The sequence below is a fragment of the Pseudomonas sp. P8_241 genome, from assembly GCF_034008315.1.
Taxonomy (GTDB): domain Bacteria; phylum Pseudomonadota; class Gammaproteobacteria; order Pseudomonadales; family Pseudomonadaceae; genus Aquipseudomonas.
In genome coordinates this window covers 4,669,063-4,899,748 of record NZ_CP125377.1, presented here as the reverse complement: position 1 = coordinate 4,899,748, position 230,686 = coordinate 4,669,063, and the positions used below count along the sequence as shown (strand labels likewise).

186 protein-coding genes, 1 tRNA gene and 1 other RNA gene (2 of these 188 running past the window's edge) are annotated in these 230,686 nt (G+C 58.8%); 102 read left to right on the top strand and 86 right to left on the bottom strand.

Features of this window, described 5'->3' with window-relative positions; genetic code table 11:
• On the bottom strand, window positions 1-715 hold the 5' end (the start) of the coding sequence (locus QMK58_RS21920) for an OsmC domain/YcaO domain-containing protein (RefSeq protein ID WP_053157165.1). Its footprint begins 1,484 nt before the window's first position; the window shows 715 of its 2,199 coding nt (coding positions 1-715); the start codon lies at window positions 713-715; its stop codon lies off the left edge, out of view.
• A 203-nt stretch (window positions 716-918) separates the two neighbouring features.
• Between QMK58_RS21920 and QMK58_RS21915 the strand changes: the two genes are divergently transcribed.
• The gene (locus QMK58_RS21915; protein ID WP_053157169.1) at window positions 919-1,371 is read left to right on the top strand and encodes a hypothetical protein; all 453 of its coding nucleotides are present in this window, start codon (window positions 919-921) and stop codon (window positions 1,369-1,371) included.
• Window positions 1,372-1,448: 77 nt separating this feature from the next.
• Complete coding sequence (locus QMK58_RS21910) at window positions 1,449-1,928, top strand: VOC family protein (protein ID WP_053157171.1); 480 nt, start codon at window positions 1,449-1,451, stop codon at window positions 1,926-1,928.
• Here QMK58_RS21910 and QMK58_RS21905 read toward each other — a convergent pair.
• Complete coding sequence (locus QMK58_RS21905) at window positions 1,925-2,320, bottom strand: GFA family protein (protein ID WP_053157174.1); 396 nt, start codon at window positions 2,318-2,320, stop codon at window positions 1,925-1,927. The genes QMK58_RS21910 and QMK58_RS21905 overlap by 4 nt on opposite strands.
• Before the next feature lie 159 nt (window positions 2,321-2,479).
• Between QMK58_RS21905 and QMK58_RS21900 the strand changes: the two genes are divergently transcribed.
• Complete coding sequence (locus QMK58_RS21900; protein WP_413817433.1) at window positions 2,480-3,421, top strand: helix-turn-helix domain-containing protein; 942 nt, start codon at window positions 2,480-2,482, stop codon at window positions 3,419-3,421.
• A 51-nt stretch (window positions 3,422-3,472) separates the two neighbouring features.
• Here the strand turns inward: QMK58_RS21900 and QMK58_RS21895 are convergent, their stop codons facing one another.
• The 6 genes from QMK58_RS21895 to pvdM form a co-directional block, all read right to left on the bottom strand.
• Window positions 3,473-5,392: a tyrosine-protein phosphatase gene (locus QMK58_RS21895; protein ID WP_320395434.1), complete on the bottom strand. Its 1,920-nt coding sequence runs from the start codon at window positions 5,390-5,392 to the stop codon at window positions 3,473-3,475.
• Window positions 5,393-5,593: 201 nt separating this feature from the next.
• Complete coding sequence (locus tag QMK58_RS21890; RefSeq protein WP_053157183.1) at window positions 5,594-8,011, bottom strand: TonB-dependent siderophore receptor; 2,418 nt, start codon at window positions 8,009-8,011, stop codon at window positions 5,594-5,596.
• 126 nt (window positions 8,012-8,137) lie between these two features.
• A complete protein-coding gene (locus QMK58_RS21885) occupies window positions 8,138-9,787 on the bottom strand; it encodes a cyclic peptide export ABC transporter (RefSeq protein ID WP_320395433.1) in 1,650 nt (549 codons plus the stop codon).
• 435 nt (window positions 9,788-10,222) lie between these two features.
• Window positions 10,223-11,095 carry a formylglycine-generating enzyme family protein gene (locus tag QMK58_RS21880; protein WP_320395432.1) on the bottom strand — a complete coding sequence of 291 codons (873 nt, stop codon included), beginning with the start codon at window positions 11,093-11,095 and terminating at the stop codon, window positions 10,223-10,225.
• A gap of 16 nt (window positions 11,096-11,111) precedes the next feature.
• Window positions 11,112-12,392 (bottom strand): aminotransferase class V-fold PLP-dependent enzyme, encoded by a 1,281-nt coding sequence (locus QMK58_RS21875; RefSeq protein ID WP_053157191.1) that lies wholly within the window; start codon window positions 12,390-12,392, stop codon window positions 11,112-11,114.
• A gap of 30 nt (window positions 12,393-12,422) precedes the next feature.
• Window positions 12,423-13,772 (bottom strand): pyoverdine-tailoring dipeptidase-like protein PvdM, encoded by a 1,350-nt coding sequence (gene pvdM, locus QMK58_RS21870; protein ID WP_320395431.1) that lies wholly within the window; start codon window positions 13,770-13,772, stop codon window positions 12,423-12,425.
• 206 nt (window positions 13,773-13,978) lie between these two features.
• Here pvdM and QMK58_RS21865 point away from each other — a divergent pair, with 206 nt between their 5' ends.
• On the top strand, window positions 13,979-15,598 hold the full coding sequence (locus QMK58_RS21865) for a PvdJ/PvdD/PvdP-like protein (protein ID WP_320395430.1): 1,620 nt from the start codon (window positions 13,979-13,981) through the stop codon (window positions 15,596-15,598).
• Window positions 15,599-15,863: 265 nt separating this feature from the next.
• Here the strand turns inward: QMK58_RS21865 and QMK58_RS21860 are convergent, their stop codons facing one another.
• From QMK58_RS21860 to QMK58_RS21850, 3 genes are read right to left on the bottom strand one after another with little or no spacing between them, the layout of a single operon-like run.
• Window positions 15,864-17,258 (bottom strand): efflux transporter outer membrane subunit, encoded by a 1,395-nt coding sequence (locus QMK58_RS21860; RefSeq protein ID WP_320396556.1) that lies wholly within the window; start codon window positions 17,256-17,258, stop codon window positions 15,864-15,866.
• Window positions 17,259-17,280: 22 nt separating this feature from the next.
• Window positions 17,281-19,254: a MacB family efflux pump subunit gene (locus QMK58_RS21855; protein ID WP_320395429.1), complete on the bottom strand. Its 1,974-nt coding sequence runs from the start codon at window positions 19,252-19,254 to the stop codon at window positions 17,281-17,283.
• Entirely contained in the window at window positions 19,255-20,427 is a 1,173-nt protein-coding gene (locus QMK58_RS21850) for an efflux RND transporter periplasmic adaptor subunit (protein ID WP_053157204.1), read from the bottom strand. It abuts the gene before it with no gap.
• Between the two features lie 343 nt (window positions 20,428-20,770).
• Here QMK58_RS21850 and QMK58_RS21845 point away from each other — a divergent pair, with 343 nt between their 5' ends.
• The 6 genes from QMK58_RS21845 (at window position 20,771) to QMK58_RS21820 (ending at window position 30,551) form a co-directional block, all read left to right on the top strand.
• Window positions 20,771-21,253, top strand: coding sequence for a sigma-70 family RNA polymerase sigma factor (locus QMK58_RS21845; protein ID WP_053157207.1), 483 nt, complete (start codon window positions 20,771-20,773; stop codon window positions 21,251-21,253).
• A gap of 143 nt (window positions 21,254-21,396) precedes the next feature.
• Window positions 21,397-22,734 carry a lysine N(6)-hydroxylase/L-ornithine N(5)-oxygenase family protein gene (locus QMK58_RS21840; protein ID WP_320395428.1) on the top strand — a complete coding sequence of 446 codons (1,338 nt, stop codon included), beginning with the start codon at window positions 21,397-21,399 and terminating at the stop codon, window positions 22,732-22,734.
• Between the two features lie 571 nt (window positions 22,735-23,305).
• Window positions 23,306-26,020, top strand: coding sequence for a magnesium-translocating P-type ATPase (gene mgtA, locus QMK58_RS21835; protein ID WP_320395427.1), 2,715 nt, complete (start codon window positions 23,306-23,308; stop codon window positions 26,018-26,020).
• Between the two features lie 172 nt (window positions 26,021-26,192).
• On the top strand, window positions 26,193-26,597 hold the full coding sequence (locus QMK58_RS21830; RefSeq protein ID WP_320395426.1) for a chemotaxis protein CheY: 405 nt from the start codon (window positions 26,193-26,195) through the stop codon (window positions 26,595-26,597).
• 99 nt (window positions 26,598-26,696) lie between these two features.
• Window positions 26,697-27,323, top strand: a complete 627-nt coding sequence (locus QMK58_RS21825) for a response regulator transcription factor (RefSeq protein ID WP_053157215.1) — start codon at window positions 26,697-26,699, stop codon at window positions 27,321-27,323.
• Window positions 27,324-30,551 (top strand): transporter substrate-binding domain-containing protein, encoded by a 3,228-nt coding sequence (locus QMK58_RS21820; protein ID WP_320395425.1) that lies wholly within the window; start codon window positions 27,324-27,326, stop codon window positions 30,549-30,551.
• 2 nt (window positions 30,552-30,553) lie between these two features.
• Here QMK58_RS21820 and dkgB read toward each other — a convergent pair whose 3' ends face one another.
• A complete protein-coding gene (gene dkgB / locus QMK58_RS21815; RefSeq protein WP_320395424.1) occupies window positions 30,554-31,357 on the bottom strand; it encodes a 2,5-didehydrogluconate reductase DkgB in 804 nt (267 codons plus the stop codon).
• Between the two features lie 2 nt (window positions 31,358-31,359).
• Here dkgB and QMK58_RS21810 point away from each other — a divergent pair, with 2 nt between their 5' ends.
• Complete coding sequence (locus tag QMK58_RS21810; RefSeq protein WP_053157224.1) at window positions 31,360-31,611, top strand: hypothetical protein; 252 nt, start codon at window positions 31,360-31,362, stop codon at window positions 31,609-31,611.
• A 22-nt stretch (window positions 31,612-31,633) separates the two neighbouring features.
• Here the strand turns inward: QMK58_RS21810 and QMK58_RS21805 are convergent, their stop codons facing one another.
• Window positions 31,634-32,542, bottom strand: coding sequence for a LysR family transcriptional regulator (locus tag QMK58_RS21805; RefSeq protein WP_053157228.1), 909 nt, complete (start codon window positions 32,540-32,542; stop codon window positions 31,634-31,636).
• A gap of 104 nt (window positions 32,543-32,646) precedes the next feature.
• Here QMK58_RS21805 and QMK58_RS21800 point away from each other — a divergent pair, with 104 nt between their 5' ends.
• The 4 genes from QMK58_RS21800 (at window position 32,647) to QMK58_RS21785 (ending at window position 36,494) form a co-directional block, all read left to right on the top strand.
• Window positions 32,647-33,513, top strand: a complete 867-nt coding sequence (locus QMK58_RS21800; RefSeq protein WP_320395423.1) for a pirin family protein — start codon at window positions 32,647-32,649, stop codon at window positions 33,511-33,513.
• Between the two features lie 94 nt (window positions 33,514-33,607).
• Complete coding sequence (locus tag QMK58_RS21795) at window positions 33,608-34,294, top strand: isochorismatase family protein (RefSeq protein WP_053157234.1); 687 nt, start codon at window positions 33,608-33,610, stop codon at window positions 34,292-34,294.
• 138 nt (window positions 34,295-34,432) lie between these two features.
• Window positions 34,433-35,875, top strand: coding sequence for a mechanosensitive ion channel family protein (locus tag QMK58_RS21790; protein WP_320395422.1), 1,443 nt, complete (start codon window positions 34,433-34,435; stop codon window positions 35,873-35,875).
• A gap of 178 nt (window positions 35,876-36,053) precedes the next feature.
• Window positions 36,054-36,494 (top strand): carboxymuconolactone decarboxylase family protein, encoded by a 441-nt coding sequence (locus QMK58_RS21785; RefSeq protein ID WP_053157241.1) that lies wholly within the window; start codon window positions 36,054-36,056, stop codon window positions 36,492-36,494.
• A 21-nt stretch (window positions 36,495-36,515) separates the two neighbouring features.
• On the opposite strand, the gene QMK58_RS21780 is transcribed toward QMK58_RS21785, so the two are convergent.
• The 4 genes from QMK58_RS21780 to QMK58_RS21765 form a co-directional block, all read right to left on the bottom strand.
• A complete protein-coding gene (locus QMK58_RS21780) occupies window positions 36,516-38,108 on the bottom strand; it encodes a DHA2 family efflux MFS transporter permease subunit (RefSeq protein WP_320395421.1) in 1,593 nt (530 codons plus the stop codon).
• Window positions 38,105-39,226 (bottom strand): HlyD family secretion protein, encoded by a 1,122-nt coding sequence (locus QMK58_RS21775; protein ID WP_320395420.1) that lies wholly within the window; start codon window positions 39,224-39,226, stop codon window positions 38,105-38,107. Before QMK58_RS21775 ends, QMK58_RS21780 begins: the two co-directional genes overlap by 4 nt.
• Window positions 39,227-39,421: 195 nt before the next feature.
• Window positions 39,422-40,603, bottom strand: a complete 1,182-nt coding sequence (locus tag QMK58_RS21770) for an acetyl-CoA C-acyltransferase family protein (RefSeq protein ID WP_320395419.1) — start codon at window positions 40,601-40,603, stop codon at window positions 39,422-39,424.
• A complete protein-coding gene (locus tag QMK58_RS21765) occupies window positions 40,600-41,382 on the bottom strand; it encodes an enoyl-CoA hydratase-related protein (RefSeq protein WP_053157250.1) in 783 nt (260 codons plus the stop codon). Before QMK58_RS21765 ends, QMK58_RS21770 begins: the two co-directional genes overlap by 4 nt.
• A 217-nt stretch (window positions 41,383-41,599) precedes the next feature.
• Between QMK58_RS21765 and QMK58_RS21760 the strand changes: the two genes are divergently transcribed.
• The 3 genes from QMK58_RS21760 to QMK58_RS21750 are packed head-to-tail and all read left to right on the top strand — an operon-like array spanning window position 41,600 to window position 45,069.
• Window positions 41,600-42,706 carry a polyamine ABC transporter substrate-binding protein gene (locus QMK58_RS21760; RefSeq protein WP_053157253.1) on the top strand — a complete coding sequence of 369 codons (1,107 nt, stop codon included), beginning with the start codon at window positions 41,600-41,602 and terminating at the stop codon, window positions 42,704-42,706.
• Between the two features lie 39 nt (window positions 42,707-42,745).
• Window positions 42,746-44,164: an aminotransferase gene (locus QMK58_RS21755; RefSeq protein ID WP_053157257.1), complete on the top strand. Its 1,419-nt coding sequence runs from the start codon at window positions 42,746-42,748 to the stop codon at window positions 44,162-44,164.
• Window positions 44,165-44,217: 53 nt separating this feature from the next.
• Window positions 44,218-45,069 carry a helix-turn-helix domain-containing protein gene (locus QMK58_RS21750; RefSeq protein ID WP_156322321.1) on the top strand — a complete coding sequence of 284 codons (852 nt, stop codon included), beginning with the start codon at window positions 44,218-44,220 and terminating at the stop codon, window positions 45,067-45,069.
• 18 nt (window positions 45,070-45,087) lie between these two features.
• On the opposite strand, the gene QMK58_RS21745 is transcribed toward QMK58_RS21750, so the two are convergent.
• On the bottom strand, window positions 45,088-45,879 hold the full coding sequence (locus QMK58_RS21745; RefSeq protein WP_053157263.1) for a hypothetical protein: 792 nt from the start codon (window positions 45,877-45,879) through the stop codon (window positions 45,088-45,090).
• 98 nt (window positions 45,880-45,977) lie between these two features.
• Complete coding sequence (locus QMK58_RS21740) at window positions 45,978-46,976, bottom strand: alpha/beta hydrolase (RefSeq protein WP_320395418.1); 999 nt, start codon at window positions 46,974-46,976, stop codon at window positions 45,978-45,980.
• Between the two features lie 83 nt (window positions 46,977-47,059).
• Between QMK58_RS21740 and aroC the strand changes: the two genes are divergently transcribed.
• The 5 genes from aroC to mtnC are packed head-to-tail and all read left to right on the top strand — an operon-like array spanning window position 47,060 to window position 51,226.
• On the top strand, window positions 47,060-48,151 hold the full coding sequence (gene aroC / locus QMK58_RS21735; protein WP_053157269.1) for a chorismate synthase: 1,092 nt from the start codon (window positions 47,060-47,062) through the stop codon (window positions 48,149-48,151).
• Between the two features lie 28 nt (window positions 48,152-48,179).
• Window positions 48,180-49,331, top strand: coding sequence for an MFS transporter (locus QMK58_RS21730; protein WP_053157272.1), 1,152 nt, complete (start codon window positions 48,180-48,182; stop codon window positions 49,329-49,331).
• Window positions 49,328-49,954 (top strand): methylthioribulose 1-phosphate dehydratase, encoded by a 627-nt coding sequence (locus QMK58_RS21725; RefSeq protein ID WP_053157275.1) that lies wholly within the window; start codon window positions 49,328-49,330, stop codon window positions 49,952-49,954. Before QMK58_RS21730 ends, QMK58_RS21725 begins: the two co-directional genes overlap by 4 nt.
• 20 nt (window positions 49,955-49,974) lie before the next feature.
• Entirely contained in the window at window positions 49,975-50,520 is a 546-nt protein-coding gene (locus QMK58_RS21720) for a 1,2-dihydroxy-3-keto-5-methylthiopentene dioxygenase (RefSeq protein ID WP_053157278.1), read from the top strand.
• Window positions 50,521-50,524: 4 nt separating this feature from the next.
• A complete protein-coding gene (gene mtnC / locus QMK58_RS21715; RefSeq protein ID WP_053157281.1) occupies window positions 50,525-51,226 on the top strand; it encodes an acireductone synthase in 702 nt (233 codons plus the stop codon).
• A 98-nt stretch (window positions 51,227-51,324) separates the two neighbouring features.
• On the opposite strand, the gene QMK58_RS21710 is transcribed toward mtnC, so the two are convergent.
• Window positions 51,325-51,600 (bottom strand): DUF3509 domain-containing protein, encoded by a 276-nt coding sequence (locus QMK58_RS21710; protein ID WP_053157284.1) that lies wholly within the window; start codon window positions 51,598-51,600, stop codon window positions 51,325-51,327.
• Window positions 51,601-51,956: 356 nt separating this feature from the next.
• Here QMK58_RS21710 and QMK58_RS21705 point away from each other — a divergent pair, with 356 nt between their 5' ends.
• From QMK58_RS21705 to QMK58_RS21660, 10 genes are all read left to right on the top strand, one after another.
• The gene (locus QMK58_RS21705; RefSeq protein ID WP_053157288.1) at window positions 51,957-53,795 is read left to right on the top strand and encodes a long-chain-acyl-CoA synthetase; all 1,839 of its coding nucleotides are present in this window, start codon (window positions 51,957-51,959) and stop codon (window positions 53,793-53,795) included.
• Between the two features lie 97 nt (window positions 53,796-53,892).
• Window positions 53,893-54,411 (top strand): ankyrin repeat domain-containing protein, encoded by a 519-nt coding sequence (locus QMK58_RS21700; RefSeq protein WP_320395417.1) that lies wholly within the window; start codon window positions 53,893-53,895, stop codon window positions 54,409-54,411.
• Window positions 54,412-54,579: 168 nt separating this feature from the next.
• Window positions 54,580-55,110 carry a hypothetical protein gene (locus tag QMK58_RS21695; protein WP_053157295.1) on the top strand — a complete coding sequence of 177 codons (531 nt, stop codon included), beginning with the start codon at window positions 54,580-54,582 and terminating at the stop codon, window positions 55,108-55,110.
• An 83-nt stretch (window positions 55,111-55,193) separates the two neighbouring features.
• A complete protein-coding gene (locus QMK58_RS21690; RefSeq protein ID WP_053157298.1) occupies window positions 55,194-55,385 on the top strand; it encodes a PLDc N-terminal domain-containing protein in 192 nt (63 codons plus the stop codon).
• 254 nt (window positions 55,386-55,639) lie between these two features.
• Window positions 55,640-56,515: a polyamine aminopropyltransferase gene (speE, locus tag QMK58_RS21685; protein ID WP_053157300.1), complete on the top strand. Its 876-nt coding sequence runs from the start codon at window positions 55,640-55,642 to the stop codon at window positions 56,513-56,515.
• 215 nt (window positions 56,516-56,730) lie between these two features.
• Window positions 56,731-56,964 carry a hypothetical protein gene (locus QMK58_RS21680; protein ID WP_053157303.1) on the top strand — a complete coding sequence of 78 codons (234 nt, stop codon included), beginning with the start codon at window positions 56,731-56,733 and terminating at the stop codon, window positions 56,962-56,964.
• A 211-nt stretch (window positions 56,965-57,175) separates the two neighbouring features.
• Window positions 57,176-57,520 (top strand): ribonuclease E inhibitor RraB, encoded by a 345-nt coding sequence (locus tag QMK58_RS21675; protein WP_053157306.1) that lies wholly within the window; start codon window positions 57,176-57,178, stop codon window positions 57,518-57,520.
• Between the two features lie 368 nt (window positions 57,521-57,888).
• Window positions 57,889-59,298, top strand: coding sequence for a circularly permuted type 2 ATP-grasp protein (locus QMK58_RS21670; protein WP_053157309.1), 1,410 nt, complete (start codon window positions 57,889-57,891; stop codon window positions 59,296-59,298).
• Window positions 59,299-59,310: 12 nt separating this feature from the next.
• Window positions 59,311-60,261: an alpha-E domain-containing protein gene (locus QMK58_RS21665; protein WP_053157311.1), complete on the top strand. Its 951-nt coding sequence runs from the start codon at window positions 59,311-59,313 to the stop codon at window positions 60,259-60,261.
• Window positions 60,258-61,067, top strand: a complete 810-nt coding sequence (locus QMK58_RS21660) for a transglutaminase family protein (RefSeq protein WP_053157314.1) — start codon at window positions 60,258-60,260, stop codon at window positions 61,065-61,067. Before QMK58_RS21665 ends, QMK58_RS21660 begins: the two co-directional genes overlap by 4 nt.
• 107 nt (window positions 61,068-61,174) lie before the next feature.
• Here QMK58_RS21660 and QMK58_RS21655 read toward each other — a convergent pair whose 3' ends face one another.
• Complete coding sequence (locus QMK58_RS21655) at window positions 61,175-61,996, bottom strand: c-type cytochrome (RefSeq protein WP_053157318.1); 822 nt, start codon at window positions 61,994-61,996, stop codon at window positions 61,175-61,177.
• Between the two features lie 599 nt (window positions 61,997-62,595).
• Here QMK58_RS21655 and QMK58_RS21650 point away from each other — a divergent pair.
• The 3 genes from QMK58_RS21650 (at window position 62,596) to QMK58_RS21640 (ending at window position 66,794) form a co-directional block, all read left to right on the top strand.
• The gene (locus QMK58_RS21650) at window positions 62,596-63,801 is read left to right on the top strand and encodes an acetyl-CoA C-acetyltransferase (RefSeq protein ID WP_053157321.1); all 1,206 of its coding nucleotides are present in this window, start codon (window positions 62,596-62,598) and stop codon (window positions 63,799-63,801) included.
• Between the two features lie 25 nt (window positions 63,802-63,826).
• On the top strand, window positions 63,827-65,971 hold the full coding sequence (locus tag QMK58_RS21645) for a 3-hydroxyacyl-CoA dehydrogenase NAD-binding domain-containing protein (RefSeq protein WP_320395416.1): 2,145 nt from the start codon (window positions 63,827-63,829) through the stop codon (window positions 65,969-65,971).
• Between the two features lie 94 nt (window positions 65,972-66,065).
• Entirely contained in the window at window positions 66,066-66,794 is a 729-nt protein-coding gene (locus QMK58_RS21640; protein ID WP_053157327.1) for an amidotransferase, read from the top strand.
• 53 nt (window positions 66,795-66,847) lie between these two features.
• Here QMK58_RS21640 and QMK58_RS21635 read toward each other — a convergent pair whose 3' ends face one another.
• The 3 genes from QMK58_RS21635 to QMK58_RS21625 form a co-directional block, all read right to left on the bottom strand.
• On the bottom strand, window positions 66,848-67,819 hold the full coding sequence (locus QMK58_RS21635) for a magnesium and cobalt transport protein CorA (protein ID WP_320395415.1): 972 nt from the start codon (window positions 67,817-67,819) through the stop codon (window positions 66,848-66,850).
• 157 nt (window positions 67,820-67,976) lie between these two features.
• Window positions 67,977-68,699 (bottom strand): lysophospholipid acyltransferase family protein, encoded by a 723-nt coding sequence (locus QMK58_RS21630; protein ID WP_053157333.1) that lies wholly within the window; start codon window positions 68,697-68,699, stop codon window positions 67,977-67,979.
• 215 nt (window positions 68,700-68,914) lie between these two features.
• Window positions 68,915-69,604 (bottom strand): crotonase/enoyl-CoA hydratase family protein, encoded by a 690-nt coding sequence (locus QMK58_RS21625; RefSeq protein ID WP_053157336.1) that lies wholly within the window; start codon window positions 69,602-69,604, stop codon window positions 68,915-68,917.
• A 64-nt stretch (window positions 69,605-69,668) separates the two neighbouring features.
• Here QMK58_RS21625 and QMK58_RS21620 point away from each other — a divergent pair, with 64 nt between their 5' ends.
• The 9 genes from QMK58_RS21620 (at window position 69,669) to QMK58_RS21580 (ending at window position 73,142) form a co-directional block, all read left to right on the top strand.
• Window positions 69,669-69,818 (top strand): hypothetical protein, encoded by a 150-nt coding sequence (locus QMK58_RS21620; protein WP_320395414.1) that lies wholly within the window; start codon window positions 69,669-69,671, stop codon window positions 69,816-69,818.
• Window positions 69,819-69,911: 93 nt separating this feature from the next.
• A tRNA-Ser gene (locus QMK58_RS21615) sits at window positions 69,912-70,001 on the top strand.
• Between the two features lie 328 nt (window positions 70,002-70,329).
• A complete protein-coding gene (locus tag QMK58_RS21610) occupies window positions 70,330-70,512 on the top strand; it encodes a hypothetical protein (RefSeq protein ID WP_320395413.1) in 183 nt (60 codons plus the stop codon).
• Between the two features lie 104 nt (window positions 70,513-70,616).
• On the top strand, window positions 70,617-70,937 hold the full coding sequence (locus QMK58_RS21605) for a YbjQ family protein (RefSeq protein WP_053157341.1): 321 nt from the start codon (window positions 70,617-70,619) through the stop codon (window positions 70,935-70,937).
• Between the two features lie 147 nt (window positions 70,938-71,084).
• A complete protein-coding gene (locus QMK58_RS21600; RefSeq protein WP_053157344.1) occupies window positions 71,085-71,273 on the top strand; it encodes a hypothetical protein in 189 nt (62 codons plus the stop codon).
• A 310-nt stretch (window positions 71,274-71,583) separates the two neighbouring features.
• Window positions 71,584-71,952 (top strand): hypothetical protein, encoded by a 369-nt coding sequence (locus tag QMK58_RS21595; RefSeq protein ID WP_053157347.1) that lies wholly within the window; start codon window positions 71,584-71,586, stop codon window positions 71,950-71,952.
• Window positions 71,953-72,064: 112 nt separating this feature from the next.
• On the top strand, window positions 72,065-72,532 hold the full coding sequence (locus QMK58_RS21590; RefSeq protein WP_053157350.1) for a glycine zipper domain-containing protein: 468 nt from the start codon (window positions 72,065-72,067) through the stop codon (window positions 72,530-72,532).
• A gap of 126 nt (window positions 72,533-72,658) precedes the next feature.
• Window positions 72,659-72,841 (top strand): hypothetical protein, encoded by a 183-nt coding sequence (locus QMK58_RS21585; RefSeq protein ID WP_320395412.1) that lies wholly within the window; start codon window positions 72,659-72,661, stop codon window positions 72,839-72,841.
• An 85-nt stretch (window positions 72,842-72,926) separates the two neighbouring features.
• Window positions 72,927-73,142 (top strand): hypothetical protein, encoded by a 216-nt coding sequence (locus QMK58_RS21580; RefSeq protein ID WP_053157355.1) that lies wholly within the window; start codon window positions 72,927-72,929, stop codon window positions 73,140-73,142.
• A gap of 612 nt (window positions 73,143-73,754) precedes the next feature.
• On the opposite strand, the gene QMK58_RS21575 is transcribed toward QMK58_RS21580, so the two are convergent.
• Window positions 73,755-74,501: a 3-oxoacyl-ACP reductase family protein gene (locus QMK58_RS21575; protein WP_320395411.1), complete on the bottom strand. Its 747-nt coding sequence runs from the start codon at window positions 74,499-74,501 to the stop codon at window positions 73,755-73,757.
• 126 nt (window positions 74,502-74,627) lie between these two features.
• Between QMK58_RS21575 and QMK58_RS21570 the strand changes: the two genes are divergently transcribed.
• Entirely contained in the window at window positions 74,628-75,554 is a 927-nt protein-coding gene (locus QMK58_RS21570; RefSeq protein WP_053157364.1) for a LysR family transcriptional regulator, read from the top strand.
• Window positions 75,555-75,584: 30 nt separating this feature from the next.
• On the opposite strand, the gene QMK58_RS21565 is transcribed toward QMK58_RS21570, so the two are convergent.
• Window positions 75,585-76,319 carry a phosphoadenylyl-sulfate reductase gene (locus QMK58_RS21565; RefSeq protein ID WP_053157367.1) on the bottom strand — a complete coding sequence of 245 codons (735 nt, stop codon included), beginning with the start codon at window positions 76,317-76,319 and terminating at the stop codon, window positions 75,585-75,587.
• A 173-nt stretch (window positions 76,320-76,492) separates the two neighbouring features.
• Between QMK58_RS21565 and thrH the strand changes: the two genes are divergently transcribed.
• Window positions 76,493-77,110 (top strand): bifunctional phosphoserine phosphatase/homoserine phosphotransferase ThrH, encoded by a 618-nt coding sequence (thrH, locus tag QMK58_RS21560; protein WP_053157369.1) that lies wholly within the window; start codon window positions 76,493-76,495, stop codon window positions 77,108-77,110.
• Between the two features lie 103 nt (window positions 77,111-77,213).
• Here the strand turns inward: thrH and pabB are convergent, their stop codons facing one another.
• The 4 genes from pabB to QMK58_RS21540 form a co-directional block, all read right to left on the bottom strand.
• Window positions 77,214-78,557, bottom strand: coding sequence for an aminodeoxychorismate synthase component I (gene pabB / locus QMK58_RS21555; protein ID WP_320395410.1), 1,344 nt, complete (start codon window positions 78,555-78,557; stop codon window positions 77,214-77,216).
• Window positions 78,558-78,768: 211 nt separating this feature from the next.
• Window positions 78,769-79,755 carry an alpha-L-glutamate ligase-like protein gene (locus tag QMK58_RS21550; RefSeq protein WP_053157375.1) on the bottom strand — a complete coding sequence of 329 codons (987 nt, stop codon included), beginning with the start codon at window positions 79,753-79,755 and terminating at the stop codon, window positions 78,769-78,771.
• Entirely contained in the window at window positions 79,755-81,290 is a 1,536-nt protein-coding gene (locus QMK58_RS21545) for an inactive transglutaminase family protein (RefSeq protein WP_053157378.1), read from the bottom strand. The genes QMK58_RS21550 and QMK58_RS21545 overlap by 1 nt, the downstream gene beginning before the upstream one ends.
• A 5-nt stretch (window positions 81,291-81,295) precedes the next feature.
• Entirely contained in the window at window positions 81,296-81,832 is a 537-nt protein-coding gene (locus QMK58_RS21540) for an ATP-dependent zinc protease (protein ID WP_053157381.1), read from the bottom strand.
• 300 nt (window positions 81,833-82,132) lie between these two features.
• Here QMK58_RS21540 and QMK58_RS21535 point away from each other — a divergent pair, with 300 nt between their 5' ends.
• From QMK58_RS21535 to prpD, 6 genes are all read left to right on the top strand, one after another.
• The gene (locus QMK58_RS21535; protein WP_053157384.1) at window positions 82,133-82,852 is read left to right on the top strand and encodes a GntR family transcriptional regulator; all 720 of its coding nucleotides are present in this window, start codon (window positions 82,133-82,135) and stop codon (window positions 82,850-82,852) included.
• Window positions 82,849-83,739: a methylisocitrate lyase gene (gene prpB / locus QMK58_RS21530; RefSeq protein WP_053157387.1), complete on the top strand. Its 891-nt coding sequence runs from the start codon at window positions 82,849-82,851 to the stop codon at window positions 83,737-83,739. Before QMK58_RS21535 ends, prpB begins: the two co-directional genes overlap by 4 nt.
• 159 nt (window positions 83,740-83,898) lie before the next feature.
• Entirely contained in the window at window positions 83,899-85,026 is a 1,128-nt protein-coding gene (gene prpC, locus QMK58_RS21525; RefSeq protein WP_053157390.1) for a 2-methylcitrate synthase, read from the top strand.
• Between the two features lie 197 nt (window positions 85,027-85,223).
• Entirely contained in the window at window positions 85,224-87,818 is a 2,595-nt protein-coding gene (gene acnD, locus QMK58_RS21520) for a Fe/S-dependent 2-methylisocitrate dehydratase AcnD (protein WP_053157393.1), read from the top strand.
• Window positions 87,819-87,885: 67 nt separating this feature from the next.
• Window positions 87,886-89,076, top strand: a complete 1,191-nt coding sequence (gene prpF / locus QMK58_RS21515; RefSeq protein ID WP_053157397.1) for a 2-methylaconitate cis-trans isomerase PrpF — start codon at window positions 87,886-87,888, stop codon at window positions 89,074-89,076.
• Between the two features lie 167 nt (window positions 89,077-89,243).
• A complete protein-coding gene (gene prpD, locus QMK58_RS21510) occupies window positions 89,244-90,728 on the top strand; it encodes a 2-methylcitrate dehydratase (protein ID WP_320395409.1) in 1,485 nt (494 codons plus the stop codon).
• 65 nt (window positions 90,729-90,793) lie between these two features.
• Here prpD and QMK58_RS21505 read toward each other — a convergent pair whose 3' ends face one another.
• Window positions 90,794-91,612 carry a pyruvate, water dikinase regulatory protein gene (locus tag QMK58_RS21505; protein ID WP_053157402.1) on the bottom strand — a complete coding sequence of 273 codons (819 nt, stop codon included), beginning with the start codon at window positions 91,610-91,612 and terminating at the stop codon, window positions 90,794-90,796.
• A 228-nt stretch (window positions 91,613-91,840) separates the two neighbouring features.
• On the opposite strand from QMK58_RS21505, the gene ppsA reads away from it, so the two are divergent.
• From ppsA to QMK58_RS21465, 8 genes are all read left to right on the top strand, one after another.
• A complete protein-coding gene (ppsA, locus tag QMK58_RS21500) occupies window positions 91,841-94,162 on the top strand; it encodes a phosphoenolpyruvate synthase (RefSeq protein WP_320395408.1) in 2,322 nt (773 codons plus the stop codon).
• A gap of 218 nt (window positions 94,163-94,380) precedes the next feature.
• Window positions 94,381-95,370, top strand: a complete 990-nt coding sequence (locus QMK58_RS21495; protein WP_053157408.1) for an alpha/beta fold hydrolase — start codon at window positions 94,381-94,383, stop codon at window positions 95,368-95,370.
• Between the two features lie 138 nt (window positions 95,371-95,508).
• Window positions 95,509-96,000: a ribonuclease E activity regulator RraA gene (rraA, locus tag QMK58_RS21490; protein WP_053157411.1), complete on the top strand. Its 492-nt coding sequence runs from the start codon at window positions 95,509-95,511 to the stop codon at window positions 95,998-96,000.
• Between the two features lie 26 nt (window positions 96,001-96,026).
• On the top strand, window positions 96,027-97,022 hold the full coding sequence (locus QMK58_RS21485; protein WP_320395407.1) for a zinc transporter ZntB: 996 nt from the start codon (window positions 96,027-96,029) through the stop codon (window positions 97,020-97,022).
• 63 nt (window positions 97,023-97,085) lie between these two features.
• On the top strand, window positions 97,086-97,334 hold the full coding sequence (locus QMK58_RS21480) for a hypothetical protein (RefSeq protein ID WP_053157416.1): 249 nt from the start codon (window positions 97,086-97,088) through the stop codon (window positions 97,332-97,334).
• 2 nt (window positions 97,335-97,336) lie between these two features.
• Window positions 97,337-98,161 (top strand): mechanosensitive ion channel family protein, encoded by an 825-nt coding sequence (locus tag QMK58_RS21475; RefSeq protein WP_053157419.1) that lies wholly within the window; start codon window positions 97,337-97,339, stop codon window positions 98,159-98,161.
• 83 nt (window positions 98,162-98,244) lie between these two features.
• Complete coding sequence (gene sigX, locus QMK58_RS21470) at window positions 98,245-98,835, top strand: RNA polymerase sigma factor SigX (RefSeq protein ID WP_015096065.1); 591 nt, start codon at window positions 98,245-98,247, stop codon at window positions 98,833-98,835.
• Between the two features lie 107 nt (window positions 98,836-98,942).
• Window positions 98,943-99,974 (top strand): OmpA family protein, encoded by a 1,032-nt coding sequence (locus QMK58_RS21465; protein ID WP_053157421.1) that lies wholly within the window; start codon window positions 98,943-98,945, stop codon window positions 99,972-99,974.
• Window positions 99,975-100,119: 145 nt separating this feature from the next.
• Here QMK58_RS21465 and cobA read toward each other — a convergent pair whose 3' ends face one another.
• From cobA to QMK58_RS21440, 5 genes are all read right to left on the bottom strand, one after another.
• Entirely contained in the window at window positions 100,120-100,881 is a 762-nt protein-coding gene (gene cobA, locus QMK58_RS21460) for a uroporphyrinogen-III C-methyltransferase (protein WP_320395406.1), read from the bottom strand.
• A 57-nt stretch (window positions 100,882-100,938) separates the two neighbouring features.
• Window positions 100,939-102,609, bottom strand: a complete 1,671-nt coding sequence (locus QMK58_RS21455) for a bifunctional protein-serine/threonine kinase/phosphatase (protein ID WP_053157428.1) — start codon at window positions 102,607-102,609, stop codon at window positions 100,939-100,941.
• Window positions 102,610-102,616: 7 nt separating this feature from the next.
• Complete coding sequence (locus QMK58_RS21450) at window positions 102,617-103,828, bottom strand: nitrate/nitrite transporter (RefSeq protein ID WP_053157431.1); 1,212 nt, start codon at window positions 103,826-103,828, stop codon at window positions 102,617-102,619.
• A gap of 264 nt (window positions 103,829-104,092) precedes the next feature.
• Window positions 104,093-104,668: an ANTAR domain-containing response regulator gene (locus tag QMK58_RS21445; protein WP_053157434.1), complete on the bottom strand. Its 576-nt coding sequence runs from the start codon at window positions 104,666-104,668 to the stop codon at window positions 104,093-104,095.
• Between the two features lie 15 nt (window positions 104,669-104,683).
• Complete coding sequence (locus QMK58_RS21440; RefSeq protein ID WP_053157437.1) at window positions 104,684-105,895, bottom strand: CmpA/NrtA family ABC transporter substrate-binding protein; 1,212 nt, start codon at window positions 105,893-105,895, stop codon at window positions 104,684-104,686.
• 227 nt (window positions 105,896-106,122) lie between these two features.
• On the opposite strand from QMK58_RS21440, the gene QMK58_RS21435 reads away from it, so the two are divergent.
• The gene (locus QMK58_RS21435; RefSeq protein WP_320395405.1) at window positions 106,123-107,142 is read left to right on the top strand and encodes a quinone-dependent dihydroorotate dehydrogenase; all 1,020 of its coding nucleotides are present in this window, start codon (window positions 106,123-106,125) and stop codon (window positions 107,140-107,142) included.
• A gap of 216 nt (window positions 107,143-107,358) precedes the next feature.
• On the opposite strand, the gene rmf is transcribed toward QMK58_RS21435, so the two are convergent.
• Window positions 107,359-107,574, bottom strand: coding sequence for a ribosome modulation factor (gene rmf / locus QMK58_RS21430; protein ID WP_003223300.1), 216 nt, complete (start codon window positions 107,572-107,574; stop codon window positions 107,359-107,361).
• 529 nt (window positions 107,575-108,103) lie between these two features.
• On the opposite strand from rmf, the gene rlmKL reads away from it, so the two are divergent.
• On the top strand, window positions 108,104-110,374 hold the full coding sequence (gene rlmKL, locus QMK58_RS21425; protein ID WP_053157443.1) for a bifunctional 23S rRNA (guanine(2069)-N(7))-methyltransferase RlmK/23S rRNA (guanine(2445)-N(2))-methyltransferase RlmL: 2,271 nt from the start codon (window positions 108,104-108,106) through the stop codon (window positions 110,372-110,374).
• Window positions 110,375-110,493: 119 nt separating this feature from the next.
• Window positions 110,494-112,893, top strand: a complete 2,400-nt coding sequence (locus QMK58_RS21420) for a diguanylate cyclase (RefSeq protein WP_320395404.1) — start codon at window positions 110,494-110,496, stop codon at window positions 112,891-112,893.
• An 85-nt stretch (window positions 112,894-112,978) separates the two neighbouring features.
• On the opposite strand, the gene dacB is transcribed toward QMK58_RS21420, so the two are convergent.
• Window positions 112,979-114,439, bottom strand: a complete 1,461-nt coding sequence (gene dacB, locus QMK58_RS21415; RefSeq protein ID WP_320395403.1) for a D-alanyl-D-alanine carboxypeptidase/D-alanyl-D-alanine-endopeptidase — start codon at window positions 114,437-114,439, stop codon at window positions 112,979-112,981.
• 233 nt (window positions 114,440-114,672) lie between these two features.
• Here dacB and QMK58_RS21410 point away from each other — a divergent pair, with 233 nt between their 5' ends.
• Window positions 114,673-115,017 (top strand): YggL family protein, encoded by a 345-nt coding sequence (locus tag QMK58_RS21410; RefSeq protein ID WP_053157451.1) that lies wholly within the window; start codon window positions 114,673-114,675, stop codon window positions 115,015-115,017.
• 134 nt (window positions 115,018-115,151) lie between these two features.
• Here the strand turns inward: QMK58_RS21410 and QMK58_RS21405 are convergent, their stop codons facing one another.
• The gene (locus QMK58_RS21405) at window positions 115,152-116,342 is read right to left on the bottom strand and encodes a benzoate/H(+) symporter BenE family transporter (protein WP_320395402.1); all 1,191 of its coding nucleotides are present in this window, start codon (window positions 116,340-116,342) and stop codon (window positions 115,152-115,154) included.
• A gap of 350 nt (window positions 116,343-116,692) precedes the next feature.
• Between QMK58_RS21405 and QMK58_RS21400 the strand changes: the two genes are divergently transcribed.
• Window positions 116,693-117,457: a GntR family transcriptional regulator gene (locus QMK58_RS21400; protein ID WP_053157457.1), complete on the top strand. Its 765-nt coding sequence runs from the start codon at window positions 116,693-116,695 to the stop codon at window positions 117,455-117,457.
• A 153-nt stretch (window positions 117,458-117,610) separates the two neighbouring features.
• Here the strand turns inward: QMK58_RS21400 and guaD are convergent, their stop codons facing one another.
• The 4 genes from guaD to xdhA form a co-directional block, all read right to left on the bottom strand.
• The gene (guaD, locus tag QMK58_RS21395; protein ID WP_320395401.1) at window positions 117,611-118,915 is read right to left on the bottom strand and encodes a guanine deaminase; all 1,305 of its coding nucleotides are present in this window, start codon (window positions 118,913-118,915) and stop codon (window positions 117,611-117,613) included.
• A gap of 23 nt (window positions 118,916-118,938) precedes the next feature.
• Complete coding sequence (gene xdhC / locus QMK58_RS21390) at window positions 118,939-119,796, bottom strand: xanthine dehydrogenase accessory protein XdhC (RefSeq protein ID WP_320395400.1); 858 nt, start codon at window positions 119,794-119,796, stop codon at window positions 118,939-118,941.
• Window positions 119,797-119,935: 139 nt separating this feature from the next.
• Complete coding sequence (gene xdhB / locus QMK58_RS21385; protein ID WP_320395399.1) at window positions 119,936-122,335, bottom strand: xanthine dehydrogenase molybdopterin binding subunit; 2,400 nt, start codon at window positions 122,333-122,335, stop codon at window positions 119,936-119,938.
• Window positions 122,328-123,782 (bottom strand): xanthine dehydrogenase small subunit, encoded by a 1,455-nt coding sequence (gene xdhA / locus QMK58_RS21380; RefSeq protein WP_053157467.1) that lies wholly within the window; start codon window positions 123,780-123,782, stop codon window positions 122,328-122,330. The genes xdhB and xdhA overlap by 8 nt, the downstream gene beginning before the upstream one ends.
• A 265-nt stretch (window positions 123,783-124,047) precedes the next feature.
• Here xdhA and QMK58_RS21375 point away from each other — a divergent pair, with 265 nt between their 5' ends.
• The 7 genes from QMK58_RS21375 to ffs all read left to right on the top strand — a co-directional run bounded on the left by QMK58_RS21375 (window position 124,048) and on the right by ffs (window position 136,532).
• Entirely contained in the window at window positions 124,048-124,707 is a 660-nt protein-coding gene (locus QMK58_RS21375) for a GntR family transcriptional regulator (RefSeq protein WP_053157469.1), read from the top strand.
• Window positions 124,708-124,710: 3 nt separating this feature from the next.
• The gene (gene smc / locus QMK58_RS21370) at window positions 124,711-128,199 is read left to right on the top strand and encodes a chromosome segregation protein SMC (RefSeq protein WP_053157473.1); all 3,489 of its coding nucleotides are present in this window, start codon (window positions 124,711-124,713) and stop codon (window positions 128,197-128,199) included.
• Between the two features lie 257 nt (window positions 128,200-128,456).
• On the top strand, window positions 128,457-129,314 hold the full coding sequence (gene zipA, locus QMK58_RS21365) for a cell division protein ZipA (protein ID WP_053157476.1): 858 nt from the start codon (window positions 128,457-128,459) through the stop codon (window positions 129,312-129,314).
• Window positions 129,315-129,481: 167 nt separating this feature from the next.
• The gene (ligA, locus tag QMK58_RS21360; protein ID WP_053157480.1) at window positions 129,482-131,839 is read left to right on the top strand and encodes an NAD-dependent DNA ligase LigA; all 2,358 of its coding nucleotides are present in this window, start codon (window positions 129,482-129,484) and stop codon (window positions 131,837-131,839) included.
• Window positions 131,840-132,011: 172 nt separating this feature from the next.
• Window positions 132,012-133,178: a putative zinc-binding metallopeptidase gene (locus QMK58_RS21355; RefSeq protein WP_320395398.1), complete on the top strand. Its 1,167-nt coding sequence runs from the start codon at window positions 132,012-132,014 to the stop codon at window positions 133,176-133,178.
• Window positions 133,179-133,308: 130 nt separating this feature from the next.
• Window positions 133,309-136,026, top strand: coding sequence for an RHS repeat-associated core domain-containing protein (locus tag QMK58_RS21350; RefSeq protein ID WP_320395397.1), 2,718 nt, complete (start codon window positions 133,309-133,311; stop codon window positions 136,024-136,026).
• A gap of 409 nt (window positions 136,027-136,435) precedes the next feature.
• An RNA gene (ffs, locus tag QMK58_RS21345) (signal recognition particle sRNA small type) lies at window positions 136,436-136,532 on the top strand.
• Between the two features lie 111 nt (window positions 136,533-136,643).
• Here the strand turns inward: ffs and QMK58_RS21340 are convergent.
• The gene (locus tag QMK58_RS21340) at window positions 136,644-137,282 is read right to left on the bottom strand and encodes a transporter substrate-binding domain-containing protein (RefSeq protein WP_320395396.1); all 639 of its coding nucleotides are present in this window, start codon (window positions 137,280-137,282) and stop codon (window positions 136,644-136,646) included.
• Window positions 137,283-137,504: 222 nt separating this feature from the next.
• On the opposite strand from QMK58_RS21340, the gene dnaX reads away from it, so the two are divergent.
• The 5 genes from dnaX (at window position 137,505) to QMK58_RS21315 (ending at window position 143,180) form a co-directional block, all read left to right on the top strand.
• Window positions 137,505-139,556, top strand: a complete 2,052-nt coding sequence (dnaX, locus tag QMK58_RS21335; protein ID WP_320395395.1) for a DNA polymerase III subunit gamma/tau — start codon at window positions 137,505-137,507, stop codon at window positions 139,554-139,556.
• Window positions 139,557-139,623: 67 nt separating this feature from the next.
• Window positions 139,624-139,962 carry a YbaB/EbfC family nucleoid-associated protein gene (locus QMK58_RS21330; RefSeq protein ID WP_053157493.1) on the top strand — a complete coding sequence of 113 codons (339 nt, stop codon included), beginning with the start codon at window positions 139,624-139,626 and terminating at the stop codon, window positions 139,960-139,962.
• Window positions 139,963-140,223: 261 nt separating this feature from the next.
• The gene (locus QMK58_RS21325) at window positions 140,224-141,258 is read left to right on the top strand and encodes an NADP-dependent oxidoreductase (protein ID WP_320395394.1); all 1,035 of its coding nucleotides are present in this window, start codon (window positions 140,224-140,226) and stop codon (window positions 141,256-141,258) included.
• A 63-nt stretch (window positions 141,259-141,321) separates the two neighbouring features.
• Complete coding sequence (gene recR / locus QMK58_RS21320; protein WP_053157977.1) at window positions 141,322-141,924, top strand: recombination mediator RecR; 603 nt, start codon at window positions 141,322-141,324, stop codon at window positions 141,922-141,924.
• 107 nt (window positions 141,925-142,031) lie between these two features.
• A complete protein-coding gene (locus QMK58_RS21315) occupies window positions 142,032-143,180 on the top strand; it encodes an acyl-CoA dehydrogenase family protein (RefSeq protein WP_320395393.1) in 1,149 nt (382 codons plus the stop codon).
• A gap of 106 nt (window positions 143,181-143,286) precedes the next feature.
• On the opposite strand, the gene QMK58_RS21310 is transcribed toward QMK58_RS21315, so the two are convergent.
• The 16 genes from QMK58_RS21310 to ccoN (QMK58_RS21235) all read right to left on the bottom strand — a co-directional run bounded on the left by QMK58_RS21310 (window position 143,287) and on the right by ccoN (QMK58_RS21235) (window position 159,084).
• Complete coding sequence (locus QMK58_RS21310; protein WP_027921719.1) at window positions 143,287-143,835, bottom strand: adenine phosphoribosyltransferase; 549 nt, start codon at window positions 143,833-143,835, stop codon at window positions 143,287-143,289.
• Between the two features lie 79 nt (window positions 143,836-143,914).
• Complete coding sequence (fnr, locus tag QMK58_RS21305) at window positions 143,915-144,649, bottom strand: fumarate/nitrate reduction transcriptional regulator Fnr (RefSeq protein WP_053157506.1); 735 nt, start codon at window positions 144,647-144,649, stop codon at window positions 143,915-143,917.
• 90 nt (window positions 144,650-144,739) lie between these two features.
• Window positions 144,740-146,122, bottom strand: a complete 1,383-nt coding sequence (gene hemN / locus QMK58_RS21300) for an oxygen-independent coproporphyrinogen III oxidase (RefSeq protein ID WP_053157980.1) — start codon at window positions 146,120-146,122, stop codon at window positions 144,740-144,742.
• Window positions 146,123-146,314: 192 nt separating this feature from the next.
• Window positions 146,315-146,998 (bottom strand): sulfite exporter TauE/SafE family protein, encoded by a 684-nt coding sequence (locus QMK58_RS21295; RefSeq protein WP_053157512.1) that lies wholly within the window; start codon window positions 146,996-146,998, stop codon window positions 146,315-146,317.
• Window positions 146,991-147,209: a cbb3-type cytochrome oxidase assembly protein CcoS gene (gene ccoS / locus QMK58_RS21290; protein ID WP_320395392.1), complete on the bottom strand. Its 219-nt coding sequence runs from the start codon at window positions 147,207-147,209 to the stop codon at window positions 146,991-146,993. Before ccoS ends, QMK58_RS21295 begins: the two co-directional genes overlap by 8 nt.
• Window positions 147,210-147,231: 22 nt before the next feature.
• Window positions 147,232-149,682 carry a heavy metal translocating P-type ATPase gene (locus tag QMK58_RS21285; RefSeq protein ID WP_320395391.1) on the bottom strand — a complete coding sequence of 817 codons (2,451 nt, stop codon included), beginning with the start codon at window positions 149,680-149,682 and terminating at the stop codon, window positions 147,232-147,234.
• 110 nt (window positions 149,683-149,792) lie between these two features.
• Complete coding sequence (locus QMK58_RS21280; RefSeq protein ID WP_053157521.1) at window positions 149,793-150,332, bottom strand: FixH family protein; 540 nt, start codon at window positions 150,330-150,332, stop codon at window positions 149,793-149,795.
• A gap of 11 nt (window positions 150,333-150,343) precedes the next feature.
• Window positions 150,344-151,759 carry a cytochrome c oxidase accessory protein CcoG gene (gene ccoG, locus QMK58_RS21275; RefSeq protein ID WP_053157524.1) on the bottom strand — a complete coding sequence of 472 codons (1,416 nt, stop codon included), beginning with the start codon at window positions 151,757-151,759 and terminating at the stop codon, window positions 150,344-150,346.
• 427 nt (window positions 151,760-152,186) lie between these two features.
• Window positions 152,187-153,170, bottom strand: a complete 984-nt coding sequence (gene ccoP, locus QMK58_RS21270; RefSeq protein ID WP_053157527.1) for a cytochrome-c oxidase, cbb3-type subunit III — start codon at window positions 153,168-153,170, stop codon at window positions 152,187-152,189.
• On the bottom strand, window positions 153,167-153,352 hold the full coding sequence (locus QMK58_RS21265; RefSeq protein ID WP_003175465.1) for a CcoQ/FixQ family Cbb3-type cytochrome c oxidase assembly chaperone: 186 nt from the start codon (window positions 153,350-153,352) through the stop codon (window positions 153,167-153,169). The genes ccoP (QMK58_RS21270) and QMK58_RS21265 overlap by 4 nt, the downstream gene beginning before the upstream one ends.
• Before the next feature lie 5 nt (window positions 153,353-153,357).
• Window positions 153,358-153,966, bottom strand: a complete 609-nt coding sequence (gene ccoO, locus QMK58_RS21260; protein ID WP_009042961.1) for a cytochrome-c oxidase, cbb3-type subunit II — start codon at window positions 153,964-153,966, stop codon at window positions 153,358-153,360.
• The gene (gene ccoN, locus QMK58_RS21255) at window positions 153,966-155,408 is read right to left on the bottom strand and encodes a cytochrome-c oxidase, cbb3-type subunit I (RefSeq protein WP_053157530.1); all 1,443 of its coding nucleotides are present in this window, start codon (window positions 155,406-155,408) and stop codon (window positions 153,966-153,968) included. The genes ccoO (QMK58_RS21260) and ccoN (QMK58_RS21255) overlap by 1 nt, the downstream gene beginning before the upstream one ends.
• A gap of 481 nt (window positions 155,409-155,889) precedes the next feature.
• The gene (gene ccoP, locus QMK58_RS21250; protein WP_053157533.1) at window positions 155,890-156,843 is read right to left on the bottom strand and encodes a cytochrome-c oxidase, cbb3-type subunit III; all 954 of its coding nucleotides are present in this window, start codon (window positions 156,841-156,843) and stop codon (window positions 155,890-155,892) included.
• Entirely contained in the window at window positions 156,840-157,037 is a 198-nt protein-coding gene (locus tag QMK58_RS21245; protein WP_053157536.1) for a cbb3-type cytochrome oxidase subunit 3, read from the bottom strand. Before QMK58_RS21245 ends, ccoP (QMK58_RS21250) begins: the two co-directional genes overlap by 4 nt.
• A gap of 3 nt (window positions 157,038-157,040) precedes the next feature.
• Entirely contained in the window at window positions 157,041-157,649 is a 609-nt protein-coding gene (gene ccoO / locus QMK58_RS21240; RefSeq protein ID WP_053157539.1) for a cytochrome-c oxidase, cbb3-type subunit II, read from the bottom strand.
• A 10-nt stretch (window positions 157,650-157,659) separates the two neighbouring features.
• The gene (ccoN, locus tag QMK58_RS21235) at window positions 157,660-159,084 is read right to left on the bottom strand and encodes a cytochrome-c oxidase, cbb3-type subunit I (protein WP_053157542.1); all 1,425 of its coding nucleotides are present in this window, start codon (window positions 159,082-159,084) and stop codon (window positions 157,660-157,662) included.
• An 86-nt stretch (window positions 159,085-159,170) separates the two neighbouring features.
• Between ccoN (QMK58_RS21235) and QMK58_RS21230 the strand changes: the two genes are divergently transcribed.
• Window positions 159,171-159,845, top strand: a complete 675-nt coding sequence (locus tag QMK58_RS21230; RefSeq protein ID WP_053157545.1) for an alpha/beta fold hydrolase — start codon at window positions 159,171-159,173, stop codon at window positions 159,843-159,845.
• A gap of 187 nt (window positions 159,846-160,032) precedes the next feature.
• On the opposite strand, the gene QMK58_RS21225 is transcribed toward QMK58_RS21230, so the two are convergent.
• Window positions 160,033-161,598 (bottom strand): PAS domain-containing methyl-accepting chemotaxis protein, encoded by a 1,566-nt coding sequence (locus tag QMK58_RS21225; protein WP_320395390.1) that lies wholly within the window; start codon window positions 161,596-161,598, stop codon window positions 160,033-160,035.
• 364 nt (window positions 161,599-161,962) lie between these two features.
• On the opposite strand from QMK58_RS21225, the gene QMK58_RS21220 reads away from it, so the two are divergent.
• Both QMK58_RS21220 and QMK58_RS21215 read left to right on the top strand, forming a co-directional pair.
• On the top strand, window positions 161,963-169,516 hold the full coding sequence (locus tag QMK58_RS21220; RefSeq protein ID WP_320395389.1) for an SDR family NAD(P)-dependent oxidoreductase: 7,554 nt from the start codon (window positions 161,963-161,965) through the stop codon (window positions 169,514-169,516).
• A gap of 9 nt (window positions 169,517-169,525) precedes the next feature.
• On the top strand, window positions 169,526-170,875 hold the full coding sequence (locus QMK58_RS21215) for an aminotransferase class I/II-fold pyridoxal phosphate-dependent enzyme (protein ID WP_320395388.1): 1,350 nt from the start codon (window positions 169,526-169,528) through the stop codon (window positions 170,873-170,875).
• 98 nt (window positions 170,876-170,973) lie between these two features.
• On the opposite strand, the gene QMK58_RS21210 is transcribed toward QMK58_RS21215, so the two are convergent.
• From QMK58_RS21210 to QMK58_RS21180, 7 genes are all read right to left on the bottom strand, one after another.
• On the bottom strand, window positions 170,974-172,401 hold the full coding sequence (locus QMK58_RS21210) for a capsule biosynthesis protein (protein ID WP_053157557.1): 1,428 nt from the start codon (window positions 172,399-172,401) through the stop codon (window positions 170,974-170,976).
• 7 nt (window positions 172,402-172,408) lie between these two features.
• Complete coding sequence (locus QMK58_RS21205; RefSeq protein WP_053157561.1) at window positions 172,409-173,023, bottom strand: GNAT family N-acetyltransferase; 615 nt, start codon at window positions 173,021-173,023, stop codon at window positions 172,409-172,411.
• A complete protein-coding gene (locus QMK58_RS21200) occupies window positions 173,023-174,381 on the bottom strand; it encodes an LTA synthase family protein (RefSeq protein WP_413817390.1) in 1,359 nt (452 codons plus the stop codon). The genes QMK58_RS21205 and QMK58_RS21200 overlap by 1 nt, the downstream gene beginning before the upstream one ends.
• Window positions 174,382-174,523: 142 nt before the next feature.
• The gene (locus tag QMK58_RS21195) at window positions 174,524-175,300 is read right to left on the bottom strand and encodes an SDR family NAD(P)-dependent oxidoreductase (protein WP_053157564.1); all 777 of its coding nucleotides are present in this window, start codon (window positions 175,298-175,300) and stop codon (window positions 174,524-174,526) included.
• Window positions 175,297-176,556 carry a capsule biosynthesis protein gene (locus QMK58_RS21190; RefSeq protein WP_082344440.1) on the bottom strand — a complete coding sequence of 420 codons (1,260 nt, stop codon included), beginning with the start codon at window positions 176,554-176,556 and terminating at the stop codon, window positions 175,297-175,299. The genes QMK58_RS21195 and QMK58_RS21190 overlap by 4 nt, the downstream gene beginning before the upstream one ends.
• Window positions 176,556-178,583, bottom strand: a complete 2,028-nt coding sequence (locus tag QMK58_RS21185) for a capsular polysaccharide biosynthesis protein (protein WP_320395386.1) — start codon at window positions 178,581-178,583, stop codon at window positions 176,556-176,558. Before QMK58_RS21185 ends, QMK58_RS21190 begins: the two co-directional genes overlap by 1 nt.
• A gap of 292 nt (window positions 178,584-178,875) precedes the next feature.
• The gene (locus QMK58_RS21180; protein ID WP_320395385.1) at window positions 178,876-179,937 is read right to left on the bottom strand and encodes a phosphotransferase family protein; all 1,062 of its coding nucleotides are present in this window, start codon (window positions 179,935-179,937) and stop codon (window positions 178,876-178,878) included.
• A 329-nt stretch (window positions 179,938-180,266) separates the two neighbouring features.
• On the opposite strand from QMK58_RS21180, the gene QMK58_RS21175 reads away from it, so the two are divergent.
• The 6 genes from QMK58_RS21175 to galU all read left to right on the top strand — a co-directional run bounded on the left by QMK58_RS21175 (window position 180,267) and on the right by galU (window position 187,111).
• Window positions 180,267-181,064 carry a S1/P1 nuclease gene (locus QMK58_RS21175; protein ID WP_320395384.1) on the top strand — a complete coding sequence of 266 codons (798 nt, stop codon included), beginning with the start codon at window positions 180,267-180,269 and terminating at the stop codon, window positions 181,062-181,064.
• Between the two features lie 34 nt (window positions 181,065-181,098).
• Entirely contained in the window at window positions 181,099-182,034 is a 936-nt protein-coding gene (locus tag QMK58_RS21170) for a KpsF/GutQ family sugar-phosphate isomerase (RefSeq protein ID WP_053157572.1), read from the top strand.
• Window positions 182,035-182,124: 90 nt separating this feature from the next.
• Window positions 182,125-183,138: a galactosyltransferase-related protein gene (locus tag QMK58_RS21165; protein WP_320395383.1), complete on the top strand. Its 1,014-nt coding sequence runs from the start codon at window positions 182,125-182,127 to the stop codon at window positions 183,136-183,138.
• Window positions 183,131-184,636, top strand: coding sequence for a stealth conserved region 3 domain-containing protein (locus QMK58_RS21160; RefSeq protein WP_320395382.1), 1,506 nt, complete (start codon window positions 183,131-183,133; stop codon window positions 184,634-184,636). The genes QMK58_RS21165 and QMK58_RS21160 overlap by 8 nt, the downstream gene beginning before the upstream one ends.
• 105 nt (window positions 184,637-184,741) lie before the next feature.
• Window positions 184,742-186,145: a glycosyltransferase family 2 protein gene (locus QMK58_RS21155; protein ID WP_320395381.1), complete on the top strand. Its 1,404-nt coding sequence runs from the start codon at window positions 184,742-184,744 to the stop codon at window positions 186,143-186,145.
• 126 nt (window positions 186,146-186,271) lie between these two features.
• Complete coding sequence (galU, locus tag QMK58_RS21150) at window positions 186,272-187,111, top strand: UTP--glucose-1-phosphate uridylyltransferase GalU (RefSeq protein ID WP_320395380.1); 840 nt, start codon at window positions 186,272-186,274, stop codon at window positions 187,109-187,111.
• Between the two features lie 204 nt (window positions 187,112-187,315).
• Here galU and galE read toward each other — a convergent pair whose 3' ends face one another.
• From galE to acnA, 8 genes are all read right to left on the bottom strand, one after another.
• Window positions 187,316-188,332 (bottom strand): UDP-glucose 4-epimerase GalE, encoded by a 1,017-nt coding sequence (gene galE, locus QMK58_RS21145; RefSeq protein WP_320395379.1) that lies wholly within the window; start codon window positions 188,330-188,332, stop codon window positions 187,316-187,318.
• Window positions 188,333-188,443: 111 nt separating this feature from the next.
• Complete coding sequence (locus QMK58_RS21140) at window positions 188,444-192,265, bottom strand: CDP-glycerol glycerophosphotransferase family protein (protein WP_320395378.1); 3,822 nt, start codon at window positions 192,263-192,265, stop codon at window positions 188,444-188,446.
• 237 nt (window positions 192,266-192,502) lie between these two features.
• Window positions 192,503-193,570 (bottom strand): polysaccharide biosynthesis/export family protein, encoded by a 1,068-nt coding sequence (locus QMK58_RS21135; RefSeq protein ID WP_320395377.1) that lies wholly within the window; start codon window positions 193,568-193,570, stop codon window positions 192,503-192,505.
• A gap of 40 nt (window positions 193,571-193,610) precedes the next feature.
• The gene (locus QMK58_RS21130) at window positions 193,611-194,717 is read right to left on the bottom strand and encodes an ABC transporter permease (protein WP_320395376.1); all 1,107 of its coding nucleotides are present in this window, start codon (window positions 194,715-194,717) and stop codon (window positions 193,611-193,613) included.
• 47 nt (window positions 194,718-194,764) lie between these two features.
• Entirely contained in the window at window positions 194,765-195,418 is a 654-nt protein-coding gene (locus QMK58_RS21125) for an ABC transporter ATP-binding protein (RefSeq protein ID WP_320395375.1), read from the bottom strand.
• A gap of 13 nt (window positions 195,419-195,431) precedes the next feature.
• Window positions 195,432-196,133: an ABC transporter permease gene (locus QMK58_RS21120; protein WP_320395374.1), complete on the bottom strand. Its 702-nt coding sequence runs from the start codon at window positions 196,131-196,133 to the stop codon at window positions 195,432-195,434.
• Window positions 196,134-196,466: 333 nt separating this feature from the next.
• On the bottom strand, window positions 196,467-197,258 hold the full coding sequence (locus QMK58_RS21115; protein ID WP_320395373.1) for a CPBP family intramembrane glutamic endopeptidase: 792 nt from the start codon (window positions 197,256-197,258) through the stop codon (window positions 196,467-196,469).
• A gap of 661 nt (window positions 197,259-197,919) precedes the next feature.
• On the bottom strand, window positions 197,920-200,661 hold the full coding sequence (acnA, locus tag QMK58_RS21110) for an aconitate hydratase AcnA (RefSeq protein WP_053160747.1): 2,742 nt from the start codon (window positions 200,659-200,661) through the stop codon (window positions 197,920-197,922).
• 222 nt (window positions 200,662-200,883) lie between these two features.
• Between acnA and rlmM the strand changes: the two genes are divergently transcribed.
• Complete coding sequence (gene rlmM, locus QMK58_RS21105; protein ID WP_053160746.1) at window positions 200,884-201,957, top strand: 23S rRNA (cytidine(2498)-2'-O)-methyltransferase RlmM; 1,074 nt, start codon at window positions 200,884-200,886, stop codon at window positions 201,955-201,957.
• 182 nt (window positions 201,958-202,139) lie between these two features.
• Window positions 202,140-202,391, top strand: a complete 252-nt coding sequence (gene tusA / locus QMK58_RS21100; protein WP_320395372.1) for a sulfurtransferase TusA — start codon at window positions 202,140-202,142, stop codon at window positions 202,389-202,391.
• Window positions 202,392-202,434: 43 nt separating this feature from the next.
• On the opposite strand, the gene QMK58_RS21095 is transcribed toward tusA, so the two are convergent.
• On the bottom strand, window positions 202,435-203,844 hold the full coding sequence (locus QMK58_RS21095; RefSeq protein WP_053161335.1) for an MATE family efflux transporter: 1,410 nt from the start codon (window positions 203,842-203,844) through the stop codon (window positions 202,435-202,437).
• 292 nt (window positions 203,845-204,136) lie between these two features.
• Between QMK58_RS21095 and pdxB the strand changes: the two genes are divergently transcribed.
• The gene (pdxB, locus tag QMK58_RS21090; RefSeq protein ID WP_320395371.1) at window positions 204,137-205,279 is read left to right on the top strand and encodes a 4-phosphoerythronate dehydrogenase PdxB; all 1,143 of its coding nucleotides are present in this window, start codon (window positions 204,137-204,139) and stop codon (window positions 205,277-205,279) included.
• 94 nt (window positions 205,280-205,373) lie between these two features.
• On the opposite strand, the gene QMK58_RS21085 is transcribed toward pdxB, so the two are convergent.
• Window positions 205,374-205,553: a PA1571 family protein gene (locus QMK58_RS21085; RefSeq protein ID WP_053160743.1), complete on the bottom strand. Its 180-nt coding sequence runs from the start codon at window positions 205,551-205,553 to the stop codon at window positions 205,374-205,376.
• A 244-nt stretch (window positions 205,554-205,797) separates the two neighbouring features.
• Here QMK58_RS21085 and QMK58_RS21080 point away from each other — a divergent pair, with 244 nt between their 5' ends.
• Window positions 205,798-207,585: an ABC transporter transmembrane domain-containing protein gene (locus QMK58_RS21080; protein ID WP_320395370.1), complete on the top strand. Its 1,788-nt coding sequence runs from the start codon at window positions 205,798-205,800 to the stop codon at window positions 207,583-207,585.
• A 139-nt stretch (window positions 207,586-207,724) separates the two neighbouring features.
• Here QMK58_RS21080 and QMK58_RS21075 read toward each other — a convergent pair whose 3' ends face one another.
• The gene (locus tag QMK58_RS21075) at window positions 207,725-209,656 is read right to left on the bottom strand and encodes a transglycosylase SLT domain-containing protein (RefSeq protein WP_053160742.1); all 1,932 of its coding nucleotides are present in this window, start codon (window positions 209,654-209,656) and stop codon (window positions 207,725-207,727) included.
• Window positions 209,657-209,869: 213 nt separating this feature from the next.
• Between QMK58_RS21075 and QMK58_RS21070 the strand changes: the two genes are divergently transcribed.
• The gene (locus QMK58_RS21070; RefSeq protein WP_320395369.1) at window positions 209,870-211,786 is read left to right on the top strand and encodes an ATP-binding cassette domain-containing protein; all 1,917 of its coding nucleotides are present in this window, start codon (window positions 209,870-209,872) and stop codon (window positions 211,784-211,786) included.
• 81 nt (window positions 211,787-211,867) lie between these two features.
• Here the strand turns inward: QMK58_RS21070 and QMK58_RS21065 are convergent, their stop codons facing one another.
• The gene (locus QMK58_RS21065) at window positions 211,868-212,308 is read right to left on the bottom strand and encodes a universal stress protein (RefSeq protein WP_053160740.1); all 441 of its coding nucleotides are present in this window, start codon (window positions 212,306-212,308) and stop codon (window positions 211,868-211,870) included.
• 104 nt (window positions 212,309-212,412) lie between these two features.
• Here QMK58_RS21065 and QMK58_RS21060 point away from each other — a divergent pair, with 104 nt between their 5' ends.
• On the top strand, window positions 212,413-212,850 hold the full coding sequence (locus tag QMK58_RS21060; protein ID WP_053160739.1) for a hypothetical protein: 438 nt from the start codon (window positions 212,413-212,415) through the stop codon (window positions 212,848-212,850).
• Here the strand turns inward: QMK58_RS21060 and QMK58_RS21055 are convergent.
• A complete protein-coding gene (locus QMK58_RS21055) occupies window positions 212,842-213,057 on the bottom strand; it encodes a hypothetical protein (RefSeq protein ID WP_320395368.1) in 216 nt (71 codons plus the stop codon). The two genes, QMK58_RS21060 and QMK58_RS21055, sit on opposite strands and share 9 nt — an antisense overlap.
• A 387-nt stretch (window positions 213,058-213,444) precedes the next feature.
• Here QMK58_RS21055 and fadB point away from each other — a divergent pair, with 387 nt between their 5' ends.
• The 6 genes from fadB (at window position 213,445) to QMK58_RS21025 (ending at window position 220,870) form a co-directional block, all read left to right on the top strand.
• On the top strand, window positions 213,445-215,592 hold the full coding sequence (gene fadB / locus QMK58_RS21050) for a fatty acid oxidation complex subunit alpha FadB (protein ID WP_053160737.1): 2,148 nt from the start codon (window positions 213,445-213,447) through the stop codon (window positions 215,590-215,592).
• 29 nt (window positions 215,593-215,621) lie between these two features.
• Window positions 215,622-216,797, top strand: coding sequence for an acetyl-CoA C-acyltransferase FadA (gene fadA, locus QMK58_RS21045; protein ID WP_053160736.1), 1,176 nt, complete (start codon window positions 215,622-215,624; stop codon window positions 216,795-216,797).
• A 99-nt stretch (window positions 216,798-216,896) separates the two neighbouring features.
• Window positions 216,897-217,133, top strand: coding sequence for a DUF1653 domain-containing protein (locus QMK58_RS21040; RefSeq protein WP_053160735.1), 237 nt, complete (start codon window positions 216,897-216,899; stop codon window positions 217,131-217,133).
• 114 nt (window positions 217,134-217,247) lie between these two features.
• Window positions 217,248-219,875 (top strand): type I DNA topoisomerase, encoded by a 2,628-nt coding sequence (gene topA / locus QMK58_RS21035; protein WP_053160734.1) that lies wholly within the window; start codon window positions 217,248-217,250, stop codon window positions 219,873-219,875.
• Window positions 219,876-220,017: 142 nt separating this feature from the next.
• Entirely contained in the window at window positions 220,018-220,542 is a 525-nt protein-coding gene (locus QMK58_RS21030) for a DUF6586 family protein (RefSeq protein WP_053161594.1), read from the top strand.
• A gap of 94 nt (window positions 220,543-220,636) precedes the next feature.
• Window positions 220,637-220,870: a hypothetical protein gene (locus tag QMK58_RS21025; RefSeq protein ID WP_053161660.1), complete on the top strand. Its 234-nt coding sequence runs from the start codon at window positions 220,637-220,639 to the stop codon at window positions 220,868-220,870.
• Window positions 220,871-220,965: 95 nt separating this feature from the next.
• Here the strand turns inward: QMK58_RS21025 and sulA are convergent, their stop codons facing one another.
• Window positions 220,966-221,442 carry an SOS-induced cell division inhibitor SulA gene (gene sulA, locus QMK58_RS21020; RefSeq protein ID WP_053161592.1) on the bottom strand — a complete coding sequence of 159 codons (477 nt, stop codon included), beginning with the start codon at window positions 221,440-221,442 and terminating at the stop codon, window positions 220,966-220,968.
• 10 nt (window positions 221,443-221,452) lie between these two features.
• The gene (lexA, locus tag QMK58_RS21015; protein WP_053161591.1) at window positions 221,453-222,061 is read right to left on the bottom strand and encodes a transcriptional repressor LexA; all 609 of its coding nucleotides are present in this window, start codon (window positions 222,059-222,061) and stop codon (window positions 221,453-221,455) included.
• Window positions 222,062-222,290: 229 nt separating this feature from the next.
• Here lexA and psrA point away from each other — a divergent pair, with 229 nt between their 5' ends.
• The 3 genes from psrA (at window position 222,291) to QMK58_RS21000 (ending at window position 224,914) form a co-directional block, all read left to right on the top strand.
• The gene (psrA, locus tag QMK58_RS21010) at window positions 222,291-222,998 is read left to right on the top strand and encodes a transcriptional regulator PsrA (RefSeq protein WP_053161590.1); all 708 of its coding nucleotides are present in this window, start codon (window positions 222,291-222,293) and stop codon (window positions 222,996-222,998) included.
• A gap of 158 nt (window positions 222,999-223,156) precedes the next feature.
• Window positions 223,157-224,167, top strand: coding sequence for a beta-N-acetylhexosaminidase (gene nagZ, locus QMK58_RS21005; RefSeq protein ID WP_320395367.1), 1,011 nt, complete (start codon window positions 223,157-223,159; stop codon window positions 224,165-224,167).
• A gap of 9 nt (window positions 224,168-224,176) precedes the next feature.
• A complete protein-coding gene (locus tag QMK58_RS21000; protein WP_053161588.1) occupies window positions 224,177-224,914 on the top strand; it encodes an S-methyl-5'-thioinosine phosphorylase in 738 nt (245 codons plus the stop codon).
• 242 nt (window positions 224,915-225,156) lie between these two features.
• Here the strand turns inward: QMK58_RS21000 and QMK58_RS20995 are convergent, their stop codons facing one another.
• The 3 genes in view from QMK58_RS20995 to mfd are tightly spaced (at most 10 nt apart) and all read right to left on the bottom strand, a layout consistent with a single transcriptional unit that may run on beyond the window.
• Window positions 225,157-227,850 carry a DEAD/DEAH box helicase gene (locus QMK58_RS20995; protein ID WP_320395366.1) on the bottom strand — a complete coding sequence of 898 codons (2,694 nt, stop codon included), beginning with the start codon at window positions 227,848-227,850 and terminating at the stop codon, window positions 225,157-225,159.
• Between the two features lie 10 nt (window positions 227,851-227,860).
• Entirely contained in the window at window positions 227,861-228,427 is a 567-nt protein-coding gene (locus tag QMK58_RS20990; RefSeq protein WP_320395365.1) for a CsiV family protein, read from the bottom strand.
• A 10-nt stretch (window positions 228,428-228,437) separates the two neighbouring features.
• Window positions 228,438-230,686, bottom strand: the 3' portion of a protein-coding gene (gene mfd, locus QMK58_RS20985) for a transcription-repair coupling factor (protein ID WP_053161585.1). 1,201 nt of this gene lie beyond the right edge of the window; only the last 2,249 of its 3,450 coding nucleotides appear in the window; the start codon falls outside the window, past its right edge; its stop codon occupies window positions 228,438-228,440.

Here is a 230,686-nt window from a genome sequence, read left to right as displayed (position 1 = left end):
CGCCCCAGAACTGATCGTTGTAGAAGAAGTTGCAGTTGAGACGCTCGATAAACTCGCCCAACGCCGACGCCAACGCGCCTTCCTTGGTCGCGCCCTTGCCGTTGGTAAAGCACATCGGCGAGCTCGCATCGCGGATATGCAACGACCATACATTGGGCACGATATTGCGCCATGAAGCGATTTCGATCTTCATGCCCAGGCCGGCGAGAATGCCCGACATGTTGGCGATGGTTTGCTCCAGCGGCAGGTCCTTGCCAACGATGTAGGTGCCTGCTTGCGAAGTAGAGGCCGGCATCAGCAGCGCCTGGGCGTCGGCATCGAGGTTTTCCACTTCCTCGATGACGAACTCAGGCCCGGCTTGCACGACCTTTTTCACCGTGCAACGGTCGATGGAGCGCAGAATGCCCTGACGGTCTTTGTCGGAGATATCGGCCGGCAATTCGACCTGAATCTTGAAAATCTGGTTGTAGCGGTTTTCCGGGTCAACAATGTTGTTCTGCGACAGGCGGATGTTTTCGGTGGGGATATTGCGGGTTTCGCAATACAGCTTCACGAAATAGGCCGCGCACAACGCCGACGAAGCCAGGAAGTAGTCGAACGGACCGGGTGCCGAACCATCGCCCTTGTAGCGAATCGGTTGATCGGCTACCACCGTGAAGTCGTCGAACTTGGCTTCAAGCCGAAGGTTGTCGAGAAAGTTGACCTTGATTTCCATGAGGGTTACCAGATTGCGAGCTTCAAATTGGCCGCCATTATCCGGCTTTTCAACTGGAAGTCTTGCGCTTTTGCGCAATGGCCGCTGACCGGTCCCCAGAGCTGTCCTTATTGAATTAACAAGCGGCCGGCGAGCGGCCGAACGGGCATAAATGAGCTATACCGCTAATCCACCTTTGCAATTCTTCTTGCAGGAGTTTGGCAATGAAACTCAGGCACTCGCTGGCAGCGCTGATGATTGGCGCGAGCCTCTTCGGCTGTACGACGTCATCGAACAAAAGTGTTTACGTTCCCCTGGCCGCCACGCGGCAGAACGCCGGTCAGATCGGCAACGTCACGCTGTCTGCGTGGGACAAGCAAACCGGGCTCAGTTTCTTCATCAGCGGTGCACCCGGTGGCGTCTCGTTGCCCTTGCGTCTCTACAGCTTCATCAACAAAGGCAGCTGCCAGCAACCGGGGCCGGTGGCCTATGCGATGAACGACATCGTCACCACCGAGCGCCAGGCGATACGCGGCTGGACTTTCTCCAGGAGCGCGCCTGTCGAGCTGTCGGCCTTGCTGGCCGGTGAGTACTCGGTGGTGGTGCGCACGGCGGCGACCGATGGCAACGTGGATATTTTTTGCGGCGACATCAAGGAACAAAGCGTGGCGAAATAGCCAACGCCGAGCGCGAATGTTGGCTGCCGATGTCGAGCTAGAATGAGCCGGTCAATTTCCGATTCAGGAGAACCCCCATGGTCAGCAAAAACACGATTTGCCTCTGGTACGACGGTGATGCCCTGGACGCTGCGAAATTCTATGCCGCAACCTTTGCGGACAGCTGCGTAACCGCCGTGCATCAAGCGCCCGGTGACTATCCGGCAGGCAAACAGGGTGACGTCCTGACGGTCGAGTTCACGGTGATGGGCATTCCATGCCTGGGGCTCAACGGCGGTTCGGGGATCAAGCACAACCAGGCGTTTTCGTTCCAGGTGGCGACCGACGATCAGGCCGAAACCGACCGCTTGTGGAAGGCGATCGTCGATAACGGTGGTCAGGAAAACGTCTGCGGCTGGTGCCAGGACAAGTGGGGCCTGTCGTGGCAGATCACGCCACGCGTCCTGACGGCGGCGATCACCGATCCGGACCCCTCCGCGGCCAAACGCGCATTTGAAGCCATGATGCAAATGGGCAAAATCGACATCGCGGGCATCGAAAAGGCGCTCAAAGGCTAGTCGTCCTCGAAACGCCCCGTGCCTTCGCGATCAGCCGCGTAGTGTCGGGTGAGCGGGAAGGGCGGCAGCCAGGATTCGCGGCGCACGGTCCAGCTTTCGTAGGTGGGTTTGAGTTGATCAGGTGCATCGAGTGAACCCAGGTTTACTTCGATTTCGTCGGCGCTGTGCGCAAAAACGGATGAACCGCAACGAGGACAGAAAAACCGCCCGGCGTAGTCGCGGGTCTCGCCTTCGATAGTCACCGCCTTTTCGGGGAATATCGCCGAGGCGTGGAACAGCGCCCCATGGTGTTTGCGGCAGTCAAGACAATGGCAGAGGCCGACCCGGTAGGGGCGGCCCGTCGCCACGATTCTTACGTTGCCGCACAGGCAACCTCCGGTGAATCGGTCCATGTTGCGCCTCCTCTTGAATCGAGCGTTCATGAAGCATAGGCCGTCACGTGCCTGTCATTTACAGCTGGTAGATTCTGCGCGCCGCTTCGGCCCACTCAAGGCGACTCTCAGGTGTACTCAAGCACAACCCGCCAGCCAATTATCCTGCGCTCCGATGACATGCGCTGCGACGACTTTGGTGCCATGTTTTCGAGGATGTTCGGCAACCTGTATGCCGATTCCCCACCGCCGCCGCGCAATATCATCATCGGCGGGGTCTATGGCCGACACGAAGGCGTGAGTTTTCGTCGCATGCATTACCGGGGCGACTTCTCGGTCGACTTTCCCGATCCTCTGGACGAGATCACTTTCGTGATTCCCACGGCCGGCAAGATCATTTTCAACCACGCCACCGAGTCGGTCGGCTTCGGCCAGATCGGCCTGGCCATCGACAAGGCCGATGTGCGCTCGGTGCGCTTTCTCGACAATCACGCGCAGCACGGCATTTCGATCCGGCGGGCGCTGATCACTGAGCGACTGTCGACCTTGCTGGGCAAACCGATCCTGGAAAAAGTCCTGTTCGAGCCGGTGGTGGACCTGGATGTGGCGGCGTTCCAGAGCATCAGGGCTCTGGTGGAACTGGCCACGGGGGCCGAGTTTGATTTGCTTATGAATACGGGTTCGCTGATGCCGTCGCGCTTGCGGGAGATGTTGGTGGATGCGGTGCTGGAAGCCTGGCCGCATAACTTCACCGAAACCTTGCGTCGCCCGTCCCCGCTGATCGCGCCGCGCCACGTGAAGCTGGCCGTGGAATACATCCAGGAGCATCCCGACAATCTGGTCAGCGGTACGGACCTGGCGAGCATGACGAACGTCAGTCTGCGGGCGTTGCAGGACGGTTTTCAGCGTTTTGTCGGCATGTCGATCGTGACTTACCAGCGGCAAGTTCGTCTCGAGCGGGCGTACGGCGTGCTCACGCAAAACGTCGCGGCTTCGGTGACGGAGGTGGCGTTGCAGTTCGGGTTCAGCAACGTCGGCCGGTTCACGCAGTATTTCCAACGCGCTTATGGTGTCAGCCCGGCGCACGTGAGGAAGGGCTTGCGAGTACGGCACCCGGCCTGATGGTCTGTGGCTCAAACCGCCGCAACAGCGGTTTGAGCCGGGCGTGATCCGTCAGAACAGATAGCTGGCCTTGAGGCTGCCATAACTGCCGTGGCTGTCGCCGCCGCCCGTGGCACCGACCTCGGCCCCCACGCTCAATGCGCCGAGGTTGGCCATGACATTCACCCCACCCAGGAACTGGTCGCGGTTGTCGAAAGCCGCGCGCTGTTCGATATCCAGGCCCAGCAGGTGCCCTTTGCTGTTGATTTCGTTGTCGCCCAGCACGTGTTCATAACCAAACTGTACCCCCGGCACCAATTGCCAGGCGCCCATGCTGAAGGCGTTGAACGAGGCGTTGAGGTTGGCCACGGCACTTTTGCGGGTCTCGTTGATGTCGTCGACTTCGAGGGCCAGTTCGCTGCCTTTTTCCTTGAAACCCGACAGGTTCAAGTGGCTGACGCGAACGCCGAGGCTCGGTTCTAAAGTCACGCCGCTGATCGGCATGCGGTAACCCAGCGCCAACGTGGCGCCGGTGAGGTTGCCGTGGCTGTCGCCCTTGGCCGTGCCCAGTCCGCCGCCAAGGTCGCGTTTGCTGTCGTAGTCGATGTAGCCGGCGCTGGCGTCGGCGTCAACAAATAACCCGCGCTCCAGGCCATTCGGTGCGTAACGGGCGCCGGCGCTGAAGAACGTCAGGTCGGTGTCCGCTTCGCCCCCGGCGCCGCCGACGCTGCCCTTGCTGTAGCCGAAGCCGCCGTAAGCGCTGAACTGTTCGGAGAAACGTTGGGTCAGGCCGATCATCAAGCCCTGGCTGTGTTCGTTGCTGCTCTCGGCGTGGGCCGAACCGTCGGTGCCCAGATAGCCTGCCAGCGCGGTGCTCCACAAACGGTATTGCCCGATCTTGAGGTCGGTGCCGCTGGAGAACGGCGCGGCGGCCTGTTCGATCATTGCGTTCTGGCGCAGCAGGTAACTGGCGGCGTCGGCGTGTACCTGACCACCCACCGTGGACTGCACGCCGCCGAGATCGCCCACATCAATGGCCGATTGCAGGTAATAGTTGTAGTCACTGTAAGTGCCCGACAGGCGGGTGTTCTGCAATTGCTGCAACAGCTGTGCACCGGCCGCGGCGTTGCCGACAAACCCTGCCTGGCCGGGCAGGCTGTTGTACTCGACCATTTTGCCGCGCAGCACATAAATGGTTTCCTGGGACAGACCCAGGCCCTGCTTGAGGTAATTGTCCATGCTGCCGTATTGCGCGCTCACCTGGTCCAGACCGGCTTGCAGGTAACTGGCGTCTACGCCAAGCAACGGCGCATAGATGGCCGCCATGCTCGGCGGCAGTGCCTTCAACGTCGCTGCCATGCGCGCGGCGGTGTAGTCGTTGGTCGCCAGGTAGTCGCTCATGATGGTTGCGTTGTCGACCCCGGCGATGCTTTGCAGCACGGCGGCGGTCCAGCCGGTGCGGTCCTTGCCGGCGGTGCAATGGAACAGCGCGGCGCCATCGACAGCGGCCAGTTCATTGAACAGCTGGGTGAACTGGCCGCGCATTCCGGCGTCGTTGACGAAGGCGCGGTTGGTCTCCTGCATCATGGCGAAGGCTTGGGCTGCACTGGTGAAGGAGATGGACGTGACGTTCGAACCGGAAGTCGTGCTGCCGATGATGTCGATGTTGGTGTAGGTCGCACCGGTCAGCAGCGTGTCGGGGGTGGCGGCGATCTCGCTGGGTGTGCGCAGATCAAAGACAGCCTTGATGCCCAGCCCGTTCAGGGTGGCCAGGTCTGTCGCGGTCGGGGTTAGCGCGTTGGCGCGATAGAAAACGCCGGCGCGCATCGTGCCATCGTTGGCCGTGGAGTACGCGGTGGTGGTCCCGGCGACATCCCGGAAGTTGTCCATGCCTTTCAGGCGCGGGGTGTTGAGCGGGGCGGTCTCGGCCGCCTGGGCGGCGGCGATGGACAGGCTCAGAACGGACAGCGAACACACAAGACGTTGAAACACGATGCAGCCTCATTGAACAAGCGTTGGGCTGGCTACTATCTGATTCGAAATGACGCTTAATGTTACAAATTCACGGTGGCAGAAAATGCCTGCGCGATCTGTCCAGAAGGTTCGTTTTCTGTCCATTCGCCGATTTTCGTTGATCCTCAAAAAACATCGCCGGGCCGCAAGCGGCCCGGTGATGTACATGAAAGACGACGATCAGTATTGGGCGCGCAGGCTCAGGGTAAAGGTGCGCGGGTCACCGTAGAAGTTGGTGCCCCAGGCGGCATCGACGCGATCATAGTATTTGCGGTCAAACAGATTGTTGGCAGTCAGTGTCGACGACAGGTGATCGTTGAACTTGTAGCCGATCTGCGCCGTGGTGACGGCAAAGCCGCCTTGTTTGAACTTCACGTCACGCTGGTAGTAGGTTTCGCTGACGGCACGTACGCCACCGCCGACGTTGAAGCCCTTGAGCGCTCCGTCGGTGAAGTCGTACTTGGTCCACAGGTTGTAGTTGTGCTTGGGCGTGATGGTGCTGAAGGTCTTGCCTTTGTTGGCGTCTGCGGCTTCCAGGTACTTGGTGTCGGTGTAGGCGTAACCGGTGACGATGCTCCAGTTGTCGGTCAGGTTGCCGCTCAACTCGGTTTCCCAGCCCTGGCTGCGCGCCTTGCCCTCGGTCATGTAGGCGCCGGTGCTGTCGTCGTACTCGGCACGGTTCTCATCGTAGATGCGAAAAGCGGCGATGCTGGCGTTCAGGCGACCGTCGAAGAACTCGCGCTTGAGGCCGATCTCATACTGTTCGCCTTCACGCGGGCCGACCGGCTCGCCATCGGTGCCGATTTCGCTTTGTGGCTTGAACACGCCGGTGTAGCTGAAATAGGTCGACAGTTCCGGGGTGATCTTGCCAATGATGGCGCCGTACGGCACGACCTTGTGGTTGATGCTGGTGTGCGCTTCGCCGTAGTTGTTGAAGAAGGCGTTCTCGTTTTTCGCGTCGCTTTCGTACCAGGTTACGCGGCTGCCGCCAATGACATCGAGCCAGTCGGTGACGTTGAACTTGGCGCGGGTGTAGAGGCCGTACTGGTCGGACTTGGACCAGTTGCCGTTGACGTGCTCATAGTCGTTATGCGGAATGTCGATGCTGCCCGGATCGTACACGTTGATCGGAAAGTACTCGCCACCGCCGTAGGTGAAGTCCTTGTCCAGGTGCTGGTATTCGGCACCCACGGTGAACTCGTGCTGGCGATCGGCGAATTCGAATGGCGTGGTGACGAAACTGTCGACGCCGATGGTCTTGATATGGGTGTAATAGTCGTACGCCACGGCCCAGCTGTCGCCGGTCGCGGGATCGACAGCGCCGTCGGCCCAGGTAAAGTTACGCTCCGGGGTCTCGGCATCGCGGTAGGTCACGGTGGTCTTGAACTGACCGCCGTTGTCCAGCGCGTGGTCCACTTCGGCAAAGCTTTCCCAGACTTTTTCATTGAGGGTGTTCCACTTGGCATCGACGAAGGTCGAGCGTGGGACATCCAGCAAACTGCCGTCGGCATAGGCCGGCAGGCCGAACGCCGGGGTGGAGTTGTTCTTCTGGTAGGCGCCGCCGACCGACAGGGTCGTGGCCGGGTCGAGGTCCAATTCCAGGCGGCCGTAAACCATCGGGCGTTCGTTCTTGGCGTAGTCGACGTAGGATTTGTTGTTCTCGTAGGCGGTCACGAAACGGCCGCGGACGGTGCCCTGGTCGTTCAACGGGCCGGTGACATCCACCGAGGACCGGTAGTGGTCATAAGAGCCACCCGCCACCTCGCCACTCAGGGCGAATTTGTCCAGGGCGCGCTTGCGCACCACGTTGATTGTGCCGCCAGGTTCGCCAGCGCCTTGATACAGGCCCGACGGACCGCGCAGCACTTCGACGCGGTCGTACATCGCCAGGTCAAAGCTGGTGGACAGGTCGCCCTGACCGGTCGGTTGCGACACACCGTCAACCTGGACCTGATCGACGAGGAAGCCGCGCATGTAGACGTCGTTGAGGCTGGAACCGGTGTTGTAGGTCTTGATGGTCACGCCGGTGACCTGACGCATGGCATCTTGCAGGTTGTTCAGGTTCTGGTCGTCCATGCGCTGGCGCGTGACCACGGATACCGACTGCGGGATGTCCTTGACCTTGATATTGCCCTTGCCGATGCTGACTTCATCGCTGGTGTAGGAATGCGTGCCTTCGGTGGTCGGCCCCAGCGCCAGGCCGGTGATCGAAGTGGCGCCCAGTTGCAGCGTGCTGGAATTATCCGCTGCCGGTACCAGTGAAACGGTGTTGCCGTTCAGTTGAAAATTGATGCCGCTCCCCAGCAGCAACGTCTTCAATGCCTGCTCCGGCTCCATGTTGCCCGACACCGCCGTGGACTTGATGCCGTTGACCATGTCCTGGCTGTACAGGATCTGCAGGTTGGTCTGTTGGCCCAATTGGCGCAAGGCGCTGGCCAGCGACTGAGACGGAACGTTGACGTTCACCGGTGCCGCTTCAACCTGGGAAGTGCCCAGCAGCAACAGGGCCAGCAGCGCGCCCGGCAAGACCGTTCGAAATTTCTTTTGCCGGTCGATGGCGAGTGCCAGCGGTGCGCGGGACAGAGTAAGGCTTTGCATTGCTCGAATCGCTCCAGAAGGGGGTGTGCAGATTTTTGTTAATGATAATTATTATTAGACGGACCACCTCGGCTAAACCGGAAAACAAACTTCGAAAAACAATGACCTGCGTGTCGGCAACGGCTGTCAGGCGGCTGTGCGCTCGGTCACGACCCGGCCGGACTCCATGCGCACCAGTTGATCGGCCAGGTCGAAATAGCGATCGTCGTGGGAGATGACGATGATGGTTTTGCCCAGGCGTTTGAGGTCCGGGAGCAGTTCGGTGTAGAAGATTCGGCGGAAGGTCGGGTCCTGGTCGGCGGCCCATTCGTCGAACACCAGCACCGGGCGTTCCTCAAGCCACGCATTGACCAGCGCCAGGCGTTTGCGCTGGCCGGTGGACAGGTCGGTGGTGGTGAAGCGGCCGTCCCTGACGCTGACCTTGTGCGCAATCTCCAGCCGTTGCAGGTATTGATTGGCGTCTTCAGGGATGTGCCGGTCGCCCTGCACCACGTCATCGAACAGGTAGTAGTCGGCAAAAATCGTGGTGAACAACTGGCGGTAGTCGTCACGGCTCTGCGCGTCGATGGCTTGACCGTTGAGCACGATGGCACCCTGTTGCGGCGCGTAGAGACCCAGCAGCAATTTGATCAAGGTGGTCTTGCCGCAACCGTTTTCACCGACGATGAAAATGATCTCGCCTTGCTCGATGGTCAGGTTCACCGGACCCAGGCGAAACGCTTCGCTGCCCGGTGCGGTCGGGAACGCATAACTGACGTTGTCCAGTTGCAGGCGATTGACCACGGCCGCAGCGTTGCCTTTGTCGCTGAGCAACAGGTGCGGTTCGGGGGAAGAAAACTGGCTCGACAGTTCGGCAATGCGCCGGAAGGCAATGCGCGCCCGGCTCACGATCGGCAAGGTGCTGACCAAATGTTCGATCGGCCCTTTCATGTACAGCAACACCAGCACGAACCCGCTCATCACGGCCTTGTCGGCGCTCGGCCAGAATGATTGAAGGGCCAGCGCCAGGCCGATCACCACGAAGAACAGCACCGAGCCCAGGGTCTTGGCGATCACGAAAGTATTGATCGAGCGCACCTGGGTGTTGCAGATGAAATCGGCCGTGCCCTTGATGCCCGATTCAAACATGCGCTGGCGACGCGGACGGTGAATGCGCAGCTCCTTGGCGCCACCGGCGATGGCGTTGTAGTGCCTCTGCAACTCGTCTTCGGCGTCGCGGGCGGCCATGAAACCCTGGATGCCCTTGCCCTGTGCGTAGAACTGAATGCCGGTGCCGATGGCAATCGCCAGCACCATCATCAGGAACATCGGCCACGACAGCATCGCCAGGTAACCCATGCACCCGAGGGTCACGGTCAGGGAAATCGCCAGTGGCGCGAAGGCGAAAGCGAAGTCGCTGATGGTGTCGACGTCGTGGGTCAGTACCGGGATCAAGCGGTGGCTGCGGTAGCGCTCGATCTGTTCGATGGGCGCGCAAAGCACCTTCTCCCCCAGCTCTTTGCGTAGCCTGGCGATGATGTGCTGGCCGACGTAATTGGTACCGATGTCCGAGCAGATCGAACTGCCGAGCGCCAACAGGCACAGACCACCGAATAGCGCGACCACACCTTGGGTCAGTCCATCCGCCGAGTGCAGTGCGTTGTTGATCGTGGCCAGCAACACCGTCACGCTCAGACCGCCGACCATGCCCAGAACGATCGACAGACTGACAACCAGCCGGAACGGTTTGAGGAGGGTGAACAATTCATGAATTGCACCGCGCGTTGGCTGGGTCATGAGCAGAGGGTTCCTTGGGGCTGAGGCAGATACCCAGTAGAACGTCTGATGGAGGGCTTAATTTAAACGGTGGGCGATGCAAAACCTGTGGGAGAGAGCTTGCCAGTATCATCGATGTCGGATGTACGGGCCTCATCGCGAGCAAGCTTGCTCCTACAGGTTTGGTGGCGTTCGAATGGTTTGTGGTCGACGTAAAAACTGTAGGAGCTGGCTTGCCCGCGATGGCGGTCTGTCAGTCAACATCGATGCCGGAGGTACCGGCCTCATCGCGAGCAAGCTTGCTCCTACAGGGTTGGGGTTGTTCGAATGGTTTGTGGTCGACGCAAAAACTGTAGGAGCTGGCTTGCCAGCGATGGCGGTCTGTCAGTCAGCATTGATGTCGGAGGTACCGGCCTCATCGCGAACAAGTCTGCACCCATAAGGGTTGGGGAGGGATTAGAGCGTGCGCACAACGCGGAAACCAATCCAGTCGCCACGGGTTTGTGGATCGATGTCGTTGCGGTTGCCCGAGCGCGAAAACACCGGTGCTTCGCCCCAGTCGTTGCCGCGGATGCGCAGGGTGTCGCAGTTCGGTTCAGTCCAGGCGCTGCCATCGGTGGGCGCGCCAACGTAGTCCGGGTGGTAGCAGTCGGCGATCCACTCGTAGACGTTGCCGTGCATGTCGTACATGCCGAAGGCGTTGGGTGGGTAGCTGCCGAACGGCGAGCTGTAGCTGTAGCCATCGACCGGGCCGTAGGTGTTGGCGTGGGTGGCGATGCTGTACTCGGTGCCCGGGTCGAACGGGAAGGGGAACGGCCCGGTTGAGCCGGCGCGGGCCGCGTATTCGCGCTGGGCCTCGCTGACGATGTGGTAGTGCTGACCGGTTTTCATCGAGAGCCACGCGACATAGGCGCTGACCTCGGCGAAGTTCATGCACACCGCTGGCTGGCGCGGGCCCTGGGGGTAGCGTGGTTTGCTGTTGATGCATTCGCGACCGGGGCGGGTGTCGCCATCGGGCAGGGTGACTCCGGTTTCCTTCATGTACTGGTCCCATTCGCTGGCGGTGATCTGGTAGCGGCTCATGGCGAAGGGTTTGTCGAACGTCACCGCATGCATCGGGCCTTCATCAGGTTCGCGGCCGACCTCGTCGTCCGGGGTGCCCATGCTGAAGGTGCCGGCGGGCAACACCACCATTTCCGGGCAGTTACGGCAATCCTTGAAGACCTTGCCGGGCAATGGCGCGGTGTAGGCCTGGGCGAGGCCGGGCAAAGCGCTGCCGAGTACGGCCAACAGCGTCAGGGCGCCGAGTTTTTTCAGGGGGATTTTCATATTGGCTCTCGCTCAGTCAGACCTGGTTGGCCAGCAGTTCCATCAGGCGGTCGATGTGCGCTTGGGTATTGAGCAACCCCGGCGAGACACGAATGATCGGCCCGACATCCCGGTCAACGGCGTCGCACACCACGCGCTGGTCCATCAGGTAATTGGCGACTTCCTCACAGTCCCGGTTCTTGATGCGGAAGAAGGTGAAACCGGCGGAGTACTCAGGCGACAACGGCGTCACCAGCTCTACCGACGGGTGCGCTTGCAGACGTTTTTTCAGGTAGCTGTTGATCTGGTGGATACGCGCCGCGACATCAGCCTTGCCCAGTTCCAGGTGCAGCTTGAAGGCCTCGGTCAGCGCCCAGCGGTGTTCGAAGGAGTGATAGCCACCGTAGGTCATCACCGTCGAAAACTGCGTCGCTTCGGAGAAAGTCGGTATGGTCGGGGTGACGTCCTTGAGCTCGTCGGAGCGGGCGCAGATGATCCCGGTGCCCCGTGGGCCGAACATCCATTTGTGGGTGCCGGCAATGAAAAAATCGCAGTGCATGTCGGGAAAGTCGACGTTCTCCACGCCAAAGCCGTGCACGCCATCGACCACATAGAGGATGCGGTCCTTGTCGGCGCGGCCACGGTTTTTCGCTTCCACCAGTTTGCCGATCTCGCCGATGGGCAGTTTCACGCCGCTGCCGGAATGCACCCACGTCATGCCCAGCACGCGGGTTTCGGGGCGAATGTTGCTTTCAATCGCGGCCAGTACCTCAGCGGTGGAGACCTTGTACGGGTCTTCGAACAGTTTGATTTTGCGGACCTGGGTGCCGTCCTTCTGGGTGCGATATTCCAAGACTGTGTTGGCGGCATAGTGCTCGTGTTCGCTGGTGAGAATTTCCTGATCCGAGCGCACGTGGATGCCGGCGTAAATCATCGCCAGGCCTTCGGTGGTGCTGCCGGTCAGGGCGATCTGCGACGGCTTGGCCTTCAAGTAGCGACCGGCCCAGACGCGCACTTCTTCCTCGCGTTTCTCGGTTTCGCCACGATGCCAATCCATGGCCAGGCCTGGGTTGCGGTCAAGGTTGACGCGGTGCATTTCGATGGCTTCACGCACTGGATGCGGGTGCGAGGTCACCAGGAAGTTGGCGAAATGCAGGTAGTTCGGGTCCTGGGTGAACAACTGGCGCAACTGGTCCCATTTGTCCTTGGGCAGCGGTGCGGGAGTGGCGGCCAGTGCCGGCAGGTTCACGGCCGAGGCCAGGGGGATGCCAGCGGCGAGGATGCCGGCCTGCTTGAGGAATGAACGACGGTTGGTCATGGATTCGGTTCGCTTTGGCAAAAGTAAAAATCAGTTCTGGACGACGGGCCGGGAGGACTTCTGTACCTGATCCCAGACCCGCAGGAAGTTGCCGCCCCAAAGCTTGGCGATGTCGGCTTCGCCGTAGCCGCGGCTGATCAGCTCGGCGGTCACGTTGCGGGCCTCGCTGACGTCTTTCCAGCCATCGAGACCGCCACCGTCGTTGAAGTCGGAGCTGATGCCTACGTGGTCGATGCCGATTTTCTTCACGGCATAATCGATGGCGTCGCCGTAATCCTTGAGGGTGGCCTTGGGCTCTTCGTCGAGGATCGAATAGAGCTGGCTGGCGTACTCGCCGAAACGCTGCTCCGGCCAGACGGTGATGACCGGGTCGCCGGGCATCAGCGCCATTTCCAGGCCTTGCAAAGGTTGCAGGTCGAAGCGCGCTCGCAGGGCGTTGAGTTTGTCCTGGGTGGCCTGGCTCAGTGGGCGGATGTAGGTTGGGAAAGCGACAATCTGCACCACGCCGCCGCTGTTCCTGATCAGCTGCATTTCCTGGTCGCTGAGGTTGCGCGGGATGTCCACCAGGGCGCGGGGCGCCGAGTGGGAGGCGACCATCGGCGTGCGACTCAGTTGCGCCACTTGCTCCAGGGCCCTGGTCGACATCTGCGACACATCGATGATCACGCCCAGGTCGTTGAGGCGCTGCACCGCTTGCTTGCCGATGTCCGAAAGCCCGCCGAGGGCGTCCCGTGAATCATTGAAGAATGGTAGCGGTCGCGATGAGTCGGCCCAGGTGTTGTTGCCCACATAGCTGAAGCCAAACATGCGCATACCCTGGGCCGCCCACTTGTCGAGTGCGTTGAGGTCATTGCCCAGCGGGTAGGCGTTGAGCATGCTCATGAAAATCGCGAATTTGCCTTCGCCGTGCAGACGGCGAAAATCGTCGGGGGTGTAGGCAATGGCCACCTGATTGGGAAAGTCGCGGACCATTGCACTGATGATCTTGTAGCGGGTTTCCTGCTCATGCCGGGCCTCGTCGATGAAGCCGGCAGTGGGGCGATGCGGCGCGTTGGGACCGTTCCAGATTTCCGGCCAGCCGAAGATCGTCAGCGCTGCGCCAGACAAACGACCGCGGCCGGTCTTGACCAGGTCGAACTGGCCTTCGCCGTCCTTGTCGACTTCGTTGCCGGCGGTACCGAAATCCATCGGCACGGTGATATGGCTGTCGAATGAGAGGATGCGTTCCTGCAAGGCATCGGCCTGTTTCATCACCTTGACCGGGTAGCCGGGATTGTCCTTGAACCAATAATCCCAAGCCATGTAACCGGCACCCGCGCTGATCGTCAGGGCCAGCGGCAGGCCAATGAAAAGAGCCTTTTTCGAACGTGGTTTTGTCATTGCCGTCTCAGTCGGGTTCGCCGTCAGGGTGCAGGCGCGGGGCCTTTGCTATCTGGGGGGAACGAGTGGACGGGCTGAGAATTTAGGTGTTTGTGCCGGCCTCTTCGCTGGCAAGCCAGCTCCTACAGTGAAGCCGTTAAATTTGTCGGCACAACAAACGTTCTAGCTTGGATAAAGCCTGCTCCATGGCTGACACAGGTAGGGCAATGACGATTTCTCGACGATGGTTCCTCGCAGGTGTGGCGCTGACCGGTGCTGCCCTGCCTGCGGTGTATTACGGACATCGCGAGTTGACCAGAGCGGACCCGACGATCACACCCGGCGAAGCGTCGTTCGATGTGGCGGATGTCGCGGGCCAGCGGCTGGCGGATACCTTGCGCGGCGTCTGGAAGATTCGCTTTGAAGGGCGTGACGCCGGTATCGAGGGTTTGCCGCTGGAGGGCCTGGAAGTGTTTCTCGACATCGGGCACAAAGGTCGTGGTGTCAGCGGTTTCCTCGACACAGCCGAGCGTTTGCGCAGCAGCGAAGAACCCCGTTTGCGCGTGCTCGGCGATCTTTCCGGGACGAATCCGGCGCAGTTGAGTTGGCGGCTGGTCAGTGCCAACGGCAGCTGCGCCTACGAATTCGACATGACCCTGGACGAGGTCTGGGGCGGTTTCGGTAACGCTGGCAGCCGCACCCTCAGTGGTCGCGTGCTGAACCTGGATCGTCCGCTGATGCTGACCTCCCAGGACAATCGCTTCATTGCGGTCAAGCGCGTGTTCCCCGAAGCGCGCGAGCGCACAGGGCTCAACCCGACCTTGCTGGCGTGGCTGGTTTCCCCGGAACACCGGCTGTTTCACCAGCTCTGGCATGCCTCCCGGGACAAATGGCACAAGCTGTCCGAAGACCAGCGCGCAGCCTTGCGCGGCATCGGCTGGCAACCCGGCCCGCGTGACAAGGAGCGCGATGCCCGTGGCGAGCGCAAGGATCGCAACGGCTCGGGCGTGGACTTTTTCTTCATGCACCGGCACATGCTCGGCACGGCGCGCACGATGCAGGACCTGCCGTCCTGGACGCATTTCCCGTTACCGCAGCCGGAACTGGCGCGGGACCGGCTCGGCTTCGCCCGCTACTTCGACAACCACGACGGCACGTCGCTGCCGCCGACCTGGCTGGCCGAAGACGATGACGAGTACACGCAGTGGGTCAGCGACATCAAGACCGCCGAGACCTACCACAGCAACTTCCAGGTCTGGGAATCGCGCTACCGCGACCCGCGTTACCTGTCGAAGCTGACGTTGGGTCAGTTCGGTTCAGAGGTCGAACTGGGCCTGCACGACTGGCTGCACATGCGCTGGGCTTCTGTGCCGCGCGATCCCTCGAACGGCCAACCGGTGCCGTTCGCCCGGGATCCCTCGGACTTTTCCGCACGCTGGTTTGCGCCGGAAAACGATTTTCTCGGTGACCCGTTTTCCTCCCATGTCAGCCCGGTGTTCTGGCACTTCCATGGCTGGATCGACGATCGCCTGGAAGACTGGTTTCGCGCCCATGAGCGCTTCCATCCGGGGCAGGTCAGTCGGTTGCAGGTCAACGGTGTGCAATGGTTTGCGCCGGGGCGCTGGGTCGAGATCGACGACCCGTGGCTGGGGCCGATCACCCACGGTTGCAGCACCACACCGGGGTTGCGAGCGGGTCAGTCTGTGGAAATGGACCCGGAAACCATGAAGCTGGCGTTGCGCATCACCTTTGGCGAGGACGAGACAAAGTTGAAGGGCTTGTTCCGAAAAATACCGCAGCGGCCGTGGTATGCCCGCCATCTGGAAGCCAGGCAAACTCCGGTTTGATACCGCGTAATCGTTCAATCGCTGGCAAGCCAGCTCCCCCAGGGTCCTTGGGTGTGCGTGAAATTTGCGAACAACAAAAACCACTGTGGGAGCGGGCTTGCCCGCGAAGGCGTCCTGGCAGGCAATGTTGATGTTGGATAGGCCGGCCTCTTCGCTGGCAAGCCAGCTCCTACAGGGGCCGTGGGTGTACTCGAAATTTCCGGGCAACAAAAAATCACTGTAGGAGCGGGCTTGCCCGCGAAGGCGTACTCACTAACGACAACGATTACAGAACCTGCCACCCACCCCCAAGCGCCTTGTACAACGCAATACTCGCCTGCATCCGCGACAGCCGCAGTTGCACGTTCAAATCCTGCGCCGCATACAATGTGCGTTGGGTCTCCAGCACGATCAGCAAATCCTCGGCCCCAGCCTGATAACGGCTCTGCGCAATGTTGAACGCCGTTTGTGCCTGACTCAGTTCCTCACCCTGCCACTGACGCTGTGCGTCGAGCCCGCGAATGCTATTGAGGGCTTTCTCGACGTCGGCAAAACCGTTGATGATCGCGCCACGGTAAGTCTCCAGCAGTTCCTCCTGCCGGGCCGTGGCCTTGTCGCGCTGGGCGCCGAGACGGCCGTTGTTGAAAACCGGCGCGAGCAATCCGGCAGACAGGTTGTAGAACGGACTGCGCAGAATGTCGCTGGCACTGTCGGCGCCGGAGCCGATTTGGGCGCTCAGGGTCACGCTCGGCAGCATCGCGGCGCGGGCCACGGTGACATCGGCTTGTGCCGAAGCCAGTTGGGCTTCGGCCCGGGCGATGTCTGGACGACGGCTGAGCAATTGGCTGGGTATTGCCGCATCGATGACCGGCCAGGTCAGTTGATCGAAATGCTCCTGTCCCAATGACAGCTCCTGTACCGGGCGGCCGAGGAGAAGGGCGAGGCTGACGCGCGCGTCTTGGGCCAGTTGCTGCACCAGCGGCAATTGCCGTTGTTGTGCGGCCACCAGGCTTTTTTGCTGCGCCAGTTCCAGGGCCGTGGCGGAGCCGGAGTCAAAACGGGTCTGCACCAGTTTCAGCACGCGTTGGGCATTGGCCAGGTTCAGCTCGGCGATGCGGCGCTGTTCCTGGAGCGACAGGGCTTGCGCGTAGCCGTTGGCGACTCCGCTGAGCAGTGTCAATTCCACCGTGGCCTGATCGAACTCGCTGGCTTTCAAAGCGAACTGCGCACTGTCCCGGCTGGCGCGCTGGCCGCCCCAGAAATCGATTTCATAACTGGCCGTGAGGCTGGCGTCGAAGTAATCCACTGCCTTGTTGCTGTCATCGGCATCGAGTTGGCTATAGCCATCGCCGCGCAGCAGCTTCTCGCGATTGGCATTCACCGCCGCCTTGACCTCGGGCAGTTGCGAGCCACCGGCAATCACCGTGTCCGCCCGCGCCTGGCGCACCCGGGCGATGGCTGCGGCGAGGTCGTAACTGCCAAGCCGGGCCTCTTCGATCAGGCGTCCCAGTTGCGGGCTGCCGAAGCGGTTCCACCATTGCGTGTTGTCGTGAGCGGCACTCGCCGTGTGGGGCGATTGCCAGGCGGCGGGCGGCTGGATGCCGCTGTCCGGGCGCTCGGCCGGGCTGCCGCAGGCACTGAGCAACAGGCACACGGTCAGCAGGCTGAGTGACGGCTTGATCGAGAGCGGCTTCATGGAGAGATCATTCACTGGTAAGGGCCGTGACCGGGTCGAGTCGGGCAGCTTTGCGGGCCGGCATGAAGCCGAAGACAACACCGGTGATCAGGGCGCAGCCGAAGGCGCCCAGCACCGCTATCAAGGAAAACGCGACGGCCACTTCACTGAGCATCAGCGCGCCGCCGACGATCAACGCCAGGGCGATCCCGGTGAGTCCGCCAACCACCGAGAGCATCACCGCTTCGGTGAGGAACTGGCGCAGGATGTCCCGCTGGCGAGCACCGGTGGCCATGCGGATACCGATCTCGCGGGTGCGCTCGCGCACGGTCATGAGCATGATGTTCATCACGCCGATCCCGCCCACCAGCAGCGAAATCGCGGCAATCGAGCCGAGCATCAGCGACAGGGTATTTTGCGTGTGCGCCTCGGCCTGGATCATCGCCGCGTTGTTGGTCAGTTCGAAATCCTTCTTGCCGTTATGCAGGCGCAACATCAGCTGTTCGATGGCCTGTTCCGCTTCCTTGACCTTGCGCGCATCAGCCGCGGCGATGGCGATGTACTCGGGGTTGTGCGTGCCGAACAGGCGCACGCTCGCAGCGGAGTAGGGGATGGCGATGCGGTCGTCGCTGTCGGAATCACCCGAACTGGCGCCTTTTTCGGCGAGCACGCCGACCACCTGGAAGGGCACGTTTTCGATCAGGATGTATTGGCCAATCGGGTTGGCCACGTCCTTGAGCAACTTGGTCCGCACCTTGTGGCCGATCACCGCGACGGCGGCTGCGTTCTGTTCATCGGCATGGGTGAAATAGCTGCCTTCCACCACCGGCCAGTTGAAGATCACCGGGAAGTTGGTGTCGTTGCCGCCGACGTAGCTCAAGTGGTCGAGGTTGCCGAAACGCACGCCGGCTTCCTGACCGTTGACCGGCATGATCCGCATCACCTGCGGCAGGCTGGCGATGGCCGCGACGTCGTCGAGGGTGACAATGCCCAGTGGCGTGCGCGGATTGGGCGCCGAGCCGCTGAGGTAAATGATGTTTGAGCCGAACGCCCCCATCTGCGCCATCACCTGGCGCTTGCTGCCTTCACCGACGGCGAGCATCACCACCACCGAGGCCACGCCTATGATGATCCCCAGCAGCGTCAGAGCGGTGCGAAACTTGTTGATCCACATCACCCGCCACGCCGCTTGCACCGCATCCACCAACTCGCCTTTCCAGGCGCCGGTGGCTTCCGCGCCTTCGCTCAGGCGCCTGCGCAGATCCACGGCTTGCAAGGCGCCGGGGTTGGCCGAATGTTGCGCGGCGCGATTGTCCCGGGCGCTGTCACTGATGATCTCGCCGTCGCGAATTTCGATGATGCGTTTGGCCCGGGCCGCGACTTCGCGGTCGTGGGTGATGAGGATCACCACGTGACCCTGGCTGGCCAGTTCGTCGAGCAAGGCCATGACTTCGGCGCCGCTGTGACTGTCGAGGGCGCCGGTCGGTTCGTCGGCGAGGATGATATGGCCGCCGTTCATCAAGGCGCGGGCAATGGACACCCGTTGCTGTTGCCCGCCGGATAGCTGGTGCGGGCGGTTGCCGGTACGCGAGGCCAACCCGAGACGGTCGAGCAGGGCGGCGGCGCGGGCGTGGCGATCGGAGGCGGGCAAGCCTGCATAGATTGCCGGCATCTCGACGTTCTCCTGGGCCGACGCGGACGCAATCAGGTGGTAACCCTGGAACACGAAACCGAAGGCTTCCCGGCGTAGCCAGGCCAGTTCATCGTTGTCGAGGGCGGCGACGTTTTCCCCGGCGAAACGGTATTCGCCGCAGGTCGGTCGGTCGAGACAGCCGAGTATGTTCATCAGCGTCGACTTGCCGGAACCGGACGCGCCGACGATGGCCACGAACTCACCGGCATGGATCGTCAGGTCGATGCCGCGCAGCACGTGCACCTCAGGCGCGTCGCCGCCGCCATAGGCTTTGCGGATGTCCAGCAGTTCGATCAGGGGCGTCTGCATTCAGCCGCCACTCCCGTCGACCGGACCGATCAACAGGTGATCGCCTTCCTGCAAGCCGTCGAGGATCTGCACGCGCAAGCGGTCACTGATGCCGGTGCGCACGTCGCGCTGCTCGATGCTGCCGTTGCGGGCGATCACCTGAGCGGTTTGCACGTTGGCCTGTGCGCCGGTTTGCAGGGCCGCGATGGGGGCGGTGAGTACGTTTTTTGCCTGATCGGCGACAAAAAATACCTGGGTGGTCATTTCCGCCATCAACGCGTTGTCGGCGTTGTCGACGTCCAGCAACACGGTGTAAAGCACCACGCGCGCGCTCCCGCTTTTGTTGGTGCTGGCGGGGCTGCCGCCGCCCTGGCTGGTCTGGTCCAGCGGCTTGGGCGGTACGGGCAGGATTTGTCGCACGGTGCTGTTCCAGCGACGGCTGCCACCACTGAGGGTGGTGAACCAGGCATGCATGCCGGGTTTGACGTGGCCGATGTCGGCCTCCGAGACTTCGGCCCACACCGTCATCGGCGACAGCTTGGCGATGCGCAGAATCAGCGGTGTCTGTTGCTGGGCATTGAGGGTCTGGCCTTCCCGGGCATCCAGCGCCACCACGGTGCCGGCCATCGGTGCGTAGATTCGCGTGTAACCGAGTTCGGCCTGATCGCTGCGCAGGCTGGCTTCGGCCTGGCGGATCTGCGCCTGGAACATGTCGACCCGAGCCTGTGTGGCGCGCAGTTCGGCCTGGGCGGTCTGCACGTCTTCTTCACGGGTGGCGCCGCCGGCGGCGAGGTTTTGTTGGCGCTGGAACTTCTGCCGGGCGAGCTCGTGTTGCGCCCGTTGTTCCTGCAACTGTGCCTTGAGGTTTTCGATGGAGAAACGCCCCGCGTCGAGTTTGGCCTGTTGCGTGGACGGGTCGATTTCCACCAGCAACTGGCCTTCCTTGACCACGTCGCCGACTTCCGTGTGGATCTTGTGAATCTGCCCGGACGCCTGGGCGCCGACGTCGACATAGCTTCGCGGTTGCAGGGTGCCCAGAGCCGTGACGCTGCTTTCGATGTCGGCGCGGGTGACCTGCACGGTGGCGAACTGGTCACGGCCCGGCGGGATGAATTGCCAGGCAGCCACGGCGATGACGGGGATCAGGCAAAGTACTGCAAACAGGGTGCGTCGGGTCTGTCGAGGGCGTTTCATGCAGGGTTCCGGCCTTGGGAATTAGCCCATCGAGCCGCAGCGGGAAGACCGGGCGCAGACGGGGAGCTGTCCTTGTAAACGATAAAAGCACCGGCCAATTTAGCTGGCGACACATTCACACACGTTTGCGCAGGAGCTGCCGCAGGCTGCGATCCTTTGATCTTGCAAAGTCGAAAATCAAAAGATCGCAGCCGGCGGCATCGCCTGCGTTTAAAGTACTTTAAATCTATATGAGAATTACTATAAATTACGCGACTCGAATTGCCACTACCGTGCCACTGTTTATTTCAACGGTCACGCAAAGGGCTCAAGGACAGAAACCGCCCCCGCGCGGACCGGAGTCATGTTGGAAAACTACTATCGAGAGCTGGTGTGTTTCCTGAACGCCAGGCTCGGCAACCGTCAGGTCGCCGAAGATGTGGTGCATGACGCCTATCTGCGGGTGTTGGAGCGCACCAGCGACGCGCCGATCGAGCAACCGCGGGCGTTCCTTTACCGCACCGCGCTCAACCTGGTCATCGACGATCACCGGCGCAACGCGTTGCGTCAGGCCGAGCCGCTGGATGTGCTCGATACCGAAGAGCGTTATTTCACACCCTCTCCACACAGTGCCCTCGATCATGGCCAGCGCCTGGAAATGCTCCAGCGTGCCTTGGCTCAATTGCCACGGCTGTGCCGCGAAAGCTTCCTGCTGCGCAAGATCGAAGGCCTGTCCCATCCGGAAATTGCCGAACAGCTCGGTATTTCCCGGGCGCTGGTCGAGAAGCACATTGTCAACGCCATGAAGCATTGCCGTACACGCATGCGACAGTGGGATGGCCATTGAGCTGACGGACTCCTCACACGTTAAATTTTGTTCAAGTGTCCTCGTTCCTACTCAACAGACGACCTGTTGTGCTGCCCTTGGCCGGTCAGGTCACTTAGGTTCAATGCCCCATTGTTGAGGGGCTCATCCAGAGGACACTGGAAATGACACAGGCAATTGCATCGCCCAACGTTCACGACCTGATCGGCGTCGGTTTCGGCCCTTCGAACCTGGCGCTGGCCATCGCGCTGCAAGAGCGCGGGGCCATCCAGGGCGAACTGGATGTGCTGTTTCTCGACAAGCAGGCCGATTACCGCTGGCATGGCAACACCCTGGTGACCCAGAGCGAGTTGCAGATTTCCTTCCTCAAGGACCTGGTGACCCTGCGCAACCCGACCAGCCCTTATTCGTTCGTCAATTACCTCAAGGCCCACGGTCGTCTGGTGGATTTCATCAATCTGGGCACGTTCTATCCGTGCCGCATGGAGTACAACGACTACCTGCGCTGGGTCGCCGGGCAGTTCACCGCGCAAAGCCGCTACGGTGAAGAAGTGCTGACCATCGAGCCGGTGCTGCATAACCATCAGGTCGAGGCGCTACGAGTGATCTCGCGAGATTCGACCGGGCGTCAGCAGGTGCGCACCACCCGTTCGGTGGTGGTCAGCGCCGGTGGCACGCCACGCATTCCCGAGGTGTTCAAGGCGCTCAAGGATGATGGCCGGGTGTTCCACCATTCCCAGTATCTGGCGCAAATGGCCAAACAGCCGTGCGTGGAAAACCGGCCGATGAACATTGCGATCATCGGTGGCGGGCAGAGCGCGGCGGAAGCCTTCATCGATTTGAACGACAGCTTCCCGTCGGTGCAGGTGGACATGATCCTGCGCGGTTCGGCACTCAAGCCGGCCGACGACAGCCCCTTCGTCAATGAAGTGTTCTCGCCAGAGTTTACTGACCTGGTGTTCCAGCAGCCCGACCGTGAGCGCGAGCGACTGGTAAACGAGTACCACAACACCAACTATTCGGTGGTGGACATCGATCTGATCGAGCGCATCTACGGTATTTTCTATCGGCAGAAAGTCTCGGGCATCGCCCGCCATGCGTTCCACACCTTGACCACCCTCTCAGAAGCCACCGCCACCGAACGCGGGATCGAACTGGTGTCGCGCAACAACGCCACCGGTGAAGTCTCGGTTCGTCATTACGACGCCGTGGTGTTGGCCACCGGTTACGAGCGCCAGATGCACCGCAAGTTGCTGGCGCCGCTGGAGCAATATCTGGGTGATTTCGAGGTCGATCGCAACTACAAGCTGATCACTGACGAGCGCTGCAAGGCCGGTCTCTACATGCAGGGTTTTTGCCAGGCCAGCCATGGACTGAGCGACACGTTGCTGTCGATCCTGCCGATTCGTGCCGACGAGATTGCCGGTTCACTGTATGAACATGGCAAGCATCGCGGGCACGGGCGGTCGGTGGTGGATTTGTTGTTGGCCACAGCCAGCTGAGATGTGTAGCGTCCGCGAGGCCCTATCGCCAGCAAGCCGGCTCCTACAGTGGATTTTCGTCGTTGCGAATATCCCCTGTAGGAGCCGGCTTGCTGGCGATGACGCTCTCGACAACAACGAAAATGTCGAATCCTGAACCCTTCCTGAAGATCCCTGCGATTGCCCCTGCAAGATTTTGTAACGGGTTTACGCTGCAAATATCGGGGCGTAAGCTCCACGCGTTTTCATCAATCACGGAGACCCACAGTGGGTATTTGTTCGAGTGACAGTTGTCGGCCGGCTTCGGTAACCGGCATTTTCTCGGCAAGATAACGCGCAGTCTCCTGTGCCGTTGTCTCGCCGAAAAGCGAGCAGCGGCATTCCGTTCATGGTCACTCCCGACCGTGTCCCGACGCCTCTCTCATCGACGCTGAACGGTGCGTGGTTTCGACTTTTTGTCGTGGCTGGCGCTCTTTCGACACGCCTGTCATTCGTGATCGGCGCGCCAGGCCTTGCTTTGCCGGTTGTTCCGGCGGCAGCGGCATGGACTGCCTGCTCGATGGTTTCCCGGCTGGCCAAAGGGGCACCCGCCATGAAACTTACCCTCAAGGAATTCTTCGCAGGCTTCCTGCGTAACCGCCACATCGCCCGGCACTTCCGCCGTCTGGCGCTGCTGGAAACCTTCACCGACACCACGGTCAACCGTGAAGTCCCGCCCGCCCTGGCGCAAACCCTGGTGGCCGCTGCCGGCAGCGACACCGGCCATTTGCTCAACACTCTGGGCAGTCATACCGACGGCCTGAACGAATTCGAAGCCGATGTTCTGCGCGAGCAATTGGGCCTCAATGAAGTCGAGCACGAACAGCCGCTGCCCTGGTGGTCGCACCTGTGGCACTGCTACAAGAATCCGTTCAACCTGCTGTTGACGCTGCTGGCGGTCATCTCCTGGCTGACCGAAGACATGAAAGCCGCCATCGTGATTTTCACCATGGTGGTGCTCTCGACCCTACTGCGCTTCTGGCAGGAAACCCGATCCAACCAGGCCGCCGACGCCCTAAAGGCCATGGTCAGCAACACCGCCACGGTGATGCGCCGAGACCTGGACAATCAGAATGCCTGGCGCATCGAGTTGCCGATCAGATTTTTGGTGCCGGGCGACCTGATCGTGTTGTCCGCCGGTGACATGATCCCCGCCGATTGCCGGGTACTCAGCGCCAAGGACCTGTTCGTCAGCCAGGCGGCGATGACCGGTGAATCGATGCCGGTGGAAAAATTCCCCCGTCAGCAGACCTGCGACACCCGCAACCCGCTGGACCTGGACAACATACTGTTCATGGGCACCAACGTGGTATCGGGCACAGCCATGGCGGTGATACTCACCACCGGCAACAGCACCTATTTCGGCGCACTGGCCCAGCGCGTGGGTGCAACCGACCGGGCGCCGACTTCGTTCCAGACCGGGGTGAACCAAGTCAGCTGGCTGCTGATCCGCTTCATGTTCGTGATGGCGCCGCTGGTGTTGTTCATCAACGGTTTCACCAAGGGCGACTGGACCCAAGCACTGCTGTTCGCGCTGTCGATTGCCGTGGGCCTGACCCCGGAAATGCTGCCGATGATCGTCACCTCGACCCTGGCCAAAGGCGCAGTGTTCCTGTCGCGCAAGAAGGTCATCGTCAAACGCCTCGACGCGATCCAGAATTTCGGTGCCATGGACGTGCTGTGCACCGACAAGACCGGCACCCTGACCCAGGACAAAATCTTCTTGGCGCGCAATGTCGACGTCTGGGGCAATGACTCCGATGATGTGCTGGAAATGGCCTACCTCAACAGCTACTACCAGACCGGCCTGAAGAACCTGCTGGATGTGGCGGTGCTCGAACACGTCGAAATCCACCGTGAGCTGAAAGTCGGCACAGCGTTTCGCAAGGTCGACGAGATCCCGTTCGACTTCACCCGCCGGCGCATGTCGGTGGTGGTCGCCGAGCGCGATCAACCGCACCTGCTGATCTGCAAGGGCGCGGTGGAAGAGGTGCTGGCAGTCTGCTCGCGGGTGCGCCATGGCGAAGTCGATGAAGCCTTGACCGAAGAACTGCTGGCGCGAGTCCGCCAGGTCACGGCCACGTTCAACGCCGAAGGCCTGCGGGTGGTTGCTGTGGCGGCACGGCCAATGGTCGAAGGGCGCGACACCTACAGCCTTGCCGATGAACAGGCACTGACCCTGATCGGTTACGTGGCGTTCCTTGATCCACCAAAAGAAAGCACCGCACCAGCCCTCAAGGCCTTGGCTGCCCATGGCGTGGCGGTGAAAGTGCTGACTGGCGACAACGAACGGGTGACCGCGAAGATCTGCCTCGAAGTCGGTCTGGAGCAGCAAGGCCTGCTGATGGCCAACGACATCCAACGCATGAGCGATGCCGAGCTGGCGAAAGCTGTGGAGACTACCAATGTCTTCGCCAGACTGACGCCATCCCACAAGGAGCGTATCGTCCGGTTGCTCAAGGGCAACGGCCATGTGGTTGGATTCATGGGTGACGGCATCAACGACGCCCCGGCCCTGCGCACCGCCGACATCGGTATTTCGGTAGACAGCGCCGTGGACATCGCCAAGGAAGCGGCCGACATCATCCTGCTGGAAAAGAGCCTGATGGTGCTGGAGGAGGGCGTGCTGGAAGGGCGCCGGACCTTCGCCAACATGCTCAAGTACATCAAGATGACCGCCAGCTCAAACTTCGGCAACGTGTTCTCGGTGCTGGTGGCCAGTGCGTTCATTCCGTTCCTGCCGATGCTGCCGATGCACCTGCTGGTGCAAAACCTGCTGTATGACATTTCGCAGATCGCCATTCCGTTCGATCACGTCGATGAGCAGATGCTCAAGCAACCGCAGCGTTGGCAGCCGGCAGATGTCGGGCGCTTCATGCTGTTTTTCGGGCCGATCAGCTCGATCTTCGACATCACCACCTTCGCCTTGATGTGGTACGTGTTCGATGCCAACACCCCGGATCACCAGACCCTGTTCCAGTCCGGGTGGTTCGTGGTCGGGCTGCTGACCCAGACCCTGATCGTGCACATGATCCGCACGACGAAGATCCCGTTCCTGCAAAGCCGCGCGGCCATGCCGTTGCTGGTGATGACCGGGCTGATCATGGCCGTGGGGATTTTCCTGCCGATGGGACCGCTGGCCCATTACTTCAAATTGCAGGCGCTGCCCTCACTGTACTTCGTGTTCCTGCCGGTGATTTTGCTGGCATACATGGCGCTGACCCAAGCGGTGAAAGGCTTCTATATCCGGCGGTTCGGCTGGCAGTAAGCAGGTAATGAACATTCCTACGGATTGCGTGGGAGCCCTACCCACGACGCTCCGTTATCTATCTCTGTTGTCGGGTTGTCCCTACAGTATTTGGGAAAAGTCCTACAGATTGATCCTTATGGCTTGCGTAGCCTGTGCGACCTCATGAATCCGACAGTCAGAGGAGTCCAGGGTGCCCAATAAATCGTTACGTATCCTGATTGCCGATACGCAGCACTTTCACCGTATGCGGATCGAGCGGTTGTTCAACCAGCTGGGTTATTTCCGAGTGGCTCCGGTGCAAGGTGTCAACGAGTTGCTGAGCTTGATGGAGTACAGCACCGAGCCTTTCGATCTGGTGGTTGTGAACGGGGCATTGGCCGATGGGCAGTTGAACCTCTTGGATTTTTTCGTCGACAACCCACAGGCCCGTCACGTGTTCATCTTCGACGGCCTGCAGGCGCAGCTACCCATCATTGCCGGCGGGCATGTTCAGGTGAGCCATGCCGCTCTGCCCGAACTGGCGTCCATCACGCAGCTGATGGCCACCGTCGATCCACGGCAACCATTCATCGGAACTGTCATTTCTGTCAGGTAGTTCTTTCCATTCTTCCATGCAAGAGTCTCAGCGCAGCCGTTGCGTCTTTACGCGGCCCGTCCTTTGCTCGTTCGTGGTGTCTTTGCACAGGGAGTTTTCATGAAGTCGGCACTGATTGTGGACGATCATCCGGTTATTCGTTCCATGATCAAATTCGTACTCAGGGAATTGGGGTTCAAACGAATCCATGAAGCAACCCGAGGCGATGAGGTCCTGTCGATGTTTCGTGAACATCGACCGGATGTCTTGCTACTGGATCTGGGCCTGCCGGGTCTGAACGGGCTGGATGTACTGGACCGTATCAAATCCGAAAAGACGCGTTGTCGGGTCGTGGTCTTCACCTCACTTGAAGCCCGTTTTTATCAGGAACGTTGCATGCGCGCCGGGGCGGCGGCATTTGTCCCCAAGTGCAAGGATCTGGAGGATCTGAAAACCGCGGTGAAGACCGTGATGGCCGGTTACACCTGTTTCGTTCAGCTGGCGTCGAGTTTTGTTTCGGGGGGGGCGTTGCAGCGCACTGAGAAAGAGCTGATTGATCGGCTCTCCAACCGTGAATTGACCATTTTGCAATACCTGGCCCGGGGGTCGAGCAACAAGGAAATTGCCGACATCATGCACCTGAGCTTCAAGACCATCAGTACCTACAAGACACGCTTGATCGACAAGCTCAACGTCAGCTCCCTGGTGCATTTGAGGGATTTTGCCTTGCGCAATCAACTGATCTGAATGAACTTATTTCGACGACTGCCTGCCCTGGCGCTGGCTGGCCTCTTCCTGTGGGCATCGATGGCCTGGGCGCAACCGCACTCACTGGCGTTGCTGGGGCGCTCCAGCCTTGAAGGTGTTTCCGTCAAACTGTCGGAGAGCGAATCACGCTGGTTGCAGCAAAAGGGACAGCTGGTGCTGGCGGTCTCGGCCCCGGATTATCCGCCCTTCGAATTCAATACCGCGGGCAAGGTGTTCGAGGGCATCACCGCCGATTACGCTGGCCTCCTCGAGCAGCTTCTGGGACTCAGGATCGAGGTTCGACGCTATCCGTCGCGAGCCGAAGCGGTGCAGGCGATCAAGGAAGGGCAGGCTGACTTGCTGGGAACGGCCAATCGTTTTGAGTCCGAGGACCCGCAGTTACAGATGTCCAGCGCCTATGCGGTCGATCAACCGGTATTGGTCACGGTCGATGACTCCACGGTGGCGCTGGATCCGACGCTGGCCGGCAAACGGCTGGTGACGCTTTATCACTATTTGCCCGAACACAGCGTGCAACGGTTCTATTCCCGTGCGCAGTTGAAACTATTCCCCTCAACCCTGGCCGCCATGGGGGCGGTGGCGTTTGGTCAGGCTGATGTGTACCTGGGAGATGCAATCAGTGCCAATTACCTGATCAGCAAAAACTATCTGGGCAATGTCCAGCTGGCTGATTTTTCGCCCATGGAGTCCGGTGTCTTTGCGTTTGCGATGAGCCGTGACAACTCGCCGTTGTTGCGCATCGTCAACAAGGCGCTGGCGCTCGTCACCACCAATGAACAGATGAATATCCTGCGGCGCTGGGGCGCGAATGGAGCCTCCATCCCGGGCAATCAGCCGCTGCAGCTCAGTGTGTCGGAGCAGCGTTGGCTCGAACGGCATCCGCGTGTGAACGTGGCGATCAACGTGAATATCCCGCCGATTTCCTTCATCGACAGCAAGGGCAGGTTTCGTGGAATCGTCATCGATGTGCTGGCGAAAATCAGCCAGCGTACCGGGTTGCAATTCGATGTCCGTGGCATGAAGTCCGTGACGGACATGCTGACGGGTATCAAGGATGGCCAGGTCGACGTGTTGGCGGGCATTGGACTCAGTTCCCAGCGCGAAGGAACGTTGCGTTTTACCCGCTCCTTTCTCAACAGCCCGTCGGTGCTGGTGACCCGGGCGGCACCGGACAGCCCCAGGACGCTGGACGATATGGCCGGGAAGGTCCTGGCGTTGACCTATGGCAATATTACCGGTGATTTCATTCGGCAGCACTTTCCATTGATCCAGATGGTGGATGCTCCTTTGACCAATGACGCCATGGAGATGGTCGACCAAGGCAAAGTGCAGGGTGGCATCAACTCACTGATCAGCGCCCGTTACCTGATCGCCCGGCAGTACCACGATCGCCTGCAAGTGACCAGTACCGTGGGCACGGATCCCGCCCGCAGTACCTTGGCGACCAGCCGGGATGCGATCGAGCTGCACTCGATTCTGGACAAGGCGTTATTGAGTATTCCTCCCGATGAAATCGACGAGCTGACCCAACCCTGGCGCTACGACTCAATGGTGGAGCAGAGCTACTGGCTGCGGCATCGGCAAGCGATTTTGCAGGCGTTTTCAATCGCGGGCATTCTGCTGCTGTTCGCATTGGTGGGGATCCTGTGGCAGCGCCGGCAAATTCGGCAGCGTCAGCAATGGCTCTGCCAATTGCAGGAGGCCAAGGATGCCGCGGACGATGCCAATCGTGCAAAAACCACGTTTCTGGCAACCATGAGCCATGAAATCCGCACGCCGATGAATGCATTGCTCGGCATGCTCGAACTGGCGCTGAAGCGGGCGGATGAAGGCGTGACGGATCGTTCCGCCATCGAAGTCGCCTCCCATGCAGGGCAACAGTTGCTGGCGTTGATCGGCGACATTCTGGACATCGCTCGTATCGAGTCCGGGCATTTGTCGCTGACGCCGGAACGGGTCAACTTGCGGGCGTTGGTGGCCTCGGTCTGTCGAGTTTTCGAAGGTCTGGCGGTGCAGAAAAACCTGCAATGGCGGGTCGAGCTGGACAATCAGAGTGATTGCGATGTGATGCTCGATCCACTGCGCCTCAAGCAGGTGCTGTCCAATCTGTTGAGCAACGCCATCAAGTTCACCCACGAAGGTGCGGTAAGCCTGACCTTGCGGGCGCAGCCAAGGCCGTCAGCGCATTTGGCTGTCAGCGTGCGCATTGCCGACAGCGGTATCGGTATCAGTGCTTTCGACCAGCGGCGCCTGTTCAGTCCCTTCGCGCAGGCGGGCAACAACCAACAATCAGCCGGGCAGGGTTCCGGGCTGGGGTTGGTGATCAGTCGTACGCTGTGCGAAATGATGGGCGGGCGATTGAAGCTCGATAGCGCGCTGGGGGAGGGAACGCGGGTCGACATCAACCTTGATTTGATCGTCTTGCCGCCGCTGCCCGAGAGCGAGTTGCGCCAATGCGAGGCTCCGCTCTGCACCCGGTCCTTGACGATTCTGGTGGTCGACGATTATCCGGCCAATCGATTGCTGCTCTCACGGCAGCTGAGCTATCTGGGGCACCGCGTGCTCCTGGCGGAGAACGGCGCGCAGGCCCTTGAGCAATGGCATGCGCATAAGCTCGACGTGGTTATTACAGATTGCAGCATGCCAGTGCTCAGCGGCTACGAGTTGGCACGAGCGATACGCGATGAAGAACGCCGGCAGGGTTTACCGCCGCTGCTGATCCTGGGCTTTACCGCCAATGCACAAACGCAGGAGAAGATCCGCTGCCAGGAGGCGGGCATGGACGATTGCCTGTTCAAGCCCATTCGCTTGATGGATCTGCAGGTGTGGTTGGCACAGCGTTTTGCTGAAGTGTCAGCGAAGCAGGTCGACGACGGTCCGGTGGAGTTCGATTTAAGTGGACTGGATCGATATGCCGATACGGAACGTGAACTCATGGATCAGCTGCTACATGACCTGGAGTTGAGCAACCGCGAGGATCGCGTTCATCTGCTCGCCATGCATACCAGCGGCAATCGTTCCGGTTTGCGCGAACTGGCGCACCGGATCAAGGGTGGGGCGCTGCTGATTCGGGCGCTGGCCCTGGTGGAGTGTTGCGAGCAACTGGAGCGGGCGCTCAATAGTGACCACGCGCCGCTGATCGACGATGCCGTCGATCAGTTGCAACAAGCCATGGCCCGGCTGGACCGGAAGCTTCAACAGGATTGAATTCAGTCCCAGGCTGGCGCGATGCCTTTCGGGCTGGTCAGGCGCTGGCCGCGATCCAGTGCTGCGATCAAGCCCATATCGGCCTCGCTCAGCGTCAGAGCAGTGGCGCACAGGTTGCTTTCAAGGTTGGCGCGTCGGGTCGAGGAAGGGATGACCGCATAACCCGATTGCAGGGCCCAGGCCAGGGTGACCTGAGCCGCGGTCGCCTGAAGGCGCTCGGCAATTTGCTGGATGACCGGGTCTTTGAGCACTTCACCGTAGGCCAGCGTCATGTATGAGGTGATCCCGATGCCCTGGCTCTGGGCGAACTCGGCGACTTTACGGTTTTGCAGGTACGGGTGCAGTTCGATCTGGTTGGTGGCGATGTGTTCGGCACCAATGGCGGCAATGGCCTGCTTCATCAGGTCGATGGTGAAGTTGGACACGCCGATTTGCCGGGTCAGTCCCAGTTGCCTGGCTTCCAGCAGGGCACCCATGAATTCCTCGACCGGTATCTGGTCTTCCGGTGATGGCCAGTGGATCAGGGTCAGGTCCAGGCAGTCGGTTTGCAGCTTGCGCAGGCTCTCCTTGAGGCTTTCGATCAAGCGATCCCGGGCGAAGTTGGCGACCCAGATCTTGCTGGTGATGAACAGCTCATCACGGGCCACACCGCTGGCAGCAATGGCTTGGCCGACCTCGGCTTCGTTTTCGTAGATTTGCGCGGTGTCGATGGCACGGTAGCCCAGTTCCAGGCCGGTGCTCACCGAATCGATGACAACCTGGCCTTGCAAGCGAAAGGTGCCCAGGCCGAATGCGGGGATAGACATGTATGACTCCAGTGATTGCAGCGGGAATGGGCGCCAGTATCGGCGTCTGTGTGCCCGGGAAAAACCGCTGGATTGGCAAAGCAATGTTTACCGCAAATCACGAATCGCCTGAAGTCAGAGAGATTGATGGTGATTGTGCTGCCCTCATCGCGAGCAGGCTCGCTCACACATTTGACCGCATTCCCTTGTGTGCGAGCCTGCTCGCGATAGGGGCGACGAGGTTCCAGAACCTGACCGATCAACTTGCCGCTTGAAGCTCAAAGCTTGTAGCTGCCTTCAGGCAATATCACTGCGACTGAATTCCTCACCGAGAAAATCTATCAGCGTGCGCACCGACGGCAGCAACCCGCGTCGTGATGGAAAAATGGCGTGGATGACGCCGCTCTGCGGCGCCCAACCCGGCACCAGTTCCACCAGACGCCCGGCGGCGATTTCATTGCGTACCACAACGCTCGGCAGGTGCACGACACCGATGCCGGCAACCGCCGCATGACGCAAGGCCAACAGGTCATCGGTGACCATCCTTGGCGTGTGCCGGATCAGCGCGGTGCTGCCGTCGGCGCCGAACAGTTCCCATTGATACTCACGCTGCGCTGCGCCCCAATGCAGGCTCGGCAAACCACTGAGATCGGCCGGTGACGGCGGGGTCGACAGGCGCTGCGCGAGCGCCGGGCTGCCGACGACGCTCTGGGTGCTGTTACCCAATACCTTCATCACCATGTCGGAGTTTTCCAGCGGTGGAAAACGCACCCGCAGCGCAATGTCGAAACCTTCGTGAATCAGGTCGACCCGACGGTTGGTGCTCTCGATGAACAACTCCACCAAGGGGTACTTGAGCAGATAGCGGGACAACATCGGCCCGACCCAGGAATTGAGCAGCGCGGTCGGACAACTGACGCGCACCATCCCCTGGGGCTCGGCGCGGTTGCGCTCGATCAGTTCGGCGGCGCTTTCCGCTTCCACGCGCATGGCCAGGCAACGCTGGTAGTAAGCCTGGCCAATTTCGGTCAGTGAGCAATGCCGACTGGTGCGGTGCAACAGACGCACGCCGAGGCGCTCTTCAAGTTGCGCAATGCGACGGCTGAGCTTGGACTTGGGCATGTCCAGCGCCCGCCCGGCAGCGGCAAAACCATGATGTTCCACCACTTGGGTGAAGTAGTAGAGGGTGTTGAGGTCTTCCACCATCGTTCTCCAGATAGAACGCTAAAGCTGATTTTTGCAGTCTAGCGCAGCAAAGGTCATGGTTTTAAGCTTTGTCCATGGCTTCATTCACTTCATCAGGAGAGACCATGAAAAACATCATCGGTATCTACACCAGCCCACGGGCCCATTGGGTCGGCGACGGTTTTCCGGTTCGCACGCTGTTTTCCTACGACAACCTGGGCAAACACATCAGCCCATTCTTGCTGCTTGACCACGCCGGGCCTGCGGAATTTACGCCGACCACCGAGCGACGTGGCGTTGGTCAGCATCCGCACCGTGGCTTCGAAACCGTGACTATCGTTTACAAGGGTGAAGTCGAACACCGCGACTCTACTGGCAGTGGCGGCAAGATCGGCCCCGGCGACGTGCAATGGATGACCGCCGCCTCGGGCATCCTGCATGAGGAGTTTCACTCCGCAGACTTCGCCAAAAGCGGCGGGACCCTGGAGATGGTGCAACTGTGGGTCAACCTGCCCGCCAAGGACAAAATGGCCGAGCCCGGTTACCAGACGATCCTCGATGGTGATATCCCGAACATCACCCTGAAGGACAACGCCGGTAGCCTGCGCCTGATCGCCGGTGAGTTCGACGGCCGTACCGGCCCATCGCGCACGTTCACCCCGATTGATGTCTGGGATCTGCGTCTCAACGGCGGCAAGTTGCTGACACTGGACCTGCATGAAGGTCGCAACACTGCACTGGTGGTGCTGCGCGGCACGGTTCAGGTCAATGGTCTGGAGCTGGTGCGCGAGGGGCAACTGGCCCTGTTGGAGCGCGATGGCGATCAGTTGACCCTCGAAGCCAATGGCGACGCAGTGGTGTTGTTGCTCAGCGGCGAGCCGATCGACGAACCGATTGTCGGCCACGGACCGTTCGTGATGAACACCGAGCAGGAAATCCACCAGGCCTTCGCCGACTTCCAGTCCGGCCGCTTCGGCCAGATGCACGGTTAATCCGTAGCCCTTCCATAACCCGACTCTACACAGGATGAGTAGGCCGGTTCTCAGGCCAGGGATGGCTGTTGCCCAAACGAAAGAGGAAACGCTCATGAACACCGTCAACGCGGCCAACTTCAACGGCCAGAAACCGACCATCGACCCCAACGACAGCGCGATGCTGTTGATCGACCACCAGAGCGGGCTGTTCCAGATCGTCAAGGACATGGACGTACCGCAATTGCGCGCCAACGCCATCGCCCTGGCCAAGGCTGCGACCTTGCTCAAGATGCCGGTGATCACCACTGCCTCTGTTCCACAAGGGCCGAACGGGCCGTTGATTCCGGAAATTCACGAGGCGGCGCCCCATGCGCAATACGTGGCGCGTAAAGGTGAAATCAACGCCTGGGATAACGCGCAGTTTCACGCCGCGGTCAAAGCCACCGGCAAGAAAACCCTGGTGATCGCCGGCACCCTGACCAGCGTGTGCCTGGCGTTCCCGTCCATCGCGGCCGTGCATGAAGGCTACAAAGTGTTTGCCGTGGTCGATGCCTCGGGCAACCACTCGAAACTTGCCACCGACCTGACCATTGCCCGTCTCGCCCAGGCCGGTGTGGTGCCGATCGACATCATGGCGACGCTGTCCGAGCTGCAAGGTTCGTGGAACCGTCCGGACGCGCAAGAGTGGGCGGCGGTCTACGCCCAGGCCATGCCGCATTATCAATTGCTGATCGAGAGCTACCTCAAGGCCCAGCAAGTGGCGAACGAACACGAAGTGCTGGATTCGCAACGCACCTGAGGTCCCCTTTACCGGGAACGAGCCTGCTCGTTCCCACATTTGTTTTTTGATGCCGACAGAATCACTCAAATCAATTGCTCCTACACTATGGCCAATCTGTGCGATCTTCGCCTCATTGGCCTTTGCTGGAGTTGTTTGATGCTGTCATTGCTCACCGAACACCCGCTGATCTGCGCGATGCTGCTGATCCTGATCGACCTGGGTTTGTGGCGCTTGCTCAGTACGATGGGCAGTGGCTGGCGGCTGTTGGTGCGGGTGGTGATTTTTGCGTTGTTCAGTGTTCTGCTGTTCAACGAAGGTCTCAATCCGCTCGAGCCTGCGCCGTGGCCTGAAAACGTACCCCTGCATCTGGCGGCGACTGGTTTGCAGATTGGTTGGTGGCTGTTCGGCGCGCGGACCCTGACCGTACTGATCGGCGCCGTGATGATGCAGCGGGTAGGGCACACCGGGCGGCTGCTTCAGGATTTGCTTGGCGCGGTGATTTTTCTGATTGCGGTCATCGCCGCGCTGGCCTACGTGCTCGAATTGCCGGTCAAAGGCGTTCTGGCGACATCCGGTGCGTTGGCAATCATCGTCGGTCTGGCGTTGCAAAGTACCCTCAGCGACGTGTTTTCCGGGATCGTCCTGAACACCACCAAACCCTATCAACTGGATGACTGGATCTCCATCGACGGCACCGAAGGCCGAGTCACCGACATCGACTGGCGGGCCACGCGCCTGCAAACCGCTCAAGGCAGCCTGGCGGTGATTCCCAATTCCCTGGCCGCCAAGGCCAAGATCATCAACTTCAGCCGTCCGAGCGATATGTTCGGCGTATCCATCACCCTTCAAGTGAGCCCCCATGCGCGACCGAATACGGTGATCGATGCGCTTGAGCGCGCCATGCAAGGTTGCCGTTTTCTGCTGGACACACCGGCACCGAGCGTCGCATTGAAAGGTTCCAGCAGCACGGGTGTGGAATACGAAATCAGCGGGTTTGTCGCGTCGATGAGCGAGAAACGCACGGTGCGCAATCAGCTGTTCGACCTGGCGTACCGACACTTGCAGGCGTCCGGGGTCAACCTGTTGTCGAGCGTCGAACCCACGCTGTCCGACAACCTGTCACGGCCCCGGGCATTGCTCGACAGTTCGCCGATTTTCTCTACTTTGCGTCAGGAGGAAAAGGACACCTTCAGCCAGAACATGACCCTGCAAACCTTCCGCGCCGGGGAAACGATCCTCGGCGCGGGGGAGGTCAGTGATCACTTGTTCATCATCGAGTCGGGGGTGGTGACGGTGACGCTGACCCGGCACGGTGAACCTTTCGAATCCGGGCGCATGGGGCCGGGTGAAGTGATTGGCGAGGCCGGCATCCTGGACGACAGTTCGGTGCCCGCGCAGTTTACCGCCAAGACCTTTTGTGGCTTGTACCGCATCGAAAAGTCGTACCTCAAGCCATGCCTGGATGCCCGTCACGACATCGGCGATGCGATGAAAACCTTGCTCGATTACCGGTTGTACAAAGCGAAAACCCTGACTCAGGAGCTGCCGGTGGCGGAGGCGAAAAAGGGCTTTTTGCAGTGGTTGCGCAATCGGGTTTGAATGGCCGCTGCGCGGTTCACTCTCACATATGACCGTGTTCCCTGTAGGAGCGAGCTTGCTCGCGATGACCGCCGTGAGCAAAACCCAATGGCCTCCTCGACTTCTGGAATATTGGCTATTTGTGCAACCGGGGCGGGGGGCTAACGTAGTCACACACCCACTTGCCCTGGAGCAGACCATGCAACCGCGTATCGATTTTTACACCGCGTCCCCTGATGCCCTCAAAGCGATGATCGCGTTGGAAACCGCAGTGTCGAAGCTGCCGCTGGAAAAGAACCTGATTGAACTGGTCAAGCTGCGCGCTTCGCAAATCAACGGCTGCGCCTTCTGCATCGACATGCACACCAGCGACGCAATCAAGGGTGGCGAAACCCCGCGTCGCCTGTTCGCCGTGACGGCCTGGCGCGAGGCACCGTTCTTCAGCGAGCGTGAACGTGCCGCGCTGCTCTGGACCGAATCCCTGACCCAACTGAGCCTGACCCATGCACCGGATGAAGACTACGAAGTGGTCAGCGCCCGGTTCACGCCCAAGGAAATGGTCGATCTGACCGTGGCGATCAGCACCATCAACAGCTGGAACCGTCTGGCCGTCGGTTTCCGCAAAACCCCTCAGGCCTGATTTCAACAAGGGTGCCGAGGCTCAATGAGCATCGGCACTCGGTGCGGCCGGTGGTTGCACTTTGCGCATCAGCGGCACCATCGCCGTGGCGATGATGAAGCAGACCATGATCATCAGAAACGCATCGCCATAGGTCTGTGTCTGCGCCTCACGATAGGTCAGCAACCACAGATGATGCAGGGCGGCGGTGACACCGACATCGCCGCCCTGGCCGAGGGTGGCGAAGTTGTTGCCCACCTGAGTCAGCCATTGGTTGAGCGCTTCGTTGGTGCTGTTGAGGTTTTCCGCCAGCCGCGTGAAATGCAGGTTGGTGCGGTCATTGAGAATGGTCGCGCACGCGGCGATGCCAATGGCGCCGCCCAGATTGCGCATCAGGTTGAACAAGCCCGACGCATGTTTGAGCCGCGCCGGTGCCAAACCGCCGAGGGTCAAGGTCACCGCTGGCGGCACCGCCAATTGCTGGGCAATGCCACGCAGGGCTTGCGGCAGCATGAGTTCTTTGGCCCCCCAGTCATGGGTGATCGGGCTGAAATCCCACATCGACAACGCGAACAACCCAAGCCCGGTCATCATGATCCAGCGCAGGTCCACGCGGTTGGCCAGAAAGGCATACAGCGGAATAGCCATGACCTGGAACACCCCGGTGGAGAAAACCGCCAGGCCAATGTCCAGCGCGCCATAGCCGCGCACCCGCCCGAGAAACAACGGCGTCAGGTAAATGGTGGCGAACAGGCCGATGCCGGTGACGAACGAGAAGAAACAGCCGAGCGCGAAATTGCGATCCTTCAGGGCGCGCAGATCGACAATCGGATTGGCCACGTGCAAAGTCCGGCCGATGAACGCCAGGCCCGACAGGCCGCTGATCCACGCCGTGGTCAGGATGGTGTGATCGCTGAACCAGTTCCAGCGCGGGCCTTCTTCGAGGGTGTATTCCAGGCAGCCGAGGAACAGCGCCAGAAACACCATGCTCAAGTAGTCCGCGCCTTTGAGCAGCGACAATTCCGGTTGGTCGATTTTCACCAGCAAGGGCACGGCCACCGCGACGAAGATCCCCGGTACGAGGTTGATGTAGAACAGCCAATGCCAGGACGACACATCGGTGATCCAGCCGCCGATCACCGGCCCCAGGGTCGGGGCCAGCGAAGCCACGGCGCCGATGGTGGCGGCAGCAATCACCCGCTGTTTGCCGGTGAAGAAAAAGAACGCCGTGGTGAACACCAGCGGGATCATCGAGCCGCCAAGAAAACCCTGCAGGGCGCGGAAGGTAATCATGCTCTGGATGTTCCAGGCCGCGCCGCACAACAGACTGGTCAGGGTGAAACCCACCGCAGAGGCGCAAAACAGCCAGCGCGTGGAAAACACTCGGGACAGCCAGCCGGACAGCGGTATCACGATGATTTCGGCGATCAGGTAGCTGGTCTGTACCCAGGCGGTTTCGTCGGTACCGGCTGAGAGCCCGCCGCCGATGTCGCGCAACGACGCGGAGACAATCTGGATATCCAGCAGTGCGATGAACATACCGATGCACATGGTGGCAAACGCGAAGACTTTGGTCCCGGTCGCCATGCTCGCCGCATCGAAAGGTTGCACCGGGACGGCGAGGGCACGGCTCATGGTGCGCTGGCCACGGTGGGGCTTTCAGGTTCCCTGCGAGTGTCGACTTCAGCGGTCACCGACAGACCGGGACGCAGATGACCGAGCAGGCTGTCGGCCGGGTCCAGGTGAATACGCACCGGTACACGTTGCACGATTTTGGTGAAGTTGCCGGTGGCGTTCTCCGGAGGCAGCACGCTGAATTGCGAACCGCTGGCGGGGGCGAGGCTGTCCAGGTGACCGTGAAATTCCTGCCCTGAGAGCACATCGGCGTGAATCACTACCCGTTGCCCCGCAATCATGTGCGCCAGCTGGTCTTCCTTGAAATTGGCATCGACCCACAAACCACTGGCCGGCACCACCGAGAGTAACTGCGAACCAGCCTGGGCATAGGCGCCGACCCGCGCCCGCCGGTTGCCGATCACGCCATCGACCGGTGCCCGCAGTTCGGTGTACTCGACATTCAGTTGTGCCAGGTCTCGTTCGGCTTTTGCCTGAATCAATGCCGCACGGGCTTGCTGTTTTTGCGTCGCGATCACATTCAACTGGCGTTGCGCCGCCAGCAGTTCGGCCTCGGCGCGGTTGCTCTGGGCCTGGGCGGTCTTGAAGGTGGCGTTGGCCCGTTGTGCGCTTTCCACCGAGACGGCGTTGGTGGTGACCAGTTTTTTGTAACGCGCATCATCGTCCCGGGAACGGGCGGTTTCAGCCCCGGCGGCATCAATACCGGCCCGGGCCTGGCCAATGACGGCTTGTTGCAGTTGCTCGGTAGCATCGAGATTGTCGAGCAACGCTTCTTCGGCAGCGATTGCGCCCTCAGCCTTGGCCAGGTGGGCACGATAGTCGCGCGCATCGAGGCGAATCAGCACGTCGCCGGCCTTGACCTTCTGGTTGTCGCCCACCAGTACTTGGTCGATGTATCCCGCGACTTTTGGCCCGATGACCGTCACGTCACCACCGATGTAGGCGTCGTCGGTTTCTTCGATGAAGCGCCCGGCTGTCCACCAATGCGTGCCATACACACCGGCCAGCATCAGTGCCGCAATTCCCAGCGTCGGCAGCAGCAGGCGCTTGAGCATCGGCGGTTTGGCAGGCTTCACCGGGGAGGCCAGGTCAGGTTCAACGGTGGACATGCTGGTCATGGGGATTACCTGTCGGAATCAGATTTGATTACGACCGTAATATGACGCAGGTAATATTTGGTGGCAATTGTTTTTTATTGCCGGTTGTCAGGAAACGACGTAGGAGCTGCCGCAGGCTGCGATCTTTTGATTTTCAAGATCAAAAGATCGCAGCCTGCGGCAGCTCCTACGATGAGCGGGGAGCGGAGAAGAGGGTTAAACGCGTTCGAAAATCGCGGCGATGCCTTGGCCGCCACCGATGCACATGGTCACCAGCGCGTAGCGGCCGCCAGTGCGATGCAGTTCGTGGATGGCTTTGGTGGTGATGATTGCGCCGGTTGCACCGACCGGGTGGCCCAGGGCAATGCCCGAACCGTTCGGGTTGACCCTGGCCGGGTCGAGGTCCAGTTCCTGGCTGACGGCGCAGGCCTGGGCGGCGAAGGCGATGTTGGCTTCGATCACGTCCAGGTCGGAGACGGTCAGACCGGCGCGCTTGAGTGCCAGGCGGGTGGCCGGAATCGGGCCCAGGCCCATCAGCTCAGGTTCCACACCCGCGTGGGCGTAGCTGACCAGACGAGCGAGTGGCTTGAGGTTGTTGACCTGGACAGCGGTGCCGGTAGCCATGACCACCGCGGCGGCGCCATCGTTCAGACCCGAAGCGTTGCCGGCGGTGACCGAGCCGTCCTTTTTGAACGCAGGCTTCATCGCAGCCAGCTGTTCCAGAGACGTGGCGCGAGGATGTTCGTCGACGCTGAACAGTTTGACGCCTTTGCGATCCTGGATTTCCACGGTCGCGATCTGCTCGTTGAAGTAGCCGTTGGCAATCGCGTGGGCCGCGCGTTTCTGGTCTTCGAAGGCCAGGGCGTCCTGCATTTCACGGGTGATGCCGTTGCGGGCGGCGACGTTTTCGGCAGTGATGCCCATATGGATCCCGTGGAACGGGTCATGCAGGATGCCGAGCATGTAGTCGATGACCTGGGCGTTACCCATGCGCGAACCCCAGCGGGCGGCCGGCATCAGGTACGGGCCACGGCTCATGGATTCGGCGCCGGCACCGACAACGATGTCTGCATCACCGAGCATCAGCGTCTGAGCGGCATTGATGATGGCCTGCAGGCCCGAACCGCAGAGACGGTTGACGTTGTAGGCCGGGGTTTCCTTCGGAATGCCGGCATTCATTGCAGCGACGCGGGAGATGTAGGCGTCACGGGTTTCGGTCGCGATCACGTTGCCCATCACCAGATGGCCGACGAGTGCCGGGTCCACGGCAGCCTTGTGCAGGGCGGCTTTCACGGCCGTGGTTGCCAGGTCGGCCAGTGGCACGTCCTTGAGCGAACCACCAAAGGTACCGATGGCGGTACGGGCGGCGCTGACGACGTAGATTTCCGGGGTGTTCATGGCTGGTTTCCTCTCGGTGAATGCTTTTCCGTGCTGCGATTGAGCAAGGTGTTCAAGGCCGTTTTGGCCTCATCGGTATTCAGGCGCGCGATAAACAACAGGTTTTCGTCGCGCAGGGTGGCTTCCAGTTCTGCCAGGGAAGCCTGTTTCATCAGTTGCCGCGATTGGCGCAAGGCTTGCTGGGGCATCGCCAAAAAACGCTGGGCCGTTTTTGTCGCCGCGGCCAGGCATTGTTCGCCGTCGTCGAACGCTTCGTTGGCCAGGCCCCACGCCACCGCTTCGTTGCCATCGAGGCTGTCGCCCAGTAACAACAGGCGTGCGGCTCGGGCGTGGCCGAGTCGACGAGGCAGCAACAGGCTGGCACCGAATTCGGGGCACAGGCCCAGATTGACGAACGGCATGCGCAGCTTGGCTTTGCGCGTGACCAACACCTGATCGCAATGCAGCAGCAACGTGGTGCCGATGCCGACAGCCGCCCCGCAGACCGCCGCGATCAGCGGTTTTTGCAGGCGCGTGACCACCTTCATCAGGCGAAACGCCGGGCTGTCCAGATGCGTTGGCGGATGCTGGAGAAAATCCACCAGGTCATTGCCGCTGGTAAAACAGCTCGGGCCACCGGTGAGGATGATCACGCCAGTTTGCTCGTCTTCGTCAGCGGCCAGCAACAGATCGGCCAACTGCATGTACATGGCGTTGTTCAGCGCATTGAGCTTGTCGGGACGGTCAAGTGTCAGCGTCAGCACGCCGTCACATCGCTCGTGTTTGATCAGGTCAGTCATTGAATGCCCAGGTTGGTCGAATCAGGCCGCCACTTTAAGCGTCGGACAAACTCGGGATCTATGGCTAAACGGGTCAACTGGTCTGCCGCTTTTTGCCATGCCGCCGGGTAAAACAGGGCACACACCCATTCGGGGTATGGTGCCGCCCGGCGAATCCACCAATAGTGAACACATCCGCTCATCCAGAGCCGAACTCGCTTGATAAGGTGCATTTGCTATGGGCAAGACACTGCTTAAGGTGATTTCCAGTCTGTTTGTTGTACCGCTGACCCTCAATGCCTACGCCGCCGAGGTGAACGACGCCAATACGCTGCGGCTCTACAACTGGGCGGATTACATCGGTGAAAAAACCCTGGCAGATTTTGAGAAAACCACCGGCATCAAGGTGATCTACGACACCTTCGATGCCTACGAAACGGTGCAGGCCAAGTTGCTCACCGGTCACTCAGGTTATGACCTGATCGTGTTGAATGCCTCGCTCGCGCCGCCGTTGATCAAGGCCAAGGTCTTTCAGCCACTGGATAAAAAGCTGCTGCCGAGCTGGAGCAACCTTGACCCGAAAATTCTCGAGGACCAACAGGGGTTCGATCCAGGTACCGCGTACTCGGCGCCTTACACCTGGGGCAGTAACGGCGTGACTTACAACGTTGACAAGATCAAGGAGCGCATGCCCGACGCGCCCATCGGCTCGTTGGCGATGATCTTCGACCCGAAAATCGTCTCGCGCTTCGCCGATTGCGGGGTGACGCTGCTCGATGCCCCGACCGAAGTCATTCCCCTGGCCCTGAAGTACCTGGGCCGTGACCCTCGAAGCGCCGCCCCGGCAGATCTGAAAGCCGCGCAGGAATTGCTGCTGTCGGTCAGGCCGTTCATCCGCAAGTTCGACTCGGTCAATTACCTGACCAGCCTGCCCAATGGCGATGTGTGCATGGCGATGACCTGGTCGGGCGACTATGCCACCGCGATGGCCCGCGCCGCAGAAGCGAAGAAAAAGATCGACCTCGCTTACTTCATTCCCAAGGAAGGCTCACTGATCTGGTTCGACAACCTGTACATCCCGGCCGACGCGCCTCATGTCGCCAACGCACACAGGTTTCTGGAATACCTGATGCAGCCACAGGTGATGGCCGACGTCAGTGATTACATCAATTACGCCAACAGTAACGCGGCGGCCACACCGTTGTTGAACGCCAGCGTGCGCAACAACCCGGCGATCTATCCCGACGCGCAAACCCGCGAGCGACTGTTTCCACAGAAGACCCAGGACGCCAAGGACATGCGCGCCATGACCCGGGTCTGGAGCACGGTGAAAAGCGGGATCTGATTTGTTCGATCGTTAGTCAATTCGCTTAGAGGTTTTTTTATGGCGACGCCAACACACACCGTTTTTTCGCCAGCGGACGAGTCTCAGCTGGTCAAGGCCGACAAGGCCCATCACATGCATGGCTATCACGTGTTCGACGAACACGCTGAACAAGGTTCGTTGAACATCGTCGCTGGCGATGGCGCCTACATCTACGACACCCAGGGCAACCGTTTCCTCGATGCCGTGGGCGGGATGTGGTGCACCAACATCGGCCTGGGCCGTGAAGAAATGGCCGAGGCCATCGCTGATCAGGTGCGGCAACTGGCCTACTCGAATCCGTTTTCCGACATGTCCAACAACGTTGCGATCCAGTTGTGCGAGAAACTCGCCAGCCTGGCCCCCGGCGACCTCGATCATGTGTTCCTCACCACCGGCGGCTCCACCGCGGTGGACACCGCGTACCGGCTGATCCAGTACTACCAGAACTGCCGCGGCAAACCGGAAAAGAAGCACATCATCGCGCGCTTCAACGCCTATCACGGCTCGACCACGCTCACCATGTCGATCGGCAACAAGGCCGCCGACCGGGTGCCGGAGTTCGATTACGCCAACCCGCTGATCCACCATGTCTCCAACCCCAACCCGTACCGCGCGCCGGACGGCATGGACGATGCGCAGTTTCTCGAATTCCTGGTCAAGGAGTTCGAAGACAAGATCCTGTCGATTGGCGCGGACAAGGTCGCCGGCTTCTTCGCCGAACCGATCATGGGCTCGGGCGGGGTGATCATTCCGCCCCAGGGTTATCTCAAACGCATGTGGGACGTCTGCCAGCGCTACGACATTCTGTTCGTCGCTGACGAAGTGGTGACTTCGTTCGGACGCCTGGGCAAGTTCTTTGCCTCTTATGATGTGTTCGACGTGCAGCCCGACATCATCACCACGGCCAAGGGCCTGACCTCGGCTTACTTGCCGCTGGGCGCCTGCATCTTTTCCGACCGCATCTGGAAAGTCATCGCCGAACCGGGCAAGGGTCGCTGCTTCACCCACGGTTTCACCTACAGCGGCCATCCGGTGTGCTGCACGGCGGCGCTGAAAAACATTGAAATCATCGAGCGGGAAAACCTGCTGGCCCATGTCGACACCGTTGGCGCCTACCTCGAAGAACGCCTGGCGACCCTGCGGGACCTGCCGCTGGTGGGTGACGTGCGCTGCCAGAAACTCATGGCCTGCGTAGAGTTTGTCGCCGATAAACGTACCAAGGCGCTGTTTGCCGATGAGATCAACATCGGCGAGAAGATTCACGTCCGGGCCCAGGCACGGGGCCTGCTGGTGCGACCGATCATGCACCTCAACGTGATGTCGCCGCCGCTGATCCTGACGTTTGTTCAGGTCGATGAAATCGTCGAGACTTTGCGCGAGTGCATCCTGGAAGTAGCGGCCGAACTTCAGGCCAGCGGCCAGTACGGTGGCCAATGACGTTGCCCGGCGCACGCTTACCAAGGGTTGGCTCACCCGCTAGACTGCGGGGCATGAGCAAAGCACAAGACGATACGTTGATTGCCCTGACCTTTGGCGCATTGCACCGCTGGCATGGGGACATGCGCGACGCCTTCGCCCAGGTCGACGAGCCCGACGCCCTGCGCCACCTGGCGTCGGCGTTCGGGCATCTGGTGGGCATCGAGTCGGTGATGATCAGCCTTGAACACAGGGATCGACCGCCACAGTTGCTGTATCAGCGCGGAATTGCCGAGCAGTACCGCGACTCGATCATCGACCGTTATTTTTCCGGCGGCTACTTGCTCGATCCGTTCTGCCTGGCGGTCGAGCAGGGCCTGGCTCAAGGTTTCTACCACCTGGAAGAAATCGCCCCGGACAATTTCTTCGACAGTGAGTACTACAAGACTTACTACTTGAAGGCAGGCAGCTCCGAAGACAGTTTCTATCTGGTCGATACCGGCCATGACAGCCAGATATCGGTCAGCCTGTTCCAGGGCTTCGGCGGGGAAATCCTGCGGGCTGAGCAACTGAACCTGCTGCGGGCGGTCGAGCCATTGGTGCGCGAGTTTGTGAGCGAGTTCGGACGTCGTGGTCTACAGCGCAGCGCCACCCGGCAAGGCCAGCAGGCATTCGGGGAGGGCGGTGATCTCAAGCACCGGGTGCAGGCGGCCTTCGAGCAGTTTGGTTGTGAGTTGCTCACCGAACGCGAGCGAGAAGTGGCGCACATGGTTCTGCGCGGTCACTCCGTGAAGTCCACGGCGAGCCAGATGAGCATCTCTCCAGAAACCGTGCGCATGCACCGCAAGAACCTTTACCTGAAGTTGGAGGTCGGTTCTCAGTCGGAGCTGTTTGCGCTGTTCATCGAGTGGTTGCGCAAGCACTGAGCATGCGACCTACAGCTGTCAACGATGCGTGGCGATCCAGATCAGCAGCCCTGCCTGAAACACCGCAAACGCCACCAGGCAGGTAATGGTAAAGCGCAACCCGGCGTCTTCGCGTTTGTACTTGCTGACTTTTTCTTCATGCTTCTTGAGTTTGACTTCCTGCTCGGCCAGGTTCTGCTCGGCCTGCTGGAGCATCTGCGCCGCTTCGAGAATTTCCACGACTTGCAGTTTTTCGCTGTTCCAGTCCGCCAGCAATTCGCCGACCTTCACGTCCTCGATGCTGCCCTTCAAATGTTGGGCATCGGCGTACACCACGTCGAAACCGTGCACACGTAAAAAGTGATCGCGGCGCAGGCGTGTGCCTTCGTTCAGTGCGTCTTTGTTGTTCAGGTCGATGCCATCGATGGTGTAAGCGGGCCAGCGCTTCTTCGCCCAGGCAATGCCATGGGCCGCCATGAATCGGCCGATACCTCGGTTCACCGGTTCAATCTGCAGACCGCTGTCGGGACCGAAATGCACGCGTTTTTCGCCGTGGTCGACCCAGACGTCCAGGTGATTCTGTTCCTTGCGCACACGCTGGCCGGGCAGGGTGATGCTCATGCGCATCAGGCTGCGTTCCTTGTCGTTGCGCTCGGCGTAGCCGAACTCGACAAAGCGCAAGGGCCGACCGCCGGTGTGACGGTCAGTCTGCAACGGCGCCAGACGGAGCATCTTGTTGTGCTCGGCGTGGACGTCCGCCCACGGCAGCTCGACCGCTGGCGGTACGTCTACTTCAGCGCTGGTGTCGGGTGAGGTCTGGGTTTGAGTCATAACGGCGAGTCCTGTCCAAGCTCTGCTTGCCGCCAGCGTGTGTGCTGGCGACAAAGGCTTATCGGCCGTTTTCTTCAAGACTGGAGGGCAAAAAGAGGTTAACTGGAGCGAAGTCCGTCAATAAACCCGAGGATTCGTGTGCCCAGTTCCGCCGCCAGTGGCAAATTCGGATCTTTGTAGGAGGCCAACTGGCGTTTGACGTCGTTGGGCACGATGCGCAGGACGTGGTTCATGCCTTCGATCAACACCAGTTCGGCGTCCGGTTTGGCGGCCTTGAGCAGCCGCGCATCATTGACGCCGACCTGGATGTCGTTGCTGCCCTGAATGATCAACGCCGGCATTTTCAGCTTGGCGAACGCGGCTGCCGGGTCCTGGCGAAACAGTGAAATCAGGTACGGCTGCACGCTCGGGCGGAAAATCACTTGCAGTTGCGGTGGGACATTGTCGTTGGTTTTCCCGGCCTTGAGGCTGTCGAGCAGTTCATTGCTGCGCAACATCAGCGGGGGAGGCAGGCGATTGCTCAATTGCTGACGAATGACCTCATCCACGGGGCGGGCGCTGCCGGACAGGGAAATCACCCCCGCCGCGTCGACACTCGGGGCGGCGAGGCTCGCGATCAAGGCGCCTTCACTGTGCCCGAGCAGAATCAATTGTCCGAAGCGCGGATCAGTCTTGAGCTTGCGGCCCCAGGCTTGAGCGTCGGCCACGTAGGCTTCCACGGACAGGTTGCGTTCGTCCGGGGTCGCCGCCAGACTCGCCGCTACGCCGCGTTTGTCATAACGCACACTGGCAATGTTGTGTTTGGCCAACACCCAGGCCAGTCGTTTGAGACTGTCATTACGGCCGCCGTCAGAGTTGTTTCCGTCGCGATCCGTAGGGCCTGAGCCGGAAATCAGCAGGACAACCGGCACCGGGTTGTCGGACTTTGGCAGCAAAAGCGAGCCAAAAAGCTCACCCGTGCCGGTATCCAATGTGATTGGTCGTTGCAGGACAGTCGCCTGGGCGAAGCCGGAAATCAGGGTAAGGCTCAAGGCTAGAACTCGCAGCATCATCACGCCATCATTAACAAGATGCCGGTTTGACTCGCAGGCACCCATAAGGTTCGAGGATGAACTACTTGGGTAGCCTGCGTATACTGGCGCGCATTACGTATTCAGGTTCATTTCACGGAGCGTCCTGCATGTCCGGCAATACCTACGGCAAGCTGTTCACTGTCACCACCGCGGGCGAAAGCCATGGTCCGGCGTTGGTCGCCATTGTCGATGGCTGTCCGCCGGGCCTGGAGATTTCCCTTGAGGATCTGCAGCGCGACCTGGATCGCCGCAAGCCCGGCACCAGCCGCCACACCACTCAGCGCCAGGAAGCCGACGAAGTCGAAATCCTTTCCGGCGTGTTCGAAGGTCGCACCACCGGTTGCGCCATCGGCCTGTTGATCCGCAACACCGATCAGAAGTCCAAGGACTACTCGGCGATCAAGGATCTGTTCCGCCCGGCCCACGCCGACTACACCTACCACCACAAGTATGGCGAGCGCGATTATCGCGGCGGCGGTCGCAGTTCGGCCCGCGAAACCGCGATGCGCGTGGCTGCCGGTGCGATTGCGAAGAAGTACCTGGCCAGCCAGGGCATCGTCATTCGCGGCTACATGAGCCAGCTCGGACCGATCGAAATCCCGTTCAAAACCTGGGATTCGGTGGAAGAGAACGCGTTCTTCAGCCCGGACCCGGACAAAGTGCCTGAGCTGGAAGCCTATATGGACCAGCTGCGTCGCGACCAGGATTCGGTCGGCGCGAAAATCACCGTGGTGGCCGAAGGTGTGATGCCGGGCCTCGGCGAGCCGATTTTCGACCGTCTCGACGCGGAGCTGGCCCATGCGCTGATGAGCATCAACGCGGTCAAGGGCGTTGAGATCGGCGCCGGTTTCGCCAGCGTTGCCCAGCGCGGCACCGAACATCGTGACGAAATGACCCCGCAAGGTTTCCTCAGCAACAATGCCGGCGGCATTCTCGGCGGTATTTCCTCCGGTCAGCCGATCGTCGCTCACCTGGCGTTGAAGCCAACCTCGAGCATCACCACGCCGGGTCGCTCCATCGACATCCATGGCAACCCGGTCGAGGTCATCACCAAGGGTCGCCACGACCCGTGTGTCGGCATCCGTGCCACGCCGATTGCCGAAGCGATGATGGCCATCGTGCTGATGGACCACCTGCTGCGTCACCGTGGGCAGAACGCCGATGTGCGGGTGAGCACGCCGGTGCTGGGTCAGCTTTAATGGCTGACCACAAAGCCGCTGCTGTCTGATGACGACAGCGGCGCTGCCGTACTGGCGGCTCTCCAGTTTTTACCTGTTCTATTTCGCCTTGCTCGGTTCGACGGCGCCGTTTCTGGCGCTGTATTTCGATCATCTGGGTTTCAGCGCCGCACGCATCGGCGAGCTGGTGGCGATCCCGATGCTGATGCGCTGCGTGGCACCGAACATCTGGGGCTGGCTGGGCGATTACACAGGGCGGCGGCTGGCCATCGTGCGTTTCGGCGCGGTGTGCACGCTACTGACTTTCTCGCTGATTTTCTTCAGCAAGACCTACGCGTGGCTGGCGATGGTCATGGCCTTGCACGCATTTTTCTGGCACGCGGTGTTGCCACAGTTCGAGGTCATCACCCTCGCGCATTTACAGGGTCAGACGTCGCGCTACAGCCAGATTCGCTTGTGGGGCTCCATCGGTTTCATCATCACCGTGGTGGCGCTGGGCCGGTTGTTCGAATGGCTGAGCCTGGACATCTATCCGTCGGCGCTGGCGCTGATCATGGCAGGCATCGTGATCAGCAGCCTGTGGGTGCCGAATGCCCAACCGGCACCGGGCAACCGGGTGGCGGGAGAGGGATTTCTCAAACAGTTGCGCAACCCTGGCGTGTTGGCGTTCTACGGCTGCGTGGCGCTGATGCAGATGAGCCACGGTCCGTACTACACGTTTTTGACCCTGCACCTTGAGCGTCTGGGCTACAGCCGCGGCGTGATCGGCCTGCTCTGGGCGGTCGGCGTAGTCGCCGAGGTTCTGATGTTTTTGGCCATGAGCAAGATCCTCACGCGGTTCTCCCTGCGCCGGGTGCTGATGGCGAGTTTTCTGCTGGCGGCGCTGCGCTGGTTGCTGCTCGGGTCGTTGGCCGAGTTTTTGTGGGTGCTGCTGTTTGCCCAGGTATTGCACGCGGCGACCTTCGGCAGCTTTCACGCCGCTGCCATTTCATTCGTGCAACGTAGCTTCGGTGCGCGCCAGCAAGGGCAAGGTCAGGCGTTGTACGCTGCACTGGCCGGCACCGGCGGTGCATTGGGCGCGTTGTACGCCGGCTATAGCTGGAGCGCCCTCGGCGCCGCATTGACCTTTAGTATTGCCAGCCTCGCAGCCGTAGCGGCTGCCGTTATCATTGCCACATGCATGCAAGAGGACAGGCCATGAGCCTTACCCGTGAACACTTCGCCCAGGAAATCATCGACGCCGGGCGTTTTCTGTATGGCCGCGGTTGGTCGCCGGCCACCAGCAGCAACTATTCGACCCGTTTGTCGCCGAGCCAAGCCTTGCTGACCGTCTCCGGCAAGCATAAAGGCCAGTTGGGCATGGACGATGTGCTGGCCACGGATCTCTCGGGCAACAGCCTTGAACCGGGCAAAAAACCGTCTGCCGAAACCCTGCTGCACACCCAGCTCTATAGCTGGCGTGCGGAGATCGGCGCGGTACTGCACACCCATTCGGTGAATGCCACGGTGCTGTCGCGCCTGACGCCAGAAGATTTCATCGAGTTCGAAGACTACGAACTGCAAAAGGCCTTCAGCGGTGTGACCACCCACGAATCCCGGGTCCGGGTGCCGATTTTCGATAACGACCAGGACATTGCGCGCCTGGCCGCCAAGGTGCAGCCTTGGCTCGACGCCCATCCCGATTGCGTCGGTTACCTGATTCGCGGCCACGGCCTCTACACCTGGGGGGCGCGCATGAGCGATGCCCTGCGGCAGATCGAGGCCTTTGAATTTTTGTTCGAGTGCGAGCTGAAGATGCGCTCGCTCTTGAACGTTAAAGCATGAACCGTTAAGGAGTTGCCCTGATGAGCAGCCTGTCCGTTTATCACGTTTCCAGCCCTGAAATCCCCAACAAGGTGCTGACCCATTTCGAAGACATCACCTCGACCCTGGCCGAGCAAGGCGTGCGTTTCGACCGTTGGCAAGCCGCTGCGAAGATCCAGCCGGGCGCCAGCCAGGAAGAAGTGATCGCCGCCTATCAGGCGCAAATCGACCAATTGATGAGCGAACGCGGCTACATCACCGTCGATGTGATCAGCCTCGACAGCGATCATCCACAAAAAGCCGAACTGCGCGCCAAGTTCCTCAACGAACACCGCCACGGCGAAGACGAAGTACGTTTTTTCGTCGCCGGTCGTGGCTTGTTTACCCTGCATATCGACGATTATGTCTACGCGGTGCTCTGCGAGAAAAACGACCTGATCTCGGTACCGGCCGGCACCAGGCACTGGTTCGACATGGGCGAGCATCCGCATTTCATCGCGATCCGTCTGTTCAATAACCCGCAAGGCTGGGTGGCCAACTTCACCGGCGAAGACATCGCCGACCAATTCCCGCGTCTTGAGGACTGAATCGATGCCGATCAAAGCGATCCTTACCGACATCGAAGGCACCACCAGCGCGGTGAGTTTTGTGTTCGATGTGCTGTTTCCCTATGCCGCCAAGCACCTGCCGGACTTTGTCCGCCAGAACGCCGAGCGTGCCGACGTAGCCGAACAACTGGCCGCCGTTCGCAGCGACAGTAACGAGCCCGATGCTGACGTCGAACGCGTCATAGAGATCCTGCTGGGCTGGATCGCCGAGGACCGCAAGGCCACGCCATTGAAGGCTTTGCAGGGAATGGTCTGGGAACAGGGTTATCACGCCGGACAACTCAAGGGCCACGTGTACCCGGACGCCGTTGAAGCGCTCAAACGCTGGCATCAGGACGGCTATCAACTGTTTGTGTACTCGTCCGGTTCGATCCAGGCTCAACGCCTGATCTTCGGCTGCTCAGAGGCGGGGGATTTGACGCCGCTGTTCAGTGGTTACTTCGACACCACGTCAGGACCCAAGCGCGAGGCGCAGTCCTACGCCAACATCACGCAGGCGATCAACGTCGAGGCGGGGCAGATTCTGTTTCTGTCAGACATCGTCGAAGAACTGGACGCCGCACGCGAAGCGGGAATGGCCACTTGCGGCCTGGCCCGTGAGGGCGGGGAACTAACAGGACATGTCACCGTGGTCAGCTTTGCGCGGATAGATCCTGCTGCCTTCCAAACGCTACACAACCTGTAGGAGCAAGCTTGCTCGCGATTGCGACCGGTCATTCAACATCAATGTTGATTGACACCCCGCTATCGCGAGCAAGCTCGCTCCTACAGTTGTTTTAAGCCTTACAGCGAGTGATAAGTCGGCAGCGCAAAGCGTTGCTGACTTTGCAGCATGGAAATCTGCGGCAGTTCACTGGCCTGTTCGGCAAGGTCGCGGCGGATGGCACTGATGACCCACGACAGCTGGTCGCCATTGTGCAATTGCTGATAGGAAATCGAACGCTTGAACACTTTGCCCTCAGCACTCAGCGTCAGCAGAATTCCGCCGTCGGGCCGATTCTGGGTGGCGACTTCGAAGTTGGAGAACAAGGACGAAAATTTTTCCTGGATCAAGTTCATGTTTTTCAGCTCCGTTGGCTTTAGATGGCAAGCATGCGGAGAAGGGTTGCACTGAATGTGCCAGCATTCGAAATTGTAAAAACCTCATATAAAACAATAACTTAGTTTTTATGGTTATTTTCGGTTTCGTGCAATCTGCATGAATGGCCATCGTGCATCCTGCATTTTGCGAGGTCCTTCGCCGATTCGATGGAACCAATGCACCAGGCCAGGTTCAACACGGAATTCGGATCGTCGATCAAAACCACGCAGATACAAAACATTTCAAAAACCGCGTGTACAGCTCAAGAACCGTTGACGTATTTTCGGGCTCAATCAGCGTTGCCCGACAATAAGAAGATCGAACGGGAGCAAGCATGAGCCGTACCTCGAAGGACACGATTACCTGGAGCATGATGCTCCGCAAGCTACCTTCCATTGCCAAGGCCATCCCTCGGGTGGTCAAGGGCATGAAAGTCGCGAACGTCACGGACCCGACCCAGTCCTGTGGCCTGGGCTGGAGCTTCGAGCAGGCTACGTTGCGCAACCCCGACGGCCCGGCATTGTTGCAGGGCGAGGTGACGCTCAGCTACACCGAGGTCAACCAGTGGGCCAATCGCATCGCCCATCACCTGGCCCGCCAAGGCATCGGCAAGGGCGATGCGGTGGTGGTGTTCATCGAAAACCGTCCCGAGTTGCTGGTCACGATTCTGGCCGTGGCAAAGGTCGGCGCGATCAGTGCGCTGGTCAATACTTCGTTGACCCGCGACACCCTGATTCACAGCCTGAACCTGGTGGCACCGAAGGCGATTATCGTCGGTGAAGAATTGCTCCCGGTCTATTCGACGGTCCGTGAACGGGTGGCGATCGACGCAACACGCAACTGGTTTGTCGCCGACAAGGACACCTCTCGCCAGCCCGGCATCGCCCCCGACGGCTTCATCAACCTGATGTCCGCCAGCCTCGATGAATCGAGCGACAACCCGCTCAGCAGTCGGCAGATTTTCTTCGACGACCCCTGTTTCTACATCTACACCTCGGGCACCACGGGCTTGCCCAAGGCCGGCGTATTCAAGCATGGCCGCTGGATGCGCAGCTCCGCGAGCTTCGGGATGATCGCCCTGGATATGGGGCCGGACGACATCGTTTACTGCACCTTGCCGCTGTATCACGCCACCGGCCTGTGCGTGTGCTGGGGTTCGGCGATCAGCGGCGCTGCTGGTTTCGCCATCCGCCGCAAATTCAGCGCCAGTCAGTTCTGGAATGACGTGCGCCATTACCGTGCGACGACCATCGGCTACGTGGGCGAGTTGTGCCGTTACCTGGTGGACCAACCGACCAGTGCCGACGACAGCCGTCACGGCGTCACGAAAATGATCGGCAACGGCCTGCGACCCGGTGCGTGGAGCGCGTTCAAGACCCGGTTCGCGGTGAATCACATCTGCGAGCTCTATGCCGCCAGCGATGGCAACATCGGCTTCACCAACATTCTGAATTTCGACAACACCATCGGTTTTTCCCTGATGTCCTGGGAACTGGTTGCGTATGACCACGACAGCGGTGCGCCGATCCGTGATGCCAAGGGTTTGATGCGCAAGGTCACCAAGGGCGAGAAAGGGCTGTTGCTGGCAAAAATCGACGACAAGGCCCCGCTGGACGGTTATACCGACCCGCAGAAGACTGCCAAGGTGGTACTTCACGACGTGTTCGAAAAGGGCGACCGTTATTTCAATACCGGTGACCTGTTGCGCAACATTGGTTTTGGTCATGCGCAGTTTGTCGATCGCCTGGGCGATACCTACCGCTGGAAGGGCGAAAACGTCTCGACCACCGAGGTCGAGAACATTCTTCTGCGACATCCGCAGATTTGCGAAGCCGTGGCTTACGGCGTGGAAATCCATAACACCAATGGCCGGGCCGGCATGGCAGCGATCACGCCGGCCGAATCCCTGGCGACGCTGGATTTCAGCGAACTGCTGGCCTTCGCCAAGCAGCAAATGCCGTTATATGCCGTGCCGCTGTTCCTGCGGGTGAAAGTGAAAATGGACACCACGGGTACCTTCAAATACCAGAAGACCCGGCTCAAGACCGAAGCCTATGATCCGGGCAAGACCGGTGACGATCCGATCTACGCGTGGCTGCCGGGAACGCAGACTTACGTGCAGGTAACCGAGCAGATGGTGTCTGACATTCACAGCGGCAAGTACCGCTATTGAATCTGGCTATGGCGGCCCATGAGAAAAAACAAGTGACAGTCTCGGACGCGCTCGGGAAACTGTCGGCTTTTACGAATGACAGAAAATGGAGTGCCCGATGTCAGACAAAAGCCGCCAGATGACCCCCGAAGAAGCTGCCGAATTTGCCGAACAGGTATTCAACAAGGCTCGGGAAGGCGATGCGGCGATGATGGCCGCGCTGTTGAGCAAAGGGCTGCCGCCGAACTTGCGCAACCACAAGGGCGACACCTTGCTGATGCTGGCTGCCTACCACGGCCACGTGGACACGGTGAAGGTCCTGCTCGAGCACAAGGCTGATCCGGAGATCCGCAACGACAACGGCCAGAGCCCGATAGCCGGCGCCGCGTTCAAAGGCGATCTGTCGGTGATCAAGGCGTTGGTCGAGGGCGGCGCACCGGTTGAAGGTTCGTCCTTCGATGGCCGTACGGCCCTGATGATGGCGGCGATGTTCAACCGCGTCGAAGTGGTCGACTACCTGATCAGCAAAGGCGCCGACCCGCAAGCCAAGGATGCCAATGGCATCACGGCGCTGGAGGCGGCAAAAACCATGGGGGCTTCCGATACCGTTGCTCAGTTGGAAAAAATGCTGGGTTGATTGGATTCAAAAGATTGTCCGAACGCGGCCCGAGCCTGCGGCAACTCCTGCGGGGGGACACCTTCCCAATGTAGGAGCTGCCGCAGGCTGCGATCTTTTTGGTCATTTGAACCTATCCTTGCGGTATCCTTCGCGCCCTCAAAATTCCCTTCGCTACAGGATCCGCCCATGAAAGCCGCACTCGTCGAACTCATCAGCAAAATCAGCTCCGGGTGCATGGGCGAAGACGAAATCCTCAAGGTCGCCGCCGAAGCGGCGCAGGCCTACGCCGATCCAGCGGCTTTTCTGACGGCCAATCCTGACATCAATTACGACGACACCTTCCCGATCCCATTGGGTGAGTGGGTCGTGGTTGGTAGCCTGCCCGAGACTGTGCTGTTCCAGGCTGACACCTACATGGACCTGTTCGCGCAGATCGTTGCCTCGTTCGGTCCGGGCATCGATTTCAACATCAAACCCAAACAACTGGCCAAGACCGAAGCCTTGACCGCGCTCAATCGCATCCAGGTGCAGATGAGCAGCCTGAACAAGGAAAACGGCGGCTACACGCTGATGAATTTCAGCCAGTTGCTGGACGACGAGTTGCAAGTGGTACTGGTCTTCGGCAACGACGTGCCACGGGTGCTGGAATTGTGCAGCGAAGTCGGCATCGCCGCCGCGCCTTCACTGGAAGCCCTGAAAGTGGCCATCCACGTCTGATAGCACAACACTGTCAAACAAAGGGAACCCTTTGCGACGACCGTCTATCCTAAGGGTGCATATCACTTTTCGGGAGCGTCACCATGGGTTCAACGTTCAACAGTCTGGTTGCCTTGATCATCTTTGTCCTGGACATCTGGGCCATCATCAATGTGGTCAAAAGCAGCACCGGCACCGGGATGAAAATCGTCTGGGTGCTGTTGATTGCGCTGTTGCCCGTACTGGGATTGATCATCTGGGCTATCGCCGGGCCGCGAGGCAACGTCAAGTTCTGAACAAGCGGCACTGAACGTGTAGGCGCGTGGCTTGCCCGCGATGCAGACGACGCGGGTCTGCCAGATAAACCGAGGCGATCCGATCGCGGGCAAGCCACGCTCCCACAGGATTGTGGCAAGCCGATCAACTGAGGTTCGACCTGTCATGTTCCGCAACGTAGAATGCGCGCCTTTCACGGTCAATCGAGCCGATCGATTGGCCATCATGGGCGGGTAACCGTCCGTTGCCACCCGCATTCATCGGAGCACTTCCCATGAGCAATATCCCCGCCAGCGACTACCTGGAAACCCTCTACGAAGGCTACGGCCAGCGTTTTCGCATGGAAAAACTGCTGCACGAAGTGCGCACGGAACATCAGCACCTGGTGATCTTCGAGAACCCGCGCATGGGCCGTGTGATGGCGCTGGACGGCGTGATCCAGACCACCGAAGCCGACGAGTTCATCTACCACGAGATGCTCACCCACGTGCCGATCCTGGCGCACGGTGCGGCCAAGCGCGTGCTGATCATCGGCGGCGGTGACGGTGGCATGTTGCGTGAAGTGGCCAAGCACCGCAGCGTCGAGCACATCACCATGGTCGAGATCGACGGTACCGTGGTCGACATGTGCAAGGAATTCCTGCCGAACCACTCCATGGGCGCGTTCGATGATCCACGGCTGAACCTGGTGATCGATGACGGCATGCGTTTCGTCGCCACCACCACCGAAAAATTCGACGTGATCATTTCCGACTCCACCGACCCGATCGGCCCGGGCGAAGTGCTGTTCTCGGAAAACTTCTACCAGGCCTGCCACCGTTGCCTGAATGAGGGCGGCATCCTGGTGACGCAGAACGGCACACCGTTCATGCAGATCGAAGAAGTGAAGACTACCGCCGGCCGCCTGCGCAGCCTGTTCCCGGACTGGCACTTCTACCAGGCCGCCGTACCGACCTACATCGGCGGCGCAATGACGTTCGCCTGGGGCGCGACCAACACCGCTTATCGCAAACTGTCGCGCGAAACCCTGCAACAGCGATTCGCTGGCAGCGGCATCGTTACCCGCTACTACAATCCAGAAATCCACATCGGCGCCTTCGCCCTGCCGCAGTACGTGCTGCAAGCGGTGAACAAGCCAAGCAACGACTGATTCCTTGAAACGCAGACCTGTAGGAGCGAGCCTGCTCGCGATGGACGTGAACCATGACGCGGGATGTCTGATTTAACGCGGCGTTTTCAAGTTTTTCGCGAGCAGCTCGCTCCTACAGAGATCTGCGATGGGTGCAGATCCGGCGGAACGATTAGCCAGCTAACAAGGTCGAGATAGAGGTAAGCCCATTTGCGGGTTTGATCGAGGAGGCACCAATGCAAAAGTGGAAAGTCACTTTCGTGGATGATCATGGTGAAACGATCGACGAAGTCTTCGAGTACGAGGAATGCCCGACTCACGAGCAGGCCGCCAAACTCATCAAGGAACGCTTCCTTCCTGTCGCCGCTGAACTGGATCTGAATGATCTGGAAGGGCGGACCGCTGATGCAGGCGTGAAAAACCTGAAAACCCAGAACAGCATCGAAATCCGCAGTATCACGCCAATCTGAACAACGCCTGTCGCATTCCCATCCAGACCTTGGCAGCGCCTCTATCTTGGGGCTACTCTGCAATCGAGATCAGCGAACGAATCGCTAAGGTCTGGTCTTGTCAGCTCCATGCTTGTTTCCCGTCGGCACATCGGTTGCCGTCGCTCGCGCTGTTCGGTTGCGGGCGCAGGGAGTACGGAAAGTCTATCCATCGTTTTGCGGAGGACGTTTCATGAGCACAGCCTATCAAGAAGACATCAGCAGCAGCGTGTTGCGCCGCATGAAAGAAGGCGGTTTTGATTTTTCGCGGTTTCATCCCATCGAGTTCTACGCCATTTTCCCGGATGAGGAGCGGGCACGCAGGGCGGCAGGTCATTTCCATCGTGGTGAATCCCTGAATGCGCAAATCAGTGTGCGCGACGACGGTGCCTGGGCGCTGGAGTTGAGCAAAGTCATGTATGCCACCTACGACGACATCGGCGATTTCGAACAGGGCTTCGAAGCGGTGGTCGAGCCGTTGGGGGGCATTATCGAAGGCTGGGGTGTGAAACAGGAGGTACGAGGGCGACTCGCATAAGCTTATGAACAGTGACAACCAGCACTAACGGCTGACCTTCGGGTTGGCCGTTTTCGTTTTTGCCGTCGATCATGAGGCTACGACTCTCCGGCTTTTCGTAGGAGCTGGCTTGCCAGCAAAGGCGTCTTTGAAGTGCAGCACATGACTCATAGGCCCCATCGCCAGCAAGCCGGCTCCTACCGGCTATGCTGGTCGTAGGCGTTCATCACGCCTTGTAATGGAGCGGGGGCGATCGGGTTGGGGCAATTACCGCACAGGATTGGTGCGGTGCATGCGTTGTGATTATCCAACCGATTGAAATCAAAGCGTTTATGCCGATGGCACGGGCCTTGCGAAGGCCTGCATGTCCGGGTGACAAGGAGTACGGCATGATCCGCACCTATTTTGATGAGATGTACGATGCCGGCGGCCAGGTTCGCCCGCATTATCGGGAGTTTGCCCGTTGGCTGGCCGAAACGCCTGACGAGCTTTTGGCACAACGGCGACGCGAGGCCGATCTGTTGTTTCATCGCGCCGGGATTACTTTCACGCTCTACGGGGACGAGCAGGGGACAGAGCGCCTGATTCCCTTCGATACCATCCCACGCAGCATTCCTGCCAGCGAATGGCGGGTCGTCGAGCGCGGCTGCATTCAGCGGGTCAAGGCGTTGAACATGTTCCTCGCCGACCTCTACCACGAGCAACGCATCATCAAGGCCGGCATCATTCCGGCCGAGCAGGTGTTGGCCAACGAGCAATATCAGTTGGCGATGCAGGGCTTGGACCTGCACCGCGATATTTACTCGCATATTTCCGGTGTCGATCTGGTGCGCGATGGCGACGGGACGTATTACGTGCTCGAAGACAATTTGCGCACGCCCAGCGGCGTCAGCTACATGCTCGAAGACCGCAAGATGATGATGCGTCTGTTCCCCGAGCTGTTCGCGGCGCAACGCATCGCCCCCATCGACCACTACCCGAATCTGTTGCTCGACACCCTGAAGAGCTCGAGTCCGATCGACAACCCGAGCGTGGTGGTGCTGACGCCGGGGCGCTTCAACAGCGCATTCTTCGAGCACGCGTTTCTGGCGCGGGAAATGGGCGTGGAATTGGTGGAAGGCGCGGATCTGTTCGTTCGGGACGACAAGGTCTACATGCGCACCACCGATGGGCCCAAAGCCGTCGACGTCATCTACCGTCGCCTCGACGACGCGTTCCTCGATCCGTTGGCGTTCAACCCCGACTCGATGCTCGGCGTGCCGGGACTGCTGTCGTCGTACCGTTCCGGCAATGTTGTCTTGGCCAACGCCATTGGCACCGGTGTGGCGGACGACAAGTCGGTGTATCCATTCGTGACTGACATGATCCGTTTCTATCTGGACGAGGAGCCGATCCTGAAGAACGTTCCCACGTGGCAGTGTCGCAATCCGTCTGAACTTTCCCATGTGCTGGCCAATCTGCCAGAACTGGTGGTCAAGGAAACCCAAGGCTCCGGCGGTTACGGAATGCTGGTGGGGCCGGCGGCGACGGCGGCGGAAATCGAAGCGTTCCGTGCGCGCATCATTGCCAAGCCCCATGCCTACATCGCGCAACCCACGCTGTCGCTGTCGACCTGCCCGACGTTCGTCGAAAACGGCATCGCGCCGCGCCATATCGACCTGCGACCGTTTGTTTTGTCTGGCCGTGAAACCCGGGTCGTGCCCGGTGGATTGACCCGCGTCGCCCTGCGTGAAGGCTCTCTGGTGGTGAACTCCTCTCAGGGCGGCGGAACCAAGGACACCTGGGTGGTCGAGGAATGAAGGAAGCCTGACATGTTAAGTAGAACTGCCTCGGATTTGTATTGGATGTCGCGTTACCTGGAGCGGGCGGAAAACCTCGCCCGGATGCTCGACATCAGTTATTCGCTGTCGCTGATGCCACAGGATGGCCGTGGCAACGGTCTACATGAATTGGCGATGCCGTTGTTGATTACCGGCACCCTGGATGATTACCTCGAACGCCACGGCGAATTGCATGCCGAACGGTTGCTGCATTTCTTCGCCCTGGATGCGGCCAACCCGGCGAGTATCTACAGCTGCCTCGGTGCGGCGCGAGCCAGTGCCCATGCGGTACGTGGGCGAATCACCGCCGACATGTGGGAAAACATCAACGCGACCTGGCTGGAGATTCGCGGCATCGCCCAACAAGGGCTCAGCCGCTACGGCATGAGCCGTTTCTGCGAGTGGATCAAGGAGCGTTCTCACCTGTTCCGAGGTGCGTCCTACGGCACCATCATGCGTAACGACGCGTTCCGTTTCATTCGGCTGGGGACGTTTATCGAAAGGGCCGACAACACCCTGCGCCTGCTCGATGCCCGTTACGAAATGGCGGGTGATCAGGCGGAAGCGGTCAGCGACAGCACGGCTCACGCCTATTACCAGTGGAGTGCGTTGTTGCGGGCCTTGTCGTCATTCGAGGCGTACACCGAAATCTACCGAGACGCGCCGGGTGCCCGGCATGTCGCCGAATTGTTGTTGCTGCGGGCCGATGTGCCGAGATCCCTGCGAGCCTGCACGGAAGAAATCGACCAGATCCTCGCCCAGTTGCCGGGGGCCAATGGACGTCCCGCGCAACGACTGGCGGCGGAAATGGACGCGCGCCTGCGCTACACCGGCATCAATGAAATTCTCGACGAAGGCCTGCACGCCTGGCTGACCGAGTTCATCCCGCTGGTGCGCCAGTTGGGCAATGCCATTCACAGTTCCTATCTGGAGGCTGCATGAGACTTTCCATAAGCCACGAGACCACCTATCACTACGAAGATCAGGTTCGGGCGAGCATCCAGTACCTGCGGCTGACACCCCACGACAGCGAGCGTCAGCACGTGCTCAGCTGGCAGTTAGACTTGCCCAGACCGGTGCGCGCGCAGCTCGATCCTTTCGGCAACATTCTGCACGTGTTGACCATGGATGAACCCCACGAGGCAATCATCATCGGGGCCCGGGGCCAGGTTGATATCGATGAACTCAGTGAGGCCGAGCACGAGAGCCAGTCGGCATTGCCGTTCTTGCGCTTCACCCGGTTGACCGAAGCCGACGCCGCCTTGCGTGCATTCGCCGAGAAAGAGTGCAAGCTACGCCGCGATCGCACGGCGTTGATCGACCTGATGCATGGGCTCAATCAGCACATGACCTATACGCCGGGTTCGACCGAGGTCGACACCAGCGCGGCCCAGGCCTTTGCCGGACGTTCCGGCGTGTGCCAGGACCATACCCATGCGTTTCTTGCCTGTACCCGCAGCCTGGGCATTCCGGCGCGTTATGTGTCGGGGTATTTGTACAGTGAGAATTGCGAACACCTGGCTAGCCACGCGTGGGCTGAAGCCTGGCTGGATGACGCCTGGTACAGCTTTGATGTGACCAATGAACTGGCCCGTCCCGAGCGTCATCTGAAACTTGCGGTAGGTCTGGATTACCTGGATGCCTGCCCGGTTCGTGGCATGCGCCGTGGCGGCGGTTGCGAGCAGATGCACGCCAAGGTGCTGGTGTCACCGACGCCTGTGCCGGTGATTTGCGTGCAACAACAATAATTTGATGGATCACCCTTGTAGGAGCTGCCGCAGGCTGCGATCTTTTGATTTTGGTATCAAAGATTAAAAGATCGCAGCCTGCGGCAGCTCCTACCGGGAATTGCGCGTCAGGGTTTAATCTTGCGCCCCGCCATATGCTTCAGATACCCCACCAACATCCCCAGGTCATCATCCGGTAGCACCTGCGCCGAAAACCCCGGCATCTTCGCCTGCGGCCACTGACGCAAACTCTGCGGATCGCGAATGTAGTGCTTGAGGAAGTCCGCACCGAAATATTCGGTCGGGTTGTACGGAATATTCAAGTCGGGCCCGAACTGCGCGTCCCCGGCACCATTGAGTCGATGGCACGCCAGGCAGTTTTTCTGAAACAACGCAAAACCCTTGTTCACCGGATCGTCAGGCTTCAGCGCTGGATCAGGCAGCAGGGCAGGGAAACGCTCCGCCACCGGGGCCATGCGCTTGATGCTGGCGACTTCGAAAGGCCACTGCTCCGGGCTGATATTGCCGGCCTGCGGATTGGTCCAGACCAGATAGAAAGGCCCGGCGCTGTGCTTGCCTTCGGCCAGTGGCGGCCACGGTTTGGCCGGGTCTTCAATTGCCAGCCAGGCCTGGGCACCCTGCGAACTGAGCAAAGGTGCTGCGGCCATCTCGGCGGCAAAACCGTCCAGGGCCACTGCTTGTAGATGGTCCTCAGGCTTGATGTCAGTCAGCAACGCAGTCACGGGCACGGCGCGATAGCTCATGTCGCGCTTGTAGGAAACGTCGTTGCTGATGTTGATGGTCTGGACTTGCGGGTGCTTAAGCAACTCCTCCGTCTGCCAGGTGCGACTGTTCGCGCCCAGCTCCAGGTTCAGCTGTGCGGCATACAGGGGCGCCCCGACCAGCAAGGCCCCCAACGCAATGAGCATTTTCAATTGATCGCCGTCCATGTCGTGCAAGTGCCACAAAGGTTGGCACAGCCATGCTGGCCCGGGTAGGGAGCCAGTCACATTTTTATCTCGGCGATATAAAAAACCGTGGCGCTTTTACGAGCGACTAGCCGATCACCTTGGTCAGGTTCGGCAGAATCAACAACAACGTAGTGGCGAAAAGGATGAGACCGGCTTGACGTACTTTTGATTGTTTGAACATGGCTTGACCGCCTTTATTGTTATTTCCTGATGCCTGCCCGCATTGCTCCATGGTGGCAGGACACTGCACTTCCTGTAACGAACGAGCGCCTCGGCAAAACCCGACGACAACTTCGTACCTCTTCACCTTAGAGCCCGCGGTGCGCTTGGCTTAGATCCATTTCATATGGTCTTCAACTAATTTGCTTTTAAAAAGGCATGAGGCTTATTGCCAGCTTCTTTGCCAGCCGTTTGCTAGACAGCTTCGTGTCCTGAAACGGTTAATCCGATAGACGACTACCGTCCGTCTGAGCGTGAGCGTCAACATCTGCGAGCGTTGCGGTCATTGAATCAAATTCGGCGCAGGCCAAGAGTGAACATTCTGAATTTGCCCACCTGCACTGCGGTTCGAGGACGTCATGACCCAAGCTTTGATTTTCGATGCGTTACGCACGCCCCGTGGCAAAGGCAAAGCCGATGGCGCCTTGCACAGCGTCAAACCGGTGGACCTGGTCGCCGGTTTACTCACCGCCCTGCAACAACGGACCGATCTCGATACCCGCCAGGTCGATGACGTGGTGCTTGGCTGCGTGACACCGATCGGCGATCAGGGCTGCGATATCGCCAAGACCGCGGCCCAGGTGGCTGATTGGGACGTCAGCGTGTCGGGTGTGCAAATCAACCGCTTCTGCGCGTCGGGGCTGGAAGCGGTGAACCTCGGGGCGATGAAGGTGCGTTCCGGCTTCGAAGATCTGGTGGTGGTCGGTGGCATCGAATCCATGTCGCGGGTGCCGATGGGCAGTGATGGCGGGGCGTGGGCGTTGGACCCGGCCACCAACCTGCACAGCCAATTCACTCCTCAGGGCGTGGGTGCCGACCTGATAGCCACCCTGGAAGGCTTCAGTCGTCATGACGTCGATGCCTACGCCCTGCATTCCCAGCAAAAGGCTGCGCGGGCACGCGCCGATGGTTCGTTCAAAAAATCACTGGTGCCGGTACAGGACCAGAACGGCATCATCCTGCTCGATCATGACGAGTTCATCCGCGCAGAATCGACGCTTGAAGGCCTGGGCAAACTTAAGCCAAGTTTCGAAATGATGGGGCAGTTGGGCTTCGATGCCACCGCGCTGCGGGTCTACAGCCATGTCGAGCGAATCAACCACGTTCACACCCCTGGCAACAGTTCCGGGATCGTTGACGGCGCGGCTTTGATGCTGATCGGCTCCGAGGCCAAGGGGCGGGCGCTGGGCCTGCAGCCACGGGCGCGGATCGTCGCTACGGCTGTCACCAGCACCGATCCGACCATCATGCTCACAGGCCCTGCACCGGCCACCCGCAAGGCACTGGCCAAGGCCGGATTGCGGGTCGAAGACATCGACCTGTTCGAAGTCAACGAAGCGTTCGCTTGCGTGGTGCTCAAGTTCATCAAGGACATGGCTGTCGACCCGGACAAGGTCAATGTCAACGGCGGTTCCATCGCCATGGGCCACCCGCTGGGCGCCACCGGTTGCGCCATCCTCGGCACGTTGCTCGATGAACTGGAAGCCCGACGCCTGCGCTACGGCCTCGCGACCCTGTGTGTCGGCGGCGGCATGGGCATTGCCACCATCATCGAACGCCTCTGAGCCCCGAATTCAAGGAAACGCCTACATGACCCACGCCATTCGTTACGAAAAGGCACAGGACGGGATTGTCCTTCTGACCATCGACATGCCGGGCCAGAGCGCCAATACCATGAATGCGGTATACCGCGAGGCCATGGCTGACTGTGTCGCCCGGCTGGTGGCCGACAAAGACAGTATCGCGGGCGTGATCATCACTTCGGCCAAGAAAACCTTCTTTGCTGGCGGCGACCTCAACGAGCTGATCAAGGTCGGCAAACCCGAAGCCAAAGCCTTTTACGACATGGTGCTGTCCCTCAAACGCCAGTTGCGCACCCTGGAAACTCTTGACAAACCGGTGGTCGCGGCCATCAACGGTGCGGCACTCGGCGGCGGCTGGGAAATCTGCCTCGCCTGTCATCACCGGGTCGCACTGGACAATCCGTCGGTGCAGCTTGGTCTGCCGGAGGTGACCCTTGGTCTGTTGCCGGGTGGCGGCGGGGTGGTGCGCATGGTGCGCATGCTGGGCCTGGAAAAAGCGCTGCCGTATTTGCTCGAAGGCAAGAAAGTGCGGCCACAGCAAGCATTACAGGAGGGATTGATAGATGAGCTCGCGGCAGATGGCGCTGAACTGCTGGCCAAATCGCGGGCCTGGATTTTCGCCAATCGAGCAGTCGTGCAACGCTGGGATGTAAAAGGTTATCAAATTCCAGGCGGCACGCCATCGAACCCGAAAGTTGCGCAGATGCTGGCGATTGCGCCGTCAATCTTGCGCAGCAAAACCCAGGGCACGATGCCGGCTCCGGAAAAGATTCTCTGCGCGGCGGTCGAGGGCGCCCAGGTGGATTTTGACACCGCACATTTGATCGAAACCCGTTACTTCACCGAGTTGACTACCGGGCAGGTGTCGAAAAACCTCATTGGCACCTTTTGGTTCCAGCTCAACGAGATCAACGCGGGCGGTTCGCGGCCCCAGGGCTATGCCCCTTATGTCACCCGTAAAGTCGGCGTGCTCGGCGCCGGAATGATGGGTGCCGGTATCGCGTTTGTCAGTGCTTGGGCCGGTATCGAAGTGGTGCTCAAAGACATCAACCTGGCCGCCGCCGAGAAGGGCAAGGCACATTCGGCGGCGTTGCTGGACAAGAAGGTCGCGCGCGGACAAATGACCGCCGAGCAGCGCGAAGCGGTGTTGGCCCGTATCCGGCCCAGCGATATCGATGCTGACTTGAGTGGCTGCGATCTGGTCATCGAAGCCGTGTTCGAGGACCGTGACCTCAAGGCCAAGGTCTCGTTGGCGGCACAAAAAGTCGTCGGCGCGGATGCCGTGATCGCCTCCAATACCTCGACCCTTCCGATCAGTGGCCTCGCTACCGCAGTACCGGACCAAAGCAAGTTCATCGGCCTGCATTTCTTCAGCCCCGTGGAAAAAATGCCGTTGGTGGAAATCATCAGGGGCGCCAACACCAGCGACGAAACCCTGGCCCGTGGATTCGATTACGTCCTGCAAATCAAGAAAACCCCGATTGTGGTCAACGACAGCCGCGGCTTCTTCACATCGCGGGTGTTTGGCACCTTCACCAACGAAGGTATCGCCATGCTTGGTGAAGGCGTCAGTGCACCGATGATCGAAACCGAGGCGCGCAAGGCTGGCATGCCTGTAGGACCGCTGGCGATCTCCGACGAAGTGTCCCTCAGTCTCATGAGTCATATCCGCGCGCAAACCTCCAAGGACCTGCAAGCGGAAGGGAAGCCGTTGCCAGCGCATCCGGCGTTCGCCGTGATTGACGTGCTGCTCAACGAATTCAGGCGTGCGGGCAAGGCGGCTGGAGGTGGTTTTTACGAGTATCCGGCAGGCGGGCAAAAGCATCTGTGGCCGGAGCTGAAAACCCGCTTCGAAAAGGCCGATGGGCAGATTTCGCCGAAGGACGTACGTGATCGCCTGTTGTTCGTGCAAGCCATCGAGACCGTGCGTTGCGTGGAGGAGGGCGTGCTGACCTCGACGGCGGATGCCAACGTCGGCTCGATCTTCGGCATCGGTTTTGCCGCCTGGACGGGCGGAGCCTTGCAGTTCATCAACCAATACGGCGTGCAGGATTTTGTTGCACGCGCGCAATATCTGGCCAGGCAATACGGCGAACGATTCGCGCCGCCTGCGCTGTTGCTTGAGAAAGCAGCAAAAAGAGAGCTGTTCTAAGGGGGTAACGACGCATTTCGGGGCTTGCCTTGGCACCGTGTTTCGAGGCAGGCTCTGGGTGTGCATTATTCCCTTCACGTGTCAGGTATTTTTTATGTCGTTACGCATCTGCATTCTGGAAACCGACAACCTGCGTCCGGAATTGGTCGACCAATATCAGGGCTACGGGCAGATGTTCAAACACCTGTTTTCGCAGCAGCCCATTGCCGCTGAATTCACCATCTACAACGTGGTGCAGGGCGATTATCCTGACGATGAGCTGACCTTCGACGCCTATCTGGTGACCGGCAGCAAGGCCGATTCCTTCGGCTCCGATCCATGGATCGAAACCCTCAGGACTTACCTGCTGACCCGTTACGAGCGCGGCGACAAGCTGCTGGGTGTGTGCTTCGGTCATCAATTGCTGGCGCTGTTGCTGGGTGGCAAGAGCGAACGTGCGACCCAGGGCTGGGGCGTCGGCACGCATAACTACAAGCTGGCGGCGAAGGCGCCGTGGATGAATCCGGTGCGCGAAGAGCTGACCCTGCTGATCAGCCATCAGGACCAGGTGACCTCACTGCCGGAAAACGCCACGGTGATCGCGTCCAGCGATTTCTGCCCGTTTGCCGCGTACCACATCAATGATCAGGTGTTGTGCTTCCAGGGCCACCCAGAGTTCATTCACGACTATTCCCGGGCGTTGCTGGAGATTCGCCAGCAGGCACTGGGTGAACCGGTTTACTCCAAAGGCATCGCGAGCCTGGAGCAGGAGCATCACGGCACCACGGTCGCCGAGTGGATGATGCGGTTTGTGGCGCACAAAGCGGCAAACCAAGTGATCTGACAGGCGCAACCTAACCTGTGGCGAGGGAGCAAGCTCCCTCGCCACAAAGTCTGTCAGAGCCACCCCGACTTCTTGAAACTCGCCCACAAACTCACGCATCCCACTGTAATAAACCCCAACACCGCAAAATATCCGTAGTGCCACGTCAGCTCCGGCATGTTTTGGAAATTCATCCCGTAAATCCCCGCCACCGCCGTGGGAAACGCGAGAATCGCCGCCCATGCGGCAAACTTGCGTTGCACCACGCTCTGACGAGATGCCTCAAGCAATACGCCAACTTCGATTGTCTGGCTGGCAATATCTGCCAGCGTTGTCAGGTCTTCCATCTGCCGCGTGACATGAATCTGCACATCGCGAAAATACGGACGCATGTTCTTGTCGATGAACGGGAAACTCAGCCTTTGCAGCTCCTCGCCGATCTCCACCATCGGCGCCGCAAATCGGCGCAGGCGCAATACGTCGCGACGCAAGCTGTGGAGCTTTTGAATATCGCGTTCATTCAGGGAGCTGCACATGACATTGCGTTCCAGTTCGTCGATTTCGGCGTGGATCGCTTCACCCATCGGCTGGTAGTTTTCAATGACGAAATCGAGGATGGCATAGAGTACGAAATCTTCTCCGTGCTCGAGCAACAACGGTCGCGCCTCACAACGCTGTCGGACTGATGCGTAGGACGCCGAGTGGCCGTTGCGTGCCGTAATGATGTAACCGTTTCCGGCAAAAATATGCGTTTCGATAAACTTGAGTTTGCCGTCTTCCCGAATGGGCGAATACGTAACGATAAACAGTGCATCGCCAAAGGTTTCAAGCTTTGGCCGACTGTGCTTTTCCAGGGCATCTTCAATGGCCAGTTCATGCAGGTTGAACTGGCGTTGCAGATTGAACAGTTCCTCTGCATTTGGCTCTTCCAGGCCGATCCAGACGAAGTGATCTGGCTTTGCGGCCCATGCCGCACCTTCGTCGAGGGTGATATCGGTGACTTTCTTACCCGCGCTGTAAACCGCAGCAGCAACAACTCTACCCATGGTCTTTATTCACTTATTGGCAGCTTTTATTGGCAGCTTTCTGTTCTGAGGAAGTTCAGCTTAGCCTTGTCTGCTACTTGAGAGTCAGTGAAATCTGGCGAGTTCGCTGGCAAAAGTTTGCAGGCAAAAGAAAACCCGCATCAGACGGGTTTTCTTTTCAGGCTGCTTGCAGTTGCCGGTCCATTGACGCGATGCATTCGCGCATCTGTTCGCGGCACTGAGCCATCAACATCGGCATGTCATCCAGGCTCAATCCAGCGGTAGGAATCGCCGGCAGCGAGCGAATCAGAATTTTCCCACTGCGCCAGCGGTTCAATCGCATGTGTTTGACGTAAGTACTGACGCATACCGGAACGATCGGCACTCCCGCAGCGATGGCCATCTGAAAGGCGCCTTTCTTGAACGGCAGCAATTCTTCACCCAGATTGCGCGTGCCTTCCGGGAACACCCAGATCGAGGTGTCTTCATTTTGCAGGGTGTGGGTAGTGGTCAACATCGACTGACGCGCCTTTTGCGCATTGCCACGGTCAATCAGCACGTTGCCGGCCAGCCAGAACAACTGACCGAACAGTGGCACCCACTTCAGGCTCTTTTTGCCGATGCAGACGGTACGGCGCGGTACTACGTTGCCGAACACAAACAAGTCGTAGTTGGACTGATGATTGGCGATGATCACGCAGCTGTCCGGTTTATCCATCAACGGCCCGACGTCGGCTTTGACCCGCAGGCGCAAAATGCACATGGCCGGCCATGCATAGAGGCGCGCGCACAAGCGGCTGTTGTCTGGATTGAACGGGCGGCAGAGACCGAGCACGACACCCAGCACACCTGCTATGACAAAGTGCAGGCCCATCAATGACATACGTAAAACAAACAGCATTTACAGGCCCCACCGGGACAAAAAGGTGGCGCAGTGTACGGATGTGCACTGTTTTCGGCAATTGCCGTTACAGATGTAGGAGATGGCCGATGTTTGTGCGCATGTTTCCGACTTGTTGGTCAGATGCGGCCTAGAGCGGTTACAGACATTTAACTGCGTCATGTACGAAAAAGCCCAACACGACGGTCGGGCTTTTCGTTATCGCAACAAAGGGATCAGCCCAAATGCTGCTGGTCCTGAATGATTGCGTTATCCAGGGTCTCCAGCAGTGCTTTGCGCACTTTCAGCTTGGTGTTCTTGTGAGCCGTCATGTTGATTTTCTTCAGTTGACGAGCCGCCGCCAGCGCTGCGCCCTGAAGCTCCTCGGCCGACACCACGACGTCGAGGAATCCTGCATCCACGGCGCTCTGCGGATTGAACATTTCACCGTTGATAACTGAGCGATGGAACGCCGACTTGCGCAGGCGATCACGGGCCAGTTCAATGCCGGCATGGTGCATGGTCATGCCGATCTGAACTTCGTTCAGGCCGATACTGAAGGCGCCGTCGACGCCGATGCGGTAGTCGGCCGACAACAGCAAAAAAGCGCCCTTGGCCACGGCATGCCCAGGGCATGCGACGATCACCGGGAAGGGGTGCGAGAGCAGGCGGCGGGCCAGGGTCGAGCCCGCGGTCACCAGGGCCACCGCTTCTTTAGGACCGGTTGTCATCACCTTCAAGTCATAACCGCCGGACAGAATCCCTGGCTGACCGGTGATGATCACCACTGCACGATCAGCCACAGCCTGATCCAGCGCAGCGTTAAACGCAGCGATCACGTCTGGGGAGATGGCATTGACCTTGCCATTGCTCAAGGTCAGGGTCGCGATACCGTCTTCGAGGTGGTAGGAAATCAACTCACTCATGACGCTATTCCTTTCAGTAAAGTTGGGCAGACGTTACCCACCGTTGCAGGCCAGGTAAAGCGCCGTGACTGACCCGCCAGTCACCCTTTTCCCGCCCACCGAGCGTCGTGCGCTGTGCTGGCTGCCTGTTTCCCTCTATATAGAGAAGCGCGCGACCCCGGAGATTGGCCGGTTTGCCATGGCCTGCGCAGGCGAAAACACTGAATTGCGTTAACCGCATGAAAATTCTGCAAAAAATGTTTGCCAACAGAAATGCTTTCGACTACATTAGCGCGCCTCGACAGACAGAACATGTTTGAAGAGATACGGTGAAGTGTCCGAGTGGCTTAAGGAGCACGCCTGGAAAGTGTGTATACAGGAAACTGTATCGAGAGTTCGAATCTCTCCTTCACCGCCAAATTCGATGTAAACAAAACCCCTGGTTTCGAAAGAAGCCAGGGGTTTTGTGCATCTGGAACGTAATATTTTTGCGGATCCACTCTGTTATTTTGGGCGTTCCGGCGAGGCTGTATCTGAATTTTATGTAGGAAAGCAGAGCGGCGTGTAGGGCTCTACGCTTGAAAGCCAATCATCATGGACTATGTAGAGGACTCAGTGCCTTGCGAAGGTCTGTTCTGCTGGGGTGTTCGTTACTGCGCCCACCGGTACAAAATGGATGGAAGGGCAACGTGACTGGCACGTGCCAGCACCAGGATGGACACACATTCGTTATGCAGGACCTCACCATGGAACAGGCGGAGCTGGAAAAGATTCATGTGGAGATCATCAAGCTCATGGCCGAGCAGCGCAAGTTGAATGCCGAAGCTGGAAAGATGACCCGCGAGACTTTTTGGTATCTGGTGGCTGTTGCCACAGGTTTGATCGGGATCGTAGCAACAGTCACGACGGTGTTGATCAAACTCTTCTGACTCCATTTCAAATCGGCAAGAGCCGCCCCCCGTCCGTCGCTTCAGCGGTCGTAACTGTTTAAAGCGTCTTGGGTGAATGCCTGAACTCTCAAAAAGGAAGCTTCATGATCACCACTACAACCCACACCATTGAAGGCCGACAAATCACGGCGTACCTGGACATTGTCAGTGCCGAGTCTGTGCAGGGCATTAACGTTGTCCGCGACATGTTTGCCGGGATGCGAGACATTTTTGGCGGACGTTCCCAGACGCTGGAGCGCGCATTGCAGGAAGCGCGGATGCAGGCTACCGACGAAATCAAGGAACGGGCGCGGGCGCTTCAGGCGGATGCAGTGGTCGGGCTGGATTTTGAAATCAGCATGCCTGCCGGTAAAGGCGGGATGGTGGTGGTGTTCGTGACCGGGACAGCGGTCAAACTTGCATGAGTCAGGCGTGAGCCATTCGTCGGGCATGGGGTGATCTGAACAGCGGGTCTGGTGGTGACCGGCTAGTCTCAAAACCCTTGGTGGTCGATATTTTCAGGCAAATCCGGACTTGCCGGTATCGATTCCGTTTTTGAGAGGGGTGAAGAGATGGCTGATCCGTACATCGAGGACGACGGCGCAGAGTTTCCGATCAATAACTACGTACAGTGCGGCCAAACCCAGTATGTGGCCAGTTTTGGCGAAGACCAGACGGAAGTCGACAGGATCAAGACCCGAGCCTGTCGGGTGCAGAAGGGCAAATTTTTACCCAGGGTGCCTGCCCCCGCCAGGAAGTGATTGATCCGAAAGCAGACCCCGCCATTGAGCGGGGTTTTTCATGCCGCACGGAATTGTAACCAGCCGTCAACTGCGAAACATTTTTCACAAAGTTTTCACAGATGCCGTCGTAGTCTCAGCTCATCCGTTAGAAAGCAACACCTGGCCCGTTTCCCCAGCGGGCTTTTTTTTGCCCGTAATAAAACCTTTCCCGAAAATGCTGTCCAACCATCGCCAATCGCGATGTTGAACCGGCGTGCTGGACATTGTCTGCGCGAAAGCATTCAATCTCGCCCCCTTTTTGTTTAGCTCTATTTTTGAGGTTTTCGTAATGCGTTTGACTCTGCCTGCTGTGGTTCTGGGCCTTTTGGTTACTCAAGGTGCAATGGCTGGCGACGGCACTGCCGCAGTCGGTGGTGGTTTGGGCGGCGCCCTGGGTAACGTTGTTGGCCAGAGCATGGGCGGCAGCACCGGCGCAGCGATTGGTGCTGGTGTCGCTGGCGCGGCAGGCAGTGCCGTTGCCGCCAAAAAAGGTCATCGCACCAGCGCTGCGATCGGTGGTGGAGTTGGCGCAGCCGGTGGTTCGGTGATCGGCCACAGCCTGGGTGGCAAAACCGGTTCCACTATCGGTGCCGGCCTGGGCGGAGCATTGGGTGGTGGCGTGGGCAGCAACCTGGCCAATGGTCACAAGCGTCACTGATCCTGATTGTCGATTCGAAAAACCCGGCCTGATGCCGGGTTTTTGCGTTAATGAACGTTTATCGCTTTTACACCTCGAATGCTTCATACCCTGGAAGAATGCGAGGCATGCCATGTACCCGAAAACCCAAGGCAATGAAGCGACGAGCCTGAATGTTCGACACTGGACGTTGCCTGCGATTGTTTTTGGATTATTGATTGCGCCGGTCGCGCTGGCGTCAGGTGATGGCAACGCTGCGGTAGGCGGTGGTCTCGGCGGAGCGTTGGGTAATGTCGTCGGTGGGCAAATGGGCGGCAGCACCGGTGCAGCCGTGGGCGCTGGTGTAGGCGGTGCAGCGGGCAGCGCGGTCGCGGCGCCGAAGGGCAGTCGCACAGAAGCTGCAATTGGTGGCGGGTTGGGATCAGCCGGCGGTTCGGTGATCGGCAACAGTCTGGGTGGGTCGACCGGATCAACTATCGGCGCCGGCCTGGGCGGCGCGGCCGGCGGTGCTGTCGGCAATAATCTTGGAACAGACAACGACCACTCACATTCCGGTGGGGGTCATAAACACAAGAACAAACACAAGAACAAGCATCATTGAGCCGCAGCGCTCAACAGTAGAAACCCGGCCTGGTGCCGGGTTTTTCGTTTCTGTCTGTCGGGCTTCGGAACGTTTTTCTGCAGGCCGCCTCGAACTTCATACACCCCGAATGTTTTGAGGCTGACCATGACGCCGGAAACCGAAGGCAGGGAAGAAAAAGGCCCAGGCGGTCTGCCATTTATCAATGATCCCGGCAACGAAGACCCGGGTTCGCTGATGGACGACGCGACGGTACCGCTCAACGACGCCGATGATGCGGGCGACGTAGGCAACACAGATTCTGAAACGGATGAGGACGACGAACAGTGACCGGCGGTCTTTTTTATCGAACGCGTTCATCGTGCCAGCCTCGAAACATCAGGGCCTGCATTTCAAGCTCGATGAGAGGTGCCAAATGAACACTGATCCCAAAGACTCCGATATTGACGAAACTCCAGAGTATCCATTGCCGTCGCCCACCGATTCGTTGAGTCGTGATCAACGGCCGCCTGACGAGGCAGGCGTCGAACAAGTGCCGAGCGATAGCGATGATGCAAAGCGCGGTGATGTCGAGGTGGGCCCTGATGATCCTGACATTGCCGGAGACGACTGTTCGGGGGAACCGAGCTGACCCTCGCCCCTTGTGGACGCTCGTCGATTGAGTGGCACCCCGTCAATGGCGCAGGTGCCAGATCAGGTATGCAACTTTGAAAGGAGGTGCACCATGATCAGTTCAAAACTGATGGCGTTGACGGTGGCCGGTTTGTTATCGGTTGGTTCTTCGATGACGTTTGCCCAATCGTCTGGCAGTGGGTCGCCTGTCGACAAGGGTGGGATGCCACCCTCCACCCAAATGAACGCCGGCCAGTCGGGGCCGGAGAATGCGTTGCCACCCGGGTCGATCGGTGGTGGCAATGGTGGCGATGCGGATGGGAGCAGCACCAGCCCGGGAAAGGGGAGCGGGTCGATGAGCGGTGGCAGTTCGACACAGAGCGATTCTGGGCGTGGGTCTGGAGAATCAGGTAGTTCGGGAGCTGCTGCGGATGAGGAGGCTGGGGGGTAATTTGTCTATGCGTCAACCTTTATGACCCGGCCATACGCTGGGTTTTTCTTGTGTGATCTTTAAACGAATCAGCTGTGATTGAATGCACCGCCGAAAGCGGGCTTGGCGAAGGCAGGGGCCAGATAACATTGATGTCGTCTGATTCACTGCTATCGCGCCAGCCTGCTTCGTATTGCCGCGTCAGGCGCCAAAACCACCGTCGATCGTCAGGCTCGCACCGGTGATGTACCCAGCTTCCGGGCCAACGAGGTAAGCGACGAAACTGGCGATTTCTTCAGCTTTACCGTAACGACCCACCGCCATCAACGGGATCAGGCTGTCGGCGAAGTCGCCGTGGGCCGGGTTCATGTCGGTGTCGACCGGGCCCGGTTGCACGTTGTTGATGGTAATGCCTTGCGGGCCGAGGTCACGCGCCAGGCCTTTGGTCAGACCGACTAGTGCCGACTTGCTCATGGCATACGGGCCACCACCTGCAAAGGGCATGCGGTCGGCGTTGGTACTGCCGATGTTGATGATGCGTCCCCCTTCTGTCATATGCTGCGCGGCCGCCTGGGTAGCGATGAACACACTGCGCACGTTGATGGCCAATGTCTGGTCGAAGTCTTCGAGCTTGAAATCGGCGAGCGGAGCGACGGCCAGAACACCCGCGTTGTTGACCAGGATATCCAGGCGACCGAACGCCTCTACCGTCACGTTTACCGCGTTGCGAATGGCGTCGGCATCGGCGCTGTCCGCCTTGATCGCCAAGGCTTTGCCACCCAGAGAGATAAGGCTGTTTTGCAGTGCTTCGGCTTTCGCGGTGGAGCTGACATAGGTGAAGGCAACGCTCGCGCCTTCAGCGGCCAGGCGTGTGACGATGGCGGCGCCAATGCCGCGGGAGCCACCTTGAATCAATGCCACTTTGCCGCTGAGGTTCTGAGTAGTCATGTCGATCTCCAAAGTCCCGAGGCGAGATGTCCCGGTTGATGGAGCCTAGTATCGATTCTGGTTTACAGGCTGTGTAGACGGTCATTGCTATAGTCTGTGTAAACCAGAAGTTTATAGTGGTGTGTCATGGAAACCTTCAGCAGTATCGAATGCTTTGTGCGCAGCGCCGAAGTCGGCAGTTTCGCCGAAGCCGCGCGACGCTTGAGCCTGACACCGGCGGCGGTGGGCAAAAGCGTGGCCAAACTTGAAGCGAATCTGGGTGTGCGGTTGTTTCAGCGCAGCACTCGCAACCTCACCCTGACTGAGGCCGGCCAGTTGTTTTTGAGTCAGGTCAGCGCCAGCCTGACGACTATTCAGAACGCCGTGGCCAATCTGGCCAGCGCCGAAGGTCTCCCGGCGGGCACCTTGAAAGTCAGCATGGGCACGGTGTTCGGGCGGTTGTATGTCGTGCCGTTGCTCGGTGAATTTCTGCAGCGATATCCGGCGATCAACCCGGACTGGCATTTCGATAATCGTCAGGTTGACCTGATTGCCCAGGGGTTCGACGCGGCGATTGGTGGCGGATTTGAGTTACCCCAGGGTGTCGTGGCGCGCAAGCTGGCACCGGCGCATCGGGTGTTGCTGGCGTCTGCCGATTATCTTGCTCGGCGCGAAGCGATCAGGGAGCCCGATGATCTGCAACACCACGACGGCATCCTGATTCGCTCGCCGCAAACCGGACGTGTGCGTTCCTGGCAGTTGAGCGGACGCAGCCCCCAGCACTGCCGCCCATTGATGCTCAAGGCGCGAATGACCATGAGTGATTCGGATGCGGCTTGCGCTACGGCGGCTCAGGGTTTGGGGGTTGCGCTGGCGAGCATGCCGTTCGCGGTGAATTATCTGGAGGCGGGCACGTTGCAGCGTGTGTTACCGGACTGGTACATCGATGACGGTAACATTTCGATCTATTACGCCGAGCACAAACTGCTGCCGGGCAAGACTCGAGCGTTCGTCGATTTCATCATCGAGCAGTTTGCCGAGCTGGGGTTGGCGCAGCGGTTTAGTGCTGCTTGAGCAGCACTCGAGACCGAAGTTGAATCGGGGTCAGCCCTTGCTGATGATGTTCCCGGCATGCAACCCGCATTCTTTCTGCGTGGCTTCTTCCCACCACCAGCGACCTTCGCGCTCGTGCTGGTTCGGAAGTACCGGGCGGGTGCAAGGTTCGCAGCCGATGCTGATGAAACCACGCTCATGCAGGCTGTTGTACGGCAGCTCCAGCATGCGGATATAGCCCCAGATCTCTTCGCTGGTCATTTGCGCCAACGGATTGAATTTGTACAGGGTACGCTCCGGAGTGGAGAACGCGGTGTCGATTTCCATTGCCGCGACGGCGCTGCGGGTGCCGGGGCTCTGATCCCGACGCTGGCCGGTGGCCCAGGCCTTCACGCCAGACAGCTTGCGGCGCAACGGTTCGATCTTGCGGATGCCGCAGCATTCGCCATGCCCGTCCTTGTAGAAGCTGAACAGGCCTTTTTCCTTCACGAAGGGTTCGAGTTTGGTGTAGTCCGGCGACACCAGTTCGATGTCGATCTTGTAGTGCTCGCGCACTTGATCGATGAAGCGGTAGGTCTCCGGGTGCAGGCGACCGGTGTCGAGGCTGAACACCTTGACGTTCTTGTTCAGCTTCCAGGCCATGTCCACCAGGACCACATCCTCGGCACCGCTGAAGGATATCCACAGCTCATCGCCGAACTCGGCAAAAGCCAGCTTCAGGATGTCCTGGGCGGATTTATTGGCATAGGTCGTGGCGAGTTCCACGACGTCGAACGTTGGGCTCATCAGGGCGGTTTCCTACAGGTCGGTGGCGCTGGGCGCTCTATATGGGGTCGATGGTAACAAAAAGCTGCGCAGATCGGGGCACCCTCTGCGTTGCGCAGGCCCGCCCGAGTCGCTAGAGTTCGGCAGTCTTTTTGCTCGCTCGACTCAATAATCAATACAAATGGGAGTGTCTTGTGGAAATTGCCTGTCTGGATCTTGAAGGTGTACTGGTCCCGGAAATCTGGATCGCCTTCGCCGAAAAAACCGGGATCGAAACCCTCAGGGCCACCACCCGGGACATTCCCGACTACGACGTGCTGATGAAGCAGCGCCTGCGGATCCTCGACGAGCACGGCCTGAAACTTTCGGACATTCAGGAAGTGATCGCCACGCTCAAGCCGCTGGACGGCGCCATCGAGTTCGTCGACTGGCTGCGCGAGCGCTTCCAGGTGGTGATCCTGTCGGACACCTTCTATGAGTTTTCGCAGCCGTTGATGCGCCAACTGGGCTTCCCGACCTTGCTTTGCCATCGTCTGATTACCGACGAAAGCGGGCGAGTGACGAGCTATCAGTTACGTCAGAAAGATCCCAAGCGTCAGTCGGTCCTGGCCTTCAAGAGCCTCTACTATCGGGTGATAGCGGCGGGGGATTCCTACAACGACACCACGATGCTCGGTGAAGCGGATGCGGGGATTCTATTCCATGCGCCGGATAACGTGATCGCCGAGTTCCCGCAGTTTCCGGCGGTGCATACGTTTGAGGCGTTGAAGCAGGAGTTCATCAAGGCTTCGAACCGGACCTTGAGCCTTTAATCGGCCGGACTGACGCTTTCGCTGGCAAGCCAGCTCCTACAAGGTCGTCGCCATCTTCGCGATGTACGCGATTCCTGTAGGAGCCGGCTTGCTGGCGAAGCTTTTAAAGGTTTTGCAGGGTGTCGAGCAGTACCTTCACCTTGGTGATCGATTCCTGATATTCGGCTTGCCACTCGGAGTCGGCCACTATCCCGCCACCGCCCCAGCAACACACCTGCCCATCCTTGACCAGCAAACTGCGAATGGCGATGGAACTGTCCATCTCGCCGCGCACGTCCAGGTACATCAACGAACCGCAATACAGTCCGCGCCGGGTCGGTTCCAGCTCGTCGATGATCTGCATCGCACGAATCTTCGGCGCGCCGGTGATTGAGCCGCCGGGGAAGCTGCCGGCGATCAGGTCCAGGGCATCACGGTCATCCGCCAGTTCGCCGGTCACGCTGCTGACCAGGTGATGCACGTTTGGATAGCTTTCCAGGCTGAACAACTCCGGCACCCGGACCGAACCGGTGCGGCAGGTGCGTCCGAGGTCATTGCGCAGCAGGTCGACGATCATCAGGTTTTCCGCGCGATCCTTGGGGCTGGCCAAGAGTTCGGCGGCGTTCGCTGCATCCTCTTCGGGGGTCGGGCCTCGTGGCCGCGTGCCTTTGATCGGACGGGTTTCAACGTGACGCTGGCTGACTTTGATGAAGCGCTCCGGCGACAGACTCAGCACTGCACCGCCGTCGGGCAGGGCCTGGAAACCGGAAAACGGCGTCGGACACGCGGCCCGCAATGCGCAGTAGGCTGCCCAGGAATCGCCTTGGCAGGGTGCGTGAAAGCGCTGGGCGAAGTTGACTTGATAACAGTCGCCGGCCTGAATGTACTGCTGAATGCGCTCGATCGCCCGGCGATACTCATCAACGTTGAGGTCGGCAATCATCGGGGTTTGCAGTTTGAAAGGCTCTACCGGCTCAGGCGCGGGCTGAGTGAACAGCGCGATCAAGCGTTGGCGCTCGCTGTCGGTCAGGGACGGGTGAAACACCAGTTGACTGCTTTTGTGCTGGTGATCGCTGATCAGTGCCCAGCCATACAAACCAAAACGTGCGTCCGGCAATTGCAGGTCATCCAGCGCCTGACTCGGCAGGCGTTCCAGATGCCGGCCGAAGTCGTAACTCAGGTAGCCGATCAAGCCACCGGCGAACGGCAGCTCATAAGCTTGGGGCAGGGATGCCTCGCCCAGTCGTGTCAGGTTATTGCGCAGGCGTTGCAGGAAATCGTTTCCACTTTCGTCAGGCGCTACCGTCAATTGCTCCAGCGGCCAGGCGCTGAGCAGGTCATAGCGGCCGCGGTCGGCGCTCGGCCGGCCGCTGTCGAGCAGCACGGCGCCGGGGGCATGGCGGATCGCCGCGAAATATTCAGCGGGGTTGGCGCGATAGGGCAGCGGGTGTACGGAACAGGTCAACATGGGCGGGGGAGATCAGCCATTGAGGCGGGGTGGCGATTGTAGTCCCCTCGGGGAATTGCTCCTAGAGGGATGTCGGAGATTGGCAGGTTGAGGTGGGATTGAAGATTGTTATGGCTGTAAAACCGCTATCGCGAGCAGGCTCGCTCCTACAGGGGGTAGCGCAATCCCTATGGAGCGAGCCTGCTCGTGATAGGCGTAAGCAGGTTCTGAATCAACCCTCGACCGGCGGAATATGCCCAAACATTTCCTGCACAAACGCTACGCGCTCTTCGACGGTTTCAGTCACGCCCCGGGCCTTGAGCTCTTCCAGCCGCGCTTCGACGGCGTGGGTGCGCAACGTCAATCCACAATCGTTGGCAATCTGGATGTTCAGCCCCGGCCGGGCATTGAGTTCCAGGATCAATGGGCCTTTTTCCTGATCAAGCACCATGTCGACTCCGATGTAGCCCAGCCCGCACAGCTCGTAACAGCCGGCAGCGAGTTTCATGAAACCGTCCCAGTAGGGCAATTGCACGCCGTCCACCGCGTTGGTGGTGTCCGGGTGTTTGGTGATGATGTTGTTCAGCCAGGTACCGCGCAACGTCAGGCCTGTCGCCAAGTCGACGCCGACGCCAATCGCACCCTGGTGCAGGTTGGCCTTGCCACCGGACTGGCGGGTCGGCAGGCGCAGCATGGCCATCACCGGGTAGCCCATCAGCACGATGATGCGGATGTCCGGCACGCCTTCGTAGCTGATGCTCTTGAAGATCTGGTCCGGGGTGACGCGATATTCGATCAGCGCCCGATCCCGATGCCCGCCGAGGGAGTACAGGCCGGTGAGGATGCTGGAAATCTGATGCTCGATTTCCTCATGGCTGATGATCTTGCCGGACACCGTGCGATAGCGGCCCTCGAAGCGGTCGGCAATCACCAGGATGCCGTCCCCGCCGGCGCCCTGGGCCGGTTTGATCACGAAATCGTTGCGCCCGCCAATGATCTTGTCGAGGTTATCGATTTCCTTCTCGGTCGAGATCACGCCATACAGCTCCGGCACATGAATCCCGGCGGCGATGGCGCGTTCCTTGGTGATGATCTTGTCATCGACGATCGGGTACAGGCTGCGCTTGTTGTACTTGAGCACGTAGTCCGCGTTGCGCCGATTGATGCCCATGATCCCCCGGGCTTCCAGGGCCTTCCAGGTCTTCCAGAAGCCGAACATCAAGCGTCAGCCTTTTTCAGGAAGGCCTTGAAACGCACCAGTTCAGTCAGGCGGTAACCGCGATAACGACCCATTGCCAGCATGAAGCCCACCAGGATCAGCAGGATGGCCGGGAAGGTGAAGACGAAGTACACCAGTTCGGGCACGCTCATGATCAGGTGCGCAAGAGATGCCGCGAATAGCGTACCGATGGCTACTTTCATCGCATGGCTGGCGCCGCGTTCTTCCCAGGTGATCGACAGGCGTTCGATGGTCATGGTCAGAATCACCATTGGGAACAACGCGACCGACAAGCCGCGCTCCAGGCCAAGCTTGTGGCTGAACAGGCTGATGGCCGCGATCAGCACTACCACGAAGGTCAGCACCACCGACAGCCTCGGCAACATCTGCAACTTCAGGTGTTCGAGGTAGGAGCGCAAAGACAGGCCCAGTGCGGTAATGATCGTGAACAGGACGATGCCAAATCCCAGCTGGGTTTCGCGGAACGCCAAGGCGATCAGCACCGGGGTGAAGGTGCCCAGGGTCTGCAGCCCGATCAGGTTGCGCAGGATCAGGATCACCAGTACGCCGATCGGGATCATCACCATGATCATGAAGGTCTGCTGGGTTTGCAGCGGCAGGCCGTACAGCGAGTATTCGAGGAAGTTGGCGTCGGTGTTTTCATCGGTCAGCTTGGCCAGGCGAATGGCGTTCATTTCGCTGTTGTTCAGGCTGAAGGTCACGTTGGCTTTCTTGCCGCCATCGACGGTGATCAGGTTTTCGTCACCGGTCCACCACAACAGGCGGTCGGTCGGCAGGCCCTGTTCGCCGGTTTCCGGGTTGAAGTACAGCCAGTCGGTGCCGTTGAAGCTGCGCAACCAGAGCTCCGGCATTTGCGGCTGGTCGGCCACCAGGCGGATGGTGTGGACCTTTTCCACCGGCACGTGGGCGATGGACAACAGCAGTTCGACCGTTTTCGCTTTATGCGCCGTCGACGGATCGCCGGCCAGCAGCAATTTCACGTTGTCGTCGCTGAGATTGTTGACACGCTTGATGGCTTCGCCGATGAAGGTCTCGACGTCGGCCGAGTGCTGGCGGATCGGCGCGAGCAGGGCTTCGGCGGCGATTTTTTCCGGGCCTTCGATGACCATGCTGTCACGGAACGTCGGGCCTTTTACCTTGAGTTTCTCGCCGGAATAGCGCTTGGTCAGCACCAAACGGTAATAGAGGGTCTGGTTGCCCTTGGCCCGGCGCGCCGACCAGGTGACCTTGCGGTTGCCGTCGACCCGGTTCACCGCCACGCCATAGTTGTTGGAAATGAAGCTTTCATTAAGGCTGACGAAGTCGCGGCTCAGGGGCGGCACGAACATCTGGATCTTGACCGGGTCCTTGGCGCTGGCGACGAACTCGACCTTGGCATCGATGTTCCACAGGTCGTCGGTGGCGTCTTCGGTCACCGGAATGCCCAGGACGAAGATCTGATAGGCCGTAACTGAAATGCCCAGCACCACCAGGATGGCGATCAGCAGTTTCAGATGAAGGGTAAGAGAGCGCATTGGAATTACTCTGCGGTATGAGCGTCGGTGGTGCAGGCGGGTTTGCCGGCAGCATATTTAAGGCTGGGATCGACCAGCGCATCGAATCGTTTGAGGGCTTCGGAGCCGATCAAGAGCGGGTATTGGAAGGCACTTCGGTCAGTAAGGTTCACTTCTATGCTGCGCAAAGCCGTGCCCATGCAGATATCCAGTTCGATGACCGGACGGGCGGTGTACTTCTTGCCTTCTTCTGGATCGTAGTCGCCGGCCCGACGCTTGATCTTGCTGACACGGGCCAGCGGCCGTTCGATCGGGTGCGAATGGGCGGCGTCGATGGCCAGGTAAAACCGGACCCATGACTCGCCATTGCGTTTGAAGCGCTTGATGTCCCGTGCACTTAAAGAAGCGGTTTTGGCGCCGGTGTCGAGTTTGGCGGCCACTTCCAGGTCGATGCCATTAAGGGAAGCGTATTCGTTGAGGCCATACACGGTCTTTTCCCCTGCCAGCGCAAATCCGGGCAAGCAAAGGAAATAAAGGAATGTGGGGAAGGGCTTGAGTCTCATAAATCCTGGTGCACAGCGGTCCGTACTTCGATTCAGGGCCCTGGCATCGCTGCGCAAGCTCCTTCGTATGCCTATCAGGGATTGATGACAGACAGTGCAGATGTGACAAACAAATGCGGGCGGCATTCTAGCACGGTGGTTTTATGGCGCCAGCGCTGGCCGACAGCTATAAAACAATGGCTTGCTTCATTGCAGGGCAACCGGTTATCAGAAGATTGTCGACAATATCTATTTATCCTTTGACTTGGTGCCCTGTATTCGCTAATTTTTGCGGCACTGGCTTACAAGGTGTCGACAATCATGCTGGATCAACTCGATCCCCCGGTTTCTACGCAAGACGATACGGAGACGCTTTCCGAGAACGTCTTCCGCCGCATTCAAGCGGCCATCGTCAAGGGTGATATCGCTCCGGGCAGCAAAATTTCCGAACCGGAACTGGCGCGCACCTACGGCATCAGCCGGGGCCCGCTGCGCGAGGCCATCCACCGCCTGGAAGGGCAGCGTCTGCTGGTGCGCGTACCGCATGTCGGGGCGCGCGTGGTGTCGCTCAATCACGCCGAACTGGTGGAACTCTACGAGATCCGCGAGTCCCTGGAAGGCATGGCCTGCCGCCTGGCCGCTGAGCGCATGAGCCTGGAAGAAATCGACGAACTGCGTCGGGTCCTGGAGACCCACGAGCGCGATGCGGCATTTCAGGCCGGTGTCGGCTACTACCAGCAGGAAGGCGATTTCGACTTCCACTACCGAATCATCCAGGGCAGCGGCAACCGTACGCTGACCCAGATGCTCTGCGGCGAGCTGTATCAACTGGTGCGCATGTACCGCATCCAGTTTTCCACCATGCCAAATCGTCCACACCAGGCGTTTGCCGAGCACCACCGAATTCTCGATGCCATCGCCGACCGTGACGGTGAACTGGCCGAGTTGTTGATGCGCCGTCACATCGGCGCGTCCAAACGCAACATCGCCCGTCATTACCAGGACGGCGCCAACCCGACAGCCAAACGAGGTGAGTCATGAGTTTGAACAAGAGCACTCCAGGCCAGCGTTTCCGCGATGCGGTCGCCAGCGAGCATCCATTGCAAGTGGTCGGCGCGATCAATGCCAACCACGCACTGCTGGCCAAGCGCGCCGGTTTCAAGGCGATCTACCTGTCGGGTGGCGGGGTGGCTGCCGGCTCCCTCGGCCTGCCGGACCTGGGTATCACCGGTCTGGACGACGTGCTGACCGACGTGCGTCGCATCACCGATGTTTGCGACCTGCCTTTGCTGGTCGATGTCGACACCGGTTTCGGCTCGTCGGCCTTCAACGTCGCTCGCACCGTCAAGTCGATGATCAAGTTCGGCGCAGCGGCGATTCACATCGAAGACCAGGTCGGCGCCAAGCGCTGCGGTCACCGTCCTAACAAGGAAATCGTGACCCAGCAGGAAATGGTTGACCGCATCAAGGCCGCCGTCGATGCCCGTACTGACGACAGCTTCGTGATCATGGCTCGTACCGACGCCCTGGCCGTGGAAGGTCTGGAGTCTGCCCTGGATCGCGCCGCTGCCTGCATCGAAGCCGGCGCCGACATGATTTTCCCGGAAGCGATCACCGAGCTGGACATGTACAAGCTGTTCGCCAGCCGCGTGAAAGCGCCAATTCTGGCCAACATCACCGAATTCGGCGCGACGCCGCTGTACACCACCGAGCAACTGGCCGGTGCCGATGTATCGCTGGTGCTGTACCCGCTGTCGGCCTTCCGCGCCATGAACAAGGCTGCGGAAAACGTCTACAACGCACTGCGCCGCGATGGTACGCAGGCGAATGTCATCGACACCATGCAGACCCGCATGGAGCTTTACGATCGCATCGACTACCACACCTTCGAGCAGAAGCTCGATGCGTTGTTCGCCGCGAAGAAGTAATGATTAAAAGATCGCAGCCTTCGGCAGCGCCTACACCGACCTATTTCTCCTGTAGGAGCTGTCGAGTGAAACGAGGCTGCGATCTTTTCGGCAATACGCGATAGACCTGATGAATCAAATTTTGCCGATTCCCTAATAAATTCAAGATTGGAGACAGCAATGGCCGAAGCAAAAGTACTCAGTGGCGCCGGGCTCCGTGGCCAGGTTGCCGGGCAAACCGCACTGTCCACCGTGGGCCAGTCGGGTGCCGGTCTGACCTATCGTGGTTATGACGTTCGTGAACTGGCGGCTGACGCGCAGTTTGAAGAAGTCGCTTACCTGCTGCTGTACGGCGAACTGCCGAGCAAAGCACAACTGGCCGCCTACGTTGCCAAACTGAGCAAGCTGCGTGACCTGCCGCAAGCGTTGAAAGAAGTGCTGGAACGCATCCCCGCCGACGCCCACCCGATGGACGTGATGCGCACCGGTTGCTCGTTCCTGGGTAACCTGGAGCCAGAGAACAACTTCTCCGAGCAGCACGACAAGACCGACCGCCTGCTGGCTGCCTTCCCGGCGATCATGACCTACTGGTATCGCTTCAGCCATGAAGGCAAGCGCATCGAATGCGTGAGCGACGAGCAATCCATCGGCGGTCACTTCCTGCACCTGCTGCACGGCAAGAAGCCGAGCGAGCTGCACGTCAAAGTGATGAACGTTTCGCTGATCCTGTACGCAGAGCACGAGTTCAACGCATCGACCTTCACCGCCCGTGTTTGCGCATCGACCCTGTCCGACCTGTATTCCTGCATCACCGCGGCCATCGGTTCGCTGCGCGGTCCGCTGCATGGCGGCGCCAACGAAGCGGCGATGGAAATGATCGAGCGCTTCAGCTCGCCGGAAGCGGCGATCGAAGGCACCCTCGGCATGCTGGAGCGCAAGGACAAGATCATGGGCTTCGGTCACGCGATCTATAAGGACAACGATCCGCGCAATGAAGTGATCAAGGGCTGGTCGAAAAAACTCGCTGACGAAGTGGGCGACAAGGTGTTGTTCCCGGTCTCCGAAGCTATCGACAAGACCATGTGGGAGCAAAAGAAACTGTTCCCGAACGCCGACTTCTACCATGCCTCGGCGTACCACTTCATGGGCATTCCGACCAAGCTGTTCACACCGATTTTCGTCTGCTCGCGCCTGACCGGCTGGGCGGCGCACGTGTACGAACAACGTGCCAACAACCGCATCATCCGTCCAAGCGCCGAATACACCGGCGTCGAACAGCGCAAGTTCGTGCCAATCGAACAACGCTGAATGGTGGAGGTTTGACGCAGGGATCTGAATTCAACGCAGATCCCTGTAGGAGCGAGCCTGCTCGCGATGGTGTGTCATTCACACTGGTGTCGTCTGACACACCATCGCGAGCAGGCTCGCTCCTACAGTGGATCGTGTTGATTTCGAAGCCTGCGTCGGCCCCGCCTTTTGAAATTACCGTGACCGAGTCCTGACCGATGAACACAGAATTCCGCAAATCGCTGCCCGGCAGCAAACTGGACTACTTCGACGTCCGCGCGGCAGTCGAGGCCATTCAGCCCGGCGCCTATGACACCCTGCCTTACACCTCTCGCGTGCTGGCGGAAAACCTTGTGCGTCGCTGCGACCCGGCCACGCTCACCGAATCCCTGAAGCAATTCATCGAACGCAAGCGCGACCTCGATTTCCCGTGGTTCCCGGCCCGCGTGGTGTGCCACGACATCCTCGGCCAGACCGCACTGGTCGACCTCGCCGGCCTGCGTGACGCCATCGCCCTGCAAGGTGGTGATCCTGCGCAAGTGAACCCGGTGGTACCGACGCAATTGATCGTCGACCACTCCCTGGCCGTCGAGCGCGGTGGCTTCGATCCGGAGGCGTTCGAGAAGAACCGCGCCATCGAAGACCGTCGTAACGAAGACCGTTTCCACTTTATCAACTGGACCAAAAAGGCGTTCAAGAACGTCGACGTGATCCCGCCAGGCAACGGCATCATGCACCAGATCAACCTGGAGAAAATGTCTCCGGTGATCCAGGTGCGTGACGGCGTGGCGTTCCCTGACACCTGCGTCGGTACCGACAGCCACACCCCGCACGTCGATGCGTTGGGCGTGATCGCCATTGGTGTCGGTGGTCTGGAAGCCGAGAGCGTGATGCTCGGCCGTGCCTCGTGGATGCGTCTGCCAGAAAGCGTCGGCGTCGAGCTGACCGGCAAGCTGCAACCGGGCATCACCGCCACTGACATGGTGCTGGCGCTGACCGAGTTCCTGCGCAAGCAAAAAGTCGTCGGCGCATGGCTGGAATTCTTCGGCGAAGGCGCTTCCGCGCTGACCCTCGGCGACCGCGCAACCATCTCCAACATGGCCCCGGAATACGGCGCCACCGCGGCGATGTTCTACATCGACCAGCAGACCATCGACTACCTCAAACTCACCGGTCGCGAAGACGATCAGGTGCAGCTTGTGGAGCAATATGCCAAGACCACAGGTCTGTGGGCTGACAGCCTCAAGGGTGCGCAATACGAGCGCGGCCTGACGTTCGATCTGTCTTCTGTGGTGCGCAACATGGCTGGCCCGAGCAACCCGCACGCCCGTGTAGCGGTTTCCGATCTGGCGGCCAAAGGTATCTCCGGTCAGTGGGACGATGTTCCGGGTCAAATGCCGGACGGCGCAGTGATCATTGCCGCCATCACCAGCTGCACCAACACCAGCAACCCGCGCAACGTGATTGCCGCCGGCCTGCTGGCGCGCAATGCGAACAAGCTCGGCCTGACCCGAAAGCCATGGGTCAAATCGTCCCTGGCCCCAGGTTCGAAAACCGTGGCGCTGTACCTCGATGAAGCGGGCCTGACCGATGAGTTGGATCAGCTCGGTTTCGGCGTCGTGGCCTTCGCTTGCACCACCTGCAACGGCATGTCCGGTGCACTGGACCCAGTGATTCAGCAAGAAATCATCGACCGCGACCTGTACGCCACTGCCGTGCTGTCCGGCAACCGTAACTTCGACGGCCGGATCCACCCGTACGCCAAGCAAGCGTTCCTGGCTTCGCCGCCATTGGTCGTTGCTTACGCCATCGCCGGTACCATCCGTTTCGATATCGAAAAAGACGTGCTGGGCGTGGTCGACGGCAAGGAAATCCGTCTGAAAGACATCTGGCCGAGCGACGAAGAAATCGACTCGGTGGTCAAAGCCTCGGTGAAGCCTGAACAGTTCCGTCAGGTGTACATCCCGATGTTCGCCATCCACGAAGACACCGGCCCGAAAGTCGCGCCGCTGTACGACTGGCGCGAAATGAGCACCTACATCCGCCGTCCTCCGTACTGGGAAGGCGCGCTGGCCGGCGCTCGTCCGCTCAAGGGCATGCGCCCACTGGCGGTACTGCCGGACAACATCACTACTGATCACCTGTCGCCGTCCAACGCCATCATGCTCGACAGCGCCGCTGGCGAATACCTGGCGAAAATGGGCCTGCCGGAAGAGGATTTCAACTCTTACGCGACTCACCGTGGTGACCACCTGACCGCACAGCGCGCGACCTTCGCCAACCCTAAACTGTTCAACGAAATGGTTCTGGAAAACGGCAAGGTCAAGCAGGGCTCGCTGGCTCGCGTCGAGCCGGAAGGCAAAGTGATGCGCATGTGGGAAGCCATCGAAACCTACATGGACCGCAAGCAGCCGCTGATCATCATCGCGGGCGCCGACTACGGTCAGGGTTCGTCCCGCGACTGGGCCGCCAAAGGCGTGCGTCTGGCCGGTGTGGAAGCGATTGCCGCCGAAGGTTTCGAGCGCATTCACCGCACCAACCTGGTGGGCATGGGCGTGTTGCCGCTGGAGTTCAAACCGGGCACCAACCGTCACACCCTGGCCATCGACGGCAGCGAAACCTATGACGTGATCGGCGACCGCACCCCGCGTGCCGACCTGACGCTGGTGATCCATCGCAAGAACGGCGAGCGCGTCGATGTGCCGGTGACCTGCCGCCTCGACACCGCTGAAGAAGTGTCGATTTACGAAGCCGGTGGCGTACTGCAACGCTTCGCCCAGGACTTCCTCGAAGAATCGGCGGTTGCCGTTTAACACACGCTCTACACACACGGGACTTTGAGTCCCGTGTGTGTTTTCAGGCTAAGGAGTAAGCAAGACCATGGCTCATGCACCGCAAATCAAAATTCCCGCGACCTACATGCGCGGCGGCACCAGCAAAGGCGTGTTCTTCAGCCTTAAAGACTTGCCGGAAACAGCACAGGTCCCAGGCCCGGCCCGCGATGCCTTGTTGCTGCGCGTGATCGGCAGCCCCGATCCGTACGACAAGCAAATCGACGGCATGGGTGGCGCAACTTCCAGCACCAGCAAAACCGTGATCCTGTCAAAAAGCACCCAGGCCGATCACGACGTCGACTACCTGTTCGGTCAGGTCTCCATCGACAAGCCCTTTGTGGACTGGAGCGGCAACTGCGGCAACCTGACGGCAGCCGTCGGTTCGTTCGCTGTCAGCAACGGCCTGGTCGACGCCAGCCGCATCCCGCACAACGGCGTGGCCGTGGTTCGCGTATGGCAGGCCAACATCAGCAAGACCATCATCGCCCACGTGCCGATCACCAACGGTGAAGTCCAGGAAACCGGCGATTTCGAACTCGACGGCGTGACCTTCCCAGCCGCTGAAGTGCAGGTCGAGTTCCTCGATCCGGCAGCGGACGAAGAGGGCGGTGGCGGTTCGATGTTCCCGACCGGCAACCTCGTGGATGAGCTGGAAGTACCCGGCGTCGGCACCTTCAAGGCGACCCTGATCAACGCCGGCATCCCGACGATTTTCGTCAATGCCGAAGACATCGGCTACAAAGGCACTGAGCTGCAAGGCGCGATCAACGGCGATCCGAAAGCCCTGCTGATGTTTGAAACCATCCGCGCTTACGGCGCACTGCGCATGGGCCTGATTTCCAACGTCGACGAAGCGGCCAAACGGCAGCACACGCCGAAGGTGGCCTTCGTTGCCAAGCCGGCGGACTACGTATCGTCCAGCGGCAAAGCCATTGCGGCGGGCGATGTCGACCTGTTGGTGCGTGCATTGTCGATGGGCAAGTTGCACCACGCGATGATGGGCACGGCAGCGGTAGCCATCGGCACGGCGGCAGCGATCACCGGTACGCTGGTCAACCTTGCAGCGGGCGGCACCGAGCGTAATGCGGTGCGCTTCGGGCATCCGTCCGGCACCTTGCGCGTCGGCGCTGAAGCCAGCCAGGTGAACGGCGAGTGGACCGTGAACAAGGCCATCATGAGCCGCAGTGCGCGGGTGTTGATGGAAGGTTATGTGCGTGTGCCGGGTGATTCGTTCTGATTCACGCTCTGCAGGAGCTGGCTTGCTGGCGATGGCGTTCTTGAAATCGCCATCGCCAGCAAGCCGGCTCCTGCAAAGGATCGCATTTCAAAACAAGAAAGCAGCGATACACCGAGACGCCTGAACCGAGGTCCCATCAACGAACCACTTCATAGAGTGAATCGAACATGAGTGCCAACGTCGACCTGAACAACCGCCCCGACTACGACAAAGTCCTGCAGGACATTGCCGACTATGTCCTCAACTTCAAGATCGATTCTGCCGAAGCGCTGGACACCGCGCGCAACTGCTTGATCGATACCTTGGGTTGCGGCCTGCTGGCCCTGCGTTTTCCCGAATGCACCAAGCATCTCGGGCCTGTGGTCGAAGGCACCGTTGTACCGTTCGGGGCGCGGGTTCCGGGTACGTCTTATCGGCTTGATCCGGTCAAGGCTGCATGGGATATCGGCTGTATCGTGCGTTGGCTCGACTATAACGACACCTGGCTCGCGGCCGAGTGGGGGCATCCGTCGGATAACCTCGGCGGTATTCTTGCGGTAGCGGACCACCTGTCGCAAAAAAGTCTGGCCAATGGCGAGGCGCCGTTGACCATGCGCACGGTGCTTGAATCGATGATCATGGCCCACGAGATTCAGGGTGTGATCGCGCTGGAAAACTCGTTCAACCGTGTCGGTCTCGATCACGTCATTCTGGTGAAAGTCGCGTCGACGGCGGTCACCGCCAAGCTGATGGGCGCCAATCGTGAGCAGCTGTTGTCGGCGTTGTCCCACGCTTTTGCTGACGGCCAGGCGTTACGCACGTATCGGCATGCGCCGAATGCCGGGTCGCGAAAGTCCTGGGCAGCCGGTGATGCGTCCAGTCGTGGCGTGCGCCTGGCGGACATTGCGATGCGTGGCGAGATGGGGATTCCCGGGGTGTTGAGTGCCAAACAGTGGGGCTTTTACGACGTGCTGTTCAGCCACACCAATAGCGATCTGGCGCTCAAGCCTGAAGGCAAGCGCGCTTTCAGTTTCTCGCGGCCGTACGGCAGTTATGTGATGGAGAATGTGCTGTTCAAGATCAGTTTTCCGGCCGAGTTTCACGCGCAAACGGCCTGTGAAGCGGCGGTGATCCTGCATCCGCAGGTTCGCAATCGACTGCATGAAATCGACAAAGTGGTGATAACTACACAGGAATCGGCGATTCGCATCATTTCCAAGGTCGGGCCGCTGGCCAACGCTGCCGACCGCGATCACTGCATCCAGTACATGACCGCGGTGCCGATGGCCTTCGGCAACCTGGTTGCGGAGTACTACGAAGACGATTTCCACAAGGCGCATCCGATCATCGATGTGCTGCGCGAGAAAATGGTCATCGTCGAAGAGCCACGTTACACCCGTGAATATCTGGAAACCGACAAGCGTTCGATTGCCAATGCGGTACAGGTGTTTTTCAAGGACGGTTCCAGCACCGAGAATGTGGTGGTGGAATACCCGATTGGCCATCGTCGGCGTCGGGCTGAAGGTATTCCGTTGCTGGAGGGGAAATTCAAGGCGAACTTGCTGACACGTTTCACCGGGCAGCGCACTGAGGAGATTTTTGCGCTGTGCAAGGATCAGCAGAAACTTGAGGCGACAGCGGTGAACCGGTTTGTGGATTTGTTGGTTATTTAGACAGACCTCTGTAGGAGCTGCCGCAGCCTGCGGCAGCTCCTGCAGAAGCAGAAGTGTGACCCGAATTACTTGAACCGCCGCTCCACACCTTTCTCCACAAGGATTTTTGCGGAGATTTCTTCCACGGAAAAATCTGTGGAGTTGATGTGCGGGATGTTCTCGCGACGGAACAGGTTTTCCACCTCGCGCACTTCGAACTCGCATTGGGCGTAGCTCGAATAGCGGCTGTTGGGTTTGCGTTCGTTGCGGATCGCGGTCAGGCGGTCGGGATCGATGGTCAGGCCGAACAGCTTGTGCTGGTGGGCGCGCAGGGCGTTTGGCAGTTGCAGACGTTCCATGTCGTCTTCGGTCAACGGGTAGTTGGCCGCGCGGATGCCGAATTGCATGGCCATGTACAGGCAGGTTGGGGTCTTGCCGCAGCGCGACACGCCGACCAGGATCAGGTCGGCCTTGTCGTAATAGTGCGTGCGGGCGCCGTCATCGTTGTCGAGAGCAAAGTTGACGGCCTCGATACGCTCCATGTAATTGGTACTGGAGCCGATGGAGTGGGACTTGCCGACGGTGTACGAAGAATGCTCGGTCAGTTCCTGTTCAAGCGGCGCCAGGAACGTCGAGAAAATGTCGATCATGAAACCATTCGAGGTAGCAAGAATCTCACGAATGTCCTGATTGACGATGGTGTCGAAGATAATCGGACGAAAGCCGTCGGTTTCAGCGGCTTTGTTGATTTGTTGTACCATGGCCCGCGCTTTGTCCACGTTGTCGATGTACGGCCGTGTGACTTTGCTGAAGGTAATGTTTTCGAACTGCGCCAGGAGACTCTGGCCGAGGGTTTCGGCAGTAATGCCCGTGCCATCGGAGATAAAGAAAGCAGATCGTTTCATTTGCACCTTGGGCCTTAAGCTAGTGACGAATCTTGGATATGATAGGCGCGATTTGCTGGCCGCCAATGGCCTGCATTCTCACTTATTTTCCAGGTCCAGGCCATATAGTCGGCAAATGCTCCTTTAGAGCGCCGGCTTCTGAGCTTTTCCAACACAGTTAGTGGAGAGATCACCTTGGTAGAGTACGTAGTTTCCCTCGACAAGCTCGGCAAAGACGACGTTGAGCACGTGGGGGGCAAGAACGCATCCCTGGGCGAGATGATCAGCAACCTTGCGGGTGCCGGTGTATCGGTGCCCGGTGGCTTCGCCACGACCGCGCAGGCTTATCGTGATTTCCTGGAACTGAGCGGCCTGAATCAGCAGATTCACGACGCCCTTGATGCCCTGGACGTCGATGACGTGAATGCGCTGGCGAAGACCGGTTCCCAGATCCGCCAGTGGATCATGGAAGCCGAGTTCCCTGAAAAACTGAATGCCGAAATCCGTACCGCGTTCGCCGCGCTGTCCGCCGGCAACCCCGACGTGGCCGTAGCCGTGCGTTCTTCCGCTACCGCCGAAGACCTGCCGGACGCATCCTTCGCCGGTCAGCAGGAAACCTTCCTGAACATCCGTGGTGTCGAAAACGTCATTCGTGCCGCCAAAGAGGTGTTCGCTTCGCTGTTCAACGATCGCGCCATTTCCTACCGCGTGCACCAGGGCTTCGACCACAAGCTGGTCGCCCTGTCGGCCGGTGTGCAGCGCATGGTCCGCTCCGAAACCGGCACCGCCGGCGTGATGTTCACCCTCGATACCGAGTCGGGTTTCCGTGACGTGGTGTTCATCACCGGCGCCTACGGCCTGGGTGAAACCGTCGTGCAAGGCGCGGTGAACCCGGATGAGTTCTACGTCCACAAAGGTACGCTGGCCGCCGGTCGCCCTGCGATTCTGCGCCGCAACCTGGGCAGCAAGGCCATCAAGATGATCTACGGCGACGAAGCCAAGGCCGGTCGTTCGGTGAAAACCGTCGACGTGGACAAAGCCGAGCGCGCACGTTTCTGCCTGTCCGATGCCGAAGTCAGCGAACTCGCCAAGCAGGCGATGATCATCGAGAAGCACTACCAGTGCCCGATGGACATCGAATGGGCCAAGGACGGTGACGACGGCAAGCTGTACATCGTGCAGGCCCGTCCGGAAACCGTGAAGAGCCGTACTCAGGCCAACGTCATGGAACGTTACCTGTTGAAAGAGACCGGCACCGTGCTGGTGGAAGGTCGTGCCATCGGCCAGCGCATCGGCGCCGGCAAGGTCCGCATCATCAAGGACGTGTCCGAGATGGACAAGGTCCAGCCAGGCGACGTACTGGTATCCGACATGACCGACCCGGACTGGGAACCGGTCATGAAGCGCGCCAGCGCAATCGTCACCAACCGTGGCGGCCGTACCTGCCACGCGGCGATCATCGCCCGTGAACTGGGTATTCCAGCGGTAGTCGGTTGCGGTAACGCCACCCAGCTTTTGAAAGACGGCCAGGGCGTCACCGTTTCCTGCGCTGAAGGCGACACCGGTTTCATCTTCGAAGGCGAACTGGGTTTCGACATCAAGAAGAACTCCGTTGACGCCATGCCTGATCTGCCGTTCAAGATCATGATGAACGTCGGCAATCCGGATCGCGCCTTCGACTTCGCGCAGCTGCCGAACGCAGGTGTGGGCCTGGCCCGCCTGGAATTCATCATCAACCGTATGATCGGCGTGCACCCCAAGGCACTGCTGAACTACGACGGTCTGCCGCAGGACATCAAGGAAAGCGTCGACAAGCGCATCGCCGGATACGACGATCCGGTCGGGTTCTACGTCGAAAAACTGGTCGAAGGCATCAGCACTCTCGCTGCTGCGTTCTATCCGAAGAAGGTCATCGTGCGTCTGTCGGACTTCAAGTCCAACGAGTACGCCAACCTGATCGGCGGCAAGCTGTACGAGCCGGAAGAAGAAAACCCGATGCTGGGCTTCCGTGGCGCTTCGCGTTACATCAGCGAATCGTTCCGTGACTGCTTCGAACTCGAATGCCGTGCGCTCAAGCGTGTGCGCAACGAGATGGGGCTGACCAACGTCGAAATCATGGTGCCGTTCGTCCGTACCCTGGGCGAAGCGAGCCAGGTAGTGGATCTGCTGGCTGAAAACGGTCTGGCCCGTGGCGAAAACGGTCTGCGCGTCATCATGATGTGCGAACTGCCGTCCAACGCGATCCTGGCTGAAGAATTCCTCGAGTTCTTCGACGGTTTCTCCATCGGCTCCAACGACCTGACCCAGCTGACTCTGGGCCTGGATCGTGACTCCGGCATCATCGCGCACCTGTTCGACGAGCGTAATCCAGCGGTCAAGAAGCTGCTGGCCAACGCCATTGCCGCGTGCAACAAGGCTGGCAAGTACATCGGCATTTGCGGTCAGGGCCCTTCGGACCACCCGGACCTGGCCAAGTGGCTGATGGAGCAGGGCATCGAAAGCGTTTCGTTGAACCCCGATTCCGTACTGGAAACCTGGTTCTTCCTGGCGGAAGGTCAAGCTTCGGCCTGATGGTGTGTGAACGACTCGCTCACCTGCCTTTGTAGGAGCGAGCATGCTCGCGATGGACGTCAACGACACCGCGTTTATCCTGGATAAACGCGGTGTCCCGGAGGTCATCGCGAGCAAGCTCGCTCCTACAGGGGCGACGTAGTGTCAGTGAGCGGCCGTTTTAGAGATTCAAGCAGGGCGGGCTCCTCTGGATGCCGCCCTTTTTTGTGCAAGAGATTATGCAAAGCAGCAGCAATCTATTTCCTGTCGCTCTGATCAGCGCCGAACGGCGCGGTGATCTGAGCGAAGACGTCTACCGTTTGAAACCCGGTAACAGCCCAGACTATTCGGTCGAACTGGCTGTGACCCGCCTTGGCATGGCCGATGAACCGGCAACCCGTGGCGTGCCGGTGATCCTGCTGCATGGCAGTTTTTCCAATCGGCGGTTCTGGTTCTCGCCCAAAGGCATTGGGCTTGGCGCTCACCTGGCCCGTCAGGGGTTCGATGTGTGGGTTCCGGAAATGCGCGGTCACGGTTTGTCTCAGCGCAACCAGACCTACCGCAAGAACAGTGTCGCCGACTACGCCCGCTACGATTTGCCGGCCATTGGTGCGTTCGTGCGCGAGCAGAGCGGGCAAACTCCCCACTGGATTGGCCATTCCCTGGGCGGTATCACGCTGGCAGCTGCGTTGGGTGGCGAGTATATCGGCGAGCCGGTGGTGGCCTCTGCGGCATTTTTTGGTACCCAAGTCAGTCGTACCTATTGGCCATTGAAAATTCCGCCGGTGGAGTGGAGCGGTCGCTTCATTCTCAAGCGTTTTGCCCAGTTGTCCGGATCCAGGCTCAAGCGCGGCCCGGAGGACGAGCCGATCGGCCTGGCCCTGGAAAGCATGCGCTGGTTTGGTTTGTTCGGACGCTTTGGCGACGCTGACAAGGACTGGTGGGCCGGGTTGGCCGAGGTCAAGCTGCCGGTACTTGCCGTCAGCGCCGCGGGTGACCATCAGGATCCAGCGTGGGCATGCCGAAAGCTGTTCGATCAGGTCGGTTCCGAACACAAGCAATTCATCAACCTGGGGCGCGAGCAGGGCTTCACCGATAATTTCGGCCATGTGGAAATGCTCGTCAGCAAGGCTGCCCAGGCTGAAGTCTGGCCATTGGTGACATGCTGGCTGAAGGATCAGCAGACGCCATTACCGGGAGCACAACAGGATTTTGCCGCGGCAATCTGAGCCTGACGCTCTATCAAGGGCATTTCGCTCTGGTCGGCTTGCGGCTAAGATATGACGCATTGAGCTGTTCTGGTCATTTTCTATGACCGATTCATCAGTGATGTTCGTGCTGTTTCTCTCTTTTACAGGAGTTTCTCGATGAACCATTACCTCACGCCTGACCTGTGCGACGCCTACCCGGAGCTGGTGCAGGTGCTGGAACCGATGTTCAGCAATTTCGGCGGCCGTGATTCTTTCGGCGGCGAAATCGTGACCATCAAGTGTTTCGAAGACAACTCGCTGGTCAAGGAGCAAGTCGAACTCAAGGGTAATGGCAAAGTCCTGGTGGTCGACGGAGGCGGTTCACTGCGTCGTGCGCTGTTGGGTGACATGCTCGCCGAGAAAGCCGCCAAAAACGGTTGGGAAGGGCTGGTGATCTACGGTTGCATCCGCGACGTCGATGTCATCGCGCAAACCGATCTCGGGGTTCAGGCGCTGGCCAGCCACCCGATGAAAACCGACAAGCGCGGTATAGGCGATCTCAATGTCGCCGTGACCTTTGCCGGCGTGACCTTCCATCCGGGTCAATACATCTATGCGGATAACAACGGCGTGATCATCTCGCCAAGCCCGCTGAAAATGCCTGAGTAAAGCGCGGATTGACTAAAGGAGTGCGGATGTTCGAGGAAGAAAACGCGCAATGGGGGCTGGTGCATGCCCTGGTGCTGGACGGTAGAGGCGGCGCGCGTTCGATAGCCCGGACTGAACTGGATGACTTGCAGCTGCAGGCCCATGAAAGCCTGTGGCTGCATTGGGATCGCAGTCATCCGCAAACCCAGACGTGGCTGCGTAAATCCAGCGGTCTGAGCGAGTTCAACTGCGACCTGTTACTTGAAGAAAACACCCGCCCACGACTTTTGCAGTTGTCGGACAGTGAACTGCTGCTGTTTTTGCGTGGGGTGAACCTCAATCCAGGTGCCGAGCCGGAAGACATGGTTTCGGTGCGGATCTTCGGTTCTGCCCGGCGCGTCATTTCCTTGCGTTTGCGTCCGCTGCGCGCCACCGAAGAGTTGCTCGCGCAGCTGGAGGAGGGCAAGGGGCCGAAAACTGCTTCTGAACTCATCTTGTGTATGGCGCAATACCTCACCAACAAGGTGCAGGATCTGGTCAGTGACCTCTCCGAAGTCGTCGATTCAGAAGAAGAAAAGCTTGATGCCGACGAACGGTATGCGCCAGAGCATGGTGCGGTTTTGCAGATCCGCCGCCGGGCCGCTGCGTTGAAGCGTTTTCTGGCTCCGCAGCGGGATATTTTCGGCCAACTGACACGGATCAAACTGCCCTGGTTTGTCGAGGATGATGGCGATTACTGGAACGAGTTGAATAACAGCCTGACCCGTTATCTTGAAGAGCTGGAATTGACCCGCGAGCGGGTCGGGCTGGTCCTGGAGGCCGAAGACCGACGGTTGAGCGTGCGCATGAACCGTACGATGTATCGCTTCGGCATCATCACCGGGATATTTTTGCCAATGAGTTTTCTGACCGGTCTTTTGGGGATCAATGTCGGGGGTATTCCTTTTTCCGAAAGCCCTTATGGCTTCCTTGTCGCTTGCATGCTGATGCTCTCGGTTGCGCTTGGGCAGTGGTGGTTATTCCGACGTTTGCGCTGGGTTTGAAAATGAAGCATGTGACCCGAGCAAAACTGACTGCGTCTTTCACAGACATCACGAGAGGTGCGTATGCACGATCCGTTTGAACAGTCTTTGCGCGACATGCTCAAGGCCTCGCCGTCCACCCGGGACGACGACGCGTGCCTTGGCCGTGTACTGAAAACCGCCAACCGCCAGGTCGGTGCCGGTGATTTGTTCAGTCTTCTGGGCCGCTGGTTGCCCGCGCTGATGATCGCCCTGAATAACGGATCGGCCCATGTGTCGCCGGTTTCCCGTCATCGTAAACCCGCTGCCCGCACTGCTGATAAGGCTGACTGAACATGGAACTTGATCTCTGGACTCAGAGCCTCGTCACTGCAATGACTGCGTTGTGGACCAAGGTTGCGAACTTCATTCCCAACCTGTTTGGTGCACTGGTTGTGCTGCTGTTGGGTTTTGTCGTAGCTAAATTACTGGATACGTTGCTCTCCAAGTTACTTGCCAAATTGGGACTTGATCGCCTGATGGGCGGCACCGGTCTGACCAAGTTGTTGGCACGTGCCGGGCTTCAGGTTCCGATCTCGACCTTGATCGGAAAGATCGTTTATTGGTTCGTCCTGCTGATTTTTCTGGTTTCTGCCGCAGAATCCCTTGGACTTGAGCGAGTTTCAGCTACGCTGGATATGCTAGCGTTGTATTTGCCGAAGGTGTTCGGTGCCGCGCTGGTGTTGCTGGTGGGTGTTTTGCTGGCGCAACTGGCCAATGGGCTGGTGCGCGGAGCGGCAGAAGGCGTAGGACTGGACTATGCTTCAGGACTTGGGCGAATTGCCCAGGGCTTGGTGATTATCATCAGTATTTCGGTTGCGATCAGTCAATTGGAGGTCAAGACAGACCTTCTGAACCACGTGATCGTAATCGTATTGATTACCGTTGGTCTGGCGGTTGCGCTGGCCATGGGGTTGGGAAGCCGGGAAATTGCCGGTCAGATTCTTGCGGGAATCTATGTGCGTGAGCTGTATCAGGTTGGGCAACAAGTACGAGTGGGCGAGGTCGAAGGGCAGATCGAAGAGATCGGCACGGTTAAAACCACATTGCTGACCGATGAAGGTGAGCTAGTCTCTCTTTCCAATCGGATTCTTCTTGAGCAGCATGTGAGTAGCCGCTAACCCGGCAAACCCTGCTAATGTATGCCGCCGCAAAATTCCAGCTGACGCTGGCTGCATTGACCTGACTGTCGGCCCGACTTGTTTTGAATAAAGCCCAATCGTTATCCATGCGCTACGACCCCCGCGAGCTCTCTGATGAGGAGTTGGTCGCGCGCTCGCACACCGAGCTGTTTCACGTAACGCGCGCCTATGAAGAACTGATGCGGCGTTACCAGCGAACATTATTTAACGTGTGCGCACGATATCTCGGGAACGATCGCGACGCAGACGATGTCTGTCAGGAGGTCATGTTGAAGGTGCTGTATGGCCTGAAGAACTTCGAAGGTAAATCGAAGTTCAAGACATGGCTATATAGCATCACGTACAACGAATGCATCACACAGTATCGGAAGGAACGGCGAAAGCGTCGCTTGATGGATGCTTTAAGTCTTGACCCCCTTGAGGAAGCGTCCGAAGAAAAGACGCCGAAACCCGAGGAGAAGGGCGGACTTGATCGCTGGTTGGTGTATGTGAACCCGATTGACCGTGAAATTTTAGTGCTACGATTTGTCGCAGAGCTGGAATTTCAGGAAATCGCAGACATAATGCACATGGGTTTGAGTGCAACAAAAATGCGGTACAAACGCGCTCTAGATAAATTGCGTGAGAAATTTGCGGGCATTGCTGAAACTTAGTTCAGCGCAAATATCTCTTACGTGTAGGCAAGTTCTGTTAGACTTGTCGCCGAGTTGTCCCCCGGTTTGCGGGACTGCTTCACAATCACCAGATGGGGATTTAACGGATGAAACTGAAAAACACCTTGGGCTTGGCCATTGGTTCTCTTATTGCCGCCACTTCGTTCGGCGCTCTGGCACAGGGCCAAGGCGCAGTTGAAATCGAAGGCTACGCAAAGAAGCAATATTTCGATAGCGACCGTAACTTCCGAAACGACGGCGTTCTGCCGGGTGGTTCGATCGGTTACTTCCTGACTGACGACGTTGAACTGCGTCTGGCCTACGACGAAGTGCACAACGCCGTTACTGACGACGGCCAGGACGTAAAGGGCGCCAACACCGCTCTGGACGCTCTGTACCACTTCAACAACCCAGGTGACATGGTACGTCCGTACGTTTCGGCAGGTTTCTCTGACCAGAGCATCGGCCAAAACGGTTCCGGCGGTCGTAACCGTTCCACCTTCGCCAACGTTGGCGGCGGTGCCAAGCTGTACTTCACCGACAACTTCTACGCTCGTGCTGGCGTTGAAGCTCAGTACAACATCGACCAGGGCAACACCGAGTGGGCTCCTAGCGTCGGTATCGGTGTTAACTTCGGTGGCGGTTCCAAGCCGGTTGCTCCAGCTCCAGCACCAGCTGAAGTCTGCTCCGACAGCGACAACGATGGCGTTTGCGACAACGTTGACAAGTGCCCAGACACCCCAGCCAACGTAACTGTTGACGCTGACGGCTGCCCGGCAGTTGCTGAAGTTGTTCGTGTTGAGCTGGACGTTAAGTTCGACTTCGACAAGTCGGTCGTTAAAGAAAACAGCTACGGCGACATCAAAAACCTGGCTGACTTCATGAAGCAGTACCCTTCCACCACCACTACTGTTGAAGGTCACACTGACTCCGTCGGTCCTGACGCTTACAACCAGAAACTGTCTGAGCGTCGTGCAAACGCCGTTAAGCAAGTTCTGACCAACCAGTACGGTGTTGAATCGTCCCGCGTTCAGTCTGTTGGCTACGGCGAATCCCGCCCAGTTGCTGACAACAAAACTGACGCTGGCCGCGCTGTAAACCGTCGCGTAGAAGCGCAAGTTGAAGCTCAAGCTAAGTAATTAGCTCTCAGCTTTGAGAAAAGCCCGGCTTAGGCCGGGCTTTTCTTTGTCTGCGATTTGGGTTTCTGGTGTGGAAAATATCGCAGCCGCGGGGATCGCGCTGGGGCAGACACCTTCTGCAGGGGCTGCCGAAGGCTGCGATTTTTTACAGGGCCGCGCTGCGGTGTACACCTTGCGAAGGCTGCGATCTCTTCATCGTGTCAGTAACAGCCACTGCACCGATCACAAGAATAGCCGGGCTCTTGAGCCCAAAGATGCAGGCGTCATCCTCCATTGCGATAAGACTGCTCCGGCATTCGCGCTGGTGGGGCAGGGAGGCGTTCTCAATCATCGCCACTGGCATGTCCCTCGCCATCCCACCTTTCAACAGTTGCTCGCGGATTTCACTCAGTTTCGCCACCCCCATGTAAACCACCAGGGTCGTGCCGCTTTGGGCGAGCGCCTGCCAGTTCAAACTGCTGCCATCCTGGGTGTGAGCTGTGACCAGCGTCACGCCGCGCGCCACACCTCGCAGGGTCAATGGGATGTCGCATTGCGTCGCGCCGGCCAGTCCGGCGGTGATGCCATTGACTAACTCAACGTCTACCCCGCGTTCATGCAACCACTGCGCTTCCTCTCCCCCCCGGCCGAAAATGCACGGGTCACCGCCCTTGAGTCGCACCACACATTTGCCGTGGCGGGCATAACGCAGCATCAGGCGATGAATGAACGCCTGCGGTGTTGAACGACAGCCGCCGCGTTTGCCTACGGGAATAATCCGCGCTTGTGCACAGTGCTCCAGCACCACCTCGTTGACCAGATCATCGATCAGCACCACATCCGCTTCCCTCAGCGCCCGTACGGCCTTGAGGGTCAACAATTCCGGATCGCCAGGACCCGCACCCACCAGCCAGACTTTCGCGCTCATAGCGTTTTCCTCACGGGATGACGGCAATCGGTTTTCAAGTATTCGATCAAAAGATATTCAGCCATGTAGCGACCAATACAGCAGAGTGAGATTGGCCAGCAGCGACACCAGTGCCAGTGTCCGCCAAACCTTTATCGGTTCGCGCTCAAGCAGTGGCCTGGGGCGTACACTCAGGCTGCGGCGTTCTCCTTGTTCCATCAGCAGCAACCACTCTTCTGCCGTTTCAAACCGATGGTCAGGGTCTGCGGCGACGGCGCGTTCCAGGCTTTGTACGACCCATTCCGGCAAGTCGGGTCGATAGCGTCCGGCGCTGATCGGTACACCAAAACGCGGGCGCTGGAATGCTTCGATTTCACCGTAGGGGTAATGCCCGGTGAGCAGGAAGTACAAGGTCACACCGACTGAATACAGGTCTTGTTTCGTGCTCGGAGCCTCTGCACGAAATGCTTCCGGCGCGATGTAACTCGGCGTCCCGGGCAGGGTGGTGAGCTGATCTTCGGAGAGCCCGGGACAAAAGGCGAGACCGAAATCCAGCAAGCGCAGCTCACCGTCGTCGCCCAGCAGCAGATTCTCCGGCTTGATGTCGCGGTGCAGGATTTGCCGGCGATGCAACATCCCGACTGCCCGCAACAGGCGTTCCACCAAGTCGTGCCATTGAGCCAATGGCAGTGGCCCGATGCGGTCGTAAAGCTGGGCCAGTGTCGACCCTGAATATTCGCGCATCACGTAGTACAAATGTTGGCGCTGGCCAGCGCAATGGACCTCGGGAAAATGACGTCCGGCCACGCGTTTGAGAAACCACTCCTCCGACAGCAAGGCCTGGGCGGCCAGAGGATCATCGTGCAGGCGGCCAGGCAGGGTCTTCAGTAACCAGGCCTGTTGATGAGCGTCGCGCACCCGATAGAGCAGCGATTGCTGGCTGTGGGCGAGTATCCCTTCGACTTGCCAGCCTTCAAAATCCTGTCCCGGTTTCAATGCCGGAGGCAGTGGCCATTGCTGCAGGTGAATCAACGCATCGCCAATGCTGGTCTCTCCCAAGGCATCGACCCGCACCAACAGCGCGCTGGCATTGTCCTGGCTGCCAGCCAGATGTGCGGCACTGACCAGGGTTTGCGCTGCGCTGTGCAGATCCGGTTGATCGCGGAGGATGGCGCAAATCGCGGTGTCGCCCAGCACGGCCCAGATCCCGTCACTGAGCAGCACGAAGCTCTCGTCGGCACGCAATTCGCCATCGAGGAAGTCCAGGACCAGGTGCTGATCCAGCCCCAGCGCACGCTTGAGGACATGTTGCATGCCTGGCTGGTCCCAGACGTGATCCTCGCTGATTCGCTGCAACTGATTGGCATGCCAGCGATAAACCCTGCAATCGCCCACATGGGCCAAGGTGAATCGCCTCCCTCGCAGCACCAGCGCGCTGACGGTGGTCAGCAGCGGTTGCCCGTTGCCATTGGCCTGTAGCCAGCGGTTCTGCGCCGATAGCAGGCGATCAAGTGCCTGAGCCACGCCCCAGGTTTCTGGCGTGGCGTAGTAGTCCAGCGCCAAGGCCTGCAAGGTCGAGCGAGCCGCCAGGCCGCCGTCGGCACATTGGCTGACGCCATCGGCGATGGCGAACAGGTAACCTTTGCTGGCCGCCAGCGCCGGGACCGGTGTGACCAGGCGCAGAGCATCCTGATTCTCCTCGCGCGGGCCGATGGCGCTGGCTTCGGCAAAACTCAGTTGCAGGCTCATGAGTGACTCAGACCCGAGCTGCGGTGACGGCTGCCGAACCCCAAGTGGTTCTCCAGCGTCGCTTCACGCCGTGCAGGCCAAACCAGGCGAGGACGCCGAGGCTGGCGAACAACCACAGCGCCATCTGATAGCTGCCGGTACTTTGTTTGATGGCGCCCATGCCTGCCGCCAATGCAAAGCCGCCGATGCCGCCGGCCATGCCGATCAGGCCGGTCATCACGCCGATTTCGCGACGGAAGCGCTGTGGCACCAGTTGGAACACCGCCCCGTTGCCTGCCCCCAAACCGAGCATGGTGCAGACGAAAAGTGCCAGCGCCGCGTAGGAACTTGGCAGGTTGAATCCGACGGCGGCGATGCAGATCGCTGCCACGGTATACATCGCGAGCAAGGTGCGAATGCCACCGAACCGGTCTGCCAGAGCGCCTCCCAACGGACGCATCAGGCTGCCACCGAACACGCAGGCAGCGGTGTAGTAACCAGCGGTGACCGGGCTCAAGCCGTATTGGTCGTTGAAGTAACCGGGCAGGGCGCTGGCAAGGCCGATAAAGCCGCCAAAGGTCACGCTGTAGAAGAACATGAACCACCAGCTATCCCGGTCTCCCAAGGCTTTGAAATAGTCAGCCATCGACTTGGCTTTCGGCCGTTCTGGCGCATTTTTGGCGAGCAAGGCAAACACAATCAGGGTGAGAATCAGCGGGATCACCGCGAAACCGAACACGTTGCTCCAACCGAATGCGGCTGCCAGCACTGGGGCAATCAGCGCGGCGAGCACGGTGCCCGAGTTGCCGGCACCGGCAATGCCCATCGCTTTGCCTTGATGCTGCGGCGGATACCACTGCGATGCCAGTGGCAGGGCCACGGCGAACGACGCGCCCGCCATGCCGAGGAACAGCCCCAGCACCAGGGCTTGCTCGTAGCTGTGGATGCCAAGCTTCCAGGCGCCGAACAGTGCGCAGATGACGATGACCTGGCCAATCAGGCCGGCGGTTTTTGGTGACAGTCGGTCAGCCAGCATGCCCATGCCAAAGCGCAGCACGGCGCCGGCCAGGATCGGCGTGGCTACCACCAGCCCGCGTTGTTGGGTGGTCAGTTGCAAATCGGCGGCGATCTGCACGGCCAAGGGACCTAGCAGGTACCAGACCATGAAACTCAGGTCGAAATAGAGAAAGGCCGCGAACAGGGTCGGGGTATGGCCGGATTTCCAAAAGCTTGAATTCATCGCGCACCTCAACTGATAGGAGTCTCGAACGGGAGCCAAAACAAAAAAACGCCGCCACCTGATTCGCCTAGAGGCAAACGAGGTGAGCGACGTCTTTGTCGTAGATTGGGCAACCGCCGTTGGTTACCTGTGGTGATTACTTAGCCAGATTTGTGCCACATGCCGATTTTTGTGGCACAGGGGGAAAAATTGCAGCCTTCGGCAGCTCCTACAGGGCGTGCGCATACCAATTGCAGGAGCTGCCGAAGCTGCAATCTTTTTGGGTCAACCCAACAACTCACTCATCGCAATAATCTGCTCCGCCACCTGAATCAGCTTCTGCTGACGGCTCATGGCCTGACGGCGCATCAGGGTGTAGGCCTCTTCCTCGTTGCAGTCTTTCATCTTCATCAACAGTCCCTTGGCCAGCTCGATGCGCTTACGCTCGGCCAGTTGCTGGTCGCGGGCATGCAATTGCGCGCGCAGGGCCTGATCGCTCTCAAAACGCGCCATGGCAACGTCTAGAATCGGCTGCAAGCGTTGTGCATGAATGCCTTCGACGATGTAGGCGCTGACGCCGGACTTGATCGCCTGGCGCATCACGCCAGGGTCGTGCTCGTCGGTGAACATTACGATCGGTCGTGGCTGGTCGCGGCTGACCAGCACCACTTGCTCCATCACATCGCGGCTCGGTGACTCGGTATCGATCAGAATCACGTCCGGACGCACTGTTTCGACGCGTTCTGGCAGGTCGATGGTCAGACCGGACTCGTCGATCACTTCGAACCCGGCCTCGATCAAGGCGGCCTTCAGGCGCCCGACTTTCTTCGCGGTGTCATTGATCAGCAGGATTCGCAACATGTTTGCAGTCTCCTGTCAGCGGCTGGCGAGAAGGGGCGAGTGGTCGCTCATGGCGTGCAGTTTGAAGCTGCGGGCATAACCGGCCGGGTCTGAACCATCCCAGACCTTTCCATCGATCAACTGGCTGCTGCGCATTTCCTTGTCCAGGCAATTCACACCGACCGCGCTGGCGGAATCCCGGTACAGGTCCAGTTGCTGAACTTGACGGGCCACCGCGAGGTAGTCCGGATCGTCGCGCAACAAACCCCAGCGGCGGAACTGGGTCATGAACCACATGCCGTCGGACAGGTAGGGCAGATTGACCGTTCCTTTGCCATGGAAACGCAGCGGGTGCGGGTCCTGCCATTGATGACCCAATCCGTCGGCGTAGTCGCCGAGCAAGCGCGGTTCGATACAGTCCACCGGAGTGTCGAGGTACTGCGGTGCGCTTAACAACTGCGCGGTACCACGACGGTTCTCGGCGCTGTCTTCGATAAAGCGGCTGGCCTGCAGAATCGCCATCACCAGTGCGCGGGCGGTGTTGGGGTATTGCTCGACAAACGCGCGGGTACAGCCCAGGACCTTTTCCGGGTGGTCGGGCCAAATGGTCTGTGTCGTCGCCAAGGTAAAGCCAAAACCCTGTTGAACGGCGGCGGCGGACCAGGGTTCGCCGACGCAGAAACCATCAATGCGGCCCGCTTGCAGGTGGGCGACCATTTGCGGCGGTGGCACCACCACGCTATCGACGTCCTGCAATGGATGTATCCCTTGGCTGGCGAGCCAGTAATACAACCACATGGCATGGGTGCCGGTGGGAAACGTCTGGGCGAAGGTGAGTTTTGGGCGAGTTTGGTGCACGTGCTGTTCCAGTGCCTCAGGACCGGTCACGCCCAACGCCTGCAAGCCGTGGGAAAGGTTGATGCTCTGACCGTTCTGGTTCAGGCCCATCAGCACCGCCATGTCGGTCGCTGCGACGCCACCGATGCCCAGGTGCACGGCGTATATCAATCCGTACAGACTGTGGGCGGCATCCAGTTCGCCACTGACCAGTTTGTCCCGCAGGCTCGCCCAGGACGGCTGGCGTTTCAGGTTCAGCGTCAGTCCGTAAGGTTGGGCAAAGCCCTGGGTGGCGGCAACCACGACCGAGGCACAATCGCTGAGGGCCATGAAGCCGAGGTTGATCTCGGTCTTTTCCGGGGCGTCGCTGCCATTGACCCAGGCCAGAGGGTCGGCTGATGGTTCGTTCATCGATTTCGCACCTTCAAAAAAAACGTCGCTCCCCGGCGCTTGTAGTTAAGGCCGGGTAACGACGCCGTTGTCCTTGCCCGCATTCCGCCGTTGGCCTGCGCGCTGATGCGTGAACGGGTGCAAGGCATATGCCATCCCCTGCTGATTTTATTGCGCGCCTCGCTTGCGACCCGCATGCGCGGCTATAATCGCCTTCCATTTCGCCGCCATTCGAGTCAAACCCGCCCATGTACACCCTGGCCCGTCAGCTGTTGTTCAAACTTTCTCCGGAAACCTCCCATGATCTGTCCCTGGACCTGATCGGCGCGGGTGGACGTCTGGGGCTCAACGGTTTGCTATGCAAGGCGCCGGCGAAAGTGCCGGTGAATGTCATGGGTCTGGATTTCCCGAACCCGGTAGGCCTGGCGGCCGGTCTGGACAAGAATGGCGCGGCCATCGATGGCTTTGCGCAGCTGGGTTTCGGTTTCGTCGAAATCGGCACCATCACCCCGCGCCCGCAACCAGGCAACCCTAAGCCGCGCCTGTTCCGCCTGCCCGAAGCCGAGGGGATCATCAATCGCATGGGGTTCAACAATCTCGGCGTCGATCACCTGTTGGCTCGCGTGGCTGCGGCCAAGTACAAGGGCGTGCTGGGCATCAACATCGGCAAGAATTTCGATACACCGGTCGAGCGTGCGGTCGATGACTACCTGAACTGCCTGGACAAGGTTTACGCCCACGCCAGCTATGTGACGGTCAACGTCAGTTCGCCGAACACCCCGGGCCTGCGCAGCCTGCAATTCGGCGACTCGCTCAAGCAATTGCTGGCCGATCTGGCCGAGCGTCGGGCGGAGCTGGCGCTGCGTCACGGCAAGCATGTTCCGCTGGCGATCAAGATCGCACCGGACATGACCGACGAAGAAACCGCACAGGTCGCACAAGCGCTGATCGAAACCGGCATGGACGCAGTCATCGCCACCAATACCACCCTGAGCCGCGTGGGTGTCGAAGGCATGGAACACGGTGACGAGGCGGGGGGGTTGTCCGGTGCACCGGTTCGCGACAAGAGCACCCACACGGTGAGAGTGCTGGCGGCGGAGCTGGGCGGTCGCTTGCCGATCATCGCGGCGGGCGGCATCACCGAAGGCAAGCATGCGGCAGAGAAAATCACTGCTGGTGCGAGCCTGGTGCAAATCTATTCGGGCTTCATCTACAAAGGCCCTGCGTTGATTCGTGAGTCTGTCGACGCTATCGCTGCCTTGCGCTGATCCCAGGTAGGCGCTGTCGAAGGCTGCGATCTTTTGACTTTGAAAAAATCAAAAGATCGCAGCCTTCGGCAGCTCCTACAGGGGGATTGAGTTTCTGGCAGATATAAAAAGGGCTCCTTTAAAGGAGCCCTTGGGCCGGAGCCCGCCGTCCGGATGGGACGTGCGTGGTTAATTCAGTACAAATCAGATTGTCGTGTCGGAGTGTGTGCCCTGTAATTAGCCGACGGCGTGAAGTTCGTTGAGTCTGTGGATTCCCGCAGTGCCGGTCATACCGTCCCAGTTGTCGCCGCGTCCTTCTCGCCAGCCGTTAATCCAGGCTTGACGTACCGACGGTAGAGTAAATGGGCAAAGCTCACGGGATTTGCCACCAACGCCATATTGATATCCGCGCAAAAATGCTCTTTCCAACGGATCACGCTTAAGTCTTCTCATAGGGTGTTGCCCTCACTTGTTGACTGTATGTATCGCGTCGACCTCTATCGAGGTCAGGCAGAAAAACTCTGCCGTTGGGGCTCGTTGCCGGCGTGACGAGCCAAGGTGTTGGCGTCATTGCGGCGCCAACCTGTGTTGAGTTCTAACCAATGCGTCACATCGAGGGAATGATCGTTTTGTCATAAGGACGTAACCGTTAATGTGCTATGGCACTAAGTAACACGATGTTTGTGCCATATTTATTGACCAAACCCCGGTATGATCGGCCCTGCGTTGGAAGATCGGGTTAATCCTTTGGTGAGAATGGCTCCCGTTGCCGGGATGCACTATTCGACGAAGGGTCGACTTATGTCATTTTGTTGCATCAACTTTTTTATCTGCCTTTGCATCTAAGCTCATTTGACCCGAGCAGCAGGGGTGGAACGGCACACCTTCGTGCCACGCGGGCGCTCTTCGAGAAAAGCGCCTGATTGAAAACCGGACCGGCAATGCGTTGCCCGGTCACTTCGCTAAAGGTTCTGGAATTCCCATGTCCGATCGTTTCGAACTCTTCCTCACTTGCCCCAAAGGCCTTGAAGGCCTGCTCATCGAGGAAGCCGTCGGGCTTGGCCTTGAGGAGGCGCGTGAGCACACCTCTGCCGTGCGTGGCATGGCCACCATGGAAACCGCGTATCGCCTGTGCCTGTGGTCGCGTCTGGCCAACCGGGTACTGCTGGTGCTCAAGCGTTTCCCGATGAAGGACGCCGAAGACCTCTATCACGGCGTACTGGATATCGAGTGGCAAGACCACATGCTCAATGACGGCACTCTCGCCGTCGAGTTCAGCGGCCACGGCTCCGGTATCGACAACACCCACTTCGGTGCGTTGAAGGTCAAGGACGCTATCGTCGACAAGCTGCGCACTCCGCAGGGTGACCGTCCATCCATCGACAAGCTCAACCCTGACCTGCGCATTCACCTGCGTCTGGATCGCGGCGAAGCCATTCTCTCTCTCGACCTGTCCGGTCACAGCTTGCACCAGCGTGGTTATCGCTTGCAGCAAGGCGCGGCACCGTTGAAGGAAAACCTCGCGGCAGCGATCCTGATCCGTTCCGGCTGGCCCCGTATCGCGGCCGAAGGCGGCGCACTGGCCGACCCGATGTGCGGTGTTGGTACGTTCCTGGTAGAAGCAGCGATGATCGCTGCCGACATCGCGCCGAACCTGCGTCGCGAGCAATGGGGCTTCAGCGCCTGGCTCGGACATGTGCCGGCCCTGTGGAAGAAACTGCATGAAGAAGCTTGCGAGCGCGCTGCTGCCGGTCTGGCCAAGCCCCCGCTGTGGATTCGCGGTTACGAAGCCGATCCGCGCCTGATTCAACCAGGCCGCAACAACGTCGAGCGTGCCGGTCTGAGCGAGTGGATCAAGATCTACCAGGGCGAAGTCGCGACCTTCGAGCCGCGCCCGGACCAGAACCAGAAAGGCCTGGTGATCTGCAACCCTCCCTACGGCGAGCGTCTGGGCGATGAGGCGAGCCTGCTCTACCTCTACCAGAACCTCGGCGAGCGCCTGCGTCAGGCCTGCCTGAACTGGGAGGCGGCGGTGTTCACCGGCGCGCCGGACCTGGGCAAGCGCATGGGCATCCGCAGCCACAAGCAGTATTCGTTCTGGAACGGCGCGTTGCCGTGCAAGCTGTTGCTGATCAAAGTGTTGCCGGATCAGTTCGTCACTGGCGAGCGTCGCACCCCGGAGCAGCGTCAGGCCGAGCGTGAGCAGGCCGCCTACGATGAGGCACCGAGCGAACCGCAAGAGCGCCAGTACAACAAAAACGGCAACCCGATCAAACCGGCTCCAGCCCCGGCTCCGGTGATCGAGCAGCCGCGCCTGAGTGAAGGCGGGCAAATGTTTGCCAACCGCCTGCAAAAAAACCTCAAGGCACTGGGCAAGTGGGTCAAGCGTGAAGGCATCGACTGCTATCGTGTCTACGATGCCGACATGCCGGAATACTCCATGGCCATCGACCTGTATCACGATTGGGTCCACGTCCAGGAGTACGCTGCGCCGAAATCCATCGATCCGGAAAAAGCCTCGGCGCGCATGTTCGATGCCCTGGCGGCGATTCCTCAGGCATTGAACATCGACAAGAGTCGCGTGGTGGTCAAGCGCCGTGAGCGTCAGAGCGGCACCAAGCAATATGAGCGCCAGGCGGCACAGGGCAAGTTCGTCGAGGTCAATGAAGGCGGGATCAAGCTGCTGGTGAACCTCACCGATTACCTCGACACCGGTCTGTTCCTCGATCATCGGCCGATGCGCATGCGTATCCAGAAAGAGGCGGCCGGCAAACGCTTCCTCAATCTGTATTGCTACACCGCAACTGCCAGTGTGCACGCGGCCAAGGGCGGTGCACGCAGCACCACCAGTGTCGATCTGTCGAAAACCTACCTGGACTGGGCACGTCGCAACCTGGCGCTGAACGGTTTTTCCGACAAGAACCGTCTGGAACAGGGTGATGTGATGGCCTGGCTTGATGCCAGCCGTGATGAATACGACCTGATCTTCATTGATCCGCCGACGTTCTCCAACTCCAAGCGCATGGAAGGCATCTTTGATGTACAGCGTGACCAGGTGCAGTTGATCGATCTGGCCATGGCGCGCCTGGCACCGGGTGGCGTGTTGTATTTCTCCAACAACTTCCGCAAGTTCGAACTGGAGCCGAACCTCAGCGAGCGTTACGCAATCGAGGAGATCACCGCTCAGACCATCGATCCGGATTTTGCGCGCAACCCCAAAATCCACCGCGCCTGGAAAATCATGGCACGTTGATCCGAGGATGCTGTAGGAGCGAGCTCGCTCCTACAGCACTGGTGAAATTAGTGGCTAATAGCTATAACTCATCTCAGGGCCAAAGGGCTTTCCCGCACCTGGCGTTTTGAGTTGCGTTTATGTCGTTGCACGCCGAGCGCCCCAAGATCCTGGGTTTTATCAGCGAAGACGCCTCGGCCTGGTGGGTCGCGTTGCTGGTATTGCTGATTGGCGCGATCCTTACGGGACTGCTTGCATGGTCAACGCTGAACCTGTTTCACCATCAATTACGGCAACGTTTTCAGCTACTGGCCAGTGAACGTTATAGCCGTATCGAAGAACGTTTCGAAGATCAGGAGCAGCGCCTCGACGGCCTGCGCCGGTTCTTCTCCAATTCCGACTCGGTGTCCCGAACGGAATTCGACGGCTACACCCGACCTTTATTGCACCGTACCCAGGCATATTCCTACGCCGCGCGCGTTAGCCGCGCCGAGCGCCCCGCGTTCGAACAGCGTGTACGGGATGAGGGCTCGAGTGATTTCACCTTTCGAGACCTCAACGCCGACGGCCAACTGCAACAGGCTGCCGAGCGGGATGAGTACGTGGTCGTCCTTTACAGCCAGACCCAAAGCAAGCTCGGCGCGGCCCTCGGTTACGACTTGCTGGCCCAGCCGATGCGTCGTGCGACTTTGGAGCGGGCCGATCAGCAGGGCAATATGGCGGTGTCGCAGCCAATGCACCTGGTCAGCATCGAGCCGGCTTATGCGCGAGGTGTGCTGCTGGTTGCACCGGTCACGCAACGTCATGGCCGGGACTTGGCGTCGACAAAATCTTACGGCTACGTGATGGCAGTGATCAGCATGCGTCAATTGCTGGCGGACGGTCTGCCGGAGGCGAGCCGTGACTATCTCTCGGTGCGCATTGTTGATTTGTCGATCGACGACCAGCACGAAGTGTTGTTCGAGTCTGCGAATCCACCGGCCATCAGTGATCTGGCATCCACTCGATTGCTGCGCCTGGCTGACCATGAATATCAAGTCGATATTGAGCCCAGTGAAGCCTTTGTGCAGGCCAATCACTCGTCTGTGACCAGCCTGGTGGTGCTGGGCAGTCTGCTCAGTGTGCTGCTTAGCGCGTTGCTTTATGTGTTGGTGAGTCAGCGACAACGCGCATTGAGTCTGGTCCAGCAACGTACTCAGGAGCTGCGTGATCGAGAGCAGGAGTTGCGTGGTACCCATGGCCAGTTGCGCGGTGTACTGAATGCCGCGACCCAGGTCGCGATCATTGCCACCGACCTGCGCGGGGTTATCAGCACTTTCAACGCCGGCGCCGAACAGATGCTTGGCTATACCAGCGACGAAGTATTGGGCCACATGACCCTGGAAAACCTGCATCTGCCCCGGGAGCTGGTGGCCCGTTCGGCAGAGTTGAGCGCGCGTTACGGCAAACCGGTGCCGACCTGTCAGGCAATGTTGGTCGAAGGTGATGTCGAAGGCGGGCATGAAGCGCGGGAATGGACGCTGGTTCGTAGCGATGGCAGCTATTTGATGGTCAACATGCTGGCAACGCCGGTGCTGGATGAGCAAGGCCTTTGGGTTGGGCATCTGGCGATTTGCATCGACATTACGGAGCGCAAGCGCGTGCACGAGGCGTTGGCCGCACGGGATTTGTTGTTGAAGAAACTCAGCGCCCATGTGCCCGGTGGTATCTACCAGTTCAAGATGGAGTTCGATGGGCGTTTGAGCGTGATCTATGCCAGCGACGGTATCCGCGAGATCTACGAGCTCGAGCCGGACGTACTGTTGCTCAATGCCGAAGCGATTTTCACCCGCATACATCCACAGGACACCACCCGCGTCCGCGCTTCGATCCGGGCCTCGGCCGACACCCTCAGCCCCTGGCGTGAAGAGTATCGCGTGCAACTGCCTTTGCGCGGCCTGCGCTGGGTGCGAGGTGAGGCGACCCCGGAGGAACTGCCCGGTGGAGGCGTACTGTGGCACGGCTTCATCTCGGACATTTCCGACATGAAACGGGTAGAAGAGGAATTGCGCGCGCTGTCGATCACCGATTCGCTCACCGGTATCTACAATCGCCGCTACTTCCAGGAACGTCTTACCACCGAAATGTCACGGGTGGAGCGTGGCGGTGGCGAGTTGTCGGTGATCATGCTCGACATCGACCACTTCAAGCGCATCAACGATCAATATGGTCATGCTGTCGGTGACCGGGTGTTGCAGGCGGTGTGTGAGCGGATCGGGCATCGTTTGCGTCGCACGGACGTGTTCTGTCGTCTGGGTGGCGAGGAGTTCATGGTGCTGTGCCCGGACATCAGTGGCGAGCATGCCCATGTGTTGGCCCAGCAGTTGTGGCAAGGCTTGCGCAGTTCACCGATCGACGGTGTCGGTACGGTCACCGCCAGTTTCGGGATTGCCAGTTGGCGGGTCGGGGAGGGCGCGGATGCCCTGCTCTTGCGTGCGGACTCGGGGGTTTATGCGGCGAAGCAGGCGGGGCGCGACAGAGTTGAAGCGCAGATGAATTGAAAAGATCGCAGCCTTCGGCAGCTCCTGCAAGGTTATGTGTATACCTGTAGGAGCTGCCGAAGGCTGCGATCTTTTGACTTTTGATTTAAAGCGTCGAAGCCGTCTGCGGCAATTTTGGCTGGCGATAGAGGTCCAGCAGCACCTGATCCAGCACTGATGAAGCGCCGAACGGAGCCTTGTCGTTGAGGATCGCCACCACCGCCCAGGTGTTGCCATTGACGTCACGGCTGAAACCGGCGATGGCACGTACGGTGTTCAGGGTGCCGGTCTTGACGTGGGCTTCACCGCGCATCGCGGTAGTCTTCAGGCGTTTGCGCATGGTGCCGTCGGTGCCGGCAATCGGCATCGAGCTGATGTACTCGGCGGCATACGGGCTGTGCCATGCGGCTTCCAGCATCGAGGCCATTTCCCGCGCACTGACGCGTTCGGCACGGGAGAGGCCGGAGCCGTTCTCCATCACCAGATGCGGTGCAGTGATGCCCTTTTTCGCCAGCCACTGACGGACTACGCGTTGAGCGGCCTTGGCGTCATCCCCGTCGGCGTCGGTGCGGAAGCGTTGGCCAAGGCTCAGGAACAACTGCTGGGCCATGGTGTTGTTACTGTATTTGTTGATGTCGCGGATGATTTCCGCCAGGTCCGGCGAGAAGGCCCGGGCCAGTACCTTGGCATTTTTAGGCGTTGGCGCCAGAACATCTTTGCCCTGAATGCTGCCACCCAGTTCCTTCCAGATTGCGCGCACCGCGCCTGCGGTGTACGTCGCGTGGTCCAGCAGCGACAGGTAAGTCTGCGAGCTGCAACCTTCCGCCAATTGGCCGCCGACCGTTACGGTCACGCTGCCATCGGGCTGAGCCACCGGGTTGTAACGCACGCCACCGGTGCATTGCTTGCCGTTGATGGCCTTGACCTGGTTGTCGACGCGGATGCTGGCAATCGGCGGTTCTACCGATACCAGTACCTTTCCCGAATCATTGCGTGCGACAAAGCGCAGTGCCTTGAGGTTGACCAGCAACGAGTCGGGTTTGACCAGGAAGGGTTTATTCTCGTCGTTGCCGTCGTCGTTGAACTCAGGCAGTTGCGGTTGCACGAAGAAGTTTTTATCCAGCACCAGGTCGCCGGTCACCTGGGTCACGCCGTTGGCACGCAGGTCGCGCATCAGCAGCCAGAGCTTTTCCATGTTCAGCTTCGGATCGCCACCACCCTTGAGGTAGAGGTTGCCGTTGAGGATGCCGCCGCTGAGCGTGCCATCGGTATAGAACTCGGTTTTCCACTGGTGATTCGGGCCGAGCATTTCCAGGGCCGCGTAGGTGGTGACCAGTTTCATGGTCGACGCCGGATTGACCGACACGTCAGCGTTGAACACCGTCGGGGTGCCGGGGCCGGTGAGCGGAATCATCACCAGCGAAAGGGCGTTGTCCTGCAACTTGCTGGCCTTGAGGGCCTTTTCGACATTCGGTGTGAGGGCGGTGTTGATGGTCGCGCCAGAGACAGGGAGGGCCAGGGGCAGAAGAAGACCGGCCAGAAACAAGGGACGCAAAGATTTGATCATCTGTAATAAAACCCTACAGCCGAGGGGAAAAAGATGAGGGCATGAAGATAAATTCCCTCAATGGTCATGAAAGTGTCGGCATTATGCCCCAAGGTGTCCCGGCTTGTGCCGTGCCTTGGTCCTCCAATCCGCTATTTTTTTACCGGCGGTATGTGTCACGGCCCAGAGAGTCGGGCAATCGGCGGCTTAAAATGCTAAAGTGCGGCCCGTTATTACTTAAGAGGATTGTTCCAATGGCGACTAACCGTTCCCAGCGTCTGCGCAAAAAATTGTGCGTCGATGAATTTCAAGAGCTGGGTTTCGAACTGAACCTGGATTTCAAGGAAGATTTGTCCGAAGAAGCCATTGACGCTTTCCTCGAAGCCTTCATCAAAGAAGCCATGGAAGCCAATGGTCTGGGTTATGTTGGCGGCGACGACTTCGGTCTGGTATGCCTGCAGAAGCGTGGCTCGGTCTCCGAAGAGCAGCGCGCTGCTGTTGAAGCCTGGCTGAAAAACCGTTCCGAGCTGACCAAGGCTGAAATCAGCCCGCTGCTGGACGTTTGGTATCCGGAAAAGCCGATCAACGCGGCTAAGTGATACTGAAAAAAACGGCGACCTTCGGGTCGCCGTTTTTTTTCGTGGATTAAAAGATCGCAGCCTCGTTTCACTCAACAGCTCCTACCGGTGTACACCGTTCGTGTAGGAGCTGCCGCAGGCTGCGATCTTTGTTTTCAGGCTTTACGCCAATTCAAAATCAATAATGTAATAACCCCCGCGACAATCCCCCAGAACGCCGAACCGATGGAAAACAGCGTCAGCCCCGATGCCGTGACCATGAAGGTGATCAGCGCTGCTTCACGTTCCTTCGCCTCGCTCATGGCGATGCTCAAGCCGTTGATGATCGATCCGAACAACGCCAGTGCCGCAATCGACAGCACCAGTTCTTTGGGCAGCGCGGCAAACAACGCCGCGAGCGTCGCGCCGAACACCCCGGCGATCCCGTAGAAAATTCCGCACCAGACGGCGGCCGTGTAGCGCTTGTTGCGATCCTCATGGGCGTGGGGGCCAGTGCAGATCGCTGCACTGATGGCTGCCAGATTGATCCCGTGGGAGCCGAACGGCGCCAGCAGCAACGAGGCTATGCCGGTGGTAGTGATCAGCGGTGAGGCCGGCACGGTGTAGCCGTCGGCACGCAGCACAGCAATACCGGGCATGTTTTGCGAGGTCATGGCCACCACGAACAGCGGGATGCCGATGCTGATGGTCGCCGCCAGGGAGAAGCGCGGCGTCGTCCAGACCGGCGTGTCCACTTCCAGGTGGAAACCGCTGAAGTCGAGCAGCCCCATCAAGCCTGACAAAGCCGTGCCGATCAACAATGCCGCCAACACCGCGTAACGCGGCGACAGGCGCTTGACCACCAGATAACTGACAAACATCCCCAGTACCAGGGCGGTGCGGTGTTGCGCCGCGACGAAAATCTCACTGCCGATCTTGAACAGGATCCCCGCCAGCAGTGCCGCGGCCAGGGATGCCGGTATCTTTTTCACCAGCCGTTCGAAGCTGCCGGTCAGCCCGCAAATCGTCACCAGCACCGCGCAGGTGATGTAGGCGCCGATGGCTTCACCGTAAGTCACGCCACCGAGGCTGGTGATCAGCAGGGCGGCTCCCGGGGTCGACCAGGCAATGGTGATGGGGGTGCGGTAACGCAGGGACAGGCCGATGGAACATACCGCCATGCCGATTGAAATCGCCCAGATCCACGAAGAAATCTGCCCGCTGGTCAGGCCAGCCGCTTGGCCGGCCTGGAACATCAGCACCAGAGAACTGGTGTAGCCGGTCATCATGGCGATGAAGCCGGCGACGATGGCCGAGGGCGAAGTGTCGGCCAGAGGGCGAAGCTGCGTGTGCGTGGCGTCGTTCATGACGGCGGTGTTCCTTGTGCAGGTGAAGATGCCCGTCGTAACGCAGGCCCCTGTAGGAGCTGGCTTGCCAGCGAAGGTGTGTCAGTCGCCGTTGATGTTGCTGACAGACCGCTCGCTGGCAGGCCAGCTCCTACAGGGATAGCGTTAAAAAGGCGGATTCTGCGAACAAGCCTAAACTCAAAAGTAACCAGCCGTTGCGATACAGCCGAGGCAACATTCAGCCGTACAGTCGTGTTGCCACCATCCATTGTGTACAATCGCGGTGTTTTTTACGCGATACTTGCCAGCGACCCACTGTGCCGTATTACAGTCACCGTCAATTCGCCGCAGTTCTCCCGACTCGAGTGCCCATGAACGAACAGTTGCAGCCCCTCAAGAAACAACCGCGAGCAGGCAAAGCCGGCCGCAGCGGTACCCAGGACGATATTGTCTACGCGCACATTTTCGAGGCCATCCTTGAACAGCGCCTGGCGCCCGGCACCAAGTTGAGCGAAGAAGCGCTGGGGGAGATTTTCGGGGTTAGCCGCACCATCATTCGCCGCGCCTTGTCACGTCTGGCCCATGAGGGCGTGGTGTTGTTGCGTCCGAATCGCGGCGCAGTGGTCGCCAGCCCGAGCGTCGAAGAAGCCCGTCAGGTGTTCATGGCCCGGCGTCTGGTGGAGCGAGCGATCACTGAGCTGGCCGTTCAGCACGCCACGGCCGAGCAGATTGCCGAGTTGCGCCAGATGGTCAACGACGAGCGCGACAGTTTTTCCCGTGGTGATCGCGGTGCCGGTATCCGTCTATCGGGCGAATTTCACCTGAAACTGGCCGAGGCAGCGAAGAATGCGCCGTTGATCAGCTTCCAGCGCAGTCTGGTATCCCAGACCTCGCTGATCATCGCCCAGTACGAAAGCGGCAACCGTTCTCACTGCTCCTACGACGAACACACCCAGTTGATCGATGCCATCGAGGCGCGCAACGGTGAGCTGGCGGTGAGCCTGATGATGCATCACATGGATCACATCGACAGCAAACTCAACCTCGACGAGGAAAGTGCTTCGGATGATTTGCATGCGGTGTTCTCGCATCTTTTGCAGACCAAGAAGCCTGGGCGTTCGACTGCCAAGCTCTGAAAGATCACGTCGCGCCCCATCGCTGGCAAGCCAGCTCCTACAAGAGGGGCGTGAATCATTGTAGGAGCCGGCTTGCTGGCGATGACGTTAGGGCAGGCAATAAAAATCCCCCGGGCTGCAAAGCGCCGGGGGATTTTTTATGCCCGGAAAAACCTAGCGCTGATGCACCAGATTCCCCGCCGCATACGTCTGCTGTACCGTCCGGTCATCCCCCAGCGTCATCAGTACAAACAACGTCTCGGCAATATTATTGGCCTGCTTCAGGCGATAGCCCAGCAGTGGCGTGGCGTTGTAGTCCAGCACCAGGAAGTCGGCGTCGGTGCCCGGTTGCAGGTTACCGATCTTGTCTTCCAGGCGCAGTGCACGGGCGCCGCCGAGGGTCGCCAGGTACAACGACTTGAACGGACTCAAGCGCGCACCTTGCAACTGCATGACCTTGTACGCTTCGTTGAGGGTTTGCAGCAGCGAGAAACTGGTGCCGCCGCCGACATCGGTGCCGATGCCGACATTGAGCTTGTGCTTTTCGGCCATCGGCAGGTTGAACAGGCCGCTACCGAGGAAGAAGTTCGAGGTCGGGCAGAACGAGATCGCCGAACCGGTTTCTGCCAGGCGCGCGCACTCGTCATCACACAGGTGCACGCCGTGGGCAAACACCGAGCGCTCGCCGAGCAACTGATAGTGATCGTAGACGTCCAGGTAGCCTTTGCGCTCCGGGAACAGTTCCTTGACCCACTCGATTTCCTTGAGGTTTTCGCTGATGTGGGTCTGCATGTACAGATCCGGGTATTCGGTCAGCAGCTGGCCGGCCAGGGTCAGTTGCTCCGGGGTGCTGGTCGGTGCGAAGCGTGGGGTGACCGCGTAGTGCAGGCGACCCTTGCCGTGCCAACGCTCGATCAATGCCTTGCTTTCGACATAGCTGGATTCAGCGGTGTCGGTCAGGTAGTCCGGGGCGTTGCGGTCCATCATCACCTTGCCGGCGATCATCCGCAGGTCGAGCTGCTCGGCGGCTTCGAAGAACGAGTTCACCGATTGCGGGTGCACGCTGCCGAATACCAGCGCAGTGGTGGTGCCGTTGCGCAGCAGTTCCTTGATAAAAATATCCGCGACCTGGTCGGCGTGGGCCTTGTCGGCAAACTGGCTTTCGCACGGGAAGGTGTAGGTGTTGAGCCAGTCCAGCAATTGCTCGCCATAGGCGCCGACCATGCCGGTTTGCGGCAGGTGGATGTGGGTGTCGATGAAACCTGGGGTAATCAGCGCATCCTGATAATGGGTGATCTCGATATCGGCTGGCAGGGTCGGCAGCAATTCGCTGGCGTGGCCAAGGGCACTGATTTTTCCGTTATCGACCACCAGCAAGCCGTCTTCGAAATACTCGTACGAGGCTTCGATGCCCACTTCGGCGGGGTCGGCGATGCTGTGCAGAATGGCGGCGCGGTAAGCTTTGCGAGTCAAAGGCATGTGAATTCTCAATGTCAGGCTTATCAGTTCGAGGCTGCTTGTTTGGCAACTTGGCTGCGGCGTGAAGCGGGCAGCAGTTTGGCAATCGGTTCGGCGCTGGACGTCTGCTGGCCGAAGTTCGCGTTATAGGTGGCGATGATTTCGCCGGCGATGGAGATGGCGATTTCCACAGGCAACTTGCCTTTGACTTCGCCGATGCCCATCGGGCAGCGCATGCGTTGCACGACACTCGCGTCGAAACCGCGATCACGCAGGCGGTGTTCGAACTTCACCCGTTTGGTCTTCGAGCCAATGAGGCCAAAGTAGGCAAAATCGTTGCGCTTGAGAATCGCAGCGGTGAGTTCGAGATCGAGCTGGTGGTTGTGGGTCATGACGATGCAGTAGCTGCCGGCGGGCAGGTCATCGATTTCATCCACCGGTTCTTCGCTGACGATCTTGCGCACGCCGTGGGGGATCTGCTCGGGGAATTCTGCCTCCCTTGAATCGATCCAGCGCACCCGGCACGGCAGACTGGCCAGCAACGGCACCAAGGCGCGCCCGACGTGGCCCGCACCGAACACGGCGATCTGCGCCTGTACCTGGCCCATCGGTTCGAACAGCAATACCGTGGCGCCACCGCAGCATTGGCCGAGGCTGGCACCGAGGCTGAAGCGCTCCAGATGCGTGTCCTGTTTGCCGCTGGCAAGCATCTCGCGGGCGATCTTCATTGCCTTGTATTCCAGATGCCCGCCGCCGATGGTGTCGAAGGATTGGCTGGCGCTGATGACCATTTTCGAACCGGCGTTGCGCGGCGTCGAGCCGAGCTCTTCGATGATGGTCACCAACACGCAGGGCTCGCTCCGGTTTCGCAGGTCGGCGAGGGCGTCGATCCAGTTGTACATAAACACCTCAACATCTCTGTTGTCTGTTCGGCCGTCTTCGCCAGCAAGCCGGCTCCTACAGGTTTCGTGTCGGTCGCAGAATCGCGATGCACCGCCTATCTGTAGGAGCCGGCTTGCTGGCGATACAGGCGCCTCGGTCTTAGAGCGAAGCCAACTCTGTCTCGGCCTCGACAGCCTTCGCCACCTTCAGCTGGCGCATCTGCTCGCAGCCCCACAACACCCGCTCCGGTGTCGCCGGTGCGTCGATCTTCGGTTGATGCCTGTAGTCACCCAGGCTGGCCACGGCATCCTTGATCGCACACCACGCCGCGATGCCGAGCATGAACGGAGGCTCTCCCACGGCCTTGGAATGGAACACCGTGTCTTCCGGGTTCTTGCGGTTTTCCACCAGCTTGACCCGCAGGTCCAGCGGCATGTCCGCCACGGCCGGGATCTTGTAGCTGGCCGGACCGTTGGTCATCAGCTTGCCTTTGTTGTTCCACACCAGCTCTTCCATGGTCAGCCAGCCCATGCCCTGGATGAAACCGCCCTCGACCTGGCCGATGTCGATGGCCGGGTTCAGCGAGGCGCCGACGTCGTGGAGGATGTCGGTGCGCAGCATCTTGTATTCGCCGGTCAGCGTATCGACCAGCACTTCGCAGCACGCCGCGCCAAAGGCGAAGTAATAGAACGGACGGCCGCGAGCCTGGCTGCGGTCGTAATAGATTTTCGGGGTCTTGTAGAACCCGGTGCTCGACAGCGACACCTGGGCGAAGTACGCCTGCTGGATCAGCGCTTCGAAGGTCAGGATGTGATCGCGGACCCGCACGTGGCCATTATGGAATTCGACGTCTTCTTCGCTGGCCTTGTAATGGCGAGCGGCAAATTCGACGAGGCGTTGCTTGATGGTTTCTGCCGCGTTCTGCGCCGCTTTACCGTTCAGGTCGGCACCGCTGGAGGCAGCGGTCGGCGAGGTGTTCGGCACTTTGTCAGTGTTGGTCGCGGTGATCTGCACGCGGTCCATTTCCACCTGGAACACTTCGGCCACGACCTGCGCGACCTTGGTGTTCAGGCCCTGGCCCATTTCGGTGCCGCCATGGTTCAGGTGGATGCTGCCGTCGGTGTAGACGTGCACCAGGGCACCGGCCTGGTTGAGGAAGCTGGCGGTGAAGGAAATCCCGAATTTCACTGGGGTCAGCGCCAGGCCTTTTTTCAGGATCGGGCTGTTGGCGTTGTAGCGACGGATCGATTCGCGGCGCTCGGCGTACTGGCTGCTTTCTTCCAGTTCAGCGGTCATCTCTTCGAGCATGTTGTGCTCGACCGTCTGGTAGTAATGGGTGACGTTGCGCTCGGTCTTGCCGTAGTAGTTGGCCTTGCGAACCGCCAGTGGATCGAGGGCCAGATGGCGAGAGATGGCGTCCATCACTTCTTCGATGGCGACCATGCCTTGCGGGCCGCCGAAACCACGGTAGGCGGTGTTCGACGCCGTGTTGGTCTTGCAGCGGTGACCGTTGATGGTCGCATCGCCCAGGTAATACGAGTTGTCGGAGTGGAACATCGCCCGGTCGACAATCGACGCCGACAAGTCCGGCGAGCAACCGCAGTTGCCAGCCAGTTCCAGAGCGATACCGTGCAGGCGGCCGGTGCTGTCGAAGCCGACGTCATACTCGACGTAAAACGGGTGCCGCTTGCCGGTCATCAGCATGTCTTCGACACGCGGCAGACGCATTTTGGTCGGCTGACCGGTGAGGTGAGCGATAACCGCGCACAGGCACGCCGGACTCGCCGCCTGAGTTTCCTTGCCGCCGAAGCCACCGCCCATGCGACGCATGTCGACGACGATCTTGTTCATCGATACGTCCAGCACTTCGGCCACCAGTTTCTGCACTTCGGTGGGGTTTTGCGTGGAGCAGTAGACGATCATGCCGCCGTCTTCGGTCGGCATCACCGAGGAGATCTGGGTTTCCAGGTAGAAGTGTTCCTGGCCGCCGATGTGCAGGGTGCCCTGGATGCGATGTTCAGCAGTGGCCAGCGCCGTGGCCGAGTCGCCGCGTTGGTGGGTGTGGCTGTCGAGTACGAAGTGGCGCTTGCGCAGGGCTTCGACCACGTCCAGCACAGGTTCCAGGTCTTCATATTCGATGATCGCGGCCATCGCAGCCTTGCGTGCTGTTTCCAGGTCTTTGGCCGCCACGGCGATCACCGGTTGACCGACGAACTCCACGGTATCGATGGCCAGCAGCGGATCGCCCGGCAGCAATGGGCCGATGTCTTTCAGGCCCGGCACGTCTTCGTGGGTGATGGCGATGCGCACGCCTTCGAAGGCGTAGCAGGGCTTGGTGTCGATGCTGATGATTTTCGCGTGGGCGCGGTCCGACAGGCGCGCATAAACGTGCAGCTGGTTTGGAAACTCGAGGCGGTCGTCGATGTACTGCGCTTCTCCGGACACATGCTTGGCGGCGCTGTCGTGCTTGACGCTGCGGCCGACACCGGTGGTCAGGTCCTTGGCGAACAGTTCAGCCAGTTCGGCCTGGGTCTTCTCTACGGCGTGATGATTAGACATAAGCGGTCACCCGAGTCTCGATGTGCGGTGTTTGCAGTTCGATGAAGTATTTGCGCAGCAGGTTCTGCGCACTGAGCAGGCGATACTCCTTGCTGGCGCGGAAATCCGAGAGCGGCGTGAAGTCTTCGGCCAGGGCAGCGCAGGCGCGTTCAACGGTAGCGTTGTTGAACGGCGAACCGAGCAACGCGGCTTCACACGCAGCGGCACGTTTCGGGATGGCCGCCATGCCACCGAAGGCGACGCGGGCTTCAGCCACCACGCCGTTTTCCAGGCGAATGTTGAAGGCGGCGCAAACGGCCGAGATGTCGTCGTCCAGGCGCTTGGAGACCTTGTAGGCGCGGAACAGTTTTTCGACGCTGGCGCGAGGCACAATGATCTTCTCGATGAACTCGCTTTCCTGGCGCGCAGTGACTCGGTAATCGATGAAGTAATCTTCCAGCGCCAGGGTGCGGCGGGTTTCGCCTTTGCACAGTACGATCTGCGCGCCGAGGGCGATCAGCAGGGGCGGCGAGTCACCAATCGGCGAGGCGTTGCCGATGTTGCCACCGAGGGTGCCCTGGTTGCGGATCTGCAAGGACGCGAAACGGTGCAACAGTTCGCCGAAGTCCGGGTACTCGGCGTTCAAGGCTTCGTAGCAATCGGAAAGCGACGTGGCGGCGCCGATTTCCAGGCGATCGTCAAAGCGTTCGATGCGCTTCATCTCGGCGACGTTGCCGACATAGATCATCACCGGCAGGGTGCGGTGGAACTGCGTGACTTCCAGCGCCAGGTCGGTTCCGCCAGCCAGCAGGCGGGCTTGGGGATAGGCGTCGTAGAGGTCGGCCAGGTCGGCCACCGTCAGCGGCACCAGGCAGCGCTTGTCGCCACTGTTGAGTTCACCGATGTCGGTGGGCGCGATGGCTTTCAAGCGGGCGATGGTGTCGGCTTCGCGGGCATCGAACTGGTCCGGTTGCTTGCCGCAGCAGGATTGCTCGGCGGCTTCCAGAATCGGACGATAACCGGTGCAGCGGCACAGGTTGCCGGCGAGCGCTTCGTGGGCCTTGGCCTGATCCGGTGCATCGCTGTTCTTTTGCAGGGCAAACAGCGACATCACAAAGCCAGGGGTGCAGAAGCCGCACTGCGAGCCGTGGCATTCGACCATGGCTTTCTGCACGCTGTGCAGTTCACCCTTGTGCTTGAGGTCTTCAACGCTGATCAACTGTTTGCCGTGCAGCGACGAGACGAAGGTCAGGCACGAGTTGAGGCTGCGATAGCGAATGTGTTCGCGGCCATCGTCATCCGTTTGCAGTTCGCCGACCACCACAGTGCAGGCGCCGCAGTCACCGCTGGCGCAGCCTTCTTTGGTGCCGGGTTTGCCCACATGGTCGCGCAGATAATTGAGCACCGTCAGATTCGGGTCCAGGGCGTGCTCGCTACGGAGTTCCTGGTTGAGTAAAAACTGGATCACGGAAGGCCTCGCAGACTCATTATTGTTGTTAACCGATAGGACCGAATTTAGCAGGTCTGACTTTCCGGTCAATGATTTTCTGACTTAAAGGTCAGGAAAGTGCATTTTGTCGGTTAACGGCTCCTTTGTTCATTATTGACCCTCGATGGTCAGCCTGCTTTTTGCTTGAATCGTGCCAAAAACCACCGGGCGGGCTCTGCGCCATGACGTATCAATTGCGCTACACTGCGCCGCTTGTGCAGATCGAAGAGTTTGAAGGACAACCATGACGTTCAAGGCGCCGGACAGCCTCGCCGAGCAAATCGCTCACCACCTCGCCGAACGCATCATTCGCGGCGAAATGAAGCCCGGGGAGCGCATCCAGGAACAGAAGGTTACGCTGGCCCTCAATGTCAGTCGCGGATCGGTCCGCGAAGCCTTGCTGATCCTTGAGCGTCGGCACCTGATCGCGATACTGCCGCGACGTGGCGCCCACGTCACCGAGCTCACTGCACATAAAGTACAGAGCCTGTGCACGCTGATGAGCGAGATGTACATCCTGCTCGCCAATGCCGTGGCCAGTGGCTGGAAAGTCCAGGCCGACCTCGCGCCGTTCGTGCAGATTCAGCAACGCTTGACGGCCAGCTATGAGCGTCAGGACATCCATGCGTTTGTCGACGACAGTTTCAGTGTGATGCGTGCAACGTATCCGTTCGCCAACAACCCGTACTTGCAGGAAACCGTCGAGAATCTGCAGCCGGCCATGAGCCGTGCGTATTTTCTTGCCCTGGATCAGCGCAAGGCTTCGATGAGCGAGTACCTGGAACTGTTCGAACGCCTGCTCGCGGCGGTGATCGCCCGAGACTCTGCACAGATCCGCGAAGTGCTGACGGCTTACGCCCAGCGCAGCTGCGATCTGGTGATCTCTGCCCTGACGGATGCTTGAAGCGTGCGGCTAAAGTGCATCAAGCTGGCGGGGTTCAAGTCCTTCGTCGATCCGACCACGGTGAACTTCCCCAGCAACATGGCGGCGGTGGTCGGACCCAATGGGTGCGGCAAGTCGAACATCATCGACGCCGTTCGCTGGGTGATGGGCGAAAGTTCAGCCAAGAATTTGCGTGGCGAGTCGATGACCGACGTCATCTTCAACGGCTCGACCAGCCGCAAACCGGTAAGCCAGGCGAGCATCGAGCTGGTCTTCGATAACTCCGATGGCACGCTGCTTGGGGAATACGCGGCCTACGCGGAAATTTCCATTCGCCGCAAAGTGACCCGCGACAGCCAGACCACTTACTATCTCAACGGCACCAAATGCCGCCGTCGCGACATCACCGATATCTTTCTGGGTACCGGTCTGGGCCCGCGCAGTTATTCGATCATCGAGCAGGGGATGATCTCCAAGCTGATCGAATCCAAGCCCGAAGACCTGCGTAACTTTATTGAAGAAGCCGCGGGCATCTCAAAGTACAAGGAGCGCCGGCGCGAGACGGAAAACCGCATTCGCCGCACCCACGAAAACCTTGAGCGCCTGACCGACCTTCGCGAAGAGCTGACGCGTCAGCTCGAGCGTTTGCATCGCCAGGCCGAGGCTGCCAAGAAATATCAGGAATACAAGGGTGAGGAGCGTCAGCTCAAGGCGCAGTTGTCGGCATTGCGCTGGCAGGACCTGAACGATCAGGTCGGCCAGCGCGAAGCGATCATCGGTACGCAGGAAGTCTCTTTCGAAGCGTTGGTGGCCGAGCAACGCAATGCCGATGCGAGCATCGAGCGCTTGCGCGATGGTCATCATGATCTCTCTGAACGCTTCAATCTGGTGCAGGGGCGTTTTTATTCGGTCGGCGGCGATATCGCCCGGGTCGAACAGAGCATCCAGCACGGTCAGCAACGTTTGCGTCAGCTGCAGGACGATCTGAAAGAAGCCGAGCGCGCGCGCCTGGAAACCGAATCTCACCTGGGGCACGACCGTACGCTGTTGCTGACCCTCGGTGAAGAACTGGACATGCTCACGCCGGAGCAGGAAGTCACCAGCGCCGCGGCTGAAGAAGCTGCCGCCGCGCTGGAAGACTCCGAAACCACCATGCACGGCTGGCAGGAGCAGTGGGATACGTTCAACCTCACCGCCGCCGAGCCTCGACGTCAGGCAGAAGTTCAGCAGTCGCGGATTCAGCAGCTGGAAACCAGCATGGAGCGCCTGGCTGATCGTCAGAAGCGCCTGACTGAAGAGCGTGCCTTGCTTTCGGCGGATCCGGAAGACGCGGCGATCATGGAACTCAGCGAGCAGCTCGCTGAATCCGAAGCGACGCTCGAGGATTTGCAGACCAGCGAAGAAGCGCAGGTCGAGAAGCTTGAGCAATTGCGTCAGGAACTGCAGCAAGCGCTGTCGGCGCAGCAGCAGGCCCAGGGTGATTTGCAGCGACTCAATGGTCGACTGGCCTCGCTGGAGGCCTTGCAGCAAGCCGCGCTCGATCCGGGTACGGGCACCGCCGAATGGCTGCGCGAACAGAATCTTGCGAATCGCCCACGCCTGGCTGAAGGCCTGAAGGTTGAAGCAGGCTGGGAGCTGGCGGTGGAAACCGTGCTTGGCGCCGATCTGCAAGCGGTGCTGGTGGATGATTTCAATGGTTTTGATCTGGCCGGGTTTGCCCAGGGCGACCTGCGTTTGCTCAGCCCGGCTGGCGATGGCGTGCGGGTGGCGGGCAGCTTGCTCGACAAGGTCGAGGCTCAGATCGATCTGTCGCCGTGGCTGGGGCAGGTCAAACCGGTCGACAGCCTCGAGCAGGCCCTGGCCTTGCGCGCTCAATTGACCGCCGGCCAGAGCCTGATCAGTCGCGATGGTTATTGGGTCGCTCGACATTTCCTGCGGGTGCGTCGAGCCAGTGAAGCCGAAAGCGGCGTGCTTGCCCGGGGTCAGGAAATCCAGCAGTTGGGGCTTGAGCGCGACGAGCGCGAAGCCACCGTCGAAACCCTGGAAACCCAGCTTCAGAATCTCAGGGCGCAGCAGCGTCAGCAGGAAAACGGTCGCGAACATCTGCGTCGTCTGCTGCAAGACGAAGCGCGTCAGCAAGGTGAACTCAAAGCGCAATTGTCTGCCGGTAAAGCCAAGGCGGAACAGTTGACCTTGCGTCGCACACGTCTCGATGACGAGCTCGTCGAGCTGGACGAACAGCGCGCGCTGGAACACGAAAACATCGGCGAAGCGCGCCTGCAATTGCAGGAGGCCCTCGACAGCATGGCGCTGGACACCGAGCAGCGCGAATTGCTGCTGGCCCAGCGCGACAGCTTGCGCGAACGTCTGGACCGGGTGCGTCAGGAAGCGCGTCAACACAAGGATCACGCACATCAATTGGCGGTGCGCCTGGGCTCGCTCAAGGCCCAGCACGATTCGACGCGTCAGGCGCTGGAGCGTCTGGAAATGCAGTCCGAACGCCTGACCGAAAAACGTGAGCAATTAAGCCTCAATCTGGAAGAAGGCGAAGCACCGCTGGAAGAATTGCGCCTGAAACTCGAGGAGCTGCTCGACAAGCGCATGACCGTCGACGAAGAGCTCAAGACCGCGCAGATCGCCCTGGAAGACGCCGACCGCGAACTGCGTGATGCCGAGAAGCGCCGCAACCAGGCTGAGCAACAGTCCCAACTGATTCGCGGCCAGCTCGAAACCCAGCGCATGGAATGGCAGGCCCTGACGGTGCGCCGCAAGACCCTGCAGGACCAGTTGCAGGAGGACGGCTACGACCTGCACGGCGTGCTCACTACGCTGCCCGCCGAGGCCAACGAGAAAGACGCTGAAGAAGAGCTCGAGCGCATTGCCGCGCGCATTGCGCGCCTTGGTGCGATCAACCTCGCGGCCATCGACGAGTACCAGCAACAATCGGAGCGTAAACGTTATCTGGATGCACAGAACGACGATCTGGTGGAGGCTCTTGAAACGCTTGAGAACGTGATTCGCAAGATCGACAAGGAAACCCGCAACCGTTTCAAAGATACCTTTGATCAGATCAATGGCGGTTTACAGGCGCTTTTCCCAAAAGTTTTCGGTGGTGGACGCGCGTATTTGGAACTGACGGGCGAAGATCTACTCGATACAGGGGTAACAATCATGGCGCAGCCGCCCGGAAAGAAGAACAGCACCATCCATTTGCTCTCTGGTGGCGAAAAAGCCCTCACCGCATTGGCGCTGGTTTTTGCAATCTTCAAGTTGAATCCGGCGCCGTTCTGCATGCTCGATGAAGTTGACGCGCCACTGGATGACGCTAACGTTGGACGCTACGCACGGCTGGTGAAGGAGATGTCGCAAACGGTGCAATTCATCTACATCACCCACAACAAGATAGCCATGGAAATGGCTGATCAACTGATGGGTGTGACGATGCATGAGCCCGGCTGTTCGCGTCTGGTAGCTGTAGATGTGGAGGAGGCAATGGCGATGGTGGATGCCTGAGTCGAGGCTGCAGGATGATTGGTTGTGCTCTGTAGGACTTGATTGCGAGTATCAACTTGCTGGCTAATCGACATATTCGTTAAAGCCGGGGATGTAGACGGTGTAAAGTTGCCTTTGGTCGTGCTAGTTTAATGTCAATTTTTCGTATACGTGGGCAAAACGCCTGTCAGAACATAGAGTTGGCGCCACGTTTTAAAGCGGTTTGCAGGTTGTAAACCCCTTATTTTTCAGCATTTTTTATAGAGGCACGGGATTACATGGAAATCGGTCTGCGCGAGTGGCTGATCGTCATCGGCATTATTGTCATTGCCGGTATTCTTTTTGATGGCTGGCGCCGTATGCGCGGCGGCAAGGGAAAACTGAAATTCCGCCTTGATCGAAACCTGTCCAGTCAGTCGGACGACGATACCGTCAGCGCCGAGGTGCTGGGCCCGCCGCGCGTGCTGGATACGCATAAAGAACCGCAACTGGACGAGCACGATCTGCCGTCGGTGAGCATGCCGGCCCGTGAGTCTCGCGAATCAGGCTCCAAGCGTGGCAAGCGTAGCCATGGCGAACCGTCACAGGGCGACATGAACCTCAGCCTGGATCTGGACGGCGGTCCGAGCTTCAGCAGTCGCGACGACGATTTTCCCGATGACAGCAAACCCGCGCCATCGGTCAGCGAAAGAGAACAGCCGCAGGCTGAAGAGGTGCTGGTGATCAGCGTGATCTGCCGTGATGCGGCCGGCTTCAAGGGCCCGGCATTGCTGCAGAACATTCTGGAGAGCGGTTTGCGTTTCGGCGAGATGGACATTTTCCATCGGCACGAAAGCATGGCGGGCAACGGCGAAGTGCTGTTTTCCATGGCCAACGCAGTCAAGCCAGGGGTGTTCGACCTGGACGACATCGATCATTTCAGCACCCCGGCCGTGAGCTTTTTCCTCGGTCTGCCAGGCCCGCGTCATCCGAAACAGGCCTTCGACGTGATGGTCGCGGCGGCGCGCAAATTGTCCCAGGAGCTGAACGGCGAACTGAAGGACGACCAGCGCAGCGTACTGACTGCCCAGACGATCGAGCATTATCGTCAGCGCATCGTCGAGTTTGAGCGCCGTGCCTTGACCCAGAAGCGCTAAGATCAAACGATCGCAGCCTCGTTTCACTCGACAGCTCCTACAGGATTGCGGATTGCCGTAGGAGCTGTGTAGGAGCTGTCGAGTGAAACGAGGCTGCGATCTGTTAAGCGCGATGAGATTTATCAGGAGCAGCCTCGGCTGCTCTTTTGCTTTATGAGAGAACACCCATGACTGCCGCCAAAAACCGCATTCTAGAACTGCGCGCCGAGCTGGATCAGCACAATTATCGTTATCACGTCCTCGACGAGCCGAGCATTCCGGACGTCGAGTACGACCGCTTGTTCAATGAACTCAAGGCTCTCGAAGCCGCCAACCCCGATCTGATCACCAGCGATTCGCCGACTCAGCGAGTAGGCAGTGCGGCGCTTTCGGCGTTTACCCAGGTGCGTCACGAAGTGCCAATGCTCAGCCTTGGCAACGCCTTCGAAGAAACCGACATGCGTGAGTTCGATCGCCGGGTGACCGAGGGCCTCGACCTGCCCGCCGGCGACCTGTTCGGTGGCGGCGCCACGGTTGAATACAGCTGTGAACCCAAGCTCGATGGCCTGGCGGTCAGTCTGCTGTATCAGGATGGAGTATTGGTCCGCGGCGCAACACGCGGTGATGGCACGACCGGTGAAGATATCAGCGTCAACGTGCGCACCGTGCGCAATATTCCACTCAAGTTGCATGGCACAGGCTGGCCGGCGACCCTGGAAGTGCGCGGTGAAGTCTTCATGTCCAAGGCCGGTTTCGAACGGCTCAACGCCACGCAGCTGGAAGTCGGCGGCAAGACGTTCGCCAACCCACGCAACGCGGCGGCAGGCAGTTTGCGTCAGCTGGACTCGAAGATCACTGCCAATCGCCCACTGGAATTCTGTTGCTACGGCATCGGCCAGGTGTCGGCGGATATTGCCGATACGCACATCGGCAATCTGCAGCAACTCCAGGCCTGGGGCATGCCGATCAGTCATGAGCTGAAACTGGCCAATGGCATCGCCGAATGCCTCGATTACTACCGCGATATCGGTGAGCGTCGCAACGCGCTGCCCTATGAAATCGATGGTGTGGTGTTCAAGGTCAACAGCATTGCCTCCCAGCGCGAACTGGGCTTTCGCGCCCGCGAACCACGTTGGGCCATCGCCCACAAATTCCCGGCCATGGAAGAGCTTACCGAGTTGCTCGATGTAGAGTTCCAGGTTGGACGTACTGGTGCTGTGACGCCAGTGGCGCGGCTTAAACCGGTCAAGGTTGCCGGTGTCACCGTGGCCAATGCCACGCTGCACAACATGGACGAGGTGGCGCGCCTGGGCCTGATGATCGGCGACACGGTGATCATCCGTCGCGCCGGTGACGTGATTCCACAAGTGGTGCAAGTGGTCATGGAGCGTCGCCCGGAAGACGCCCGGCCGGTGCAGATTCCGGAGCAGTGCCCGGTGTGCGGTTCCCATGTCGAGCGCACGCAGTTGATCAAGCGCAGCAAGGGTCGTGAGACCGTCAGCGAAGGCGCGGTGTATCGCTGTGTTGGCCGGCTGGCGTGTGGTGCACAGCTTAAGCAGGCGATCATCCATTTCGTCTCCCGTCGCGCCATGGACATTGAAGGCCTGGGCGACAAGAGCGTCGAGCAATTGGTGGATGAAGGCCTGGTCAGTTCGCCGGCCGATCTGTATGCCTTGAAGTTCGAGGACATTGTCGATCTGGAAGGCTTTGCCGAACTGTCGAGCAAGAAATTGCTCAGCGCCATCAAAGACAGCAAGAAACCGGGCCTGGCGCGTTTCATCTATGCCCTCGGGATTCCCGATGTCGGTGAGGAGACGGCCAAGGTTCTGGCCCGCTCGCTGGGTTCGCTGGAGCGGGTACAGCAGGCTTTGCCGCAGGTGCTGACGTACTTGCCGGATGTCGGTCTGGAAGTCGCGCATGAAATCCACAGTTTCTTCGAAGACGCGCACAACCAGCAGGTGATCGATGAACTGCTAAAGCATGGGTTGCAGATTCAGGATCAGGGTGAGCTGGGTGCCGAATTTGCGGCCAGCACCACTCTGGGTGGTTTCCTCGACAAGCTGCACATTCCATCGGTAGGGCCGGGCGGGGCGCAGAAATTGGCTGACCGGTTCGGCTCGCTGCAAGCAGTGATCGGCGCGGATTGGCTGGATATGCGCCAGGCACTGCCGGAGAAGCAGGCCAATTCGGTGCGCGAGTTTTTTGCGGTCGAGGAAAATCGACTATTGGCCGAAGCCGCCGAGAAGCAACTGGCCGATTTCGGCATGCACTGGAAGAGTGAAAAAAAAATTGTCGAAGGCCTGCCACTGGCGGGTCAGACCTGGGTGCTGACCGGCTCGCTGGAGCTGATGAGCCGCGATGTGGCCAAGGACAAGCTAGAAAGTCTGGGGGCGAAAGTCGCCGGCTCTGTGTCGGCCAAGACCCATTGTGTCGTTGCGGGGCCGGGAGCGGGGTCGAAGTTGACCAAGGCCAATGAGCTGGGCTTGAAGGTGCTGGATGAAGAGGCGTTTGTGGCGTTTTTGAGCACGCACGGTATTACCGTGTGATGCCATACAGGTCTACGCAACCCTTCTAGGAGCTGGCTTGCCAGCGAAGAGGCCCGAAAGATTGGTGCAAGGCTCAAGACCGCCTTCGCCGGCAAGCCGGCTCCTACAAAAAAGGGGAACGTTCTTGAAGCGGGAATGATCTAGTCTCTGCAAGCCCCAGGGAGAGATCGCCATGTTCCGTTTCTTCGAGCAGCTCAGCTCGCGCATCGCCGCACCCTTCATGGGCGAAAACTCCCGTAACAGCAAGGTCTGGCCCTGTCGTTGCGGGCAATCGCTGTTCTTTCGCAACAGCCAGTGCCTGGCCTGTTCAGCGGCATTGGGTTATCAGCCTGAGCAGAGCCGTTTGTCCTCGCTGCAACCGGGTGAGCTAGCGCAAACCTGGGTGCTCGACGCCGACCCGGCAGCGGGTGCGTATCGTCGTTGTGCCAACCTCGATTCACCCGCCGCATGCAACTGGCTGCTTCCCGTCGACGAGTACGAAACGCTGTGCATCGCCTGTCGTCTGAATCGCACCATTCCCGACCTGTCGATGCCTGAGAATCACGAACGCTGGTGCAAGGTCGAAACCGCCAAACGCCGGATGGTCGCGCAATTGATCACGCTGGGTCTGCCGGTCATTGCTAAAACCGCCCACGAAGAAACCGGCCTGGCATTTGATTTCATCGGCGTGGACCTTGACGGAACACCGCCAACCACAGGTCATGCCAATGGCTTGATCACCCTCGATATCAAAGAGGCCGACGATGCTCACCGCGAACAGGTGCGGGTGCAGATGCACGAGCCCTATCGCACGTTGCTGGGGCATTTTCGTCATGAGGTCGGTCACTACTACTGGGATCGGCTGATCGCCAACAGCCATTGGCTGGAGCCGTTTCGGAGCCTGTTCGGTGATGAGCGTGCCAGCTACGCTGACGCGCTCGAACGGCATTACCAGCAAGGCGCACCGCTGGACTGGCAAGCGCGCTTCGTCAGCGCCTACGCCACCATGCATCCATGGGAAGACTGGGCGGAAACCTGGGCGCATTACCTGCACATGATGGATGCAGTCGACACTGCGCTGGGGTTCGGCATGAGTGCCCGGGAAATGGACTTCGACTACCAGCCGTTTGCGCTCGACACCCTCTACGATCCGCAGCATCCCGGCGGCGCGGCATTCCTGTCGTTCGTCAATGCATGGATCGAACTGGCCGGGATGCTCAACGAGTTGTCACGCAGCATGGGCCAGCCGGATTTCTATCCGTTCGTTCTGCCACCGGCGGTGATCGCCAGGCTGCACTTTATCCACCTGGTGATCCAGCAAGAGGGTGGGAGGGCTGATGTGGTGTTGCAGGACCTGTAGATAAAACGACGCAATGAAGCGAGTGTCCGTACAGGGGAATCGCTTCATACGGCGTTTTTTGCTGCCTCTGCTAGTCTCCAATTGCCAATGCTGCAATTTAGGACGCGTATCCTGAAATGGAGGTCTATTCATGCCAGCTTGCCTGCATCAGCACACCCCGTCATTAGTGGTATCGGATTCACGTGGCTTGTCTGTCCGCATGATTACATACCATCGCCAGGATGTTGAGGAGGATCAGGTTGTCAGGACTCATCGACATGTTCTGGATGCCAGTGGGCGTGTTCACCAGCAATGGGATCCGCGTCTGCTTGCGCTAAGCGAGGTAGAGGGCGGCGTTCGACCCAATCGAACCACGCTCTATAGCCTTAGTGGAAAGGAGCTGCAAGCAGATAGCGTCGATGCCGGCTGGTGGCTTGCCTGCAATGACGCCACGGGACAGTTGAGCGATACCTGGGACGGTCGGAAAACGCATCGAAGCTATCACTACGACGAGCTGATGCGACTTTCGGAGGTGCTTGAGCAAACCACCCACTGTGTGGAGCGTTTTGCCTATGCAGTCGCGAATGAGGAGGAAGCTCTCGTCAACCGCTGCGGCCGACTGATTCGCCATGATGATTCGGCGGGTAGTTTGTGGCATGAGTCGTATGGGTTGTCTGGCCAGCCTTTGGTTGAAGCGCGTCAGTTTTGCGCCTCACTGAGTGTTCCCAGCTGGCCGGCGTCCGAAGCCGATCTGGAGACGCGCGCCTTTACCACCCATTGGCGTCACGATGCGTTGGGCGGCGTGGTGGAACAAGTCGACGCTTTAGGTCACCGGCAAAGGTTCGAAGCGAATGTCGCGGGCCAGCCATTTGCTCTATATCTGGACGATGTCGCATTACTCAAAAGTTCGACCTACACCGCGTTTGGTCAGGTCGAGGTTGAGCAGGCCGGCAATGACGTAGTTACTACTGCTCATTACTCTGCGGAGGACGGCAGGTTATGCCACCTGAAAGCCAGCAGGTTGAGTGGCAAAGTTTTGCAGGATTTGTATTACCAATACGACCCTGTAGGCAATATCGAGTGCATTGAAGACCGCTCTCAGCCGGTGCAATGGTTCGCACAGCAGCGTATTCAGGCCGTGAGTACTTATACATATGACACCCTGTACCAACTAACGAGCGCTAGCGGTCGTGAAAACGCCAGCCAGACTATTCGCCCGGAGTTGCCGGAGTTGGAGATTTTTGGTACGAAAGACGACAGTCGGTGGCGCAATTATACCCAAACCTACACCTACGATCCTGGCGCAAATCTAACCAGGCTCAAGCACGATGCCGGGGCCGGCAACACTTATGTCCGTGAAATGGTGGTAGACGAGCGCAGTAACCGCAGCCTGTTCAAAGGCGACTCACCCATTGATTGGACCAAGGGATTTGATGCCAACGGTAATCAACTGGAATTGAGTGCGGGTCAGGTCATGCAGTGGAATGCCCGCAACCAATTGCAACAAGTGACGCAAGTGTTGCGCGACGAGGAGGATGGCCAGGACGACGATGTCGAAATCTATGTTTATGACGGTGGTGGCTTGCGGGTGCGTAAAGTGCGCCGAGTCAAATCCCGTGGTGGCGAACACATAAGTGAAGTGCGTTATTTGCCAGGACTGGAAATTCGGACGCGGACATCAGGCGAACACTTGCAAGTGGTCGTTGCGCAAGCCGGTCGTAATGGCGTGCGTTTATTGCATTGGGAAAGCGGGTTGCGCAAAGGCATTAGTAACGATCAGATACGTTATTGCCTGAATGATCACCTGAGCAGCAGTACGCTTGAATTAGATCATTACGCCGAGTTGCTCAGTCAAGAATATTACTACCCCTATGGCGGCACGGCGTGGTGGGCGGCGAAGAGTTCAGTCGAAGCGAAGTACAAGATCGTGCGATATTCGGGGAAGGAGCGCGATGCGACGGGGCTGTACTACTATGGCTATAGGTATTATGCGCCGTGGTTGCAGCGTTGGATCAATGCTGATCCGGCGGGGGATGTGGCTGGGTTGAACTTGTACTGCATGGTTGTGAATAATCCAGTGACACTGAGAGATCTCGATGGGTTGGCACCTGATGAAGATAAGCTAACAATTCATATTTTTTACCATGGGGCAGTACCTGCCGACGTATCGTCAAATATAGTCAATACAATTCAAAAAAGCTCACAGAGTAAGGTGTATCTTTGGTTTGATGGTCGAGCGAGAGAGGCATTCCCAGATGTCTCAGGTGATTTTTCAAACTTTGAAATCAAGGATGCAGGTGAGCTGAAATATATAAAGCCAAAAAATGATGAAATATCATTTAAAAACATCGAAGCTATTTACTCGGAAATTGAGGGGGCTGATAACGCAGGTAAAGAAAAATCCCTTTCGGATTTGGCTGAACTGTTGTCTCTTTATCAGTATGGCGGATTGTATCTAGACGCCGACGTGGTCGTTAACGAGGGGTTCAGCAAGAGCGAACTGTTCGGGGGTTCGGATTTTCGAACTCATTTGTCTATCGGTGATTCAGTAGCTAACGTTGATTTTTATGATGCATTAGGATTTGAGAAGGCATTTGATAGCGTTCTGGAGGAAGTGCTGAAAGAGTTGTCGTCTGACTATGAGGAGGGTTATTTGACGGGTGCTAGTGAGCCGGGAGAAATGGTTCGAATAAAAAATATTGTACAGTTGAAGTTGAATGGCTCACTGAGTGAGGATGAAATAGGTGATGCCCTCTCGGAAGATGTGATGCCTGATGAGAGTGTGAGTAATATAATTGAGGCGTTGATGAATATTGATATATCAGCGACGTTGAATGGGAAATTAATGTTTATGCCTATTAAGTTTTAGTATTCATCGGGCGAGATTGACAAAATTTGCGCCGCTGGTTGTTCGAGGAAACCTGGAAAATACATCAGGTACGCGGTCATGTCCCAGCAACACCGAAAAGCGGCTCATGAGTTGCGGGTGTTGTCTCGCAAGACTGCGACGCCGGTGGCATTGTTTTAATGGTTAGCGTGATTCTCAGGGTTGCAGCTGAAATCCTGACGTCAATTAAGCATCCCTTTGAGTTAGCGCCGGCCATGGAAGGAAAAGGAGAATCGTGGTGGTATAGCCTGCCGCAGGCGCCACCCTTTTCAAGGCCATCGCATGTCCTTGACCATGCTCATATTTTTTATCTGTCCGAACGGTTGTAACTTTGCTTCAGATAGGTACAATGGCGCGGCTCGCCGACAGGTGAGCGTCGTTATGGTGACCCCATCGGTCCCCCCGCAACGATTACCCGTGAACCTGGTCAGAGCCGGAAGGCAGCAGCCACAGCGGGAACATTGTGTGCCGGGGTGTGGCTGGTGGGGTTACCACCTTAACGCTCTGTGAGCGTTTTTTTCCAACTCATACTTTCTCTTTTTCTGCCATGGATCTTGTCCGGGGCGGCATTTTGCTGTGCGCGTTTTTTGTGTGCGACGCTAGGGCTGGCCGATGTACAGCCGAATGATGTCATCGATCTCGCCGGACATTTTCATCTGTAGCAGGGTGCGCAGAATGCGTTGCACAGGCACTTGCGGGTCGTTGCGCACGTAGCAACCGACCTTTTGCTCCTGCAGTATCGCCACGCTTTGCAGCTGCTGCTTTGGCAGCAGGCGCTGGTTGAACCAGTCCAGCGTCCATTGATTGCTGACCGCATACTGATTGCGCCCGGCGTGGAGTTTTTCCAGCACCTGTTCCTGGTTGCGCGCATCGTCGCGACGCAGTTGCCGGGCATCGAACAGCGGTTGCAGGGTCGGATAGCTATAGCCGAGGACGGTGCCGATGGATTGGTGCGGCAAGTTCGCCGGGATAATCGCAGGTGCAGCGGCAGGACGGCGGATCAGCAGGTCGGGTTGGCTCCAGAGCAGAATGCTCCAGATGTAATCGCCAGATTGATTGGGCAGCCACGACTGGGCGGCGTAGCAGCGCACGTCGACCTCACCGTGTTCCATGGCACTCTGGACACGGGCTCGGGGTAGCACGTGAAACTCCGCCGCAACGCCGACCTGTGTGGCAAGGCTGAGCATCACGTCATACAGGATGCCCTGGGTCGGCCGGCCATGTTCAAGTTGGACCATCGGCATTGCCCAGCTGTCGGGCACGACGAAGCGTAGCGGGGGCTCGGCGGCTGTGCTATCCAGGCTGGTCAATAGCACTGCCCCCAAGGCCAGCCGCTTAAACACTCCATTAAAGGCCTGCAAAACGCAGCCTCGCCAGAATACACGAGCGCGCCGGATGCAATTTGCGCCTTGCTCCGCTAGCATTAGCCGCTTCTGCTTCCTTCGCTGCGACGGTTTTCGATGAGTTATCAGGTTCTTGCACGTAAATGGCGTCCGCGCTCGTTCCGCGAAATGGTCGGCCAGACCCATGTGCTCAAGGCTCTGATCAATGCCTTGGACAGCCAGCGGCTGCACCACGCCTACCTGTTTACCGGTACCCGTGGGGTCGGCAAGACCACCATCGCGCGGATCATCGCCAAATGCCTGAACTGTGAAACAGGCATCACTTCCACGCCGTGTGGCGAATGTTCGGTTTGCCGCGAGATCGACGAGGGCCGCTTCGTCGACCTGATCGAGATCGACGCCGCGAGCCGCACCAAGGTCGAAGACACCCGCGAGTTGCTCGACAACGTGCAGTACGCGCCTAGCCGTGGGCGCTTCAAGGTCTATCTGATCGACGAAGTGCACATGCTCTCGAGCCATTCTTTCAATGCGCTGCTCAAAACCCTTGAAGAGCCGCCACCCTACGTCAAGTTCATCCTGGCTACCACTGATCCGCAGAAACTTCCTGCAACGATTCTCTCGCGATGCCTGCAGTTCTCCTTGAAGAACATGACGCCGGAGCGGGTGGTCGAGCATTTGACCCATGTGTTGGGGGTCGAGAACGTACCGTTCGAGGACGACGCACTGTGGCTGCTGGGTCGTGCCGCCGACGGTTCGATGCGCGATGCCATGAGCCTGACCGACCAGGCCATCGCCTTCGGTGAAGGCAAAGTCATGGCCGCCGATGTGCGGGCGATGCTCGGTACCCTCGATCACGGTCAGGTTTACGACGTTTTGCATGCGTTGATCGAAGGTGACGCCAAGGCATTGCTCGAGGCCGTCCGTCATTTGGCCGAACAAGGCCCGGACTGGAACGGCGTGCTCTCGGAAATTCTCAACGTGCTGCACCGCGTCGCTATCGCCCAGGCCTTGCCGGAAGGCGTCGACAACGGCCACGGCGACCGCGACCGGGTGCTGGCACTGGCCCAGGCCTTGCCGGCCGAAGACGTGCAGTTCTACTACCAGATGGGTCTGATCGGACGCCGTGATTTGCCGCTGGCGCCGGACCCGCGCGGTGGTTTCGAGATGGTGCTGCTGCGGATGCTTGCATTCCGGCCAGCTGAGACAGTCGACGCCCCGAGACAGCCGCTAAAGCCAGTGGGGATCAGCCAGGCCACGGTTGATTCTGCCAAACCAGTGGCTGCCTCGCCGGTTGTGGCGGCGGTGGCGGTTGCTCCGTCTCCAACTCCTGTGGTTGCGCCTGCACCGGTCCCTGAGCCCGTTGCGCCGGTGATTGTCGCTGAGCCCGAGCCCGTCGCGGTCGAAGAAGTCATTGACCTGCCGTGGAATGACCCGGTAGAAACCGCGCCCGTTCAGCAACCCGCCATCGAGCCGGTGCTGGAAACCGCCAGCGAGCAACCCGAACTCCCGCCGATGCCACTGCCAACCCCAGACAGCGTGGTACCGGATGCCCCGGAATGGGCGGCCGCGCCGATTCCCGAACCGTCGGTGGCCGAGGTCGATGCCGCGACACCGGGTATGGACGCGGACGACGAGCCGCCGCTGGACGAAGATTACATCGAGCCGGACATGGATTCGGCCTACAGTTACCTCGACGATCTGGCCAGTGAGCATGCGGCCGATCCAGCGCCGGAGCCCGAGCCGGAGCCCGCGGCAATGCCGGCCACGGGCCTGGCCCTGCAATGGCTCGAACTGTTCCCGAAACTGCCGATCTCCGGCATGACCGGCAGTATCGCCGCCAACTGCACGTTGATCGCGGTCGATGGCGACAACTGGCTGATGCACCTGGATCCGGCCCACAGTGCTTTGTTCAACGCCACTCAGCTGCGTCGCCTTAACGATGCATTGAACCAGTATCATCAGCGCACGCTGACCCTGAGCATCGAGCTGATCAAGCCTGAGCAGGAAACCCCGGCACAAGCGGCCTCGCGCCGTCGCGCCGATCGTCAGCGCGAGGCGGAGGAATCGATCCACGGTGATCCGTTCATCCAGCAGATGATGCAGCAGTTCGGTGCAGTGGTCCGAAACGATACTATTGAACCTGTCGACGTCCTGGTCACTCAGGGCTAATAACTGAAGGCGTTCGGCCGCACAGGCCGAGCGCTGTTTTGATCCAAGTACTTTTGAGGTGATTCCCATGATGAAAGGTGGCATGGCCGGCCTGATGAAGCAGGCGCAGCAGATGCAGGAAAAAATGGCCAAGATGCAGGAAGAACTGGCCAACGCCGAAGTCATCGGTAAGGCCGGTGGCGATATGGTCACGGTGGTCATGACCGGTCGTCACGACGTCAAGAGCGTGACCATCGACCCGAGCCTGGTTGAAGGCATGAGCGAAGACGACAAGGAAATGCTGGAAGCGGTCATCGCCTCCGCCGTCAACGACGCCGTGCGCAAGATCGAAGCCAACAGCCAGGACAAAATGGGCAGCATGACCGCCGGCATGCAACTGCCACCGGGCATGAAACTGCCGTTCTGATTCGCTAAAGCGCGTCGGATGGGCTACAAAAAAATGCCAGGCATTGCGCCTGGCATTTTTGTTTCTGGCGTTTGGTTTGCGGTGTCTGTGAGATAACTATCGCGAGCAGGCTCGCTCTCACAGAGAATTTGGTGCAGATCCCTTGTAGGAGCGAGCCTGCTCGCGATGGAGTCGACTCGGTCCCAGAAGAAACATCGAACGCCATACCGCCACAAAGGTCTGCTCCCCTGTAGTCACTCATCGATCAAAGGAGACGCCACTATGTCCGACCCCATGACCCTCAACCAACGCATTGTCCTCGCCTCGCGTCCGGTAGGCGCGCCGACGCCGGAGAATTTTCGTCTGGAGCGGGTGGCGCTGCCGGATCTGGCCGATGGCGAGGTATTGCTCAAGACGGTTTATCTGTCGCTGGATCCTTACATGCGTGGTCGCATGAGTGATGCCCCGTCTTACGCCGCACCGGTGGAAATCGGCGGGGTGATGACCGGTGGTGCTGTGAGCCGGGTCGAGCGCTCACTCAATCCCAAGTTTCAGGAAGGCGATTGGGTGGTGGGCGCCACAGGTTGGCAGAGCCATAGCATCAATGACGGTCGCAGCATCATTCCCGTTCCGAACGGATTGCCGAGCCCGTCATTGGCCCTGGGTGTGCTGGGCATGCCGGGCATGACCGCCTACATGGGCCTGATGGACATCGGGCAGCCCAAGTCCGGTGAGACGCTGGTGGTCGCGGCAGCTTCCGGTGCCGTGGGTTCTGTGGTCGGCCAGGTAGCGAAGATCAAGGGCTTGCGGGTCGTCGGCGTGGCGGGTGGTGTGGACAAGTGCCGCTATGTGGTTGAGGCGTTGGGCTTCGATGCCTGCATCGACCACAAGAGCCCGGACTTCGTCGATGAGCTGGCCCGGGCGTGCCCCGAGGGCATCGATGTCTACTACGAAAACGTCGGCGGTAAGGTATTCGATGCCGTCGTTCCGTTGCTCAACCCCAAGGCGCGAATTCCGCTGTGTGGATTGATCGCTTCCTACAATGCTCATGAGGCGCCGAGCGGACCGGATCGCCTGCCACTGTTGCAGCGCACGCTGTTGACCAAACGAGTGCGAATCCAGGGCTTTATCGTGTTTGACGATTACGGTGACCGTCAGCCCGAGTTCATCAGCGCGATGGCGCCTTGGGTGCGTGAAGGCAAGGTGAAGTTCCGCGAAGATGTGGTCGATGGCCTGGAGAACGCTCCCGGTGCATTTATCGGCCTGCTGGAGGGGCGCAACTTTGGCAAGCTGGTGGTGCGCGTCGCTCAAGACTGATTTGACGCGTATTCGAGGCGCGGGTATAAACCGCGTCTCGTTGTTATGTCGGACTTTTCCACCATGAGCTTCAGCCCTTTGATTCGCCAACTGATCGACGCCCTGCGAATCCTGCCAGGTGTGGGTCAGAAAACTGCCCAGCGCATGGCGTTGCAGTTGCTTGAACGTGATCGCAGCGGTGGCTCGCGACTGGCACTGGCTTTGAAGCAGGCCATGGAAGGGGTGGGTCATTGCCGTTTGTGCCGCACGTTGACCGAAGATGACCTATGCCCGCAATGCGCCGACACCCGGCGAGACGATACCTTGCTCTGCGTGGTGGAAGGGCCGATGGATGTCTATGCGGTCGAGCAGACCGGTTTCCGTGGTCGTTATTTCGTGCTCAAGGGGCATTTGTCGCCGCTCGATGGGCTGGGGCCGGAGGCTATCGGTATTCCGCAGTTGATGACGCGGATTGAAGAGGCTGGCACCTTTGCTGAAGTCATTCTCGCCACCAACCCGACCGTAGAAGGTGAAGCCACAGCGCACTACATCGCCCAATTGCTCAGCAGCAAAGGTCTGATCGCTTCGCGCATCGCCCATGGCGTGCCGCTGGGTGGCGAGCTGGAGCTGGTAGATGGTGGGACGTTGGCGCATTCGTTTGCAGGGCGTAAGCCGATTACTCTCTGACTAAAGCAAAAGATCGCAGCCTGCGATCTTTTGATTCTCGGATTCATTGCTTGAAAACCAAGCAAGCGCTCGGTTAACTTTGCTGAAGCCTTCAGTGGAGTTCGCCGATGCCTGCCTTTCAGGAATACTTCGATCCCAGCCACCAACGGGTCCGCGACAGCGTCAGGCGTTTCGTCGAACGCGAGATTCTTCCGGATATTGATCAGTGGGAAGAGGCTGAAGGCTTTCCCCGGGAACTTTACCTCAAGGCTGGCGCAGCAGGGATTCTCGGCATGGGCTACCCGGAAACGTTGGGTGGCAGTCACGAAGGGGACCTGTTCGCCAAAATCGCCGCCAGCGAAGAGTTGATGCGATGTGGCTCTGGAGGCCTGGTGGCCGGGCTCGGTTCGCTCGATATCGGTTTGCCGCCGATTCTCAAATGGGCCAGGCCTGACGTTCGTGAGCGTGTGGTACCACAGGTGCTGGCTGGCGAGAAAATCAGCGCCCTGGCCATCACCGAGCCCGGTGGCGGTTCCGATGTCGCCAACTTGCAAACCCGTGCCGTGCGTGACGGCGATTTCTATCGGGTCAGTGGCAGTAAAACCTTTATTACCAGCGGCGTCCGTGCGGATTTCTATACCGTCGCGGTGCGAACCGGTGAGCCGGGCTTTTCCGGCATCAGCCTGTTAATGATCGAGAAGGGCACGCCCCGTTTCGCCGTGGGGCGGTCGTTGAAGAAAATGGGCTGGTGGGCGTCGGACACGGCCGAACTGTTTTTCGACGATTGCCGAGTCCCCGCAGCAAACCTGATCGGTGCCGAGAACATGGGATTTGCCTGCATTATGGGCAACTTCCAGAGTGAAAGGCTGGCCTTGGCGCTGATGGCCAACATGACCGCGCAACTCGCCCTGGAACAGAGCCTGACATGGGCCAGAGAGCGGGAAGCCTTCGGCAAGCCAATCGGCAAGTTTCAAGTGATCAAACATCGCCTTGCTGAAATGGCCACGGCGCTGGAGGTGTCCCGGGAGTTCACCTACCGGCAGGCGGCGAAAATGGCGGCAGGCCAGAGTGTGATCAAGGAAATTTCCATGGCCAAGAATTTCGCGACGGACACGGCGGACCGGATCGTCAACGATGCGGTGCAGATTCTGGGCGGTTTGGGTTACATGCGTGAAAGCCTGGTGGAGCGGCTGTATCGCGATAACCGGATTCTGTCCATCGGGGGCGGGACGCGGGAAGTGATGAACGAGATCATCAGCAAGCAGATGGGGCTTTGAGTTTTTGCAGTGCGGCGACCGACGCCATCGCTGGCAAGCCAGCTCCTACAGGACGCGCTCGACTGTAGGAGCCGGCTTGCCGGCGAGGCGTCAGTACAGGCGCCGCTTACTTGTCGGTAAGGGCAAACTGCGTCAGGCAGAACGTCGGAATGCCCATGTCTTCCAGACGCTGCGAACCACCCAGTTCCGGCAGATCGATGATCGCCGCCGCTTCATGCACCCGCGCGCCCATGCGGCGGATCAGGTTCGCCGCGGCAATCAGCGTGCCGCCGGTGGCGATCAGGTCATCGAACATCACCACCGAATCGCCCTCGCACAGGCTGTCGGCGTGCACTTCAAGGAAGGCTTCGCCGTACTCGGTCGCGTAGCCCTCAGCCAACACGTCGGCAGGTAGCTTGCCTTGTTTGCGGAACAGCACCAGCGGCTTGTTCAACTGATAGGCCAATACCGAACCGATCAGGAAGCCACGGGCATCCATGGCGCCGATGTGGGTGAAGTCGGCCTCGACGTAGCGATGGGCGAAGCTGTCCATCACCAGGCGCAGGGCCGTCGGCGACTGGAAAAGCGGCGTGATGTCGCGAAAGATCACGCCCGGTTTCGGGAAGTCGATGACAGGGCGGATGAGGGATTTGATGTCGAAGGAGTCGAAGACCATCGTCGGGGTGTCCTGGCAGGCTGCAAACGACGCAGTATAACGGCGGCTGAACCGTTTCGCTCAGCCGCGATGGTTTGTATCAGCTTTCCAGCGAACCACCGGCCAGCGCGCACAGCTGGATCGGGTCAAGGATACGGATTTCCTTGCCTTCGGCCGCGATCAGTTCGTTCTGCTGGAAGCGGGTGAAGACGCGGGACACTGTCTCCACGGCCAGGCCCAGGTAGTTGCCGATTTCGTTGCGCGACATGCTCAGGCGGAACTGATTGGCGGAAAAACCCCGGGCGCGGAAGCGGGCCGAAAGATTGACCAGGAACGTGGCAATGCGCTCGTCGGCGGTTTTTTTCGACAGCAGCAACATCATCTGCTGATCATCGCGGATTTCGCGGCTCATCACGCGCATCAACTGGCGACGTAACTGCGGCAGTTGCAGGGCCAGTTCGTCGAGGCGCTCGAACGGGATTTCACACACCGAGGTGGTTTCCAGCGCCTGCGCCGATACCGGATGTTTTTCGGTGTCCATGCCCGACAGTCCGACCAGTTCGCTGGGCAGGTGAAACCCCGTCATTTGTTCTTCGCCGGTGTCGCTCAGGCTGAAGGTCTTGAGCGCACCGGAACGGACGGCGTAGACAGAATCGAAGGCATCGCCCTGGCGAAACAGAAACTCGCCTTTCTTCAGTGGTCGGCCACGTTTGACGATTTCGTCCAGCGCATCCATGTCTTCCAGATTCAACGAAAGTGGCAGGCAAAGAGGGGCCAGGCTGCAATCCTTGCAGTGAGCCTGATTGTGAGCGCGCAGTTTTACTGGCTCGGACATTTCTTCAATCCTTGTGGGAAATCACACATAAGACGTAAGGGTAACCCACCATAGGATATTCAGGCCAGCCTGTGGCGCTTGCTCGCACAATTAGATCACGCGAGAAAAGCGCTGGCGGCTGTGTTGTTCCAGGTACGCGTCGAACACCATGCACACCGATCGCGCCAGCAGCCGGCCGGCGGGCAGGATGGTGATCCTGTCGCGATCCAACTCGATCAGCCCGTCCTTGGCCATGTCCTGTAGCTGGGGCCAGAGTTCGCCGAAGTAACCCTGGAAATCGATGTTGAATGCCTGCTCGATGTCGGAAAATTCCAGGCTGAAGTGGCAGATCAGTTGCTGAATCACTGCGCGCCGCAAGCGGTCGTCGGCATTGCACAGCAGGCCGCGAGTGGTGGCCAGTTGCGAAGATGCAAGGGCGTTCTGATATTGGTTCAAGTCACTGCTGTTCTGGCAGTACAGGTCGCCGATCTGGCTGATCGCCGATACCCCGAGGCCGATCAGGTCGCAATGCCCGTGGGTGGTATAGCCCTGGAAATTGCGTTGCAGGGTCGAGTCTTCCTGAGCAATCGCCAGTTCATCGTCGGGCAGGGCAAAGTGGTCCATGCCGATGTAGCGGTATCCGGCGGCGGTCAGTTGATCGATGGTGCGTTGCAGCATTTCCAGTTTCTGACTCGGTGTCGGCAGCTCGTTGCTGTTGATCCGCCGTTGCGGCATGAAGCGTTCCGGCAGGTGCGCATAGTTGAACACCGACAAGCGGTCCGGTTGCAGGCTGATGACTTCCTCGACGGTGCGGGCAAAGTTGTCCGGCGTCTGTCTCGGCAGGCCGTAGATCAAGTCAATGTTGATCGAACGAAACTGCAAAGTGCGGGCAGCGTCGATCACCGCACGGGTTTCTTCCAGGCTTTGCAGGCGATTGACCGCACGTTGCACGGCCGGATCAAGGTCTTGCACGCCGATGCTGACTCGATTGAAACCCAGTTCGCGCAACAGGCCCATGGTCGACCAGTCGGCCTCGCGTGGGTCGATTTCGATGCCATAGTCGCCGGAGTCATCGTCCAGCAGGTTGAAGTGTTTGCGCAGGTGCGCCATCAACTGGCGCAGTTCGTCGTGGCTGAGAAAGGTCGGCGTGCCGCCACCGAAATGCAGTTGCTCGACTTTTTGCGTGGGGTCGAGGTGGCAGGCGATCAGCTGGATTTCATGTTCCAGCCGTTGCAAATAAGGCAGTGCTCGCCCGCGGTCCTTGGTGATGACCTTGTTGCAGCCGCAGTAGTAGCAAATGTTCGCGCAAAACGGCACATGCACATACAACGACAATGGACGCAGGGCCTTGCGGCTGTCGCGCAAGGCATGGAACAGGTCGAACGTGCCGACCTGGCTGTGGAATTGAACGGCTGTCGGATAAGAGGTATAGCGCGGTCCCGCCAGGTCATAACGGCGGATCAGATCGGTGTCCCAACGAATGGCGTCGAGCATCATGCGGGCATTCCCCCGGATAGGCTGGCAGTGTCGGGCACTTTATGCGAGGGCGGGTGGGGGTATCTTGATTTGCATCAAGGGTCAAGAGTGGCGGGAGCTATGCGGCCTCATCGCGAGCAGGCTCGCGCTCACAGGGGAATGCATTTCAATTGTGGGCGCGAGCCTGCTCGCGAAAGGCGCGCCACCGATCTAATGCCCCATCAACCAGTGCTGATGCGGCCCCGGCAATGTCCAGATGCCGAATAGCATCACCAGCAACCCACCGGCCATGCGCACGCTGCGTTTGCGCAACAGCGCCGTCACCCGCTCGGCAGCCAGCCCGGTGGCCAACAGCACCGGCCACGTACCGAGCCCGAACGCGAGCATCAACAATGCGCTGTCCAGTGCGTTGCCCTGGCTGGCCGACCACAGCAGGGTGCTGTAAACCAGGCCGCACGGCAGCCAGCCCCAGAGTGCACCCAGCAACAGTGCGCGGGGAATGCTTGAGACTGGCAGCAACTTGTTGGCCACGGGTTGAATGTGCCGCCAAAGCCCGCGACCAAGGCTTTCGATACGGGTCAGCCCGCTCCACCATCCGGCCAGATACAGGCCCATGGCGATCAACAGCAGGCCGGCCAGAACGCGCATGAACATCGCCGCCGGACTGTTCGCCACCGCCCAGCCTGCGAGGCCGATCAACAGTCCGGCAGTGGCGTAGCTCAGAATTCGTCCCAGGTTGTAGGCCAGCAGCAGGCGAAAGCGCCGACTGCGCTGTTCTTTGGGAATCGCCAGGGTCAGGGCGCCCATCAGTCCGCCGCACATCCCCAGGCAATGCCCGCCGCCGAGCAATCCGAGGATCACCGCCGACACCAGCAGTGGCGCCAGTTCAAGCATGGGGCGGTGCCTTGTCGTCCGGTTTGGTCGTATGGCCGCTGGCTTCATCGACGGCAGCGGTGTGCTTCGGGTCCTGATCGTCGAACAGAATGCTGTGTGCCGGGCCGTCGAGGTCGTCGTACTGGCCGCTGTCGACCGCCCAGAAGAAGATGTAGACGGCGATGGCCACGATCAGCAGCGCGGCCGGGATCATCACGTAGAGAGCTGGCATCTTGACTCCATGCCCGTGCGGCTCAGGCCGGCAACGGGCGGGTTTCTGGCGTGGCATGGATAACCGGCACACTCGGCAGGCGAGTCAGGCGCAGGGCGTTCAATACCACGGTCAACGAACTGATGGACATGCCGATCGCCGCCCACACTGGCGTGATCCAGCCGAGGGCCGCGAACGGCAACATGAGGCCATTGTACAACGCGGCCCAAAGAAGGTTCTCGATGATGACCCGACGGGTGCGACGCGCCAGGCTGAAGGCTTGTACCAATGCATCGAGGCGGTTGGACAGCAACACGGCGTCGGCACTGGTTTTTGCAAGGTCGGTCGCCGAACCCATGGCGACGCTGATGTCGGCGGCGGCCAACACCGGTACATCGTTGACCCCGTCGCCGAGCATCAGCACCTTGCGGCCTTCCTTGTGCAGCTGTTGCAGGACTTGCAGCTTGTCGTCCGGGCGCAGTCCGCCCCGGGCTTCGTCGATGCCGAGCTCTGCCGCGACACTGGCGACCATTGGCGAGCTGTCGCCAGACAGCAACAGTGTGCGCCAGCCTCGTGCTTTGCAGGCCGCCAGCAGGGCAGGGGCGTCGGCGCGCAAGCGGTCATCGAGTACGAACCAGGCCAGCGGTCCGTGGTTGTCGCCGAGCAGCAGCCATTGGCCGGCTTCGTCCGGCATCAAGGGTTGTTCAGCGCTGCTGAGTGCGCAGACGAAGCCCGGATGACCAATGCGCAGGCGTTGACCGCCAACCAGACCTTCGAGGCCGAGCCCCGGCGTGCTGTGGACTTCTTCGGCGGCCAGCGGTGCGCGACCAAACGCTCGGGCAATCGGGTGTTCAGAGCGGTTCTCCAGCGCGGCTGCGAGGCTCAGGCATTGATCGCTGTCGAGTGCGCCGAGCGGCCGGATGGCGCGCAATGCCAGGCGTCCTTCGGTGAGGGTGCCGGTCTTGTCGAATATTACCGTGTCGATCTGGTTCAAGCCTTCGAGCACATGGCCGCGAGTCAGCAACAAACCGAGTTTGTGCAGGGTTCCGGTCGCTGCGGTGAGGGCGGTCGGCGTGGCCAGCGACAGCGCACAGGGGCATGTCGCCACCAGCATGGCCAGCACGATCCAGAACGCCCGCGAAGCATCCAGCTCCCACCACAGCAGACCAATGGCCGCGGCGGCAATCAGCGATAACAACAGGAACCATTGCGCGGCGCGATCGGCGATTTCCGCCAGTCGCGGTTTTTCCGCCTGGGCGCGATCCAGCAAGCGGACGATAGCCGAGAGCCGAGTGTCCTGGCCGAGCGCCTGGACCTCGACCGTCAGTGCGCCTTCGACGTTCAGGGTGCCGGCGGTGACCGTATCGCCCAGGGTACGAGGTTGCGGGAGATACTCGCCGGTCAGCAGTGACTCGTCGACGCTGGATTGGCCGTCGATGATTTTGCCGTCGGCCGGGAGAATGGCGCCCGGATGCACCAGCACCTGATCACCCACGCGCAGTTCGCTGAGCAGAATGCGCTCGCTCTGGCCGTCGGTGCTTAACCTCAGGCACGAGGCGGGCAGCAAATTCACCAGCTGAGCCGTAGCAGCGGCAGTGCGTTCGCGGGCGCGTCGTTCCAGATAACGCCCGGCCAGCAGGAACAGCGCAAACATGCCCACGGCGTCGAAGTACAGTTCACCGACACCGGTGATCGAGGTCCAGATCCCGGCGATGTACGCGCTGCCGATGGCCAGCGACACCGAAACGTCCATGGTCAGGTGACGGGTGCGCAAGTCCCGCATGGCGCCCTTGAAGAACGGCGCGCAGCTGTAGAACACGATCGGCGTGGTGAGGAACAGCGCCACCCAGCGCAGGATCGTGTGCAGTTCGGGGCTGAGGTCGATGTTGAATTCCGGCCAGGTGGCCATGGTCGCCATCATCGCCTGGAACCACAACAGCCCGGCCACCCCGAGTTGGCGCAGGGCCAGGCGGTTTTCGCTGGCCAGTTGTTCACTGGCGCGGTCGGCTTGATAGGGGTGGGCGGCGTAACCGATGTGACGCAGCTCGCTGAGGATCTGGCTCAGGGGCAGTTGCGCGTCGGTCCAGCGTACATGCAGACGATGGTTGGACAGGTTCAAGCGTGCTTCGGCGACAGCCGGCAAGGTGCGCAAGTGCTTCTCGATCAGCCAGCCGCAGGCGGCGCAACTGATGCCTTCCATCAGCAATGTGGTTTCAGCCAGTTCGCCTTCATGGCGGACAAAGGGCTGTTGCACGTCGGCACGGTCGTACAGCGCCAGTTCGTCCACCAGTTGCACCGGCAAGGCCTCGGGGTTGGCCGAGGCTTCACTGCGGTGCTGGTAATAGCTTTCCAGGCCGCCGGCGACAATGGCTTCGGCCACGGCCTGGCATCCCGGGCAGCAGAATTCGCGGGCCTGCCCGAACACGACGGCGGTGAAGCGGCTGCCGGCCGGGACGGGCAGGGCGCAGTGGTAGCAGGGGAGTGGGGAGGTCATGAAGTGGAGTCTACATCGTTCAGGAGGGCCTCATCGCCGGCAAGCCGGCTCCTACAGAGTTCGCGTGATTCTGTAGGAGCCGGCTTGCCGGCGATGCGCGAAGCGCGGCTTTACTTCTTCAGGTCTTCGGCACCTTGCAGCGGCTCGTCACCGAGCAGCAAGTCCTTGTCATGGCTGACGAGTTCTTCTTCGAACATGCGCCAGATATGGTCGTCCTGAGTGCCGAGCAATTCGACAAAGCGACGGCCTTCGATCTTGTCGCTCAACTGACCGATGTAGCGACCCTGTTCGGTTTCGCTGCGGGTCAGGGTGATCTTGCGATCCTTTTCCGGTTGCGTCGGCGAGATCAGGTTGAGCTCCAGGGTCTTGGGCTGGCTGTTGCCGCTCAGGCGCAGGTCGACTTCGCCGGTCACGTCATCCAGGTGGACGCTGGCACGCATGAGCAGCGTCTGGGCCAGCAGTTCGCGGTCCAGGGAGCGGTTGATGCCTTTGCCGGCTTCGTAATAGTTGTCGTTGACCAGGTTGTCCGGGTTCTTCACTGCAATGGTCACCATGGACAAGGTCAGGGTCACCGAGCAGGCCAGGATCCCGATGATGATCCACGGCCAGAGGTGCTTGTACCAGGGACTTGCGGCGTTTGCTGCGGGCATGATCAGTTCTCTTAACGATTTTGTGGGCCGATGAATCGGCTCTTGGCTTCAATATGGACGCTGTCGTCATCGGCATCCTTGAGGATGAATTTCACCTCGTTGGTGCTCGACGGCAGTTTTTCCGGTGCGACGGACAGTTCGGCAGGCTGGCTGACGATATCGCCGGCCGCGACCTTGATCTCGCGTCGACCCTGCATCTTGAGATCCGGCAGGCCAGAGGCTTCGAGGATGTAGGTGTGGTCACGCTGGTCCTTGTTCATGATCTTCAGGCTGTAGACGTTTTCGATCCGGCCTTCGGCGTTCTCGCGGTACAGCACGCGGTCCTTGCTGACGTCGAAACCTACCAGCGAACGCATGAAGAAGGCGGTCACCAGCAAACTGATCATCGCCAGCAACACCACGGCGTAGCCGATCAGGCGTGGACGCAGCTTATGGGTTTTCTGCCCGGACAGGTTGTGTTCGGTGGTGTAGCTGATGAGGCCGCGCGGGTACTCCATCTTGTCCATGATCGCGTCGCAGGCATCGATGCAGGCGGCGCAACCGATGCACTCGATTTGCAGCCCGTCGCGGATATCGATACCGGTCGGGCAGACCTGTACGCACATGGTGCAGTCGATGCAATCACCCAGTCCCTGAGCCTTGTAGTCGATACCTTTCTTGCGCGGGCCACGGCTTTCGCCACGGCGCGGGTCGTAGGAAACGATCAGGGTGTCCTTGTCGAACATCACGCTCTGGAAGCGTGCGTACGGACACATGTAAATGCACACCTGCTCGCGCAGCCAGCCGGCGTTGCCGTAGGTGGCGAGGGTGAAAAAACCGACCCAGAAATAGGACCAGCCATCGGCCTGGCCGGTGAAGAAATCGATGACCAGTTCGCGTATCGGCGAGAAATAGCCGACGAAGGTCATGCCGGTCACGAAGCCAATCAACAGCCACATCGTGTGTTTGCTGAACTTGCGCAGCAACTTGTTGGCGCTCATGGGCGCCTTGTCGAGCTTGATGCGCTGGTTGCGGTCGCCTTCGGTGACTTTTTCGCACCACATGAAAATCCAGGTCCACACGCTTTGCGGGCAGGTATAGCCGCACCAGACGCGCCCGGCGTATACGGTGATGAAGAACAGGCCGAAGGCGGCGATGATCAGCATCCCGGACAGCAGGATGAAGTCCTGGGGCCAGAAGGTCGCTCCGAAGATGAAGAACTTGCGCTCCGGCAGGTTCCACCAGACGGCTTGATGACCACCCCAGTTCAACCAGACGGTACCGAAATACAGCAGGAACAGCACGGCACCGCCGGTCATCCGCAGGTTGCGGAACAGGCCGGTGAAGGCGCGGGTGTAGATTTTTTCCCGTGAGGCGTAGAGGTCGACGCTGTTGTTCGCGTTCTTGGCGGGTGGAGTGACGTCGTGTACCGGAATCTGGTTGCTCATCAGTTGCATCCCACGGCAGTGGAAAAATTGCCCCGGCCAGTACGTGCCAACCGCGGTCAAAAAGGGGTGTCGCAATGGCGCAATGATACGCCTGTCGCTCTAGCTCGCGGGTGCGACCTTTGGTCACGTTTGGCAAAATCAACTGATGGTGTAATGACTTGAATCAATTGACTTGGGAATTATGGACGAGTTTTCGATGTGTCAGGTTCAATCCTGTTTCATTGCGTAACTCTGGTTTCCCTGTAGGAGCTGCCGAAGGCTGCGATCTTTCGTTCTTGTTAGCTGAAAATCTCGCGGCAATTCTTGTTTAAAAAATCAAAAGATCGCAGCCTTCGGCAGCTCCTACAGGGGGCGACTCGTGTGAAACAAAAACGGCCCCGCCAATTCACATTGGCAGGGCCGTCTTGTGTTGCCTCAAGCGTTTGCCTTACTGGGCATCTTCCGCCGGAGCCTTCTCGCCGTGAGACAGGCTGTAGACGTAAGCGGCCAACAGGTGAACCTTGTCGTTACCCTGCATGGCTTCTTGCGCAGGCATCTGGCCCTGACGGCCGTAACGGATGGTCTGCTGCAGTTGAGCGAAGCTCGAACCGTAGATGAACGCGCCCGGGTGAGTCAGGTCAGGTGCGCCCATGGCCGGAGTGCCTTTGCCTTGCGGGCCGTGACATGCCACGCAGTTGGCGGCGAACAGCTTCTGGCCGGCAACCGGATCGGCCTTGGCGCCTTCCGGCAGCTTGCGGCCGTCGAGGTTGGTCAGGACAAACGCGGCCACGTCGGCAACGCCTTGCTCGCCGATCACTTCAGCCCATGCCGGCATGACCGCGTGACGGCCACCCATGATGGTGGTCTTGATGGTTTCCGGCTCGCCGCCCCAACGCCAGTCGGCGTCGGTCAGGTTAGGGAAGCCATAGGCGCCCTTGGCGTCGGAACCGTGGCAGACCGAGCAGTTGGAGGCGAACAGACGGCCACCCATCTTCAAGGCTTGCGGATCCTTGGCCACTTCTTCGATTGGCATGGCAGCGAATTTGGCGAAGATCGGACCGAACTTGGCGTCCGATTTGGCCATTTCCTTTTCCCACTCATGAACGCCAGTCCAGCCGGTCTGGCCGTTGGCGAACGCAGTCTGCTTTTCGTTATCCAGGTAGTTGTAACCCGGAAGCAGGCCCTTCCAGTTGCCCAAGCCCGGATACAGCGCCAGGTAGCCCAAAGCGAAGATGATGGTGCCCACGAACAGCATGAACCACCATTTCGGCAGCGGGTTGTCGTACTCCTCGATCCCGTCGAAGGAGTGCCCAACCGTCTGATCCGTCTGCTCGGTGCGCTGGCCCTTGCGGGTCGACAGCAGCAGCCAGGTCAGGGAAAAGATCGTACCGAGACTGAGGACTGTGACGTACAGACTCCAGAATTTAGTCATTCTTTGTTACTCCTAGAAGCTTGCTCGACGTGCTTGATGGCTTCGGGATCATCCGCGAAAGGCAGCAAGGTCGCGTCTTCGAACTCCGACTTGCGCTTGGGGCTGAATACCCACAACGCCAGACCGATGAAGGCGACCATCACAACGACGGTGCCCAGGCCACGAATCATCCCGATATCCATTTAGATCACCGTTTGCTTTTGATGATGGTGCCCAGGCCTTGCAGATAGGCCACCAGCGCGTCCATTTCGGTTTTGCCCTTCACAGCATCCTTGGCACCGGCGATGTCTTCGTCGGTGTAAGGAACGCCGAGCGTGCGCAAGACTTCCATTTTCTTGGCGGTGTCTTTGCCGTCGAGCTTGTTTTCCACGAGGAACGGGTAGGCCGGCATTTTCGACTCAGGCACTACGTTGCGCGGGTTGTACAAGTGCGCACGCTGCCAGTCATCGGAGTAACGACCGCCGACACGGGCCAGGTCCGGACCGGTACGCTTGGAACCCCACAGGAACGGGTGGTCCCAGACGCTTTCACCGGCGACCGAGTAGTGACCGTAGCGTTCGGTTTCAGCACGGAACGGACGGATCATCTGCGAGTGGCAGCCGACACAACCGTTGGCGATGTAAACGTCCCGGCCTTCCAGTTCAAGGGCGGTGCGAGGCTTCATGCCTTCGACCGGCTTGTTGGTGACATCCTGGAAAAACAGCGGAACGATCTGGGTCAGGCCGCCGATGCTGACGGCGATGACCATGAAGAAGGCCAGCAGGCCAATATTCTTCTCGACTGCTTCATGCTTCATCAGTGAGCTCCAACTACGGCAATCTGTTCGGCGGCTTTGGCTTCAGCCGGGTTCGAGGCGCGTACGGTACGGAATACGTTGTAGGCCATGAACAGCATGCCGGTGGCGAAGAATGCACCGCCCAAGGCGCGGACGATGAAGCCCGGGTGGCTGGCTTGCAGCGCTTCTACGAACGAGTAGGTGAGGGTGCCGTCATCGTTGATTGCACGCCACATCAGGCCCTGGGTAATGCCGTTGACCCACATCGAAGCGATGTAGAGCACGGTACCGATGGTCGCGAGCCAGAAGTGAGTGTTGATCAGGCCGGTGCTGTGCATTTGCGCGCGACCGAACAGTTTCGGGATCATGTGGTAGACCGCACCGATGGAAATCATCGCCACCCAGCCCAAGGCGCCGGCGTGTACGTGGCCGATGGTCCAGTCGGTGTAGTGCGACAGGGAGTTCACGGTCTTGATCGCCATCATCGGACCTTCGAAGGTCGACATGCCGTAGAACGCCAGGGAAACCACCAGGAAGCGCAGGATCGGGTCGGTGCGCAGCTTATGCCAGGCGCCCGACAGGGTCATCATGCCGTTGATCATGCCGCCCCAGCTCGGAGCCAGCAGGATGATCGACATCGCCATGCCCAGCGATTGTGCCCAGTCCGGCAAGGCGGTGTAGTGCAGGTGGTGCGGACCGGCCCAGATGTACAGGGTGATCAGCGCCCAGAAGTGCACGATCGACAGGCGATAGGAATAGATTGGACGCTCGGCCTGTTTCGGCACGAAGTAGTACATCATCCCCAGGAAGCCCGTGGTCAGGAAGAAACCTACGGCGTTGTGGCCGTACCACCACTGGATCATCGCGTCAGTCGCACCGGCGTAGGCCGAGTAGGACTTGAACAGGCTGACCGGCAGCGACATGTGGTTGACGATGTGCAGCATCGCAGTCACGAGGATGAAGGCACCGTAGAACCAGTTACCGACATAGATGTGCTTGGTCTTGCGCTTGACGATGGTGCCGAAGAACACCAAAGCGTAGGTAACCCAGACAATGGCCAGCAGGATAGCCAGGGGCCATTCCAGTTCGGCGTATTCCTTGCTGGTGGTGTAACCCAGCGGCAAGGAGATACCAGCACCGACGATCACCGCTTGCCATCCCCAGAAGGTGAAGGCCGCGAGGCTGTCGGAAATCAGTCGCGTTTGGCAGGTTCGCTGCACGACGTAATAAGAAGTGGCAAACAGTGCACATCCACCGAAGGCGAAAATCACCAGGTTGGTGTGCAACGGGCGCAGGCGTCCAAAGCTCGTCCACGGCAGACCGAAATTCAACTCCGGCCAGACCAGTTGCGAGGCGATGAAGACACCGAGCCCCATGCCAAGGATCCCCCAGACCACCGTCATGATGGCGAACTGGCGGACTACCTTATAGTTATAAGCAGTCGGACTGATTGCTGTGCTCATTCTAAGGTTCCACGGTTTGGGTGTTTTATTAGGATTAAAAATCGGCCGCAAGTATGGAGAAAGCAGGGGGTCATTGCAACGCGCCATGACGTGGGTCAATGCTTTCAAATGCTGATTCTGCGGCCTTTCCATGCACCGCGTAAGGACAAAATTGCCCACGGGCAAAATGTCTTCGCGGAGGAAAAAGGCGAGGGGTTCAGGTCACATGTAACGGGGTGTGTTCAAACGCAACGACCGGGTGACCGAAGGCAATTGGCGCGACAGCCGGTATTCCCGGCCTTTGCAGCCTGTCATCGGGCAGAAACGGCGAACACATCGGTTAAGGTCGACCTGGAACCGGTGCTTGCCGGTCCGCATCGGAGCAAGCTTAGACCCGAATCCGGTGAACCGAAAGGAAGAAGCAATGAGGGTGCGACAATGCGTCGCAAAGGGAGGGGAGGCTGCCGCATCCGGATGAATGCGGCAGTAGAGCGGTCCGGATTTACTCGCCTGTGTCCTCGGCCAGCAAATGCTCGGAACGCGGAGCGTGAGACAAGCTGTACACATACGCAGCCAGCAACTGCACTTTGTCGTTGCCGAGCATTTCATTCTGCGCCGGCATATGGCCTTGGCGGCCATGGCGAATCGTTTGCTCAAGCTGCGTCAGGCTGGTGCCGTAGATGAAACCGGCCGGGTGCGTCAGGTTCGGCGCGCCCATCGCTTCCGTACCCTGGCCCTTGGCTCCATGACACGCCACGCACGTAGTGTTGAACGCTTGCTGGCCTGCTTGCAGGTCGGCCGTACTGCCGGCGGGCAGCGGCAGGCCGGCCAGGTCATGGCGAACGTAGGCTGCAACGTTCTTCACGCCACCTTCACCGAGGATCTCACCCCAGGCCGGCATGGCGGCCATCCGCCCGCCCAGAATGGTGGCCTTGATGGTTTCCGGATGACCGCCCCAGCGCCAGTCGTTGTCAGTCAGGTTGGGGAAGCCGAACGCACCTTTGGCATCCGAGCCGTGGCACACCGAACAGTTGGAGGCGAACAGGCGTCCACCCATTTTCAACGCTTGCGGGTCTTTCGCGACTTCTTCCAGGGGCATCGCAGAAAATTTGGCGAAGATCGGCCCGAACTTGGCGTCAGCCTTGTCCATTTCCTTTTCCCACTCGTGCACGCCGGTCCAGCCATTTTCATAGCCGGGCAGGATGCCTTTCCAGTTGCCCAGGCCCGGATAAAGGATCAGATAACCGACGGCAAACACCAGCGTGCCCACGAACAACATGAACCACCATTGCGGCAACGGGTTGTCGTACTCCTCGATGCCGTCGAAGCTATGGCCCATGGTCTGGTCGACACTGCCCTTGGTTTCGCCCTTGCGGGTGCTGAGCAGCAGCCAGGTCAGGCCGATCAGGCTGCCGATGGTCAGTACGCAGATCCACGTACTCCAGAAGGTGGTCATGACCGAGTACTCCTTGTTGCAGATTCTTCATTGATGTCGGCTTGCGGCTCATCGGCGAAGGGCAGCAGGCGCGCTTCGGCGAAATCCGGGGCGCGCTTGCCGTTGAACACCCACAGGGTCAGGCCGATGAAGGCCACGAACACCACGACAGTGCCGAGGCCGCGAATCATTCCAGTGCTCAATTCAACGACCATGGCTCACCTCTTGCTCTTGATGGCAGTGCCGAGCACTTGCAGATAGGCGACCAGTGCGTCCATTTCGCTCTTGCCCTTGAGCGACGCGGTGGCGCCGGCGATGTCTTCGTCGGTGTACGGCACGCCCAAAGTACGCATGGCCTTGATCTTGGTTTCGGTGTGACTGCTGTCGACCGGGTTTGACACCAGCCACGGGTAGGCTGGCATCTTCGACTCGGGCACGACGTTGCGCGGGTTGTACAAGTGGGCGCGGTGCCAGTCGTCGGAGTAACGCGCGCCAACGCGGGCCAGGTCCGGGCCGGTACGTTTCGAGCCCCACAGGAACGGGTGATCCCAGACGCTTTCGCCGGCTACCGAGTAGTGGCCGTAGCGCTCGGTCTCGGCGCGAAACGGCCGGATCATCTGCGAGTGACAACCAACGCAGCCTTCGCGGATATAGATGTCGCGGCCTTCCAGTTGCAATGCGGTGTAGGGCTTCATGCCTTCCACCGGCTTATTGGTGACGTCCTGAAAGAACAGCGGGACGATCTGTGTCAGGCCGCCAATGCTCACGGCCAGGATCATCAGCAGCAGTAACAGGCCGACGTTTTTTTCGATAGTTTCGTGTTTCATGGCGGACTCCTCAGGCCATCTGCGCGGCAGCGGCGACGTCGGCAGGCTGCGAGGCCCGCACGGTGCGCCAGGTGTTGTAGGCCATCAGGAACATGCCGCTGAGGAAGATCGCGCCGCCCACCAACCGCACGACGAAGCCAGGGTGGCTGGCCACCAATGTCTCGACGAAGGAGTAGGTCAGCGTGCCGTCCTCGTTCACTGCACGCCACATCAGGCCCTGGGCGATGCCGTTGACCCACATCGAGGCGATGTACAGAACGGTGCCGATGGTGGCGAGCCAGAAGTGCGCGTTGATCAGGCCGATGCTGTGCATCTGCTCGCGGCCGAAGACTTTCGGGATCATGTGGTACAGCGCGCCGATGGAAATCATCGCCACCCAGCCGAGCGCGCCGGCGTGTACGTGGCCGATGGTCCAGTCGGTGTAGTGGGAGAGGGCGTTGACCGTCTTGATCGCCATCATCGGCCCTTCGAAGGTCGACATGCCGTAGAACGCCAGCGACACCACGAGGAAACGCAGGATCGGGTCGCTGCGCAACTTATGCCACGCGCCCGACAGGGTCATCATGCCGTTGATCATGCCGCCCCAGCTCGGTGCCAGCAGAACCAGCGACATCACCATGCCCAGCGACTGTGCCCAGTCCGGCAGTGCGGTGTAGTGCAAGTGATGGGGGCCTGCCCAGATGTACAGGGTGATCAAGGCCCAGAAGTGCACAATCGACAGGCGATAGGAATACACCGGACGCTCGGCCTGTTTCGGCACGAAGTAGTACATCATCCCGAGGAAACCGGCGGTGAGGAAAAAGCCCACGGCGTTGTGCCCGTACCACCACTGCACCATCGCGTCGGTGGCGCCGGAGTAGAGCGAGTAGGACTTGGTGAAGCTGACGGGCAGTTCCATGTTGTTGACGATGTGCAGGATCGCCACGGTGACGATGAACGCGCCGAAGAACCAGTTACCCACATAAATGTGCTTGGTCTTGCGCTGCATGATCGTGCCGAAGAACACGATGGCGTAGGCGACCCAGACGATGGTGATCAGGATGTCGATCGGCCATTCCAGTTCGGCGTATTCCTTGGAGCTGGTGTAACCCAGCGGCAGGCTGATGGCCGCCAGCAGAATCACCAGTTGCCAGCCCCAGAAGCAGAACGCGGCGATTTTCGGCGCGAACAATTGTGTCTGGCAGGTGCGTTGTACCGAATAGAACGAGCTGGCGAACAACGCGCAGCCGCCAAAGGCGAAGATCACCGCGTTGGTGTGCAGCGGGCGCAAGCGGCCAAAGCTGGTCCATGGCAAATTGAAGTTGAGTTCGGGCCAGACCAACTGGGCCGCGAGAAAAACCCCGAGCCCCATGCCGACGATGCCCCACACCACCGTCATAATGGCGAATTGGCGGACCACCTTGTAGTTGTAGGCGGTACTGATAGAAGTGTTCATGGTTCCCCATCCACGGTTCAGCCGAAGTGAGCGCAAGCGGCGCGTCCTTCGCCTGGAGTTATAGGCAGACTAAAAGCGAGGCAAGCATGGACAAAGAGCACAAGGCCAGTATTGACGGGGATCAATGGGCGCAGTGCGTGCGGGATCATGGATGGCTGTGGAATGCCGCTGCCGGCAAGGCTTCGGCAACGCTGGTTCTTGCCCATGGCGCCGGCGCACCGATGGACAGCGACTGGATGACCGACATGGCTGCACGCCTCGCCGCGCAAGGCGTGAACGTATTGCGCTTCGAGTTTCCCTACATGGTGCAGCGACGTATCGACGGCAGTAAACGCCCGCCGAACCCGGCTCCGAAACTGCTGGAGTGCTGGCGTGAGGTGTATGCCGTGGTGCGACGCCATGTCACTGGGCCGCTGGCCATTGGTGGCAAGTCCATGGGCGGGCGGATGGCCAGTTTGCTGGCGGATGAATTGGGGGCGGATGCGCTGGTGTGCCTGGGTTATCCGTTTTATGCCGTGGGCAAGCCGGAGAAGCCGCGGGTGGAGCATTTGGCTTCTTTGAAAACCCGCACGTTGATCGTGCAGGGTGAAAGGGATGCACTGGGTAATCGCGAGGCGGTCGAGGGTTATGCGTTATCGCCGAGTATTGAGGTGTTCTGGCTGGTGGCGGGGGATCATGATTTGAAACCGTTGAAGGTTTCCGGGTTTAGTCATGTGCAGCATTTGGCGGCTGCGGCGCAGAAGGTTGCAGCGTTTCTGTAGGAGCTGGCTTGCCAGTGAAGGCGGCCTTCCAGGCAGTATCGTGTTTTGGTCAGTGGCGGGGGAAGTCGCGGTGTTTATTCAGTAAAGTTTTCGCCAGCAGTGAGGGCCTCATCGCTGGCAAGCCAGCTCCTACAAGGGATTGCGGTCTCTGTAGGAGCTGGCTTGCCAGCGATGGCGGTATCAAGGCCTAGCGGTTAAACCGCTCCACCAGCGAATATTGGGTATTGGCCGTCTTCGTCAGTTCCTCGCTCAACAGCGCCGAATTCTGCGCCTGTTCCGAGGTCTGGTCCGCCAGTTCCGAAATATTGCTGATGTTGCGGCTGATCTCCTCTGCCACGGCGCTCTGCTCTTCGGTCGCAGCCGCGATCTGGGTGGTCATGTCGGTGATGTTGGCCACCGCTTCGCTGATCCCCACCAGCGCCTGATCCGCTTCCAGCACCCGTGCCACACCTTCTTCGGCCTGACGATGCCCGGCTTCCATGGTTTGCACGGCGGTGCCGGCGGTTTGTTGCAGCTTGGCGATCAGCGCATGAATCTGCCCGGTGGATTCGCTGGTGCGTTGCGCCAGTTGGCGGACTTCGTCGGCCACTACCGCAAAACCGCGCCCCATCTCGCCGGCACGGGCCGCTTCGATGGCCGCGTTCAGTGCCAGCAGGTTGGTCTGGTCGGCGATGCCTTTGATCACATCGACCACGCCACCGATTTCGTTGCTGTCCTTGGCCAGTTGAGTCACGGTCTGACCGGTTTCACCCACCACCACCGACAGGCGCTGGATGGCTTCGCGGGTTTCACCGGCGATGTCACGACCACGACTGGTCAGGCGATTGGCTTCCTGAGTGGCATCGGCGGTGCGCTGCACATGGCTGGCGACTTCCTGGGTGGTGGCGGCCATCTGGTTGACGGCGGTCGCCACCTGCTCGGTTTCGACGCGTTGGCGTTCCAGGCCGCTGGAGCTCTTGTGGGCCAGGGCGTCGGATTGTTTGGCCTGATCGTTCAGGTGCTCAGCGGTGTCCTGCAGGCGGGTCAGGCAGGTTTTCAGGCGTGCTTCCTGGCTGAGGATCGACATCTCCAGGCGCGCCTGGGCGCCGCGACTGTCGGTATACATCTGCGCGATCAGCGGGTCGGAGGTGGTCTGCTCGGCCAGGCGCAACAAACGCTTGAGGCCGCGCTGTTGCCAGCTCAGCCCCATCAGGCCCAGCGGCACCGAGAGGCCGGCAGCCAGAGCGAAGCCCCATTGGGAGTTCAGTGTCGCGCCGATCATGAAGCTCAGTTGGCTGACCAGAATGAACGGCAGCCAGTCCTGGAGAACCGGCAGCCATTTATCCGAGGAGGGAATGGCCGACTTGCCCTGGTTGATGCGTTGGTATAGCGCCTCGGCACGGCGGATCTGTTCGGCGGTGGGCTTGACCCGCACCGACTCGTAACCGATCACCTGATTGCCATCGAAGACCGGCGTGACATAGGCATTGACCCAATAGTGGTCACCGGTCTTGCAGCGGTTCTTGACAATGCCCATCCATGGCAAGCCTTGCTTCAGTGTCGCCCACATATGCGCGAAGACCGCAGCCGGAACGTCGGGGTGACGCACCAGGTTATGCGGCGCACGGATGAGTTCTTCCCGGGAAAACCCGCTGATTTCGACGAAATCGTCGTTGCAGTAAGTAATCACGCCCTTGGCATCGGTGGTGGAAATCAACCGTTGCTGAGCCGGGAAGGTCCGTTCACGTTGTGTAATGGGCTGGTTGTTACGCATGACTTGTTCAATCCGCAAGGCTTTGACGGGTTGTCGGCCGCGGTGCCCGTTTGTTGAATTTATTTTTTTTCGTCGGACGGCCGTCGGGAAACAATGTTCAACATTACGACGACGGGTCGCAATGTAACGCTTTGTAAGGGTTTCCCTAACGGGGCGCTCAGCGTATGATTTTGCGCCCCGCGCCGGGCCTGAAACGATTAGGCCGATGCCGGGTAAAAAGTGCTCCTAACAATAAATACAGAGTTACTACCCAACAGAATTCAGCAAGCCTCTCAACGTTTTGTTGAGCGCACGAAAGCGCTCGACGCAGCTATCGCACGAGGTGATGGCGGTTGCGCTGAGAATATAAAAAGGTGGAGATGTCATGCGTAAGAAAGTTGCAATTATTGGGGCTTCGTTCCGTTTTCCTGGCTCCACTTCCGCAACTTTCTGGCAGAACCTGCTGGAAGGGCATGATTTCATCACCCAGGTCGACCCGTCCCGCTGGTCCCATGAAGCGTTTTTTCATCCCGACAAGGCCAACCCCGGTACGACCTACACGCTGGCGGCTGGCACGTTGGGTGATATTTCCACCTTCGATGCAGGCTTCTTCAGTATTTCCCCCCGTGAAGCGGCGATCATGGACCCCCAACAGCGTCTGTTACTGGAGCTGGGCTGGGAAGTGTTCGAGAACGCCGGGGTCAAGCCATCGAGTGTGCGCGGCAGCAATTGCGGCGTGTACCTGGGCATTGCCAGCACCGACTATGCCTATCGCCTGGCCCATGACCTGTCACTGGTCGATGCCTCGACAGCCACGGGTAACACGTTCAGCATCGCGGCCAATCGTCTGTCGTACTTTTATGACCTGCACGGTCCGAGCATGGCGGTCGATACCGCCTGTTCATCGTCATTGGTCGCGTTCCACCAGGCTTGCCAGGCCATACAAAGCGGAGATATCGACCAGGCACTGGCCGGCGGTATCAGCCTGCACCTGCACCCGTTCGGCTTTCTGATCTTCTCGAAGGCATCGATGCTGTCGCGCAAAGGGCGCTGTAACGTCTTCGACGAAGCCGGTGACGGTTATGTGCGATCCGAAGGCGCCGGGCTGTTCTATCTCAAGGATTACGACAAGGCGGTAGCGGACGGCAACCAGATCCTGGCGGTCGTGGCGGGCAGCGCGGTCAATACCGATGGACGCAAGTCCGGGCTTACCGTGCCAAGTGCCGATGCCCAGGCTGCGTTGATGACTCAGGCCTACGCCAGTGCTGGCATTTCGCCGGCCGACATCGATTACCTGGAAGCCCACGGCACAGGCACGCCGGTGGGCGATCCCATTGAAAGCCGGGCCATCGGCCTGGCGTTGGGCCAGGTTCGCGGGGCTGACAAGCCGTTGCTGATCGGCTCGGTCAAAAGCAACATCGGTCACCTGGAGGCTGCCTCCGGGGTGGCCGGCTTGATGAAAGCGCTGTACTGCGTTACCGAACGCCAGGTGCCGGCCACTATCGGTATCAAGAACCTCAATCCGCGCATTCCTTTCGCCGACCTGAACCTCAATGTGGCCACCCGCAACCATGCGCTCAAGCCCAATGGCACGCTGGTGGTCGGGGTCAATTCGTTCGGGTTTGGCGGCGCCAACGCCCACGTCATCCTGCAAAGCCACACACCGGACGCTGCGCCGTGCGCGGTCGTGACCACGCATGCGGCGGTGCCATTGATGGTCACGGCCAAAGACGGCGGTGGGCTGGCGGCGATGGCGCAAAGCATCGCGCATCACCTCAACGACAACCCGGCTTCCAGCCTGTATGACGTTGCGTATCAGGTGATGATGCGTCGTGACCTGCATCCGCAACGTGTGGTGGTGGTCGACAGCGACCTCCAGCACAGCGCCCAGGCGCTGCTGGATTTCGCCCTGGACCCGGCCGTCTCGGCCCTGAGCTCCGTGGTGGAAAGCGGTCGGGCGCTGGATCAGGCCAAGGGGCCGGTGTTTGTTTTCTCCGGCAATGGGTCGCAATGGCAAGGGATGGGCAAAGGGTTGCTCGCGGACCCGGTGTTCCATGCCGCCGTCGCTGAAATCGATGCGGTGTTCCAGCCATTGTCCGGCTACTCGCTGATTGCCGAACTGGCGGGTGAAAACGGGCAGGACCGGTATCATTTGACCGAAATAGCCCAGCCGGCCCTGTTCGCGCTGCAAGTCGGTGTCACCCGCATGCTGGCCAGCCAGGGAGTGGTGCCGCAGGTCGTGATGGGCCATAGCGTTGGCGAAGTCGCCGCCGCCTGGGCGTGCGGTGCCTTGACCCTGGTTGACGCGACCCGGGTGATCTACCACCGCAGTCGCTTGCAGGGGCTCACGGCCGGTTATGGACAAATGTCCGCCGTTGGCTTGTCGGGCAGCGACACCGCGAATCTGCTCCAGGAGTTGGGCCTTGACGATGTGGTCCTGGCTGGCGAAAACAGCTTCAAGGGCGCGACCGTGGCCGGTTCTGTCAGTGGCCTGGAGCGTCTTGAGCAGGTGCTGAGCGAACGTCAGGTATTTGTTCGTCGCCTTGCCCTGGACTACGCCTTCCACTCGCCGGCGATGAACATGATCGGCGAACAGGTGGTCGAGGCGTTGCGCGACATCGCTCCACGCAGCGGCCAGATCCCTTTGTATTCCACAGTCACCGGTGGCTTGCTGGATGGAAAACGTCTGGACGCCGAATACTGGTGGCAGAACATCCGTTTCCCGGTGTTGTTCCAGTCCGCCAGCGAAACCCTGTGCGAACAGGGCTACAACGTCTTTGTCGAGGTCGGTCCGCATCCGGTCCTGCGCAGCTATGTCAGCGATGCCTTGGCCGCACAGGGTCAAGAGGGCGTGGCGATTACCACACTGATGCGCAATGACGACGCCCCACAGCGGGTCACCCGTGCGGTGGCCAAGGTGCTGATCAGTGGCGTCGAGACTGATCTGTCGTGCCTGTTCCCGAGCACCGGGCAGTTCGTGCGCTTGCCCAACTACGCATGGCAGCGCGAGCGGCACTGGCATGGCGACACGCCGGAGTCGAGCCGGGCGCTTTACCTTGAGCGGCAGCATCCGCTGCTCGGTCATGCCGTTCCGGGGCATGAGCTGACCTGGGAAAACCGTCTCGATACACAACTGTTTGCGTCGCTGGATGACCACAAGGTCGGCGATGCGGTGCTGTTCCCGGGGGCCGGTTTCACTGAACTGGTCCTGGCGGCGGCGCAGTGCTACCAGCCGGGTCAGTACGTCGACATCGAAGAACTGGAAATCCACAATCCGTTGGTGCTGCATGCCGAGTCGAGCAAGCGCGTGCGTGTGCAGATCGACAGCAGCGATGGCACCGTCTCCATTGTGTCGCGCAGCACGGCCCAGGAAGAACCGTGGGCGCGACACGTGGTTGCCCGTTTGCCGGGCGAGGCGCGTGGTGTCCTGCTGAACGAACAGGCACCGGCACTGCCCACTCGCGCCCCGGATTTCAATCGAGCGCAACATTTGCAACTGACCTGTGCGGTTGGCCTTAACTACGGCCCGGCCTATCAGGCCATCGAAGCCGGCTGGATCGACGGTGACCAGGTGCTGGCGCAGCTCAGCGCTCCCCAGGTAATTGCGTCCGAACTGGCAACCTTGCACCTGCATCCGGCGTTGCTGGACAGTGCGTTCCAGCTGATCACGCAGTTGCTGAGCGCAGACCCCAAGGCGCGTAATGGCCTGGCGTTTATCCCGGTAAAACTGGGTCGGATCAATTTTGCCGCCGCAAGCCTGCCACCCTGCCTGGCGAAAGTGCGCCTGGTGCGCCGGTCGGAACATTCCCTGTTGGCCGACTTCACCCTGTACGACGCCCAAGGGCGCGCCGTGGTGTGCATCAAGGACGCGCGTTTCCGTGCGGTCAAATTGCACAAGGATCGCAGTGGCGACCTGAAGCTGGCGGATTTCGCCGGCATCGCCAAACCTTATCCCAATGCCGCCCGTGGGTTGCCGTTCAAACCCCCGGCCTTGCATCACACCTTGGTTCAGAGCCTGGCATCGGTGGCTGATGAGCCGACACAGCAGCGCTACAGCCAGGAAGTCGAACCGCTGCTGGACAGCCTGTGTGGCAGCTTTGTGCTGGAAGCCATCGAGTCCCTGGGTGGTCAGCTGAGCCTTGCCCAGCGGGCGACATGGCAAACCCAGGCGCAGGGGTACTCGGGGTATCTGGATCACCTGCTGGAACAGGCAGTGGACGACGGTAGCCTGATGGCCAGCGGTGGCACCTGGCAGGTGGCCGATCAGGGTGAGCGTCCGAGCGCCCAGGACATCTGGCAGGAACTGTTCCGCAGCTATCCCGAGCATTTCCAGATTATTCACTCGGTGGGGCGAATCGGTATCCACCTGTTGGACCTGCTCAGCGGTGCCCAGCAGATTGAAACGTTGCTGCCGCGCGAAACCTCGCCAGCCCAATTGTCCCGTCAGGTCCTGGGTGCCAGCGGTTATCACGCCTTGCTGGACGGCATCAGACAGCACATCGAGCAACGTCTGGCCGTGCTGCCGGCGGGGCAACGCTTGCGAATTCTCGAGCTCGGTTTCGGTGGTGCACCCTTCGCTGCGCAACTGTGCGCACAGCTGGACTTCGACCGTGTCGATTACCAATACAGCGCTGACGACCTGGACCCGGCAAGCCTGCTGCAAGGCGAGTTCCCGGACCTGCAATTGCTCAGCCTGGCGGATGCCGAACAGCTGCCGACCGTGCCTGCCAGCGGCTTTGACCTGGTCTTGGTCGCCGCGGACCTGGCGCCGCTGGAATCGATCAGCAAGAGCCTGGGCCACGCGGCTGTGCGCATGTCGGCCGGTGGGCAGTTGATGCTGCTGGCACAGCACCCGGCGCGCTGGGCGGACTTCGTGTTCGGCGCGCAACCTTCATGGTGGCTGACCGGCGAAGGGCAACGGAGCCTGTCGGTGCAACAGCGTCCGGGATTCTGGCAGCAGGAACTGCGTCGTCACGGCTTGAGCGTCGACGATGTACTGGAGTTTATGCCAGCCATGTCCAGCGGCAGTTATGTGCTGATGGGCACGACCGAAGGCGTGGTGGCATTCGATCCGCAACCATTGCCCGTTCAACACTGGTTGCTGGTGGCTGATCAGCAAGGCGCGGAAAACGCTTTCGCACAACAACTGACCCTGGCCCTGCGCGATCAGGGGCAAAGCGTTGACTGGCTGGCGCCGGCTTCGGCACAGGACATGGCCCTGCAATTGAGCGCCGGGCCAGCACCGCGGCACCTGTTACTGCTCAGTGGTTTATTCGGCACCCAAGGGCTGGATGGCCAGGCTGAGCGTTGCATGCTCGCCGCAGGATTGACCCAGGCTTGCGAACAGGCGGGCGTGAGCCCTGACTGCTGGTTGTTGACGCGCGGGGCGGCGGTGCACCTGCTGCCTGTGTCGTCGCAAGTGCCCGGTAATGTGTCGACCCTGGCCGATGCGGCGTTGTGGGGGTTTGGCCGCACGCTGGCCAACGAGGCCGTGGGCTGCCGCGTTCGTCTGTTGGACCTGGCTGAAGGGGCGGGTGTCGAAGCGTTGCTGCCGGCGCTGCTCAATGCCGATGAAGAAACCGAACTGGCGATCAGCGCGGAGGGTGATCGATACGTTGCCCGTTTGCGGGTGCGCCCGGATCAACTGGACCGCACAGCCGGTCAACAGGCCCCGACCCAGGTCAGCCTTGGCTTCGAACTGCCGGGCCAGTTGCGCAACCTGCGTTGGGAAGCCCACGACGCGTTGGTGCCGGCGGGCGATGAGCTGGACATCGAAGTCCAGGCCACCGGCCTCAACTTCCGCGACGTCATGTATGCGTTGGGTTTGCTGTCGGATGAAGCCATCGAAAACGGTTTTTCCGGCCCGACCCTGGGCTTCGAGTTTGCCGGTGTCGTGCGTGGCAAGGGCCTGCAGGTAGAAGGTGACTTCCAGCCGGGTGACCGGGTGGTAGGCTTCGGCCCGTCGAGCTTCGCCAACCGCCTGGTGACCAATGCCAACGCGGTGGCGCGGATCCCTGAGGGCATGTCCTTCGAAGCGGCCGCGACCATCCCTAGCACCTTCTTCACCGTGTACTACGCGCTGCATTACCTGGCGCGCCTGGAACCGGGCGAGAAAATCCTGATTCACGGCGCTGCCGGTGGCGTCGGGATCGCCGCGATCCAGATCGCCAAATGGTGCGGGGCCGAGATCTACGCCACCGCCGGCAGCGACGAAAAACGCGATTTCCTGCGCTTGCTCGGCGTCGAGCATGTGTTCGATTCGCGATCACTGGCGTTTGCCGACGAGATCCTCGCCATTACCGCTGGCCGTGGCGTCGACGTGGTGCTCAATTCGTTGGCAGGCGAGGCGATCAACCGCAACCTGCAAGTGCTCAAGCCGTTCGGGCGATTCCTTGAACTGGGCAAGCGCGATTTCTACCAGAACACCAAAATCGGTCTGCGGCCGTTCCGCAACAACATCAGCTACTTCGGCATCGATGCCGACCAGTTGATGAGCGAGCGCCCGGCACTGACCCGTCGCCTGTTTGGCGACATGATGCAGTTGTTCCGCGATGGCATCCTCAGCCCGCTGCCGTATCGTGAGTTCGACGCCAACGATGTCGTCGAGTCGTTCCGCTACATGCAGCAGGCGCGACAGATCGGCAAGATCGTCGTGACCTACCGCACGCCAATCCAGCAGGTGTTCAGCGCTCCGGTGGCGCAGGCGCAAACCTTGCAACTGTCGGCCGACGGCACCTATCTGGTCACCGGCGGGCTCAGTGGCTTTGGCCTGCGTACCGCGCAATGGCTGGTGGACAAGGGGGCTCGTCACCTGGCGTTGCTGGGTCGTCGGGGCGCGGCGACCGAGGAGGCGCAACCGGCGTTGGCGGCCTGGCGTGAGCAGGGCATCGCGGTTCAGGCGCTGGCTTGCGACATTACCGATATCGCGCAATTGCGCAGCGTGCTGTCGAGCCTTGAAGCTTCAACGGCACCGCTGCGGGGCGTTGTGCATGCGGCCACGGTGTTCGATGACGGTTTGATTCGCAACCTTACGCAAGCCCAGTTGCAACGGGTGCTCGAACCCAAAGCCAAGGGCGCGCAATTGCTGCATGAACTGACCGCGCATCTGCCGCTGGACTTGTTCGTGCTGTTTTCTTCGGCGACCACTCTGTTCGGCAACCCGGGGCAGGCCAACTATGTAGCGGCCAACCACTGGCTCGAAGCGCTGGCCCGTCACCGCCTGTTGCAAGGCTTGCCGGCCACTGCGGTGCTGTGGGGCGCCATTGACGATGCCGGTTTCCTCGCTCGAAACCAGGACATCAAGGATGCCCTGCAAAGTCGCATGGGCGGTGCGGCCCTGCAGTCGCAAGCGGCCCTCGACACCCTGGAAAACCTGCTGCTGCAAAAACGCTCCGGGCTCGGTGTGCTGGAGCTCGACTGGAAAGCGCTGTCGCGATTCCTGCCGGCAGCCGGATCGCCGAAGTTCATTGAGCTGGCGCGCCTGCACAGTGGTGAGCAGGAGGAGGAGAGCAATGTCGATGATATCCAGCGCCTGCTTCTGGAAATGAACGACGAGGAGCTCACCGAGCTGTTTGCTGAAATGCTCAAGCAGGAAATCAGCGAGATCCTGCGCATCCCTGCCAGCAAGCTCGACAGCAGTCGCCCGCTTCAGGAGCTGGGGCTCGATTCGCTGATGAGCGTGGAGCTGGTGGTCGCGGTCGAGGAACGTTTCGGTATTCGCCTGCCGGTCATGGAGCTGAGCGAAACCTCGAGCATTGCCAAGCTGACCATACGTATTCTTGAGTTGCTGCGTGGCAGCCAGGATGCCGAGGACAGTTTGCAGGCGCGGACCGCTGACTCTCTGGCGCGCCATGGCGTCGAGCTGTCCGAAGTAGAATTGACGCAAGTCGGTTCTGGCGCGAGCAGTCCCGATACCCAACTTTCCCGTTTGATCAATTGACCACTGACTATGACCTCTAATCGTTCACCAGGGCTTGGCGCTTCAATGAAAGACAAGCTGATCCAGCAAGCCCTGGAGCGACGCCAGCGGCAGACCGGCGATGACACGCCGCCGGTCTCGCTGGCGGACGTGAACCGCAGCGCCCGCACAGTGCCGGAGCAGTTTTACCGCTTCGATCTGCATCCTGGTTACCAGCAACTGCGAATCATGCACGACGGCGCGGCGCGCTTTGGCCTGGCCAATCCATTTTTCAAGCTGCACGAAAGTCTGGCTGGCGCCGAAACGACGATCCAGGGCCAGCGCTTCGTCAACTTCGCCAGCTACAACTATCTGGGCTACTCCGGCCATCCGGTAGTCGCCGAGGCGGCCAAGGCAGCCATCGATCACTACGGCACCTCGGTGTCGGCCAGTCGCCTGGTGTCCGGCGATCGACCGATCCATCGTGAGCTGGAGGCTGAGCTGGCCAGGCTGTACGAGGTGGATGACGCGGTTACTTTTGTCAGCGGTCATGCCACTAACGTCACTACCATTGGCTACCTGTTCGGCCCGCGGGATCTGGTGATCCACGACGAATTGATCCACAACAGCGTGCTGCAAGGCATCCAGTTATCGGGTGCGCGCCGCCTCAGTTTTGCCCACAACGACTGGGAAGCGCTCGACCGCTTGCTCGGCGATCAGCGTCAGCATTTCGAGCGGGTTCTGGTGGTGCTCGAAGGCATCTACAGCATGGACGGCGATTACCCGGACCTGCCGCGTTTCGTCGAATTAAAGAACAAGCACCGTGTGTTCCTGATGGTCGACGAAGCCCATTCGCTGGGCGTCATGGGGGCCAACGGCAAAGGCATTCGCGAACATTTCGGTCTGAAAGGCTCCGACGTGGACATCTGGATGGGTACCCTGAGCAAGACCCTGGCCAGCTGCGGAGGGTACATTGCCGGCGAGTCGGCACTGGTCGAACACCTGAAGTTCATGGCGCCGGGGTTTCTCTACAGCGTAGGCATGCCGGCTTCGGTGGCGGCGGCGGCGCTGGCCGCCGTGCGTTGCATGGCCCATGACGCCGAACGTGTGGCGACCTTGCAGGCGCGGGGCAAACAGTTTCTCGCCCTGGCCCGCGAGGCCGGGCTGGATACCGGTACCAGCACGGGGCTTGCGGTGATTCCGGTGATCACCGGCAGCTCGCTCAAGGCCACGCGATTATCCGGTGCCCTGGCGAAGCGGGGGATCAACGCCCAGCCGATCCTGCATCCGGCAGTACCGGAAAAGGCCGCCCGTGTGCGCTTTTTTGTGTCGTGCCTGCACACCTCGGAACAAATCGACGACACCGTCGCCATCGTCGCGCAAGAGCTCGAGCGGTTGTAAGCGCGGCGAGCGCAGTGAGCCTGGAGGCTGTGCAGTATTCAAGACCGCCTTCGCCGGCAAGCCGGCTCCTACAGAGAAGGCGGTCCAAAGATCGACCTCTAGATCATCCCTTTGATGTAGCGGCCTACCTGTCGAACACGTGTGTATCGGTCGAGCAGGGCGGTGGTCGGGCGGGCGATGTGTTGTCGTGCCTGTTCCGGGCTGCAGGGCATGCCGCGTATCTGGGACAGGGTCCGTTCTTCGCCGTCGGCGGTTTGCAGTACGCCCGGACGAATACGCCATAGCGGTATACCAAGGGCTTCGGCACGGCGTTGCAGGTCGTGGATTTCGCTGGTGTGCCAAACCACTAGCCTGTCCGTTTCACGGGTCGCGGCCTGGATCAAGTCGGTGCTGTCGCCAGCGAACGTCAATCGCCCCCAGCGACTGTTGAGCAAAGCGCGGATCGTCGCCCGTTGACGTCGAGGCACTCCGACGACGGTCACGTTACCGGCGAACAGACTGTCCTGGTGCTTTTGCCGCGCCAGTTGGCGGGCCACGGTCATGACGTCGCAGCGCTGGTCCGTCAGCGGGTCGACGTAACGGCAATAACGGATGTAAGCGGCCGCCACGAGTTGTTCCAGGGTGGGGCGCGCCTGGCGGCGGGGGATGGGCAGACGGTCATCGGTCAAACCCCAGCCGGCATAGAACGGCAAGCCGAAGCAGGTCACCGGGATACCTTGAATCAGTGCCTCAAGCCCGGCCTGACTGGTGCCGACATAGACACGCTGCGCCCGGCGAGCGAGGGACGCCCACGAAACATGGCGGCTTTCCAGCGGGATACCGCGCTGAACGGCGGCATCGAACAGGCAGCTTTTTTTATGGCCGTTGACGCAGTCCGGGTGAATCCGCACCCGCACATCCGCCTCGGGATTTTCCGCCAGCGCAGCATCGAGCATGCGGATGAAATCGGCTTCGCACAGTCCGCCACCGGGAATCGAAAAATCGCCATAGGTCTGGTCCACCACCAGGACCAATGGCTTTTCGCGGCCCAGCGCGTCGTCATCGCTCAAGTCCGGCGCGTTGTTGTATTTGCCGATGCCGCTGCTGCGCATCAGGGCAATCAACGCTGCTGCGGTGGCCAGTTCTGCACCGGTCAGGTCATGCGGCGTCTGCAGCATGTTTTCCAGCAGCGACGGCCGATCGGCGAGGTAATGAATACCGATGGGGTCGACCACCATCGACATCGGTGTATCACCCTCAACTCCCAGCGACGAAGAGCGCAAAAACCCGTCCTCCAGTGCTACATAGGGAATCCCCCAGCGCTTGCACAGCACTCGCGCATGGTCGGAGGAGCGCTTGTAGCCGATCCCGGAGATGGCCTTCAATCCCGCGGGCTTCTGTCGGCCGCGCCGCCACAACCAGTGCGGCGGTCCTTCGGGATCGAGGAACTCACTCAGGTGGAAGACCTTCCACATCACCCACTGCGACATGATGCCTACCCAGCCGGGACCTTCCACCAGGGACTCCAAGGCAACGGATCGATTCATTTCGGGGCTACTCATGACTTGGCGATACCGTACGACGCAGATTGATGATGGCGGGGATCGGCATCAGATGTTTGAGCCAGCGCAGGGCGAAGGTGCGTCTTGGCGAAAAGCCGTGGTGGGCGTAAAACGCTCGGGCCGGCAGATTGTTCGCCTGCACTTCCAGCTCTATTTTTTCATGATCAGTGTCACGCGCCTGAATAAGCACGGCGTGCAACAAGGCACTGGCAACACCCTGGCGGCGGGCGATTTTGCGAACGCGCAAGCCATACAGATAAAATCCGAAGTGCCACTCGCGCCATTCGCTGACAGCAAACATGCCATAGCGCAGTGCGCCACCGAGCCGGCCGAACTCACGCACGAATGGCTGCATGCCAGGGGAAAACGGTCCGCGCCGAAGGTGCTTGAAGGCGGCATAGCCAATAGCGGCATCCCCTCGATAGGCAACCAGCACCCGGTCCCAATTGATCCCGTCCGCCAACAGGCGATGGCGACAATCCTCGTCTCCGAGCATGAATGCCAGTGAACCGCGGCCTGAGGTGATCCATTTTGCAATCGCCGGGTCGCGCACCGAGTTGCTGGAGGCGAGGGCGATCTGCAAAGGTTCACTACGGGTCTGAGTCATTACGCGGGTGCCAACTGATCGACAAACGCCTTGGCCAGTTGCTCGACCCCCAGGTCTGCGGGCGGACTGCCGGTCGGCGCGGTGTTGGACCAGATGAAGTACTCGGTGTCGCCATCCGGCGCGCCGAGGACGCCATAAACGTCGGGCAGGATGGGCACATGGTCGCCAAAAAAACACAGCCCGGTGGGCGTACCGCGCGCCAGAAAGTGCCCGCGCAATTGGCCAAGCATGCGATCGGCGTTGCTCAAGTGGCGCACGTAAGGGGCGAGGTCGCGCAGGCCGTCCGGCAGGGGACGGTCGAACCATTGCGTGAGGTCGGCCGCTTCGACCGTCTCAAGGTGCAATGGGCCGTGGTTTTCCATGGTGATGGCATGGATGAACAGCGGCTGCGTACGGCCAGGGGCATCGAGCAGCTCGGTGATCTTGTCGGCCACGGCGCAGTCGCCGATAAACGGGCCGGCCTTCTGTTGTTCAGTGAAGCTGCGCACATCGATGAACTCATCGAAACCCAACGCCGGCAACACCTTGTCGCGCCCATAAAAACTGCCTGCATAGGGATGCACGCACACCGTGCGATAACCCTGGCGTTTCAGTGCCAGGGCGATGCTGGCGACGCCTTTACGCGCCAGATGGCGATAGGGGTTGAAGCGGTGGACGCCGAGCTGGTCCACCTTGATGCCGGTGAGAAAGGCGAACTCAGTGCGCACAGTGTTTGCACCCCAGGCCGCGACCTGCAATCGGCCTTGTGCCCGCGCTTCACTGCGCAAGGTGTCGAAGTGGCCCAGGACCTGCGGCCGAATGCCGGGCCACAAACGGCGGGCATCGAAAAACGACTCGCTCTGGACCGACACCAGATCCGCGAGGGTGACATCGATCATGGGTCGTGCCTGATCCTCTGCGAATGGCGAGTTCAATTGCGCCAGCGACACAGGGCGCCGGGCGGCGAAAAAATAGGTCCACAAACTCGCGGCCAGACCCCAGCGAACCAGGTCAAGGCTGGCGTCAAAGGTCGCTTGCAAAGGCTTTCGGCTGCCGAGCCACAGCAAGGCCAATCCACACAACAAGGCGCTCGACGCAACGACGCGGGCATCGGCGCCGACAGGTTCGAAATACAAACCGCAGGCCAGATAAACGACAAACAGCAGCGCCAGGCCTATGGCCTTGCCGATGCCGAAGAAGGGTAAATACAGGCGCGGAAAGCGCACGGCATCGCTGAAATACTCGAAGTCGGCGCACACGAAAGGCTCGCGCAGCGAATGGTATTTGGCATTGCTGACCAGCACGATCAATAGCCACAGGGCCAGTACGTTCACCGCACTGAACCAGGCGCGCCCGGTGATCAGGTACAGCAAGCCCACCGCGAAAACCCAGGCGCCTGCATGAAGCAGCCAGCTGCCTAATGGGCGACGCCATCCGGGACGAGGTATCAGCAACAGTTCGAAAGCGCAGGAAAGGCAAAAACCAAGCACAACCACCAGAACAAAAGCACTACTCAACAAATCAGGCACCGTAATCCAGCCACCGCAAAATGATCGAAGACAGCCGTGGCGGAATGACCCCCAGAGCCCAGCATCCAAGGTTCAGCGGGAAGGGAAAACTGATGCGCGCCTGGTTCGCCGCCAGGCCGCGCCGGATTCGTCGGGCAGCCTTGTCCGGCGTCCAGAGCAAAGGCTTCGGACCGGGCATTTCAAAGCACATTTTCGATTCGACATAGCCGGGCATGATCACGTTGATCTTTACCCCATCCACCGCCACCAGGTCGCGCATGGCCTCACCATAAGCCTTGATCGCCGCCTTGCTGGCGCTGTAGCTCGGGGTGGCCGGCAAGCCGCGCCACCCGGCCAGCGAACTGAACAGGGCGATCTGCCCCGACTTGCGTGCGCGCATGGCCGGCAGGGCAGCCTGCACCGTGGCGAGCGCTGCCAGTACGTTGATTTCGATCAGCGCCCGGGACAGCTCCCAGACTTCGCCTTCGCCATTTTCACCGGTCGAAGTATTGACCCCGGCACCTACGATGATCAGGTCCGGTTGCTCGCTGACGCTGATCTCACTGATCCAGCTGCGCAGGGCATCCAGGTCCTGGACATCCAGCGCTTTCAGCAACACCCGGGCGCCGGCGGCGCGGCATTGCGCGGCCATTTCTTCCAGGCGGTCCAGACGTCGGCCCTGCAGGATCAGAGTCACCCCCGGTGCCGCGTAGGCGGGCGCCAGGGCGCCACCAATTCCACCCGTGGCGCCGGTGATGAGAATGCAGCGTGGAGACTTTTGCAGCGTCATAGGTATTGTTCAATCTTCGAGGTCTTGGCCATCAACACTTCCAGGGAGTTGTTCACCGCCATGTCGATGCCACAGCGGGTATAGAAGCCGCCGTTGACTTGCGTGGTGTGAATGACTGTGCTGCGAAAGCGTTGGAACAGCGTGGAGTCGGGTGGCTCCGGGGAGTTCCAGAACTCGTCGAGGCCACTCTGGTGCGTCAGCCCCTTGAGGTTGTAGATCGGATCGCTCAGAGCAATGGTCGGTACGCTGTGCATCAGCGACGAACCGCCCACGGTGCTGTTGACCGTGACCACGCCGGCCACATGGGACAACAGCGTCGGCATGTGCCCGCTTTCCAGGAAGTCCACACGGTCGGCGATGCCGAGCTTGTGGGCAATGCGTCGCGTGATGCGGTGGTAATTGATGATCCCCGGCGTCAACGGATGGTTCTTGACCACCAGTCGCGCGTCGCTGCCGGCATGCCGGGCGAACGAGCCCATCACATGCTTGAGCACATCCTTCATGTGTTTGAACGGTGAGTGATCGCGGATCTGCGCATCGCTGTCCAGCTGCAGGGGCAACAGGAAGGTGCGGTGGCGATTGCGCGCCACCTCACTGATCACCTCGGAATCGCGGCCCTTGGCACTGACCAGGCGAAGCCCCTGGCGAATGTAACCCGCATATTCCACGGCCGCGTTGAACGGGGCGTGAGTCTTGTAATGGGGAAACACGGCTTTGTTCAACGCGCCACCGACGTGGTACATCACGTCATGAAAGGCCCGTGAAGCGAAGGACAGGCGGAACGAGTTGCCGTTGTGGTAACGCGGAATGTACTTGCCGACCTCCCGATACCACTCCGGATCCCGGGGCAGCAGCGAGTGATTGTTCACCCCGTTGCGCTCAAGGGTGATCCAGTACGGGCGGAAGTAGCCTTCCTCGAACACGTGCACGCGAATACCCAGGGACTTGGCCAGCTCCACCGCCGGTTGATGCACCGGACGGCAATCGCCGAACAGCACCACGTCGGTGATGTGGTCAGACTTGAAGCAATCGCTGTAGAAGTTCATCAACTGCTCGGGCCGCGCCGAATAAAACACGCGCGCGCCGCTGCCGTACAGGAGGTCGCCCATATTGAAATTGACGGATTTGACCAATTGCCCCTCGGTCCGCAGTGCTTGCACCAGACGCGAGAAAAACGGCGAACTGACGCCCTGCAGGAACAGGAACGAGTTGCGTGGTTTCACCGACACCACACGCCTGGAACGCTCTACCGGCACTACGACTTCCCTGGCAGTGTTCTCAAAGCGGTAGGGAGCAAACGCTGAATCATCTCTCGCCATGTTGGCGTTCTTCCTTGCGTAGGTACTTCATCCCAGTTCTGAATCTCGATTAGCGTGCGTTCGGGGGTGGTGAATTTTCGTGTGATTCGGCTTACGTAGGTCGGGTAGCGAATCAGGGTCCCGGCCACCAGTTCATCCAGGCTCAGGCGCCGACTGCGGCGCGCCTGGACATCGGCACTCAAGTCGCAATCCCGGGTCAGCCCCCAGCCGGCATAGAACGGCTGGCCGTAGGTGGTCACCGGAACCCCGCGCAACAAAGCCTCGAAGCCCGATTGCGAGGTCAGTACATGCACCTCGTCGACCTCGGACAGCAATTCGTGGAAAGGCACATCGCCCACCACCTGGTTGCACCAATCGCTGGTGCGTTCTTCGTGTTCACCGGCCTCGCGGGTGCCGGCCAGTACTTCAGGGTGCGGCTTGTACAACAGCCACGCCATCGGATGGCGCTCGCGCACCGCCTTGAGCAAATCAAGGTTGCGGCGGATCCGGTGCGCCCCATAACGGATCGAAGCGTCCGATTCCACCTGGCCCGGCACCAGAATCACCCGCTCGACACCGGCCGGACGTTTCCACGTCGAGCCCGGCAGGTTGTACTTGGTCACGCCGGCCGTGCAGATTGCCTCACGCAACGCCGCTGCCCGCTGCAACAGACCGGGCGGGCACGGTTCATTCTGCAAAAGGTGTTCCAGACGCGAAGGCCGGGTCGCGTCGTAATAGATGCCCAGGTCATCGAAGACCCAGGACAACGGCCGGGTTTTCTTCGCGCCCAGGCCGACGGAACGCAGAAAACCGTCTTCGACGCGGCCGAGGTGGTTGTCGATTTTCCTGGTCAATGGCACGTCGTGCTGGCAACCCCAAGTGATGATCGGGTCGATACGGCGACGGGAAAAACGACCGAGGAAACGAATCGTTGAACCATTGAAAAAATCCAGCACCAACGGTTGCTTCCACTTGCTGAAGCCAACCATTTGCAGGTCCTGAGGCAGCCGGCTGCGCATCCGTCGTTGCAGGCCCAGCCACTTCAGAACGGTTTCGGGCTCACAGGGCGCCCCTGTCTCCGGGTCGACATAGCGCGGGTATTCCACCAGCGCCGCGTGCAGCAATTGTTCAAGGCTTACGCGCTGGCGCCGTTCGGGGGCGGGCAGGGCATCGACAGTCAAGCCCCAGCCGGCATAGAACGGCATGCCGAAGGTGTAGACCGTCACGCCCCACAACAACGCATCGAAACCCAGTTGCGAGGTCATCACGTACACGGCCTGCACGCCGGACAACAACTCCGCCGGATGCACATCCTCGGCAATCACCCTCACACGAGGGTGTTTGCGCAGCGCCACCAGGTCGAAGTGGCCTTGCTTGCGCCCTGCCACCACATCGGGATGAACCTTCACAACCACGGTGCTTTGCGGGTGGCGGGCGAGCGCCGCGTCGAGCATGCGCTCAAAGTCGGCAGCGCTGGCACCCTGCAGCGATGCATCACCGCGTGTCTGATCCGCCACCAGCACGCAGGGCTGCGGCAAGTCGAAAGCCTTGATGCGGGCGCCGTTGTATTTGGACACCCGCTCCTCGCACCAACTGGCTTGCAGGGCACGGGCACGCAGGTTCTGAGCCTCGGTGAGCGGAACCGGGATCAACTGTTCGAGGCGAGAAGGACTGCTGGCATCGTAATAAATGCCAAGGGGGTCAACGACCAGCGACAACGGCGGCTCATCGGCTCCCAGGCCCACTGAGCGCAAAAAACCGTCTTCCACCGTGAGCAACGGCAACCCGGCCTCAACGCCGGCAGCCTCCGCACGCAAGGCGCTAGGCTTGCGACCCCAGGCAAGAACTTCATCGGCCTGGCCAATATCGCGCACCGATCCACACAGCAGCCGATACTCAGGCAGCAACGCGGGAAGGGTGGAGATCTGTTGCGCACCTTTGGACAGAATCAACAAAGAGCGACGCGATGGAGCGACATTGTCCATAAAAAACAGCGGTTATCCATAAACAGGCGCACGTATCCAGCCAGGCGCGATCAATGCGAACCTGACGGAAATGCTCGGTAGAATTTGGCGCAGATGATAATACAAATGGCAGGTAGCCACTGATAAAAATAGGAGTTTTCCTACAGTTTTTTCACTTCCTTTGTGAATGCATAGTCCCAGCGCGCTTGCCGGCGTAAACACTCCGATGAGCGGTGCGCTCTGCGGCTAACAGCCAGATTGACAACCTCTCGCTTTTCGTAGGTGCTGGCTTGCCAGCGAAGACACCCTCATGTCATGTCGCACCTAATAGAGCACCCTGGGCCAACAAGTACTCGTATTTCTGATGCAACAGATCCAGTTTGCCGCGCTGCTGATAGTCGGCAATGGTTTTGGGACGAAGGAAATGCCAGAGGGAGTTTTGCAGGAAAAAGTAATCCATGTTGTGCAATGCACTCTGCTCATCGAAGCGCTCGTCCAGCGCTGCAAGATAGGACCGTAAAAAGTACATGCGGATTCTTGTGAAGCGTGCCATGTCTTCCTGGCGGAAAATCGCACTCAGGTACGCGCCCCCATCAAACCCGATTCGGCCTACTTTCACCTCACTCCAATCGATCATCTGAAAGCCTTCAGGCGAAGAAAAGAAATTCTTGGCCAAATAATCCATATGGCAAAAACAGCGCTGGCTATTATTGGCACGGTTTTTTGCGAGTTTTAACGCGGGCTCCAACCGTGATAGCCGCTCATGAAGCCCCTGAAAGCGTGCATCTTCGCTAGGTAGCTCATTAAGAGAGGGCAGGTAGCGCACAAAATTGAAACGCCAACGCAGCAAGTACCACGGACGGAAAAAATCCATTTCCCAAAAACGGTAGCGTTGTAACCAGCTGCCGGTTTGCAGGTGCAAGTTGGTCAGATCTTCTATTTCTGCGATGCCCAGGCCAAGCTGCGTCGCGATCTTGCCCATGCGAGGCGCTTTTCCCCGAATAAAACGCGTGAAGACCAGGCTTTCCCAAGGGGTTTCGATAACGCCCAGGCATTGAGGGTGTCGGAAGTGGATACTGTTGGCCAGCACATTGCCTTCGCGATGGAAGCGCGATTCAAGACTGGAAATGCCAAACAATTTGCGAATCGATTTTTCTACGACATCCAGCGAGGCGCCCGTTTGTCGATGGGTCAGGCGATGGTGGTGTACATGGTTGACGAACGAGGCATTGGAGGCCAGGTCCGAGGTGGAGATGCTGTAGTCATCCAGCGCGAAACCGAGCACATGGCTCAAGCGTTTTTCCAAGGTGGCCTGACGCCACCAGAAGACATTGTTGCGAGCCAATATCCCTTGTTTCTCTGATTCGGTATCCATGGGCTCCAACTGTGAACAACGCTCGAATTCTGATCGGAAAAAGTCAGTCGTATCCGGAGCAAGCTGTGCCCGAAAAGTGTACCGGCCGATCAAACGAGGCGCGATATTACGGACTCTGTGTACTGATTGCCATTGTCATGGCGGTGAAGGTACAGAAGTCAGAATCAGTGCCATGCGTTGATCGGAAGCTCACACATCAAAGTTCCATGCTGGCGACTCAACCGTTAACATACGCGCCACTCGAATCAAGGAGCGATCGCTACCTTTATGAATCGGCCCGCTGGCAGGTCAACTGCCTGTCGATCATGTGAAGGAGTCAAGGAAGGTCAATGTTGAGTATCAAGCACATCGTTTTCGGCCTCCTGAGCATGCATGCGTCGAGCGTTTTGGCTTGGGGGAACGAAGGGCACAAGACAGTTGCCTTGATCGCCGAATCCAGGCTGGACCCGGTGGCAAAAGCCGAGGTTCGACAGCTGTTGGCGTTGGAAGGCGCAACCAGCCTGGCGGACATCGCCTCTTGGGCCGATCAGATAAAGGGCACAGAGCCCGGGCTGATCAGCCACGCTGTTCGTATTCCTTTTGATGCCGCCTCGTATGAGCCAAATCGTGATTGCGCTCGCAAAGGCAAGTGCGTGGTTTATGGGATAGAGCGATTTGAAGCCACCCTTGGTCAAAAGGACGCGCCAGCCGTTGATCGATTGCGGGCTCTGAAGTTCGTTGTGCACTACGTCGGCGACATCCACCAGCCGCTGCATGCCATCAAGCAAACCGGCGGTGTGAAGGTCCAGTTCGGAAAACGCGAGTACACGCTGCACAAGGTCTGGGACACCATTTCCGTCCGTTCGTTGAAGATGCCTCCTGCCGAACTGGCAGCCGCTCTACTGGCCGCAAGCCCGAACGTTTCTCAGGGCACGCCCGAACAATGGGCAATGGAAAGTCATGAAATTGCCAGACGCTATATCTACAGCGACAACCTGCAACTTGCTGACTCAAAGTCGATGATGAGGTTGCCGAAAACCTATTTGAAAGACATATCCCCGGTGGTCAAGACAAGACTGACCGATGCCGGACTTCGGCTGGGCACTTTACTGAATCAGGTGTTGGACGCTTCGCCTACCTCCCTGTAAGCGCGCCACTTAACCAAGGACCCATGTTTTTCCCATGAACCACCTCCCAATTGCTAAAGATGCACTCAGCGCTCAGGCGCAAGCTATCAGCCAACTCGCAGAGCGTCTTGACGGTGAATTCCAGCGTGCTGTGGAGCTCATTCTGGGTTGCAAGGGGCGTGCGGCCGTCTGCGGCATGGGCAAGTCCGGACTGATCGGTCAGAAGATGGTCGCTACATTTGCTTCAACCGGTACGCCGAGCCTCTTCCTGCATCCGGCAGAAGCCTTCCATGGCGATCTCGGCATGCTCAAGCCAAGTGATGTGCTAATCCTGATCTCCTACAGCGGGGAAACCGAAGAAGTCGTCAAGTTGATCCCGAGCCTTAAGTCCTTTGGCAACAAAATCATCGCCATGACCGGTAACGGCCAATCGACCCTGGCCAGGCACGCCGACATCTGGCTCGATATTTCCGTGGATCGTGAAGTGTGCCCCAACAACCTCGCACCGACGACTTCAACGTTGGCGACCATGGCCATGGGAGACGCGCTTGCTGTAGCGCTGATTGCAGCGCTCGACTTCAAACCGATGGACTTCGCGCGCTACCACCCCGGTGGCAGCCTCGGTCGCAAACTGCTGACCCGTGTCAGTGACGTGATGCACACCAACATCCCGAAAGTGACCCGTGATACCTCATTCCATGATTGCCTGTTAGTCATGACGTCTAGCCGCCTCGGGCTTGCCCTGGTCATGGAAAGCGACAGACTCGTCGGTATCGTCACGGACGGCGACCTTCGCCGCGCATTGTTAGGCAATCCAGGTGTCGTCAACGAAAACGTCGACGCGTTCCTGACATCAAGCCCGCACACCGTAAAAGCCTCTGCGCAACTGTCCCAGGCAGAGGCGTACATGCTGGAGCACAAAATCCGCGCATTACCGGTGACGGACGATACAAGCGGTGAAGTGGTTGGGGTTGTCGAGATATTTGACTGATCCGAAAAATATTTGACTCCGCAAACTCAATGATGAGGGCGCGGGGGGTGGGATTTTAGTCGGTCAAGCAAGACCATCGAGTGCTGAACATTGTCAGACGCAACCAAACACAACATCACGGCCATCGTGCCGCTGGATCTGATGCACCGCCCCTTGGACATCATTTCCAAGGCGCGACAGATGGCCATGGCTGCAAATCGCTCAAACGTAAAAGTCATCTTTGCTCACAATGATCGCGGCCTGTGGGTGGATAAGCTGTTCAGGCTCGTCATTGGCAGGTGCGAAGGTGCGTTTGCTGTTTCGAAACCCTTCTACATCGGCAACGTAAACGCGGCATTACTGCGTAACGAGGCGTTCAAGCATGTCGAGGATGACTTTCTGACGTTGCTGGACGTTGATATCTGGCCCGACTTTGCATTGATCGAAAAGTACCGAGCCAAAGTCGACGCACAAGAGCGTCCTTTTTACATGTTGCCGTGCTTGTACCTGACGAAGAAGGGCTCCAACGACCTGACTCGCGCCAAGGTTGATGTGCAAAAACTGACACAGCGTTTTTTTGGTTTCTCGAGGAAAGAGTTTTTACACCTCGCCAGCCCCTCATCCGTAATCGTTATGCGCAGCAAGGATTACTCGTTGCTGGGCGGCTTCAATGAAGCTTTCTCCGGACATGGTTATGAAGATTTTGACTTCATGATGCGTCTGGCAGAGCTACATGGCGACCTGGAAAAAGCTCCTGACATGTTAATCGACAAAACCGCCAGGTCTCCTCTCTTTGCCCGTGGATTTAGACGCTATCTCGGAAAAAGCTGCTTTGAGCCGCTGCTGGAAAAAGACCTGGCGTTTCACATTTTTCATGAGCGACCTGACGTTGAGGGATATCAGGAAGCTCGCAAGAAAAATTACCAACTGTTTGCCTCGCTGCATAAGGATAAGGTTCTCGGTACGGCTGCAGGTGATCCGACATTGATCTCGGGTTTTACCACGCTGTGTTCAGAAAGAAATATCGATGTAAGCGACTACGGAATTCTTTTTGATAACAAGCCAGGTCATATCGATAGATTTGACACTTTTCGGCGGCGTCTAAGGTTTTTGTTCAATGAGTAAAGTTCGTCGGTTCAAGAAACTCCGAAAATTCATCAAGGACCCTGATCTGTTCTTTTATGACATGTTCAAGAAACGTGTATTCAAAGCGGCAGAAAAAACCGTTCGAGAAAAAAAGGAGATTTCACTACCGTCTACTGCTGTCGATCTGGACAGGGTCAGAAAGATCGGGGTGCAGGAGTATTTGCGCGAAACAATGGGCGCAGGGTATGGGGTGGAAGATGGCAGTGACAAAAACAGCTTGCTGATCTGGTCGGGCAATCTGTATGGGTTACTTGATGTTGTGAGTCTTCTGAAAGAGTCACTGTCAATGAGCGTCACCCTCTATACCTTGGGGGGGCACTACAACTCTGTGTTCGGTGTCGACGACAGGCTCGATGTCAGGGTTGTCGGGGGAGAGTTGGGGACTCGACCAGACTTCGTATTAGAGATGGGCAATGAGGCTGGGGTTTTACATGTACTGCGCATCTATCAATACGATATCGCCGATGATGGATTGGCCAATGTCCGCTCTTCCTCTGCATTGATTAGGAAATTCCAAGTACGAGAGCTTGGCGCTATCTACAATGGCACACCTGCCGGGTGCGGGTACTCAACCCCTATAGATGCCGTCTATACATGGGTCAATCATGCCGATTCAGACTGGCAAGCGTTGTGGACGACAACATACCCATCCGACGAGTTCGACCCGGACAGATACACCTCAAACGATGAATTGCGCTATTCATTACGTTCACTGAACAAATATGCGCCTTGGCTAAATCGAATTTATGTTGTTTCAAACTGCAGCCAGCCTGGCTGGATGAAAGAACATCCAAAAATTGTTTGGGTAAAGCACGAAGAAATTTTTCCTGCAGAATCGATGCTGCCAACGTTTAACTCCCATGCCATCGAGGCGTGTCTACACCGTATACCTGGGCTTTCGGAAAACTTCCTTTATCTCAATGATGACTTTGTGCTGAATCAGCCTTGTTTGCCAAAGGATTTCTTTGATGAAATCGGACGTTCCGTAGCGTATTTCGAGCCTTATGGAATGGTTGACTCAAAAGCGGGCAGAGATACGTCACTGGATTATCTGGCAGCCGCCAACAACTCCAAAGTGTTGTTGAAGACCCTGTTCTCCGACTATGAGGCCCGATGCTTGCATCGCCATGTGCCCTACGCTCTGAAAAAGACCGTCCTGAAAGAGATCGAGGAGGCGTTTGCGAAAACTATTGAGTCAACGCGAAACGCTAAACGTCGATCGTTAAGTGATGTGAACGTCACTTCGTTTTTATATCACCATTTTGCATTTGTCAGCGGTCGGGCAGTTAAAGGTGAGGCGACGAGTTTGATTGTCCGGCCTGGCAACGTAGAGAAGATTCTTGGAAAGGATACCTACAAGTACAAGATGCTCTGCTTTAACGATGGCGATGGCAGCGCGACGAATGGGCGATACAAAGAACATACCTCCAGATTTTTTACTCGGCGATTGAGTGAGTCAGCTGCCTGGGAACAATGATTTTGTCGAATTCCAGAAAGGTTGATCGGTTCACGTTGCTCTAATTATTTTTAGATCCGGAAGTTTGGAAAGTGCTTTTGGAGTTCCGTCGAAAAGGTACATATTTTGAAAATTGCGGTGTGTGCGATTTGCAGAAATGAAGTTGACTACGTTGAAGAGTGGGTTGCTTATTACAAAGTTTCCGGATTCGATTCGGTTTTCATCTACGATAATGTTAGTGATGATGGCACCTCAGAGCTTCTCACGGCGCTGGATAATATCGGCGAGATAACAAGAGTGCATTGGCCTCGCCGAGAAGGAATTCCGCCGCAGCGCGACGCCTATGGTCATTTTATCGAGAGTTATTCAGCAGATTTTGATTATGTGTTGATTTGTGATCTGGATGAGTTTTTGGTTGTTAAAAATGCAACGGTAAAGGATCTGTTATTGGACGCTGAGCGCCTGCATGGGAATGTTGGCGCTATTGCGTTTCCCTGGCTCGTTTTTGGCTCCAGCGGAAATGAAACACCATCAGCCGATTTGGTTATCGAGCGTTTTAAAAAATGTGAGAGAAAGCCCTCTCCCGTAGTGAAGACAATGTTTTCGCCTAAAAACACTTATAACATGCGAACGCATATTTGCGATTTGTTGTCCGGTGTGTATCTCGATAATACCTTGGCAGTCGCTGCGTGGAATCAGTCGATGCCGATCAAACTGACGTCGTGTTCTTTTGGTCGGGCGGTCATGCATCACTATTACACCAAATCCAGAGAGGAGTGGGTTCGTAGGCGCGCCTTACCAAAAGCGGATCGTGCAAAGCAGGAACTTAAAAATACAGCAGAGTTTGACAAGTTTCACAGTCAAGTGCATGAACATTCTGGTGTGAACATGCAGGTTTCTGCTGTGCAGCGTTGTTTGAGTGAGCTTAAAGAGAAGCTGTCCGTTTCTCAAGCAAAGTTTGGTAGTGCGAAAATTGAGTTGGTTGCGGTAAGTAAAGACTGGATTTTTGGGGTTGTTCACGGTCTCTGTTCGGATTCGCGAGAGAAAATCCGAGTAACTAATAGTTTGCAGAAAGAAACCGTTGTTTATACTAAGCCCATGAATCATGCTGCCCATGTATTTATAGTCAAGACAAAGTGGAGGGACTCTTTTTCAGAGGATTTCGCATTGTCACTGGTTGGTGGGGGAACCTCTCAAGCGTTCGTCAAGGCCGACTGGCCAAGTGCCAAAAAATCCATTGAGTTATTAGTTGAGCACTGTCCGGAAGCCGAGGAGCATATATTTACATTGTTTATCGATACTCTGGAGAAGGCGCCGTCTTCAGATATCCTTCAAATGATCGGCACTTTGAAATTTACAAAATATAAGATCTATAAAGATTTTTTCGATGCGCTGAGTGCACATTTGAACTCGCCGAAAGGTGGTCACCTCAAGGCTTTTTCAGAGTCTTGCGATCTGGATTTTTTGAAGAAGGTCGCAGACCCAGGAAACAGAAGAAGAAAATTTATCTCAGATGCTCTTCATGCCTGATGGTTTGGCGATAGCTTCTGTGTTGTATATAGCCCATGGCAGTAGTTGTTTTTTTGTATTGTAAGATATTGATTTGTTGATTAAAATACAATTTCGGTTATATGGATTTTTCGTTCAAGGAATATTATGATTAAGAAGTGTTTGTTTCCAGCCGCCGGTTACGGTACTCGCTTCCTGCCAGCGACTAAAGCCATGCCCAAAGAAATGCTGCCGGTGGTGAACAAGCCACTGATCCAGTACGGCGTCGAAGAGGCCCTGGAAGCCGGCTTGACCGAAATCTCCATCGTCACCGGTCGCGGCAAGCGTGCTCTGGAAGACCATTTCGACATCAGCTATGAACTGGAAAACCAGATCAAGGGCACCGACAAGGAAAAATACCTGGTCGGCATTCGCAAGCTGCTCGATGAGTGCTCTTTCTCCTACACCCGCCAGACCGAAATGAAGGGCCTGGGCCATGCGATTCTGACCGGCCGTCCGCTGATTGGCGACGAACCGTTCGCCGTGGTGCTCGCGGACGACCTGTGCGTCAACCTCGACGGTGACGGCGTGCTGACCCAGATGGTCAAGCTGTACAAGCAGTTCCGCTGCTCGATCGTGGCCATCCAGGAAGTCGACCCGCAAGAGACCAACAAGTACGGCGTGATCGCCGGCGAGATGATCCGCGACGACATCTACCGTGTCCACAGCATGGTTGAAAAGCCAAAGCCTGAAGACGCACCGTCGAACCTGGCCATCATCGGCCGCTACATCCTGACCCCGGACATCTTCGACCTGATCGAACAGACCGAGCCAGGCAAGGGCGGCGAAATCCAGATCACCGACGCCCTGATGAAACAGGCTCAGAACGGCTGCGTGATGGCCTACAAGTTCAAGGGCAAGCGTTTTGACTGCGGTGGTGCTGAAGGTTACATCGACGCGACCAACTTTTGCTTCGAGAACTTCTACAAGACGGGTAAAGCATATTAATAGTAATTCAGATTTTACAAGAAGAAATTTTGTTTGCTTGACGAGTAAGACTAAGTAAAGCTATCAGCCAACGCCATCTTTTTTAAATGTGCGTTGGCTTTTTATTGCTGGTCTTGTACTGCTTACAGGTGTGTTGGAATATGGCTTGTTTTAGGGGAGGGGACATGCCTAATGGTCAGAGATTTATTTTTGTTGTCATGATATTTAGTTTTTATAACCATCTGGATTTTTCCTAATCCAACGCCACGTATCAATCATCATATCTTCAACTGTTCGTAGTGCCGTCCAGCCTAACTCCACTTGTGCCTTATACGTATCAGCCCAGCATTCAGCGATGTCACCTGAGCGGCGAGCCACAACTCGATAAGGGATTTTGCATCCAGTTGCATTTTCAAAGGCTGATATCATTTGCAGTACCGTATAACCTTCGCCTCTACCTAAATTCCATACTGAAACACCGGGGCTTTTTACTATTCGGTTTAGTGCCTTCAAGTGACCGTCGGCTAAGTCAACCACATGTATGTAATCGCGCATGCCTGTACCATCTACAGTTGGATAGTCATCTCCGAATACGCAAAGCTCTTTAAGCTTGCCTGCTGCGACTTTGCTAATGAAAGGCAAAAGGTTGTTTGGGAGCCCGCTCGGGTTCTCGCCTATCATTCCGCTACTATGTGCACCCACTGGGTTAAAGTAACGTAGCAATGCAATACACCAGCGCGAATCTGATGCTGCTATATCTTTTAAGCATTCTTCGACCATCAGTTTTGAGCGGCCATAAGGGTTTGTGGGTGCGCCCGTTTCAAAATCCTCGCTGATAGGCATGGACGTTGGTTCGCCGTATACCGTAGCAGAGGAGCTAAACACCAAATTAAAAACATTAGCCTTCTTCATCGCGTTACATAAAGTTAAGCTGCCAGTTACATTGTTTATAAAGTAGGTTAAGGGTTCTGCGGCACTTTCCCCTACAGCTTTTAAACCTGCAAAATGCAAGACGGCGTCAATTGATTGGGACGAAAAAATGGTATCTAGCAGTGTACTGTCTAAAATATCTCCGTTTACAAAGTTAACTGGTCTGCCACTGAGCGCTTCAACGCGTTGTAAAGCAACGGTGGAGCTATTTGTTAAATTGTCTAAAACAGTAACGGAATGGCCGGCTTCAAGAAGCGCTAATGCGGTGTGGGAGCCAATATAGCCCGCGCCGCCAGTTACTAAAACATTCATTATTTAATTGTACCTATCCGATGGTAAGGTTCAGATATAGCAGTTGGGCTCTGTCAGCCTTTGCTCGAGGGAGAGGGCGTACGTAGATTAGTACGTACGCCTGAATGCGATCTAACTCGGAGCGTTGATATTTAGCGATTTTTCAATCGCATCTCTAAGTTGAGAGCTTTTTTTAGTTTTCTCACATAAAGATTCAAACTTCTCCAGCTCTTTCTTCGCCTGAATTACATCACCGGACTGGAATCGAACGTTGGCCAAATGTAACCATGCATCTCTATTTGGATTAAGCTCCTTTCTAGAAATGAAGTTAACCCAAGCCTCAATTGCTTCCGAATGATTGCCTGACTCACTAAGAAGCAAAGCTTTTTCTTGTAAGAACGTCCTTTCATCTTTCGCGCCATTCGCTTCGGAGAAAGCTTTTATTGCGCCCGAAAGATTTCCAGTTTTTCGTCTTGTTCTAGCCAGTTTTAACGAGCTATCCGGAGAGAGTTTGCTATGAGTTGATATGTGGTTCCAGGCTTCTTCCGCTTTTTTCCATTGAGAATTAGAGAACGCAGTTTCAGCAACCTCAGAAAAGAAGTCAGGTAAATTTGAGCCGTTTTTCATTTTCGCAATATATTTTGCCGCTTCCGAAAAGAGCTTATTTTCTCGGCATGCAGTGGCCAAAAGCAACAATGAGTGATCATCGTGAAAATTGTTAATGTTTACTGTTGTTTTCCATAGCTCATATGCTTCTGGCCAAAGTTCAAGATACGAAGCTATCTCTGCTCGTTCTTTGAGAATGTCAGGCTGATTAATATCTTTCGCTCGATCTAATAAAAAAGTTGCTTTCTCAAAATCTTTTTGCAGGCGGTTTGCTTTTATAAGTAATGCTAGTGTGCTGTCTTCAAAATGAATGTTGTTTTTATCAACTTCAAGTGTATTGTACATGTGATTTATATTTGCGAAATCATTTGTTTCTATAGCGATGAGAAATTGTTTTTCTTGTATTTTTGACTTCGTATAACCGGCCGCATCCGCGATCTTCAGCCAATTACCAGCTTCTTCAAAGCGTTCTAATCTGCGGCAAGCGATCGCGCTTTCAAAGGCCGCTTCCGCTGTCAACTCAGTTTCTTCCGACTGTATCTGACTCCAAGCTATAAGAGCCTGTGTCCAATCAGATTGCTTCATTGCTCTGCGAGCGTATTCTACGGCTGCAGGCCTACTAGACTCTATACTAATAAAACTTTGTTCGAGTCTGTCAATGGCTTCGAAAGTTCTCTGGCAGTTATTGATATCTTTAAATGCAAACGTTTCTTGCATTCGTTTCAAGTGAAGTTGACTAGGCATGCCATCATTTTTCAATATTTCTTCTATTGCATATACTGTGTCTTGCAAGGTATCACAGATTGGCCCAAATCCATCGCGATGATAGTCATAGTATCCTTGGCGATAGGTGTGTCCCCCGCTAAATACCTCGTGAGCATCGAATTGATAGTAAACTACCGCACGATCGATTGTGGCTACTTCAAATGCAACAGATGAATAGTCGGTTAATAATATTTTAGCTTTTGAAAAAAGCAATTGCATGGATTCTTCGTCAGTTTGTTCTTGAATGGATATATGGTCAGGAACGTCAAACGTTGAAATGTATGGGAAAATATTAGTATGCGGAAAAAATATTAATTTATATCCGTAATTTTCTGCAAGATGCTTGAGAGACGTAGACTGCAAAACATCACGCCAGGACTGAGCGTAGTTAGTCTCTGAAAAATTTGGGTTTAGTTCTCGTTCATTTCCAACGCCAGACGGTGCTCCGATCAAACTATTCCGCCATGTAGGCATTATAAGAATAGTCTTGTCCCCGCAACCATTCAATGATCTTAAATTGTCGTGTCGAGCAAACCCCGTTAATGCGACTTCTTTTCGAGTGAATTTGTATGGGCCATTATCCGCAATTGAAATGAATTCCGGATGAGTGGCAGTTACAAGGCAGTCGATTGTTTTTGTGTTCAGCCAACTGGATAAGTCGTCTTTCGTAATTCCATGCTGCAAAAATGTATAGCGATACGTCAACAGGTCGCCGAACCACTTTTTGTCTAATCCGCCAAATATGTAATGGTCGGCATGTGAGGATATCAGGTGGCTCGCATTCAGTAGAGCAAGCTTATGTTCTTCTGAGTTAAACGCCAATAGATTAAAGTCTTCATTTTTCAATCTCTGCCAATCAAAAGAAGCTTCATTAATTACGAAAAAAATTCGAGTGTCTGGCTGGTTCTTCTGCAGGTAACGATATAGGTGTTCCGCGTTGTCGTCCGCTTGAGTGTCCCGATCCATTAATAGCCAGCAGTTTGCATATTTTGTGACGGTTTCTTCAGTTTTACTGGCTTTACGCAAATCCAATACATCTTGAGGAAAGGAATTACTCTCAATGGAAGTGGTTCTAAATGCAGAGTATATCTCGGATGCTAGAATCCCTTTGTGATGCTGCTTTCCGCGCAGCGAGATTCTAGTACTAATATTTGATACTGTAACTTCAAGTTTTTGTACGTCGCCAATGCGCAACCAAACGATACGCTCATAAATAAACGTATCATCAAGAAAATTGTGATGAATTACTTTCGAGTAGAGAGGGATTGTCGGTTTGCTATCCCAAGAGAACCGTTCGCTGCATTGCGGATCATCGGTGAAATATCTTAATTTTACCAAATCTTTTATACTGTCAAAGCCGTCTATGTAAACGATATTGAAGCTTGGCTGAGTGGATTTAAAAAGCGACAGGAAACCTAGTTTATGATAAAACCATGCCCCAGCCAACTCAAAAGAAATAATGGTTTCGGTGGATATGTGGCTCATTATTTCTTTGATTAAATCTTTGTATGCCTTTCTTTCTTCATTGGTAAGAAAAAATAGCTTGTTTTCGTTATTTAGTAATCTTTTGAAGTGCCAAGTCAAATCATACAAGGCTGTTCGTTGTATGAAATTTTTAACATGCCCATGCTTCTTGATACTTTCTTGAATTATCCCGAGAACGCCAAGTCGTAGTTGATGGTCATACCTGCCCGGATGTTCCCAGGCCGTATCCAATGTAGATGTTCCATCGTCCCGTTTTCTATAAAAATAATGAGGCGATTTGAGAAAGGCAACAAAGCCGTCATCAAGCCCTAGAAGGTACCTGTTAACAAATTGAGCATCTTCAAACCCAGGTTTGATCTTCGGGCTAAACTCGAAGTTGTGTTCAATCAAACGGTTTCGTTTAAATAGTACGCAATTCACGTTGAGTATGATGTGTTTGCCCATGTCATCGGCGGGCAAAATGCAGTCACCTTTTGCAAATCGATAGCGTAATGGATGTGTGTCAGAAACTTTATCCGTGTCGTCAAAGTAAAATATATAGTTTGCAGACACCATTTTCAATGGTTGCGTAGGTGCTGCTTCTAGTATGCTTTTATCAATTTTCTCGAAGTAATCCAGTGCAACAAAATCATCTGCATCTATGAAGGTGACCCACTCATGCTTCGCATACTTCAAACCTAAGTTTCTTGCTGCACCCTGGCCGGCATTCTTTTGATAAAGATAGCGGATATTCAGTGGGTAAAGTGAAGCCCATTTTTTAATGAGCTCTGCTGAGCCATCCACTGAACCATCATCGACTAAAATGATTTCGATTGACTCTTTGAAGTCTATGGTTTGGTTAATGATTGAGCTGAAGTAGGTGTCTAGATAACGAGCGATGTTGTAAACAGCTGAAACAATGGAGTATTTAAATTTGGCGTGTGCTTTTGGTAGGGTGGTGTTTGTTGATTCGGGTGTTAATACAGATGGCAGCACAGGCGTTTTGGTGATTGCAGGTGTGTCATCTAAAGTTGGGTTCGCCAGAATTGCTAGTTTACTGATTTCACTCTGGGCGAAGATTTTTTGCATTTGTCTTTTTTTCAATAATCTTTTTTTCATGACGGTCCCTGATCCTGAGCTATGACTCTAACAACTAAATAATAGAGTTCGTGTACTTTGTTTGTGGTGTCTTAAAACTTAGCGCTATTAGTGGGATTTTTCTATGCGCCATATTGATTGTGCTGTTGAAATTGAGTCTTTAATTGGCGTGGCTTACTCAAACATTGTGATTAATTAACTAAGCGACCTAATGAAGAAAAAAATGGCTATTTTCTTCATTAGGATATGAATCTGAGGTTACTGAGTAATTCCAGTCGCTCGTCCCAACACCATCGTCTGCACAATAGGTCCGATAACTTTCTGCCACTCATATACAGCGGCATTGGTCACATAAATAGTGTCATCCGGCTTAACCATGACCTGACGGGCGTAGAAAATAGCGGCCGGGTCGCGCATATCGAGGCGCATCACAGTCGGCTTGTTACTGTTCTCACCCATGCGGAACACGAATACGCCTTGAGGGTTTGCGTTCGCTTCTCTAAGGCCGCCAACCGAACCCAAGGCATCCAGCAAGCTGGCGTTTTGAGCCGGCAGGTCGTGAAGGCCCGGCTCGCCCACAGCTCCCATCGCAACGAATCGCTGACGTGCACGATCCAGTACCACTTCCGAGTTAGGACGCAGCATCATGTTGTTGCCTGCCAACACGTCTTCATAGTTGAACTGCTGAACCTGGCTACCAGTACGCACGGTAACGTTGACCAAGTGTGGTTCCAGTACCGGCCCACCCGCCTGGTTAACGGCATCAAGCAACGTCAGCGGTCCTTGCAAAGTGCTGAAGCGACCCGGTGATTTCACCGCGCCTGCAACCAGTACCGAACCCGAGAGGTCGCCAACCAGTTCTACGTGGGTTTGCACATCGGTGGTTACGCCTTTCAGTTGCTTGCGGATCATGTCCTCAACCTGGTTGAGTGTCATGCCGGCGACGAACTGACGACCGACGTAAGGCAGGGAGATCATCCCCTGGTCGTCGATGCGGGTTTTCAGCTGGGTGCCGCCGGTGGACAGTGGGGCGAACACTGCCGAGCCTTCCGGTGCGTTGTCGGTGATCAGCACGTTGAGGGTGTCACCTGCCATCAACCGGACCGATGTGGGCACTGGCTTGGCAACGCTTGCCTGCACAGGGCGCACTTCGCCACGCATGTACGGGGCGATGGTGTTGGCGTTGATCTCGACCAGGTTGTAAGCGCTGTTTTGCTCTTTGCTTTCGATGTCGCCCTTGTAAGGGCCGGCACCGGACAGGGTGCCGCCGCACCCTGCCAACGTCAGGGTCATCAGCATCAAGCCCGTAACAGCGCTGTTTCGCATGCTCAAGTTCAGGGGGCGAAGGGGCAGGCCAGGAATGGATTTAATCACGATGATCCTCGATCGATGCAATTAGGAAGCGGGTGATGCCGTAGAGCAGCAGCAGGGCCAGGAAGATGGTCGCCAGGTTGTAGAGGCGTTCTGGGTAGATAGCCATCTGCGGGGTGTTCGGGCTGACGACGGTGACCAGGGTGCGGATTTTCTTGCTGGCTTCGATACGGGCGTTGTCGAGTGCGGCAACGGCTGTCTTGTAGGTTTCTTCGGCGATGCCCGCATCCAGCGTCAGTTGCTGGAAGCGCGAGGCGACGACGTTGAGCTGGTCGCCATCGGGTGCAGACACCAGCAGGCGTTTTTCGGCATTCAGCTGTTCGCGAATGGCGTTCACACGCTGTTGTTGTTGCTTGACCTGAGGTGAATCCGGGCGAAGTTTGTAGAGCATCTGGGTGAGCACGGCGCGTTCTTTGGAGTGCTCGCCTTCGAGGGTGTCGATGATGCTGGCGCGGCCCTGGGCCGAGCTTTTACCGTCCAGGACCTTGTTGCGGTTCTGGAAGCTCAGCAGCTCTTCCTTGCGTTGGGTGTAGTTCTTTTTTGCGCCTTCCAGTTCGCCTTGGGCGAAGCGCATCTGCTCGCGGGCGATGCTGTGGGAAACTTCGTTCACGAAGTGTTCACTGGCTTCCAGAATGGTCTTGACCATTTGTTCGGCCAGTTCCGGGCTGAATGCCTGTACTTCGACTTTCAGCAGGCCGGTGGTTTCATCGTAATGAGCAGAGACCATGCGCTGGTAGTACTCGAGCAGTTCCTCGCGTTCGGTGTTGGCGTCCAGCCAGAAGAACGGGTCGTTGCGTTGCTTGCTGTATTGCTCGACCCAGTGCAGGCGGTCTTCCAGCAGCTGCATCATGTCCATCGAGACGATGTATTCACGCAGGTACAGGGTTTCTTCCCGGGACGCCGGATTGGTGCCGCTGAGCAGCATGCCCAGGCCGGGCATCTGGGCAGCTGGGTTGTTGCCATCCTGGCGAACGACCACCTGCGCGGAGCTGACATAGCGATCCACAGCGAAAAAGCTGTAGTAGACGACGGCCAGGACCATCGGTAGCACGATCAGCCCCAGTGTCAGGCGCCAGCCTTTGAATTTACCCGTACTGCTCATATGCACTCGTATCCTTGAAATGAAACTGTCACGCCACGGTCAGGCGATCAGGAGTTGTAGGCCTTGATGCCTTCATCGACATCGTCATAGATCTGCACCCCGCCATCGCGCACCAGCAGCACGACGTCACAGAGCTTCTTGATTTCGGGCATGTTGTGGGAGACCAGCACCACTTTGGATTTCTGCAGGCGGGCTTCGAAGACGTCGGCGCACTTGCGCTTGAATTGCGCATCCCCCACCGACATCACTTCGTCGATCAGGTAGTAGTCGAAATCGAAGGCCATGCTCAGGCCGAAAGCCAGGCGCGAGCGCATGCCGGAGGAATAGGTCTTGACCGGCTCATCGATCCAGTCACCGATCTCGGCGAAGTCTTGAACGTAAGCAACTTTCTGGCGCATGGCGTCGCCTTCGGCGCCATAGACCCGGCTGACGAACTTGATGTTTTCACGGCCGCTCATGCTGCCCTGGAAACCACCGGACAGGCCCACGGGCCAGGAAACGCTCTTGTCCGTGACGATGGTGCCGGAGTCCGGCACGTCGGCACCGCCCAGCAGGCGCATCAAGGTCGACTTGCCGGCGCCATTGCGGCCGATCAGGCCGATGTTCTTGCCCGCGGGGATCTTCAGCGACAGGTCGCGAAACACGTGGCGACGCCCCTTGGGGGTCAGGTACGACTTGGTGATATTTCTGAGCTCGAACACTGGAAGCCTGCGGTTAGCCGTTCTTGGTGGAGATCAAATGCAGTCGACGAACCCGATAAGTACCCAGGGACACGAAGAGCAAGACCAGGGTGAACGCGATCACGTAGTGCAGCGACACGCCGTCGACGGGCACGTAGTGCGGGAATATTTCGGCGCGAATCAGTTCCAGCAGGTGCAGGAAAGGATTGAGCAGCAGCAGCGGCAACATGGCGTGCGGCAGGTAGGCGGCGGGGATGAGCACGCCCGAGATGAAATACAGCGGGAAAAACATCATCCGCAGAAATAGCGTACTGCTGGGCATGGCATGGGCGATCAGTGCCAGCAGCATGCCCAGGCCAAAGGAAAACAGCACACCCAGCAGGATGGTCAGCATCCACTCGATGGGCGAATTGATCGACATGTCGAAGCCGTACCAGGCGAAGCCGAATACCAGAATGGCGTAGACGGTTGCGGAAATACTGAATTCCACCAGTACACGAGCGATAAAGGTGTCGAGGGGCTTGATCTGTTTATAGGCAAACAGCGAGCGGTTTTCCTTGGGACTGTTCATCAGGCGTAACGCGGTGTTGCGAAACAGCAGGAAGGGGGCGAGACCGACCAGTACGAAAACCGGGAAGTCGACACCAGCCACGGTGCGACCACGAATCAGGGCAAATAGCACGCTTAGAATCAGCAGGTGGCAAATGGGCTCGATCAGCGTCCAGATAGCCCCCATCCGTCTCTGGCCAAAACGCGAGCGTGCTTCACGCAGGACCAAGGCAAAAATGACAGATTTTTTGATTTGCAGGGGAGAGCGGGGCTTAAGCATGATTTACCGCACAGCACAACGGCGCGATAAACGCGTTGCTTGAATTCATTTTCAGAGGACTTTCTGTCGATGTGTGACAGAGTGCTTCCATTCGTGGGGCGGGAGGTTAAACGCTGGGCCAGACAAGAGTCAAGCCGCATGGTTCCCTGCCGATAATCGGTGGGTTCTGCCAAAACTCAGGGCATTTTGTAGGTGTCTGATCCCTTGGAGAATTTTCGGTTTGTTCGAGCGCGCAACGATTTAACTGGCGAGCATTGGATAGGTGAACAATCCGAAATGCAGCAGGTTCAAGCCGAAGTGGGTGGCAATGGCCGCCGCCAGGCCACCGAACCGATAAGCCATTCCATAACCGACGCCTGCCAGGGTAGCCAGCAATACCCACTCCCAGCCAGCTCCCCAATGAACCAGGCCGAACAGCAGTGAGGCAATCAGCAAGGCCAGATTCTCACCGTGTTGCAGGTGTTTGAAGCGCCGACTCAGGCCACCCTGCAGATAGCCACGAAACAGCGCTTCTTCTACTAATGTCACCAGCAGCAGGTTGTTGTTCATCCACAGCCAGGCCTGATCGGGCCATTTCGGCGAAAACTCGACGATCCCCAGCAGGCAGGCGCCCCCCAGGGTGACGATTGCCGTCAGGCTCAAGGCGCCGGTGCTTGCCTTGACGGTTTGCAGCAATGAATGACGGCCGATGATCCAGGGACACACGAGCAACAACCAGAAGCCGATCAGCGGTTTGTCGAGGTTGAGGTTCATCGTGAAGGGGGCTGCGTTGTCGGTGAAGCGTTCGTGGTCGATCATTCTGGCATTGTAGAAACCTGGCCATATATGGAAGGCCAGGGTGAGTGCCAGGAGGATAAACAGGGCGTGGCCGAAATAGCGGACGTAGCGGATGTTTTGTTGGCGGACGGAAAAACCGGCGAGCAGCAGGAGAATGATTGCAATGCTGGCCTGGGCCGTGAGTTCTCCGTAGGTGAGCGCAAGCACATAGCCGGCCGAGAGTAAGGTGAGGTATGGCCAGGGCATTACGAGCATGGGTCATCCGAATTGACTGGTGGGGCACCTTTAGTGGGGCATTTAGGCAGATATACCCGTGAGTCAGCAACAAGGTCGCTGACTTTTTTCCTTAACATGAAATGTGTAGAACCAAACCTGTGACTACGTTTATAGGTGCCTGACGTTCATTCGAAAGGCGCGCTGCCGGATCATCCTGAATCAGGGAACGCACATGACTACTTGGCCCGTAATTGCCGTGACATTGTTGATGCTGCTGCCGTTGATGGTTCTTGTTACTTCGATACAGGGTTGGGCTCACCATTTCAAAATTGAAGGCGATACCGAGTACTAGCCGCCGTCGTGCAAAGTCCTGTTGCTTCCTGTCGTGAGTTTCAAACACACGGATGTGTTACTCCAACTAACGTACGGCCTCTGTCGGCGCGAGCCTGCACATCATCGTCGTGAACGTTTACGCGTGCGGCCTGACTGAACGCGGCGCTTTTGAGTGCATCGCGAGCAAGCTTGCTCCTACAGTCAGTGGGCAGCATCAGTTAGGTGAGGCACCGATGTATCCCCCTGTAGGAGCGAGCCTGTTCGCGATGGTCGTGAACGATTACGCGTGCTGCCTGACTGTAGGCGGCGTTCTTGAAGGCATCGCGAGCAAGCTTGCTCCTACAGGGGGCAGTGGGGCGCTTCCCGGTCAGGATGCAATCAGCTGTCGCAACACGTAATGCAATATTCCTCCCGACTTGAAGTACTCCACTTCATTGAGCGTATCAATCCGGCACAGCACCTCGATTTTCTCCTGGCTGCCGTTCTCGCGTGTGATCACCAGTGTCAGGTTCATCCGCGGTGTCAGTTCGACGCCGGTCAAGCCGAGGATGTCCAGGGTTTCCCGGCCAGTCAGGTTGAGGCTCTTGCGGTTCTGGTCGAGCTTGAACTGCAACGGCAGCACGCCCATGCCCACCAGGTTGGAGCGGTGGATCCGCTCGAAGCTTTCGGCGATGACGGCTTTGACTCCCAGCAGATTGGTGCCCTTGGCGGCCCAGTCGCGGCTTGAACCGGTGCCATATTCCTGGCCGGCGATCACCACCAGGGGTGTGCCCGCGGCCTGATAACGCATGGCGGCGTCGTAGATCGGCATCTTTTCCATGGTCGGGATGTAGAAGGTATTACCGCCTTCCTCACCGCCGAGCATTTCGTTGCGAATGCGGATGTTGGCAAAGGTGCCGCGCATCATGACTTCATGGTTGCCACGCCGCGAGCCATAGGAGTTGAAGTCCCGAGGCTCAACACCCTTGTCGCGCAGGTATTGCCCTGCCGGGCTGTCGGCCTTGATGTTGCCGGCCGGGGAGATGTGGTCGGTGGTTACCGAGTCGCCAAGCAATGCGAGAATCCGCGCCCCGGAGACGTCCCTGACCACGGGCGGTGGGCCACCGATGTCGTCGAAGAACGGCGGATGCTGGATATAGGTCGAATCGTCCTGCCAGACATAGGTCGCCGCCTGTGGGACTTTGATCGCTTGCCATTGTTCGTCACCGGCAAACACTTCGGCGTATTCCTTGTGGAACATGGCGGTGTTGACCTGGTTCACCGCGTCGGCGATTTCCTGGCTGCTCGGCCAGATGTCCTTCAGGTAAACCGGGTTGCCCTCATTGTCTTCGCCCAGGGGTTCGCGGCTGATGTCGATCCGCACCGTCCCTGCCAGCGCATAGGCCACCACCAACGGCGGGGAGGCCAGCCAGTTGGTTTTGACCAATGGATGCACGCGGCCTTCGAAGTTTCGGTTGCCCGACAGCACCGATGCCACGGTGAGGTCGGCTTGCTGGATGGCTTTTTCGATCGGCTCAGGCAATGGTCCCGAGTTGCCGATACACGTGGTGCAGCCGTAACCGACCAGGGCAAAACCCAGTTCATCGAGGTAGTGCGTGAGGCCGGCGGCCTTGTAGTAGTCGGTGACGACTTTCGAGCCGGGCGCCAGTGAGCTTTTCACCCATGGCTTGCGCTTGAGGCCCTTTTCCACGGCTTTCTTCGCCACCAGGCCGGCGGCCATCATCACGCTCGGGTTCGAGGTATTGGTGCAGGAGGTGATCGCGGCGATGACCACGGCACCGTTTTTCAGGCGATAGGTCTGGCCGTCGTAGTTGTAATCCGCTTCGCCGGCGAGATCCGCGTTGCCTACGGCGACACCGCCGCCGCCCTCGCTTTCGAGTCGACCTTCTTCCTTGCTGGTGGGCTTGAATTGCAGGTCGATGAAGTCGCTGAAGGCTTGGGCGACGTTGGGTAGCGACACGCGGTCCTGTGGACGTTTCGGCCCGGCCAGGCTCGCTTCGACGCTGGCCATGTCCAGCGCGAGGCTGTCGGTGAACACCGGTTCCTGCCCCGCGATACGCCACAGGCCTTGGGCCTTGCTGTAGGCCTCGACCAGTTTCACCGTGGCGTCGGGGCGGCCGGACAGGCGCAGGTAGCCCAGGGTCACCTCGTCCACCGGGAAGAAGCCGCAGGTGGCGCCATATTCCGGAGCCATGTTGGCGATGGTTGCACGGTCGGCCAGCGGCAGGTCGGCGAGGCCATCACCGAAGAACTCGACGAACTTCCCCACCACGCCTTTTTTGCGCAGCATCTGCGTCACCGTCAGTACAAGGTCGGTGGCGGTGATGCCTTCCTTCAGTTTACCGGTGAGCTTGAAACCGATCACTTCCGGAATCAGCATCGACACCGGTTGCCCGAGCATCGCCGCCTCCGCTTCGATACCGCCGACGCCCCAGCCGAGTACGCCGAGGCCGTTGATCATGGTGGTGTGGGAGTCGGTGCCGACCAGCGTGTCGGGAAACGCATAGGTACGGCCATCCTCGTCCTTGGTCCACACCGTGCGCCCCAGGTATTCCAGGTTGACCTGATGGCAGATGCCGGTGCCCGGTGGCACCACGCTGAAATTATCGAAAGCACTTTGGCCCCAGCGCAGAAAGGCATAACGTTCGCCGTTGCGCTGCATTTCAATGTCGACGTTCTGCTCAAAGGCGCTGCTGGTGGCAAACTTGTCGACCATCACCGAGTGGTCGATCACCAGGTCGACGGGGGAGAGCGGGTTGATCCGCTGGGGATCGCCGCCAGCCTTGGCCATCGCCGCACGCATGGCGGCCAGGTCGACCACGGCGGGCACGCCGGTGAAGTCTTGCATCAGGACTCGCGCCGGGCGGTACTGGATTTCTCGGTCGGAGCGACGCTCCTTGAGCCAGGCGGCAATCGCCTTGAGGTCGGCACCGGTGACGGTTTTTTCGTCTTCCCAACGCAGCAGATTTTCCAGCAGCACTTTCAGTGACATCGGTAACCTGTCCAGATCGCCCAGGCTTTTGGCAGCTTCGGGCAGACTGAAATAGTGGTAGGTCTTGTCGTCGACTTGCAGGGTCTTGAGCGTTTTCAAACTATTAACGGACGGCATTACGATCACTCCTGTGAGTCCGCACGGCTACGGACTGAGGGGACGGGCAGAGCATTAAACCTAGCCCTGTTTTCGGTAGCTGGCTAATAACTGGACTCTATGGGCAAGTTCAAGGTTCCGAACTCGGCTATCATGCGCGGGTTTTCATGACAGGCTTTGCTTCAACGCAAGTCTGGGCATCGCGCAGTGGCTGAAATTCGTCGCCATTGCCCAGGAGTAAGAATGAACACCCTTTTTATGCATTGCCGGCCGGGCTTCGAAGGTGAAGTCTGTTCCGAGATTTCCGACCTCGCCGCGCGCTTGAACGTGGCCGGTTATGCCAAGGCGAAAACCGCCAGTGCCTGCGCCGAATTTGTCTGCACCGAAGAAGACGGCGCCGAGCGCCTGATGCGCGGCCAGCGTTTCGCCGATCTCATCTTCCCGCGCCAGTGGGCCCGGGGGATCTTCATCGATCTGCCGGAAACCGACCGTATCAGCGTGATCCTCGCCCATATGGCGGACTTTCCGTTGTGCGGCAGCCTGTGGCTGGAGATGGTCGATACCAACGATGGCAAAGAGCTGTCGAACTTCTGCAAGAAATTCGAAGTGCACCTGCGTAAAGCGCTGATGGCCGCCGGCAAACTGGTGGAAGACGCGCACAAGCCACGCCTGTTGCTGACTTTCAAAAGTGGCCGTGAAGTGTTCATGGGGCTGGCGGAGTCGAACAACTCGGCGATGTGGCCGATGGGTATCCCGCGTTTGAAGTTCCCGCGTGAGGCGCCGAGCCGTTCGACGCTCAAGCTGGAGGAGGCGTGGCACCATTTCATTCCGCGTGATCAGTGGGATGAACGTCTGCATAGCGACATGACCGGTGTCGACCTCGGTGCCGCGCCGGGTGGCTGGACCTGGCAACTGGTCAACCGCGGCATGCTGGTCACTGCCATCGATAACGGACCGATGGCCGAAAGCCTTATGGACACGGGACTGGTACAGCACTTGATGGCCGACGGTTTCACCTTCAAGCCCAAGCAACCGGTGGACTGGATGGTCTGCGACATCGTCGAGAAACCGGCGCGCAATGCCGCGATGCTCGAAGAGTGGATCGGCGACGGGCATTGCCGCGAAGCGGTGGTTAACCTCAAGCTGCCGATGAAGCAGCGTTATGCCGAGGTGAAGCGCTTGCTGGAACGGATTGCCGACGGTTTCAAGGCACGGGGCATTCGGGTCGAGATCGGTTGCAAGCAGCTGTACCATGACCGCGAAGAAGTCACCTGTCACCTGCGCCGGCTTGACGTGAAGAAGCCAAAATCCCGCTGAACGATAAAATGCATAACCCGTAGGAGCCGGCTTGATGGCGATGACGGTGGCACATTTGGCAGGGTGGTGTCTGCCAGTACGCCTTCGCTGGCAAGCCGGCTCCTACAAAAGCCGACCTTATGCCAGAGATGACCGAGTACCCGCCAATGCGCGACAATGCTGGACAGTTTCAGGAGTGAATCATGAGTGAAATGCTTGATACGCCGGTAGACGGCACCTTGGACGCCACCGGCCTCAACTGCCCGGAACCGGTGATGATGCTGCACCAGCACATCCGCGATCTGGTGCCTGGCGGTCTGCTCAAGGTGATCGCCACTGACCCGTCGACCCGTCGCGACATCCCCAAGTTCTGTGTGTTTCTCGACCATGAGCTGGTGGCGCAGCACGAAGAGGCGGGCACCTTCCTCTACTGGATTCGCAAGAAGTCTGTTTAGTGGAAACAAAAAAGACCTGCGAAAGCAGGTCTTTTTTTTGCGATCACGCCGAGTGTTGGCTGAGGCGGATCCGCTTGCGCGCACTGCGCGTCAGGCGAATCGACAGCATCAACGCCGCGCAACTCAGGCCGGCGATCAACCCTTCCCACAGCCCGTTCGGGCCGCTCGCCGGACCGAACCAATCGGTCAGACCCAGTACGTAACCGACCGGCAGGCCGATGCCCCAATAGGCGAACAAGGTCAGGATCATGGTCACTCGCGTGTCCTGGTAGCCACGCAGCGCGCCCGCGCAAATCACCTGAATGGCATCGGAAAACTGATATAGCGCGGCGTACACAATCAACATCGACGCTATCTGGATCACGTTCTTGTCGGGCGTGTAGATCGAGGCGATGGGTTCACGCAGGCACAGGATCAGCGTCGCTGAAAACGCTGCAAACACTAGCGCTGCGCCGAGTCCGACCTTCGCCGCGAAGCGTGCCTGATACGGGTTTCCAGCTCCCAATGCCTGGCCGACCCGCACCGTCACCGCCATACCCAGCGAGTAAGGAATCATGAACAGCAGCGAGCTGATATTCAGGGCGATCTGGTGCCCGGCCACTACGGTCGAGCCGAGGCTGCCGATCAGCAGGGCGATGACCGCAAAAATGCTGGACTCGGCGAAGACGGCGATACCGATCGGCAGGCCAATGCTGACCAAGCGCTTGATCACCGACCACTTCGGGCGGTCGAAACGCACCAGCACACGGGTGCGGGCATAGAAGGGCGCCCAGAACGTCCAGGCTGCCATGCTCAACGCCATGAACCACATCACGATGCCACTGGCCCAGCCGCAACCGACGCCGCCGAGCGCTGGTGCGCCGAAATGGCCATAGATCAACGTGTAGTTCAGCGGGATGTTCAGCAGCAGCCCGCACAAACCGATGACCATGCTGGGGCGGGTACGACCCATGCCGTCGCTGTAGCAGCGCAGTACGTAATAGAAGGCCATGCCCGGCAGGCCGAAGGCGATACCGTCCAGGTAACCCATGCTTGGCTCGATCAATTGTGGATCGACTTTCATCCAGTGCAGGATCGGTTCGGCGGCCAGCAGCAGGCCACTGCCGATCAACCCGACATACAGCGCGAGCCACATCGCCTGGCGAACCAGTGGGCCGATTTCGTCAAACTGCCCGGCGCCAAAGCGTTGTGCGACCTTGGGGGTGGTGGCCAACAAAACACCGGACATCAGCAGATAAACCGGTATCCAGATCGAGTTGCCCAGCGCCACAGAGGCCAGGTCCCGTGGGCTCACGCGTCCGGCCATGACCGCATCGACGAAGCCCATGGCCGTGGTGGCCAGTTGCGCGATCATGATGGGCAGAGCCAGGCTCAGCAGGCCTTTGAGTTCCTGGCGAACGGGCGTCGTACGCGGGGTGTCGATGGCGACGGTATTTTGAGTTGCAGGGTTCAATAGCAAGACGTCCAGAAGGTTTTGATGCACAGGCGCGCATTCTACGCGTTGACGCGCCGGTCAGGAAAAGACCCGTGTTGCGGATTTGTAATTGAAATTGGAAGCCGATCGTTGTGGTGAGGGGGCTTGCCCCGGTTCGACTGCGAAGCAGTCGCTTTCAGGATGCAGGGTGTGCCTGCAGGAATGCAGTGGGCGATCCGGGGCCGCTTCGTCGCCCAGAGGGAGGCGCAAAGCCTACTGGCTCAGGATGGCCATCTGCGCCTACACTGCCGGTCCCCCAAAGGAGCCTGCCATGCTGATTGTTGCCGACGAAAATATTCCCCTGCTCGATGCCTTTTTCGAAGGTTTCGGTGAAATCCGCCGGGTGCCGGGGCGCTCCATCGACCGTGCCACCGTCGAACAGGCCGACGTGTTGCTGGTGCGCTCGGTGACCAACGTCAACCGCGCGTTACTGGAAGGCAGCAAGGTGCGTTTTGTCGGCACCTGTACTATCGGCACCGATCATCTGGATCTGAAGTACTTTGAGCAGGCCGGCATAACCTGGTCCAGCGCTCCGGGTTGCAATGCCCGGGGCGTGGTCGACTACGTGCTCGGCAGCCTGCTGACCCTGGCCGAAATCGAAGGTGCCGACCTGACCCGTCGCACATACGGCGTGGTTGGCGCCGGTGAGGTGGGTGGGCGATTGGTCAAGGTCCTGCAAGGACTGGGCTGGAAAGTGCTGGTCTGCGACCCGCCTCGGCAGGTCGCCGAGGGTGCGGATTACGTCAGCCTTGAACAGATCGTCGCTGAATGCGATGTGATCAGCCTGCACACGCCGTTGACCAAGCAGGGCGCGCACTCGACCTGGCATCTGTTTGATGAAAAGCGCCTGAACCAGCTGCGTTCCGGCACCTGGCTGATCAACGCCAGTCGCGGTCCGGTGGTGAATAACGCGGTACTGCGTGAAGTGTTGCTGGAGCGTGAAGACCTGCAAGCGGTGCTGGACGTCTGGGAGGGCGAGCCCGAGGTCGACGTGGCGCTGGCCGAACTGTGCGTACTGGCAACGCCGCACATTGCCGGTTACAGCCTCGATGGCAAACAACGCGGCACAGCGCAGATCTACCAGGCGTTTTGCGACTTCCTCGGGCAGTCGGCCAAGGTCCGCCTGAGCGATTTGTTGCCAGCACCGTGGTTGTCGCACGTTACCTTGAATGCGCAAAGCGATCCGGCTTGGGCATTGGCGATGTTGTGCCGGGGCGTGTACGACCCACGCCGCGACGATGCTGATTTCCGCCGTAGCCTTGTAGGCAGTGTCGGCGAACAGCGTGCGGCGTTTGACGTGCTGCGCAAGCATTATCCGTCGCGGCGTGAAATCGATGGATTGCAGGTGCGGATCGACGGTGAGTCGCCTGAATTGCAGAAGATCGTGGCGGCGTTGGGGGCGGTGGCAATCTGATCGAGCCTGCTAGCGAAGGGCGCGCCACAGACCTGGATAAACAGGCATAAAAAACCCGGCCAACCAGGGCCGGGTCAAGAAGACGGTGGCTATATCACTCTTGTTCGGCAGGCTTGACCAATCGCTTTTGCAGTTCGTTGCACGCTTGCTGGACCATGTTTTCAGTGATCGGTACTTCGCGGCCATCCTCATCAATAATCGAGCAACCCAGAGACTGGTCTGGCTGTGTGCGGATCACTTGAATCTTGTCATCGCTGCTGTTTTGCAAGGACATGGCCTGTCTCCTCATCAGGTTGTGTGCCTACTTTAGAACCACCAGGTGACCGGGCTGTGACAACTCCCTGCGATCTTCGAGGTGGCAATAACAGTCCACCAGAATTGCTTTCATCTGGCTAGCCGAACTTTAGACCAATAGCGTCTAGCAGGTAGTCTTGCCGGACATAATTAACCTGACTCATTGTGATTTACACCGGGCCGATCATTGGGCGGTGTAGGCTGGGCCTATTGATTACTTCTGGATGATTGCGATGCTCTCTACCCGTCACCGCCGCGCAATTCGCCTGGCCAGTCGTTTCATCGCCCCGTATCGCTGGCACGCGCTCGGCGCATTGCTCGCACTGATCGTGACCGCTGGCATCACTCTGTCCATGGGGCAGGGCATTCGCCTGTTGGTGGATCAAGGGTTCATGACGCAGTCGCCGCACCAGCTAAACCAGTCCATCGGTTTGTTCATGCTCTTGGTGATAGGGTTGGCGATTGGCACGTTTGCGCGTTTTTACCTGGTGTCGTGGATTGGCGAACGCTGTGTCGCCGACATCCGCAGCAAGGTGTTCAATCATCTGATTTACCTGCACCCGGGTTTCTACGAAGACAATCGCAGCTCTGAAATCCAGTCGCGGCTGACCGCTGACACCACGTTGTTGCAATCGGTCATCGGCTCTTCACTGTCGCTGTTTTTACGCAATTTGTTGATGGTCATCGGCGGGATCATTCTGCTGTTTGTCACCAATCCCAAGCTCACCAGTATCGTGGTAGTTGCCTTGCCGCTGGTGATCGCGCCGATCCTGATTTTCGGTCGTCGCGTACGCAACCTGTCGCGACTGAGCCAGGACCGGATTGCCGATATCGGCAGCTATGTGTCCGAAACCCTCGGACAGATCAAGACCGTGCAGGCCTATAACCATCAGTCCCAGGACGAACGTCGTTTTGCCGTGACGGTGGAAGAGGCATTCGACACCGCGCGAAAACGCATTTTTCAGCGGGCCTGGCTGATCACCCTGGTGATTGTGTTGGTGTTGGGCGCGGTCGGGGTGATGCTTTGGGTCGGTGGCATGGATGTTATTGCCGGGCGAATTTCGGCGGGGGAGCTGGCGGCGTTTGTCTTTTACAGCCTGATCGTCGGCAGTGCATTCGGTACCTTGAGTGAAGTGATCGGCGAGTTGCAGCGCGCAGCCGGGGCGGCAGAGCGGATCGCCGAGTTGCTGCGCGCGGAAAACATCATCCAGCCGCCAGCGACCGATCGGGTGACCTTGCCCGAACGGGTGAGGGGTGACCTGATGCTGCAGGATGTGCGCTTTTCCTACCCGTCGCGCCCCGAAAGCTATGCCGTCGATGGCTTGAACCTGGCGATCAGCGCCGGTGAGACCCTTGCGCTGGTCGGGCCGTCGGGTGCCGGCAAGTCGACGGTGTATGACCTGTTGCTACGTTTTTACGACCCCGTTGAGGGACGCATCCTGCTCGATGGCACGCCGCTGACCCGGCTCGATCCGCTGGACCTGCGTCGCTGCTTTGCACTGGTATCGCAAACCCCGGCACTGTTTTTCGGCAGCATCGAAGAGAACATCCGCTACGGCAACCCGGCGGCGACTTTGGCCGAGGTTCAGGAAGCGGCAAAAATTGCCTACGCCCACGATTTCATCGAGGCCATGCCCAACGGTTATCAGACCCATCTGGGTGATGGCGGGCTCGGTTTGTCCGGCGGCCAGCGCCAGCGCCTGGCCATTGCGCGGGCGCTACTGGTGGATGCGCCGATCCTGTTGCTCGATGAAGCCACCAGTGCGCTCGATGCCCAGAGCGAACACCTGATTCAGCAAGCCCTGCCAAGCCTGATGAAAAACCGCACCACCCTGGTCATCGCCCATCGCCTGGCCACGGTAAAGAACGCCGACCGCATCGCAGTGATGGATCAAGGGAAGCTGGTGGCGGTGGGCACTCATCAGGAACTTCTTGAAAGTAATGCGCTGTATGCGCGGTTGGCGGCGTTGCAGTTTTCCGATGGCAAAGCCCAATTGCACATCCACCCGTAGGAGCTGCCGCAGGCTGCGATCTTTTGATCTGCACTCGCAACAAAAATGCCCGCATCAAACGATGCGGGCATTTTTGTTGAAATGTTGAAAGCGCGAGGATCAAAAGATCGCAGCCTGCTGCAGCTCCTGCATCAACCGGTCATTGATCATCAAAATACCGCTCATGCCAATCCACGATCGGCTGCGGTGAGTTGAGCTTCTCGCCATAGATTACCGAGTACGACAATACGTTTTGCACGTACTGGCGGGTTTCGTCGAACGGAATGCTTTCCACCCACACGTCGAAACTCAAATGATCGGCACCGCGCAGCCATTGGCGCACGCGGCCGGGGCCGGCGTTGTAGGCGGCGGAGGCGAGGACACGGTTGCCGTTGAACTGGCTGTGCACCTGGCTCAGGTACGCAGCGCCGAGCTGGATATTCTTGTCCGGGTCGAACAGTTGCTGTGGCGAGCTGTACGGAATGCTGAACTTGCGCGCGGTTTCCTTGGCGGTGGCGGGCATCAGTTGCATCAGACCCGAAGCGCCGACACCGGAGCGGGCGTCTTCCATAAACGCGCTTTCCTGACGGGTGATGGCGAACGCCCAGCTCGGGTGCAGGCCGCGATTCTTCGCTTCACGCACCAGGGTGTTGCGGTGGGCCATGGGAAAACGTATGTCCAGATCGTCCCAATACTGCGCCTGACTGATGGTGCGAATGGCCGGGAAATACCATTTCAGGTCGTAAGCCAGTTTCGCCTGGGCAACCATTTCGTCACGGTTGAAGTGGCGGCTGACGTGATACCACTCGCGGCGACCGTCGACGATCTGCCCGCGAGCGTGGAACTCCAGGGCGCGACGTATGCCGGGGGTGTTGCGCACCTTGTTGATCAGCGCCTGGCTCATCACCAGCGGCTTATTGTTCAGCGAGTACGGAGACTGCGAACGATCAGCGGCGAGGAAGCCATAAAAGTCGCGCTCACGTGCCACGCTTCGATAAAGGGTCTGGGGTTCCGGGTTCTGCGGTTGCGCCAGTTCCAGGCTCCGGGCCTGCCAGTAGCGCCAGCGATTGGTCGTCGCCAACTCCTGCGGAACACGGCGGGTCAATTGATAGGCATCGTCCCAGTGCGCCAGACGCAGGAGCAGGCGCAGGCGCCATTCGGAAACTGTATTGTCGCGCAGTTCCGGATCGTACTGGGTCATCAGGTTCAGGGCGCGACTGTCGAAACGTTTGGCGAGGGTCAGTCCGATTTCCCTGGCGATCGCGACTTTTTCATCCCGGGAGAAATGCATGCTGCTCGCGTAGCCGTCGAGCAGGTTCATGGCCCTGTCCGGGTCCTGGCGGGCGAGGCGGCGCAGGCCGAGGCTGACGACATCGGACATTGCTTCATCGGCCGGTGTGAAGCGCGACGGCTGGTTGAGCAGTTCCGGTTTCTGCGCCACATCGATCAGCAAGCGACCACGAGATTCGAGGGTGCTGCTCAGGCCGTTGACCAGGCTGTTGGCCAGCGGATAATTGCGCGCCTGGGCCGCGAGCTTTACGCGCTCCCAGCGTTTTTGCTCGGTCAACTGACCGTCGGCGGCCCACATGCCAAACAGCGTATCGCAAGCTTCGGGTTGTGATTTACCGGTCAGCCAGAGCTTGTTGGCGTTGGCGTAACCTTCGGACTTGAGGTTGTGGCTGATCTGGTACTGCGCGTTCAGGCAGTCCAGTTCAGTGAAATTCATTTTCGGATCGTAGTACTTGACGAAGGTCGCCCAGTCACCTCGATCGGCCAGCCAGCGCAACCAGCGCAGTTTCATCCAGTTGGCTTGCGGCAGGTCGCCGTGCTCGGCAAGAAATTTCTCGATTTCGGCGTTGCTCGCGGTTTTCAGGCGCGCTGTCAGTTCGTCGTAGGCCAGGTACGGTTCCAGCGGATAGTCGGCCAAGGCCTGGTTGTAGCGGAAATACGGCCCGGTATCGCCTTTGGCCAGGGCGCGCTTGGCTTCATCGTAATACCTGCGTTGGGTGGACAGGTCCACCGCCTGGGCGGATTGAATCGCAGTGGCTGACAGTAAAAGGCAGGACAGGATTTTGAAAAGGCGACTGCGCATGAGACGTCCAGGCAGAGAAAACATGACAAGTGCGGGGCAGGCCCGCACTGAATTATCTGTAGCTTAGCCTTTTGCCAGCAGCCGGCGAAAGGTTTGCTGGCTTGTCTGCCCAAGTTCGCAACATTTGTCATTCAGAGTGCTACGAGAGTGAAATAGCCGGCCTTATGAAGCCTCAATTCAGGTAGAATGCGCGCCCGGTTTTTGGAGAAGCTCATGACCCTGCTCAAATTCAGCGATGTGTCCCTTGCTTTCGGCGCTATGCCGTTGTTGGACAAGGTGTCCTGGCAGATCGCCCGTGGAGAGCGGGTGTGCATCATCGGCCGCAACGGCACTGGCAAGTCCAGCATGATGAAGCTCGTCAAGGGCGACCAGAAGCCGGATGACGGCTCCGTTTGGCGCGCACCTGGTCTCAAGATTGGCGAATTGCCGCAAGAATTGCCGGTGGCCGACGAGCGGACGGTGTTCGACGTGGTTGCCGAAGGCCTGGACGGGGTCGGCGCCTTGCTCGCCGAATATCATCACCTGAGCCAGAACTGCGTCACCGACGCCGACCTGGACAAGCTGATGCACGTCCAGCACGACCTCGAAGCCCGTGACGGCTGGCGCCTGCAGACGCTGGTCGACAGCACTTTGAGCCGCCTGCAATTGCCGGCGGACAAGACCCTCGCCGAGTTGTCCGGTGGTTGGCGTCGCCGCGTCCTGCTGGCACAGGCCCTGGTTTCCGAGCCGGACCTGTTGCTGCTCGACGAACCGACCAACCACCTGGACATCGGTGCCATCGCCTGGCTCGAAGAAGCGCTGAAGGATTTCCAGGGCGCCGTGCTGTTCATCACGCACGACCGTTCGTTCCTGCAAAACCTCGCGACCCGCATCCTCGAACTGGACCGCGGCGGCCTGATCGACTGGAACGGCGACTACGCCAGTTTCCTTGTGCACAAAGAGGCCGAACTCGCCGCTGAAGCCACGGCCAACGCGCTGTTCGACAAGCGCCTGGCCCAGGAAGAGGTGTGGATTCGCCAGGGCATCAAGGCCCGTCGGACCCGTAACGAAGGTCGCGTCCGTGCACTCAAGGCCCTGCGCGTTGAGCGCAGCGAGCGTCGTGAGCGTACCGGCAAGGCCAACATTCAGCTGGATACCGCCGACAAATCCGGCAAGCAGGTGATGGTGCTCGAGAACGTGAGCTTTGCTCACCCGGGCGGCCCGTTCCTGATCAAGGATTTCTCGATGGTCTTGCAGCGCGGCGACCGCATCGGTCTGCTCGGCGCCAACGGCACCGGCAAGACCACATTGTTGAAGCTGATGCTCAGCGGCCTGCAGCCTACAAGCGGCAAGGTGGAAGAGGGCACGAAGATCGACGTGGCCTACTTCGACCAGTTGCGCCATCAGCTGGATCTGGAAAAGACCGTCATCGACAACGTCGCCGAAGGTCGCGACTTCATCGATATCGACGGCCAGAGCCGCCACGTGCTCAGCTACCTCGGTGACTTCCTGTTCAGCCCGCAGCGTGCCCGCACGCCGGTCAAGGCGCTGTCCGGTGGCGAGCGCGCCCGTCTGTTGCTGGCCAAGCTGTTCAGCAAGCCGGCGAACCTGCTGGTGCTCGACGAACCGACCAACGACCTCGACGTGGAAACCCTCGAACTGCTCGAGGAGGTCTTGCTGACCTTCAACGGCACCGTACTGATGGTCAGCCACGACCGGGCATTCCTCGACAACGTGGTCACCAGCACCCTGGTCTTTGAAGGCGAAGGCAAGGTTCGCGAATACGTCGGTGGTTATCAGGACTGGCTGCGTCAGGGCGGCTCGCCGCGTCTGCTGGGCGTGACCGAGAGCAAGTCCGGCAAGGCCGACTTGAACTCTGCGGTGGTAAAGGCCGAGCCTGCGCCAGTCGCGGCAGTGGTTGAAGTACCTGCAAAGAAAAAGCTCAGCTACAAGTTGCAGCGTGAGCTGGAAGCCTTGCCGGTTCAGATCGAAGCCATGGAGCAGCAGATTGCTGCGGTCGAAGCGCAAATGGCGGATGCTGGTTTCTATCTGCGCCCTGCGACCGAAACCGCAGCCGTGATTGCTCAGCTGGCGCAATTGCAGGCTGAACTCGACGTGATGGTCGAGCGTTGGGCAGAGCTGGATGCCTGAATGATCCGGTAACAAGAAAAGCCCGGCGTTCAGTGATGAGCGCCGGGCTTTTCGTAGGAGCTGCCGCAGGTTTGTGTGTGATCAGCTTTTGTTTTGCAGGCGCACCGCCAACACATCGCAAGGCGCGCCGTGCAGCACGTCATTGGCGGTGGAGCCCAGTAGCAGCGCCAGGCCGTGACGGCCATGGCTGCCCACCACGATCAGGTCGCAGGTCTGTTCCTTGGCCAGATGGTGAATCTCCTGGCGTGGCTGACCGTAAGTCAGGTGGCTGTATTCCCTGGAAAGCTCCGGATACTTCACGATCAGTCGGTCAAGGCGCTCCTTGGCCTGGTCGAACTGCTGTTGTTGCAGTTGTGACAGGTCCATTGGTACATCGCCACCAAAGGCCATGGCCATGGGCTCGACGATGTGCACCAGCGACAATTTTGCACCGCTGCTCACCGATAGCTCGCGAGCACGGTGGATTACAGGGTCGCACTCTTCGGTTAGATCTACAGCGACCAGAATATGGTTGTAGGGCATGAGGTGCTCCTCCTGAGGATTGCAATATTGGTAAGTATGGCTGGTTTCAAGCGCATTGGTTTCAAAGTGACCCAATGTGCTCATCAAGAATCGGGAGTACAGATATGACGGTCTGGATAGTGGTGTCAATCCTGTTGGTGGTGCTCAGCCCGCTGGCATGGTTGCGACCGTCGCGTGTACAGAGCGGGCGCATCGCCCTGCGGATGGAGGCGCGACGCATTGGTCTGGCCATGCAACTGGCGCCTCAGGAATGGCCGCACTGGCTCAGTCAGGAGCCGCCAAGCCCCTGTGCCCAGTACCATCGGCCGCGTCGTGGCAGTCAGCCGGCGTGCTGGACATACTGGCAAAAATCACCGGGTGTGTGGGTCAATCAGTGGCAGGAAATCTGCGAAGACCAGGCGTTGCTCAATCATTTCGAAAAATTGCCAGGCAATGTCTACAAAGTCGAAGCGGACAAGCAGATGATCGCGTTGTATTGGGGCGAGAAGGGCGAGGCAGAGGTTTTGCAACAGATCGATGCGACCCTCAAGGCATTAGCCTGACACCGCCCCCTGGAAGGCTGCGATCTTTTGATCTTGTTTGTAAGAAATCAAAATTAAAAGATCGCAGCCTTCGGCAGCTCCTACAGGTAAGCAGTAAAAAACATCAGGCAATAAAAAGCCCGACAAAATCATCGGGCTGGGTTGGCCAGGCAGGCCGGTAAAACGGTTAGGGCTGATCTTGCGCTGGGCATTCGCCAAAGCGTTCACATTTTTCCCTTGGTTTCCCAGCGTAGCTTGTTAAACGCAGGCTGCAGCTAATTAGGGCGACTTTTCTAATAATTGATCCTATGAATGATTTCCCATGCTCATGCATGTTTAAAGTCTTCGTATTACGGATCTGACCGCAAAGTCGTGTTTCAACCCGCGTTTCGGGCGATTGACAATTGTCGGAAATTCCGTGAAGGTGACGTACCCAAATCAAACGGGCGTATGAATTGAGCGTTTGTATTTCAGACCGCTCCTACAGAATCCCGACTATCGCGTTGGCGGGTGTGTCGGGTAAATGGGCGTAGCATCGACGTTTAACGTCCCTGCCGAGCCGTTTACCTGCGTCCGACGTGTACTGTTCAGCTTCCATATCGTGGAGATCAGTTGATGATTTACGAAGGTAAAGCCATCACGGTTAAGGCTCTTGAAAGTGGCATCGTCGAACTGAAGTTCGACCTCAAGGGTGAGTCCGTCAACAAGTTCAACCGTCTAACCCTGAACGAATTGCGTCAGGCCGTGGACACCATCAAGGCAGATGCTTCGATCAAGGGCGTGATCGTCAGCAGTGGCAAGGACGTATTCATCGTCGGTGCCGACATCACCGAATTTGTCGACAACTTCAAGCTGCCGGATGCAGAGCTTGTTGCTGGCAACCTCGAAGCCAACAAGATTTTCAGCGATTTCGAAGACCTCAACGTTCCAACCGTTGTTGCCATCAATGGCATCGCGTTGGGTGGCGGTCTGGAAATGTGCCTGGCCGCGGATTACCGCGTCATGTCCACCAAGGCCAAGATCGGTCTGCCGGAAGTCAAACTGGGCATCTACCCGGGCTTCGGTGGCACCGTGCGTTTGCCGCGCCTGATCGGTGCCGACAACGCGATCGAGTGGATCGCCGCCGGCAAGGAAAACCGTCCTGAAGACGCGCTGAAAGTCGGCGCTGTCGATGCAGTCGTTGCGCCTGAAAAACTGCAGGACGCGGCGTTGGAGCTGGTCAAGCGCGCCATCTCCGGTGAGTTCGACTACAAGGCCAAGCGCCAGCCGAAGCTGGAAAAGCTGAAGCTGAACGCCATCGAACAAATGATGGCTTTCGAAACCGCCAAAGGCTTCGTGGCTGGCCAGGCCGGCCCGAACTACCCGGCGCCGGTTGAAGCGATCAAGACCATCCAGAAAGCTGCGAACTTCGGTCGCGAAAAAGCGCTGGAAATCGAAGCTGCCGGTTTCGTGAAACTGGCCAAGACCTCTGCCGCGCAGAGCTTGATCGGCCTGTTCCTGAACGATCAGGAACTGAAGAAAAAGGCCAAGGCCTACGACGAAATCGCCAAGGACGTGAAGCAGGCTGCCGTATTGGGCGCCGGCATCATGGGCGGCGGTATTGCGTATCAGTCGGCTTCCAAAGGCACGCCGATCCTGATGAAGGACATCAACGAAGCCGGTATCGAGCAGGGTCTGGCTGAAGCCGCCAAGCTGCTGGTCGGCCGCGTTGACAAAGGCCGCATGACCGCCGCGAAAATGGCTGAAGTGCTCAACGGCATTCGTCCTACCCTGTCCTACGGCGATTTCGGTCACGTGGACCTGGTGGTTGAAGCGGTCGTCGAGAACCCTAAGGTCAAGCAAGCGGTGCTGGCCGAAGTCGAAGACAAGGTCAAAGAGGACACCATTCTCGCGTCCAACACCTCGACCATTTCCATCACCTTGTTGGCCAAGGCCCTCAAGCGTCCGGAAAACTTCGTCGGCATGCACTTCTTCAACCCGGTGCACATGATGCCGCTGGTGGAAGTGATCCGTGGCGAGAAGTCCAGCGAGCTGGCGGTTGCCACCACCGTTGCCTACGCCAAGAAAATGGGCAAGAACCCGATCGTCGTCAACGACTGCCCGGGCTTCCTGGTCAACCGCGTGCTGTTCCCGTACTTCGGCGGTTTCGCCAAGCTGGTCAGCGCCGGTGTGGACTTCGTGCGCATCGACAAGATCATGGAAAAATTCGGCTGGCCAATGGGCCCGGCGTACCTGATGGACGTGGTTGGCATCGACACCGGTCACCACGGTCGTGACGTGATGGCTGAAGGCTTCCCGGACCGCATGAAGGACGACCGTCGTTCGGCCGTTGACGTGCTCTACGAAGCCAAGCGCCTGGGCCAGAAGAACGGCAAGGGCTTCTACGCCTACGAGACCGACAAACGCGGCAAGCAGAAGAAAGTCGCCGATCCTTCGGTGCTGGAAGTGCTCAAGCCGATCGTTTACGAGCAGCGCGAAGTCACTGACGAAGACATCATCAACTGGATGATGATCCCGCTGTGCCTGGAAACCGTGCGTTGCCTGGAAGACGGCATCGTCGAAACCGCTGCCGAAGCCGACATGGGTCTGGTCTACGGTATTGGTTTCCCTCCATTCCGTGGCGGCGCGCTGCGCTACATCGACTCGCTCGGTGTTGCCGAGTTCGTTGCCCTGGCTGACCAGTACGCTGATTTGGGCGCGCTGTACCACCCGACCGCGAAGCTGCGCGAAATGGCCAAAAACGGCCAGAGCTTCTTCGGTTAAGCGCCCCCAACTAGAGTGAGAGTGAACTTATGAGCTTGAATCCTAGAGACGTCGTGATTGTCGACTTCGGTCGTACTCCGATGGGCCGCTCCAAGGGCGGCATGCACCGCAACACCCGCGCCGAAGACATGTCGGCGCACCTGATCAGCAAATTGCTGGAACGCAACGTCAAGGTCGACCCGAGCGAAGTCGAAGACGTGATCTGGGGCTGTGTGAACCAGACCCTGGAGCAGGGCTGGAACATCGCCCGCATGGCGTCGCTGATGACCCAGATCCCGCACACCTCGGCCGGCCAGACCGTCAGCCGTCTGTGTGGCTCGTCGATGAGCGCGTTGCACACTGCTGCGCAAGCGATCATGACCGGCAACGGTGACGTTTTCGTGGTTGGCGGCGTCGAGCATATGGGTCACGTGAGCATGATGCATGGTGTCGATCCGAACCCGCACATGTCCCTGTACGCGGCGAAAGCCTCGGGCATGATGGGCCTGACCGCTGAAATGCTGGGCAAAATGCACGGCATCACTCGCGAACAGCAGGACGCTTTCGGCGTGCGCTCCCACCAACTCGCCCACAAGGCGACCGTGGAAGGCAAGTTCAAAGACGAAATCATCCCGATGCAGGGCTATGACGAGAACGGTTTCCTGAAAACCTTCGACTACGACGAAACCATTCGTCCGGAAACTACCCTGGAAAGTCTGGCGGCTCTGAAGCCGGCATTCAATCCAAAGGGCGGCACTGTGACAGCCGGTACATCGTCGCAGATCACCGATGGTGCTTCGTGCATGATCGTGATGTCGGCGCAGCGCGCACAGGACCTGGGTATCCAGCCTCTGGCGGTGATTCGTTCGATGGCAGTGGCGGGTGTGGATCCGGCGATCATGGGCTATGGTCCAGTACCGGCTACACAAAAAGCACTGAAGCGTGCGGGTCTCGGTATCTCCGATATCGACTTCTTCGAGCTCAACGAAGCTTTCGCCGCACAGGCCCTGCCAGTGCTGAAAGATCTGAAAGTGCTCGACAAGATGAACGAGAAGGTTAACCTGCACGGCGGCGCGATTGCTCTGGGTCACCCGTTCGGTTGCTCTGGTGCCCGTATCTCCGGCACGTTGCTCAACGTGATGAAGCAAAATGGCGGTACCTTCGGGGTAGCCACCATGTGCATTGGTCTCGGCCAAGGCATCTCCACCGTCTTCGAACGCGTTTAAGCGTCTCGTCGATGGAAGCCGGGGCCAAGTGCCCCGGTTTTTGTTTTTGCGGATTTATTTTTGTTTTTATTTTGACAACATTTGAGTGAGGGCCAAAGCATGCCGATACAACCTGGGCTCTACCAACATTACAAAGGTCCGCAGTACCGTGTTTTCAGTATTGCGCGGCATTCGGAAACCGAAGAAGAAGTGGTCTTCTATCAAGCCCTGTATGGCGATTACGGCTTTTGGGTGCGTCCCTTGAGCATGTTCCTGGAGTCCGTCGAGGTTGACGGCGAACAGGTGCCACGCTTTGCTTTGGTGCAGGCCGAAGAAAGCCTTTTTACCAAGCCATAAGCTGAGTGCGCGCAAAACCCTGCGCTTGACCTCACCTTGTATCAACTATATATAGCGGTGCCGCGTCAGGCGCCAATCGCCTTTCACTTCTCGAATTCAGGAATTTTCTGATCCATGGGCAAATCGCTGGTCATTGTGGAATCCCCGGCTAAGGCCAAGACCATCAACAAGTATTTGGGTAACGAATACGTGGTGAAGTCGAGTATCGGCCATATCCGAGACCTGCCCACCAGCGGTTCGGCTAGCGCCAGCAAAGAGCCTGCCGCCAAGCGCGGCAAGGCTGCCGCGGGCGAAGGTCCGGTGCTCTCGCCGAAAGAGAAAGCGCGCAAGCAGTTGGTCGCGCGCATGGGTGTCGATCCGGATCATGGCTGGAAAGCCAAGTACGAGATCCTCCCGGGCAAGGAAAAAGTCATCGAAGAGCTGCGCCGGCTCGCCAAGGATGCTGACACCATCTATCTCGCAACCGACTTGGACCGCGAGGGGGAAGCCATTGCCTGGCACCTGCGCGAAGCCATCGGTGGTGATGACACCCGCTACAAGCGCGTGGTGTTCAACGAAATTACCAAGAAGGCGATTCAGGAAGCTTTCTCGAAACCGGGCGAACTGGACATCGATCGTGTCAATGCCCAGCAGGCGCGTCGTTTCCTCGACCGGGTCGTGGGTTACATGGTTTCTCCGCTGCTGTGGGCCAAGATCGCTCGCGGTCTGTCCGCCGGTCGTGTGCAATCGGTTGCGGTAAAGCTGGTGGTCGAGCGCGAGCGTGAAATTCGTGCGTTCATCCCGGAAGAATACTGGGAAGTCCACGCTGACCTCGGTACCGCCAAAGGCGCGACCGTGCGTTTCGATGTGGCTCGCGAAAAGGGCGAAGCCTTCAAGCCGCTCAACGAAACCCAGGCCATGGCTGCGCTGGAAAAGCTCAAGGCCTCCAGCTACAGCATCGTCAAGCGTGAAGACAAACCGACCAGCAGCAAACCGTCGGCGCCGTTCATCACTTCCACCCTGCAGCAGGCCGCGAGTAACCGCCTGGGCTTCGGTGTGAAGAAAACCATGATGATGGCCCAGCGTTTGTACGAAGCGGGCTACATCACTTACATGCGTACCGACTCCACCAACCTCTCGGTTGATGCCGTGGCGATGGCGCGTACCTATATTGAAGGCGAGTTCGGCAAGAAGTACCTGCCGGAAACCCCGAACGTCTACAGCAGCAAGGAAGGCGCACAAGAGGCTCACGAAGCGATTCGTCCGTCCGACGCCAATACCGAGCCAAGCAAACTGTCGGGCATGGAGCGTGACGCTGAGCGCCTCTACGAGCTCATCTGGCGCCAGTTCCTCGCCTGCCAGATGCTGCCGGCGCAATACCTGTCGACTACCGTCACTGTCGGCGCTGGCGACTTCGAGCTGCGCGCCAAGGGCCGCATCCTCAAGTTCGACGGTTACACCCGTGTCATGCCGCAAATCGCCAAGCCTGGCGATGATGACGTATTGCCGGACATGGCCCAGGGCGACGCGATGAAGCTGATCAAGCTTGATCCGACCCAGCACTTCACCAAGCCACCGGCGCGTTACTCGGAAGCCAGCCTGGTAAAAGAAATGGAAAAGCGCGGTATCGGTCGTCCTTCGACCTATGCGGCAATCATTTCAACCATCCAGGATCGTGGCTACGTTGCGCTGCATAACCGTCGTTTCTATTCGGAAAAGATGGGTGACATCGTCACCGAGCGTCTGTCCGAGAGCTTCTCCAACCTGATGGACTACGGCTTTACCGCCGGCATGGAAGAGCACCTCGATGACGTGGCTCAGGGCGAGCGCGACTGGAAAAACGTGCTGGACGAGTTCTACGGCGACTTCAAGAAGAAACTCGAAGTGGCTGAAAACCCGGAAAACGGCATGCGTGCCAACCAGCCGGTCATGACTGATATTCCGTGTACCACTTGCGGTCGTCCGATGCAGATTCGTACCGCGTCGACCGGCGTGTTCCTCGGTTGCTCCGGCTACAGCCTGCCACCGAAAGAGCGCTGCAAGGCTACCGTGAACCTGGTGCCTGGCGATGAAATCGCTGCGGACGACGAGGGCGAATCGGAATCGCTGGTGTTGCGCGGCAAGCATCGCTGCCCGATCTGCGCTACGGCGATGGATGCCTATCTGCTCGATGAAAAGCGCAAATTGCACATCTGCGGTAACAACCCGGATTGCAATGGCTACGAAATCGAAGAGGGCACCTATCGTATCAAGGGCTACGAAGGTCCGAGCCTTGAGTGCGACAAGTGCGGTAGCGAAATGCAGCTCAAGACCGGCCGTTTCGGCAAGTTCTTCGGTTGCACCAATGCGACCTGCAAGAACACTCGCAAACTGCTCAAGAGTGGTGACGCGGCACCGCCGAAGATGGATCCGGTGAAAATGCCTGAGCTCAAATGCGAAAAGGTCAACGACACCTACATCCTGCGCGACGGTGCATCCGGCTTGTTCCTGGCGGCCAGCCAGTTCCCGAAAAACCGCGAAACCCGAGCTCCGCTGGTACAGGAAATTATCCCGCACAAGGATGAGATCGATCCGAAGTACCATTTCCTCTGCGAAGCGCCGAAGAAAGATCCTGATGGTCTGCCTGCTGTGATCCGTTACAGCCGCAAAACCAAGGAGCAGTACGTGCAGACCGAGGTCGACGGTAAGCCGACTGGCTGGAAAGCGTTCTACGACGGCGGCAAGTGGAAAGTCGAAGACAAGCGTCCAGCTGCGAAGGCGTAAGGCGTCGCAGTACTGAAAAGGCCGCATGACAACCCTCGGGTTTTCATGCGGCCTTTTTGTTTTGTGCTTGCGGTCGGATCGGCTGATCCACGACACTGTCCGACCTGCGTGAAACAATTATTTCGTTGTGGAGGCTGCCGTCATGGCCCACGAACTCTATACCCGTACCAACCAGAAGATTTACTTCGCCGGCCTGTCGCTTGAAGCGCTCGCAAAAGCGGAGGAGGGGCGGGCGATGAATTCCCTGGCCCTGATTCAGGCCGGTCGCGAATCAGCGCTGTTTCACCTGTACGGAGCGCTGCTGGGCCTGTGCCACGAGATTGCCGGATTCTATCGTTTGCCCCAGGCCAATGCTCCTCGTGCAGAGTTGCTGTTGACTCGCGAAGTGTTGGACGCCATCGCCATCCCGGAAATGGCCGAAATGGTCGAGTTGGCCAATAACCCGGAAACATGGCTGGCCAAACTGCTGTCTGCCCATGCCGCGCTTTTTCAACCGCCACGCGCGCCTCGCAAGCCTAAAGGGGATGTCACACAGCCGCTGATCCTCGCCGTCAACCTGGATGAAGAGGACGCGCCTGAAGAGTTGAGCCGGGATGAGCTGGAGAGCTGGCGTCAGAACCTTAAAGGGTTGGCGATCCGTTTTCGCGAAGGGTTGAACGAGTGCTGACAGGCGTCTCTGCACGATGGCTGTTGGTCAAGATCCCAAGCGCAGCCTGTGCGATGCCTATATAATCCCCGCCTTTCGTGGAGAACACACCTATATGCCAACGTCCTTTCTAGAAATTGTCGAGTTACCAGACGGCCGAATCGAGCTGCGCAGGGCCGAGGACGAGGGTTCTCTGGTTACTTTGGATTTCTCCGAGGACGCCAAAGCGTTTTTGCAAGGGCAGCACGTGGAAGTCGCCAAGGCGATGTTGAGCGTGGGTGTTCAGATGGCAGGTCGCCTGGTTGAAGGCGAATTCGACAAGGATGAGGGTACGCGGGTTCTTCATTGATGCCCGTCCGTCGCTTTTTTTGATGTCGCTATTCATCGGCTTCTCTGTCCTTGGAGAAGCCCCGCGCCTTTAATGTCGCACCCGATATTTGCCCATTAACCCAGTCGAATATTCAAGCTTTGAGCATCGCCAATACGAGCGGCGCTGATCAGCTGCTGCCGCGAATTGGCGTTTAACGGGTTGAGCCAGCTGACAACCGTGTGGCTACGACCCAGGCGCAATGCCTCGCAGGTCAGTTGCTGTGCACTCTGGCTGCCGCGTGGTTGCAGCAAGAGAATGCGTTCGCGGTTCAGGCCGGCATCGCGTAACCAGGTTTGAGTCAGGCTGGCTGGCGGGGCAATCAGTGTGAGCCAGCGAGCGTCCTGGTCCTGGCTCAGTTCCCTGAGAATCGGTGCGAGAAGGTTCAGGCAGTTCCCGGCTGCGCCACGCAGCGACAACTCACTGAAAACCTCGGGTTCGGCGCTCCAGGGCGCCTCGGCCACGTCTTTGAGGATCGGCGCCAATGGCTGCGCCATGAATGCCTCGAACAGTGACAGTTGGGCTTGCTGTGGTGAAGTCTGTGGGAAGTGCATGGAGCCTCCGTTAGCGGCGAATGACGCCGACACTCAATCCTTCGATCATCAGTTCCTGATCTTGAAGGTTCACTTCGATAGGGGCGAACTCGGGGTTTTCGGCAATCAGCCAGACTTTGCTTCCATCCCGCTTGAAGCGCTTGACGGTCACTTCGTCACCGATCCGTGCGACTACGATCTGACCATTTCTCGCTTCGCGGGTGGTATGGACTGCCAGCAGGTCACCGTCGAAAATACCGACATCCTTCATGCTCATGCCATGGACGCGCAGCAGGTAGTCAGCGCGCGGATGGAAAAAGGCGGGATTGATGTTGCATGACTCTTCGATATGCTGTTGCGCCAGAATCGGGGCGCCAGCTGCGACCCGCCCGATGATGGGCAGGGTGGAGTCGTCGGCCTTGGCTTCAAAGCCAGGGATACGAATGCCGCGGGACGCACCGGGCGTCATCTCGATCGCGCCTTTGCGAGCAAGGGCCTTGAGGTGTTCTTCCGCGGCGTTGGGCGACTTGAAGCCCAGTTCCTGAGCAATTTCCGCGCGGGTCGGCGGGTAACCGTTGTCTTCCAGGCATCGTTTGATGAAGGCCAGAATCTCTGCTTGGCGTGGCGTCAGCTTTAGCATATTGATCGCTCTGTCTTTTTATACAGTGACTGGGATTATATACAGTGAAACGGTCTTGGCAATGCCCCTTTTTTTCTTGCCCGCCGGACGGTCGAGGAACCAGTAGATTGAAGCTTTGCCGTTGTGTGGTTAAATGTCTGACCGGCCATTTCCAAAAGTGACCGCCAGGCTTGACAATGCACGGGCTGAAACGTATGTTTCAAACAAGTGTTTGTCAGGCGGAGTAGCCATGGCCCAGTCGGAAACCGTTGAACGCATCCTTGATGCAGCCGAGCAGTTGTTCGCGGAAAAGGGTTTCGCGGAAACCTCGTTGCGTTTGATCACCAGCAAGGCCGGTGTCAATCTGGCGGCAGTGAATTATCACTTCGGCTCGAAGAAGGCGTTGATCCAGGCGGTTTTCTCGCGCTTCCTCGGTCCGTTCTGCATCAGCCTCGATAAAGAGCTGGAGCGCCGTCAGGCCAAGCCTGAAATGAAGCCGACGCTCGAGGAACTGCTTGAAATCCTCGTCGAGCAGGCGCTGGTGGTGCAGCCACGCAGCGGCAATGATCTGTCGATCTTCATGCGTTTGCTGGGTTTGGCGTTCAGTCAAAGCCAAGGGCACTTGCGTCGCTATCTGGAAGACATGTACGGCAAGGTTTTTCGTCGTTATATGATGTTGGTCAATGAAGCGGCGCCGCGTATCCCTCCCATCGAATTGTTCTGGCGCGTGCACTTCATGCTGGGTGCGGCGGCGTTCAGCATGTCCGGCATCAAGGCCTTGCGCGCGATTGCCGAGACCGACTTCGGTGTCAATACGTCCATTGAGCAAGTCATGCGCCTGATGGTGCCGTTCCTGGCTGCCGGCATGCGGGCCGAAACGGGTGTCACCGACGCGGCCATGGCCACCGCGCAGTTGCGTCCGCGTAGCAAATCGACATCGGTTGCCGCCAAGGTTTAACCGCTCACGGGTGGGCGCGGCAGCTGACATCCGTTAAGCTAGCCGCCCATGCCGACTCTCGTTCTGAACCCGCTCCCCATTGATATCGCCGACCTGCCGGGCACTGCCCTCGGCGGCGATTTGGCGCGAGCCGGGTTTATCGTTATCAAGGAATCTCTATGACTGCTGGCCTGCAAGGCTCGTTGATGGTGGACGTCGCCGGTACCTGGCTGACGGCTGAAGATCGCCAATTGTTGCGCCAGCCCGAAGTGGGCGGCCTGATCATTTTCGCTCGCAACATTGAGCATCCACGCCAGGTGCGTGAATTGAGTGCGGCAATTCGTGCCATACGTCCTGACATGTTGTTGGCGGTGGATCAAGAGGGTGGGCGGGTTCAGCGCCTGCGACAGGGATTCATCCGTTTGCCGGCGATGCGCGCGATTGCCGATAACCCCAATGCCGAACACCTGGCCGAGCAATGTGGCTGGATCATGGCCACTGAAGTGCTGGCGGTGGGTCTGGACCTCAGCTTTGCTCCGGTACTGGACCTCGACTATCAGCGCAGCGCCGTCGTTGGCACTCGCTCTTTCGAGAGCAATCCCGAGCGCGCCGCTCAACTTGCCGGTGCGTTCATCCGCGGTATGAATACCGCCGGTATGGCTGCGACGGGCAAGCATTTTCCTGGTCACGGCTGGGCTGAGGCGGATTCTCACGTAGCGATCCCGAATGACGAGCGCAGCCTCGACGAAATCCGTGCCAACGACCTGGTGCCGTTCGCAAAATTGAGCAAGCAACTGGCTGCCGTCATGCCTGCGCATGTCATTTATCCACAAGTCGATTCCCGGCCTGCCGGTTTTTCTCGTCGTTGGCTGCAGGATATTCTGCGGGGCGAACTGCAATTTGATGGTGTGATTTTCAGCGATGACCTGTCCATGGCAGGTGCCCATGTGGTTGGCGATGCCGCCAGCCGCATTGAAGCTGCGTTGACTGCTGGCTGCGACATGGGTCTGGTGTGCAACGATCGTGCGGCCGCCGAGTTGGCCCTGAGCGCCGTGCAACGCCTGAAGGTCAAGCCATCTGCGCGCATTGCGCAGATGCGCCGTCAGTCGTTTGCCGGTATCGAATACCGTCAGGACCCGCGGTGGCTGGCGGCAGTCGGTGCACTCAAAGAAGCTCAATTGATTGATTAAGGACTGCTTATGACGGTTTACGCGATTATCGGTGGTACCGGTCTGACTCAACTCGAAGGCCTGAGCATTCGTCAGTCATTGGCAGTGGAGACGCCTTATGGCGCCCCTTCAGCCGAGATTCAGGTCGGCGAATTCGCGGGCAAGGAAGTGCTGTTCCTTGCGCGTCACGGCCACCCGCACCGCTTTCCACCGCATCAGGTCAACTACCGCGCCAACCTCTGGGCACTGAAGCAGGCGGGTGCAGAAGCCATTCTCGCGGTCAACGCCGTGGGCGGGATTCACGCCGCCATGGGCACCGGGCATTTCTGTGTGCCCCATCAGTTGATCGACTACACCAGCGGTCGCCAGCACACCTATTTTGCCGATGACCTGGAACAGGTCACGCATATCGATTTCAGTTATCCATACAGCGAGCCGCTACGTCAGCAACTGATCGCGGCACTGGCGGCTGAAGGCGTTGGCTACAGCAGTCATGGCGTATATGCCTGTACTCAGGGCCCGCGTCTGGAGACGGTGGCGGAAATCGCACGTCTGGAGCGTGACGGCTGCGACATCGTCGGTATGACGGGTATGCCGGAGGCGGCGCTGGCCCGGGAGCTGGAACTGGATTACGCCTGTCTGTCGCTGGTGGTGAATCCGGCGGCAGGCAAGTCGACGGCGGTGATCACCATGGCCGAGATCGAGCAGGCGTTGCATGACGGGATGGGCAAGGTGAAATCGACTTTGGCGCGGGTACTCAAGGGCTGAGTCTGGTTTGATTGCGCGTTGAGTTCTTCGCAGGCAAGCCAGCTCCTACAGGTTTGGTGTCGTTCGCAGGGGTTGTGTTCGACGCGGTTACTGTGGGGGCAACGTCTGGCTTGATGGTGCGTTGAGTTTCTCGCTGGCAAGCCAGCTCCTACAGGTTTGGGGTTGTTCGCAGGGGTGTGTTCGACGCGGACACTGTAGGAGCTGGCTTGCCAGAGAAGAGGCCGGATCAGGTGCCGAGAGTCTCAGCGCTTTTCAAGCTTATCCGGCAATGGTGCAAACAACGCCTCGATATCATCGCTCTGCAGTTTCCAGTCCCCAGCCTGGCGTCCATCCAATACGCCTGCCGCCAGGTCGGATTTTTCCTTCTGCAGATGCTGAATTTTCTCCTCCACCGTTCCTCGGGCAATCAGCTTGTAGACGAATACCGGCTTCTCCTGTCCGATGCGATACGCGCGGTCGGTTGCCTGGTTTTCCGTCGCCGGGTTCCACCACGGATCGTAGTGAATCACGGTGTCTGCTTCGGTCAGGTTCAGGCCAACGCCTCCGGCCTTCAGGCTGATCAGGAAAATCTGACGCTTGCCGCTCTGGAATTCCTTCACTGGCGTTCGCCGGTCGCGGGTCTGCCCGGTCAATAACGCATAAGCGACGCCGCGTTTTTTCAGCTCGTCCTCGATCAGCGACAGCATTGAAGTGAATTGCGAGAACAGTAGAATCCGCCGGCCTTCTTCAAATAATTCTTCGAGCATCTCCATCAGGCTGTCGAGCTTGCCTGACGTGCTGCCGCGCGCTGGCAGGGTGGCGTCGTTGATCAGGCGCAAATCGCAGCACACCTGCCGCAGTTTCAGCAGCGCTTCAAGAATGATGATCTGACTACGCGCCACACCCTTGCGTGTGATCTCGTCGCGGACTTTCTTGTCCATGGCCAGGCGCATGGTTTCGTAAACGTCACGCTGGGCTTCGTTGAGTTCGACCCAGTGGATGATTTCGGTTTTTGGCGGCAGTTCGGTGGCCACCTGTTCCTTGGTTCGGCGCAGGAGGAAGGGTTTTATCCGGCCGTTGAGGTGCTGAAGTCGTACTTCGCTGGTGCGCTTTTCAATCGGCACGCGGTAATCGCGGTTGAAGCTTTTTACATCGCCGAGCCAGCCGGGCAGCAGGAAATGAAACAGCGACCAGAGTTCACCGAGATGGTTCTCCAGTGGCGTGCCGCTCAGGCACAGGCGTTGGCGTGCATTCAGTTCGCGAGCCGCCTGGGCCGCCTTGCTGGTCGGATTCTTGATGTACTGCGCTTCATCCAGCACCAGTATGTGAAAAGGCTGCGCCGCGAGGCGTTCGACATCCTTGGGCAGTAACGCGTAGGTCGTCAGAATCAGGTCGTAATCGGCCATTTTTTCGAAGTGTTTCTTGCGGCCGGCACCGTACAGCGCCAGCACTTTGAGCTGCGGCGTGAAATGTGCCGCTTCGTCGAGCCAATTGGGAATCAGGCTGGTGGGCATGACCACCATGCAGGGTCGATCAAGGCGACCGGCAATTTTCTCGGTGAGAATGTGTGCCAGCGTCTGTAGGGTTTTGCCTAGGCCCATGTCATCCGCGAGTATCCCGCCCACTTCCAGTTGTCGCAACGACTGCATCCAGCTCAGGCCTTCGAGCTGGTAGGGGCGCAATGTTGCGTTCAAGCCTTCCGGCGCGGCAGCGGTGTAATCCTTGATGTCGCGCAGGCGTTGGGCAAAGGTGCGTATCTGTTCGCCACCCTCCCAAAGAAGCGGCAAGCCTTCCAGCGGGTTCAGTCGTGTGGCATCGGCCTTGCTTAGGCGCAGCGTGGTTTCGCCGGGTTCCTGCAGGTAGAACTCGCCGAGGGTCGCCAGCACCGGTTTCAATCGGCCGAAGGGCAGAGCGACCTGCAGTGGGCCGTGCTCGGAGTTCGGTCGATGGGGGATGTTCACCAGGATCAACTCGTCGTCACGACGCCGGGCCAGGCGTTCCGGGTTGAGGATTTCGGTGTGCGAACGCATCAGATTGAGCAGGATCGGCAACAGGCTCAGTCGTTCGCCGTTGACGATGATTCCGAGTTCCAGATCGAACCAGTCGCGCTCCGGTGCCTGCTCAACCGTGGCGTACCAGTCGTCCACGGCGGTCAGGTCAAAACCGAAGTCTTCGTCGATCTGCAATTCCCAGCCCTGAGTGCGCAGCTTAGGCAGTTCGTTGAGGGTGAAGGTCAGCCAGGCGCTGTCGTTGACCATCTCGAACAGTTCGCCAGCACTTTCCGGCAGGGCCTTGCTTTGCCGGGTGGCGATCTTGAACCCGAGGATTCGCAGCTGTTCGCGGTAGGACTGCTCCACTTCCGGATGACGTTTTATCCGCAGTGTCTGAGTCTCCTGGCGAATCAGGATGTCGGTATTTTTCTGGCCGCTAACGTATTCGTCCAGATAACTGAATGACAGCGCCGCACGATGCTGGATATAGCGCTGCATTCGCCCGTTGCGCGGCTCGAAGGCGCTGAACTCGATGCTTGCCAGCCACAGGCGCGGCACCGGTTGCACGTTGTCTACCAGTACTTGCGGCGGCGCTTTCGGGTTTCTGTTTTCCAGTACGGCCTGGAGTTTTTCCAGAAGTTCGGCATCTTTCGCCGCCGCCGGATAGTCGAGGGTTTCCTGCACTTGCAGCAGCACCGCTGCACAATGTTTGCAGTTGTTGTGGACCGGGCAGGAGCATGTCGCATCGACCATCAGCAAGGTGCCTTTGGCCGACTCGCGCAGGCGAATGGTCTGCCGGTAAACGTTACCACCAGAGCCCTCGCATGCCGCGATGATCGTAGCGTCGCCCGCCTCGACGATCCTGACTCGGTTTTCCAGTGCGTAGCGGCGGCCACGCTCCAGGCTCTGTTCCTTGAATCGGCTGACCCAGGAAGGTCCCAGGGGTTTGCTCAGGGTCGCGGACATTGGGTTTCAATCAGTCAGGGACGACTTCAGGGGCTTCCCGGGGTGCGGGCGCCGTCAAGGAAGTAATCTTGATCAGCAGGCCCAGGTGGCCGTTGTCGAGGAAGTTGAGCTGGCCATTCTTGGTGTGGCTTTCCTGTTTCAGGCGTTCGCTGGCGGTGACCAGACCTTCGCTGTCGAACTGGTTGACCCAAAAATCGGCGTCTACATCGGTGAAGCGTCCAAGCGTCAGGTTCAGGGTGCCTTCAATCGGATATTGGCCGAATTGCTCCTTGCCGTCGCTGATCGCCACCTTGACCGCGGTCTCACCGAACGTCTGCTGCCATGCCTTGTGCAACAGGACGCTGTATTCGTTGCTGGCAGTGAGCTTTTCCACTTCAGGATTCAGGCTCGGCGTACGTAAGCTGTCCTGGCTGACGGGCTGGGCACCCGCCGCCCAGTCTTCCGGCGCGGCGCGGACGACAATCGCCGGTACGGCGTTCTGACGCACCAGAATCATTTCAACTTGATACAGATCATCGGCAAATACCGATGGCGCGACCAACGCGATCAACAAGGTCAGTGAGCGAAACAGGCGCATGCGGCGTCCTTCAAGCAGTTTTCGGGATGAGGCGCTCGAGCAGCGCCTCTACAGTATTAAAGCGCTCTTCCGGACGCTCCATCGGAACCATGAACTTGAACATCGTGGCTCCTTCGAATTTGTAACGTTTTGGCTGGCTCTGGATCAGCTTGATCAGGGTCAGCGGGTCGACCGGTGTCTGCGCCGCGAACTCGATGCGCCCACCTTGCGGCCCGCCATCGACTTTCTTGATACCCAGTATCTCGGCCTGCAATTTCAGGGCAGTGATGCGCATCAGGTTCTTGGTCGGCTCCGGCAGCAGGCCGAAACGGTCGATCATCTCCACCTGCAAGTCCTTGAGGCCTTCCTCGTCGGTAGCCGAGGCGATGCGCTTGTAAAGAATCAGGCGGGTGTGAACGTCCGGCAGATAGTCTTCGGGAATGAGCGCAGGTACACGCAGGTTGACTTCCGGACCACCGCCCAGCGGTTGATCGAGGTTCGGCTGCTCGCCCTTGCGGATCGACTTCACGGCGCGCTCGAGCATTTCCATGTACAGGGTAAAACCGACCGCCTGGATCTGCCCGCTCTGACCGTCCCCGAGCAATTCGCCAGCGCCACGGATTTCGAGGTCGTTGGTAGCAAGCACGAAGCCCGCACCGAGGTCCTGGGTGTTGGCAATCGCTTCCAGGCGCTTTTCCGCGTCAGTGGTGATTTGCTGGCGCGGCGGTGTCAGCAAGTAGGCATACGCCTGGTGGTGACTGCGTCCGACGCGGCCGCGCAACTGGTGCAGCTGCGCCAGGCCGAACTTGTCGGCACGCTCGATGATGATGGTGTTGGCGCTCGGCACGTCGATGCCGGTCTCGATGATGGTCGAGGCAATCAGCACGTTGAAGCGCTTGTGGTAGAAGTCGCTCATCACCTGTTCGAGTTCGCGTTCGCGCATCTGCCCGTGGCCGATGCCGATCCGCGCTTCGGGCACCAGTTCGGCGAGGTCGGCGGCACATTTCTCGATGGTTTTCACATCGTTGTGCAGGTAGTAGACCTGGCCGCCACGCAGCAGCTCGCGCAGCAGGGCCTCTTTGACCGTGCTTTTGTTCTGCTCCATGACGAAGGTGCGCACCGACAGGCGACGGGCCGGCGGCGTGGCGATGATCGAGAGATCGCGCATGCCTGAGACCGCCATGTTCAGCGTGCGCGGAATCGGCGTGGCGGTCAGGGTCAGGATGTCGACTTCGCTGCGCAGCGCCTTCAACTGTTCTTTCTGGCGCACGCCGAAGCGGTGTTCTTCGTCGATGATCACCAGGCCGAGGTTTTTGATCTTTACGTCGTCCTGCAACAGCTTGTGCGTACCGATGACGATGTCGATCTTGCCTTCTGCAAGGTCAGCGACCGCTGCGTTGACTTCCTTGGTCGACTTGAAGCGGCTCATCACTTCCACGGTCACCGGCCAGTCGGCGAAGCGGTCGCGGAAGCTGTTGTAATGCTGCTGGGCGAGCAGGGTGGTTGGCACCAGGATCGCGACCTGACGACCGCCATGCACAGCGATAAATGCGGCGCGCATGGCCACTTCGGTCTTGCCGAAACCTACGTCGCCGCACACCAGACGATCCATCGGTTTTGGCGCAAGCATGTCTTCGCGCACGGCGTCGATGGTGGTTTGCTGATCGGGCGTTTCTTCGAACGGGAAGCCGGCGCTGAAGGTGGCGTAGTCGGCTTTCGGGTCGGCGAAGGCGTAGCCTTCACGGGCGGCACGACGGGCATAGATGTCGAGCAGTTCTGCCGCCACGTCGCGCACCTGTTCGGCAGCCTTGCGCTTGGCTTTCTGCCAGGTCTCGGAGCCGAGGCGGTGTAGCGGGGCCAGGGCGTCGTCACTGCCGGTGTATCGGGCGATCAAATGCAGGTTGGCCACCGGCACGTAGAGCTTGGCGCCTTCGGCGTATTCCAGGGCGAGGAATTCCGCGGTCTGGCTGTCGATTTCCAGGGTCGCCAGGCCCAGGTATCGGCCGACGCCATGATCGATGTGTACCACCGGCGCGCCTTCGCGCAATTCGGTGAGGTTCTTGATGACCGCGTCGTTGTTGGCGTCGGCGCGTTTTTCGCGGCGACGGCGTTGCATCACGCGTTGACCGAACAGCGGGCTTTCGGCAACCAGTGCCAGGGCCGGTTCGTCCAGCAGCAAGCCTTCATCCAGTGGGGCGATGGTGATCGCCAGGCGATCCTTGCCCGCGACGAAGTCCGGCCAGCTGTCGACGGTTTTCGGTCGCAGCTTCAGGCGCTCCA

Excerpts from the sequence above, each read along its gene's own strand:
- QMK58_RS21765 (WP_053157250.1), bottom strand. The coding sequence starts at position 41,382 with ATGACTGACCTGATCAAACACGAGCGATGTGACGGCGTGCTGACGCTG.
- QMK58_RS21580 (WP_053157355.1), top strand. The coding sequence starts at position 72,927 with ATGAACACTGATCCCAAAGACTCCGATATTGACGAAACTCCAGAGTAT.
- QMK58_RS21675 (WP_053157306.1), top strand. The coding sequence starts at position 57,176 with ATGAGCACAGCCTATCAAGAAGACATCAGCAGCAGCGTGTTGCGCCGC.
- QMK58_RS21180 (WP_320395385.1), bottom strand. The coding sequence starts at position 179,937 with ATGGATACCGAATCAGAGAAACAAGGGATATTGGCTCGCAACAATGTC.
- prpC (WP_053157390.1), top strand. The coding sequence starts at position 83,899 with ATGGCCGAAGCAAAAGTACTCAGTGGCGCCGGGCTCCGTGGCCAGGTT.
- QMK58_RS20990 (WP_320395365.1), bottom strand. The coding sequence starts at position 228,427 with ATGCGCCTGTTTCGCTCACTGACCTTGTTGATCGCGTTGGTCGCGCCA.
- QMK58_RS21745 (WP_053157263.1), bottom strand. The coding sequence starts at position 45,879 with ATGACTCAAACCCAGACCTCACCCGACACCAGCGCTGAAGTAGACGTA.
- rmf (WP_003223300.1), bottom strand. The coding sequence starts at position 107,574 with ATGAGAAGACTTAAGCGTGATCCGTTGGAAAGAGCATTTTTGCGCGGA.
- QMK58_RS21630 (WP_053157333.1), bottom strand. The coding sequence starts at position 68,699 with ATGCTGTTTGTTTTACGTATGTCATTGATGGGCCTGCACTTTGTCATA.
- QMK58_RS21890 (WP_053157183.1), bottom strand. The coding sequence starts at position 8,011 with ATGCAAAGCCTTACTCTGTCCCGCGCACCGCTGGCACTCGCCATCGAC.
- QMK58_RS21635 (WP_320395415.1), bottom strand. The coding sequence starts at position 67,819 with ATGGGTAGAGTTGTTGCTGCTGCGGTTTACAGCGCGGGTAAGAAAGTC.
- QMK58_RS21265 (WP_003175465.1), bottom strand. The coding sequence starts at position 153,352 with ATGGATATCGGGATGATTCGTGGCCTGGGCACCGTCGTTGTGATGGTC.
- galE (WP_320395379.1), bottom strand. The coding sequence starts at position 188,332 with ATGAATGTTTTAGTAACTGGCGGCGCGGGCTATATTGGCTCCCACACC.
- QMK58_RS21810 (WP_053157224.1), top strand. The coding sequence starts at position 31,360 with ATGACTCCAGTGATTGCAGCGGGAATGGGCGCCAGTATCGGCGTCTGT.
- QMK58_RS21280 (WP_053157521.1), bottom strand. The coding sequence starts at position 150,332 with ATGCCCGCAGCAAACGCCGCAAGTCCCTGGTACAAGCACCTCTGGCCG.
- QMK58_RS21590 (WP_053157350.1), top strand. The coding sequence starts at position 72,065 with ATGTACCCGAAAACCCAAGGCAATGAAGCGACGAGCCTGAATGTTCGA.
- QMK58_RS21545 (WP_053157378.1), bottom strand. The coding sequence starts at position 81,290 with ATGCGCTCTCTTACCCTTCATCTGAAACTGCTGATCGCCATCCTGGTG.
- topA (WP_053160734.1), top strand. The coding sequence starts at position 217,248 with ATGGGCAAATCGCTGGTCATTGTGGAATCCCCGGCTAAGGCCAAGACC.
- QMK58_RS21120 (WP_320395374.1), bottom strand. The coding sequence starts at position 196,133 with ATGGGGGCTATCTGGACGCTGATCGAGCCCATTTGCCACCTGCTGATT.
- mgtA (WP_320395427.1), top strand. The coding sequence starts at position 23,306 with ATGAAACTTACCCTCAAGGAATTCTTCGCAGGCTTCCTGCGTAACCGC.
- QMK58_RS21375 (WP_053157469.1), top strand. The coding sequence starts at position 124,048 with ATGACGTTCAAGGCGCCGGACAGCCTCGCCGAGCAAATCGCTCACCAC.
- QMK58_RS21770 (WP_320395419.1), bottom strand. The coding sequence starts at position 40,603 with ATGAACACCCCGGAAATCTACGTCGTCAGCGCCGCCCGTACCGCCATC.
- QMK58_RS21220 (WP_320395389.1), top strand. The coding sequence starts at position 161,963 with ATGCGTAAGAAAGTTGCAATTATTGGGGCTTCGTTCCGTTTTCCTGGC.
- QMK58_RS21210 (WP_053157557.1), bottom strand. The coding sequence starts at position 172,401 with ATGAATCGATCCGTTGCCTTGGAGTCCCTGGTGGAAGGTCCCGGCTGG.
- QMK58_RS21540 (WP_053157381.1), bottom strand. The coding sequence starts at position 81,832 with ATGAGACTCAAGCCCTTCCCCACATTCCTTTATTTCCTTTGCTTGCCC.
- QMK58_RS21785 (WP_053157241.1), top strand. The coding sequence starts at position 36,054 with ATGCAACCGCGTATCGATTTTTACACCGCGTCCCCTGATGCCCTCAAA.
- hemN (WP_053157980.1), bottom strand. The coding sequence starts at position 146,122 with ATGCTCGACGCCATTCGTTGGGACACCGATCTGATCCGCCGTTATGAC.
- QMK58_RS21640 (WP_053157327.1), top strand. The coding sequence starts at position 66,066 with ATGTCGTTACGCATCTGCATTCTGGAAACCGACAACCTGCGTCCGGAA.
- prpF (WP_053157397.1), top strand. The coding sequence starts at position 87,886 with ATGGCTCATGCACCGCAAATCAAAATTCCCGCGACCTACATGCGCGGC.
- QMK58_RS21780 (WP_320395421.1), bottom strand. The coding sequence starts at position 38,108 with ATGAGCCGTGCCCTCGCCGTCCCGGTGCAACCTTTCGATGCGGCGAGC.
- acnA (WP_053160747.1), bottom strand. The coding sequence starts at position 200,661 with ATGCCGTCCGTTAATAGTTTGAAAACGCTCAAGACCCTGCAAGTCGAC.
- nagZ (WP_320395367.1), top strand. The coding sequence starts at position 223,157 with ATGACTGCTGGCCTGCAAGGCTCGTTGATGGTGGACGTCGCCGGTACC.
- QMK58_RS21445 (WP_053157434.1), bottom strand. The coding sequence starts at position 104,668 with ATGTTGCGAATCCTGCTGATCAATGACACCGCGAAGAAAGTCGGGCGC.
- QMK58_RS21670 (WP_053157309.1), top strand. The coding sequence starts at position 57,889 with ATGATCCGCACCTATTTTGATGAGATGTACGATGCCGGCGGCCAGGTT.
- QMK58_RS21410 (WP_053157451.1), top strand. The coding sequence starts at position 114,673 with ATGGCGACTAACCGTTCCCAGCGTCTGCGCAAAAAATTGTGCGTCGAT.
- rlmKL (WP_053157443.1), top strand. The coding sequence starts at position 108,104 with ATGTCCGATCGTTTCGAACTCTTCCTCACTTGCCCCAAAGGCCTTGAA.
- QMK58_RS21625 (WP_053157336.1), bottom strand. The coding sequence starts at position 69,604 with ATGAGTGAGTTGATTTCCTACCACCTCGAAGACGGTATCGCGACCCTG.
- QMK58_RS21040 (WP_053160735.1), top strand. The coding sequence starts at position 216,897 with ATGCCGATACAACCTGGGCTCTACCAACATTACAAAGGTCCGCAGTAC.
- QMK58_RS21725 (WP_053157275.1), top strand. The coding sequence starts at position 49,328 with ATGAGCCTTACCCGTGAACACTTCGCCCAGGAAATCATCGACGCCGGG.
- QMK58_RS21325 (WP_320395394.1), top strand. The coding sequence starts at position 140,224 with ATGTCCGACCCCATGACCCTCAACCAACGCATTGTCCTCGCCTCGCGT.
- QMK58_RS21085 (WP_053160743.1), bottom strand. The coding sequence starts at position 205,553 with ATGTCCTTGCAAAACAGCAGCGATGACAAGATTCAAGTGATCCGCACA.
- guaD (WP_320395401.1), bottom strand. The coding sequence starts at position 118,915 with ATGCCTTTGACTCGCAAAGCTTACCGCGCCGCCATTCTGCACAGCATC.
- QMK58_RS21070 (WP_320395369.1), top strand. The coding sequence starts at position 209,870 with ATGACCCTGCTCAAATTCAGCGATGTGTCCCTTGCTTTCGGCGCTATG.
- fnr (WP_053157506.1), bottom strand. The coding sequence starts at position 144,649 with ATGTCCGAGCCAGTAAAACTGCGCGCTCACAATCAGGCTCACTGCAAG.
- QMK58_RS21805 (WP_053157228.1), bottom strand. The coding sequence starts at position 32,542 with ATGGTGGAAGACCTCAACACCCTCTACTACTTCACCCAAGTGGTGGAA.
- QMK58_RS21420 (WP_320395404.1), top strand. The coding sequence starts at position 110,494 with ATGTCGTTGCACGCCGAGCGCCCCAAGATCCTGGGTTTTATCAGCGAA.
- QMK58_RS21600 (WP_053157344.1), top strand. The coding sequence starts at position 71,085 with ATGGCTGATCCGTACATCGAGGACGACGGCGCAGAGTTTCCGATCAAT.
- QMK58_RS21505 (WP_053157402.1), bottom strand. The coding sequence starts at position 91,612 with ATGAAACGATCTGCTTTCTTTATCTCCGATGGCACGGGCATTACTGCC.
- QMK58_RS21080 (WP_320395370.1), top strand. The coding sequence starts at position 205,798 with ATGATTGCGATGCTCTCTACCCGTCACCGCCGCGCAATTCGCCTGGCC.
- QMK58_RS21885 (WP_320395433.1), bottom strand. The coding sequence starts at position 9,787 with ATGACCCAGCCAACGCGCGGTGCAATTCATGAATTGTTCACCCTCCTC.
- QMK58_RS21310 (WP_027921719.1), bottom strand. The coding sequence starts at position 143,835 with ATGGTCTTCGACTCCTTCGACATCAAATCCCTCATCCGCCCTGTCATC.
- ccoP (WP_053157533.1), bottom strand. The coding sequence starts at position 156,843 with ATGACCACCTTCTGGAGTACGTGGATCTGCGTACTGACCATCGGCAGC.
- ccoP (WP_053157527.1), bottom strand. The coding sequence starts at position 153,170 with ATGACTAAATTCTGGAGTCTGTACGTCACAGTCCTCAGTCTCGGTACG.
- QMK58_RS21605 (WP_053157341.1), top strand. The coding sequence starts at position 70,617 with ATGATCACCACTACAACCCACACCATTGAAGGCCGACAAATCACGGCG.
- QMK58_RS21455 (WP_053157428.1), bottom strand. The coding sequence starts at position 102,609 with ATGAGCCTGCAACTGAGTTTTGCCGAAGCCAGCGCCATCGGCCCGCGC.
- dkgB (WP_320395424.1), bottom strand. The coding sequence starts at position 31,357 with ATGTCTATCCCCGCATTCGGCCTGGGCACCTTTCGCTTGCAAGGCCAG.
- pdxB (WP_320395371.1), top strand. The coding sequence starts at position 204,137 with ATGCTGATTGTTGCCGACGAAAATATTCCCCTGCTCGATGCCTTTTTC.
- QMK58_RS21405 (WP_320395402.1), bottom strand. The coding sequence starts at position 116,342 with ATGAACGACGCCACGCACACGCAGCTTCGCCCTCTGGCCGACACTTCG.
- recR (WP_053157977.1), top strand. The coding sequence starts at position 141,322 with ATGAGCTTCAGCCCTTTGATTCGCCAACTGATCGACGCCCTGCGAATC.
- QMK58_RS21535 (WP_053157384.1), top strand. The coding sequence starts at position 82,133 with ATGCTGGATCAACTCGATCCCCCGGTTTCTACGCAAGACGATACGGAG.
- speE (WP_053157300.1), top strand. The coding sequence starts at position 55,640 with ATGAGCAATATCCCCGCCAGCGACTACCTGGAAACCCTCTACGAAGGC.
- QMK58_RS21140 (WP_320395378.1), bottom strand. The coding sequence starts at position 192,265 with ATGAAAAAAAGATTATTGAAAAAAAGACAAATGCAAAAAATCTTCGCC.
- QMK58_RS21450 (WP_053157431.1), bottom strand. The coding sequence starts at position 103,828 with ATGAATTCAAGCTTTTGGAAATCCGGCCATACCCCGACCCTGTTCGCG.
- QMK58_RS21225 (WP_320395390.1), bottom strand. The coding sequence starts at position 161,598 with ATGCGTAACAACCAGCCCATTACACAACGTGAACGGACCTTCCCGGCT.
- QMK58_RS21760 (WP_053157253.1), top strand. The coding sequence starts at position 41,600 with ATGGGCAAGACACTGCTTAAGGTGATTTCCAGTCTGTTTGTTGTACCG.
- fadA (WP_053160736.1), top strand. The coding sequence starts at position 215,622 with ATGAGCTTGAATCCTAGAGACGTCGTGATTGTCGACTTCGGTCGTACT.
- QMK58_RS21880 (WP_320395432.1), bottom strand. The coding sequence starts at position 11,095 with ATGAAAATCCCCCTGAAAAAACTCGGCGCCCTGACGCTGTTGGCCGTA.
- acnD (WP_053157393.1), top strand. The coding sequence starts at position 85,224 with ATGAACACAGAATTCCGCAAATCGCTGCCCGGCAGCAAACTGGACTAC.
- QMK58_RS21205 (WP_053157561.1), bottom strand. The coding sequence starts at position 173,023 with ATGACTCAGACCCGTAGTGAACCTTTGCAGATCGCCCTCGCCTCCAGC.
- QMK58_RS21660 (WP_053157314.1), top strand. The coding sequence starts at position 60,258 with ATGAGACTTTCCATAAGCCACGAGACCACCTATCACTACGAAGATCAG.
- QMK58_RS21565 (WP_053157367.1), bottom strand. The coding sequence starts at position 76,319 with ATGAGCCCAACGTTCGACGTCGTGGAACTCGCCACGACCTATGCCAAT.
- cobA (WP_320395406.1), bottom strand. The coding sequence starts at position 100,881 with ATGAGCGCGAAAGTCTGGCTGGTGGGTGCGGGTCCTGGCGATCCGGAA.
- pvdM (WP_320395431.1), bottom strand. The coding sequence starts at position 13,772 with ATGACAAAACCACGTTCGAAAAAGGCTCTTTTCATTGGCCTGCCGCTG.
- QMK58_RS21905 (WP_053157174.1), bottom strand. The coding sequence starts at position 2,320 with ATGGACCGATTCACCGGAGGTTGCCTGTGCGGCAACGTAAGAATCGTG.
- QMK58_RS21025 (WP_053161660.1), top strand. The coding sequence starts at position 220,637 with ATGCCAACGTCCTTTCTAGAAATTGTCGAGTTACCAGACGGCCGAATC.
- rlmM (WP_053160746.1), top strand. The coding sequence starts at position 200,884 with ATGAACACCCTTTTTATGCATTGCCGGCCGGGCTTCGAAGGTGAAGTC.
- QMK58_RS21750 (WP_156322321.1), top strand. The coding sequence starts at position 44,218 with ATGAGCAAAGCACAAGACGATACGTTGATTGCCCTGACCTTTGGCGCA.
- prpB (WP_053157387.1), top strand. The coding sequence starts at position 82,849 with ATGAGTTTGAACAAGAGCACTCCAGGCCAGCGTTTCCGCGATGCGGTC.
- QMK58_RS21550 (WP_053157375.1), bottom strand. The coding sequence starts at position 79,755 with ATGTTCGGCTTCTGGAAGACCTGGAAGGCCCTGGAAGCCCGGGGGATC.
- fadB (WP_053160737.1), top strand. The coding sequence starts at position 213,445 with ATGATTTACGAAGGTAAAGCCATCACGGTTAAGGCTCTTGAAAGTGGC.
- rraA (WP_053157411.1), top strand. The coding sequence starts at position 95,509 with ATGAACCATTACCTCACGCCTGACCTGTGCGACGCCTACCCGGAGCTG.
- dnaX (WP_320395395.1), top strand. The coding sequence starts at position 137,505 with ATGAGTTATCAGGTTCTTGCACGTAAATGGCGTCCGCGCTCGTTCCGC.
- QMK58_RS21915 (WP_053157169.1), top strand. The coding sequence starts at position 919 with ATGAAACTCAGGCACTCGCTGGCAGCGCTGATGATTGGCGCGAGCCTC.
- prpD (WP_320395409.1), top strand. The coding sequence starts at position 89,244 with ATGAGTGCCAACGTCGACCTGAACAACCGCCCCGACTACGACAAAGTC.
- QMK58_RS21135 (WP_320395377.1), bottom strand. The coding sequence starts at position 193,570 with ATGCGAAACAGCGCTGTTACGGGCTTGATGCTGATGACCCTGACGTTG.
- QMK58_RS21230 (WP_053157545.1), top strand. The coding sequence starts at position 159,171 with ATGGACAAAGAGCACAAGGCCAGTATTGACGGGGATCAATGGGCGCAG.
- QMK58_RS21665 (WP_053157311.1), top strand. The coding sequence starts at position 59,311 with ATGTTAAGTAGAACTGCCTCGGATTTGTATTGGATGTCGCGTTACCTG.
- QMK58_RS21060 (WP_053160739.1), top strand. The coding sequence starts at position 212,413 with ATGACGGTCTGGATAGTGGTGTCAATCCTGTTGGTGGTGCTCAGCCCG.
- QMK58_RS21730 (WP_053157272.1), top strand. The coding sequence starts at position 48,180 with ATGACGACAGCGGCGCTGCCGTACTGGCGGCTCTCCAGTTTTTACCTG.
- QMK58_RS21910 (WP_053157171.1), top strand. The coding sequence starts at position 1,449 with ATGGTCAGCAAAAACACGATTTGCCTCTGGTACGACGGTGATGCCCTG.
- QMK58_RS21850 (WP_053157204.1), bottom strand. The coding sequence starts at position 20,427 with ATGAAACGCCCTCGACAGACCCGACGCACCCTGTTTGCAGTACTTTGC.
- QMK58_RS21680 (WP_053157303.1), top strand. The coding sequence starts at position 56,731 with ATGCAAAAGTGGAAAGTCACTTTCGTGGATGATCATGGTGAAACGATC.
- QMK58_RS21705 (WP_053157288.1), top strand. The coding sequence starts at position 51,957 with ATGAGCCGTACCTCGAAGGACACGATTACCTGGAGCATGATGCTCCGC.
- psrA (WP_053161590.1), top strand. The coding sequence starts at position 222,291 with ATGGCCCAGTCGGAAACCGTTGAACGCATCCTTGATGCAGCCGAGCAG.
- QMK58_RS21435 (WP_320395405.1), top strand. The coding sequence starts at position 106,123 with ATGTACACCCTGGCCCGTCAGCTGTTGTTCAAACTTTCTCCGGAAACC.
- QMK58_RS21795 (WP_053157234.1), top strand. The coding sequence starts at position 33,608 with ATGAACACCGTCAACGCGGCCAACTTCAACGGCCAGAAACCGACCATC.
- QMK58_RS21315 (WP_320395393.1), top strand. The coding sequence starts at position 142,032 with ATGCCTGCCTTTCAGGAATACTTCGATCCCAGCCACCAACGGGTCCGC.
- QMK58_RS21175 (WP_320395384.1), top strand. The coding sequence starts at position 180,267 with ATGTTGAGTATCAAGCACATCGTTTTCGGCCTCCTGAGCATGCATGCG.
- QMK58_RS21585 (WP_320395412.1), top strand. The coding sequence starts at position 72,659 with ATGACGCCGGAAACCGAAGGCAGGGAAGAAAAAGGCCCAGGCGGTCTG.
- QMK58_RS21595 (WP_053157347.1), top strand. The coding sequence starts at position 71,584 with ATGCGTTTGACTCTGCCTGCTGTGGTTCTGGGCCTTTTGGTTACTCAA.
- tusA (WP_320395372.1), top strand. The coding sequence starts at position 202,140 with ATGAGTGAAATGCTTGATACGCCGGTAGACGGCACCTTGGACGCCACC.
- QMK58_RS20995 (WP_320395366.1), bottom strand. The coding sequence starts at position 227,850 with ATGTCCGCGACCCTGAGCAAACCCCTGGGACCTTCCTGGGTCAGCCGA.
- ccoO (WP_053157539.1), bottom strand. The coding sequence starts at position 157,649 with ATGAAACACGAAACTATCGAAAAAAACGTCGGCCTGTTACTGCTGCTG.
- QMK58_RS21295 (WP_053157512.1), bottom strand. The coding sequence starts at position 146,998 with ATGCTTGAACTGGCGCCACTGCTGGTGTCGGCGGTGATCCTCGGATTG.
- QMK58_RS21790 (WP_320395422.1), top strand. The coding sequence starts at position 34,433 with ATGCTGTCATTGCTCACCGAACACCCGCTGATCTGCGCGATGCTGCTG.
- QMK58_RS21485 (WP_320395407.1), top strand. The coding sequence starts at position 96,027 with ATGTTCGAGGAAGAAAACGCGCAATGGGGGCTGGTGCATGCCCTGGTG.
- QMK58_RS21710 (WP_053157284.1), bottom strand. The coding sequence starts at position 51,600 with ATGAACTTGATCCAGGAAAAATTTTCGTCCTTGTTCTCCAACTTCGAA.
- QMK58_RS21840 (WP_320395428.1), top strand. The coding sequence starts at position 21,397 with ATGACACAGGCAATTGCATCGCCCAACGTTCACGACCTGATCGGCGTC.
- QMK58_RS21610 (WP_320395413.1), top strand. The coding sequence starts at position 70,330 with ATGGAACAGGCGGAGCTGGAAAAGATTCATGTGGAGATCATCAAGCTC.
- aroC (WP_053157269.1), top strand. The coding sequence starts at position 47,060 with ATGTCCGGCAATACCTACGGCAAGCTGTTCACTGTCACCACCGCGGGC.
- QMK58_RS21000 (WP_053161588.1), top strand. The coding sequence starts at position 224,177 with ATGACGGTTTACGCGATTATCGGTGGTACCGGTCTGACTCAACTCGAA.
- QMK58_RS21900 (WP_413817433.1), top strand. The coding sequence starts at position 2,480 with ATGCGCTGCGACGACTTTGGTGCCATGTTTTCGAGGATGTTCGGCAAC.
- dacB (WP_320395403.1), bottom strand. The coding sequence starts at position 114,439 with ATGATCAAATCTTTGCGTCCCTTGTTTCTGGCCGGTCTTCTTCTGCCC.
- QMK58_RS21185 (WP_320395386.1), bottom strand. The coding sequence starts at position 178,583 with ATGGACAATGTCGCTCCATCGCGTCGCTCTTTGTTGATTCTGTCCAAA.
- QMK58_RS21480 (WP_053157416.1), top strand. The coding sequence starts at position 97,086 with ATGCACGATCCGTTTGAACAGTCTTTGCGCGACATGCTCAAGGCCTCG.
- QMK58_RS21400 (WP_053157457.1), top strand. The coding sequence starts at position 116,693 with ATGAACGAACAGTTGCAGCCCCTCAAGAAACAACCGCGAGCAGGCAAA.
- QMK58_RS21330 (WP_053157493.1), top strand. The coding sequence starts at position 139,624 with ATGATGAAAGGTGGCATGGCCGGCCTGATGAAGCAGGCGCAGCAGATG.
- QMK58_RS21855 (WP_320395429.1), bottom strand. The coding sequence starts at position 19,254 with ATGCAGACGCCCCTGATCGAACTGCTGGACATCCGCAAAGCCTATGGC.
- QMK58_RS21570 (WP_053157364.1), top strand. The coding sequence starts at position 74,628 with ATGGAAACCTTCAGCAGTATCGAATGCTTTGTGCGCAGCGCCGAAGTC.
- QMK58_RS21475 (WP_053157419.1), top strand. The coding sequence starts at position 97,337 with ATGGAACTTGATCTCTGGACTCAGAGCCTCGTCACTGCAATGACTGCG.
- QMK58_RS21495 (WP_053157408.1), top strand. The coding sequence starts at position 94,381 with ATGCAAAGCAGCAGCAATCTATTTCCTGTCGCTCTGATCAGCGCCGAA.
- QMK58_RS21130 (WP_320395376.1), bottom strand. The coding sequence starts at position 194,717 with ATGAGCAGTACGGGTAAATTCAAAGGCTGGCGCCTGACACTGGGGCTG.
- QMK58_RS21695 (WP_053157295.1), top strand. The coding sequence starts at position 54,580 with ATGAAAGCCGCACTCGTCGAACTCATCAGCAAAATCAGCTCCGGGTGC.
- QMK58_RS21575 (WP_320395411.1), bottom strand. The coding sequence starts at position 74,501 with ATGACTACTCAGAACCTCAGCGGCAAAGTGGCATTGATTCAAGGTGGC.
- QMK58_RS21115 (WP_320395373.1), bottom strand. The coding sequence starts at position 197,258 with ATGCTCGTAATGCCCTGGCCATACCTCACCTTACTCTCGGCCGGCTAT.
- QMK58_RS21755 (WP_053157257.1), top strand. The coding sequence starts at position 42,746 with ATGGCGACGCCAACACACACCGTTTTTTCGCCAGCGGACGAGTCTCAG.
- QMK58_RS21720 (WP_053157278.1), top strand. The coding sequence starts at position 49,975 with ATGAGCAGCCTGTCCGTTTATCACGTTTCCAGCCCTGAAATCCCCAAC.
- ccoN (WP_053157530.1), bottom strand. The coding sequence starts at position 155,408 with ATGAGCACAGCAATCAGTCCGACTGCTTATAACTATAAGGTAGTCCGC.
- QMK58_RS21285 (WP_320395391.1), bottom strand. The coding sequence starts at position 149,682 with ATGACCTCCCCACTCCCCTGCTACCACTGCGCCCTGCCCGTCCCGGCC.
- QMK58_RS21065 (WP_053160740.1), bottom strand. The coding sequence starts at position 212,308 with ATGCCCTACAACCATATTCTGGTCGCTGTAGATCTAACCGAAGAGTGC.
- QMK58_RS21245 (WP_053157536.1), bottom strand. The coding sequence starts at position 157,037 with ATGGTCGTTGAATTGAGCACTGGAATGATTCGCGGCCTCGGCACTGTC.
- galU (WP_320395380.1), top strand. The coding sequence starts at position 186,272 with ATGATTAAGAAGTGTTTGTTTCCAGCCGCCGGTTACGGTACTCGCTTC.
- QMK58_RS21820 (WP_320395425.1), top strand. The coding sequence starts at position 27,324 with ATGAACTTATTTCGACGACTGCCTGCCCTGGCGCTGGCTGGCCTCTTC.
- xdhB (WP_320395399.1), bottom strand. The coding sequence starts at position 122,335 with ATGTCTAATCATCACGCCGTAGAGAAGACCCAGGCCGAACTGGCTGAA.
- zipA (WP_053157476.1), top strand. The coding sequence starts at position 128,457 with ATGGAAATCGGTCTGCGCGAGTGGCTGATCGTCATCGGCATTATTGTC.
- QMK58_RS21440 (WP_053157437.1), bottom strand. The coding sequence starts at position 105,895 with ATGAACGAACCATCAGCCGACCCTCTGGCCTGGGTCAATGGCAGCGAC.
- QMK58_RS21465 (WP_053157421.1), top strand. The coding sequence starts at position 98,943 with ATGAAACTGAAAAACACCTTGGGCTTGGCCATTGGTTCTCTTATTGCC.
- sulA (WP_053161592.1), bottom strand. The coding sequence starts at position 221,442 with ATGCACTTCCCACAGACTTCACCACAGCAAGCCCAACTGTCACTGTTC.
- QMK58_RS21740 (WP_320395418.1), bottom strand. The coding sequence starts at position 46,976 with ATGGGTGCCTGCGAGTCAAACCGGCATCTTGTTAATGATGGCGTGATG.
- QMK58_RS21350 (WP_320395397.1), top strand. The coding sequence starts at position 133,309 with ATGCCAGCTTGCCTGCATCAGCACACCCCGTCATTAGTGGTATCGGAT.
- mtnC (WP_053157281.1), top strand. The coding sequence starts at position 50,525 with ATGCCGATCAAAGCGATCCTTACCGACATCGAAGGCACCACCAGCGCG.
- QMK58_RS21340 (WP_320395396.1), bottom strand. The coding sequence starts at position 137,282 with ATGGTCCAACTTGAACATGGCCGGCCGACCCAGGGCATCCTGTATGAC.
- QMK58_RS21875 (WP_053157191.1), bottom strand. The coding sequence starts at position 12,392 with ATGACCAACCGTCGTTCATTCCTCAAGCAGGCCGGCATCCTCGCCGCT.
- QMK58_RS21170 (WP_053157572.1), top strand. The coding sequence starts at position 181,099 with ATGAACCACCTCCCAATTGCTAAAGATGCACTCAGCGCTCAGGCGCAA.
- ccoG (WP_053157524.1), bottom strand. The coding sequence starts at position 151,759 with ATGAGCAACCAGATTCCGGTACACGACGTCACTCCACCCGCCAAGAAC.
- pabB (WP_320395410.1), bottom strand. The coding sequence starts at position 78,557 with ATGTTGACCTGTTCCGTACACCCGCTGCCCTATCGCGCCAACCCCGCT.
- lexA (WP_053161591.1), bottom strand. The coding sequence starts at position 222,061 with ATGCTAAAGCTGACGCCACGCCAAGCAGAGATTCTGGCCTTCATCAAA.
- ccoS (WP_320395392.1), bottom strand. The coding sequence starts at position 147,209 with ATGCCAGCTCTCTACGTGATGATCCCGGCCGCGCTGCTGATCGTGGCC.
- QMK58_RS21775 (WP_320395420.1), bottom strand. The coding sequence starts at position 39,226 with ATGACCAGCATGTCCACCGTTGAACCTGACCTGGCCTCCCCGGTGAAG.
- ccoO (WP_009042961.1), bottom strand. The coding sequence starts at position 153,966 with ATGAAGCATGAAGCAGTCGAGAAGAATATTGGCCTGCTGGCCTTCTTC.
- xdhC (WP_320395400.1), bottom strand. The coding sequence starts at position 119,796 with ATGTACAACTGGATCGACGCCCTCGCCGACCTGCGAAACCGGAGCGAG.
- QMK58_RS21645 (WP_320395416.1), top strand. The coding sequence starts at position 63,827 with ATGACCCACGCCATTCGTTACGAAAAGGCACAGGACGGGATTGTCCTT.
- QMK58_RS21865 (WP_320395430.1), top strand. The coding sequence starts at position 13,979 with ATGACGATTTCTCGACGATGGTTCCTCGCAGGTGTGGCGCTGACCGGT.
- QMK58_RS21160 (WP_320395382.1), top strand. The coding sequence starts at position 183,131 with ATGAGTAAAGTTCGTCGGTTCAAGAAACTCCGAAAATTCATCAAGGAC.
- QMK58_RS21845 (WP_053157207.1), top strand. The coding sequence starts at position 20,771 with ATGTTGGAAAACTACTATCGAGAGCTGGTGTGTTTCCTGAACGCCAGG.
- QMK58_RS21650 (WP_053157321.1), top strand. The coding sequence starts at position 62,596 with ATGACCCAAGCTTTGATTTTCGATGCGTTACGCACGCCCCGTGGCAAA.
- QMK58_RS21655 (WP_053157318.1), bottom strand. The coding sequence starts at position 61,996 with ATGGACGGCGATCAATTGAAAATGCTCATTGCGTTGGGGGCCTTGCTG.
- QMK58_RS21195 (WP_053157564.1), bottom strand. The coding sequence starts at position 175,300 with ATGACGCTGCAAAAGTCTCCACGCTGCATTCTCATCACCGGCGCCACG.
- QMK58_RS21030 (WP_053161594.1), top strand. The coding sequence starts at position 220,018 with ATGGCCCACGAACTCTATACCCGTACCAACCAGAAGATTTACTTCGCC.
- QMK58_RS21075 (WP_053160742.1), bottom strand. The coding sequence starts at position 209,656 with ATGCGCAGTCGCCTTTTCAAAATCCTGTCCTGCCTTTTACTGTCAGCC.
- ligA (WP_053157480.1), top strand. The coding sequence starts at position 129,482 with ATGACTGCCGCCAAAAACCGCATTCTAGAACTGCGCGCCGAGCTGGAT.
- QMK58_RS21355 (WP_320395398.1), top strand. The coding sequence starts at position 132,012 with ATGTTCCGTTTCTTCGAGCAGCTCAGCTCGCGCATCGCCGCACCCTTC.
- QMK58_RS21700 (WP_320395417.1), top strand. The coding sequence starts at position 53,893 with ATGTCAGACAAAAGCCGCCAGATGACCCCCGAAGAAGCTGCCGAATTT.
- QMK58_RS21800 (WP_320395423.1), top strand. The coding sequence starts at position 32,647 with ATGAAAAACATCATCGGTATCTACACCAGCCCACGGGCCCATTGGGTC.
- QMK58_RS21825 (WP_053157215.1), top strand. The coding sequence starts at position 26,697 with ATGAAGTCGGCACTGATTGTGGACGATCATCCGGTTATTCGTTCCATG.
- QMK58_RS21215 (WP_320395388.1), top strand. The coding sequence starts at position 169,526 with ATGACCTCTAATCGTTCACCAGGGCTTGGCGCTTCAATGAAAGACAAG.
- QMK58_RS21690 (WP_053157298.1), top strand. The coding sequence starts at position 55,194 with ATGGGTTCAACGTTCAACAGTCTGGTTGCCTTGATCATCTTTGTCCTG.
- ccoN (WP_053157542.1), bottom strand. The coding sequence starts at position 159,084 with ATGAACACTTCTATCAGTACCGCCTACAACTACAAGGTGGTCCGCCAA.